At 59.4% G+C, this 230,686-nt stretch carries 204 protein-coding genes and 12 pseudogenes (2 of these 216 running past the window's edge); 68 read left to right on the top strand and 148 right to left on the bottom strand.

All coding sequences use genetic code 11. The annotated features are described in order from the left end of the window. Positions 1–141: the start of a cytochrome c biogenesis heme-transporting ATPase CcmA gene (ccmA, locus tag AB4N76_RS22230; protein ID WP_046032854.1), read on the bottom strand. The gene continues 495 nt to the left of window position 1, outside the view; only the first 141 of its 636 coding nucleotides appear in the window; it begins with the start codon at positions 139–141; the stop codon falls past the left edge of the window. Between the two features lie 198 nt (positions 142–339). Here ccmA and fliK point away from each other — a divergent pair, with 198 nt between their 5' ends. Together fliK and AB4N76_RS22220 are read left to right on the top strand one after the other, a co-directional pair. Then, positions 340–1,962 carry a flagellar hook-length control protein FliK gene (gene fliK, locus AB4N76_RS22225; protein ID WP_460163524.1) on the top strand — a complete coding sequence of 541 codons (1,623 nt, stop codon included), beginning with the start codon at positions 340–342 and terminating at the stop codon, positions 1,960–1,962. Beyond that, a complete protein-coding gene (locus AB4N76_RS22220; RefSeq protein ID WP_046032852.1) occupies positions 1,959–2,288 on the top strand; it encodes an EscU/YscU/HrcU family type III secretion system export apparatus switch protein in 330 nt (109 codons plus the stop codon). The genes fliK and AB4N76_RS22220 overlap by 4 nt, the downstream gene beginning before the upstream one ends. A gap of 121 nt (positions 2,289–2,409) precedes the next feature. Here AB4N76_RS22220 and AB4N76_RS22215 read toward each other — a convergent pair whose 3' ends face one another. The 70 genes and pseudogenes from AB4N76_RS22215 to AB4N76_RS21870 form a co-directional block, all read right to left on the bottom strand. Continuing rightward, positions 2,410–2,802 (bottom strand): DUF2802 domain-containing protein, encoded by a 393-nt coding sequence (locus AB4N76_RS22215; protein ID WP_046032851.1) that lies wholly within the window; start codon positions 2,800–2,802, stop codon positions 2,410–2,412. Further along, entirely contained in the window at positions 2,803–3,288 is a 486-nt protein-coding gene (locus tag AB4N76_RS22210; RefSeq protein WP_046032850.1) for a chemotaxis protein CheW, read from the bottom strand. A 73-nt stretch (positions 3,289–3,361) separates the two neighbouring features. Then, positions 3,362–4,255 (bottom strand): CheW domain-containing protein, encoded by an 894-nt coding sequence (locus AB4N76_RS22205; protein ID WP_077430657.1) that lies wholly within the window; start codon positions 4,253–4,255, stop codon positions 3,362–3,364. Between the two features lie 27 nt (positions 4,256–4,282). Then, positions 4,283–5,071 (bottom strand): ParA family protein, encoded by a 789-nt coding sequence (locus tag AB4N76_RS22200; RefSeq protein WP_046032848.1) that lies wholly within the window; start codon positions 5,069–5,071, stop codon positions 4,283–4,285. A 43-nt stretch (positions 5,072–5,114) separates the two neighbouring features. Then, positions 5,115–6,005: a flagellar motor protein MotD gene (motD, locus tag AB4N76_RS22195; protein ID WP_046032847.1), complete on the bottom strand. Its 891-nt coding sequence runs from the start codon at positions 6,003–6,005 to the stop codon at positions 5,115–5,117. Positions 6,006–6,019: 14 nt separating this feature from the next. Next, positions 6,020–6,760, bottom strand: coding sequence for a flagellar motor protein (locus tag AB4N76_RS22190; protein WP_046032846.1), 741 nt, complete (start codon positions 6,758–6,760; stop codon positions 6,020–6,022). Continuing rightward, positions 6,760–7,902, bottom strand: coding sequence for a protein-glutamate methylesterase/protein-glutamine glutaminase (locus AB4N76_RS22185; RefSeq protein WP_046032845.1), 1,143 nt, complete (start codon positions 7,900–7,902; stop codon positions 6,760–6,762). The genes AB4N76_RS22190 and AB4N76_RS22185 overlap by 1 nt, the downstream gene beginning before the upstream one ends. A 50-nt stretch (positions 7,903–7,952) precedes the next feature. Beyond that, on the bottom strand, positions 7,953–10,220 hold the full coding sequence (locus AB4N76_RS22180) for a chemotaxis protein CheA (RefSeq protein ID WP_460163523.1): 2,268 nt from the start codon (positions 10,218–10,220) through the stop codon (positions 7,953–7,955). A gap of 55 nt (positions 10,221–10,275) precedes the next feature. Beyond that, positions 10,276–11,064: a protein phosphatase CheZ gene (locus tag AB4N76_RS22175; RefSeq protein WP_460163522.1), complete on the bottom strand. Its 789-nt coding sequence runs from the start codon at positions 11,062–11,064 to the stop codon at positions 10,276–10,278. Between the two features lie 22 nt (positions 11,065–11,086). Beyond that, positions 11,087–11,458 carry a chemotaxis response regulator CheY gene (locus AB4N76_RS22170; protein WP_003183998.1) on the bottom strand — a complete coding sequence of 124 codons (372 nt, stop codon included), beginning with the start codon at positions 11,456–11,458 and terminating at the stop codon, positions 11,087–11,089. A gap of 167 nt (positions 11,459–11,625) precedes the next feature. Next, the gene (gene fliA / locus AB4N76_RS22165; RefSeq protein WP_007894214.1) at positions 11,626–12,366 is read right to left on the bottom strand and encodes an RNA polymerase sigma factor FliA; all 741 of its coding nucleotides are present in this window, start codon (positions 12,364–12,366) and stop codon (positions 11,626–11,628) included. Beyond that, positions 12,363–13,193, bottom strand: coding sequence for a flagellar synthesis regulator FleN (gene fleN / locus AB4N76_RS22160; RefSeq protein WP_003222917.1), 831 nt, complete (start codon positions 13,191–13,193; stop codon positions 12,363–12,365). The genes fliA and fleN overlap by 4 nt, the downstream gene beginning before the upstream one ends. A 116-nt stretch (positions 13,194–13,309) precedes the next feature. Continuing rightward, on the bottom strand, positions 13,310–14,644 hold the full coding sequence (gene flhF / locus AB4N76_RS22155; protein WP_046032842.1) for a flagellar biosynthesis protein FlhF: 1,335 nt from the start codon (positions 14,642–14,644) through the stop codon (positions 13,310–13,312). Positions 14,645–14,655: 11 nt separating this feature from the next. Then, entirely contained in the window at positions 14,656–16,785 is a 2,130-nt protein-coding gene (gene flhA / locus AB4N76_RS22150; protein ID WP_046032841.1) for a flagellar biosynthesis protein FlhA, read from the bottom strand. 249 nt (positions 16,786–17,034) lie between these two features. Beyond that, positions 17,035–18,174 (bottom strand): flagellar biosynthesis protein FlhB, encoded by a 1,140-nt coding sequence (gene flhB, locus AB4N76_RS22145; RefSeq protein ID WP_046032840.1) that lies wholly within the window; start codon positions 18,172–18,174, stop codon positions 17,035–17,037. Positions 18,175–18,177: 3 nt separating this feature from the next. Beyond that, positions 18,178–18,963 (bottom strand): flagellar biosynthetic protein FliR, encoded by a 786-nt coding sequence (gene fliR / locus AB4N76_RS22140; protein WP_460163521.1) that lies wholly within the window; start codon positions 18,961–18,963, stop codon positions 18,178–18,180. A gap of 3 nt (positions 18,964–18,966) precedes the next feature. After that, entirely contained in the window at positions 18,967–19,236 is a 270-nt protein-coding gene (gene fliQ / locus AB4N76_RS22135) for a flagellar biosynthesis protein FliQ (protein WP_007948918.1), read from the bottom strand. Next, positions 19,233–19,991, bottom strand: coding sequence for a flagellar type III secretion system pore protein FliP (gene fliP, locus AB4N76_RS22130; RefSeq protein WP_027922366.1), 759 nt, complete (start codon positions 19,989–19,991; stop codon positions 19,233–19,235). The genes fliQ and fliP overlap by 4 nt, the downstream gene beginning before the upstream one ends. Continuing rightward, a complete protein-coding gene (gene fliO, locus AB4N76_RS22125) occupies positions 19,991–20,449 on the bottom strand; it encodes a flagellar biosynthetic protein FliO (RefSeq protein ID WP_046032837.1) in 459 nt (152 codons plus the stop codon). The genes fliP and fliO overlap by 1 nt, the downstream gene beginning before the upstream one ends. After that, positions 20,450–20,908, bottom strand: coding sequence for a flagellar motor switch protein FliN (gene fliN, locus AB4N76_RS22120; protein ID WP_046032836.1), 459 nt, complete (start codon positions 20,906–20,908; stop codon positions 20,450–20,452). Positions 20,909–20,973: 65 nt separating this feature from the next. Further along, complete coding sequence (gene fliM / locus AB4N76_RS22115; protein ID WP_046032835.1) at positions 20,974–21,942, bottom strand: flagellar motor switch protein FliM; 969 nt, start codon at positions 21,940–21,942, stop codon at positions 20,974–20,976. 9 nt (positions 21,943–21,951) lie between these two features. Continuing rightward, entirely contained in the window at positions 21,952–22,449 is a 498-nt protein-coding gene (gene fliL, locus AB4N76_RS22110; protein WP_046032834.1) for a flagellar basal body-associated protein FliL, read from the bottom strand. Between the two features lie 223 nt (positions 22,450–22,672). Continuing rightward, positions 22,673–24,052 carry a flagellar hook-length control protein FliK gene (locus AB4N76_RS22105; RefSeq protein WP_460163520.1) on the bottom strand — a complete coding sequence of 460 codons (1,380 nt, stop codon included), beginning with the start codon at positions 24,050–24,052 and terminating at the stop codon, positions 22,673–22,675. A gap of 84 nt (positions 24,053–24,136) precedes the next feature. Further along, positions 24,137–24,505 (bottom strand): Hpt domain-containing protein, encoded by a 369-nt coding sequence (locus AB4N76_RS22100; RefSeq protein ID WP_046032832.1) that lies wholly within the window; start codon positions 24,503–24,505, stop codon positions 24,137–24,139. A gap of 30 nt (positions 24,506–24,535) precedes the next feature. After that, entirely contained in the window at positions 24,536–26,239 is a 1,704-nt protein-coding gene (locus AB4N76_RS22095; RefSeq protein ID WP_460163519.1) for an ATP-binding SpoIIE family protein phosphatase, read from the bottom strand. Positions 26,240–26,244: 5 nt separating this feature from the next. After that, entirely contained in the window at positions 26,245–26,544 is a 300-nt protein-coding gene (locus tag AB4N76_RS22090) for an STAS domain-containing protein (protein ID WP_109786412.1), read from the bottom strand. A gap of 81 nt (positions 26,545–26,625) precedes the next feature. Continuing rightward, positions 26,626–27,075, bottom strand: coding sequence for a flagellar export protein FliJ (gene fliJ / locus AB4N76_RS22085; RefSeq protein WP_046032829.1), 450 nt, complete (start codon positions 27,073–27,075; stop codon positions 26,626–26,628). Between the two features lie 6 nt (positions 27,076–27,081). Then, positions 27,082–28,440, bottom strand: coding sequence for a flagellar protein export ATPase FliI (fliI, locus tag AB4N76_RS22080; RefSeq protein ID WP_046032828.1), 1,359 nt, complete (start codon positions 28,438–28,440; stop codon positions 27,082–27,084). Continuing rightward, on the bottom strand, positions 28,430–29,230 hold the full coding sequence (gene fliH / locus AB4N76_RS22075) for a flagellar assembly protein FliH (RefSeq protein ID WP_046032827.1): 801 nt from the start codon (positions 29,228–29,230) through the stop codon (positions 28,430–28,432). The genes fliI and fliH overlap by 11 nt, the downstream gene beginning before the upstream one ends. 7 nt (positions 29,231–29,237) lie before the next feature. Then, the gene (fliG, locus tag AB4N76_RS22070) at positions 29,238–30,257 is read right to left on the bottom strand and encodes a flagellar motor switch protein FliG (RefSeq protein ID WP_007894195.1); all 1,020 of its coding nucleotides are present in this window, start codon (positions 30,255–30,257) and stop codon (positions 29,238–29,240) included. Further along, complete coding sequence (fliF, locus tag AB4N76_RS22065; RefSeq protein ID WP_460163518.1) at positions 30,250–32,037, bottom strand: flagellar basal-body MS-ring/collar protein FliF; 1,788 nt, start codon at positions 32,035–32,037, stop codon at positions 30,250–30,252. The genes fliG and fliF overlap by 8 nt, the downstream gene beginning before the upstream one ends. A gap of 14 nt (positions 32,038–32,051) precedes the next feature. After that, the gene (gene fliE, locus AB4N76_RS22060) at positions 32,052–32,381 is read right to left on the bottom strand and encodes a flagellar hook-basal body complex protein FliE (RefSeq protein ID WP_008072611.1); all 330 of its coding nucleotides are present in this window, start codon (positions 32,379–32,381) and stop codon (positions 32,052–32,054) included. A 266-nt stretch (positions 32,382–32,647) separates the two neighbouring features. Further along, a complete protein-coding gene (locus AB4N76_RS22055) occupies positions 32,648–34,033 on the bottom strand; it encodes a sigma-54-dependent transcriptional regulator (protein WP_046032943.1) in 1,386 nt (461 codons plus the stop codon). Between the two features lie 5 nt (positions 34,034–34,038). Then, a complete protein-coding gene (locus tag AB4N76_RS22050) occupies positions 34,039–35,244 on the bottom strand; it encodes a sensor histidine kinase (RefSeq protein WP_460164631.1) in 1,206 nt (401 codons plus the stop codon). Positions 35,245–35,372: 128 nt separating this feature from the next. Beyond that, positions 35,373–36,848, bottom strand: coding sequence for a sigma-54 dependent transcriptional regulator (locus tag AB4N76_RS22045; RefSeq protein WP_046032824.1), 1,476 nt, complete (start codon positions 36,846–36,848; stop codon positions 35,373–35,375). Between the two features lie 174 nt (positions 36,849–37,022). After that, entirely contained in the window at positions 37,023–37,319 is a 297-nt protein-coding gene (locus AB4N76_RS22040; RefSeq protein WP_046032823.1) for a hypothetical protein, read from the bottom strand. 10 nt (positions 37,320–37,329) lie between these two features. Beyond that, a complete protein-coding gene (gene fliS / locus AB4N76_RS22035) occupies positions 37,330–37,725 on the bottom strand; it encodes a flagellar export chaperone FliS (protein ID WP_046032822.1) in 396 nt (131 codons plus the stop codon). A 127-nt stretch (positions 37,726–37,852) separates the two neighbouring features. Next, the gene (gene fliD / locus AB4N76_RS22030) at positions 37,853–39,259 is read right to left on the bottom strand and encodes a flagellar filament capping protein FliD (RefSeq protein WP_077430662.1); all 1,407 of its coding nucleotides are present in this window, start codon (positions 39,257–39,259) and stop codon (positions 37,853–37,855) included. Positions 39,260–39,341: 82 nt separating this feature from the next. Further along, positions 39,342–39,708: pseudogene (locus AB4N76_RS22025) on the bottom strand (flagellar protein FlaG). A 74-nt stretch (positions 39,709–39,782) separates the two neighbouring features. Then, positions 39,783–40,634 carry a flagellin domain-containing protein gene (locus AB4N76_RS22020; protein WP_046032819.1) on the bottom strand — a complete coding sequence of 284 codons (852 nt, stop codon included), beginning with the start codon at positions 40,632–40,634 and terminating at the stop codon, positions 39,783–39,785. A 254-nt stretch (positions 40,635–40,888) separates the two neighbouring features. Continuing rightward, complete coding sequence (locus tag AB4N76_RS22015) at positions 40,889–41,158, bottom strand: hypothetical protein (protein ID WP_046032818.1); 270 nt, start codon at positions 41,156–41,158, stop codon at positions 40,889–40,891. Continuing rightward, complete coding sequence (locus AB4N76_RS22010) at positions 41,155–42,447, bottom strand: motility associated factor glycosyltransferase family protein (RefSeq protein WP_046032817.1); 1,293 nt, start codon at positions 42,445–42,447, stop codon at positions 41,155–41,157. The genes AB4N76_RS22015 and AB4N76_RS22010 overlap by 4 nt, the downstream gene beginning before the upstream one ends. Positions 42,448–42,543: 96 nt before the next feature. Next, positions 42,544–43,470, bottom strand: a complete 927-nt coding sequence (locus tag AB4N76_RS22005) for a ketoacyl-ACP synthase III (RefSeq protein WP_046032816.1) — start codon at positions 43,468–43,470, stop codon at positions 42,544–42,546. A gap of 229 nt (positions 43,471–43,699) precedes the next feature. Next, a complete protein-coding gene (gene pseI, locus AB4N76_RS22000; RefSeq protein ID WP_046032815.1) occupies positions 43,700–44,752 on the bottom strand; it encodes a pseudaminic acid synthase in 1,053 nt (350 codons plus the stop codon). Further along, on the bottom strand, positions 44,745–46,250 hold the full coding sequence (gene pseG / locus AB4N76_RS21995) for a UDP-2,4-diacetamido-2,4,6-trideoxy-beta-L-altropyranose hydrolase (protein WP_046032814.1): 1,506 nt from the start codon (positions 46,248–46,250) through the stop codon (positions 44,745–44,747). The genes pseI and pseG overlap by 8 nt, the downstream gene beginning before the upstream one ends. Further along, positions 46,247–46,948, bottom strand: a complete 702-nt coding sequence (gene pseF / locus AB4N76_RS21990) for a pseudaminic acid cytidylyltransferase (RefSeq protein ID WP_046032813.1) — start codon at positions 46,946–46,948, stop codon at positions 46,247–46,249. Before pseF ends, pseG begins: the two co-directional genes overlap by 4 nt. Next, positions 46,945–47,565 (bottom strand): pseudaminic acid biosynthesis-associated methylase, encoded by a 621-nt coding sequence (locus tag AB4N76_RS21985; RefSeq protein WP_460163517.1) that lies wholly within the window; start codon positions 47,563–47,565, stop codon positions 46,945–46,947. Before AB4N76_RS21985 ends, pseF begins: the two co-directional genes overlap by 4 nt. A 31-nt stretch (positions 47,566–47,596) precedes the next feature. Continuing rightward, positions 47,597–48,766, bottom strand: coding sequence for a UDP-4-amino-4,6-dideoxy-N-acetyl-beta-L-altrosamine transaminase (gene pseC / locus AB4N76_RS21980; RefSeq protein WP_046032811.1), 1,170 nt, complete (start codon positions 48,764–48,766; stop codon positions 47,597–47,599). Positions 48,767–48,869: 103 nt separating this feature from the next. Next, complete coding sequence (locus AB4N76_RS21975) at positions 48,870–51,803, bottom strand: TIGR00180 family glycosyltransferase (protein ID WP_460163516.1); 2,934 nt, start codon at positions 51,801–51,803, stop codon at positions 48,870–48,872. 51 nt (positions 51,804–51,854) lie between these two features. Beyond that, positions 51,855–52,592, bottom strand: coding sequence for a cephalosporin hydroxylase family protein (locus AB4N76_RS21970; protein ID WP_007948882.1), 738 nt, complete (start codon positions 52,590–52,592; stop codon positions 51,855–51,857). 17 nt (positions 52,593–52,609) lie between these two features. Next, on the bottom strand, positions 52,610–53,680 hold the full coding sequence (locus AB4N76_RS21965) for a class I SAM-dependent methyltransferase (protein WP_460163515.1): 1,071 nt from the start codon (positions 53,678–53,680) through the stop codon (positions 52,610–52,612). Continuing rightward, entirely contained in the window at positions 53,670–54,527 is an 858-nt protein-coding gene (locus tag AB4N76_RS21960; protein ID WP_460163514.1) for an NAD-dependent epimerase/dehydratase family protein, read from the bottom strand. Before AB4N76_RS21960 ends, AB4N76_RS21965 begins: the two co-directional genes overlap by 11 nt. After that, the gene (locus AB4N76_RS21955) at positions 54,524–55,750 is read right to left on the bottom strand and encodes a methyltransferase domain-containing protein (RefSeq protein WP_460163513.1); all 1,227 of its coding nucleotides are present in this window, start codon (positions 55,748–55,750) and stop codon (positions 54,524–54,526) included. The genes AB4N76_RS21960 and AB4N76_RS21955 overlap by 4 nt, the downstream gene beginning before the upstream one ends. Continuing rightward, positions 55,747–56,307, bottom strand: coding sequence for a dTDP-4-dehydrorhamnose 3,5-epimerase family protein (locus AB4N76_RS21950; protein WP_109786394.1), 561 nt, complete (start codon positions 56,305–56,307; stop codon positions 55,747–55,749). Before AB4N76_RS21950 ends, AB4N76_RS21955 begins: the two co-directional genes overlap by 4 nt. Continuing rightward, complete coding sequence (gene rfbG, locus AB4N76_RS21945) at positions 56,304–57,386, bottom strand: CDP-glucose 4,6-dehydratase (protein ID WP_109786393.1); 1,083 nt, start codon at positions 57,384–57,386, stop codon at positions 56,304–56,306. Before rfbG ends, AB4N76_RS21950 begins: the two co-directional genes overlap by 4 nt. Then, on the bottom strand, positions 57,368–58,141 hold the full coding sequence (gene rfbF / locus AB4N76_RS21940; RefSeq protein WP_046032804.1) for a glucose-1-phosphate cytidylyltransferase: 774 nt from the start codon (positions 58,139–58,141) through the stop codon (positions 57,368–57,370). The genes rfbG and rfbF overlap by 19 nt, the downstream gene beginning before the upstream one ends. Positions 58,142–59,517: 1,376 nt before the next feature. Then, a pseudogene (locus tag AB4N76_RS21935) lies at positions 59,518–63,088 on the bottom strand (glycosyltransferase). A gap of 93 nt (positions 63,089–63,181) precedes the next feature. Further along, a complete protein-coding gene (locus AB4N76_RS21930) occupies positions 63,182–64,747 on the bottom strand; it encodes a flagellar hook-associated protein 3 (RefSeq protein WP_046032802.1) in 1,566 nt (521 codons plus the stop codon). A 13-nt stretch (positions 64,748–64,760) separates the two neighbouring features. Continuing rightward, the gene (gene flgK, locus AB4N76_RS21925; protein WP_046032801.1) at positions 64,761–66,827 is read right to left on the bottom strand and encodes a flagellar hook-associated protein FlgK; all 2,067 of its coding nucleotides are present in this window, start codon (positions 66,825–66,827) and stop codon (positions 64,761–64,763) included. Between the two features lie 23 nt (positions 66,828–66,850). Continuing rightward, the gene (gene flgJ / locus AB4N76_RS21920) at positions 66,851–68,146 is read right to left on the bottom strand and encodes a flagellar assembly peptidoglycan hydrolase FlgJ (protein WP_077430670.1); all 1,296 of its coding nucleotides are present in this window, start codon (positions 68,144–68,146) and stop codon (positions 66,851–66,853) included. 12 nt (positions 68,147–68,158) lie between these two features. Further along, a complete protein-coding gene (locus tag AB4N76_RS21915) occupies positions 68,159–69,247 on the bottom strand; it encodes a flagellar basal body P-ring protein FlgI (RefSeq protein ID WP_046032799.1) in 1,089 nt (362 codons plus the stop codon). A gap of 27 nt (positions 69,248–69,274) precedes the next feature. Beyond that, positions 69,275–69,970, bottom strand: a complete 696-nt coding sequence (gene flgH / locus AB4N76_RS21910; RefSeq protein WP_046032798.1) for a flagellar basal body L-ring protein FlgH — start codon at positions 69,968–69,970, stop codon at positions 69,275–69,277. 52 nt (positions 69,971–70,022) lie between these two features. Beyond that, positions 70,023–70,808 carry a flagellar basal-body rod protein FlgG gene (gene flgG, locus AB4N76_RS21905; RefSeq protein WP_046032797.1) on the bottom strand — a complete coding sequence of 262 codons (786 nt, stop codon included), beginning with the start codon at positions 70,806–70,808 and terminating at the stop codon, positions 70,023–70,025. A 45-nt stretch (positions 70,809–70,853) separates the two neighbouring features. Continuing rightward, positions 70,854–71,594 carry a flagellar basal body rod protein FlgF gene (locus AB4N76_RS21900; RefSeq protein WP_046032796.1) on the bottom strand — a complete coding sequence of 247 codons (741 nt, stop codon included), beginning with the start codon at positions 71,592–71,594 and terminating at the stop codon, positions 70,854–70,856. 214 nt (positions 71,595–71,808) lie between these two features. Next, positions 71,809–72,405 carry a cytochrome c3 family protein gene (locus AB4N76_RS21895; protein WP_046032795.1) on the bottom strand — a complete coding sequence of 199 codons (597 nt, stop codon included), beginning with the start codon at positions 72,403–72,405 and terminating at the stop codon, positions 71,809–71,811. 9 nt (positions 72,406–72,414) lie between these two features. Beyond that, positions 72,415–72,906 carry a nitrate reductase cytochrome c-type subunit gene (locus tag AB4N76_RS21890; RefSeq protein WP_046032794.1) on the bottom strand — a complete coding sequence of 164 codons (492 nt, stop codon included), beginning with the start codon at positions 72,904–72,906 and terminating at the stop codon, positions 72,415–72,417. 11 nt (positions 72,907–72,917) lie between these two features. Next, positions 72,918–75,422: a nitrate reductase catalytic subunit NapA gene (gene napA, locus AB4N76_RS21885; protein ID WP_077430671.1), complete on the bottom strand. Its 2,505-nt coding sequence runs from the start codon at positions 75,420–75,422 to the stop codon at positions 72,918–72,920. Next, positions 75,413–75,679 carry a chaperone NapD gene (locus tag AB4N76_RS21880; RefSeq protein WP_046032792.1) on the bottom strand — a complete coding sequence of 89 codons (267 nt, stop codon included), beginning with the start codon at positions 75,677–75,679 and terminating at the stop codon, positions 75,413–75,415. The genes napA and AB4N76_RS21880 overlap by 10 nt, the downstream gene beginning before the upstream one ends. 39 nt (positions 75,680–75,718) lie before the next feature. Beyond that, positions 75,719–75,886 carry a periplasmic nitrate reductase, NapE protein gene (locus AB4N76_RS21875; protein WP_046032791.1) on the bottom strand — a complete coding sequence of 56 codons (168 nt, stop codon included), beginning with the start codon at positions 75,884–75,886 and terminating at the stop codon, positions 75,719–75,721. 166 nt (positions 75,887–76,052) lie between these two features. Then, positions 76,053–77,612, bottom strand: a complete 1,560-nt coding sequence (locus AB4N76_RS21870) for a sigma-54-dependent phenylalanine hydroxylase transcriptional regulator PhhR (protein WP_046032942.1) — start codon at positions 77,610–77,612, stop codon at positions 76,053–76,055. A 415-nt stretch (positions 77,613–78,027) separates the two neighbouring features. On the opposite strand from AB4N76_RS21870, the gene phhA reads away from it, so the two are divergent. The 6 genes from phhA to AB4N76_RS21840 all read left to right on the top strand — a co-directional run bounded on the left by phhA (position 78,028) and on the right by AB4N76_RS21840 (position 82,460). Beyond that, positions 78,028–78,813: a phenylalanine 4-monooxygenase gene (phhA, locus tag AB4N76_RS21865; RefSeq protein WP_027922317.1), complete on the top strand. Its 786-nt coding sequence runs from the start codon at positions 78,028–78,030 to the stop codon at positions 78,811–78,813. A 104-nt stretch (positions 78,814–78,917) separates the two neighbouring features. Continuing rightward, on the top strand, positions 78,918–79,274 hold the full coding sequence (locus tag AB4N76_RS21860) for a 4a-hydroxytetrahydrobiopterin dehydratase (RefSeq protein WP_046032790.1): 357 nt from the start codon (positions 78,918–78,920) through the stop codon (positions 79,272–79,274). Further along, positions 79,274–80,467 carry an amino acid aminotransferase gene (locus AB4N76_RS21855; protein WP_109786381.1) on the top strand — a complete coding sequence of 398 codons (1,194 nt, stop codon included), beginning with the start codon at positions 79,274–79,276 and terminating at the stop codon, positions 80,465–80,467. Before AB4N76_RS21860 ends, AB4N76_RS21855 begins: the two co-directional genes overlap by 1 nt. A 294-nt stretch (positions 80,468–80,761) precedes the next feature. Beyond that, positions 80,762–80,896, top strand: a complete 135-nt coding sequence (locus AB4N76_RS21850) for a hypothetical protein (protein ID WP_256577151.1) — start codon at positions 80,762–80,764, stop codon at positions 80,894–80,896. A gap of 77 nt (positions 80,897–80,973) precedes the next feature. Beyond that, positions 80,974–81,156 carry a hypothetical protein gene (locus tag AB4N76_RS21845; RefSeq protein WP_046032788.1) on the top strand — a complete coding sequence of 61 codons (183 nt, stop codon included), beginning with the start codon at positions 80,974–80,976 and terminating at the stop codon, positions 81,154–81,156. A 104-nt stretch (positions 81,157–81,260) separates the two neighbouring features. Then, positions 81,261–82,460, top strand: coding sequence for an MFS transporter (locus tag AB4N76_RS21840; protein ID WP_077430674.1), 1,200 nt, complete (start codon positions 81,261–81,263; stop codon positions 82,458–82,460). Here the strand turns inward: AB4N76_RS21840 and arfB are convergent. The 7 genes from arfB to AB4N76_RS21805 all read right to left on the bottom strand — a co-directional run bounded on the left by arfB (position 82,457) and on the right by AB4N76_RS21805 (position 90,188). Then, positions 82,457–82,870, bottom strand: a complete 414-nt coding sequence (gene arfB / locus AB4N76_RS21835; RefSeq protein ID WP_046032786.1) for an alternative ribosome rescue aminoacyl-tRNA hydrolase ArfB — start codon at positions 82,868–82,870, stop codon at positions 82,457–82,459. The two genes, AB4N76_RS21840 and arfB, sit on opposite strands and share 4 nt — an antisense overlap. Before the next feature lie 222 nt (positions 82,871–83,092). Beyond that, positions 83,093–84,514 carry an amino acid permease gene (locus AB4N76_RS21830; protein ID WP_046032785.1) on the bottom strand — a complete coding sequence of 474 codons (1,422 nt, stop codon included), beginning with the start codon at positions 84,512–84,514 and terminating at the stop codon, positions 83,093–83,095. 786 nt (positions 84,515–85,300) lie between these two features. Next, positions 85,301–86,578 carry a 23S rRNA pseudouridine(2605) synthase RluB gene (gene rluB / locus AB4N76_RS21825; RefSeq protein ID WP_460163512.1) on the bottom strand — a complete coding sequence of 426 codons (1,278 nt, stop codon included), beginning with the start codon at positions 86,576–86,578 and terminating at the stop codon, positions 85,301–85,303. Between the two features lie 292 nt (positions 86,579–86,870). Further along, positions 86,871–87,848 (bottom strand): SMC-Scp complex subunit ScpB, encoded by a 978-nt coding sequence (gene scpB, locus AB4N76_RS21820; RefSeq protein ID WP_460163511.1) that lies wholly within the window; start codon positions 87,846–87,848, stop codon positions 86,871–86,873. Between the two features lie 11 nt (positions 87,849–87,859). Next, a complete protein-coding gene (locus AB4N76_RS21815) occupies positions 87,860–88,681 on the bottom strand; it encodes a segregation and condensation protein A (RefSeq protein ID WP_046032782.1) in 822 nt (273 codons plus the stop codon). Then, entirely contained in the window at positions 88,682–89,311 is a 630-nt protein-coding gene (locus AB4N76_RS21810) for an L-threonylcarbamoyladenylate synthase (protein WP_033049013.1), read from the bottom strand. A 13-nt stretch (positions 89,312–89,324) separates the two neighbouring features. Continuing rightward, entirely contained in the window at positions 89,325–90,188 is an 864-nt protein-coding gene (locus AB4N76_RS21805; protein WP_046032780.1) for a PHP domain-containing protein, read from the bottom strand. An 87-nt stretch (positions 90,189–90,275) separates the two neighbouring features. Between AB4N76_RS21805 and AB4N76_RS21800 the strand changes: the two genes are divergently transcribed. The 6 genes from AB4N76_RS21800 (at position 90,276) to AB4N76_RS21775 (ending at position 94,660) form a co-directional block, all read left to right on the top strand. After that, complete coding sequence (locus AB4N76_RS21800) at positions 90,276–90,872, top strand: septation protein A (RefSeq protein WP_046032779.1); 597 nt, start codon at positions 90,276–90,278, stop codon at positions 90,870–90,872. Between the two features lies 1 nt (position 90,873). Continuing rightward, positions 90,874–91,173, top strand: a complete 300-nt coding sequence (locus AB4N76_RS21795) for a YciI family protein (protein ID WP_046032778.1) — start codon at positions 90,874–90,876, stop codon at positions 91,171–91,173. 122 nt (positions 91,174–91,295) lie between these two features. Further along, positions 91,296–91,709: a translation initiation factor 2 gene (locus AB4N76_RS21790; protein WP_046032777.1), complete on the top strand. Its 414-nt coding sequence runs from the start codon at positions 91,296–91,298 to the stop codon at positions 91,707–91,709. 7 nt (positions 91,710–91,716) lie between these two features. Next, positions 91,717–92,394 (top strand): response regulator transcription factor, encoded by a 678-nt coding sequence (locus AB4N76_RS21785; protein WP_046032776.1) that lies wholly within the window; start codon positions 91,717–91,719, stop codon positions 92,392–92,394. A 300-nt stretch (positions 92,395–92,694) separates the two neighbouring features. Then, on the top strand, positions 92,695–93,144 hold the full coding sequence (locus AB4N76_RS21780; RefSeq protein ID WP_046032775.1) for a Spy/CpxP family protein refolding chaperone: 450 nt from the start codon (positions 92,695–92,697) through the stop codon (positions 93,142–93,144). A gap of 175 nt (positions 93,145–93,319) precedes the next feature. Next, entirely contained in the window at positions 93,320–94,660 is a 1,341-nt protein-coding gene (locus AB4N76_RS21775; RefSeq protein ID WP_046032774.1) for a sensor histidine kinase, read from the top strand. A 113-nt stretch (positions 94,661–94,773) separates the two neighbouring features. Here the strand turns inward: AB4N76_RS21775 and AB4N76_RS21770 are convergent, their stop codons facing one another. Next, the gene (locus tag AB4N76_RS21770) at positions 94,774–95,340 is read right to left on the bottom strand and encodes a nitroreductase family protein (RefSeq protein ID WP_046032773.1); all 567 of its coding nucleotides are present in this window, start codon (positions 95,338–95,340) and stop codon (positions 94,774–94,776) included. Between the two features lie 121 nt (positions 95,341–95,461). Here AB4N76_RS21770 and AB4N76_RS21765 point away from each other — a divergent pair, with 121 nt between their 5' ends. Continuing rightward, positions 95,462–96,916: a TrkH family potassium uptake protein gene (locus tag AB4N76_RS21765; RefSeq protein ID WP_460163510.1), complete on the top strand. Its 1,455-nt coding sequence runs from the start codon at positions 95,462–95,464 to the stop codon at positions 96,914–96,916. Here the strand turns inward: AB4N76_RS21765 and AB4N76_RS21760 are convergent. Beyond that, the gene (locus tag AB4N76_RS21760) at positions 96,873–97,934 is read right to left on the bottom strand and encodes an AraC family transcriptional regulator (RefSeq protein WP_077430678.1); all 1,062 of its coding nucleotides are present in this window, start codon (positions 97,932–97,934) and stop codon (positions 96,873–96,875) included. The genes AB4N76_RS21765 and AB4N76_RS21760 overlap by 44 nt on opposite strands. Before the next feature lie 163 nt (positions 97,935–98,097). Between AB4N76_RS21760 and AB4N76_RS21755 the strand changes: the two genes are divergently transcribed. Then, the gene (locus AB4N76_RS21755) at positions 98,098–98,409 is read left to right on the top strand and encodes an Mpo1-like protein (RefSeq protein WP_046032770.1); all 312 of its coding nucleotides are present in this window, start codon (positions 98,098–98,100) and stop codon (positions 98,407–98,409) included. A gap of 99 nt (positions 98,410–98,508) precedes the next feature. Further along, the gene (locus tag AB4N76_RS21750) at positions 98,509–99,099 is read left to right on the top strand and encodes an HD domain-containing protein (RefSeq protein WP_046032769.1); all 591 of its coding nucleotides are present in this window, start codon (positions 98,509–98,511) and stop codon (positions 99,097–99,099) included. 142 nt (positions 99,100–99,241) lie between these two features. Here the strand turns inward: AB4N76_RS21750 and AB4N76_RS21745 are convergent, their stop codons facing one another. After that, on the bottom strand, positions 99,242–100,057 hold the full coding sequence (locus AB4N76_RS21745) for a UDP-2,3-diacylglucosamine diphosphatase (protein WP_046032768.1): 816 nt from the start codon (positions 100,055–100,057) through the stop codon (positions 99,242–99,244). A gap of 128 nt (positions 100,058–100,185) precedes the next feature. On the opposite strand from AB4N76_RS21745, the gene AB4N76_RS21740 reads away from it, so the two are divergent. Further along, the gene (locus tag AB4N76_RS21740; protein WP_046032767.1) at positions 100,186–100,944 is read left to right on the top strand and encodes a helix-turn-helix transcriptional regulator; all 759 of its coding nucleotides are present in this window, start codon (positions 100,186–100,188) and stop codon (positions 100,942–100,944) included. A 126-nt stretch (positions 100,945–101,070) separates the two neighbouring features. Continuing rightward, positions 101,071–101,964: a DMT family transporter gene (locus tag AB4N76_RS21735; RefSeq protein WP_077430679.1), complete on the top strand. Its 894-nt coding sequence runs from the start codon at positions 101,071–101,073 to the stop codon at positions 101,962–101,964. Here the strand turns inward: AB4N76_RS21735 and AB4N76_RS21730 are convergent. From AB4N76_RS21730 to recQ, 4 genes are all read right to left on the bottom strand, one after another. Then, entirely contained in the window at positions 101,958–102,245 is a 288-nt protein-coding gene (locus AB4N76_RS21730; protein WP_046032765.1) for an Rdx family protein, read from the bottom strand. The two genes, AB4N76_RS21735 and AB4N76_RS21730, sit on opposite strands and share 7 nt — an antisense overlap. 44 nt (positions 102,246–102,289) lie before the next feature. Then, positions 102,290–104,008, bottom strand: a complete 1,719-nt coding sequence (locus AB4N76_RS21725) for a FimV/HubP family polar landmark protein (protein WP_460163509.1) — start codon at positions 104,006–104,008, stop codon at positions 102,290–102,292. 128 nt (positions 104,009–104,136) lie between these two features. Next, positions 104,137–104,571, bottom strand: coding sequence for a MarR family transcriptional regulator (locus AB4N76_RS21720; protein WP_046032763.1), 435 nt, complete (start codon positions 104,569–104,571; stop codon positions 104,137–104,139). A 118-nt stretch (positions 104,572–104,689) separates the two neighbouring features. Further along, positions 104,690–106,816, bottom strand: coding sequence for a DNA helicase RecQ (gene recQ, locus AB4N76_RS21715; protein ID WP_046032762.1), 2,127 nt, complete (start codon positions 106,814–106,816; stop codon positions 104,690–104,692). Positions 106,817–107,228: 412 nt separating this feature from the next. On the opposite strand from recQ, the gene AB4N76_RS21710 reads away from it, so the two are divergent. The 7 genes from AB4N76_RS21710 (at position 107,229) to AB4N76_RS21680 (ending at position 114,453) form a co-directional block, all read left to right on the top strand. Beyond that, entirely contained in the window at positions 107,229–107,816 is a 588-nt protein-coding gene (locus tag AB4N76_RS21710) for a UPF0149 family protein (RefSeq protein ID WP_046032761.1), read from the top strand. 10 nt (positions 107,817–107,826) lie between these two features. Beyond that, on the top strand, positions 107,827–108,222 hold the full coding sequence (locus AB4N76_RS21705; protein ID WP_046032760.1) for a YbaN family protein: 396 nt from the start codon (positions 107,827–107,829) through the stop codon (positions 108,220–108,222). 244 nt (positions 108,223–108,466) lie between these two features. Next, positions 108,467–109,174 (top strand): cysteine protease LapG, encoded by a 708-nt coding sequence (gene lapG / locus AB4N76_RS21700; protein WP_460163508.1) that lies wholly within the window; start codon positions 108,467–108,469, stop codon positions 109,172–109,174. Between the two features lie 22 nt (positions 109,175–109,196). Continuing rightward, on the top strand, positions 109,197–111,137 hold the full coding sequence (lapD, locus tag AB4N76_RS21695) for a cyclic di-GMP receptor LapD (protein ID WP_460163507.1): 1,941 nt from the start codon (positions 109,197–109,199) through the stop codon (positions 111,135–111,137). A 116-nt stretch (positions 111,138–111,253) separates the two neighbouring features. Next, positions 111,254–112,591, top strand: a complete 1,338-nt coding sequence (locus tag AB4N76_RS21690) for a hypothetical protein (protein WP_460163506.1) — start codon at positions 111,254–111,256, stop codon at positions 112,589–112,591. 53 nt (positions 112,592–112,644) lie between these two features. After that, entirely contained in the window at positions 112,645–113,700 is a 1,056-nt protein-coding gene (locus tag AB4N76_RS21685) for a hypothetical protein (protein WP_460163505.1), read from the top strand. Positions 113,701–114,093: 393 nt separating this feature from the next. Beyond that, on the top strand, positions 114,094–114,453 hold the full coding sequence (locus AB4N76_RS21680; RefSeq protein WP_109786364.1) for a DUF6124 family protein: 360 nt from the start codon (positions 114,094–114,096) through the stop codon (positions 114,451–114,453). Between the two features lie 83 nt (positions 114,454–114,536). Here the strand turns inward: AB4N76_RS21680 and AB4N76_RS21675 are convergent, their stop codons facing one another. The 3 genes and pseudogenes from AB4N76_RS21675 to AB4N76_RS21665 all read right to left on the bottom strand — a co-directional run bounded on the left by AB4N76_RS21675 (position 114,537) and on the right by AB4N76_RS21665 (position 125,508). Next, positions 114,537–121,484 carry a VCBS domain-containing protein gene (locus tag AB4N76_RS21675; protein ID WP_460164630.1) on the bottom strand — a complete coding sequence of 2,316 codons (6,948 nt, stop codon included), beginning with the start codon at positions 121,482–121,484 and terminating at the stop codon, positions 114,537–114,539. Between the two features lie 456 nt (positions 121,485–121,940). Continuing rightward, positions 121,941–124,559, bottom strand: a pseudogene (locus AB4N76_RS21670) (beta strand repeat-containing protein); the annotation flags it as partial. Positions 124,560–124,839: 280 nt separating this feature from the next. Further along, positions 124,840–125,508 carry a retention module-containing protein gene (locus AB4N76_RS21665; RefSeq protein ID WP_460163504.1) on the bottom strand — a complete coding sequence of 223 codons (669 nt, stop codon included), beginning with the start codon at positions 125,506–125,508 and terminating at the stop codon, positions 124,840–124,842. A 595-nt stretch (positions 125,509–126,103) separates the two neighbouring features. Between AB4N76_RS21665 and AB4N76_RS21660 the strand changes: the two genes are divergently transcribed. The 3 genes and pseudogenes from AB4N76_RS21660 to AB4N76_RS21650 all read left to right on the top strand — a co-directional run bounded on the left by AB4N76_RS21660 (position 126,104) and on the right by AB4N76_RS21650 (position 131,028). Then, positions 126,104–127,462 (top strand): TolC family outer membrane protein, encoded by a 1,359-nt coding sequence (locus AB4N76_RS21660; RefSeq protein ID WP_460163503.1) that lies wholly within the window; start codon positions 126,104–126,106, stop codon positions 127,460–127,462. Between the two features lie 18 nt (positions 127,463–127,480). After that, a pseudogene (locus AB4N76_RS21655) lies at positions 127,481–129,639 on the top strand (type I secretion system permease/ATPase). Between the two features lie 9 nt (positions 129,640–129,648). Beyond that, the gene (locus AB4N76_RS21650) at positions 129,649–131,028 is read left to right on the top strand and encodes an HlyD family type I secretion periplasmic adaptor subunit (RefSeq protein WP_460163502.1); all 1,380 of its coding nucleotides are present in this window, start codon (positions 129,649–129,651) and stop codon (positions 131,026–131,028) included. A gap of 127 nt (positions 131,029–131,155) precedes the next feature. Here AB4N76_RS21650 and AB4N76_RS21645 read toward each other — a convergent pair whose 3' ends face one another. After that, positions 131,156–131,752: a tRNA-uridine aminocarboxypropyltransferase gene (locus AB4N76_RS21645; protein WP_460163501.1), complete on the bottom strand. Its 597-nt coding sequence runs from the start codon at positions 131,750–131,752 to the stop codon at positions 131,156–131,158. Between the two features lie 3 nt (positions 131,753–131,755). Then, positions 131,756–132,649, bottom strand: a complete 894-nt coding sequence (locus tag AB4N76_RS21640; RefSeq protein ID WP_007945995.1) for a LysR family transcriptional regulator — start codon at positions 132,647–132,649, stop codon at positions 131,756–131,758. Positions 132,650–133,015: 366 nt separating this feature from the next. Here AB4N76_RS21640 and speB point away from each other — a divergent pair, with 366 nt between their 5' ends. The 6 genes from speB to AB4N76_RS21610 all read left to right on the top strand — a co-directional run bounded on the left by speB (position 133,016) and on the right by AB4N76_RS21610 (position 138,652). Next, the gene (speB, locus tag AB4N76_RS21635; protein WP_027925808.1) at positions 133,016–133,966 is read left to right on the top strand and encodes an agmatinase; all 951 of its coding nucleotides are present in this window, start codon (positions 133,016–133,018) and stop codon (positions 133,964–133,966) included. Between the two features lie 9 nt (positions 133,967–133,975). Continuing rightward, entirely contained in the window at positions 133,976–134,398 is a 423-nt protein-coding gene (locus AB4N76_RS21630) for a YybH family protein (RefSeq protein WP_046033370.1), read from the top strand. Positions 134,399–134,452: 54 nt separating this feature from the next. Further along, entirely contained in the window at positions 134,453–135,964 is a 1,512-nt protein-coding gene (locus AB4N76_RS21625) for a purine-cytosine permease family protein (protein WP_460163500.1), read from the top strand. A gap of 191 nt (positions 135,965–136,155) precedes the next feature. Further along, a complete protein-coding gene (locus AB4N76_RS21620; RefSeq protein ID WP_077430684.1) occupies positions 136,156–137,535 on the top strand; it encodes a sodium:solute symporter family protein in 1,380 nt (459 codons plus the stop codon). An 85-nt stretch (positions 137,536–137,620) separates the two neighbouring features. Next, positions 137,621–138,346, top strand: coding sequence for an MBL fold metallo-hydrolase (locus AB4N76_RS21615; RefSeq protein WP_046033359.1), 726 nt, complete (start codon positions 137,621–137,623; stop codon positions 138,344–138,346). Between the two features lie 54 nt (positions 138,347–138,400). Further along, positions 138,401–138,652 carry an acyl carrier protein gene (locus AB4N76_RS21610; protein WP_460163499.1) on the top strand — a complete coding sequence of 84 codons (252 nt, stop codon included), beginning with the start codon at positions 138,401–138,403 and terminating at the stop codon, positions 138,650–138,652. Between the two features lie 189 nt (positions 138,653–138,841). Here AB4N76_RS21610 and AB4N76_RS21605 read toward each other — a convergent pair whose 3' ends face one another. Next, positions 138,842–138,970: a PA1414 family protein gene (locus AB4N76_RS21605; RefSeq protein ID WP_003184145.1), complete on the bottom strand. Its 129-nt coding sequence runs from the start codon at positions 138,968–138,970 to the stop codon at positions 138,842–138,844. Between the two features lie 139 nt (positions 138,971–139,109). Next, positions 139,110–140,003: a putrescine utilization regulator PtrR gene (gene ptrR, locus AB4N76_RS21600; protein WP_077430685.1), complete on the bottom strand. Its 894-nt coding sequence runs from the start codon at positions 140,001–140,003 to the stop codon at positions 139,110–139,112. 103 nt (positions 140,004–140,106) lie between these two features. On the opposite strand from ptrR, the pseudogene AB4N76_RS21595 reads away from it, so the two are divergent. Next, a pseudogene (locus AB4N76_RS21595) lies at positions 140,107–141,285 on the top strand (MFS transporter). Here AB4N76_RS21595 and AB4N76_RS21590 read toward each other — a convergent pair. Next, positions 141,230–142,162 (bottom strand): DMT family transporter, encoded by a 933-nt coding sequence (locus tag AB4N76_RS21590; RefSeq protein WP_046033355.1) that lies wholly within the window; start codon positions 142,160–142,162, stop codon positions 141,230–141,232. The pseudogene AB4N76_RS21595 and the gene AB4N76_RS21590 sit on opposite strands and share 56 nt — an antisense overlap. A 241-nt stretch (positions 142,163–142,403) precedes the next feature. Then, a complete protein-coding gene (locus AB4N76_RS21585; RefSeq protein ID WP_046033354.1) occupies positions 142,404–143,240 on the bottom strand; it encodes a CvfB family protein in 837 nt (278 codons plus the stop codon). Between the two features lie 350 nt (positions 143,241–143,590). On the opposite strand from AB4N76_RS21585, the gene AB4N76_RS21580 reads away from it, so the two are divergent. The 3 genes from AB4N76_RS21580 (at position 143,591) to AB4N76_RS21570 (ending at position 145,636) form a co-directional block, all read left to right on the top strand. Continuing rightward, entirely contained in the window at positions 143,591–143,779 is a 189-nt protein-coding gene (locus AB4N76_RS21580; protein WP_172668627.1) for a hypothetical protein, read from the top strand. Between the two features lie 206 nt (positions 143,780–143,985). Then, positions 143,986–144,702, top strand: a complete 717-nt coding sequence (locus AB4N76_RS21575; protein WP_046033353.1) for a TorF family putative porin — start codon at positions 143,986–143,988, stop codon at positions 144,700–144,702. Between the two features lie 64 nt (positions 144,703–144,766). Then, positions 144,767–145,636, top strand: coding sequence for a DUF6279 family lipoprotein (locus tag AB4N76_RS21570; protein WP_460163498.1), 870 nt, complete (start codon positions 144,767–144,769; stop codon positions 145,634–145,636). 111 nt (positions 145,637–145,747) lie between these two features. On the opposite strand, the gene AB4N76_RS21565 is transcribed toward AB4N76_RS21570, so the two are convergent. Next, on the bottom strand, positions 145,748–146,137 hold the full coding sequence (locus tag AB4N76_RS21565) for a transcriptional regulator (protein WP_077430687.1): 390 nt from the start codon (positions 146,135–146,137) through the stop codon (positions 145,748–145,750). Between the two features lie 178 nt (positions 146,138–146,315). Between AB4N76_RS21565 and AB4N76_RS21560 the strand changes: the two genes are divergently transcribed. Beyond that, positions 146,316–147,050, top strand: coding sequence for a DUF899 domain-containing protein (locus AB4N76_RS21560; RefSeq protein WP_077430688.1), 735 nt, complete (start codon positions 146,316–146,318; stop codon positions 147,048–147,050). A gap of 164 nt (positions 147,051–147,214) precedes the next feature. Continuing rightward, positions 147,215–147,673 carry an AraC family transcriptional regulator gene (locus tag AB4N76_RS21555; RefSeq protein ID WP_460163497.1) on the top strand — a complete coding sequence of 153 codons (459 nt, stop codon included), beginning with the start codon at positions 147,215–147,217 and terminating at the stop codon, positions 147,671–147,673. A 713-nt stretch (positions 147,674–148,386) separates the two neighbouring features. Here AB4N76_RS21555 and AB4N76_RS21550 read toward each other — a convergent pair. From AB4N76_RS21550 to AB4N76_RS21510, 9 genes are all read right to left on the bottom strand, one after another. Continuing rightward, on the bottom strand, positions 148,387–148,698 hold the full coding sequence (locus tag AB4N76_RS21550) for a hypothetical protein (protein WP_221174471.1): 312 nt from the start codon (positions 148,696–148,698) through the stop codon (positions 148,387–148,389). Further along, positions 148,698–151,403 carry a hemagglutinin repeat-containing protein gene (locus tag AB4N76_RS21545; protein WP_460163496.1) on the bottom strand — a complete coding sequence of 902 codons (2,706 nt, stop codon included), beginning with the start codon at positions 151,401–151,403 and terminating at the stop codon, positions 148,698–148,700. Before AB4N76_RS21545 ends, AB4N76_RS21550 begins: the two co-directional genes overlap by 1 nt. Before the next feature lie 76 nt (positions 151,404–151,479). Beyond that, complete coding sequence (locus tag AB4N76_RS21540; protein WP_460163495.1) at positions 151,480–152,016, bottom strand: hypothetical protein; 537 nt, start codon at positions 152,014–152,016, stop codon at positions 151,480–151,482. A gap of 241 nt (positions 152,017–152,257) precedes the next feature. Continuing rightward, positions 152,258–152,878, bottom strand: a complete 621-nt coding sequence (locus tag AB4N76_RS21535; protein WP_046033347.1) for a hypothetical protein — start codon at positions 152,876–152,878, stop codon at positions 152,258–152,260. Positions 152,879–153,252: 374 nt separating this feature from the next. Then, positions 153,253–153,651, bottom strand: coding sequence for a hypothetical protein (locus AB4N76_RS21530; protein WP_046033346.1), 399 nt, complete (start codon positions 153,649–153,651; stop codon positions 153,253–153,255). Beyond that, positions 153,651–154,265: a hypothetical protein gene (locus AB4N76_RS21525; RefSeq protein WP_460163494.1), complete on the bottom strand. Its 615-nt coding sequence runs from the start codon at positions 154,263–154,265 to the stop codon at positions 153,651–153,653. The genes AB4N76_RS21530 and AB4N76_RS21525 overlap by 1 nt, the downstream gene beginning before the upstream one ends. After that, positions 154,213–155,904 carry a hypothetical protein gene (locus AB4N76_RS21520; RefSeq protein WP_460163493.1) on the bottom strand — a complete coding sequence of 564 codons (1,692 nt, stop codon included), beginning with the start codon at positions 155,902–155,904 and terminating at the stop codon, positions 154,213–154,215. The genes AB4N76_RS21525 and AB4N76_RS21520 overlap by 53 nt, the downstream gene beginning before the upstream one ends. Then, positions 155,876–156,094 (bottom strand): hemagglutinin repeat-containing protein, encoded by a 219-nt coding sequence (locus AB4N76_RS21515; protein WP_460164629.1) that lies wholly within the window; start codon positions 156,092–156,094, stop codon positions 155,876–155,878. Before AB4N76_RS21515 ends, AB4N76_RS21520 begins: the two co-directional genes overlap by 29 nt. Positions 156,095–156,120: 26 nt before the next feature. Then, complete coding sequence (locus AB4N76_RS21510) at positions 156,121–156,336, bottom strand: hypothetical protein (protein ID WP_460163492.1); 216 nt, start codon at positions 156,334–156,336, stop codon at positions 156,121–156,123. A gap of 293 nt (positions 156,337–156,629) precedes the next feature. Here AB4N76_RS21510 and AB4N76_RS21505 point away from each other — a divergent pair, with 293 nt between their 5' ends. Further along, entirely contained in the window at positions 156,630–156,905 is a 276-nt protein-coding gene (locus AB4N76_RS21505; RefSeq protein ID WP_046033344.1) for a hypothetical protein, read from the top strand. A 68-nt stretch (positions 156,906–156,973) separates the two neighbouring features. On the opposite strand, the pseudogene AB4N76_RS21500 reads toward AB4N76_RS21505, so the two are convergent. Continuing rightward, positions 156,974–158,319: pseudogene (locus tag AB4N76_RS21500) on the bottom strand (DEAD/DEAH box helicase). 192 nt (positions 158,320–158,511) lie between these two features. Here AB4N76_RS21500 and AB4N76_RS21495 point away from each other — a divergent pair. After that, complete coding sequence (locus AB4N76_RS21495; protein ID WP_460163491.1) at positions 158,512–159,810, top strand: mechanosensitive ion channel family protein; 1,299 nt, start codon at positions 158,512–158,514, stop codon at positions 159,808–159,810. A gap of 137 nt (positions 159,811–159,947) precedes the next feature. On the opposite strand, the gene AB4N76_RS21490 is transcribed toward AB4N76_RS21495, so the two are convergent. Then, a complete protein-coding gene (locus AB4N76_RS21490; protein WP_223522432.1) occupies positions 159,948–160,592 on the bottom strand; it encodes a hydrolase in 645 nt (214 codons plus the stop codon). A gap of 158 nt (positions 160,593–160,750) precedes the next feature. On the opposite strand from AB4N76_RS21490, the gene AB4N76_RS21485 reads away from it, so the two are divergent. After that, the gene (locus AB4N76_RS21485; protein WP_046033340.1) at positions 160,751–161,638 is read left to right on the top strand and encodes a LysR family transcriptional regulator; all 888 of its coding nucleotides are present in this window, start codon (positions 160,751–160,753) and stop codon (positions 161,636–161,638) included. Between the two features lie 45 nt (positions 161,639–161,683). Here AB4N76_RS21485 and AB4N76_RS21480 read toward each other — a convergent pair whose 3' ends face one another. From AB4N76_RS21480 to AB4N76_RS21465, 4 genes are all read right to left on the bottom strand, one after another. Then, positions 161,684–162,196 carry a MepB family protein gene (locus AB4N76_RS21480; RefSeq protein ID WP_460163490.1) on the bottom strand — a complete coding sequence of 171 codons (513 nt, stop codon included), beginning with the start codon at positions 162,194–162,196 and terminating at the stop codon, positions 161,684–161,686. Further along, the gene (locus AB4N76_RS21475; RefSeq protein ID WP_460163489.1) at positions 162,193–163,071 is read right to left on the bottom strand and encodes a carboxylate/amino acid/amine transporter; all 879 of its coding nucleotides are present in this window, start codon (positions 163,069–163,071) and stop codon (positions 162,193–162,195) included. Before AB4N76_RS21475 ends, AB4N76_RS21480 begins: the two co-directional genes overlap by 4 nt. 350 nt (positions 163,072–163,421) lie before the next feature. Then, positions 163,422–164,021 carry an FMN-dependent NADH-azoreductase gene (locus AB4N76_RS21470; protein ID WP_460163488.1) on the bottom strand — a complete coding sequence of 200 codons (600 nt, stop codon included), beginning with the start codon at positions 164,019–164,021 and terminating at the stop codon, positions 163,422–163,424. A 231-nt stretch (positions 164,022–164,252) separates the two neighbouring features. Further along, entirely contained in the window at positions 164,253–164,582 is a 330-nt protein-coding gene (locus AB4N76_RS21465; RefSeq protein WP_046033336.1) for a hypothetical protein, read from the bottom strand. Between the two features lie 48 nt (positions 164,583–164,630). On the opposite strand from AB4N76_RS21465, the gene AB4N76_RS21460 reads away from it, so the two are divergent. The 5 genes and pseudogenes from AB4N76_RS21460 to aqpZ all read left to right on the top strand — a co-directional run bounded on the left by AB4N76_RS21460 (position 164,631) and on the right by aqpZ (position 169,810). Further along, positions 164,631–165,554: a LysR family transcriptional regulator gene (locus tag AB4N76_RS21460; protein ID WP_046033335.1), complete on the top strand. Its 924-nt coding sequence runs from the start codon at positions 164,631–164,633 to the stop codon at positions 165,552–165,554. A gap of 14 nt (positions 165,555–165,568) precedes the next feature. Then, positions 165,569–166,374, top strand: a pseudogene (locus tag AB4N76_RS21455) (alpha/beta fold hydrolase). A gap of 3 nt (positions 166,375–166,377) precedes the next feature. Continuing rightward, positions 166,378–166,935, top strand: a complete 558-nt coding sequence (locus AB4N76_RS21450; RefSeq protein WP_046033333.1) for a peptidylprolyl isomerase — start codon at positions 166,378–166,380, stop codon at positions 166,933–166,935. Between the two features lie 93 nt (positions 166,936–167,028). Further along, positions 167,029–168,859: pseudogene (locus tag AB4N76_RS21445) on the top strand (ABC transporter ATP-binding protein). 252 nt (positions 168,860–169,111) lie between these two features. Further along, the gene (aqpZ, locus tag AB4N76_RS21440) at positions 169,112–169,810 is read left to right on the top strand and encodes an aquaporin Z (protein ID WP_046033331.1); all 699 of its coding nucleotides are present in this window, start codon (positions 169,112–169,114) and stop codon (positions 169,808–169,810) included. A gap of 15 nt (positions 169,811–169,825) precedes the next feature. Here the strand turns inward: aqpZ and AB4N76_RS21435 are convergent, their stop codons facing one another. Beyond that, entirely contained in the window at positions 169,826–170,950 is a 1,125-nt protein-coding gene (locus AB4N76_RS21435) for a GNAT family N-acetyltransferase (protein WP_077430697.1), read from the bottom strand. Between the two features lie 281 nt (positions 170,951–171,231). On the opposite strand from AB4N76_RS21435, the gene AB4N76_RS21430 reads away from it, so the two are divergent. Further along, on the top strand, positions 171,232–172,563 hold the full coding sequence (locus tag AB4N76_RS21430; RefSeq protein ID WP_046033329.1) for a putative porin: 1,332 nt from the start codon (positions 171,232–171,234) through the stop codon (positions 172,561–172,563). Positions 172,564–172,696: 133 nt separating this feature from the next. Here AB4N76_RS21430 and AB4N76_RS21425 read toward each other — a convergent pair whose 3' ends face one another. The 5 genes from AB4N76_RS21425 to aceK form a co-directional block, all read right to left on the bottom strand. Next, the gene (locus AB4N76_RS21425; RefSeq protein WP_046033328.1) at positions 172,697–172,933 is read right to left on the bottom strand and encodes an anti-sigma factor family protein; all 237 of its coding nucleotides are present in this window, start codon (positions 172,931–172,933) and stop codon (positions 172,697–172,699) included. Further along, entirely contained in the window at positions 172,927–173,541 is a 615-nt protein-coding gene (locus AB4N76_RS21420; protein WP_046033327.1) for an RNA polymerase sigma factor, read from the bottom strand. The genes AB4N76_RS21425 and AB4N76_RS21420 overlap by 7 nt, the downstream gene beginning before the upstream one ends. A gap of 151 nt (positions 173,542–173,692) precedes the next feature. After that, positions 173,693–174,814 (bottom strand): beta-ketoacyl-ACP synthase III, encoded by a 1,122-nt coding sequence (locus AB4N76_RS21415; RefSeq protein ID WP_046033326.1) that lies wholly within the window; start codon positions 174,812–174,814, stop codon positions 173,693–173,695. Positions 174,815–175,127: 313 nt separating this feature from the next. After that, positions 175,128–179,039, bottom strand: coding sequence for an ATP-dependent RNA helicase HrpA (gene hrpA, locus AB4N76_RS21410; protein WP_077430698.1), 3,912 nt, complete (start codon positions 179,037–179,039; stop codon positions 175,128–175,130). Between the two features lie 380 nt (positions 179,040–179,419). Continuing rightward, positions 179,420–181,138 carry a bifunctional isocitrate dehydrogenase kinase/phosphatase gene (gene aceK, locus AB4N76_RS21405; RefSeq protein ID WP_046033324.1) on the bottom strand — a complete coding sequence of 573 codons (1,719 nt, stop codon included), beginning with the start codon at positions 181,136–181,138 and terminating at the stop codon, positions 179,420–179,422. A 157-nt stretch (positions 181,139–181,295) separates the two neighbouring features. On the opposite strand from aceK, the gene AB4N76_RS21400 reads away from it, so the two are divergent. After that, on the top strand, positions 181,296–182,189 hold the full coding sequence (locus tag AB4N76_RS21400) for a DMT family transporter (RefSeq protein ID WP_046033323.1): 894 nt from the start codon (positions 181,296–181,298) through the stop codon (positions 182,187–182,189). Between the two features lie 131 nt (positions 182,190–182,320). On the opposite strand, the gene AB4N76_RS21395 is transcribed toward AB4N76_RS21400, so the two are convergent. The 6 genes from AB4N76_RS21395 to AB4N76_RS21370 all read right to left on the bottom strand — a co-directional run bounded on the left by AB4N76_RS21395 (position 182,321) and on the right by AB4N76_RS21370 (position 189,779). After that, on the bottom strand, positions 182,321–183,901 hold the full coding sequence (locus AB4N76_RS21395; RefSeq protein ID WP_077430699.1) for an aldehyde dehydrogenase (NADP(+)): 1,581 nt from the start codon (positions 183,899–183,901) through the stop codon (positions 182,321–182,323). Between the two features lie 21 nt (positions 183,902–183,922). Further along, a complete protein-coding gene (gene araD1 / locus AB4N76_RS21390; protein ID WP_077430700.1) occupies positions 183,923–184,918 on the bottom strand; it encodes an AraD1 family protein in 996 nt (331 codons plus the stop codon). Between the two features lie 52 nt (positions 184,919–184,970). Then, positions 184,971–186,146: an L-rhamnonate dehydratase gene (locus AB4N76_RS21385; protein ID WP_046033320.1), complete on the bottom strand. Its 1,176-nt coding sequence runs from the start codon at positions 186,144–186,146 to the stop codon at positions 184,971–184,973. 342 nt (positions 186,147–186,488) lie between these two features. Next, a complete protein-coding gene (locus AB4N76_RS21380) occupies positions 186,489–187,493 on the bottom strand; it encodes a 4-hydroxythreonine-4-phosphate dehydrogenase PdxA (protein WP_460163487.1) in 1,005 nt (334 codons plus the stop codon). Next, complete coding sequence (locus AB4N76_RS21375; protein WP_460163486.1) at positions 187,490–188,446, bottom strand: amidohydrolase family protein; 957 nt, start codon at positions 188,444–188,446, stop codon at positions 187,490–187,492. The genes AB4N76_RS21380 and AB4N76_RS21375 overlap by 4 nt, the downstream gene beginning before the upstream one ends. Further along, positions 188,439–189,779 (bottom strand): MFS transporter, encoded by a 1,341-nt coding sequence (locus AB4N76_RS21370; RefSeq protein WP_460163485.1) that lies wholly within the window; start codon positions 189,777–189,779, stop codon positions 188,439–188,441. The genes AB4N76_RS21375 and AB4N76_RS21370 overlap by 8 nt, the downstream gene beginning before the upstream one ends. Before the next feature lie 381 nt (positions 189,780–190,160). Here AB4N76_RS21370 and AB4N76_RS21365 point away from each other — a divergent pair, with 381 nt between their 5' ends. The 4 genes from AB4N76_RS21365 (at position 190,161) to AB4N76_RS21350 (ending at position 194,302) form a co-directional block, all read left to right on the top strand. Next, positions 190,161–191,177 carry a Bug family tripartite tricarboxylate transporter substrate binding protein gene (locus AB4N76_RS21365; RefSeq protein WP_046033316.1) on the top strand — a complete coding sequence of 339 codons (1,017 nt, stop codon included), beginning with the start codon at positions 190,161–190,163 and terminating at the stop codon, positions 191,175–191,177. 53 nt (positions 191,178–191,230) lie between these two features. After that, the gene (locus tag AB4N76_RS21360; RefSeq protein ID WP_077430703.1) at positions 191,231–191,764 is read left to right on the top strand and encodes a tripartite tricarboxylate transporter TctB family protein; all 534 of its coding nucleotides are present in this window, start codon (positions 191,231–191,233) and stop codon (positions 191,762–191,764) included. Then, positions 191,761–193,290: a tripartite tricarboxylate transporter permease gene (locus AB4N76_RS21355; RefSeq protein ID WP_046033314.1), complete on the top strand. Its 1,530-nt coding sequence runs from the start codon at positions 191,761–191,763 to the stop codon at positions 193,288–193,290. The genes AB4N76_RS21360 and AB4N76_RS21355 overlap by 4 nt, the downstream gene beginning before the upstream one ends. Positions 193,291–193,360: 70 nt before the next feature. Beyond that, complete coding sequence (locus AB4N76_RS21350; RefSeq protein ID WP_046033313.1) at positions 193,361–194,302, top strand: LysR family transcriptional regulator; 942 nt, start codon at positions 193,361–193,363, stop codon at positions 194,300–194,302. A gap of 36 nt (positions 194,303–194,338) precedes the next feature. Here AB4N76_RS21350 and AB4N76_RS21345 read toward each other — a convergent pair. The 3 genes and pseudogenes from AB4N76_RS21345 to cysK form a co-directional block, all read right to left on the bottom strand. Continuing rightward, positions 194,339–195,201: pseudogene (locus AB4N76_RS21345) on the bottom strand (DMT family transporter). Positions 195,202–195,676: 475 nt separating this feature from the next. Then, positions 195,677–196,615: an aspartyl/asparaginyl beta-hydroxylase domain-containing protein gene (locus AB4N76_RS21340; RefSeq protein ID WP_077430705.1), complete on the bottom strand. Its 939-nt coding sequence runs from the start codon at positions 196,613–196,615 to the stop codon at positions 195,677–195,679. A gap of 216 nt (positions 196,616–196,831) precedes the next feature. Then, on the bottom strand, positions 196,832–197,806 hold the full coding sequence (cysK, locus tag AB4N76_RS21335; RefSeq protein ID WP_046033310.1) for a cysteine synthase A: 975 nt from the start codon (positions 197,804–197,806) through the stop codon (positions 196,832–196,834). 129 nt (positions 197,807–197,935) lie between these two features. On the opposite strand from cysK, the gene AB4N76_RS21330 reads away from it, so the two are divergent. Next, positions 197,936–199,012 carry a DUF748 domain-containing protein gene (locus tag AB4N76_RS21330; protein ID WP_046033309.1) on the top strand — a complete coding sequence of 359 codons (1,077 nt, stop codon included), beginning with the start codon at positions 197,936–197,938 and terminating at the stop codon, positions 199,010–199,012. Here the strand turns inward: AB4N76_RS21330 and AB4N76_RS21325 are convergent. Continuing rightward, the gene (locus AB4N76_RS21325) at positions 199,009–199,512 is read right to left on the bottom strand and encodes a DUF2442 domain-containing protein (protein WP_460163484.1); all 504 of its coding nucleotides are present in this window, start codon (positions 199,510–199,512) and stop codon (positions 199,009–199,011) included. The genes AB4N76_RS21330 and AB4N76_RS21325 overlap by 4 nt on opposite strands. Next, positions 199,500–199,731: pseudogene (locus AB4N76_RS21320) on the bottom strand (DUF4160 domain-containing protein). Before AB4N76_RS21320 ends, AB4N76_RS21325 begins: the two are co-directional and overlap by 13 nt. 202 nt (positions 199,732–199,933) lie before the next feature. Here AB4N76_RS21320 and AB4N76_RS21315 point away from each other — a divergent pair. Beyond that, the gene (locus AB4N76_RS21315; protein WP_046033307.1) at positions 199,934–200,779 is read left to right on the top strand and encodes an AAA family ATPase; all 846 of its coding nucleotides are present in this window, start codon (positions 199,934–199,936) and stop codon (positions 200,777–200,779) included. Between the two features lie 12 nt (positions 200,780–200,791). Further along, on the top strand, positions 200,792–201,970 hold the full coding sequence (locus tag AB4N76_RS21310; protein ID WP_027925858.1) for a vWA domain-containing protein: 1,179 nt from the start codon (positions 200,792–200,794) through the stop codon (positions 201,968–201,970). Between the two features lie 120 nt (positions 201,971–202,090). Here AB4N76_RS21310 and AB4N76_RS21305 read toward each other — a convergent pair whose 3' ends face one another. The 4 genes and pseudogenes from AB4N76_RS21305 to AB4N76_RS21290 form a co-directional block, all read right to left on the bottom strand. Continuing rightward, the gene (locus tag AB4N76_RS21305; RefSeq protein ID WP_046033306.1) at positions 202,091–203,017 is read right to left on the bottom strand and encodes a 5-oxoprolinase subunit C family protein; all 927 of its coding nucleotides are present in this window, start codon (positions 203,015–203,017) and stop codon (positions 202,091–202,093) included. 153 nt (positions 203,018–203,170) lie between these two features. Then, positions 203,171–203,680 (bottom strand): annotated as a pseudogene (locus AB4N76_RS21300) (5-oxoprolinase subunit B family protein); the annotation flags it as partial. 35 nt (positions 203,681–203,715) lie between these two features. After that, on the bottom strand, positions 203,716–204,468 hold the full coding sequence (locus tag AB4N76_RS21295; RefSeq protein ID WP_046033304.1) for a 5-oxoprolinase subunit PxpA: 753 nt from the start codon (positions 204,466–204,468) through the stop codon (positions 203,716–203,718). Between the two features lie 44 nt (positions 204,469–204,512). Continuing rightward, the gene (locus tag AB4N76_RS21290; RefSeq protein WP_046033303.1) at positions 204,513–205,799 is read right to left on the bottom strand and encodes an MFS transporter; all 1,287 of its coding nucleotides are present in this window, start codon (positions 205,797–205,799) and stop codon (positions 204,513–204,515) included. A gap of 146 nt (positions 205,800–205,945) precedes the next feature. Here AB4N76_RS21290 and AB4N76_RS21285 point away from each other — a divergent pair, with 146 nt between their 5' ends. After that, complete coding sequence (locus AB4N76_RS21285) at positions 205,946–206,869, top strand: LysR family transcriptional regulator (RefSeq protein ID WP_046033302.1); 924 nt, start codon at positions 205,946–205,948, stop codon at positions 206,867–206,869. Between the two features lie 143 nt (positions 206,870–207,012). Here the strand turns inward: AB4N76_RS21285 and AB4N76_RS21280 are convergent, their stop codons facing one another. From AB4N76_RS21280 to AB4N76_RS21270, 3 genes are read right to left on the bottom strand one after another with little or no spacing between them, the layout of a single operon-like run. Beyond that, positions 207,013–207,555: a DUF2937 family protein gene (locus AB4N76_RS21280; protein ID WP_046033301.1), complete on the bottom strand. Its 543-nt coding sequence runs from the start codon at positions 207,553–207,555 to the stop codon at positions 207,013–207,015. An 11-nt stretch (positions 207,556–207,566) separates the two neighbouring features. After that, positions 207,567–208,343 (bottom strand): class II glutamine amidotransferase, encoded by a 777-nt coding sequence (locus tag AB4N76_RS21275; RefSeq protein WP_034150022.1) that lies wholly within the window; start codon positions 208,341–208,343, stop codon positions 207,567–207,569. Between the two features lie 33 nt (positions 208,344–208,376). After that, positions 208,377–208,874, bottom strand: coding sequence for a hypothetical protein (locus AB4N76_RS21270; protein ID WP_046033300.1), 498 nt, complete (start codon positions 208,872–208,874; stop codon positions 208,377–208,379). Between the two features lie 102 nt (positions 208,875–208,976). Here AB4N76_RS21270 and AB4N76_RS21265 point away from each other — a divergent pair, with 102 nt between their 5' ends. Further along, a complete protein-coding gene (locus AB4N76_RS21265; protein WP_460163483.1) occupies positions 208,977–211,031 on the top strand; it encodes a S9 family peptidase in 2,055 nt (684 codons plus the stop codon). A gap of 128 nt (positions 211,032–211,159) precedes the next feature. Continuing rightward, a complete protein-coding gene (locus AB4N76_RS21260; protein ID WP_046033298.1) occupies positions 211,160–211,633 on the top strand; it encodes a cyclic nucleotide-binding domain-containing protein in 474 nt (157 codons plus the stop codon). Here AB4N76_RS21260 and AB4N76_RS21255 read toward each other — a convergent pair. Continuing rightward, entirely contained in the window at positions 211,630–211,920 is a 291-nt protein-coding gene (locus AB4N76_RS21255) for a hypothetical protein (protein ID WP_046033297.1), read from the bottom strand. The genes AB4N76_RS21260 and AB4N76_RS21255 overlap by 4 nt on opposite strands. Positions 211,921–212,015: 95 nt before the next feature. Between AB4N76_RS21255 and AB4N76_RS21250 the strand changes: the two genes are divergently transcribed. The 4 genes from AB4N76_RS21250 to AB4N76_RS21235 all read left to right on the top strand — a co-directional run bounded on the left by AB4N76_RS21250 (position 212,016) and on the right by AB4N76_RS21235 (position 214,252). Further along, positions 212,016–212,702, top strand: coding sequence for a spermidine synthase (locus AB4N76_RS21250; protein WP_046033296.1), 687 nt, complete (start codon positions 212,016–212,018; stop codon positions 212,700–212,702). Between the two features lie 48 nt (positions 212,703–212,750). After that, a complete protein-coding gene (locus AB4N76_RS21245; protein WP_007944009.1) occupies positions 212,751–213,122 on the top strand; it encodes a YajD family HNH nuclease in 372 nt (123 codons plus the stop codon). Between the two features lie 189 nt (positions 213,123–213,311). Then, complete coding sequence (locus AB4N76_RS21240) at positions 213,312–213,782, top strand: RNA methyltransferase (RefSeq protein WP_046033295.1); 471 nt, start codon at positions 213,312–213,314, stop codon at positions 213,780–213,782. A 92-nt stretch (positions 213,783–213,874) separates the two neighbouring features. After that, a complete protein-coding gene (locus AB4N76_RS21235) occupies positions 213,875–214,252 on the top strand; it encodes a YgaP family membrane protein (protein ID WP_046033294.1) in 378 nt (125 codons plus the stop codon). A gap of 101 nt (positions 214,253–214,353) precedes the next feature. Here the strand turns inward: AB4N76_RS21235 and AB4N76_RS21230 are convergent, their stop codons facing one another. Both AB4N76_RS21230 and AB4N76_RS21225 read right to left on the bottom strand, forming a co-directional pair. Beyond that, positions 214,354–215,583 carry a hypothetical protein gene (locus tag AB4N76_RS21230; RefSeq protein ID WP_046033293.1) on the bottom strand — a complete coding sequence of 410 codons (1,230 nt, stop codon included), beginning with the start codon at positions 215,581–215,583 and terminating at the stop codon, positions 214,354–214,356. A gap of 37 nt (positions 215,584–215,620) precedes the next feature. Continuing rightward, complete coding sequence (locus tag AB4N76_RS21225) at positions 215,621–216,070, bottom strand: YcgN family cysteine cluster protein (RefSeq protein ID WP_007944020.1); 450 nt, start codon at positions 216,068–216,070, stop codon at positions 215,621–215,623. 167 nt (positions 216,071–216,237) lie between these two features. Between AB4N76_RS21225 and AB4N76_RS21220 the strand changes: the two genes are divergently transcribed. Together AB4N76_RS21220 and AB4N76_RS21215 are read left to right on the top strand one after the other, a co-directional pair. Further along, positions 216,238–216,831 (top strand): nitroreductase family protein, encoded by a 594-nt coding sequence (locus AB4N76_RS21220; RefSeq protein WP_460163482.1) that lies wholly within the window; start codon positions 216,238–216,240, stop codon positions 216,829–216,831. 95 nt (positions 216,832–216,926) lie between these two features. Continuing rightward, positions 216,927–217,954: pseudogene (locus tag AB4N76_RS21215) on the top strand (IS110 family RNA-guided transposase). A gap of 297 nt (positions 217,955–218,251) precedes the next feature. Here the strand turns inward: AB4N76_RS21215 and AB4N76_RS21210 are convergent. From AB4N76_RS21210 to AB4N76_RS21185, 6 genes are all read right to left on the bottom strand, one after another. Then, positions 218,252–219,184: a D-2-hydroxyacid dehydrogenase gene (locus tag AB4N76_RS21210; RefSeq protein WP_046029622.1), complete on the bottom strand. Its 933-nt coding sequence runs from the start codon at positions 219,182–219,184 to the stop codon at positions 218,252–218,254. A gap of 120 nt (positions 219,185–219,304) precedes the next feature. Beyond that, complete coding sequence (locus AB4N76_RS21205) at positions 219,305–219,598, bottom strand: YcgL domain-containing protein (RefSeq protein ID WP_046029619.1); 294 nt, start codon at positions 219,596–219,598, stop codon at positions 219,305–219,307. After that, the gene (rnd, locus tag AB4N76_RS21200) at positions 219,595–220,728 is read right to left on the bottom strand and encodes a ribonuclease D (RefSeq protein WP_046029617.1); all 1,134 of its coding nucleotides are present in this window, start codon (positions 220,726–220,728) and stop codon (positions 219,595–219,597) included. The genes AB4N76_RS21205 and rnd overlap by 4 nt, the downstream gene beginning before the upstream one ends. 123 nt (positions 220,729–220,851) lie before the next feature. Beyond that, positions 220,852–221,514: a class I SAM-dependent methyltransferase gene (locus tag AB4N76_RS21195; RefSeq protein ID WP_460163481.1), complete on the bottom strand. Its 663-nt coding sequence runs from the start codon at positions 221,512–221,514 to the stop codon at positions 220,852–220,854. Positions 221,515–221,584: 70 nt separating this feature from the next. Then, positions 221,585–223,234, bottom strand: a complete 1,650-nt coding sequence (locus AB4N76_RS21190) for a phosphoethanolamine transferase (protein ID WP_046029612.1) — start codon at positions 223,232–223,234, stop codon at positions 221,585–221,587. A 155-nt stretch (positions 223,235–223,389) separates the two neighbouring features. Then, positions 223,390–224,772 (bottom strand): glutamine synthetase family protein, encoded by a 1,383-nt coding sequence (locus AB4N76_RS21185; RefSeq protein WP_460163480.1) that lies wholly within the window; start codon positions 224,770–224,772, stop codon positions 223,390–223,392. Between the two features lie 413 nt (positions 224,773–225,185). On the opposite strand from AB4N76_RS21185, the gene AB4N76_RS21180 reads away from it, so the two are divergent. Then, on the top strand, positions 225,186–226,121 hold the full coding sequence (locus tag AB4N76_RS21180; RefSeq protein WP_077430712.1) for a LysR family transcriptional regulator: 936 nt from the start codon (positions 225,186–225,188) through the stop codon (positions 226,119–226,121). Positions 226,122–226,124: 3 nt separating this feature from the next. Here AB4N76_RS21180 and AB4N76_RS21175 read toward each other — a convergent pair whose 3' ends face one another. The 5 genes from AB4N76_RS21175 to AB4N76_RS21155 form a co-directional block, all read right to left on the bottom strand. After that, positions 226,125–226,490 carry a 5-carboxymethyl-2-hydroxymuconate Delta-isomerase gene (locus AB4N76_RS21175; protein ID WP_046029609.1) on the bottom strand — a complete coding sequence of 122 codons (366 nt, stop codon included), beginning with the start codon at positions 226,488–226,490 and terminating at the stop codon, positions 226,125–226,127. A gap of 75 nt (positions 226,491–226,565) precedes the next feature. Next, positions 226,566–227,492 carry a LysR substrate-binding domain-containing protein gene (locus tag AB4N76_RS21170; protein WP_046029608.1) on the bottom strand — a complete coding sequence of 309 codons (927 nt, stop codon included), beginning with the start codon at positions 227,490–227,492 and terminating at the stop codon, positions 226,566–226,568. A 72-nt stretch (positions 227,493–227,564) separates the two neighbouring features. Continuing rightward, positions 227,565–229,691 carry a DUF6311 domain-containing protein gene (locus tag AB4N76_RS21165; protein WP_460163479.1) on the bottom strand — a complete coding sequence of 709 codons (2,127 nt, stop codon included), beginning with the start codon at positions 229,689–229,691 and terminating at the stop codon, positions 227,565–227,567. Beyond that, positions 229,688–230,074: a GtrA family protein gene (locus tag AB4N76_RS21160; protein ID WP_046029605.1), complete on the bottom strand. Its 387-nt coding sequence runs from the start codon at positions 230,072–230,074 to the stop codon at positions 229,688–229,690. The genes AB4N76_RS21165 and AB4N76_RS21160 overlap by 4 nt, the downstream gene beginning before the upstream one ends. Then, positions 230,071–230,686: the 3' portion of a class I SAM-dependent methyltransferase gene (locus AB4N76_RS21155; protein WP_109787413.1), read on the bottom strand. Its footprint extends 95 nt past the window's final position; only the last 616 of its 711 coding nucleotides appear in the window; its start codon lies beyond the right edge, outside the window — the gene reads right to left on this strand; the stop codon is at positions 230,071–230,073. The genes AB4N76_RS21160 and AB4N76_RS21155 overlap by 4 nt, the downstream gene beginning before the upstream one ends.

The following is a 230,686-nucleotide window of genomic DNA, read 5'->3' as shown; positions in this document are numbered from 1 at the left end:
CAGGCTGGTCTTGCCACTGCCGTTGGGGCCGCTGATTTGCAACATTTCGCCACTGGCCAGTCTCAAATCGAGATTTTCGAAGAGCAGCCGAAGGTCTCGCTCACAAGCGAGGGCAACGGTTTGCAGGACAGGACTGGTCAAGAGATCACGGGCCTTTTGCGGTTCAAGTCGGCAGTAGTACGGCCGCTAAAGAGATGCAGAATAGATGCATTGGCGGCCCGTCATAGAGAGCTGGGTCAAACATTTGCAATGTTTTTAGCGCCCCAGTGATAACGGGGCGGCATTATACATGCCATGCCCTACTCTCAAGAGGGCAATTTCCTCAGGTTGTGACCGCGTATGACAGGCGAAATGAACATCCTCCCGCTACCGCAGACCCCGCCCGCGACTTCGCGGCCGCTGGTGGTGAGTGGCGACCTGCTCAAGTTACTGACGCCGATGGAGGGCCTGATCTCCGTCGGGCAAACCGCCAAGGCTGAAGTGCTGTCGCTCAAGCAGACGGATCAGACCTTTCAATTGTTGCTCAAAGTCACCCTCGACAGCGGTCGCCAGACCACGGTCCAGGCCACCAGCAGCCAGCCTCTGCCCCAAGGCACCAGCCTGGCGATCACCCAACCGTCGGCCAGCAACCTGGCGATCACCGTGCAACAGGCCGTCGCGGCGAGTGTCGCCACCCTCACCCGCATCGACACGGCACAACTGCCCGCTGGCACGCTGTTGCAGGGCAAAGTGCTGACCTCACAAGTCCTGCCACAAGTACCGGGGCAACCCACGGTGTTCCGCTCCATGGTGAATTTGCTGAACACGGTGCTGAGCGGCAGCACGCTGAGCATCGACAGCCCCACGCCCCTGCGCATTGGCACGTTGTTGAGCGCCATGGTGCAAGACACCCAGACGCTTAAATTCGTCCCGCTGAGCAGCCGTCAGGAACAGTTGGCGGTGACGCAGCAACTGGTCAGCCAGCAAAGCCGCCAAGGTTCGCTGGATGGCTTGATCAAAGCCTTGCAAAACCTGACGCCGACGCCACAATCGTCACTGCAGCCGCCATTGCAGCCATCGCCACTTGCGTTGGACCCAACCTCCAGCGACCTGCGCCTGGCCGTGGAAAAACTCCTCGCCGGCCTGCCGGACGTTCAGCAACTGAGCACGCCAAAGGGCCTGGCTCAAGCGCTGGCAAACAGCGGACTGTTCCTGGAAGCGAAATTGCTCACCGGGCAAAATCCGACATTGGCGCCGGACATGAAAGGCGATTTGCTCAAGCTGATCGCGCAACTGACACCGGGACTACCGGCCAATACCAACCTCAACGCGATCATCGCCGCCAATACATTGGTGCAGACGATGCCGAGCTTCGTGCGCAGCGCCCTGGGGATGCTCGGGCAAGTCAGCGCCAAGCCGCTGCCGACCAGTTTCCCGCTGCCCGAACGCCTGCTGCAAAGCCATGACGGTGAAGGTGATCTGGAGCATTTGCTGCGTTTGGCGGCGGCAGCCGTTTCGCGCCTGCAAAGCCATCAACTGTCGAGCCTGGAGCAAACCGGCGTGACCGACGATGGTCGGCTGCTCAGCACCTGGCAACTGGAAATCCCGATGCGAAACGCGCAGGACATTGTCCCGCTGCAGGTCAAGTTCCAGCGCGAAGAAGCGCCCGAGAAAGAACACCCCCACGAACGCCGCGACGAACACGAACCCAAGCAACCGCTGTGGCGTGTCGACCTGGCCTTCGACATGGAACCGCTGGGCCCCTTGCAGGTTCACGCGCAACTGATCAAGGGCAGCCTGTCCAGCCAGCTCTGGGCCGAACGGCCGTACACCGCCAGCCTGATCGAAAGTAACCTGGCCGGCCTGCGCGAACGCTTGCTGGCATCGGGCCTGAACGTCGGCGATCTGGATTGCCACCTCGGCACCCCGCCACAAGGACCGCAAACCCGTCTGGAACAACGCTGGGTCGACGAAACCGCATGAAAACCACCAACGCCCCACGCCAGGCCATCGCCCTCAAATACGACGGCAGCCACGCCCCTACCCTCACGGCCAAGGGTGACGAAGAACTGGCCGAAGAAATTCTGCGCATTGCCCGCGACTATGAAGTGCCGATCTATGAGAACGCCGAGCTGGTAAAGCTGCTGGCGAGGATGGAACTGGGGGAAAGTATTCCGCAGGAGTTGTACCGCACGCTGGCCGAGATCATCGCGTTTGCGTGGAGTTTGAAGGGCAAGTTTCCAGCGGGGCATGATCCGCACGCGCCGATGATCGAGAAGGATGTCACCGATCGCGGGGATGATTATTGAATCTTTGTTGAATGCAAAAAATCGCAGCCTCGTTTCACTCGACAGCTCCTACATTGGAATGGCGTACGCCTTGTAGGAGCTGTCGAGTGAAACGAGGCTGCGATCTTTTGATCAGTTCAGTTCAATTCTTGTGCAACTTACGCATCAACTCCGCCTCAGCCTGGGTCAACCCGCAAGACTGAGTCAGTTCATCAACCGTCGCCCCCATTCCCACCAATCGCGCCGCCTGGGCGAACGACAGGCTCGACGGGTCGCGCTGTTCCAGCTGTGCCAGTTTGTCCGGCAAGGGACCAACCACCGCGCGCAGTTCGTGCAGGTCTTCACCCATGCGCACGTTGCCGCTCTGGTAGTCGTCCACGCGTTTGGCCAGGTCCTTGATGCGCTGATCCCGCAGCGCATCGCCCTGGGCCTGTTGAGCGGCGATCAGTCGTTGACCGCGAATGTACGCCAGAAACATCGCCAGCGTGCCTGCCCAGAAGAGGAACAGGACAATGACCGCAACCTCAAGAATCAATCAGATGTTCTCCAGGTCCGACCATTCTTCTTCGCTCATCATCTTGTCCAGCTCGACCAGGATCAGCAGTTCGTTGTTCTTGTTGCACACGCCTTGAATGAACTTGGCGGATTCTTCGTTACCGACGTTTGGCGCAGTTTCGATTTCCGACTGACGCAGGTAAACCACTTCGGCCACGCTGTCGACCATGATCCCGACAACCTGCTTGTCGGCTTCGATGATGACGATACGGGTGTTGTCGCTGATCTCCGCATTCATCAGGCCGAAGCGCTGACGGGTGTCGATCACGGTGACCACGTTACCGCGCAGGTTGATGATGCCCAGCACGTAGGTCGGGGCACCCGGAACCGGGGCGATTTCGGTATAGCGCAGGACTTCCTGGACGCGCATCACGTTGATGCCGTAGGTTTCGTTGTCCAGCTTGAAGGTTACCCATTGCAGGATCGGATCTTCGGAACCCTTTGCAGCCGTCGCCTTATCATTCATACCCTGACCCCTCAAAAAACCGCCCTGGCGGTGTGTGTTCTGTGCAGCGGCATTCACTGCCGTTGCGTGTTTTTTATGCTGGTTTGTGAGCCGGCTTGATACTGCTCATGTGCTTTGCCCCGCCACTGGCGATCAACTCGGCCAGCGCGGAGACGTCGAGCAATGCACACATGTGTTCAATCACAGTGCCCGCCAGCCATGGCCGTTGACCACGGTGGCTGCGCCATTTGATTTCGTTCGGGTCCAGGCGCAACGAGCGGCTGACCTGATGCACCGCCAGCCCCCACTCGTAGCCCTGAACCGAAATAACGTATTGCAGGCCCTGCCGGAAATCGTCGCGGTAGCGGTCGGGCATGACCCAACGTGCGGTGTCCAGGACTTTCAGGTTGCCGGCCTGGCTAGGCAGAATCCCGAGGAACCATTCTGGCTGGCCGAACAGCGGTGTCAGCTCGTGGCCCGCCAACGAATAAATCGAACCCAGGCACACCAGTGGCACCGCCAGGGTCAACCCGGCGACGTCGAATAACAGACACTCGAACGGCTCGGCGGCCCACGACGGGCGACCATCGGTTTCGACCGGTGGCGGCGTGTTGCTCGGTGGCAAGTGGACTTCGACGACGGGCGGCACCAATGTTTGCAGCAGGGGTGCAATGGTCGATACCGGTGCGAAGATCGGTGCCGGCGCCTCCATGACCGGCGCTGGCGCCTTGGCCACGGCGGCGATCACGGGCGCTGCAACCACAGGTGCGGCAACTACAGGCGCAGCAACCGCCGCCGGGCGTGCATCGCGCGCTTGTTCTTCGAGGACCGCGGCCTGGAATTCGTCCAGGGTGTTATCCGGTTCGAGCACTTCGGCGGGCGCTTCGATGATCGGCTCAAGCTCCTCCGTCGCGTCCTGCAGCAAGCTGTCCAGATAATGCTGGAGCGCCAGTTGCGGGCGAGAGGTGATCTTCACCGGCCGATTCATTTAAGCACCACGCAAGGAAGGTTCATCTCACGCCACCTGCGCGACAGATTGCTGCGCCAGCAAATGCTTGAGCAGCGCACGGTAAGCGAGAACTCCACGGCTCTTGCCGTCAAATTGCGAAGGCGTGAGGCCGGCCCGGCTCGCATCCCGCAAGCGGGTGTCGACCGGGATGTAACCTTGCCAGATTTCTTCCGGGTACTTGTCACGCAGCACACGCAGGGTCCCGAGGGACGCCTGGGTACGACGGTCAAACAAGGTCGGGATGATGGTGAACGGCAGCGCCTGTTTGCGTGAACGATTGATCATGTCCAGGGTGTTGACCATGCGTTCCAGGCCTTTGACGGCCAAGTGCTCGGTCTGCACCGGGATCACCAATTGCTGGCTCGCCGCCAAGGCATTGACCATCAGCACACCGAGCAACGGCGGGCTGTCGATCACCGCGTAATCGAAGTCCTGCCACAACTGCGCCAGGCTCTTGGCGATCACCAGGCCCAAGCCACTCTGCCCCGGCGATTGACGCTCAAGCGTGGCCAGTGCGGTGCTCGAAGGCAGCAGCGAAATACTCTCGTGACTGGTGGGCAACAACAACTGACCGGGCAAGCCTTGCGGCACACTGCCCTTATGCAGAAACAAGTCGTAGCTGCTGTGTTCCAGGCTGTCGGGATCGTAGCCGAAGTAGCTGGTCATGGAGCCGTGCGGATCGAGATCGACCACAACCACGCGCTTGCCCGCCTCGGCCAGCAAACCGGCTAAAGCGATAGAGGAAGTGGTTTTACCAACACCACCCTTTTGATTGGCAACGGCCCAGACTCTCATTTGAATGTTTCCTCCCGGCCGACGAGGTCAGCCGAGAAATAGCTCAACGTTTTAATGCGGGTGACGGAGAATTGACGGCGCTCTCTCGTACCGGCGACTTGACCGCTGACGGTGCAGTTTGTGTGCCAGCACGCTTCAACGCGGCGTCCGGTTGCGCATGAGCGGTTCCGGTGCCGGTGAGGCTGCGACGTACATCGAGATTGCGCGAAACCACCAGCACCACACGACGGTTGCGTGCCCGGCCTTCGGCGGTGGCATTGTTGGCCACGGGCTGAAACTCGCCATAACCCACGGAGGCCATTCGGCTCGGGTTCACACCCTGCATCGCCAGAATGCGCACAATGCTCGCCGAGCGGGCCGAGGACAGTTCCCAGTTAGTGGGGTACTGCGCGGTGCGGATCGGTTGATCGTCGGTAAAGCCTTCGACGTGAATCGGGTTGTCGAACGGCTTCAGAATCCCGGCCACCTTGTCGATGATATTGAACGCGTTGTCGCTGGGCATGGCATCGCCGCTGCCGAACAACAGGCTGGAATTGAGTTCGATCTCGACCCACAACTCGTTGCCACGCACGGTCATCTGATTGGAGCTGATCAGGTCGCCGAACGCCGCGCTGATGTCGTCTGCAATGCTTTTGAGCGGGTCGTTGGAACCGGCAACACCGGCATCGACCTGCTCGCTGTCTTTCACCAACGGCTTGGCCGGCGTCACTGTCATCGGTCGCTCTTCACCCACCGGGATCGGTTTGAGAGAGCGATCGGCATCGGTGAAGACCCCGATCAGCGCTTGCGAAATGATTTTGTACTTGCCTTCGTTGATCGACGAGATCGAGTACATCACCACGAAGAATGCGAAGAGCAAGGTAATGAAGTCGGCATAGGAAACGAGCCAACGTTCATGGTTTACATGTTCTTCAGGTTGCCTGCGACGAGCCATAGTCCATCACTCCCTCAATCCATGAAGCCCTGAAGCTTCAACTCAATAGAGCGAGGGTTCTCACCTTCGGCGATCGACAGGATCCCTTCCAGCAACATTTCGCGGTAACGCGATTGGCGCAATGCAACGGATTTGAGCTTGGACGCAATCGGCAGCAACACCAGGTTGGCACTGGCCACGCCGTAGATGGTGGCGACGAAGGCCACGGCAATGCCGCTGCCCAGTTGCGTCGGGTCAGCGAGGTTGCCCATGACATGGATCAGGCCCATCACCGCACCGATAATCCCGATGGTCGGCGCGTAGCCGCCCATGCTTTCGAAGACTTTGGCGGCCTCGATATCGCGGCTTTCCTGGGTGTAGAAATCCACTTCCAGAATGCTGCGAATCGCTTCCGGCTCCGCACCGTCGACCAGCAACTGAAGGCCTTTGCGCGAGTAGCTGTCGGGTTCGGCATCGGCCACCCCTTCCAGGCCCAGCAATCCTTCCTTGCGCGCGGTCAGGCTCCAGTTCACGACACGATCAATGCCACCGGCCAGATCAACGCGAGGTGGAAACAGAATCCAGCCAACAATTTGCATGGCGCGCTTGAAGGCGCTCATCGGCGACTGCAACAAGGCTGCGCCAATGGTCCCACCGAGAACGATCAGCGCCGCCGGGCCGTTGGCCAGCGCGCCAAGGTGGCCACCTTCAAGGTAGTTGCCGCCAATAATGGCGACGAACGCCATGATGATGCCGATAAGGCTTAAAACATCCATCAGATACACGCCTCGACCAAGTGCTTGCCAATATCTTCCAGCCCATAGATCGCATCCGCGAGATCGGCTTTGACGATGGCCATCGGCATGCCGTAGATCACGCAACTGGCTTCATCCTGAGCCCAGATCGCGCTACCGCTCTGTTTGAGCAGGCGAGCACCTTCACGACCGTCGGCGCCCATGCCGGTGAGTACGACCGCCAGAACTTTGTCGCCGTAGGACTTGGCTGCCGAACCGAAGGTGATGTCCACGCACGGTTTGTAATTGAGACGCTCGTCGCCCGGCAGGATTTTCACCGCGCCACGGCCGTCGATCATCATTTGCTTGCCACCCGGTGCCAGCAACGCCAGGCCCGGACGCAGGATGTCGCCATCCTCGGCTTCCTTGACGCTGATGCGGCAGAGCTTGTCCAGACGCTCGGCGAAGGCCTTGGTGAAGGCTGCCGGCATGTGCTGGACCAACACGATCGGTGCCGGGAAGTTGGCCGGCAACTGAGTCAAGACTCGTTGCAGCGCAACCGGACCGCCCGTGGACGTGCCGATGGCAACCAGTTTGTAGGCTTTGCGCTTGGGTGCAGGCGACGATGGGCCGGGGGACGCAGGGGCATGATGCGTACGTGTCGGGATCGGTGCCGGTGCAGGGCGCGAAGGTGTGCTGCTGCCGTAACTGCTGACGCTCGAAGGCGCGGGCGTCGGGGCTGGCGCGGCAACCGGTGCCGGCGCGCTGTAGGCGCTGGCGCGACGGTTACTGCGTGAAATGCTGAGAATCTTCTCGCACAGCAGTTGCTTGACCTTCTCCGGGTTACGGGAGATGTCTTCAAAATTCTTGGGTAGGAAATCGACGGCGCCGGCGTCCAGCGCATCAAGGGTGACCCGGGCGCCTTCGTGCGTCAGCGACGAGAACATCAACACCGGCGTCGGGCAGCGCTGCATGATGTGCCGCACGGCGGTGATGCCGTCCATCATGGGCATCTCGTAGTCCATGGTGATCACGTCCGGCTTGAGGGCCAGGGCCTGATCGATCGCCTCTTTTCCGTTGGTCGCCGTACCGACGACCTGGATATTCGAATCCGCTGAAAGAATTTCCGAGACGCGGCGGCGGAAAAACCCCGAATCGTCCACCACCAGGACTTTAACTGCCATAAACACTCCGTTAGACGCAGCGGGGCCTCAGTCGCCCCGCTCCACCAGAATCAAATACGCCGTGTGGCGTAACGCTTGAGCATGCTCGGAACATCGAGAATCAGCGCAATACGGCCGTCACCGGTGATGGTGGCGCCCGACATGCCCGGGGTTCCCTGGAGCATTTTGCCCAATGGCTTGATGACCACTTCTTCCTGGCCCACCAGTTGATCGACGACAAAGCCGATCCGCTGCGTGCCCACCGAAAGGATCACCACATGGCCTTCGCGCTGCTCTTCGTGAGCGGCGGAGCTGACCAGCCAGCGCTTGAGGTAGAACAGTGGCAGCGCCTTGTCTCGCACGATCACCACTTCCTGGCCGTCCACCACGTTGGTGGTCGACAGGTCGAGGTGGAAGATCTCGTTGACGTTCACCAGCGGGAACGCAAACGCCTGGTTGCCGAGCATGACCATCAGCGTCGGCATGATCGCCAGGGTCAACGGCACCTTGATGACGATTTTCGAACCCTGGCCCTTGGTCGAGTAAATGTTGATCGAACCGTTGAGCTGGGAAATCTTGGTTTTCACCACGTCCATGCCCACGCCACGACCCGACACGTCGGAGATCTCGGTTTTGGTCGAGAACCCTGGCGCAAAAATCAGGTTGTAGCACTCGGTATCGCTCAAGCGATCGGCCGCATCCTTGTCCATCACACCGCGTTTAACCGCGATGGAACGCAGGACGTTCGGGTCCATGCCTTTGCCGTCATCGGAAATCGACAGCAGGATGTGGTCGCCTTCCTGTTCGGCAGCAAGGACCACCCGGCCGCCACGGGACTTGCCCGAAGCTTCGCGTTCTTCCGGCGACTCGATGCCGTGGTCGACCGCGTTGCGTACCAAGTGGACCAGCGGGTCGGCCAGGGCCTCGACGAGGTTCTTGTCGAGGTCGGTTTCTTCGCCGACCAACTCCAGGTTGATCTCTTTCTTGAGCTGGCGAGCCAGGTCGCGAACCAGGCGCGGGAAGCGCCCGAACACTTTCTTGATCGGTTGCATCCGGGTCTTCATGACCGCGGTTTGCAAGTCAGCCGTGACCACGTCGAGGTTCGACACAGCCTTGGACATGGCCTCGTCGGCACTGTTGGCACCCAGGCGAACCAGGCGGTTACGCACCAGCACCAATTCGCCCACCATGTTCATGATTTCGTCGAGGCGAGCGGTATCGACCCGCACGGTGGTCTCGGCTTCGCTGGCCGGTTTTTCCGGTGGCGGCGCGGCTGGAGCACGGACCGGGGCCGGTGCAGCAGCGGCGGCTGGTTTCGGTGTTTCAGCTTTCGGTTCAGGCGCCTTGGCGACCGGGGCCGGTGCGGCAGCCTTGGCGACGGGTGCTGCGACATTCGATACAGCAGAACCTGTGCCGACTTCGCTGAACTTGCCTTTACCGTGCAATTCGTCGAGCAGCGATTCGAACTCGTGATCGGAGATCAGATCGCCACCCGCCGCCGCTGCAGTTGGCGCAGCAGGAACTGGCACAGAAGCAATGGCCGACTCCAGCGCATCCACCGCAAAGTTGCCTTTGCCGTGCAACTGGTCGAGCAGTGCTTCAAATTCGTCGTCGGTAATGTCGGAGCTATCGCCTGCCGCTTTCGGGGCGGCTGGTGCAGCTGGCGCGGCGGCCACGGCATCGACAGCGAACTGGCCTTTACCGTGCAGTTGATCGAGCAAGGACTCGAACTCGGCATCGGTGATTTCGTCGCTCGCAGCGGCGTCGCTCGCAGCGGCGTCGCTGGAAGGCGTTGGTGCAGGTGCAGCCGCCGGAGCCTCAGCTTGAGCCTTGACGGCATTGAGCGAGTCCAGCAGTTGTTCGAATTCGTTATCGGTGATGTCGCCCGATTCGGCTTCAGCGGCAGGCGCTTCAAACACTTCAGCGACCGGTGCAGCTTCATCAGCCGTTTGCGGCTCGGCCAGTCGGGCCAGAGCTGCCAGCAATTCAGGTGTGGCAGCCGTGATCGGGCTGCGCTCGCGGACTTCGCTGAACATGCTGTTCACCGCGTCCAGCGCTTCGAGCACCACGTCCATCAGTTCTGAATCAACGCGACGCTCACCCTTGCGCAGGATGTCGAACACGTTCTCGGCGATATGGCAGCACTCCACCAGCTCGTTGAGCTGGAGGAAGCCGGCGCCCCCTTTTACAGTGTGAAAACCGCGAAAAATTGCATTGAGCAAGTCCGCATCATCCGGTCGGCTCTCAAGCTCGACCAGCTGTTCGGACAGTTGCTCTAGAATCTCGCCGGCCTCAACCAGGAAATCCTGAAGGATCTCTTCATCGGCGCCGAAGCTCATGTATGGGGTGCTCCTAACAGGTTTAAAAACCTAAAAAACCTAGAATGCTAAAACTCTAAAATCCCAGGCTGGATAGCAAATCGTCCACATCGTCCTGACCGGACACAACGTCTTCTCTTTTATCGGCATGAATCTGCGGACCTTCACCCTGAGAGAGATGTTTTTGCGGATCTTTTTCAGCCAGCATCGATTCACGGTCATGTTCGATACCCGCAAAGCGGTCTACCTGGCTGGCCATGAGTACGAGCTTGAGCAAATTGCTTTCAACTTCGGTGACCAATTGGGTCACACGCTTGATGACCTGACCGGTGAGGTCCTGGTAATCCTGAGCCAGCAGGATGTCGTTGAGGTTGCTCGACACCATGCGGTTGTCTTCGATACTGCGAGTCAGAAAACCGTCGACCCGACGGGCCAGTTCACGAAACTCTTCAGCCCCGACTTCACGACGCATGAACCGGCTCCAGTCGGTGCTCAACGCCTGGGCTTCTTCGCTCAGGTTGTTGACCAGCGGCGTGGCGCTTTCCACCAGGTCCATGGTGCGGTTGGCCGCGGCCTCGGTGAGCTTGACCACATACCCCAGGCGCTCGGTGGCGTCCGTGATCTGTGACACTTCCTCGGCTTGCGGCATGTTCGGGTCAATCTGGAAGTTGACGATCGCGCTGTGCAGCTCGCGAGTGAGCTTGCCCACTTCCTGATACAGGCCGCGGTCACGGGTCTGATTGAGCTCATGGATCAGTTGCACAGCTTCGCCGAACCTGCCTTTTTCAAGGCTGGCGACCAGTTCGACGGCGTGTTTTTTCAGGGTCGATTCAAAATCGCCCAGTGAAGATTCTTTATGCTCCATAGCTCCCCCGTGGCGCAGTGGATCAACCGATGCGTTCGAAAATCTTCTCGATTTTTTCTTTCAACGCCTGGGCCGTGAAGGGTTTGACCACGTAGCCGTTTACACCGGCCTGGGCTGCTTCAATGATCTGCTCGCGCTTGGCTTCAGCGGTCACCATCAGCACCGGCAGGTGCTTGAGCTTTTCATCGGCGCGCACGTGACGCAGCAAGTCGATACCGGTCATGCCAGGCATGTTCCAGTCCGTTACCAGAAAGTCGATGCTCCCGCTGTTGAGAACCGGAATGGCAGTAGTGCCATCGTCGGCCTCGACCGTGTTGGTGAACCCAAGGTCACGCAACAGGTTTTTTATGATCCGCCGCATCGTTGAGAAGTCATCAACGATGAGGATTTTCATGTTCTTGTCCAATTCGACCTCCAAGCAGTCTTAAACGCGCCCAGCACCTGGACGCGCCATTTCAATCAATCCGGCAATGCATTCGATGACTGTCTGGAGCACAACAGATCGCAACCGGTGCCGTTCAAAACCGCACCAGCCACGTTCGCAGTGTCCCCACACTGCCTTCAGCGCGCTCGCCACTCCCCCAAACGCCCCCGCAAGCGGGCCGCGCACTGGCTGTGTAACTGGCTGACCCGCGATTCGCTGACCCCCAGGACCTCACCGATTTCCTTGAGATTCAACTCTTCGTCGTAGTACAGCGCCAACACCAGTCGCTCGCGCTCCGGCAAATTGGCAATCGCGTCCGCCAGCGCCGCCTGGAAGCGTTCATCTTCCAGATCGCGTGACGGTTCGAGATGAGCACTCGCGCCATCCTCGTGCAGCCCTTCGTGTTCGCCGTCTTGCAACAGATCGTCGAAACTGAATAGGCGGCTGCCCAGGGTGTCGTTCAAAATCCCGTAATAATCGTCGAGACTCAATTGGAGTTCGGCCGCAACCTCGTGATCTTTAGCGTCACGGCCGGTTTTAGCTTCAATAGAGCGAATTGCGTCACTGACCATGCGGGTATTTCGGTGGACCGAACGTGGCGCCCAGTCCCCCTTGCGCACTTCATCGAGCATTGCGCCGCGGATTCGTATGCCCGCGTACGTCTCGAAACTCGCGCCTTTGCTGGCGTCGTATTTGGTCGATACTTCCAGCAGGCCGATCATCCCGGCCTGAATCAAATCTTCAACCTGCACACTGGCTGGCAGACGCGCCAGCAAGTGGTAAGCAATGCGTTTGACCAGTGGCGCGTAACGCTCGATCAGCTCGTACTGCGCGTCACGCGCCGACTTCTTGTAGAGGTTGTAGCCACTGGCTGTCATAGGACGGGTCCTGCGGTCTGTTGCACGAGGCGCTCGACGAAAAACTCCAGGTGCCCACGCGGGTTGGCAGGCAACGGCCAGGTATCGACCTTCTGAGCGATGGCCTTGAACGCCAGGGCACACTTGGAACGCGGGAAGGCTTCGTACACGGCGCGCTGTTTCTGCACGGCCTTGCGCACACTTTCGTCGTAAGGCACCGCGCCGACGTATTGCAGGGCGACGTCGAGGAAGCGATCGGTGACTTTGGTCAACTTGGCGAACAGGTTGCGACCTTCTTGCGGGCTCTGGGCCATGTTGGCCAGGACACGGAAGCGGTTCATGCCGTAATCGCGGTTGAGCAATTTGATCAGCGCGTAGGCGTCAGTGATCGAGGTGGGCTCATCGCAGACCACCAGCAATACTTCCTGGGCCGCTCGAACAAAACTGACTACCGAGTCACCAATACCTGCAGCGGTGTCGATGACCAGTACGTCGAGGTTGTCGCCAATATCACTGAACGCCTGGATCAGGCCGGCGTGTTGCGCCGGGCTCAGGTGAACCATGCTCTGTGTACCGGACGCCGCCGGAACGATTCGAATACCGCCCGGCCCTTGCAACAGAACGTCGCGCAGCTCGCAGCGGCCTTCGATCACGTCGGCCAGGGTACGTTTGGGTGTCAGTCCCAGCAGGACGTCAACGTTCGCCAGGCCCAGGTCAGCGTCCAACAGCATGACGCGACGGCCGAGCTCAGCCAGGGCCAGCGACAAATTCACTGACACGTTAGTCTTGCCGACGCCACCCTTGCCGCCGGTCACCGCGATCACCTGTACGGGATGCATGCTGCCCATGTTATTTCTTTACCTTGTCTTGCATAGACGGAGGCCACATTACTGGCTGCGCGTTCGCAATTGGAACAATGCATGGCAGACCATCGATGTAGGTACAAAAACTGTTCATTACTACCTTAGCCAACCTGCTTGGTCGGGCTGTGGTAAATATCAGCGAACATGTCAGCCATGGCTTCTTCGCTGGGTTCTTCCTGCATTTGTACGCTGACGGCACGGCTGACCAGTTGATGACGACGCGGCAGATGCAAATCATCCGGAATCCGCGGACCGTCAGTCAGGTAGGCCACCGGTAACTCATGACTGATCGCCAGGCTTAACACCTCGCCCAGACTTGCCGTTTCATCCAGTTTAGTCAGGATGCAGCCAGCGAGCCCGCAGCGCTTGTAACTGTGATAAGCGGCTGTTAGAACCTGTTTCTGGCTGGTGGTTGCCAATACCAGATAATTTTTTGATTTGATGCCACGTCCGGCCAGGCTTTCAAGCTGCATGCGCAGTGCCGGATCGCTGGCCTGAAGGCCCGCGGTATCGATCAGCACTACGCGTTTGCGCAGCAGCGGCTCCAGTGCCTGAACCAGGGACTGGCCCGGGTCGACGTGGGTTACCGACACATTGAGGATACGCCCCAACGTCTTGAGCTGCTCCTGGGCACCGATGCGGAAGCTGTCCATGCTCACCAGCGCGATGTTCTGCGCGCCATACTTGAGCACGTAACGGGCCGCGAGCTTGGCCAGCGTGGTGGTCTTGCCCATGCCGGCAGGACCGACCATGGCAATCACACCGCCCTCTTCCAGTGGTTCGACTTCCGGCGTGGCAATCATCCGCGCCAGGTGCGCCAGCAACATGCGCCAGGCCTGACGGGGCTCATCGATGTCGGGAACCATCGCCAGCAAATCGCGGGACAACGGGCCGGACAAGCCGATGCGTTGCAGGCGACGCCACAGATTGGCCTGGGCCGGACGGCTGCCTTGCAGTTGATTCCAGGCCAGCGAGCCGAGCTGCACTTCCATCAGTTCGCGCAGGCTGTTGAGTTCGAAACGCATCGAGTCGAACGCACGCGGATCCACGCCGCCCGCGGCAGGTGCCGGTGCTGGCGCAGCGCGACGCGGCTCGGCGTAGGTCGGCTCGATCAGCGGCTCGGCGGCGGTCAGCGGCAGACCGGCGAACAGCTGGCGATTGGTGGTCTTGTCGCCGTCAGTTTCGCCATCGCCACGCAGGCTCAGTTCGGCCTGGGCGGTGACGATCCGCGACTGGGTCTTGCGCAGCTCATCCTCGAGTTCCATGTTCGGAACACGCGGGGCCAGCGCCGACAACTTGTAATCCAGGGCAGCCGTCAGCTCGACACCACCGGCGATCCGGCGATTGCCAATAATGGCCGCATCGGCGCCCAGCTCATCACGAACCAGTTTCATGGCCTGACGCATATCGGCGGCGAAAAAACGCTTAACTTGCATAAACCACTACCTCAGCCGTTGGGCCCTACTGTCGCAACGATGGTCACTTGCTTGTTGTCAGGGATTTCCTGATAAGCCAACACATGCAAACCCGGGACTGCCAGTCGGCCAAATCGCGACAACATTGCGCGAACCGGACCGGCCACCAGCAGAATCACCGGTTGACCTTGCATTTCCTGACGCTGCGCCGCATCGATCAACGAGCGCTGCAGCTTCTCCGCCATGCTTGGCTCCAGCAGAACACCCTCTTCCGAGCCTTGTCCTGCCTTCTGAAGACTATTGAGCAATATCTGTTCCAACCTTGGCTCCAGAGTGATCACTGGTAGCTCGGAGTCAGTGCCTACAATGCTTTGCACGATTGCGCGCGATACGCCGACGCGCACTGCGGCCACCAATGCGGCAGTATCTTGACTCTTGGCCGCATTGTTGGCGATCGCTTCGGCGATGCTGCGAATATCGCGCACGGGCACCTGTTCGGCCAGCAGCGCCTGCAACACCTTGAGCAGTTGCGACAGCGAAACCACGCCCGGCACCAATTCCTCGGCCAGTTTAGGCGAGCTTTTGGCCAGCAACTGCATCAGTTGCTGGACTTCTTCGTGACCGATCAGTTCGCTGGAGTGCTTGTACAGAATCTGGTTCAAGTGGGTTGCCACGACCGTACTGGCATCGACCACGGTGTACCCGAGCGATTGCGCCTGGGCCCGCTGGCTGATTTCGATCCAGACCGCCTCCAGGCCAAATGCCGGATCTTTGGCAGTTATGCCATTAAGCGTACCGTAAACCTGCCCCGGGTTGATCGCCAGTTCGCGATCCGGATAAATCTCCGCCTCGGCCAGGATCACCCCCATCAACGTCAGGCGATAGGCACTCGGCGCCAGATCGAGGTTGTCACGGATATGCACGGTCGGCATCAGGAAGCCCAGATCCTGGGACAGCTTCTTGCGTACGCCCTTGATCCGCGCCAGCAACTGACCACCCTGATTGCGGTCCACCAGCGGGATCAAGCGGTAGCCGACTTCAAGGCCAATCATGTCGATTGGGGTGACGTCATCCCAGCCAAGCTCTTTGGTTTCCATGGCGCGGGCCGGCGAAGGCAGCAGTTCCTGCTGACGCTTGACCTCTTGCAGCGCCTGAACCTTGACCACGTTCTGTTTTTTCCAGAACAGGTAGGCACCACCGGCGGCGACGGCGGCCATGCTCAAGAACGAGAAGTGCGGCATGCCGGGCACCAGGCCCATCACCGCCATCAAGCCAGCGGCCACCGCCAACGCTTTGGGCGAGGCGAACATCTGGCGGTTGATTTGCTTGCCCATGTCTTCCGAACCGGAAGCACGGGTCACCATGATCGCCGCAGCGGTGGACAACAGCAGTGATGGCAATTGCGCCACCAAACCGTCACCGATGGTCAGCAGCGCGTAAACCTTGCCTGCGTCGGCAAATGACATGTTGTGCTGGAAGATACCAACCGCCATGCCGCCGATCAGGTTGATGAACAGAATCAGCAGGCCGGCGATGGCGTCACCGCGCACGAACTTACTGGCACCGTCCATGGAACCGTAGAACTCGGCCTCCTGAGCGACTTCCATCCGGCGCAGCTTGGCCTGGTTCTGATCGATCAGGCCGGCATTGAGGTCGGCGTCGATCGCCATTTGTTTGCCGGGCATCGCATCGAGGGTGAATCGCGCACTTACCTCGGAAATCCGCCCGGCGCCCTTGGTCACCACGACGAAGTTGATAATCATCAAAATCGCGAACACTACGATACCGACCACGTAGTTACCGCCGATCACCACCTCACCGAAGGCCTGGATCACCTTACCGGCGGCAGCATGACCGTCCTGGCCGTGGAGCATCACCACTCGCGTCGAGGCCACGTTCAGCGCCAGCCGCAACAGCGTCGCCACCAGCAGAATGGTCGGGAACACCGCAAAATCCAGCGGCCGCAAGGCGTAGACGCAGACCAGCAACACGACGATGGACAGCGCAATGTTGAACGTGAAGAACACGTCCAGCAGGAACGGCGGCACCGGCAGCATCATCATGGCCAGCATGACCAGCAGCAGCAACGGCACGCCCAGATTGCCCCGACTTAAGTCGGCAACGTTTGTGCGGGCACTGTTGAGTAACTGAGAGCGATCCACCGGTTTTCCCCGTTCCTTTAAAGCAAACTTTTGACGCCTGAAGCAGGCGCAGGGCGGCTACTGCAAGAAGCCTTCCAACTTTTGCAAAGGTCGTAAATAGAGGGGTTTATTAGGGTTTGTAGCAGCTGCCGAGCCTGCGAGGCTGCGTCCGAGGACGGAGTCCTCGCAAAGCCTTACGACTGCTTCGCCCGAGCGCGGACCGAGCCGGACGCAGCCTCGCAAGCTCGGCAGCTGCTACAGGCGTAGGGATCAGGAATCGCGGCGCAGATCCGGTGGAATCGGCAGATCATCCTTGAGCGGTTCCGGCGGCTTGCCCTTGCCTGCGCGGTGCTGGCGGATCTGGTAGACGTAGGCCAGGACTTGGGCGACCGCCAGGTACAGCCCGCCGGGAATTTCCTGCTCAAGCTCGGTGGAGTGATAGATCGAACGCGCCAGGGCTGGCGATTCGAGCAGCAGCACCTCGTTGGCCACGGCGATTTCACGGATCTTCAAGGCCAGGAAATCAGTACCCTTGGCCAGCAGCACCGGCGCACTGCCTTTGTCCGGGTCGTACTTGAGCGCGACGGCGTAGTGGGTCGGGTTGGTGATAACCACATCGGCCTCGGGAATGGCTGCCATCATCCGGCGCTGCGACATCTCGCGCTGCAACTGGCGAATGCGCTGCTTGACCTCCGGCCGCCCTTCCTGATCCTTGTGTTCGTCGCGCACCTCCTGCTTGGTCATCAGCAGCTTATTGTGGCTTTCCCACAACTGCACCGGCACGTCGACAGCGGCGATGATGATCAGCCCACAGGCCATCCACAACGTGCTCCAGCCGACGACTTGCAGACTGTGAATGATCGCCATCTCCAGCGGTTCGTGCGCGATACGCATCAGGTCGTCGATATCGGAAGACAACACCGCCAGCGCCACGAACAGCACGATCAAAAACTTCGCCAGCGCCTTGAGCAGCTCGACGATAGCCTTGGCCGAAAACATTCGCTTGAGGCCCGCACCGGGGTTCATTCGACTGAATTTCGGTGCCATCGAGCCTGCCGCAAATAACCAGCCACCCAGGGAAATCGGGCCAATCAAAGCAGCCAGCAACAAGGTGATCATCACGGGTTGAATCGCGACCAGGGCAATCTGCCCTGAATGCAGCAGGAAGGTCCCCATGTTGCGCTGATCCAGAATGACTTCCCGCGACAGCGTGAAGTTCATCCGCATCAATTCCATCATCTCCTGCGCCAGGGCACCGCCGAAAATCAGCAATCCGCCCGCGCCGGCGAGCATGATCGCCAGGGTATTGAGCTCCTTGGAGCGCGCAATTTCACCCTTGTCCCGGGAGTCCTTTTTGCGTTTCTCCGTGGGGTCTTCTGTTTTGTCCTGACCGCTTTCGCTCTCAGCCATGACTCAGCGCGCCCGTGCCAGTTCGCGTAAAAACTGCAAGGCCTCGCTGGCCAGCGGTTGATACTGATTGATGATGTCCGCCAGCCCGACCCAGACAATGAACAGCCCGAGCACCAGCGTCAGCGGGAAACCGATAGAGAAAATGTTGAGCTGCGGCGCAGCCTGGGTCATCACGCCAAACGCGATGTTGACCACCAGCAGCGCCGTAATCGCCGGCAGCACCAGCAACAACGCGGCACCCAGGACCCAGCCAAGCTTGCCGGCCAGCTCCCAGAAATGATTGACCATCAACCCGCTACCGACCGGCAGCGTGGTGAAGCTTTCTGAGAGAATTTCGAAGACCACCAGATGCCCGTTCATCGACAGGAACAGCAGCGTGACCAGCATGGTGAAGAACTGCCCGATCACCGCCACCGAAACGCCGTTGGTGGGGTCGACCATCGACGCGAAACCCATGCCCATTTGAATCGAGACGATCTGCCCGGCGATCACGAAGGCCTGGAAAAACAACTGCAAGGAGAAGCCCAGCACCGCGCCAATCAGGATCTGCTCGGCAATCAGCAGCAACCCGCTCAGGTCCAGCGCATTGACCGGCGGCATCGGTGGCAGGCCCGGTGCAATCACCACGGTGATTGCCAGCGCGAAGTACAAACGCACTCGCTTGGGCACCAGCGTCGTACCGAACACCGGCATGACCATCAGCAACGACCCGATGCGAAACAGCGGCAACATGAAAGTCGCCACCCAGGTACTGATCTGGATGTCGGTCAGCTGCAACAACGAGGGCATGGTTCAGCCAATGACCTGAGGAATACTGCCGTACAGCTGCAGGATGTATTCCATGAACGTCTGCACCAGCCACGGACCGGCAACGATCAGCGTCACCAGCATGACCAACAGGCGCGGCAGGAAGCTCAGGGTCTGTTCGTTGATCTGCGTCGCGGCCTGGAACATCGCCACCAACAGGCCAACCAGCAGGCTGGGGATCACCAGCACGGCGACCATCATGGTGGTCAGCCACAGCGCTTCGCGAAAGATGTCTACCGCGACTTCCGGCGTCATGGCGACACACCGCCGAAGCTGCTCGCCAACGTACCGATGATCAACGCCCAGCCATCCACCAGCACGAACAGCATGATCTTGAACGGCAGGGAAATGATCAGCGGCGACAGCATCATCATGCCCATCGCCATCAGCACACTGGCCACGACCAGGTCGATGATCAGGAACGGAATGAAGATCATGAAGCCGATCTGGAACGCGGTCTTGAGCTCCGAGGTGACAAACGCCGGCACCAGAATGGTCAGCGGCGCCTGATCCGGCGAAGCGATGTCGGTGCGCTTGGACAGGCGCATGAACAGTTCAAGATCACTGCTGCGCGTCTGCGCCAGCATGAAATCCTTGATCGGCACCTGAGCCTTGGCGACAGCATCCTGGGCGGTGAGTTTTTCCGCCAGATACGGCTGCAAGGCGTCCTGATTCACCCGGTCAAACACGGGCGCCATGATGAACAGCGTCAGAAACAGCGCCATGCCGGTGAGGATCTGGTTCGAGGGCGTCTGCTGCAGGCCCAGGGCCTGACGCAGGATCGAGAAGACGATGATGATCCGGGTGAAACTGGTCATCAGCATGACGAACGCCGGGATGAAACTCAGCGCCGTCATGATCAGCAGGATTTGCAGGCTGACCGAATATTCCTGAGCGCCATTGGCGTTGGTGCCCAGGGTGATCGCCGGGATCGACAACGGATCGGCGGCGAACGCCAGCGGTGCAGCCAGCATCAGGGCCAGCGTCAAGACGATGCGTAACGCACCCATTACTTCTTATCCTTCTGATCCTTGCCGAGCATCTTCAACAGATGCTGGGCAAACTCGGGGGTCGCTTTCTCAGTCCCGCCCGGCACTTGCACCGGCTCCTTGAGCACATGCAGCGCAGTGATGGTGCCAGGGCTGAGGCCGAGCAGAATCTGTTCGTTACCGACTTGCACCAGCATCAAACGGTCGCGCGGGCCCAGCGCACGGGAACCGATCAACTCGATCACCTGCCCTTTACCGGCCGGCCCGGCCTGCTGGACCCGGCGCAGCAGCCAGGCGAGGAAGAAGATCAACCCCAGCACCAACAGCAAGCCGAACACCAACTGTGTCAATTGCCCGGCCACACCGCTGCTGACGGCGGGCGCTGCGGCCACCGTCGCGGTCGTTACCGGTTCGGCAGCCAGCACGCTGAACGGCAACGCCAGCGCGAATGCCAGCAAAGAACCCAGGACCTTTTTCACTTAGCGCAGCTTCTTGATGCGTTCGCTTGGGCTGATCACGTCGGTCAGGCGAATGCCGAACTTCTCGTTGACCACAACCACTTCGCCATGAGCGATCAATGTGCCGTTGACCAGCACGTCCAGCGGCTCGCCGGCCAGACGATCCAGCTCGATCACCGAACCCTGGTTGAGTTGCAGCAGGTTACGAATGTTGATGTCGGTGCTGCCCACTTCCATGGAAATCGATACCGGGATATCCAGGATCACGTCCAGGTTCGGACCTTCCAGGCTTACCGGATCGTTGCTTTTCGCCACGCCGCCGAACTCTTCCATCGGCACACGGTTGGACGACGAGCCAGCGGTATCGGCAGCCAGCAAGGCGTCGATATCGTCCTGACCGGCGTCACCGGTTTCTTCCAGGGCCGCAGCCCACTCATCAGCCAGCGCCTGGTCGTCCTGGGCGTTCATATCGTCGTTCATCATTTGTCCTCGGCGGGCAACTATTCAATCAAGAGCAGTCAATTAATAGGGAAGTGGAGCGCCGGTCAGCGGCGCTCGATCGGCTCGATCACTTGCAACGCGAGGTTGCCTTTGTGCGAGCCCATCTTGACCTTGAAGGCCGGCACGCCATTGGCGCGCATGATCATGTCTTCCGGCATCTCGACCGGGATAACGTCCCCCGGCTGCATGTGCAGGATGTCGCGCAAGCGCAACTGGCGACGGGCAACCGTGGCGCTGATCGGCACGTCGACATCCAGCACGTCCTGACGCAAGGCATTGACCCAGCGCTCGTCCTGATCGTCGAGGTCGGACTGGAAACCGGCGTCGAGCATTTCACGCACCGGCTCGATCATCGAGTACGGCATGGTGACGTGCAGGTCGCCGCCACCGCCATCGAGTTCGATGTGGAACGTGGACACCACTACCGCTTCGCTCGGGCCGACGATGTTGGCCATGGCCGGGTTCACTTCCGAGTTGATGTACTCGAAGTTCACTTCCATGATCGCCTGCCAGGCTTCCTTCAAATCGACGAAGGCCTGCTCCAGCACCATGCGCACCACACGCAGTTCGGTCGGGGTGAATTCACGCCCCTCGATCTTGGCGTGACGGCCGTCGCCACCGAAGAAGTTGTCCACCAGCTTGAACACCAGCTTGGCGTCGAGGATGAACAGCGCGGTACCGCGCAACGGCTTGATCTTGACCAGGTTGAGGCTGGTCGGTACGTACAGCGAGTGCACGTATTCGCCAAACTTCATGACCTGCACACCGCCGACGGCAACGTCCGCCGAGCGGCGCAGCATGTTGAACATGCTGATGCGGGTGTAACGGGCAAAACGCTCGTTGATCATTTCCAGGGTCGGCATGCGTCCGCGGACGATGCGATCCTGGCTGGTCAGGTCGTAGCTTTTGACGCTGCCGGGTTCAGCAACGTTATCGGTCTGTACCAGACCATCGTCGACGCCATGCAACAGCGCATCGATCTCATCCTGGGACAGCAGGTCCTGCACGGCCATGTCGTGTTCCTACTGCAGTACGAAATTAGTGAAAAGCAACTGTTCGATAACCACTTTGCCGAGCTCTTTCTGCGCCACTTCCTGCACGCTGGCCGTAGCCTTCTGGCGCAACATTTCCTGACCAACCGGCGTTGCCAGCGTGGCGAAATCCTGACCGGAGAACAGCATGACCAGGTTGTTGCGGATCACCGGCATGTGCACCTTGAGCGCTTCCAGGTCGGCCTGATTGCGCCCCTGCATGGTGATGCTCACCTGCATGTAGCGCTGACGGCCATTCTGGTTGTAGTTGGCCACGAAGGCCGGCGCCATGGGTTCGAAGATCGCGGGCTGCTTGCCAACCACTGCGGGTTCCGCGGCAACAGGCTTGCTCTGGGCGCTATTCATGAAGAACCAGGTCGCCCCCACGGACATGCCGATCGCCAGCAGCAAGGCCACCACGATCAAAATGATCAGCTTGATCTTGCCTTTGGTTGCGGGGTCTTTTACTGCTGCTTCGCTCTTCGCCATGCCAATAATCCGTCACTATTCGGGTTTTCACAGTCGCACGGCAAGGCAAGAGCAAGTGTTATGCCAGAAGTGTCGGAGGCAGTAGGGACCGGGAGCTTCAGCCACCCTAAACGACTGTGGGAGCGGGCTTGCGCGCGATAGCGGTGTGACAGTCAATGAAGATTTTGACTGTCAGACCCTCATCGCGGGCAAGCCCGCTCCCACAGGTTTTTGTTGCGTTTGATCAGGCGTAGTAGTCGACCGCGCTTGAGCCGATCACGCTGCTGGTTTCGGCGGCGGCTTCAGTGATGGAAGCCGAAAGCTCCTCATCCATCGAATCAACGCGACCGCCACTGGCGCTGGTGCGTCCACCCTGCCCCTGTTGAGCCTGCTCTTGACCCTGCCCCTGCCAGCCACGGGACTGATCGGACACATTGACGTCGACCTGCCCCATGCCCTGTTGCGAGAACATGTCACGCAGACGATGCATTTGGCTGTCCAGCGCTTCGCGAACGCTTGGATGGGCACTCATGAAGGTGACCTGGGTCTGCTGGTCCGGAACCATGTTCACCCGAATATCCAGGCGACCCAGTTCGGCCGGTTGCAACTGAATGTCCGCCGCCTTGAGATTGGCGCTGGAGAGGTACATGACCCGGTTGACCACTTCTTCGGTCCAGCCACTTTGATGCATGGCGATCGGCTGATTCACCGGCAACGCGTTGGCGGTCTTGGGTGTGGCTGCCTGAGTCAATGCCGCCAGACGGTTGGCGAAGTCGTCGACACGGGTATCGCTGCTGGCGGAGGTCAGGTCTTTCAGGCCATCGTCGATGAGACCGCTGAAGGCTTTCTCGCCGCCTTGGCTGGTGCTGTCTTTATCGACTTGCAGGTCGAGCATGCTCGCCATGCCGGCGGCAAAATTCTGCGCCGACGTCGGCTCGCTGTTGGCCTGGACTTGGGCCTGGGAAGCTTTTGGCTGGGCCTGGCTGGAAGCGGACACGTGACCACTTTGCTCCATGGCCAGACGCACGGCTGGCAGCGCATCAAGTGGATCGGCTTCAGGATCGAACCCGCTGTCAGCGAGAGGAGCGGCCACTTGCGCGGGAGCGGCAACGACGGCTGCAGCCACCGGCGCTTCAACTTTCGGTGCAACGCTCGCCACAACCGGTGCAGGTGCCGGTGTTACCGGCACAGTCACCAACGGCTGCACGGCTTGCATCAAGACAGGATCGAGGGCCGGATCGAGGGTCGGATCTGCCGGCGGAACATCGGCTACCGGCGTATCAATCGTCAGCAGTGGGTCATCGCTGGCCGTCGTGTCATCTGTCGGCGCCGGTTTATCGGCGGGCAAGGAATTGCCGCTATCGGCAACCGCAGGTTCCACGACGGCAGCCGTATCGGTGCTGGCGCCAGGCTTGGCGGCGTCTTGCGGCGCATTGTCAGTCGTCGGCTTGGCCGATTTATCAGCGACCACAACAGGTGTGTCCTGACCCTGTTTGGCGTAAACCTCAGCAAAGCTGGACGCCTTGTCCCCTGGCTCGGCAGCCACCGCCGGGGTATTGGCGGAAGCGGCGGGAGTCTTGGCCGCCGGGCTGGCCTGAAGAAGTGAATTGGGGGTAACGGGCATAAAACGGTCTCCGCTGCACTGGGATCGTAGGTACAGTTGATCGGTATACATGCAAGTGTCGGGCCAGAATTGCCAGAATAATGTTTAAAACGTCGAGTGGCTGGATAGCCCAGCCAGAGAGCGTTGCTTTTCCGCCCCGTAAAGCACTCGGACGATGGCGAATTCAGCTTCAATTTTCTCCACCAGATTCCCAATGACTTCGGGGCTTTCTTGCTTGGCACGCCGTTCAAGGTCACCGCACAACTCAGCCAGGCGAACGGCGCCCATGTTGCTGCTGCTGCCCTTGAAGCTATGGGCGGTTTCCACGAGCTGCGCGGCATCGCCAGCCTTTTTCAGCAGAAGCAAACGCTCTTCTGAATCGCGAAGGAACGTATCCAGCAATTCGGGATAGTCTTGTTCCATGACCTCTTGCAACGCGCTCAGCACGTTTCGGTCCAGATGTTCGTCAGCCACTTGCTCACTCCTTGATCAAGAATGGGTGAATTATGCCAGAGCCTCCCAGAGAAACTCCACGCGCGCACTTCGACCATCGTCGGACCAGCTCGCGTTACGGCTCAACTGGCGGATAAGACTGATGCCACGACCCGACAGACGGATACCATCAAGCGGTCGCTCCAGCACCCGATCCACATCAAAACCTACACCGCTGTCCTCAACCCGAACAATCAGTCGACCGCCCTCGCCTTCGGGCACCACTTGCAAATGCACCCGCACATAGCCGTCCTGCAGTGCCTCCAGCCGCTCATTTCGCTGAAGATAATAGCGCGCGAACCCCGACGAATCACGCTTGAGGCTTGAATCCAGCCCCAGCACGCCGTGCTCCAGGGCATTGGAATACAGCTCGGCGAGCACGCTGTGAAGCGCGCCACTTTGAGCCCGCAGCCCATGAACCTCAAGCAACAACTGCAAGAGGTATGGCAGCGGGTTGAAACGCTTGAGGGTGGCCGCACGAAACTCGAAACTCACCGACCAGTCCAGCGGGCAGGACTGACCACTGTCGGAATACACCAGTGCCGGCGGGCTCAGTTGCGCCGCCTCCAGCAGACTGACCTCGACCATGCTCACGTCATCACGGGCCTGGCCACCGAAATCGCGCAAGGCCTGTTCGATTTCCTCAAACAGCAGGTCAGGTTGGCGATTGGCGGCAAACACCTGCTGCAACCGGTCCACGCCAAACAATTGTTCGTGGCTATCGCAGGTGTCGATGACCCCGTCGGACAGCAGGAACACGCGATCCCCGACCGCCATCGGAAACACTTCGGTGCGGTCATCGAAGGTTTGCGGACTCAGCACCCCCAGCGGCAGGTGGCGCGCTTTCAATCGTTTGCGCTCCCCCGTGGCGATGGCATGCAGGTAGCCGTCCGGCATTCCGCCATTCCAGACCTCCACCGAGCGGCGCTGAAAACTCAAACACAGCAGCGTTGCGCAACAGAACATGTCCACCGGCAGAATGCGTTTAAGCTTGGCGTTCATTTCACGCAGGGTTTCGGCCAGCCCGTAGCCCTTGGCGGTCATGCCGTAGAACACTTCCGCCAGCGGCATGGCGCCCACGGCCGCCGGCAAGCCATGGCCGGTGAAATCCCCCAGCAGCACGTGCATGTCGCCGGCCGGGGTGAAGGCCGCTAACAGCAGATCACCGTTAAACAGCGCATAGGGAGATTGCAGGTAGCGGATGTTCGGCGCACTCAGGCAGCCGGAATGCGCCACCTTGTCGAACACCGCCTTCGCCACCCGCTGCTCATTGAGCAAATAATCGTGATGTTTGGCGATCAGGTCGCGCTGTTGCAGCACCGTCGCCTGCAAACGACGCAAGCGGTCCATCGCGTTGATCTTGGCGGCGAGAATGACCGGGTTGTAGGGCTTTGCCAAAAAGTCGTCACCGCCGGCCTCCAGGCATCGGGCCAAGGCTTCACTTTCGGTGAGCGACGTCAGAAAGATGATCGGCACCAGGGTTTCCCCGGCCAACAGCTTGATCTGGCGCGCCGCCTCGAAACCGTCCATCACCGGCATCATGGCGTCCATCAAGACCAGTTGCGGTCGCTGTTCACGAAATGCATCGACCGCTTCGGCGCCATTGGCAGCCGTCAGCACCTCATGGCCCTGGCGACGGACGATAGTCGACAGCAGCATGCGATCGGCCGCGCTGTCTTCGGCGATGAGGATCGTCAGGGGGGCGAGCGACTGCATGGCAGTCAACTGATGTCGAACAGCTTGTCGAAGTTGGAGATGGCGAGGATCTTCCTGACGTCCGAACTGCTGTTGACCACGCGAATATCGGAATCGTCGCCACCGGCGTGATCCCGTAGCAGCAGCAACATGCCCAGCGCGGAGCTGTCGAGGTAGGTCGCATCTTTCAAGTCGACCACGACCGCCGAAAGCGCCTTGTCCTCGTAAGACTCACGAAACTCCTGATGCTTGGCGAAATCGAATCGTCCCTTGATCGAAATCGTCAGTTTTTGCCCATCTTTGGACACTTCTGAGATGACTGACATTTATCGGCTTCCTTGTCATGGGGTAGCGTGCTGTACAAGGTTTAGCACTTGGTAGAGAGGGGAGCAAGGCGCAGCGATTGTTCAATACGGATTCTGACGCGGCAAGCGCTGGGACAGCTCATCCAGCAATCTCTGCTCGCGCTTGTCCTCCAACTGCCGCGCCTCGTCCATGTAACGTTGTACAAGTTTGCGCAAGCCTTCAACCCGCGCGAACGCCTGCTGCCAGGAATCGCGCGCTTTGCTCAGGTTGTTTTGATGCCAGTTCAGGCTCTGTCGCTGCTGATCGATGGCCGTACCGAGTTGCGCCAGAAAGCCCTGATAGCCCAGCAGCCATTGGCCAGAAACGCCACTGCTGCCGCGCACGATCCATTGTTCCTGGTATTCAAGGCGGAAGGCTTCGAGGTCGGCGAGTTTGCTTTCCGCCACGCGAACCTGACCCTGAAAGTGCCCGAGGCGCATGACGGCGGTTTTCTCGGCCTTTTCGGCCATTTCCACCACCGGCGCCAGGCGCGCGGCTCGACTCAGGGCCATGGTCGGTTAGCCGCCCGCTGCCGGGGCAAAGACGGAGGCGAGATGGTTGACGCTGGCGCCCATGCCAATGTTGTCGTTCAAACCCTGACGCAGGTAAGTGACCATGGCCGGCTGGAGGGAGATCGCGGTGTCGGTTTCACGATCGCCGCCCGGCACATAGGCGCCGACGCTGATCAGATCGCGACTCTGCTGATAGCGTGACCAGTATTGCTTGAACATTTGCGCACGGGTCATGTGTTCCGGGCTGACCACGGACGGCATGACCCGGCTGATGGACGCCTCGATATCGATGGCCGGGTAATGCCCTTCCTCGGCCAGGCGCCGGGACAACACGATGTGCCCATCGAGCACGCCTCGCGCGGCATCGGCAATCGGGTCCTGCTGGTCATCGCCTTCGGACAACACCGTGTAGAACGCGGTGATCGAACCTCCGCCCTTCTCGGCGTTACCGGCCCGCTCCACCAGTTTTGGCAACTTGGCGAACACGGACGGCGGATACCCCTTGGTGGCAGGTGGTTCGCCGATGGCCAGGGCGATTTCCCGCTGGGCCTGGGCAAAACGGGTCAGGGAGTCCATGAGCAGCAGGACGTTCTTGCCCTTGTCGCGGAAATATTCAGCGATGCGCGTGCAGTACATCGCTGCGCGCAGACGCATCAGCGGTGCATCGTCCGCAGGCGACGCCACCACCACGGAACGCTTGAGCCCTTCTTCACCGAGGATGTGCTCGATGAATTCCTTAACTTCGCGACCCCGCTCACCGATCAGCCCGACGACGATGATGTCGGCCTCGGTGAAGCGCGTCATCATGCCCAACAGCACCGACTTACCGACGCCGGTACCGGCGAACAACCCGAGCCGCTGGCCGCGACCGACCGTCAACAAACCGTTGATGGTACGAATGCCGACGTCCAGCGGTTCGCTGATCGGCTCGCGCTTGAGCGGGTTGATCGTGGGGCCGTCCATCGGCACCCAGTCTTCGGCTTTCATCCCGCCCTTGCCGTCGAGCGCGCGGCCGGCGCCATCAAGCACCCGCCCGAGCATGCTCATGCCCATCGGCAAGCGACCGGTATCGGCCAGGGGAACCACGCGGGCACCGGGCGCAATACCGGCAACGCTGCCGACCGGCATCAGGAAAACTTTGCTGCCGGAGAAGCCCATGACCTCGGCTTCGACCTGCACCGGGTGATACGTGTCGTCGTTGATGACCATGCAGCGGCTGCCCATGGCCGCCCGCAAGCCTTCGGCTTCGAGAGTCAGGCCGACCATGCGCAACAAACGGCCTTCCAGGATCGGCGCGCCGGCAAGCTCCGTGGCCTCGGCGTAACCGCCCAGGCGCTTGGCGAAGCTGGTGCGATCAAGGCGCATCGGGGTCGTCCAGTGTCGGCTCGGCAACAGGTTTTTCGTCGACCGGAACGTCCAGGCTCAGATCCGGCGCAGACGGGTGCAACGCCTGATCGTGCAGTTGATCGAGCAACTTGGCCATGACTTGGGCAACGCGGGTTTCGACGGTGGCATCGATGCGGCTGTGTTCAGTCTCGACGCGGCAACCGCCAGGCAACAGCGACTCGTCTTCGACGATGCGCCAGGTTTCTTCATGGCGTTCGCGCAGGGCTTTGACTTGTTCGAAGTCTTGCGGGTTGATGTACAAGCGCACATTACCCACGCCCAATGGCAGGAGCTTGAGCGCTTCACGCATGACGTGTTCGATCTGTGTCGAATCGATGGCCAATTCGCGCTGGATCACCTGTTTGGTGATGTGCTGCACGAGGTCGACCAGCGATTTTTCAATCTGGGTGTCCTGCTCGGCGATGGGCTCGAACAGGTTGACCATCAGTTGCTCCAGCCCGGCGATTTTCGGCGCCAGGGCCGCTTCGGCTTCCTGACGGACCTTGAGCGTGGTGCTGTGGAAACCTTCTTTCTCGCCAACGGCGAAGCCTTCGTTGTAGGCCTCCTGGCGAATGGCTTCGAGCTCTTCGAGGGTCAGTGGCTGGACTTCTTCCAGCGGCACTTCTTCCATCTCCGGTGGCTCGGGCTCAGGTTCTGGCTCGGGCTCCGGGACGAAAGGGTCGAAACTGGGCAGCGCCCAGACGTCGAAACCGGCAACGTGCTTACCGCGAATCAGGTCGGTCTGGGACTCATCATGTTTGGACGACATAGTGACCTTAGATCATCTCTTCGCCGCCCTTCCCGCCGAGAACGATTTCTCCGGCTTCGGCCATACGGCGGGCAATGGTGAGGATTTCTTTCTGCGCGGTTTCCACGTCGCTGACGCGCACCGGGCCTTTGGCCTCGAGGTCGTCGCGCAACAGTTCGGCCGCCCGTTTGGACATGTTCTTGAAGATCTTTTCCTTGACGCCTTCGTCCGAACCCTTGAGGGCCAGCACCAGCACGTCGGAGGACACTTCGCGCAGCAACGCCTGAATGCCGCGGTCGTCGACATCGGACAGGTTGTTGAACACGAACATGAGGTCTTCGATCTGACCGGACAGGTCTTCGTCGACTTCGCGGATCGAGTCCATCAGCTGACCTTCGATCGAGCTGTCGAGGAAGTTCATGATGTCGGCCGCGCGCTTGATACCACCCAGGGTGGTGCGCGAGGCATTCGAGTTGCCGGAGAACTGCTTCTCGAGAATCTGGTTGAGTTCCTTCAGGGCCGCCGGCTGCACAGTGTTCAGCGAGGAGACTCGCAGAATGATGTCCAGTCGTACCTTGTGGTCGAAGTTACCCAGCACTTCGCCAGCCTGATCCGGGTCGAGATACGCCACCACGATCGCCTGGATCTGCGGGTGCTCGTAACGGATCACGTCGGCGACGGCGCGCGGTTCCATCCACTTCAGGCTGTCGAGGCCACTGGTGTTGCCACCCAGCAGGATGCGATCGATCAGGCCGTTGGCCTTGTCTTCGCCCAGTGCCTGGGTGAGCATTTTGCGCACGTAGTCGTCGGAGCCGACGCCCAGGCTGGTCTGGTCGCCGACGATGTCGACGAACTCGCTCATGACCTGTTCGACTTGCTCGCGGTGCACGTTGCCCATCTGGGCCATCGCCACACCCACACGCTGAACCTCTTTAGGCCCCATGTGGCGCAACACCTGGGCAGCATCGGTCGAACCGAGGGACAGCAGCAGAATCGCGGCTTTGTCGACCTTGGTCAGTTTGGCGGCAACGGCTCGGTTATCACTCATCTGCGTTAATCCACTCTTTCACGACCTGGGCCACGCGACCCGGGTCTTCTGCCACCAGACTCTTGATTGCATTCAACTGTGCGTCATAGCCTTCGCTCGGGCTCGGCAGCAGGATGCTTTGCGGGCCACCGAGGCTGACGCGATCGTTGGCCAGTTCGCCGTCCAGGCCGCCCATGCCACCGAGTTCTCCGTCGCTGCCCAAGCCAGCCAGTTGCTTGTCTTTGCCGCCACCGGTGATGTTGTTGAGCACCGGACGCAGTACGCCGAACACCAGCACGAGGATGAACAAGACACCCATCACTTGCTTGACGATGTCCCAGAACCACGGCTGCGAGTAGAACGGAATATCGGCAATCACTTCACCGCGTTCTGCGGAGAACGGCATGTTGATCACGCTGACGCTGTCGCCACGGCTGGCGTCGAAACCGACGGCGTCCTGCACCAGGCGAGTGAAGCGCGCCAATTCGTCGGCACTCCACGGCGCACGGGTGGTTTCGCCGTTGGCGGCATTGACCTTGACCTGATCGTCCACCACCACCGACACCGACAGGCGATTCAATCGACCCTGCTGTTGCTTGGTGTGACTGATGGAGCGGTCGAGCTCGAAGTTCTTGGTGGATTGTTGACGCTTGTCTGCCGGGTACGGCGCCAGCATTGGCTGACCGGTGGCAGGATCCATGATTTGCTGGCCGTTGGCATCGATCAACGGCTGGCCTGGCTGCACCATGCCGGCCGAGGCGGTCGTGCCACCAGTGGTTTGCGGTGCCGAGGCTGGCGACGGCGGCTGGTTGCTCAGGGCACCCGGCACACCTTGCGGGCCATTGCTGGCGGTGCGTTGTTCGTTGACCGACTGCTCGCTGCGCAGCGCCGGTTGATCCGGGTTGAACTGCTCGGAGGTCGACTCGACGGCACTGAAATCGACGTCGGCCGACACTTCGGCTTTATAGCGATCATTGCCCAGCACCGGCTGCAGGATGTTGTGCACGCGCTGGGTCAGCATGGTTTCCATGCGGCGGCTGTAATCGAATTGCTTGCCGGCCATCGTCAGTTCGGAGTTCTCCGCCTGATCCGACAGCAGGTTGCCTTTCTGGTCGACGACGGTGATCTGCGATTTGCTCAGTTCAGGAACACTGGTCGCGACCAGGTTGATGATCGCGATCACCTGACCCGGTTCCAGCGAACGACCGGAATACAGCTCAACCAGTACCGAAGCGCTTGGCTTGCGTTCATCACGCACGAACACCGAGCTTTTCGGAATCGCCAGGTGCACACGGGCACCCTTGACGTTGTTCAGGCTGGAAATGGTACGTGCCAGTTCGCCTTCGAGGCCGCGACGATAACGGGTCGCTTCCATGAACTGGCTGGTCCCGAGCCCCTGATCCTTGTCGAGGATTTCAAAGCCGATATTGCCATCACTGGGAGTGACACCAGCGGCCGCGAGCTTGAGGCGCGCACGGGACAGGTCATCGGCCTTGACCAGCAAGGCACCGGAATTGGGTTCAACGGTATAAGGAATATCGGCGGAGGCCAGGGTGTCCATGACCTGCTTGGCGTCCATACCGGCAAGGCTGCCGTACAGAGGCCGGTAGTCCGGCTGCTGAGACCACAGCACGACGGCAAAACCAATCGCCACGCTCGCAGCCAGGCCGACCAACAGGCCTACCTGACGCAACATGGTCATCTCGGAGAGGTTTTCCAGGAAGGACAACCCGAACAGCGGCGGTTTGCCGTCTATTGGAGTGACCTTGGCCGGAACGTTATCGGCGACTGCTTCTGCCATGACTCAATTCGTCCTTAAACCGGCATCTGCATGATGTCTTGGTAAGCCTGAACCAGCTTGTTGCGCACTTGCGTCAACGCCTGGAAAGACACGCTGGCCTTCTGCGAGGAAATCATGACGTCCGTCAGGTCGACGCCGCTCTTGCCGATCTCGAAGGCACTGGCCAACTGATTGGACGCCTGCTGGGTGTCGTTCACTTTATTGACGGCCTGACCGAGCATGTCGGAAAAGCTGCTGCCACCCAATTCAGGGACTGCGGCAGTCGATTTCGGCGCAGACATGGCATCCATTTGCATGGAACGCATATCCAGCATCAACCGATTAAATTCAATACCTTGGCTCATGGTCTACTCTCATTGGCGACCCGCAATTTTTTGACACTCACTCGGCGGGTAGTGAGGTGTTAGCAACAAGGGTGCCAGCTCCGTGGCCACTCCAAACAAAACCGCATCCTCACAACCTGTAACGCTATCTGTAGCAGCTGGCGCAGCCTGCGTCCGGCTGCGCAGCAGTCGTAAAATCAGTCAATGCGGTGTTTCAGGAAAATCGAGTACTCAGGCTTTACGACTGCTACGCAGCCGGACGCAGTCTTCGCCAGCTGCTACAGGGATCAGGTGGCGAACAAGTAAGCTTCGACGTCCATGCCGGCGTCGCGCATCTGCGCCAGCTTGTAGCGCAAGGTGCGCGGGCTGATGCCCAGTCGTTCGGCGGCCTCTTTTCGACGGCCGCGCTCGGAACGCAAGGTGTCGACGATCATCTGGTACTCACGGCGACGCAGGTCATCACCCAAAGCGCCAGCCGATTCAGCATCAACCTCCACCGCACGCACCTGCACCGGCGCCATTGCAGGCAACGGCGCGCAGGCGACCGGCCCGGACAGGCAGAAATCCTGCGGCTGAATCAAACCACCCTGCTGCAAAATCAAGGCACGCTGGATCGCGTTATCCAGCTCCCGCACATTGCCCGGCCACGGATATCCCATCAGGCAGGCCTGCGCCTCGGGCGACAGCTTCGCCGCGGCATGCTTCATTTTATTGACGTGCTTGGCCAGAAGGCGCTCGGCCAGCGGCAGGATGTCGGCGGTGCGTTCGCGCAGCGGACGCCAGGCCAGCGGAAACACCGACAGCCGATAGTAAAGGTCTTCACGAAAACGCCCCGCCGCCACCTCACCGGCCAGATCCCGGTTGGTGGTGGCCACCACTCGGATGTCGAGCGTGATCGTCTTGCGTGCGCCCACCCGCTCGACTTCGCGCTCCTGCAAAACACGCAGCAACTTGGCTTGAAGTCCAAGGGGCATTTCGGAAATTTCGTCGAGCAGAATCGTGCCGCCGTCAGCCTGTTCGAACTTGCCAGCCTGCGCCGCGATGGCGCCAGTGAACGAACCTTTTTCGTGACCGAACAACGTGGCTTCGAGCATGTTGTCGGGAATCGCCGCACAGTTGATCGCAATGAACGGCTGACTGGCGCGATGGGAATGCTGGTGAATGTAGCGCGCCAACACTTCTTTACCCGTGCCCGATTCGCCAGAGATCAACACCGTGGAATCACTGCGCGCCACTCTGGCGGCCAATTCCAGCAATTGCGCACTGGCCGGCTCGAACGCCACCGGGCCTTCACCCTCGGCCGTACCGAGATTGCCCAGCGCATGCCGCGCCACCAAATCAAGCAATGCCTTGGGTTCGAACGGCTTGACCAAATAATCCGCCGCGCCCTGGCGCATTGCATCGACCGCCCGCTCGACGGCGCCATGGGCCGTCATCAGCAACACCGGCAATTGCGGCTGACGCGCCCGAAGCAAGCCAAGCAGTTGATGCCCGTCCATGCCCGGCATGTTGACGTCACTGATGACCAGATTGAACGCCTCGACAGCCACAGCCGCCAACGCATCCTCGGCCGAGCCGACTGCCTTGTAGTCGTGACCCGCCAACATCAGCGTATCGGCCAACGCTTCGCGCAGCGCGCGGTCATCTTCGACCAGCAGAACCTTGATTGTCATGCCCTTCACTTCGCTCCCTGAGCATTGCGCTTTTCACCCGAGAACAGCGGCAGGATCACTTGCGCACACGTGCCGCGCCCGGGCCGCGAGTGCAGCTGCAATTCTCCCTGATGCGCACGCGCTACCGCCTTGACCACGGTCAGGCCCAGGCCGGTTCCGGTGGTCTTGGTGGTAAAGAACGGCTCCCCCAGACGCGCCAGCACTTTGCTGTCGATGCCACTGCCACTGTCGCTGACGCACACGCGCAGGTTGTTTTCACGGGTATAAAAATGAACCTTCAAACGGACATCGCCGGTACTGGCCTGAATCGCATTCTCGATCAGATTGAGGATCGCCCCAATCAGCGTGTCGCGATTGCACAGCAACTCTCCGGCGTGACTGTCGCACTGCCAACGCACCGGCAAATCCTGAACATGGGTCAATGCCGCCGCTTGCAGCGACCGCATCAACTGCCCGGGCGTGAGGCGATCGGTCAACGGTAACTCCCCACGCGCGAACACCAGCATGTCGCGAACCTGATGCTCCAACTCATGCAAGCGCTCTTTCAGGCGACCGGCAAAACGTTGCTGCGTGGCGACGGGGAGTTCCTGCTCAGTCAAGTGACTGGCGTAAAGCAGAGCGGCCGACAACGGCGTACGAATTTGATGAGCCAGCGAGGCAACCATTCGACCCAGGGAAGACAATCGCTCATGACGGGCCAGTTGATCTTGCAGGTGGCGGGTTTCAGTCAGGTCGTTGAGCAACACCAACTGCCCCGGCTCAGCATCAAGCGAGCGAGTGCCGATCGACAGACGGCGACCGTCCTTTAGCGAAACTTCGTGACCGTCGTCTTCGCGAGGCGCGAAGCAACGGGCGATGACATGGCGCCACAGCTCTCCTTCCAGAGGCAACCCAAGCAATTCGCAAGCCGCCGGGTTGGCTTCGCGCACGATGCCTTGGGCATCGATAACGATGACGCCGCCGGGCAATAGATCGAGGAGGTTTTGCAGACGATTAGCCAGGCGTTCTTTTTCCGCCAGCTCTTGCATGCGCTGGGCACTGACCACGGCCAGCTCGCCCTTGAGCTCAGTGACCCGAGCTTCAAGCATGCTGTAGGAATCGGTCAATTGGCTCGACATCTGACTGAACAGTGCAAAGGCCTGCTCAAGGCCTGGCCGGTTTGCCTGCTCTACGGACGACAGTTGCCCCGAGGTGTCAGGGACAGGAGACATCTGGGCGGCTTGGGGCATCGTGCTCTCTCGCTTGGCTGACCGTCAGTTAAACGGAACGTTGCGAGGGACTTAGCAATACCCGTGCCTAAAAAAAACCGCCCAAATATGAAGGACTTGAAAAACAGGCGTCAATCATCCGCCTGTTCATCACCGTCACGACGGCTCATGCCGTACTTGCGCATCTTTTCCACCAGCGTGGTGCGACGAATACGCAGGCGTTCAGCCGCGCGAGCAACGATGCCATTGGCATCATCCAGCGCCTGCTGAATCAGGCCCTGCTCCAGACCACCGAGGTAGTCCTTCAGGTCCAGGCCTTCCGGCGGCAGCATGGCATTGGCGGTGAAGTCCGGGGTATGACCATTGATGGCCACCCGCTCTTCAAGCTCGCTGCGCAAGCTGTCGACCAGTTGCTCGTCTTCGTCATCGACGTAGCGGAATTTCTTCGGCAACTCGACGACGCCGATTACCCCGTACGGGTGCATGATCGCCATACGCTCCACCAGGTTGGCGAGCTCGCGGACGTTGCCCGGCCAACCGTGACGGCACAGCGACATGATCGCGGCGGAGTTGAAACGGATCGAACCGCGCTTCTCGTGCTCCATGCGCGAGATCAACTCGTTCATCAGCAACGGAATGTCTTCGACGCGTTCGCGCAGCGGCGCCATTTCGATCGGGAACACATTCAGGCGGTAGTACAAGTCTTCGCGGAACGTGCCGATCTCGATCATGCTTTCGAGATTCTTGTGGGTCGCGGCAATGATGCGCACGTCGACGCTTTGGGTCTTGTTGCTGCCCACGCGCTCGAAAGTGCGTTCCTGCAGTACGCGCAACAACTTGACCTGCATCGGCAGCGGCATGTCGCCGATTTCATCGAGGAACAGCGTACCGCCATTGGCCAGTTCGAAACGCCCGGCACGGCTGGTGATCGCCCCGGTGAAGGCACCTTTCTCATGACCGAACAATTCGCTTTCCAGCAACTCGGCCGGGATCGCCCCACAGTTGACTGGAACGAATGGCGCATCACGGCGCTTGGAGTGGTAATGCAAGTTGCGCGCAACCACTTCCTTACCAGTGCCGGACTCACCGAGGATCAGCACGCTGGCGTCGGTGTCGGCCACTTGCTGCATCATCTGACGGACGTGTTGAATCGCCCGGCTGGTGCCGACAAGGCTGCGGAACAGATTGGGTTCACGGTGACGACCGCGCTCACGAGCCTGGTCGTACATCTCGCGATAGACCTGGGCACGGTGCAGCGAATCGAGCAATTTGCTGTAGCTGGGTGGCATTTCGAGGGTCGAAAGTACCCGGCGACGCTGGTCTTCTGGCAGGTCAACGGAAGAATTATCGCCCATTAACAAAACCGGAAGGAACTCATCCCAGGTTGCGAGTGTCTTTAACAAGCCCGTAAGTGCGCCAGGAGCATTGACCGTCCCGATGAGGACACAGATCACTTCACGACTTGATGACAAAGAGCCGACAGCCTGCTGCCAGTCATGGCTACCACAGGGTAAATTTTCTTCGCCAAGAAAATTTAAAATCACCGCCAGGTCGCGGCGACGGACGCTATCGTCATCAATCAGCAGAATTTTGGTTTCACGCCACATGCAATAGCAACTTCCCTAGTCAACTCAATGCCCAAAAATGATGGGGCAAGCTAGACGCTTGCAGACACATTCTGCCTGTAAACGTCTGAAATCTGGAACCAGCCACTAGTTAAGTCAAAAAACCGTGCACAGTCAAATTTATGGCGCACTATCATTGGATTAACTGAGGATTAATTAACCGAACAGATGGTAAACCTTTGCCGCGTTCTGTGCTTGATGGATCTGCGACATCTCGTCGACTATCGCTTGCCTCTCCCCCGTCGCGGCCTCAAGAAGCTGCTTGTACACCCCAAGCAACTCCTCAAGATTGTCGCGCAACGCGGCCTCGTCCACCGACGCTTCACTCAAGACGTCTTCCATGCAGGACCGGCACGCCAGGTCCAACTCACCGATGGCCTCCCAATTACGCTCGGCCAATGCACCGACCAGGGCTTCGCGGGTGTGTTCGATTCGCTGCAATACAAGACTCATGGCGACCTCCTTAAAACTGCGGAACAGGTGCGGCAATACCATCCCAACCGTCTTTGACAGTACGAAGCAAATCAGAGACTTCGTCGAGAATCTTCGGATCAGTCTTAATATTGGCTTCTGCCAGACGCTTCATCATGTAGGTGTATAGATTGTCCAGCTCACCGACCGTTTCGATGGAGTTTTCGAGGTCCAGGCCTTCACGCAAACCACCGATGATGCCGATGGCCTTGCCGATCAGAATGCCTTTGTTCGGAATGTCTTTACGCTCCATCGCGCCTTTGGCCTGGGCAATACGATCCAGGCCACCTTCCATCAGCATCTGCACCAGTCGATGAGGACTGGCTTCGGAAGTTTGCGCTTGAGCGCCAATCTTCTGGTACTGGCGAAGGGCTAACATTGGATTCATGTTGTACCTCATCAAAATTCTGTGTTCGTCTAACCAGTGTATCGACGACGCGTCAAAAAACTTTAGATTCAAATGCAAAAAGCCCGGAGCGCTTGAAAACGCTGCCGGGCTTTTGGCGTTTTGGGTGTTACGAGTTCTTCTGCTGAGCAACCATGGCATCGAACATGCTGGTGATATTGCTGGCTGTCGCCTTCAATTTACCAACGAGGGAATCCATGTCGTTGTACTTTTTAGTCAATAGAGCGGTCAGCGTTTCGACTCGACGATCCAAATCAGCCTGATCGGCGGTCAGCTTGGTTTTGGTTTTATTCAGGCTGGCAGTGCGTGTGTCGATAATGCCACCGGTATCGGTGTAGGGCTTGATCACATTGTTCATGCGCTCAAGCAGACCGTTAGTACCGGTAAACAGGGTCTGAACCTCGCCACCAAGCTTCTTGTCGTTCATGGCAGCGGTGAACTTGGTGCCATCAAAGGTCAACGCACCGGTTTTCTGGTCGGTGTTGATCCCCAGCTGCGACAGAACAGTCAGCTTGTCGCCGGCACCGGTCTGGGACAATGGACCACGAATGGCCGCCAACAGGGCACGAGGCATCGGGTCACCGGTCAGCGCAGCCGGTACGGTTGGCTTGCCATCGTCGTCCAGGGACGGTTTGGTCAGCGAGGTCACAGCGTTGGCGACTGCGTTGTAGGCGTCGACGAACTTCTGGATCGACGCTTTCAGACCATCGTTGTTGGAAGCGACGGTTACAGTCGATGTACCTACGGCGACCAGGTTCAGACTCAGACCAGAGATCGTCTTGTCGATGGTATTGGACTTGCTGGTCATCGCCAGACCGTCGACCGAGAACACCGCATCCTTGGCAAGGGCACTAATGGCACCCGAAGACGTCGCCGTCGGGGTGGCGCCCATTGGGAGCGACCCGTTGATTGCCAGTTCCGCAATACCGCTGACAGAGATATCGGAGCCTGCACCGGTCGTGGTAGAGCCCAACACCAGGCGGGAACCGAAACTGTCGGTCACGATGTTGGCGCTCAGACCACTGGCCTGGTACTGGCTGTTGATCGAGTCACGCACCGATTGCAGCGTGGCGCCGGCACCGACGGTAACAGGGTAGCTGGTGCCGTTCTGAGTAATGGTCAGCGTGCCCGGAGTGATCGCACTGGTCGCACCGCCGGCAAATGCCGCAGAGGCTACTTTGGACGCAGTGGCAAGACTGGTGACGTTGACGACGTAGTTGCCGGCAACAGCCGTGTTACTGGACGTGGCGGTCAGCACCTTGGCGTCGGACGACGTGGCCGCATACCCCGTGAACTGAGGGGTTGTCGTGCTGCCCAGATCGGCGAGCGCTTTCTGGAACGTGGCCAGCAGCGACTTCAGGGTACCGATCCCAGAGATGCTCGCGGTATTGGTAGTGGTCCCACGGTCAATCTGACCTTGCTTGGCCGCTTTGTCAGCGTTCACCAAGGCCTTGACGATAGCACCGGTATCAATACCTGAACCTAAACCCGTGCCCGGTAAAATTGGACTTGCCATGTGGAACTCCCTTCAGTGTGTCGCCGGTCTTTTGACCACTACAACGCCCAAAAGAACATAGCAACAAAATTCGTGCCAGCTGTCAGGCTTTAGCGCTGAACAACAGGCTGCTTGCATCATTCAAACTATTGGCCAGCTTCAGGACTTCTTCGTTGGGGATCTGGCGAACCACCTCACCCGAACTCACTGGCAATGACTTTCACAACTACTTGCCCGGAAGGCTCATCAATCGAGAATTCCAGGTTACGCTTGACCGACTGAACGAACTTTTCAATTTCCTGGACAGCCATCTTCAGCTTGTCCTGTTCAGCCTGGGCGGTCTGGCGCGCGCCCTTGACGTCGACCACTTTCGCGGGCTCCGCTCGAGGCTTTTCCGCAGGCTTATCGGCAACGGTCGTCGCCTGCTTGGCCGCCGGATAAGACAAGTTCAGCTTCACGCTCATATCCATGTCCATCACCTCTAAAAGTGAAAAAGCGAGAGGGCGCCAACAGCGCGCACCCCTCGCCAAAACTCAATCAGCTATTACTGAAGCAGTTTCAGTACAGCGGACGGCAGTTGGTTGGCCTGAGCCAGAATTGCGGTGGAAGCTTGTTGCAGAGTTTGTTGCTTGGTCAGCTGTGCAGTTTCAGCAGCGAAGTCGGTGTCTTGTACACGACCACGAGCAGCTTCAGCGTTTTCGTTGATGTTCTGCAGGTTGGAGATGGTGCTGGTCAGACGGTTTTGTGCAGCACCCAGGTCAGCACGGCTGGCGTTGATGGTTGCCAGAGCAGCGTCGATCTTGGTCACAGCAGCGGTGAACGAAGCCTGAGCAGTAGCCGAGCTGTTACCAGTGATCTGCAGGGCAGCCGAGTTAACGGACAGAGTTGTTGCGTCGAAGCCGCTGGCCAGAGTCAGAGTGATCTGGTTAGCAGTACCGCTGTTGGAACCAACCTGGAAGGTCATGGTGCCGGCGGTGCCGTCGATCAGGTTTTTGCCGTTCAGGTTGGTCGACTGGGCGATACGAGTCACTTCGTCCGACAGAGCCATGAACTCTTTGTTCAGAGCGGTGCGGTCAGCAGTACCGTTCGAGTCGTTTCGTGCCTGAACAGCCAGTTCACGCATACGCTGCAGAATGTTGGTCGATTCCTGCATCGCGCCTTCAGCGGTCTGAGCGATCGAGATACCGTCGTTGGCGTTTTTGATCGCCATGTTCTGACCGCGGATTTGCGAGGTCATACGGGTAGCGATCTGCAGGCCGGCGGCGTCGTCTTTAGCGCTGTTGATTTTCAGGCCGGAAGACAGGCGGGACATCGAAGTCGACAGGGCATCGGAAGCGCGGTTCAGGTTTTTCTGAACGTTCAACGACGTGGTGTTGGTGTTTACAGTTAAAGCCATGACGAATTCCTCGTTGGTTGGGTACTGCGGCTTCCGGCCCTGGCAACCGCCGGGTATGGCCTAGAGAACCTTCGTAATAGTTATCGTCGCCAATGCAACTTGCTTTAGGGGATTTTCAAAAATATTTGCCATCACGTTGCCACCCCCCACAAATCAAGGGGTTGGCAACGATTTGATTGCGAAAAAATGACGTCAGGGAAACGTCGGCGACAGATTGGCGAGCGTTCGCCGGCACCGAAAGAAGAGAAAATTGCTTAAATGGACAGGCTTTCGGTCAACAACTCGACCAGTTCGTATTCCAGATAATCGGCCAGCGCGAGCCAGTTCTGCGCTTCCTGACACGCAAACAGCTGGCCGAGCAGAGATACCCACTGCTGCTGCGCTTGCTGCGACGCCGAATCGAATGCTCGGTGGACCGCACCGACCAGGTCGGTCATCGCCAGCCCGGCTTCGACATCTCGCCCAAGTCGGAACAAGGTGGCGCAGTGTTGCGCGTCGGCAATAAAGGATTCACGAACACTCATGACGCAAACTCCGGATGAAACGTGGTCCCGACGATCATCGCCCCTGCCCGGCTGCTGTTATAGAAGCGCACCTGCGGATGGCCGGCAATAAACCGCTCCAGCTCACACAAGTAGCTGCGGAAATTGAGCTGCGTCTTGATCCGCTGACCGTGACCATCCAGCACCCAGTGCTTGGCCGCGCCCAATTGCGGCCCCAGATCGCCATCGCTCCAGCCGGCGTGGGTCTTGTCGCCGGGGAAGGCGAAATCGGCGCCAAACAGCGTGATCTGCGCCGCTCCCATTTTCACCGCCAGGTCTGCCGCCGGATGAATCACGCTGCCACCGACATACAACTCGCCCTTGGGCAATTGTTCGCGCAACGATTGGTAGATCGGGCTGGAGGAGTAAGCGGCATACCGCGCCCCCTGCCAGGCTTGAAGTACCAACGGGTCCAGCATGGGCATGTACACCAGGCGAATGCCGGCCGAGTCTTCAGAAGGCAGATGGCGAGCCGAGATGCGTTGATCGATGCTGACCACTATATCCGGGTGAATCCCGTGTTTAAGCAAGGGTCGGTAAGCGGTATCGACGCAAATGAACAACGGCCGTCCTTCCTGCCCGCGAATCGCACGCAACGTATCGAAGTGCTGCTCCAGGCTTGGGCCGGTGGCAATCACAAAGACCTCCCGCCCCGCTTGCGAGCCAAACAGTTCAGCCACGTCGGCATCGGCGGTCGCGAGCGGCAAACAGGCCTGCAAGCGTTCGATGATCTCAGGCGACTGCGGGTTGAACTCACGATTATTGAACGTCAGATGAGTTTCGCTGATCAACCGGTCGCGGATCTTGGCATTGAAGTCATCCGCCAGCACCAGCTCGGACGGCAAGGCAAAAAACGGCAGTTGGATTTCCGCCAGGTCGCCGGCATACAACAGCTCGACGCGAGGGTCGCTGAGCCATTGATGTTGTTCGAGCAACTGCAACACCAGCGCAAACACCGCGCCATTGAGAATGTGCACATACAATCGCTGCAGACTGGCGCGCTCAAGCAACTCGACCTGCAGATCGCCAAGCCCGGTGCCGTAGACATGCAGCACCGCACTGTCGACGGGCAAGCTATCGGCCTGGACCCTGGCCTCGCGAGTGCGATCGTGGCGGCTGGTCAATTGAATGCCGTTGATGCTCAACGTCGAACCCAGGCCTTCCACCAGATCAGCCTGCAACAGGCTCGTGTCTTCAACCAGCAAACGCACAGCCAGTGCCGGCCAACGCTGCTGGATGACGTCGACGTTGCGCTCAAAGAACTCGCTCATGCAGCCTCGCTTTTCGTTCGGGCAAAAAAATAGCGCTCAAGATTACACCTTGAGCGCTATTTTTGTGTCTGGCTTTCTATGACTGAAGCGCCGCCGTCACGGGCGATAAAGAATCGCCGAACCCCATGACAATCCAACACCGAAACCACTCAGTGCGACACGCTTCCAACTGGAATCCAGTACATGTTTTTCCAGCAGCAACGGAATGCTCGACGACACGGTATTGCCGGTCTCGACCATGTCCTTGATGAACTTCTCCGGCTCGCCTTCGAAGCGGCGTGCCACGGCGTCGACAATCGCCGCACTGCCCTGGTGAATGCAGAAGGCATCGATGTCGTCGGCGGTCAGTTGCGAATCGGTCAGCAGCTCATGCAAATGCGCCGGAACTTTGAGCAACGCAAAGTTGAACACCTGACGACCGTTCATGAAGAACACGCCATCGGTCACTTTCAAGTGCGGTGCACCGGCACCGTCGGTGCCGAACTTGGCCTTGCCCAACTGCCAGGGGGCGTTTTCACCCATCCAGGTCGCGGTGGCGGCATCACCGAACAGCATGGTGGTGTTACGGTCTTCCGGGTCGACGATCTTGGAGTACGGATCGGCGGTGATCAGCAAGCCATTCTTTAGGCCCGCAGCTTCCATGAAGCCCTTGATCGCGTAGATGCCATAGACGTAGCCGGAGCAGCCCAGGGAAATATCGAACGCTGCCACAGTCGTTGGCAGGCCCAATTTGTCCTGAACGATGGCCGCCGTGTGTGGCAAGCCTTCTTCGTCACCGTTCTGGGTGACCACGATCAGCGCGTCGATCGCTTCACGTTTCAAATCAGGGTTATTGGCGAACAGCGCGTTGGCAGCTTCGACGCACAGGTCCGAAGTCTCTTGCCCGTCGCCTTTGCGCGGCAAGAAAGCCGAACCGATTTTGCCGAGGATGAACTCTTCATCCTTCTCGAATTTTGCACCTTGTGCGTAATTGTCTATGCCGGCTACAGGAACGTAGCTCGCAATGCTCTTTATGCCAATCATTACGGCTTCCCAATAATAAACAGCCCAATACCACCGCTCGTAATGATTCGAGGGGCGCCGACAAGCAGAGAAATACGTCGCCCCGAAAAGGCGACGGCGGGAAGAATAAAAGGCTGTCACTGGGCCAAAAAGCAGGCCAGGCGCCACCTTCCCGATTAATACAATACAGTGAAGATGCGCGTTATGACTCGCAGGTCACGCTAATTTGCCGAATCAACCCGATAAGCTGTTATTCGACCAGCGACCAATCCAGCGGGGTTCCACGCGTGATGGCGTGGCGGGCGCGGCGGCCCAGAAGGGTTTCAGCGTGTTTGGGGGCCAGCCCCAGGCCAGGACGGATGGCTCGCAGGTTGGCTGTGGTGAATGGCTCGCCGGCGGCCATGTCCTGGGTGACATACAGCGATCGGCGGTACACCAGCGATTTGCGCTCGGCGTCAGTCACGCCGTAATGCACCTGCCCCATCGCCTGCCAGGCGCGTTCCGTTTCGATCACCAGGCTTTCGAGTTCGGCCGGTTCCAGCGAGAAACTCGCGTCTACACCACCGGCCGCGCGGTCGAGGGTGAAATGTTTCTCCACCACTGTCGCCCCCAGCGCCACCGCTGCCACGGACACCCCGACACCCATGGAGTGATCGGACAAACCGACCTGGCAACCGAACAATTCGCGCAGATGAGGAATCGTGCGCACGTTGCTGTTGGCCGGGGTCGCCGGATACGTGCTGGTGCACTTGAGCAGAATCAGGTCCTTGCAACCGGCCTCGCGGGCGGCACGCACGGTTTCATCGAGCTCGGCGATGCTGGCCATGCCGGTGGAGATGATCAATGGCTTGCCAGTGGCGGCGACCCGGCGAATCAGCGGCAGGTCAGTGTTTTCAAAACTGGCGATTTTGTACGCTGGCACATCGAGGCTTTCAAGGAAGTCGACGGCGGTGTCATCAAACGGCGTGGAGAAGGCCAGCATCCCAAGCTCTTTGGCCCGGGCGAAAATCGGCGCATGCCATTCCCACGGCGTATGCGCCTTCTCGTACAACGCATACAACGAAGAACCGGCCCACAGGCTGTTTGGATCCTTGATGAAGAACTCGCCTTCAGATAAATCCAGGGTCATGGTTTCAGCGGTGTAGGTTTGCAGTTTCAAGGCATGGGCGCCGGCCTTGGCCGCCGCTTCGACGATGCGTAAGGCCATGTCCAGCGACTGGTTATGGTTACCACTCATCTCGGCGATGATGAAGGGTGGCGCATCCGCACCGATCAAGCGGTTGCCGATCTTGAAACTAGTCATTGCAGTGATCCTTCAATACGCGCGTAAACGCGCAGGCACTCTGGGTAAAACCGGCTTCGCGAAAGACTTTCAGCGACGGCTGATTGGTCGGCACTACCTGGGCGGTAATCACCTGCAATTGCGGCCAGTGGGCTTTCACAAACGTTTCGCCCCGCGCCAGCAGCGCCCTGCCCCAGCCCAGCCCGAAACGGCCTTCAAACAGATAAATCGAGACTTCGGCTTCAACGCCGCGCCGGTCATATCGCAGCACACCCACCGGGCCGTCATCCGCCTCGGCGATCAACAACAAGCGCTGGGCGTTGCTCAAGCTGGCGGTCAGCCAGTTTTGATGCGATTGCCAGTCGATGACCCCGGTCTCCAGCGACCAGCGTCGCACGGCCTCGGCATTGCGCCCCTCGAACAGCAACCGGGCATCGGCCGGTGTCGCCGGGCGCATCTGCAAAACAGCACCGGCCAATGCGGCAGCCACGCGTTGCGCGCCCCGGCCATCGACCAGTTGCCGGGAATGTTGCGCGAGACTCTGGCGCAGCCCCTGATTGCCAGCGACAAAGCCAATGGCCTGACGCAACTGTTCAACGCTGACCTGCTCGCGAGGCCCCAGATAGACATGGGCGCCCGCCGTCGCCATCACCTCGCCGTTGGCCTGCTGATTATTCGACACGGCAATGCAAATCGTCGGCAGTCCCAGGGCCGCCCGCTCCCAACTGGTGCCGCCACCGGCTCCGATAAACAGGTCCGCTTCGGTCATCAACCGATAGAAGTCGCTGACGAAACTGTGCAATCGCCAGTTCGGACGCTTGGCCGCCAGCGCCTGCATTGGCTCCCAGGCCGGGTTATCGGCACCGGCAACAAAATCGACTTCCAAGTCATGGAAATCCGTCAGCGCCAACATCGCATGGTGAGTCTGCAGGGCGGCATCGAAACCACCGAAGTTCACCAGCACGCGTTTGGCCTGCGGTTTGATCTCGATGGCCGGGCAGCTGAATTCTTCGCGCAGCATCGCAAACCGTGGGCCGAGCAAGACCTGGCAACCGGGCGATAGCAGCGAGGCGTAAGCCTCAGGTGTACCGGACAGGTTTTGATTGAGCAGCAGATCGACATCGTAGGTGCGCGTCGCGAGATCATCCACGGCCGCAATCCGGGGCGCCCAGCGCCGTGCTGCGCGCTGCCAGTGATGGTCGAGGCCATAGTGATCGACGACGATCCAGTCGAATACCGGCTGGTTTTCCAGCGCCTGCGCCAACGCGTCGATGTCGGCCTGCCACGGCAGCATGGACTCGATGGCTTGCTGCGGGTCTTCATCGGGATAGCGATCGGGCAGCGCAAAGGTTTCGAAGCCTTCGCCAGCCAGCATGTCCAACCGATGTCCCGGCAGCCGCCGGCACGCAAACACCACGTACACCCCCTGCTTGCGCAAGGTTCTGGCCAGTGGCAACAAACGGGCGATATGCCCGCTGCCAATAGTCGGCGAGGCGTCGGAACGAATCAGCACTCTCATTGCAATTCACCGCCGGCTTTCAACGCGGCGTACAAATATTCGGCGCGTTTCCAGTCTTCAGGGGTGTCGATGTCCTGCACCAGATAGCGTGGCAGAATCACCGGCAGGCTTTGTGGCGAGTACAAGGTGTCGCCCCGCAACCATGCCTCGCGGCGGCCCCAGTAAAACTGGCCGGCGTCCTGATAGGCCGGCGGCAAGTCCTGGGAACGCGTATTGCGAAACTGCGGGTACAACGCGGTCACGGCCCCCTGATCATCAATAGTCAGGGCACGCTGTACAGGGAAACCGAAATCGCACACCGAAAACGCGAAAGACTTGGCCGGGTGCTGCTGCAGAAGCGCCAGCCCTTGTTGCAAAAACCGGGCCTGCAGCAGCGGCGCAGTGGCGTAGATGCAACAGGCAAAATCAAAATCCAGCCCCTGTAACGCTTGCAAGGCATGAGCAATCACCGCCGCCGTGCCGGTGTAGTCATCAGCCAGTTCTACGGGCCGCATGAATGGCACCTGAGCGCCGCACGCCAGGGCCAGCTCGGCAATCTCCTCGTCGTCAGTGCTGACCACGACTTGAGTGAACAAACCGGAATCGAGCGCTGTTTGAATCGAGCGGGCAATCATCGGAACGCCATCGAACGGCTTGAGGTTCTTGCGCGGGATACGCTTGCTGCCGCCTCGGGCCGGGATGATCGCGACGCTGTTCAAGGACGTTTTTCCAGAAGAAACCAAGTGATGTCATCCACCGGGAATTGCGGGTCGCGATGATAGCCAAAACCGTAGTCCAGCAATTGCAGGTCGCTGTAACGATCAAGCATTTCACCGGCGAAATCGCGTTTGAACAGCTTGCCGCTGTTGCCGCGATAAGACACCTCCACCGGTGCCGGGTTGTAGTACTCGGCGATCAGGATGTAACGCTCGCTCAGTTCATACAACTGTGCATAGGCGGCGGGCAGCAGCTCGGGCGCCAAGTGAATCAGCACGCCCTTGCTCAAGGTCAGGTCATAGCGGCGTGTCCGGGGGAAGTCGAACAGCGATCCATGCCAGATCTGCGCAATGTCCAACGCCTGGGCCTGGGTGCAGGCGCTGGCATTGATCTCCACACCAAACAGCTCGCACCGGGGCAACAGTTGACGCAGCGCCTGCAAATTGTTGCCGGCATTGGTGCCCAGCTCCACCAGGCTGTCGATCCGCCCGGCCCGGGTCAGTGCCTTGGCAAACAGCGCCAGGTTAGCCGCCACCAGCGGCTGCCCGACGTTGCGGTCAACGTACTGGTGACCAAAATCGCCCTGCCAGAATTTTTCCTGCTCGGTCAGTCCACGCATCACACATTCTCATCAGCCGCTTTCGCAGTGTTTACTCAGTCATTCGTCGCAATTGCTCGACCACATAATCTTGTTCTGCATCCGTCAGGTCGGGATACAACGGCAAGCTGATGGCCTCGGAAAAATACCGTTCAGCCTGCGGAAAATCGCCGTCCTTGAAACCTTGTCCGCGGTAGTACGGCTGCAAATGCACCGGAATGTAATGCAGGTTCACGCCCACACCGGCAGCCCTCAACGTTTCAAAAACCTGTGCCTGGTTGAGCTTGAACCGAGGCAGCTGCAACCTGACCACATACAGGTGCCAAGCCGACTCGGCACCTGGCTGAGCCACCGGCAATGTCACTGCAACATCGGCCAGCAGTGTTTCATAGCGCGCGGCCAATTGACGACGCTTGGCGACAAACGCGTCCAGGCGCGCCATTTGCGACAACCCCAGCGCGGCGTGCAGATCGGTCATGCGGTAATTGAAGCCCAGCTCCAGTTGCTGGTAGTACCACAACCCCGTCGCAGGCACATTCATCTGTGCCGGATCACCGGTAATGCCATGGCTGCGCAGGCGCCGTAACCGCTCGGCGAATTCCGGGCGATTGGTCAGCACCATGCCACCTTCGGCACTGGTAATGATCTTGACCGGATGAAAACTGAAAATCGTCATGGCCGCGTATTGACCACAACCGACTGGCCGCCCCAGATACGAAGCACCCACGGCATGCGAGGCGTCTTCGATCAGCGTAAAACCGTAACGCTCGGACAGTTGCGCGATGGCGCGCATGTCGCAACTCTGCCCGGCGAACGCGACCGCGACCACCACTTTAGGCAGTTTACCTGTGGCTTCGGCGATCTCTAGTTTCTCCGCCAGCAACCGCGCATCCATGTTCAGGGTGTGCGGGTCGATGTCGACGAAATCGACATCAGCGCCACAGTAACGACCACAGTTAGCCGACGCGACAAAGGTGTTGGGACTGGTCCAGAGTGCGTCACCCGGCCCTAGCCCGGCAGTCAGACAAGCAATGTGCAGCGCCGCCGTGGCGTTGCACACCGCGACGGCGTATTCAGCCTGACAGTGTGAGGCCAGGGCTTTTTCGAAGCGCTCGATCGTCGGGCCTTGTGTCAGCCAGGGCGACTTGAGCACTTCCATGACTGCATCGATATCGGTCTGATCAATGTTTTGCCGGCCGTATGGAATCCGGTAGGGCATCATGGCCGTGACTCAACACAAGGCCCAGCCAGCGAGCACGCATGAGCGTCCTTGAACATCATTTTGCCGTTGCACATGTGATGAGTCCTTTTGCTATTCAGACAGCTCAAGCCAGCAACTGAGCCCAATTCACACCGGACGCTGCGCCGAGGGTAAAGCCCTTGCCGGTCAAGGCCAGGTTCTGGTTGTACGCCACATCCTGAGTGAAGCGTGCGCGCCACTTGTCTTGCAGGGCGGCAGCCGTTTGCGGTGCATCCGGCAACAGGCCCGGGTGCAGCATCTGGGCTTGAGGGCACCAGACAATCAGGTAACCGGCGTCTGCGGCTTTCAGGCACAGGTCGATGTCGGCAAACGCTTCATCGAAATGTTCTTCGTCCAGCCCACCGACGGCTTCATACAGATCCTTGCGAATCATCATGCAAGCCCCGGACACGGCCGAGTAGTTCTGCTCGACCTGGTGGCCGTTCATGTAGCCCTTGGCGTCTTTGCGCTCACCGACAAACACCGAACCGACCACACCATTAAAGCCCAGCACCAGACCGCCTTGCGTGGTGACGCCACGGAAATCCATCAGTTTGGCGCCTACGATCCCGACTTCCGGACGCTGGGCCTGGTTCAGCAAACTGTCGAGCCAGTTGGAGTTGACCACTTCAACCTGGGCCGACATCAACACCACATACTTGCCCTTGGCTTCAGCGACCGCGAAGTTGTGCAGCGCCGAGGCGCTCAGACGTTCACCGGTGCGCAATATGCGCAAGCGATCACTCTTGCCGTCCAGGCTGGACAGCCAGGCTGCCAGTTCTTCGGACTGACTGTGATTGTCGGCGATCAGAATTTCGTGCTGCTGGTAACGGGTACGTTGCAGCACGCTGACCACGGCGCGTTGCAGCGTCTCCAAATTGTCCTGGCTGTGCAGGATGATCGAGACCTTTGGCCGCTCGCTGTGCTGGTAATCGATCTGCCAGGTCTGCGCCAGCTCGGAGCTGACTTGACCGCGGTAGCCGCGGGCCGTCAGGTGTCGGGTCAGGGTTTGACGCTCGTGAGGGTTTTCCTCTGCGGACGGTGCATTGCAGATCAACAGCGGCTCAGCCAGATGCGCCAGGCCACCGAGCCCGCCGTCTTCGATCAGGCGCAACAGCAGGTCGAACTCCAGCGCCGACATGTATTCAGCCGAGTAGCCACCGGCGCCCACCAACACGTCACGCTGGATCAACCAGTGCCGGGCCATCATCGACGGCACGGTTTGCAGCAGATCAAGATTGACGCCCGGACGGAACACATCCACCAGGGAACCATTGTCCTGGCGCTGGATTTCGTCCATCGCCACCGCACGAACGCCTTCGGCACCCATCAGTTCGAGGCTGGCGCGCAGCAGGCCACTGGCGGTGAACTGATCACCAGCCTCGGCCAGCACCAGCCAGTCGGCGGTGGACTGGTTAACGCTCTGGTTGAGGCGTTCGACGTAGTTGTTGGCCGTGACTTTGACGAAGTGCACAGTGTCACGCGACGTGGTGGTCGCCGGCAAATCGCCGGTGGTGAACACCACGACTTTGAACGCCTTGCAGTGACCTCCGGCCAGACTGTCGAAGGTGGCCTGCAACTTGACCATGTTCGCATCGAGATCCAAAAGCATGATGCCGAACTGCGGGCCACCATTGCGTTTGCGCAGCTGCGCCGCAATCACTTTGAGCTGTTTGGCATCCGGGTTGCGAGCCTCCAGCCAGTTCAGCAGACGCCCGGACGGCATGTTTTCGAACAACGATTGTTCGTCCTGTGCCGGCACCGACGCCAGACGGTCTGCCCAGGCTTGCAGCTTGAGGCCTTCTTCCGCTTCTTCTGTGCCCTTGAGCGACTCGACCAGACGCGAAACCACCGTGCGGTTGAACGCATAGAGGCTCAAGGCCTCCCACAAACGACTGCGCAAAGTGCGCTCGTTGTCGTTGGGATGAACGCGCATCAACTCATGCTGTTTGAGCAAAATGCCTTCCAGTTCCTGCAACTGATAATTGGCGGCAGGCATGGTGTGCAGAAGGAATTCGAACTCAGTCAGCAGATCGAAAACCGGCTGGTTATAGAACGGCATCTCGACAAATTGCAGTTGACCAAACAGACGCTCCGGCTCTTCGCCGGCTTTATGCCAGGCCGAATTGAAAATGGCCGTTCCCTTGAGCGAGCGGGTGTTACTCAGGCAGTCAGCCATGGTGGCGAAACTGTCCAGCGCAACCTGCTTGCCCTCGGCCAGAGTCTTGTGGCTCATACCGGTCGGTAGCGACGCCAGAAACTCGGCAAAGCGCTCGCGGTCGGCAACGGTTTTGGCGTCCTTGAACGTCAACACCGTCAGTACGTTGGTGTTGTGCTCCGTGGCACCGTAAGTGATTTCCCGCACAGCGAACGGAATCGGCAGGATCCGCGCCTTGGCACGCGCGAGCATGTAATAGGCATGCCCGATTTCCTGCCACTCGAAGCTGGTGCCCGGCAGTAACGTGTTGTGCCAGTCCTGCAGCAACTCGGTACGGCTGACCGCGTAGAACGGCGGCAGGAAGTGCCCCATGAATTGCATCAGGCGCTCTTCGGCGTTATCCGAGCAGTAATCTTCCGGCCCCTTGCGGTCACGGCGGAAATAATCCACTTGCGTGGCGCGCGCCAGGTACATGATCCCGTAGCCGTGGCACATGCCGTAGTCGGCGTTGTCTTCCAGAAACTCCAGGGACTCGGTCACCGCGTCGTGAATCAGGAAATCATCGTCGGCCGACAGCACCATGTACGGTGTAGTGACCTGATTGACGCCAAAGGCGAGTTTTTCCTGCAACCCGGTATAGGTGAATTGCGGCAGATGCCGGTAATCAACCATAGGGTAATCACGGGCGATGTTCTCGTCGATTTTCAGCGAAGAGTCCAGCACCAGGATCTGGCAGGGATAGCTGCTGTAATACTGCAAGGTGCGCCGCAGGTAGGCGTTGCGGTTGTGGGAGATCACCACCACCGTCAATCGTTCATTCAGCGGTGCCACATCATTTCGAGCAGTGTTTTGAACGCGCATATTTCTATCCCCACAACCGGCCAGACGCCGAGAACCTACTTTCAATAGTGATTAACGAACGCGACGCAGGTAGCCGTCCGGCGCCACGGTGATCAGCAGTTTGTTCTGCAACTGACGGTCGATTTCGAAGTCAGCGTTTTCTTCCAGGTATTTCCATACCGCGGTTTTCGGGTTGTCGCCCGGGCCCCATGGACGGTCCGGGAAGAAGTCGGCCGGCATGTCTTCAACCACGGTGTCCATGACCACGCAGTAGCTGTCCACCGACACCAGTGGTGCGTACAGGCGCAGCTCTTCGAGCACGTGATCGTGGGTGTGGTTGGAATCGAGGACCAGAATGACTTTCTTGCCTTCGGCGGCAGCGCGGACTTGCGCGGCGATGCCGGCGTCGATGCTCGAACCTTCAATCATCTTGATGCGCTTGCTCATCGGGTGGCTTTCGATGGCTTCGCGGTTGTGCGGGCGAATGTCGAGGTCAATGCCCAGCACTTCGCCGTGACCTTGCAGCTCCAGCAACGAGGCGTAGTAGATGATCGAACCGCCGTGAGCGATGCCGCATTCAATCACCAGGTCCGGTTTGACCTGCCAGATAATTTCCTGCATGGCCATCATGTCTTGCGGCAACTGGATGATCGGACGGCCCATCCACGAGAAGTGGTAGCTGTACTTGTGCTTGGCCGACTGATTGAAGAAATCCTGGGCCAGGCCGGTGAGTTTCTGGTCGTCGCCCTGAGCGGCGATTTGTTCTGCGCATTCGGCTTCGAAGGCTTTATTGATGGTGTTGTCAGTCATTTTTCTAATCTCAATAGTCACTGGAACGAAGCGCTGTCGACGGCGTGATAGACGTAGCGTCCACCGGTCATCCGCTTGATCTCTTCGAGGTAGTTGGAATTCATTACAAACAGGTTGGCGCCTTCGGGCAGTGCATCCATGGCCTCTTGCGGTGAGGAAACCCGCGCGCCACTGAGGGGCAGATACCGGCCCTGTTTGGCCGGGTTGATATCCACCACGCGGTCCACCGCCACGCCGGCCCGTTGCAGGAACAGCGAATAGATCACGCCTTTGGATGATGCGCCCCAGATCGCCGAACCTTGCTGCGGCGCGCCTTGAACAATGTGCACCGCACGCTCAAGGCTCGCGGTGAAACCGTCAGGCAGGTCAAGGCGTGGCACCGGTTGTTCCGGGGTCAGGCGCAAGGTTGCAAGGTCTGCAACGATGTACAGGTACTGGCCACCGAAAAGATGGCCGGCCTCGTGCACGGTGCCGAACATCCGGCGCAGGTCATCGAGGCGGAAATAATTGACGTGCTCGTAGAACAGGTCGAACCAGGCTTTGTGCTCCAGGATCCAGTCGAAGCACGGCACTTCGATGTAGATCTGCCCGCCCTGATTGGCGTCGGCGATCTCGGCGAGGAAACTCACCGGGTCCTGAATGTGTTCCAGTACATGGCGCAGCACGATGGCGTCCGCCGCCAGACCGAGGCCACGGGTGAACGGTGCCTTGATCACGTCGGCGTTGCTGCCTTCGTAGGCCGGGTCGATGCCGGTGATGGCGTAGCCCAGGCCTTTGAGCAGTTCGAGGAAGTAGCCCTTGCCGCAGCCGACTTCGATCAGTTCCCGGCCTTTGAAGTGGCGGGCAATGATGCCCTCGACATCGTTCAAGTGCTTCTGGAACTGGCCCGAATGCGCCTGCTCGTTCTGATAGTCGGCGTCGTAGCTGAGCTTGTTGGCATCAAAGGCCTGATTGAAGATCAACCCGCTCTTTTCGTCCTGCACCAGCAGCATGTCGGCGCTGGCCGAAGCCCTGGCTGACACGGGGTCGGCGAAGGTGCGGTTTTGCAACACCGGCAGGTCGGCGACCCGATACAACTCATGCCTCATGCTCTGCTCCCAGTAGCTGTTGCAAACGGTCCGTCACGCCCCAGAACGCCATCGGTTCGTGAGTCGGGTATGGGTAATGACCGAGGTTCAACCGGATTGATGAACCGCGCGCCTGTAGCCGCTGCTCAACCAGCGCCCGCACCGAAATCGGCTGGCCGCTGGCGCAATTGATCACGCCATCGAATTTGCGCTGTTGCAGGATCGCGGCGAGGTAACCGGCAGCGGTTTCAATCGCCAGGTAATCACGCAACTGCTCGCCGGCCGACATGTTGAAACGCTCGTCACCGGCATCGATTGCCCGGTCCAGTGCCGCCAGCAAACTGTTGGGGTTTTGCCCCTCGCCATGCAGGTAAAACAACCGCGCCCATTGCAGGGTGAACGGTTGAGCCTGCTGCAGGTTTTGCAAAAACACACGCAGCGTATTTTTTGCCAACCCGTAAGGGTTGCTGGGTTGCGCTGCGGTTTGCTCGCTGAGCGGGCCGCTTTGCAGGCCGTATTCGAAACAGGTGCCGGTGACTAATACCTGCGAGACACCCGCCTCCACCGCGCTTTTGATGAACCGGTAATCGGCCATCAGGTTGTGCTCGAAGTGAAACAGCGCCTGATAGTTCGGCAAGCCCGGCCACGCCAGATGCACCAGCGCATCGACGCCATCGGTCAGTGCCTGGATGTTCAGTGTCGGGGCGTGAATATCCGCCGCAATGAACTCCACCGCATTGATCCACGACAAATCCGCAGCGGTCTCGGCGTTACGCGCCACGGCGCGGACTTCGCAGCCACGAGCGAGCAAGGCCTGGACCACATGGCGGCCGACAAACCCGGTGGCACCGGTCACGAGCACTTTCACAGGACGGTCAACTCAGGCACGGCGATGACAAAACGACCATCCCACTGCCGCACCTGCGCCAGTTGCTGACTGACTTCGTGCAGCAGGTTCCACGGCAGCACCAGGACGTAATCGGGCTTTTCAAGATCGATCCGCGCCGGCGACACAATCGGAATGCGGCTACCCGGCAAGTACTTGCCCTGCTTGTGCGGGTTGGCATCGGCCACCCACGCCAGCAAGTCAGGTTTGACCCCGGCGTAATTGAGCAAGGTGTTGCCCTTGGCGGCGGCGCCATAACCGACCACACGCTTGCCGTCGGCCTTGGCCTGCAACAGGAAGCGCAGCAGTTCGTGCTTGATGCGTTCAGCGGCGGGCGCGAGGGTCGCGTAGTACTCGGCGGTTTTCACCCCGGCGGTGAGTTCGGCTTGCAGTTGCTGTGCAACCGCTGGCTGCACGTCGCGACGCACGCCATCGGCACGCTGGACGAAAACCCGCAGCGACCCGCCATGGGTCGACAACTGACTGACGTCGAACACGTGCAGACCGTTGCGCTCGCACAAGGTCTGCACGGCCGTCAGTGACAAGTAGGAATAGTGTTCGTGATAGAGCGTGTCGAACTGCTGGCCGGACATCAGCGTCAGCAGTTGCGGAAACTCGAACGTCGCCACACCGGTCGGCTTGAGCAGGGTCGCAAAGCCGCCAAGAAAATCATTGATGTCCGGGACATGGGCCAACACGTTGTTGGCGGCCATCAGGTCGGCGGACCAGCCTTCGCTGACCAGCTGCGATGCGGTGTCGCGACCGAAGAACAGTTCACGAATTTCCAGGCCTTTTTCCCGCGCCGCTTGCGCGGTACTGCGGGTCGGCTCAACGCCCAGGCACGGGATGCCGCGACCGGCGACGTACTGCAACAGGTAACCGTCGTTGGCGGCGATTTCCACCACGCGGCTGTCCGCCGTCAGGCCGAAGCGCTCAGTCATCTCGGCGACGTAACGCTCGGCATGGGCCAGCCAGGTTGTGGAGAACGAACTGAAGTAGGCGTACTCAGCATCGAACAGGCTGTCGGCGCTGGTGTAATCCTCGGTCTGCACCAGCCAGCATTGCTGACAGACCGCGACCTTGAGCGGCACCCATTGCTCGGCTTGCTCAAGTTGATCGGCACGCACGTAAGCGTTGGACGGCGGCGAGGTGCCGAGGTCGATCAGCGGCAAGGCCAGGGAAGTCCCGCAACCACGGCAGTTCATACACGCACTCCAGCGAAGTGTTCATCGAGCAAGAGATGGCTGGAATCCCGAGCCGACAGATTATTGACAGGCAACGGCCAGGTTATCGCCAGCCGTGGATCGTTCACACTCAAACCACCCTCATGCGCAGGCGTGTAATCGGCGCTGTGCAGGTAGAGCAATTCGGCATCGTCAGTCAGGGTCTGGAAGCCGTGGGCGAAACCGGCCGGGATCAGCAAGCTGCGTCCGTCACCGGCACGCAAGTGCTCGGCATGCCAGTGCAGGAAGGTCGCGGAATCAGGGCGCAAATCCACCGCCACGTCCCAGACTTCGCCACGCAGGCAGGTGATCAGCTTGGCTTCCGGCGCACTCGCATTTTGAAAATGCAGGCCTCGCACACTGCCCCGCTCGCGGGTGCAGGAATGGTTGATCTGACGGATATGAAACGGCTGGCCGAAGGCGCTCAGGCTGCCTTCGCAGAACAGGCGCGCGAAGTGCCCGCGCTCATCCTCGAAGCGTTTGTGCTGCACGCTGAACAGACCGGCCAGCGGCAATGGCTTTAACAGAAACTCGCTCACAACGCGCCCCGATACAGGTTCAACTGAGCCAGGGTGATGGCGCGCATGTCGTCGCCGTTTTGCCAGGCCAGGTGCCAGTCCAGCGTGTGGGTCAGGCACTGCTGCAACGACCAGCGCGGTTGCCAGGCCAACAGTTGACGTGCGCGGCTGCTGTCCAGGCGCAGCAGGCCCGCCTCATGCAATTCACTCGGTTCGATGCGCAAGCCACGGGCTTGCGGCCAGCGGTCGGCGAGCAATTCGACGACTTCGCCGACGCTGCACATGTCCGTTTCACTCGGGCCGAAGTTCCACGCACCGGCAAACTTGGGACCGTGTTCGTAGAGACCGGCCGCCAGTTGCAGGTAACCGGCCAGCGGCTCCAGCGCGTGTTGCCACGGGCGCACGGCTTGCGGGTAGCGCAGGGTCACCGGTTCGTCAGCGGACCAGGCCTTGAGCACATCGGGAATCAAACGCTCCGGTGCAAAATCACCACCGCCCAACACGTTGCCGGCACGGGCCGTGGCCAGGGCCAGACCATGCTCGGCATATTTTTCAGCCGGGAAGAACGAAGCCGCGTAAGACTGCGCCAGCAACTCGCAGCAGGCTTTGCTACTGCTGTAAGGGTCATGCCCGCCCAGCGCTTCGTTTTCGCGGTACGGCCACGCCCATTCCTGATTGGCGTAGACCTTGTCGGTGGTCACCAGCACGCAGGCGCGCACACCGCCAACCTGACGGATCGCTTCGAGCAGATTGAGCGTACCCATGACGTTACTGGAGTAAGTCCCCAGCGGGTCACGATAACCTTCGCGCACCAGCGGCTGGGCCGCCAGGTGCAGGACGATTTCCGGTTGGGTCTCGGCGATCAGCTCCAGCAACGCGCCCAAGTCGCGCAAGTCGCCACGCTGATCGTTGATGCCTTCGTGCACGCGCGCCAGTTCAAACAGGCTGGGCTCGGTGGACGGGTCCAGCGAAAACCCGCTGACCTCGGCACCGAGGCTTTGCAGCCACAGCGTCAGCCAACTGCCCTTGAAACCGGTATGGCCGGTCAGCAGAACCCGCTTGCCGCGCCAGAAGTCCTGGCTCAGTCCCATTGCTTCCATGGGGCCTCCCCGCTCTGCCACAGATGCTCGAGGTGGTTTTTGTCGCGCAGGGTGTCCATCGGATGCCAGAAGCCATCGTGCTGGAACGCTTGCAACTGTTGTTCGTTGGCCAGCGCGGCCAAGGGCTCGGCTTCCCAGGAGGTTTGATCGTCGGCGATGTACGGCAGCACTTTGGGCGACAGCACGAAGAAGCCGCCGTTGATCCAGCCACCGTCACCGCGCGGTTTTTCAATGAAGCCCTTGACGCTGTCACCGTCACGCTCCAGGGCGCCGTAGCGTCCCGGTGGCTGCACGGCGGTCACGGTCGCGAGCTTGCCGTGGGTCAGGTGGAAGTCCACCAAAGCGCCAATGTTCAGGTCCGAGACACCATCGCCGTAGGTGAAGCAGAACGCTTGCTCGCCTTCCAGGTAACGGGCGGCACGACGCAGGCGGCCACCGGTCATGGTGTCTTCGCCGGTGTCGATCAGGGTCACGCGCCACGGTTCGCTGTAGTTCTGGTGAACGTCCATGCGATTGTTGCACATGTCGAAGGTGACATCGGAGGTGTGCAGGAAGTAGTTGGCGAAGAAGTCCTTGATCGCGTAGCCCTTGTAGCCAAGGCAAATCACGAAGTCATGAATCCCGTGGGCGGAGTACTGTTTCATGATGTGCCAAAGAATTGGCTTGCCGCCGATTTCGATCATTGGCTTGGGCTTGAGGTGCGACTCTTCGCTGATCCGCGTACCGAGACCACCCGCCAGAATTACTGCCTTCATCGCTGTCCTCTTGCTCTTCACGCGGCTTGGCCACCCCCGCAAGGGTTGGCGAACCGTCAGATGCACATCATTAACCCGCAGCCACTGGGGCCTTCACGCCTTTGAGGTGAAGGATTTATGGCGATATACGGGGGACTTGCAGGAAGTGAGCCAATTGCTTGGGGTGGGCGACTGATGGGGCTTTGTTGGTTTTTCGGGGCTGGAGTACATATCCGTTGTTGCGGTAATGGCTGCTGGCGGTTTCGCTCTTACAGCGAGTCCCTTTTCCAAACGCCGAAAAGGAACCAAAAGGCTTTGCCCCTCCATTCGGTGCCTCGCCTAGGCTCGGCATGCCCTCACTCCGGCATTGCTCCGGGGGCCCGCCGCCATCGGCCATCCATGGCCGGGGGCGGCTACCGCGGCATCCTTGCCGCGGTACCCCCTACGCAACGCCTGCGTTCGGCCTCTGGGAAAGGGGCAAAAGATCAAAAGCAACGGCAACGGCAACGGCAACGGCAAAATCAAAAGCTTCGCGAGCAGGCTCACTCGCACACGGAGATGCGTGCTCTGAGCTCAGGCCGGCCCATAGGCCGCCTCGCTTTTGATTTTGATCTTGATCTTGATCTTGATCTGCTTTTGATCTTTCGCCCCTTCGGCAGGCCGAGTGGAGGTGTTCATCAGGGGGTTAGGCGCGTAGCGCCGTGCGGCGAAGCCGCACACATCGAGAGGAGGTCGTCGCGAAGCAGACCGTAGGCGATGCCCCCTGATGAATACCGGAGCGAGGGAACACTGAGCCTTAGCGAAGTGCCGTACGCCGGGGCGAAGCCTTTTGCTTACTTTTTGGCGTCTGAAAAAGTGAGTCGCTGTAAGAGCGAAACCATAAGCCGCCGTTACCGCAGAAACGGATATACGCACAGACCAACGCTTACACACGAAGCCACTGATTTTGATCTGCCTAAACACCCAAACAGAATGGTGAAAAACGAAGTCGTATGCCGATCCATTGTCGGAGTGAACCCGCTCGCGAAGCATTTGATCTTGTTCTTGATCTGCTTTTGATCTTTCGCCCCTTCGGCAGGCCGAGCGTAGGTGTTCATCAGGGGGTTAGGCGCGTAGCGCCGTGCGGCGAAGCCGCACACATCGAGAGGAGGTCGTCGCGAAGCAGACCGTAGGCGATGCCCCCTGATGGATACCGGAGCGAGGGAACACTGAGCCTTAGCGAAGTGCCGTACGCCGGGGCGAAGCCTTTGCTTACTTTTTGGCGTCTGAAAAAGTGAGTCGCTGTAAGAGCGAAACCATAAGCCGCCGTTACCGCAGAAACGGATATTCACTCAGACCAAAGCGCACACACGAAGCCTTTGATTTTGATCCGCCCCCCATGGACCGAACGCAGAAAATCAGTCCGGCAACCACCCCCACAACCAATGCTGAAGATTATCCCCCCGCAACATGAAGTCCCGATGCACCGCCTCACGCAATTGATCACCCATGCGATAACTGGCATCAGGATCAGCCAGATGCATGCGAATCGCCTGCAACCACTCATCGGTGCTATTGCTCAAAATCTTGGTGCACGGCAAGAAACCGTCATAAGCACGGGTATCCGTGCAAATCACCGGATAACCGCACGCGCCATATTCCAACAACCGCAGGTTACTTTTGCAGTCGTTGAAGATATGGAACTCCAGCGGCGCCAGTGCCAGATCGAGATTCAGGCTCGCCAGTTTGTACGGGTAGTTTTGCAGATCGATGGTGCCATAAAACTCATGAACATACGGGCGCAAGGCGTCCGGGCACATGCCGAAGAACACCCACTCCACTTCATCGGCCAGCTCGCGGACCACCTCGGCAATGATTTCCAGATCACCGGTGTGGCTGGTGCCGCCCCCCCAGCCAACCCGTGGTTTTTTCGACGTGCGGCGTTGACTGGTCAGCGTCGCCCACGGCTCGGGTGGCAGCATGTTGGGCACCACGCGAATTTCACTGTGCATACTCGACAGGGCATCCGCCAGCGCCTGGGTAGTCACCACCACGCGGTCGCATTGGGCAATGCCCTCACGCAGCAACTGCTCGGTGTTGACTGGTTTGTTGCGCGCATGAGTGTTCTTTTTCGGCGTGCTGACGATGTAGTCGTCCAGCTCGAAAATCCGCAAGGCGTTGGAGAATTTCTTTATGCGCAGAATGTCTGCCGCCGAGCCTTCCCCGTAGCGCCCCTGCAAAACAATAGTGTCAGGCGACAGGCGCTCGATTTCCACGGTCGATGGCGACTCGTAGGCCACACGTGAAATAACTCGCCCAGCCGACTCAAGTGCCGCCAGGGGTGCTGTCACGCGGTAATACCCGATCGCCGACTCGTTGACCGGCAACCCGAGAATCACCGGCAGGTCGCGATGGCAGAACGGATTCCAGTTATTGCGCAGCGAAGGCTCCAGACTGAAACTCGACACACCGAGTGTCAGCGCCGGATTGTAGGCCGGATCGCGAGATATTTTCGGCAACCACTTTTGGTAGAAAATTTCCTGTTCAAGTACCAGCGCCTGCACATCGCCCGGCGACGCTGCTGGCGGGGCATCCTCCCCAATCACGACGCTCGCAAAAGGCGTCCAGACGATCAAGTAGCCGTTTTTATCCGCCTTGAGGCACAGATCAGTAGCGCCGAGTTCCAGATTGAATTCGGCGTCATCCAACCGACCCAGGCTGTCGAACACTTCTTTACGCACCATCAGGCAATCACTGCTGACCGCGCTCCAGTTCTGCACTACTTGCAGACGCTGCATGTAGCCACGCGCACTGACATGTTCGCCAAGGAACGGCGAGGTGGCGGGCCCGGCCAGCCCCAGAATCAAACCGGCGGAGACAATCGCACCGCTGGGGTTCATCAGGCGCGCGCCGACCACGCCGACTTCCGGACGCTGGGCGTGGTTGAGCAGTTCGGCGAGCCAGTCGCCGGCGCAAATCACACTGCGCGGGTTGAGCGTCAGCAGATACTCGCCACGCGCCTGGCTGGCTGCGAAGTTGACCAGGGACGCTTCACCGGTACGACCGTCAAAAGGCAGCACTCGCAACATCGCGGCGCCCAGCTGAGACATCGCGCCCAGCCAATCGGCCATCGCCGAATCGCCGCGCCCTTCATCGACAATCAGGATTTCGTATTCGGCGTACGTCGTCTGCTCGATCAGGCTTTCCGTGCAGCGTTGCAAGGCTGACAGCGAGGCGCCCGCCGCAATGATGATCGAGACCACAGGTCGGTGAGAGTGCAGGTAGTCGATGCGCTTGAGCAGCGGCAGCTCTTGATCGCGAATCCGGTGTTCGAGACCGATGCGGGTCAGGTGTGCGCTGACCAGCGCCTCACTGCCTTCGATCACTTCAGGCAACGACAGCCAATCGGCGTAGGTCTGTGTCGACTCCACCTGAATCTCGCTGATGTGCTCAATGGTGTGCAACCCGGCCTCTTCCACCAGCCGCCAGAGCAAATCATGCGGCGCCAATTCGCCATGAGCCGAATCGAAACCGCCCACCGCCAAAAAGCGCTGGCGCTCAAACGCCAGGGTGCGCCCGACGTATGGGTAGGAACGCATCAGGTCGAGATTGAAGCCTGGCTTGAACACCGGCTCCACGGACTCCCCTTCCACCAACGCGCCTTCGTCACTGTAGGCGCAGAGCATGCCCGGCGTACCGGCAATGCGTTCCGCGAGCACCACCAGTGACGACTCACGCAACGTGTCGCCGGCGCGCAGCAAGTAGAACCAGTGCGCGCCTTCCAGCTGCGGTATCACAGCATTGAGCTGGCGCGACCAATTTGCCTCAAGCGGCAATGGCAGCACGTTATCGGCGGCATCGAATGGCGTGTTGGACAACACCACGATGGCTTGCGGTGCGTAGAGTTGAGTGGCGAGGCTGTCCAGCGTGGCTTTCAGCGCGACGCCATCCGACTCGGTGTCGATGATGATTGGCACCAGGTTCGGACGCACAGCCCAGCGGCTGATTGTTTGCGGCATGTGCCGCGTTTCCGCCGAGGTAAATCGGCGGCTTGCCAGCCATTCGCGATAGAACTCGGCATAGCTGTCGCTCTGCCCGCCGACTCGGCCGTTGACCACGGTGTTGCGGCCGCCCAGCACGCGTACCACGCACAACTCTTCCCACTGACGAGGCTCATCAGCAGCCTTGTTTAAATCAACCATGCGCACCCAACCCGAGGCCGGTGCCGACTCCCCCTCGCGAGGTGAGCATTTGAATCAACCATTCCAGTTCCTGAGCGCCGGCGCGGACCATTTCCGACGTCTTGCTCAGACGTTCCGGGTACATACGCTCGGTGCTCATTACCGTGTTGAGCGCCGCCATATTGCCGCGTCGCAGCAGGCACACGAATAAAGCGAAATCGAGCATCGCGACAAAACCGGTGCCTTCCTGGACCAGCGCAGGCAACACTTCCAGCACATCGGCACGGCGCATCAGGGTCGAGCTGAAGTTGCCGATGAAATTCTTCGTCGTGTTCTCGAAAATGGCCAACATGTCATCGCCCTTGAGCAACGCATCACCATACGTGAAACGGCAGTTATCGAGCCGCGGCGGCAGGATGAAGTTACCGGCATCGCTCAACATGCGCAGACCGCAAACGAGGTTGACCTCGGGATGATCAATCAGTACCCGGGCCTGCAACTCGATGCTCGGCGCAAACAGACGGTCGTCGTCGCACAGCACTTTGATGAACTCGCCTCGAGCTTCCTTGACGCAGCGCAATACGTTCTTTTGCAGGCCCAGACGCTTTGGGTTGCGCAAGTAACGAACGGTGTGTGCAGGGTCGGCAAACGACTCGACGATGCGCTGTATCTCGGTGGAGGACGAATCGTCACAAATGACGATTTCAACGTTCTCGTAAGTTTGAGCAAGCGAGCTTTCCAGCGCCTGACTGAAGAAGCGCGGGTTGAAGGCAGGGATGACGATACTGACTAGAGGGCGTTGATTCACGACAGAACTCTCGAGCGGCGAGCCTCTGCCCTTTCAGGCAGAGGCTGCGGAACCGCTTAGGAAAAGACGGCTGGTAGCTCGGCAGCCACAGACTCAGATTTTGTTGAACAAGCCCAGTTGAGCAATCTTGCTGAAAGCCAGTTGCGACGCTTGCAACATGGTTTGCTGCAAGGTCAGGCGGGTCATGACTTCGGCTGGATCAGAATCGCGGATCGCCGACTGGGTCTGGGTGTTGGCCATGACCAGACTCTGATTGGTTTCGCTCTGGGTAGACAGGGCTGCACCACGACCGCCCACCGAACTCAGGGAGCTGGACAACTGATCGCTGCCGCTCGCCAGGTTGCCGATGCCCGAGGCCAACGCAGCCTGAAATTTCTGAATCTGGATCGGATTGCCGCTGATTGGCGTATTCAGCGCAGTCTTCAACTGGTTCACGGTATCCAGGATGTTCTGGGTTTCGTGGGTATTGACGGCCACGCTGAACTGATCGCCCGCGCCCGGCGTACCGGCCAGGGTGAAGCTCACGCCCGAAGCGGTGGCGATGCCAGCCGCTACAGTGCCGGAAGACACTGGCTGGCTGTTGGCGGTCAAAGGTGCGGCGTACAGGTCGAACGCCGTGGCGCTGGTGAACTTCATCACTGCCGATCCCGTAGGGAAACTGGCGTGATAAGCCACTGGGTTGGTGATGCTGCTGCCAGTGACCTGAGTGGCTGTCGGGTTGCCCGGGCTGCGGGTTGCCGTGAAGGTGTCAGGCTTGGCCGCAAGCGTAAAGCTGTGGCCCGGCAGCACGGTGGCTGCGTTGTCACCGACCGCCAGATTGATGTTCAGGTTCAGGTCGACGCCACGGAACGACACGGTCTGGCCAACCGTGGTAGCCGGGTTGAACGCGCCCCCCTGACTGGCTTCAGCGGTCACGTCGTTACCGCCCGAGTCGGTGATTTTCAACTGGGTGCCGCTGACGAAATCGACGGTGTACGGCTCGCCCGAACGGAACTTGCTGTTGTAGGTCACGCTCGACGACACCTGACCATTGGACAGGACCACGCGACCGTCATCCACGGCCGGCGCGGTCATGGTGACCTGGCTGCGGCTGGTGTTGATGGCCTGCTGGAACACTTCCCAACCGGTGCTGTTGGTGGCCATCGACATGGTGTCGCCCACTTTCAGGTCGAGGGTGACCTGGTCGCCGTTGTAGCTGTAGGTACCATCGGCGTTGCGGGTGAACGGCACGGTGTCGCCCTTGGAGCCGGAGAAGATGTACTTGCCGTTCTCGTCCTGGCTGTTCATCAGGCTCAGCAACTGCTCTTCGATCTGCCCCAGCTCCGAAGCGTTAGCCTGACGGTCGGCGTCGGTGTAACCGGCGTTGCCGGCACCGATCGCCAGTTCCTGGGCGCGCTGCAGTACGTTGGTGATGCTGGTCATGACCGACTCGGTCTGACCCAGGGTCGACTTCAAGGTATTGGTGTTGGCTTTGTACTGGTCGAGCATCGAAGCCTGTTGGCCGAGCTGCAACAAACGCGAAGCGCCAACCGGATCATCCGCAGCAGTGTTGATGCGAACCAGGCTGCTGGCCTCTTCGCTGCTCTTGACCACGTTGGAGAAGTTCTTCTGATAGTTGGCAGCAGAGGACTCGTAAAACTGGGCGGTAGAAATGCGCATGGGCTACGACTCCTTAAAGACTGTTGATCAGTGTGCTGAAGATTTCTTGCGCAGCTTTAATGATCTGCGAAGAGGCGGTGTAGTACTGCTGGTATTTGACCAGGTTGCCGGTTTCCTCATCGAGGTCGACACCGGACAGCGAATCGCGAGCGCCCTTGGCGTTGTCCAGGATGGCGCCGGTCGCGGCGCTGTCGAGCTTGCCCTGAGCAGCTTTGGCGCCCACACCCTCGACCAGTTTGCCGTAGGCGTCGGTCAGGGAAATGCCTTTGCTCGCGGAGCCGGTGTCGACCACCTGCTTGGTCTGCAAGCCGGCCAGTGCGGTGCCGTTACGGTTATCCATCGTGCCTGGTTGCGCGATGTTGATGTCCACCGCTGTGCCAGTGGCCGGCGAACCGGCCACGGTCATGTCGAAGCTGACCGTACGCTGCACGGCAGGTGGGCCCGGATCCATGATCGGCGCACCCGTGCCATCTTGCAGCGGCACGGTCAGACTCAGGGTGTTGTTCTGGTTCGGTATGATGGTGCCGGTGCTGATCTGCACGCCTTTGGCATCGAGCAACTGGTAAGGCTGGCTGGCACCACCGGCCGCCGGGGCACCGAACACCACTTTGACCGGCATGGAGGTTTTCATGCCGTTCTGGATGAGTGCGGTGGTGGCCGTGTCGTAGATGTCGAACTTCGTGGTCACGGTTGGCTGACCGCTGGACGAAATGGTCAGGGTACCGCTGCCGCCCGGCGCAATGGCCGCGCTCAACGGTGCCGCGATCGCCAGACGCTTGGAGTCGGTCATCTCGGTCTTGATGTTCGCCGCCGCGTTGCGGGTCGGGGTGATCTTGAACGTGTCACCGGCGGCAGCAGTACCGCCGCTGAGCGTCAACGAGAAACCGTCAATCACTGGCGGCGGCGTGGTCAGGGTGCTGAATGCGCCCATGGACGTGCCGTCCGGCAGACGTTGTACGGTGTAGTTGGTGCCGCTGGTGAAGGTGACTTTGTAATCGTTGATGGTCAGTTTGCCGCTGTCCTCGATGCTCACATCGAAGTCGCCTGAACCGGCGCTGTTGCCGACGGTGGCAACACTGCGATCGGCCATCTGTGCGGCACTGTTGACGCTGTTGAACAGGTTGGAACCGAACGCACCGTTCTTGTCGATGCCCTGGGCCTGGAGGCCGTTCATCTGATCGGCGACGACCAGCGCCACGCGTCCCAGCTCGTTCATGGCCGGATCGAGCACGGTGCTGCGGTAGCGCAGCAGACCGCCAATCTCGCCACCGGTGATCACCGAGGTGATGTCGACAGTGCTGCCGCCACGGTTGAGCTGAATGCCCATGCGCGAAGGATCGGCCAGGCTCGGCACCATTTGCAGGGTGCTGGCGGTGCCGCCCATGACCAGCGGCTGGCCGCTGCCCAGATACACATCAAGGTTGCCGTCGCGCTCGATGACTTGCGCGCCGGTGAAGGTGGAGAGCTGACGCACGGTTTCGTTGCGCGCATCGAGCAACTCGTTCGGCATGCCGCCGGCCTTGGAAACCTCGGAGATTTTCTGGTTCATCTGGGCCACGGTGGCGGCCAGTTTGTTGATCTGGTCGGCCATGTTCGTCAGGTTGCCGTTGATGCTCGCGTTCTGCGCGGTCAACTGGCTGGACACCGAGTTGAAACGGGCGCTCAAGGCCTGAGCATCGCTGAGCAGCAATTGACGAGACGCATCGTCACCCGGCTTGGCGTTGACGTTCTGCACCGAGGCGAAGAACTTGGTCAGCGCGCCGTTGAGGCCGGTGCCGCTGTCCGACAGCAAGGCATCGAGCGGGCTGATCTGCCCGGCGTACGCGGCCGCATCGCTGTTGAGCGAGGTGGTGGTCTGCAGTTGTGCATCGAGGTAGCTGTTGTACACGCGACGCACATCGGCCAGGGTCGTGCCGGTGCCGATGTAGACGTTGCCGAATTGATTCGAGGCTTTGCTGCTCTGCACGGTTTGCTGACGCGAATAACCGGCGGTGTCGGCGTTGGCAATGTTATTGCCGGTAGTCATCAACGAGGATTGGCCAGCGGCCAGACCCGACATCCCGATATTGAGCAAACTCATGGTTCAGACCTTATGCCTTGTGCCTATAGAGGCGTGGTGGAAGCGCCCGCCGCAGCGTAGTTTTGGTAACTCGTCATCTGCTTGGCTATCTGCGAGATCTTGCTTGCGTAATCCGGGTCGGTTGCATACCCGGCTTTCTGCAACTCGCGTACAAACTGTTCTGGGTTATCGGCCGACTTCACAACATCTTGATAGCGATTGTTGGTTTGCAGCAAAGTCACAAGGTCATGGAAGCTGTCTTTGTACGAGTCGTAGGAACGGAACTCAGCCGTCTCCTTGACCATCTCGCCATTCCTGAATTCACTGGTGATGGCCCGCGCCGAATCGCCCTTCCAACTGGTGCCGGCCTTGATGCCGAACAGGTTGTGGCTACTGCTGCCATCCTGGGCGCGCATGACCGATTTACCCCAACCGGTTTCCAGCGCCGCCTGGGCTACCAGGTAACGCGGATCGACGCCAATGCGCTCGGCGGCTTCCTTGGCCATCGGCAGCATGGTGTTGACGAATTCGTCGGCGGAACTGAAGGCTTTCTTCGGCGGTGCCAGGGGAATCTGCGCCATGGCACGGCCGTAAACCTGCATGCGTCCGCTCGATTTCGTGTCCGTTTGCGAGGCCAGCCAGTCACCATTGAACAGCGGACCGGCACCGGTCGCTGCCGCAGGCGTCGCGACGCCACGCTCAGGCAACAACGGTTTGTTGGCGGTCGCAGCAGTCGTTGCCGAAGGCACCAGACCGGCGAGCAAGCGATCCGCCAGTTTCGGTGGCAAGGCCAGACGACGCTGATTGATCAGCTCCATGTCATTGCGATGTGTGCCCTCGCCTGCCGGCGCTTTCACCGAGCGCGAAGCCCACAACGGACGCTGACCATTGAGCCGCGACAGCGGACCGTCGGTGGCCACGGTGCCCGCCGCAATCGGCGTCGGCACGGCGGCTTTCGCCGCTTCCTGCTTGGCCGCGGATGCCGCTGCCGCCTCACCCGGCGCCAGTGGTTTGTTCTTCGACATCTGACGCATCAGCACGTCCGCCAGACCAATACCACCGCCCTCACGGGACATGGAAATGGCCAACTGCTGGTCGTACATTTCCTGATACTGCTTGGCCGCCGGCGTGTTGAGCGGATTGTCCTTGCCCAGCGCTTCGGTGGCCGAGCGCATGGATTTGAGCATTTCACCAAGGAACAGCGACTCGAATTCCTGCGCAACCTTGCGCATGTTGCCGTCACTGTTCTTGTCGCCCACCTTGAGCTGATTCAAGCGATTCAAGTCCGAATAGGAACCGGAGTCGCTGCTGCTGACCAGACCGCTCTTGCGCATATCCATGACGACGGTCCCTTAGATCACGATCAGGTCGGCTTGCAATGCGCCAGCCTGTTTCAGTGCTTCGAGGATCGCCATCAAGTCGCCCGGTGCCGCGCCGACCTGGTTCACCGCACGCACGATTTCGTCGAGGGTGGTGCCCGGGCCGAACTTGAACATCGGCTTGGCTTCTTGCTGTGCGTTAACCCGCGAGCGCGGCACAACCGCCGTCTGACCATTGGACAGAGGGCCGGGCTGGCTGACAATCGGGTCTTCGGTAATGGTCACGGTCAAGCTGCCGTGCGTCACGGCGGCCGGCGAAACCTTGACGTTCTGGCCGATCACGATGGTGCCGGTACGCGAGTTGATGATGACTTTCGCCACCGCCTGCCCCGGATCGACTTCAAGGTTTTCCAGGAGCGACAGGTAGTCGACCCGCTGACTTGGATCAAGCGGTGCGCTGACGCGGATCGAACCGCCGTCGATGGCCTGGGCAACGCCCGGACCGAGCATGTTGTTGATCTTGTCGACGATGCGCTTGGCGGTGGTGAAGTCCGAACGGTTGAGGTTCAGCGTCAGGCTGTTGCCTTGGTTGAAACCGCTCGGCACTGAACGCTCGACCGACGCACCACCAGGGATACGACCGGCCGACGGAACGTTGACGGTGATCTTCGAACCGTCACGGCCTTCGGCATCAAAACCACCCACCACCAGGTTACCCTGGGCGACGGCATAGACGTTGCCGTCGATACCCTTGAGCGGCGTCAGCAACAGGGTACCGCCGCGCAGACTCTTGGAGTTACCGATGGACGACACGGTGATATCGACTTGCTGACCCGGCTTGGCAAACGGCGGCAGGTCCGCGCTGATCGATACCGCGGCCACGTTCTTCAACTGCACGTTGCCCGAACCCGGCGGCACCTTGATGCCGAACTGCGAGAGCATGTTGTTGAAGGTCTGCAGGGTGAACGGGGTTTGCGTTGTCTGGTCACCGGTGCCGTTAAGCCCCACCACCAGACCGTAACCGATCAATTGGTTGGAGCGTACGCCGGAAATACTGGCGATGTCCTTCAGCCGCTCGGCTTGAACGTTGAAGGCTGCCGACAGCAAAAACGCAGCCACCATAAGGCTTTTGAAATTCAACGTAGCCACCTAGAAAGGGAACAGCGGGCTGAGGAAGAAACGGTCGAACCAGCCTGGCTGACTCGCATCGGCAAACGAACCGGTGCCCGAGTAGGTGATGCGTGCATCGGCGACACGAGTCGACGACACAGTGTTATCGGTCGAGATGTCATCGGCGCGCACCAGTCCGGCAATCCGCACCAGTTCATCGCCCGTGTTAAGGGTCATCCACTTCTCGCCACGTACGGCGATGATGCCGTTAGGCAACACGTCGGCAACGGTCACGGTGATCGAGCCGGTCAGGGTGTTGCCCTGCGCCGCCTTGCTGTCACCCTTGGTCGCGCGGTCGCCTTCATAGCTGGCGTCCAGGCTCAAGTCACCACTGCCAAACGGGTTGTTGGTATTGGGGGTGGAACCGAACAGCGAACTCAGGCCGATGCTGGCCTTGCTGTTCTTGCCAATCTGCGAGTTGGCGTTTTTGCTGGCCTGGGTCTTCTCGTTCAGCGTGATGGTGATGATGTCACCCACCCGGAACGCCTTGCGGTCGCTGTACAGGTTCTGTTCGAAACCGGCCTGATAGATCGAGCCATTGTTCGCGGCCGCCGGCAACGGCGTGCGCGGCAACACCGGGGCGTAATAAGGGTCATTGGGCTTGGGCGTCGTTGGGACGCAGCCCGCGAGCACAACAGCCCCACTCAGTGCCAGAACAGATACAAAGCGATTCATGACCCTACCTCACGGTGTTGCAGGCGACCTCATGGCCGCCTCATAGACTTGATTACAGATTCTGCGTTACGAACGAGAGCATCTGGTCGGCGGTGGAGATCACCTTGGAGTTCATCTCGTAGGCACGCTGAGTGGTGATCATGTTGACCATCTCTTCAACGGTGCTGACGTTGGACGTTTCCAGGGTGTTCTGCAGCGTGGTACCGAAACCGTTCAAGCCCGGGGTACCGACTTGCGGTGCGCCGCTGGCCGCAGTTTCCAGGAACAGGTTGTTGCCCACTGCTTGCAGACCGGCCGGGTTGATGAAGTCGGCGGTTTGCAGGTTGCCGATCACCTGGTTGGCCGGGTTACCCGGAACGGTGATGGACACGGTGCCGTCGCGACCGACCGTGAAGGTCTGCGCGTCGTTGGGAATGACAATGGCCGGCTCAAGGGCGAAGCCGCTGGCGTTCACGACCTGACCGTTGGAGTCGAGGTGGAACGTACCGTCGCGGGTGTAAGACGTGGTGCCGTCCGGCTGCAGGATCTGGAAGAAACCGCGACCGTCGACCGCCAGGTCAAGTGGCTGCTCGGTGGTTTGCAGGCTGCCGGCGGTGAAGTTTTTCTGGGTGCCGACGATGCGCACACCGGTACCCACTTGCAGACCCGACGGCAGTTCGCTGTCCTGGGTCGACTGGGCGCCTGGCTGGCGCTTGATCTGATAGAGCAAGTCCTGGAACTCGGCACGATCACGTTTGAAACCCGTGGTCGACACGTTGGCCAGGTTGTTGGAAATGGTGGTCAGGTTGGTGTCCTGGGCGGACAGACCTGTTTTGGCAACCCATAGAGCCGGAAGCATTCGATTCTCCTCGTGCGCCTGTTTTACGGCGCGACGTTCTGATAATTAGCTGATCTGCAAGACCCGAGCCATGGCCTGGTCATCGTCTTTGGCGGTGTTCATCATCTTGATGTGCAGCTCGAACTGCTTGGACAAAGCCAACACCGAGGTCATTTCTTCCACGGCGTTGACGTTGCTCGACTCCAGGAACCCGGACACCAGTTTGACGCCGGAATCGGCTTGCGCCGGCTTGCCGTCCTTGGTGTGGATCGAACCATCCAGGCCTTTGGTCATGTTCTTCAGGTCAGGGTTGACCAGCTTGATGCGGTCGACTTCAGCCATCACGCGCGGGCCTTCGCCCATCGCACGGATGCTGATGGTGCCGTCCTCGCCCACTTCGATTTGCTGCTCGGGCGGCACGGCGATCGGTCCGCCATTGCCCATCACCGGCATACCGTTGCCGGCCCGCAGTACGCCTAGGGCGTCCACGTTCAGGCTGCCGGTGCGCACGTAAGTTTCTTGACCTGCAGGGTTCTGCACGGCGATCCAGCCATTGCCTTGCACGGCGACGTCGAGGTCGCGGCCGGTCTCGACCAGCGAGCCAGGGGAGAAGTCGGTGGCCGGGCGCTCGGTCATGGCAAACGCACGCGCCGGAAAGCTGTCACCAAACACCGGCATCGAACGGGCCTGTTCCAGGTCCTTCTGAAAACCGTTGGTGGAGATGTTTGCCAGGTTGTTGGCATGAGCCTTCTGCGCCAGTGCATTCTGGCTGGCGCCGGTCATTGCCACATAAAGGTACTTGTCCACACTCTTTCCTCTGCATGCCGGACGTTTGCCGCCCACCGCTGTACTTCGCAGGCTGTAGCAATTTGCAGACCAACTTGCACGCAGAGGCTCAAAGCCCTTTAAAACACTGGGCTTGAGGGTTATCAGGGGAGGATGACGGATTGTGTCAAAGTCGAAAAACCGGCGCGGATATGCCGCTTCGCGGCAATACGGTGAAAGCCCTCGGCCGGATTTGCTACCAGCCTTTGACTCCGCTCATGTCGGGCAACTGGTGGGCAATGCCCTTGTGGCAGTCGATACAGGTCGCCTGGCCGCTGGCCAGTGACGTGGAGTGCATATTGGCGGCGCGTTTGCCCTGACGGGTGAAATCCATGAATTCGAAGTTATGGCAATTGCGGCACTCCCGGGAGTCGTTGGCCTTGAGCCGCCCCCACTCGTGTTCGGCCAACTCACGCCGCATATCGAGAAACTTTTCACGGGTATCGATCGTGCCGAACACCTTGCCCCACACTTCCTTGGAGGCCTGCATCTTGCGGGCAATCTTGTGCGTCCATTCATGGGGAACATGGCAGTCCGGGCACGTGGCTCGAACGCCGGAGCGATTGGTGTAGTGAATGGTTTCCTGCAACTCGACAAAAACGTTGTCGCGCATTTCATGGCAGGAAATACAGAACTTCTCGGTATTGGTCGCTTCCAGTGCAGTGTTGAAACCGCCCCAGAAAATCACCCCGGCAATAAACCCGCCAAGCGTCAGGAAGCCCAGGCTGTAATGCACGCTGGGCCGACGCAGAACACCCCAATAATCCTTGAGCAGGGCAAGCAACGATTTCATGTCCTCTCCTCAGGGTTTCGACTGGCCGTTGATTTCGTCTTGCAGCACCTGGTCAATGTTCTTGAAGCTGTTGTTCACCAGAGGTTTCACGTCTTTTTGCGGCACATGGCACTGATTGCAGAAATACCGGCGTGGCGATACCGCGGCCAGCGCCTGACCATCACGGTCCATGTAGTGGGTGATGCTGATCATCGGCGCCTGAGTGCGAGCGCTATTGGCGCGGCTATGACAAGACAGGCACTTGTTGCTGTTCTTGTCGATGCGGTATCCCCGAGTGCTGTGCGGGATGGTGGGCGGTTGCTCGGGATAATTGCGCTCGCGCTTGAGGTCCTTGTTCTCGTCTTCAGCTATCGGCGGGGCCGGGAACTCCTGCGTCAAGGTCCCTCCGGGTCGCCGACCATCCGGCGCCGGGGCGTCCAGCGGGTAACCCGGCTGCGCCGCGAATGCCGCTGGCAACCCAACCAGCAGAGCAGCAAGCAAGGACAGCGAACGACAATTCATCAGAACTCTCCTTATGCCGTCTTGATCACTTCAATCCTGATCGCGCATTTTTTGTAATCAGTTTGTTTGGAGATAGGGTCCGTCGCATCGAGCGTGACTTTGTTGATCAGCCTGTTGGCATCGAAGAACGGTACAAACACCAGGCCTTCGGGTGGCTTGTTACGCCCTCGGGTTTCGATGCGCGCACGCATCTCACCGCGCCGACTGATCAGTTTCACTTCGCTGCCACGGCGGGCATTCAAGGCTTTCGCATCCGCCGGATGCATGTAGACCAAGGCGTCGGGGACCGCTTTATAGAGTTCCTCAACGCGCTGCGTCATGGTCCCGGTGTGCCAGTGCTCAAGGACCCGGCCGGTGCTGAGCCAGAACGGGAAGTCCGCGTCCGGGGACTCTGCTGGCGGCTCGTAAGGGAGCGCGAAGATGATCGCTTTCTTGTCGGGATAGCCATAGAACTGCACACCGCTGCCCTTCTCCACGTAAGGGTCATACCCCTCTCGGAAACGCCAGAGTGTTTCCTTGCCCTCGACGACGGGCCAGCGCAATCCACGTTCGGTGTGATAGCGATCAAACGGAGCAAGGTCATGACCGTGGCCACGGCCGAACTGGGCATATTCTTCGAACAGCCCTTTTTGCAAGTAAAAACCAAAATCCCGGGCCTCGTCGTTTTGATAACCCGCCGCCATCTGATCCAGTGGGAACTGATCGACCTGACCGTTCTTGAACAGCACCTCATACAGGGTCTTGCCCTTGTACTGCGGTGACGTGGTCAACACCTCTGCCGACCAGACCTCATCGGTTTTAAAGCGCTTGGAAAACTCGACCAGTTGCCACAGATCAGACTTGGCCTCACCCGGTGCCGAGACCAATTGATGCCAGAACTGCGTACGCCGCTCCGCGTTGCCATAAGCGCCCTCTTTCTCGACCCACATCGCGGTGGGCAGAATCAGATCGGCCGCTTGGGCGGAGACCGTGGGGTACACGTCCGAGACCACCACAAAGTTCTCGGGGTTGCGCCAGCCCGGCAACACTTCCTGCATGATGTTCGGACCGGCCTGCATGTTGTTGCTGGCCATCGTCCAATACACGTTGAGCACACCGTCCTTGAGCATGCGGCTCTGCTGCACGGCGTGAAACCCGACCTTTTCATTGATGGTGCCCGGCGGCACTTTCCAGATCTGCTCGGCCTTGGCGCGATGCGCCGGGTTGGTGACCACCAGGTCGGCGGGCAAGCGATGGGAGAACGTGCCCACTTCGCGCGCCGTCCCGCAGGCCGAAGGCTGGCCCGTCAGGGAGAATGGACTGTTGCCCGGCTCGCTGATCTTTCCGGTCAACAGGTGGATGTTGTAAATCAGGTTATTGGCCCACACGCCACGCGTGTGCTGGTTGAAGCCCATGGTCCAGAACGAAACCACTTTGCGCTTGGGGTCAGCATACAGTTCGGCCAACGCCTTGAGGCGCTCGGCTGGCACGCCGGTTTCCTTGGCCGTGCGCTCAAGCGTGTAAGGTTTTACGAACGCCGCGAATTGCTCAAAATCGATATCGGTCCAGGTATTCGCCTTGGCGGCATTGCGCGCCTTCATCTCCAGCGGATTATCGGCACGCAAGCCGTAGCCGATGTCATCCGTACCTTTGGCGAACTTAGTGTGCTTGCTGACAAAGTCCTTGTTGACCGAGCCGCTTTCAATAATGTGATTGGCAATGTAGTTGAGGATAAACAGGTCAGTCTGTGGCTTGAACACCATGGGAATGTCGGCCAACTCAAAACTGCGATGCTCGAAGGTAGAAAGCACCGCGACCTTGACGTTGGGCTGGCTCAATCGGCGATCCGTCACCCGACTCCAAAGAATCGGATGCATCTCCGCCATGTTTGAACCCCACAACACGAACGCGTCGGTGACTTCGATATCGTCATAACAGCCCATCGGCTCATCGATACCGAACGTACGCATAAACCCCATGACCGCGGACGCCATGCAATGACGTGCATTGGGATCAATGTTATTTGTGCGAAACCCGGCCTTCATCAACTTGTTGGCCGCATACCCTTCCCAGACGGTCCACTGACCAGAACCGAACATGGCGATTGATTCAGCCCCTTTGTTTTTTATCGCCTCCTTAAACTTCAATTCCATCACATCAAACGCTTGATCCCAGGACACCGGCTGAAACTCGCCCTGCTTGTCATACTGCCCGTTGGTCATGCGCAACAGTGGCTGAGTCAGGCGATCAACGCCGTACATGATCTTTGACAAGAAGTAGCCTTTGACGCAGTTCAGCCCGCGATTGACCTCGGCTTTCACATCACCGTGAGTGGCGACCACCCGATTGTCCTTGGTCGCCACCATCACGCTGCACCCGGTACCGCAAAAACGGCAGGGTGCCTTGTTCCAGTCCAGGGCCACCCGGTCTTCTTCGGTGATGAGATTACTGGCAGAGGTAAATACCGGAAGTCCCGCAGCCGCCGCAGCAATCCCGGCAGCCTGGGCTTTGACAAATTCTCGCCGCGTCATAGGCATGTGCTTTCTCCCGTCACATCGAGAATCTCGTGATAAACGAGGGAGGCATTGAGCACACCCGGCAAGTTGTTGATCTGGTTTATGCGCTGGGAAATCTCGCTTTCCTTTTCCATCTCCAGCACCACCACCAGTTTGCCGGCGAGACTTTCCTGATGCAGTTCAACGCCATTGAGCAAACGCAAGTTAGCCTTCACCGCCTCGAACAACTCAGGACGAGCAAGCACTACCAGACTGGCAATATGCAGCGTCTTTTCCATGATCAGTACTCCCCGTCATGCCACTAAGAGGGACAACAATCAATTGGGTGGTCCGGGAGGGCCAAGCAGCATTTGCAGAAACCAGACAAAGAAACCGTAACCACCCACTATCGCCACCGACAGCACTGGAAAAAGAACAACAATCAGAAAAAAGAACAGGCGAGTTTCTTTGCGCACTTGCTGGGTAGAGTCATCCGCTGATGGCATGGTGATCGCTCCTGCCAAACTTTGAATTGAGCCTAGATGGCCTGCCTGGGAAGCTCTACGATTCGGATCAACGGTAAGGGTAAAGCGCTTCCAATGCGATTTAGAAGCGCTAGATAACAACTAACAGCCGATAATTATTCTTGTTTTGGTTGCTCGCCGACTAACGTTAACGCTCAACTTTGCCAATTTCATAATCACGCAACTTGTTGGCAATGGTGGTATGAGAAACACCCAGGCGCTTGCCCAATTGCCGGCTGCTGGAATGCTCCGAATACAGGCGTTCCAACACCGCTTTCTCGAAACGCCCGACAATCTCGTCAAGCCCGCCTTCCAGCGAAAAATCGCCAAGCGGCTGACGCACACCGTAATCCGGCAGACGAATATGTTCGGCCTTGACCGTCCCGCCCTCACACAACGAAACCGCCTGGAACAACACGTTTTCCAATTGCCGGACGTTACCCGGCCAGTGGTAATGACTGAGCCGCTCCATCGCGGCCGGTGCCAGTTTCGGCAGCGGGCATCCGATTTGCCGGCTGGCCTGATCGAGGAAGTGCTCCACCAGCGGCGTCAAACCATCAAGGCATTCACGCAGTGGCGGGATGTGCAGCGACAACACATTCAAGCGGTGATAAAGGTCTTGGCGAAACTCGCCCCGCGCGCACAGTTCGGACAAATCCACTTGGGTCGCGCAGATCACGCGCACATCGAGGTAGACCTCTTCATCACTGCCCACACGACGGAAGCAACCGTCCTGCAGGAAGCGCAGCAATTTCACCTGCAAGCGCGGGCTCATTTCTCCCACGCCATCGAGAAACAGCGTACCGCCCGCCGTCAGTTCCAGCAGCCCGAGCTTGCCTTCGGCGCGTGCGCCTTCGAAGGCACCGGGGCCATAGCCGAACAATTCGGTCTCGGCCATCGACTCCGGCAGCCCGGCGCAGTTGAGTGCCATCAGGGGTGACTGCCCGCGCGGGCTGGCCAAATGACAGGCCCGGGCCAACAATTCCTTGCCGGTGCCGGTTTCGCCTTCTATCAAAAGCGGCGCATCCAGCGGCGCCATGCGCCGGGCTTCGCGCACCACGGCCGCCATGACTTTCGAGCTTTGGAAGATGCTGTCGAACCCACGCAGTTCCTGCTTGCGCACGTTATAGATGCGCTCCCCTACCCGGTCCGCGCGGTGCAGCGTCAGGACCGCGCCGGCCATGGCTTCGCTGTCGTCATGTTCCGATTGCAGCGGCGCGATGTCCGCCAGAAACACGTCGCCCTTGACCTTGACCCGCAGCCCGTTGATTCGCGACTTGTTGGCGCGCACCAGTTCCGGCAAATCGAAATCCTCGGCATAACGCGACAGCGGAATCCCCGGCACTTCATCCACCCGCACCCCGAGCAACTGCGCCGCCGCGCGGTTGGCCGCAACGATGGAACCGCCCATGTCGATCGACAACACCGGAAACTCCAGGGCACCGAGCAACGCATTGAGTTCCATGTGCCGACGCTCGCTGGGCATCAGCCCTACGCGCTTGACGCCGAATACGCCGGCAATCGATTCAAATTTCGGACGCAGCGCCTGGAACTGAATGTTGATCAGGTTCGGGCAATGCAGGTAGATCGCGTTGCCATGTTCGCCGCCGACCTCACCGCGGGCGACGTTGATCCCGTACTCAACCAGCAAGTTGAGAATGTCGCGCAGGATACCGATACGGTTCTGGCAGTGGACTTTGATACGCATATAAATGGCCCGAAAAACGATAAATGAGGTCAGTGCCTGCACACATTCCCTGTGGGAGCCGAGCTTGCTCGCGATAGCGGTGTACCAGCCGACATCCATGCTGAATGTGGCCCCCTCATCGCGAGCAAGCTCAGCGCCTACAGGGGAATCGCAGCGCTCAACTGAACGTGCCGGCAGAATTTTTCTGTCGAGCGTGAAGATAGTCGTCAAGATTATGTGACACCTTTGCACCATTTCAAACCCGCGAATCTCAACAGCTAGGCCATAGCCGTCAATCCGTAACGAATTCTTTACGAAAAATAGCGAATTTTCCTACGCAATAAGCCGTCACCCTGCTGCAACGCCGCAATCCTTGGGGTATTTCTAGGTCCATAGCAGTACATAACAAGAACGAATCCCCTCGCAGGAGAGCAGCATGAAGCAGACGCAATACGTGGCTCGCGAGCCCGATGCGCAAGGTTTTATCGACTACCCCGCTGAAGAGCATGCGGTGTGGAACACGCTGATTACTCGTCAACTGAAAGTGATCGAAGGTCGTGCGTGCCAGGAGTACCTGGACGGTATCGAAAAACTCGGTCTGCCCCACGACCGCATTCCGCAACTGGGCGAGATCAACAAAGTCCTCGGTGAAACCACCGGCTGGCAAGTGGCCCGGGTTCCGGCGCTGATCCCCTTCCAGACTTTTTTCGAGTTGCTGGCCAACAAGCAGTTTCCGGTGGCGACGTTTATTCGTACCCGCGAAGAGCTGGATTACCTGCAAGAGCCGGACATTTTCCACGAGATTTTCGGGCACTGCCCGCTGCTGACCAATCCCTGGTTTGCCGAATTCACCCACACCTACGGCAAACTGGGCCTGCAAGCGACCAAGGAAGAACGCGTTTACCTGGCGCGCCTGTACTGGATGACCATCGAATTCGGTCTGGTCGATACCGCTGAAGGCCTGCGCATTTACGGCGGCGGCATTCTTTCTTCTCCAAAAGAAACCGTTTACTGCCTGTCGAACGAACCTGAGCATCAGGCGTTCGATCCGCTGGAATGCATGCGCACGCCGTATCGCATCGACATCCTGCAACCGCTGTACTTTGTCCTGCCGAACCTCAAGCGTCTGTTTGATGTGGCTCATGAAGACATCATGAGCATGGTCAAACAAGGCATGCAGCTGGGCTTGCACACCCCGAAATTTCCGCCAAAGGCTGCGTGATCCGCTGCTTTTAGAAACAAGTGAGCCTGTCAGGAACCGACGCTTTGGTTTAGCGTGGTGTTACTGACGGCCGATTTCCAATCATTCGATTTCAGGTACACATCATGTCCACATTGAACCAAGCCCACTGCGAAGCCTGCCAAGCCGGTGCCCCTCAGGTCAGCGACGAAGAGTTGCCGGTACTGATCAAGCAGATCCCAGACTGGAACATCGAAGTACGCGACGGCGTGATGCAGCTGGAAAAGCTGTTCCTGTTCAAAAACTTCAAACACGCGCTGGCGTTCACCAATGCCGTTGGCGAGATCTCCGAGGCCGAAGGTCACCACCCGGGCCTGCTGACCGAATGGGGCAAAGTCACCGTCACCTGGTGGAGCCACTCCATCAAGGGCCTGCACCGCAACGACTTCATCATGGCTGCGCGCACTGACGAAGTGGCCAAAGACGCCGAGGGCCGCAAATAATGCATTTCGACGCCATAGGTCGAGTCCCCGGCGACCCGATTCTCGGCTTGATGGAGGCTTATGCGCAGGACCCCAACCCGCGCAAATTCGACCTCGGCGTGGGCGTCTATAAAGATGCCCAGGGCCTGACGCCGATTCCGCAGTCGGTGAAGCTTGCCGAGCAGCGTCTGGTGGATCGTCAAACCACCAAGACCTACATTGGCGGTCACGGCGAACCGGCCTTCGGCAAAGCCATCAATGAGCTGGTGTTGGGTGCCGATTCCGCCTTGATCGCCGGGCAACGGGCCGGGGCGACCCAGACCCCGGGCGGCACCGGTGCATTGCGCTTGAGCGCCGACTTCATCGCCCAGTGCCTGCCGGGCCGTGGCGTGTGGCTGAGCAACCCGACCTGGCCGATCCACGAAACGATTTTCGCGGCGGCCGGGGTCAAGGTCAGTCACTACCCGTACGTGGGCAGCGACAACCGCCTCGACGTCGACGCTATGCTCGCGGTACTCAGCGAAGCGCCGAAGGGCGACGTGGTGTTGCTGCACGCCTGTTGCCACAACCCGACCGGTTTCGACTTGTCCCACGACGACTGGCACCGAGTGCTGGACGTGGTGCGCAGTCGAGACCTGTTGCCGTTGATCGACTTCGCTTACCAGGGCTTCGGCGATGGCCTGGAGCAGGATGCCTGGTCGACCCGGTTGTTCGCCGCGGCGTTGCCGGAAGTGCTGATCACCAGTTCCTGCTCGAAGAACTTCGGTTTGTACCGCGACCGCACCGGCGCACTGATTGTCTGTGCAAAAACCGCTGAAAAGCTCGTGGACATCCGCAGCCAGCTGGCCAACATCGCGCGTAACCTGTGGTCGACGCCACCGGATCACGGCGCGGCCGTAGTCGCGACCATTCTTGGCGATCCGGAGCTGAAAAGCCTCTGGGCCGACGAAGTGGAAGCCATGCGTTTGCGCATCGCCCAATTGCGCAGCGGCCTGGTCGAAGCGCTGGAGCCACATGGCTTGCGCGAGCGCTTTGCCCACATCGGCGTGCAACGCGGGATGTTTTCCTACACCGGGCTGTCGCCGGAGCAAGTAAAAAACCTGCGGGACCATCACAGCGTGTACATGGTCAACTCGGGCCGGGCGAACGTGGCGGGCATCGATGCTACGCGTCTGGATCTGTTGGCCGAGGCAATCGCCAAGGTTTGCAAATAACCCCCCGCCTTACGCTGATCGTTCCCACGCTCTGCGTGGGAATGCAGCCCGGGACGCTCCGCGTCCCTTCCAGAGCCGAACGCGGAGCGTCCGTTGAGGCATTCCCACGCAGAGCGTGGGAACGATCAGCGCAGGCTGCGCCAACTCCTACACAGACCTGTCTAGACAACCCCTTCCGTCGCAACAATTGGATATAAAAGTCCGATTGTCATTTTTACTGCTGTATTCTGCCCAAGCTTTTTAAAAGCGCGGATCTACCAGATCTATCAACAGACTTTGCGAGGAGCGCGAAACATGCACGAGATTCCTAATCTCCCCTTCCCAAGCCTGCACGAAACTGAGCAGACAACCACGCAACAAGCCGGCGCCCAACAGCCCGAGCCAAAAAAAGAAGCCACTGAACGCCGCCAGGCCGACAGCGAAGACTGAAACACCTGCAATGCCAGACCGTGTGGAAAGCGCTAACATGCGCTTTCCACACCGCCTGAACCCTTGAGCTACACACCATGACCGATGAATTCAGCGAGACCCAAGCCAGCGTCCTGATCGGCACCGCCGAGAAGATGATCGATATCTGGAATCGCCTTTCCCCCGAGAAACAAGCCGCGTTGCTCGCCCGTTTCGGCAGCGAAGAAAACGCCTTGGCCGCCCTGGTCACGACGCAACTGGTTGCCCCTGCCAAGCCCTGATTCACCCCGTCCGGCAAATAGTTTTACTTTTTCCACGACCCGCAGCCGCTCGCGCCGCTATCATAAGCAGCCTATCTATCCTGCTTTCCCGTGGACCTTTACCCATGTCTGAAAACCAGCGCCCCCTGGCGGTCACGCTGCAAGTCGTTTCCATCGTTCTGTTTACCTTCATCGGCTACCTGAATATCGGCATCCCCTTGGCCGTATTGCCCGGCTACGTCCACAGCGACCTGGGTTTCGGCGCAGTCATCGCCGGCCTGGTAATCAGCGTGCAATACCTGGCCACCCTGCTCAGCCGCCCTTACGCCGGGAAAATCATCGACAACAAGGGCAGCAAACTGGCGGTGATGTACGGCCTCGCCGGTTGCGGCTTGAGCGGCGTGTTCATGTTGATTTCGGCCTGGACCCAGAGCCTGCCGACCCTGAGCCTGATCAGCCTGCTGATCGGCCGCCTGGTACTCGGCAGCGCGGAAAGCCTGGTCGGTTCAGGCTCGATTGGCTGGGGCATCGGCCGGGTTGGCGCGGCGAACACCGCCAAGGTGATTTCCTGGAACGGCATCGCCAGCTACGGCGCATTGGCCGTCGGCGCGCCGTTGGGTGTGCTGTTGGTCCATCAATTAGGCTTGTGGAGCATGGGCGTGAGCATTGTGCTGCTGGCCATTCTTGGCCTGGCACTGGCCTGGCCAAAAACCGCTGCGCCAATCGTGGTCGGCGAACGCCTGCCGTTCATGCATGTGCTGGGGCGCGTGTTGCCGCATGGTTGCGGTCTGGCGCTGGGCTCGATTGGCTTCGGCACCATCGCCACCTTCATCACCTTGTATTACGCCACGCAACACTGGGACAACGCGGTGTTGTGCCTGAGTTTGTTTGGCGCCAGCTTCATTGGTGCACGCTTGCTGTTCGGCAACTTGATCAACCGCCTCGGCGGCTTTCGCGTGGCGATTGCCTGCCTGTCCGTGGAAACCCTGGGCTTGTTGCTACTGTGGTTGGCACCGGACGCCCATTGGGCGTTGGCCGGCGCGGCGCTGAGCGGTTTCGGGTTCTCGCTGGTGTTTCCAGCGCTGGGCGTGGAAGCGGTCAACCTGGTGCCGGCCTCCAGCCGTGGCGCGGCCGTCGGTGCTTATTCGTTGTTCATTGATTTGTCGCTGGGGATTACCGGACCGCTGGCGGGGGCCATTGCCGCCGGATTTGGTTTTGCCTCGATCTTCCTGTTCGCCGCCCTCGCCGCGTTGAGCGGTTTGATGCTGAGCATTTACTTGTACCGGCAAGCACCGAAGCAACGCGAAGCGCGTGAGTCGCGTTAAAAATCGACCTTGCCGCGTCCGGCCTTGATACTCCCGCGCTGGCTCTTCGATTCGAGCCGACGCTTTTTTGAACCCAGCGTCGGTTTGGTCGGGCGGCGCTTCTTTTCGACTTTGGTCGCGCTGAGGATCAGTTCGGTCAACCGTTCCAGCGCATCGGCGCGATTGGCCTCCTGCGTGCGGTATTGCTGAGCCTTGATGATCAACACGCCTTCGCTGGTGATGCGACTGTCGCGCAGTGCCAGCAACCGCTCCTTGTAGAACTCGGGCAAGGACGAGGCCGGAATGTCGAAACGCAGATGCACGGCGCTGGAAACCTTGTTGACGTTCTGGCCGCCGGCACCCTGAGCGCGAATGGCCGTCAACTCGATCTCGGCATCCGGCAGATGCACGTTGTTGGAAATTACCAGCATGTAAAAGCGTCCGGGTTCAGAGTGCGCAGGATACCGCGAATAGACCGGTGCAACGCGCCCCTGTAGGAGCATGGCTTGCCCGCGGTGAACGAAAACGCGGTGTACCTGGTAAACCACGGTGTCTGAATCGCGGGCAAGCCATGCTCCTACAGGGATTTTGTGTGAACCCTGAAAACAACAAACCCGGCACATGGCCGGGTTTGTTGTTTCTGCGCCCTGCGCTTATTTAGCGCTGGAGCCTGTCGCCTGCAGCGCATGCTGCGCACTGCGCTTGTTCTTGATGCCGTAGCAAATCCACATGAACACGACCCACACCGGAATCGCGTACACCGAGATCTGGATCCCCGGAATCAGCAGCATCACGCACAGGATAAACACCACGAACGCCAGGCAGATGTAGTTCCCGTACGGGTACCACAGCGCCTTGAACAGCGGCGTTTGTTTGGTCTTGTTCATATGCTGGCGGAATTTGAAGTGCGAGAAACTGATCATCGCCCAGTTGATGACCAGGGTCGCGACGACCAGTGACATCAACAGTTCCAGCGCATTTTGCGGGATTAGGTAGTTCAGCAACACCGCAATCAGCGTCACCGCGGCCGAAGCGAGGATCGAACGCACAGGCACGCCGCGCTTGTCGATCTTCGACAAGGCTTTCGGCGCATCGCCCTGCTCGGCCATGCCCAGCAGCATGCGGCTGTTGCAATAGGTGCCGCTGTTGTACACCGACAACGCCGCGGTCAATACCACGAAGTTGAGGATGTGCGCGGCGGTGTTGCTGCCGAGCATCGAGAACACTTGTACGAACGGGCTGCCGCTGTAGGAATCACCTGATGCATTCAGGGTGGTCAGCAGGGCGTCCCATGGCGTCAGCGACAACAGAATGACCAACGCGCCGATGTAGAAAATCAGAATCCGGTAGATCACCTGGTTGATGGCTTTCGGGATCACGGTTTTCGGCTTGTCCGCTTCTGCTGCGGTGAAACCGAGCATTTCCAGGCCACCGAAGGAGAACATGATGATCGCCATGGCCATCACCAGACCGCTGACACCGTTCGGGAAGAAACCACCGTGGGACCACAGGTTGCTGACCGACGCTTGCGGGCCGCCGTTACCGCTGACCAGCAAGTAGCTGCCCAGGGCAATCATGCCCACGATGGCCACAACCTTGATGATCGCGAACCAGAATTCGGCCTCGCCAAAGACTTTGACGTTAGCCAGGTTAATCAGGTTGATCAGGACGAAGAACCCGGCTGCCGAAACCCAGGTCGGGATCTCCGGTGCCCAGTAGTGGATGTATTTGCCGACTGCGGTCAGCTCCGACATGCCCACCAGGATGTACAGGATCCAGCAGTTCCAGCCCGACAGGAAGCCGGCGAAACCACCCCAGTATTTGTGCGCGAAGTGGCTGAAGGATCCGGCCACGGGCTCTTCGACGATCATTTCGCCGAGCTGGCGCATGATCATGAAGGCAATGAAGCCGCAGATGGCGTAGCCGAGGATCATCGACGGGCCGGCGGACTTCAGCACCCCGGCCGAGCCGAGGAACAAACCGGTGCCGATCGCGCCACCGAGGGCAATCAATTGAATGTGGCGGTTTTTCAGGCCGCGCTTCAGCTCGCCTGAATTCGAGTTTTGTCCACTCATGAAAAGGCTCTCACGTTCTGCATAGTTACAACGGTCATGCGTCACCTGTTTGTTTTTATCTGTGACGAAATCGAACCCGACACACTCGTGGCGTGGCGGAGTGAACAAGACGGGTAGCCTTGAGGTTTGCGCATTTGCGCAGGAGGTCACAGTTAAAACGCGGCGCATTGTACACCCGTAACCCCCTGCTGCCAGACCCGCTGGATCAGCGTGTTGTAAGCCGGGATTGCCTGTGTCCGCCCCGAGTGTCCCGGGCGGCTGCAAATAGAGAGTCAGACCCTTGCGGGCCATCGACGGGAACGATTGAAAAATCGCCCCACGGGGAGAGATGGAGATGAATCACGGCGTACATTGCGCCTCCTTCTTGTTATGCACCTGCACGACAGGCATGCGGCGCATCTGACCCTGCATGGCGTGCTGAAACAAGCGGGGGAGAGCCTTGGAGCGAGAATGGAGCGGTCACGAAATGGAAGAATTTTCTTACAGTTCCCGGGAGAAGGGAGTTTCATGGGGTTAATGGGTGGTTTTCGTAAAGTATTCGTTACAGGGCGTAACGACGGTTTTCCATTCTGGAAATGGCGGAGCCTGAGTTGACGCCTTCGCGGGCAAGCCCGCTCCCACCATTGGCGCGATCGTTCCCATGCTCCCCGTGGGAATGGCTCACCGGAGGCTCCGCGTTCGGCTTTGAAGGGACGGGCTGCATTCCCACGCGGAACGTGGGAACGATCAGTCAGCCAAAAAAAAACGCCATCCCGAGGGATGGCGTTTTTATGCAGCGCTTACCGATTACTCAGGTTTGCGACGACCGAAACCCGGACGCTGGCCCGAACCGGCTGGCGCGCCGCGGCGCTTGCCCGATGGTGCGTCCTTGTCGACCAGGACGATGCCCGGGCGTTTCTTCGGCGCAGGCTTGGCCGGGCGCTTGGTATCAGCAGGACGGTCTGCCACTGGCGTTCCGCGACCGGCTGGAGCACCGCGATCGCTGCGGCCGCCGCTTGGCGCACCACGGCCTTCGCCACGTTCAGTGCGGCCGTTGGCCGGGCGTGGAGTGCGTGGACCGCGCTCGCCGTCTGCACGAGGTGCAGCAGGTTTGCGGGCCGGGCGCTCGCCTTCGATCTGCGGCTCGCGAGAATCACGCGCCGTGGCCGGGGCACCCGCCGCTGGACGCAACGTACGCACGCGCTCGGTCTTGCCCATCGGACGCGACGATTTACGCTGCATACGATCGAGCTTGTCTTTGCTCTTGGCGTTCAACTGTGGCATCGCGACCGGCGTCAGGCCAACCTCGGCACTCAGAATGTCGACTTCGTACTGGCTCATTTCGCGCCAGCGGCCCATCGGCAGGTCGGAGTTGAGGAACACCGGACCGAAGCGCACGCGCTTCAGACGGCTGACCACCAAGCCCTGGGATTCCCACAGGCGACGAACTTCGCGGTTACGACCTTCCATCACCACGCAGTGATACCAGTGGTTGAAACCCTCACCACCTGGCGCTTGCTTGATGTCGGTGAACTTGGCCGGGCCGTCTTCGAGGACAACGCCTGCTTTCAGACGCTCGATCATCTCGTCATCAACTTCGCCACGTACACGTACCGCGTATTCACGATCCATTTCATAGGAAGGGTGCATCAGGCGGTTGGCCAATTCACCGTCGGTGGTGAACATCAGCAAGCCGGTGGTGTTGATGTCCAGGCGACCGATGTTGATCCAGCGACCTTCTTTCGGACGCGGCATCTTGTCGAATACGGTCGGACGGCCTTCGGGGTCGACACGGGTGCAGATTTCACCGTCGGGCTTGTTGTACATGATCACGCGGCGTACCGACTCGGCGGCTTCTTCGCGCTTGATCACCTTGCCATCAATGGTGATGGCGTCATGCATGTCGACACGCTGACCGAGCGTGGCGTCTTTGCCGTTGACCTTGATGCGGCCGTGGCTGATCCAGGCTTCCACGTCACGGCGCGAGCCGACGCCGATACGGGCGAGGACTTTCTGCAGTTTTTCGCCTGCTGGGCCGATTTCCTGGTCGTCTTTCTGGTCGTCTTTCTGGTCGTTGATACTCATCTGGGCACCTCCCGGTGTGGTCTGTTCAGGCTTTGCCTGAAGCGATGTAAATCTGTGCACTTGGGCGAAGGGATCGCCGAAGGGTCGCGAATCATACGCTCATGCGGGCGATTTCGCATCAGAGACTAGCTGATGATCACAGCGTTACTGGTTTTTCCGCCGACCGGTGGCACCGTACGCGTATTGAGCTTGTGTAGGAGCCGAGCTTGTTCGCGATAGCGGACGTCCATTCACTTTGATGTTGAATGTGCTGACGTCATCGCGAGCAAGCTCGGCTCCTACAGGACTGGGGTCAGTCGTCGAATTCGCGGCGTTCGGCTTCGATGGCCTCGGCGAGTGCCCGGGCTTCGGCTTCTTCGTCGCTCAACTCGGGCTCAGGCTCGGGTTTCGGCTGTTCAAGGGCCGCGACGGCAGCCAGGAGTTTTTCGCGAGCTTCGGCGACGCCTAGCACGTCGTCTTCAAGCTCTGGCTCCGGCTCCGGCTCTTCTTCGACTGTGGCTTCTGGCTCTACCTGAAGTTCATTGTCGATTGGCGGCTCAACCGCGGTCATCTCGCCGTCACGCAACAAATCATCGAAATCAGTCTTGAGCCCCTCCTCCATGGTGTCCAGTTCCAGCAACAATGTGTGGAAACTGGTTTCTTCCTTGGGTTCTTCCGGCTCGGCGCTGGCGTCCGCCAATTCCTGCAGGCTGGCAGGCACGGGGGCGTCGTCGAAATCGAGAACCGGGTCCGGTTCAAGTTCGCGCAGTTCGGCCAGCGGCGGCAGATCGTCGAGGTTCTTCAGGTTGAAGTGGTCGAGAAATGCCTTGGTGGTGGCAAACATCGCCGGTTTGCCGGGCACATCGCGGTAGCCAACAATGCGAATCCACTCGCGTTCCAGCAGCGTCTTGACGATTTGGCTGTTGACCGCCACGCCCCGCACGTCTTCGATTTCGCCCCGGGTGATCGGCTGGCGATAGGCAATCAGGGCAATGGTTTCGAGCATGGCGCGGGAATAACGCTGCGGGCGCTCCTCCCACAAGCGCCCGACCCACGGCGAAAATTTCTCGCGGATTTGCAGGCGGTAGCCCGACGCCACTTCCTTCAGCTCGAAAGCGCGGCCGTCGCAGGATTTGGCCAAAATCGTCAGCGCTTTCTTGAAGACCGGCGGCTCTGGTCGCTCGCCCTCTTCGAAGAGTTCGAACAGTCGTTCAAGCGATTGCGGTTTTCCCGAGGCCAACAGAAAGGCTTCAAGCAGTGGCGCCAGCTCGCGGGGTTCAGTCAGGTTCATGATTCAACTCGTTATTCGGCTCGGGCCCGCACATGGATCGCTGCGAACGGCTCATTCTGCACCAGCTCGACCAAGGATTCCTTGACCAATTCGAGGATTGCCATAAAGGTCACCACCACCCCGAGCCGCCCTTCCTCCGCCGTGAACAGCTCGACAAAGGGCACGAAACCACCACCCTTGAGCCGATCCAGCACATCGCTCATGCGTTCGCGGGTGGACAGCGCCTCGCGGCTGACCTGGTGACTTTCGAACATGTCGCCACGGCGCAGGACCTCGGCCATGGACAACAGCAATTCCGACAGACGCACATCCGGCAAGAGCTTGCGCGCCCGGGCTTCGGGGGCATCCAGCTTGGGCACGACGACATCGCGACCGACCCGGCTCAGGCCGTCGATGCCTTCGGCGGCCGCCTTGAAGCGCTCGTATTCCTGCAAACGACGGATCAGCTCGGCGCGCGGGTCGTCTTCTTCGTCTTCAATGGTTTCGGCGCGGGGCAAGAGCATCCGCGACTTGATTTCGGCCAGCATCGCGGCCATCACCAGGTATTCGGCGGCCAGTTCCAGGCGCACCGACTGCATCAACTCGACATACCCCATGTACTGACGGGTAATTTCCGCCACCGGGATGTCGAGGATGTTGATGTTCTGTTTACGGATCAGGTACAGCAACAGGTCGAGCGGGCCTTCGAAGGCTTCGAGAAACACTTCGAGCGCATCCGGCGGGATGTACAGGTCCAGCGGCATTTCCAGAACCGCCTGGCCATAGACCATCGCGAAGGGCAGCTCTTGCTGGGCTCCGGCTTGACTGTCGACAACGGGTTCTACTGCAGACATCTACGCCTCGGCCATGAACGGCGAAGGGTCGCCGCAACCGACACGGATCACTTCCGGCTCGCCGTCGGCGAGATTGATCACGGTGGACGCCTTGATCCCGCCGAAACCGCCGTCAATGATCAGGTCGACCTGATGCTCAAGCAATTGACGCATTTCGTATGGGTCGGTCAACGGGTCGATGTCGCCGGGCATGATCAGGGTCACGCTCATCAGCGGCTCACCCAGCTGTTCCAGCAGCGCGAGGGCAATCGGATGGCTCGGGACACGCAGGCCGATGGTGCGCTTTTTCGGGTGCAGCAACAGGCGCGGGACTTCGCGGGTAGCGTTGAGAATGAACGTGTACGGCCCCGGCAGGTGCGCCTTGAGCAAGCGGAACGTGCCAGTATCGATTTTGGCGAACAGCCCCAGCTGGGAAAGGTCGCTGCAAATCAACGTAAAGTTGTGTTTGTCATCCAGCCCGCGCAAACGGCGCACGCGATCCACGGCATTCTTGTCGCCGATCTGGCAACCAATGGCATAGGACGAGTCTGTGGGATATACCACCACTCCGCCGCTGCGAATGATCTCGACGGCCTGTTTGATCAGGCGTGCTTGTGGGTTTTCCGGATGAATCTGGAAAAATTGACTCACATTCTCTACCTGTTCAGACGGCGGCAATATTTGGGTCATGTTTGAATCGACACCACAGTGGTGGCAGATCCTCCGGCAGAGGTCGGTATTCACCGATCTCGGACCAGCCTCCAGGGCCATGAAAATCACTGCCGGCGCTGACCAGCAGACCGAACTCGCGAGCAAGAATCGCCAGGCTGCCCACTTGCTCGGCGGGCTGATGGCCATTGACCACTTCAATCGCATGGCCCCCGGCTTGAATATAGTCAGAAATCAGCCGACGACGCTTGCTGCGTGTGAAATCGTAATGCCAGGGATGCGCCAGGCTGACCCAAGCCTTTGCCGCGCGCAGGGTTTCGACGGTCTCTTCCAGGGTCGGCCAGTGTTGCTTGACGTCGCCCAGCTTGCCGGCGCCCAACCATTTGCGGAAGGCTTCGGCGCGATCCTTTACATACCCTTCACGCACCATCCAGTCGGCGAAGTGCGGGCGGGCCGGCGCGTTGCCGCTGTCGCCCAGTTCCTGCTGTATGGCCCGGGCACCGTCCAGCGCGCCCGGCATGCCTTTCAATGCGAGTTTTCGGCCAATTTCCTCGGATCGCAGCCATCGGCCATCGTGCAACTTTGCAATCGCCTCGACCAACGCCGGCGCGTTTACATCAAACCCGTAACCCAATACGTGAATGGTCGCGCCGCCCCAGGTGCAGGACAATTCGACGCCGTTGACCAGCTGCATCCCCAGCGCCGTTGCCGCGGTGCGGGCCTCATCAAGGCCCTCGAGGGTATCGTGATCGGTCAAGGCCAGGACTCGCACGCCTTTCTCGAACGCACGCGCAACCAGTACCGCAGGCGCCAGGGCGCCATCGGAGGCCGTGCTATGGCAGTGCAAATCAACATTCACAGGACTTTGTTACCTCAAATCAGCTGGCGCTATCGCGCGCCCATATGTTTGTTATTATGCCGCCACATCCTGCTTCTGGCTGCCACTGTGAAACAATTCATCGATTTCATCCCGCTTCTTCTGTTTTTCATCGTCTTCAAACTCGATCCACGGGTCGTCGACATCGGCGGTCATGAATTGACTGTAGGCGGTATTTACAGCGCCACCGCGATGCTGATCATCAGCTCCCTGGTGGTGTACGGCACGCTGTTCATCAAGCAGCGCAAGCTTGAAAAGAGCCAGTGGCTGACGCTCATCGCCTGCCTGGTCTTCGGTAGCCTGACCCTGGCGTTCCACAGCGAAACCTTCCTGAAGTGGAAAGCGCCGGTGGTGAACTGGTTGTTTGCCCTGGCATTCATTGGCAGCCATTTCATCGGCGACAGCCTGTTGATCAAACGCATCATGGGCCACGCGCTGACCCTGCCGGAACCGGTCTGGACGCGTCTGAACATCGCCTGGATCGCCTTTTTCCTGTTTTGCGGTGCCGCCAACCTGTTCGTCGCGTTTACCTATCAGGACTACTGGGTCGACTTCAAAGTCTTCGGCAGCCTGGGCATGACGCTGCTGTTCCTGGTCGGCCAGGGCATTTACCTGTCCCGCCACCTGCACGACGCCGATACCACAACGCCAAAAACCGAGGACTGACATGCTTTACGCAATCATTGCCACAGACGTCGCCAACTCCCTGGAAGCCCGACTGGCCGCGCGCCCTGCCCACCTTGAGCGCCTGCAAGTGCTCAAGGGCGAAGGCCGCATCGTATTGGCCGGTCCACACCCGGCGGTCGACAGCAATGATCCGGGCGCGGCGGGTTTCACCGGCAGCCTGATCGTTGCCGAATTCGATTCCCTGAGCGCCGCGCAAACCTGGGCCGACGCTGATCCGTACATCGCGGCAGGTGTCTACGCCAACGTTCTGGTCAAGCCGTTCAAGCAAGTCCTGCCGTAACTTTCCCCCACAAATGCCCCCGTGCGGTGAACCTTGTCGGTTCATCGCGCTCTCAATCGCTCATTATTCTCGTTTGCCTGCCGATAACCTGCCCAATCACTCGATTGGAATCAGGAGTCGCGATGCGCAAGGGTCCGTTATGTCTGTTGTTGGTGACGTTGTCGATCATGGCCCCGGCTCATGGTGAAGAAGGCGTCGAGAGCGGTAATTCAACGCCGCTGTCCCTAAGCGCCGGCAGCCAGATCAGCGAGTTGCAGCAGCGCTTGAAGGCGAGCGAACAACAACGAGAAGAACTGAGCAAACAATTGCAAAATGCCGATGGCGAACGCGAAAGCGCTCAACTGAGCCGGTTGCGCCAAGAGAATCAGCGCCTCAAGCTGCAGCTCAAGGAAGTGCAGGCCAGCAGTCCGCTGCCACGCTTTCTGTCTGATCAGCAGCAGTGGTTTGTTATCGGCGGTGGAGTAGCGCTATTGGCCCTGCTCTGCGGTATCTTCGCCAGTGGTGCCACCAGAAAACGTCGGCAATGGCTGAATTGAGTGATTCATGAGCGAGCTGTTACTAATTGATGATGACCAGGAACTGTGCGAGCTCCTGGTCAGTTGGTTGAGCCAGGAAGGCTTTCAGGTCCGCGCTTGCCACGATGGCCAGAGTGCCCGCCGCGCGCTGGCCGAAACCTCCCCGGCCGCCGTGGTGCTGGACGTCATGCTGCCGGATGGCAGCGGTCTGGAATTGCTCAAGCAATTGCGCAGCGACCACCCGGACTTGCCGGTGCTGATGCTTTCAGCACGCGGTGAGCCACTGGACCGCATTCTCGGTCTGGAACTGGGCGCCGATGATTATCTGGCCAAACCCTGCGACCCACGAGAACTGACAGCCCGTCTGCGCGCCGTGTTGCGCCGCAGCCATCCGGCGGCCGTGTCTAGCCAGATGGAACTGGGAGATCTGTGTTTCAGCCCGGTGCGTGGCGTGGTCAGCATCGATGAACAGGAGTTCACCCTCACCGTCTCCGAAAGCCGCCTGCTTGAAGCCCTGCTCAAGCAACCCGGCGAGCCGCTGGACAAACAGGAGCTGGCGCAGATTGCCCTGGGCCGCAAGCTGACCCTGTACGACCGCAGTCTGGACATGCACGTCAGTAACCTGCGTAAAAAAATCGGCCCACACCCCGACGGCCGTCCTCGCATCGTTGCCCTGCGTAGCCGCGGCTACTACTACAGCCTCTGAAGCGTGTAGCAGCTGCCGAGCCTGCGAGGCTGCGTCCGGTGGCGCAGCCGTCGTAAACCCTGAGAGCGCGGTTTTCCTGAAAAACCGCAGCGGCTGATTTCACGACTGCTTCGCAGCCGAACGCAGCCTCGCAGGCTCGGCAGCTGCTACGTCTTGTGTTGTCAGTGAAGTGTTGGTTTTGTCAGGTCAGTACAAACCCGTCTTTACCCAAGCTTTACGCTCAGCTGACCGCCGCTGACCTTGATCTGCGTAATCTGTACTCATCCGGAACGTACCGGGAACGAGACAAGGAGATTCACCATGCGCAAGACTCTTATCGCTCTGATGTTTGCTGCCGCCCTGCCGACCGTTGCCATGGCCATGCCTGAAGGCACCGGCCCGATGGATGGCTCGATGGACGGCTCGCGCCACGGCGGTCAGATGCACGGCATGCACGGTAAAGGCCCGTACAGCCAGCTGGACCTGAGCCGCGAACAGCGCGAGCAGATCCGCAAGATCATGGGCGAACAGATGCACGAGCGTAAGCAACTGGTCGACAAATACCTGGAGAAACTCTCCCCGGCTGACCAGAAAGCCTTGAAAGACGAAATGACCGCCAAACATCAGAAAGCCGAAGCCGATGTGCGCGCCGTACTGAAGCCGGATCAACAGAAGAAATTCGACGAGATCCAGAAAAAACAGGCTGAGCATCGCGCCGAATGGGCCGAATTCAAGGCGTGGAAAGCGCAACAACCGCAAAAAGCGCAATAATGCGCTAACCCCGGACCCAACGGCTCAACCCCGTTGGGTCTGATTCCACTTAGTCAAATGTGGGAGCGGGCTTGCTCGCGAAGGCGGTGTGTCAGTCAACAGTGATTTGCCTGAGACACCGCCTTCGCGAGCAAGCCCGCTCCCACATGGATTTGCGTTTGTTTGAGGATTTTCTGTGCGCTCATTGTTCTGGCGTATCCTGGCCAGTTTCTGGCTGGCCATCGCTCTGGTGGCAGGGCTTTCCATTCTGCTGGGGCATATGCTCAACCAGGACGCGTGGATTCTCAGTCGCCATCCGGGCCTCAATACCTTGGCCGAACAATGGACGCAAACCTATGAATCCCAGGGTGAAGAAGCCGCTCAGGACATTCTGGAACAGCGCAAACGTCAATATCACATTGACGTTCAGGTGCTGAACGAGAGCGGTGACCCGGTGGTTCGAGGCACCTTCCCTCGTCGTGCTGCGGCGTTCGAAGCGCGGCAGAACAACGATGACCGGCGCCTGCCATGGCGTCGTTTGACCGCGGAATACACCAGCGAAAAGACCGGCGATACCTACCTGCTGATCTATCGCATCCCGCACCCTGAACTGGATTCATGGCACCGCGAAAGCCTGTTGTGGCCGTTGAGTGCCTTGGGCATTGCTCTGGTGGTGCTGACCTTGTTCAGCTTGTTCGTCACGCTGTCGATCACCCGCCCGCTCAGTCGTCTGCGCGGCGCAGTGCATGACCTGGGGCAAACGACCTATCAGCAGAACAGCCTGGTGAAACTGGCCAATCGCCGCGATGAATTCGGCGTACTGGCCAACGACTTCAATCGCATGGGCTCACGCCTGCAAAGTCTGATCGGTAGCCAACGGCAACTCCTTCGCGATGTATCGCACGAATTGCGCTCTCCGCTCGCCCGGCTGCGCATTGCACTGGCGCTGGCTGAACGGGCCACCCCTGAAGAACGGGAGAAGCTCTGGCCGCGCCTGACCCGAGAATGTGACCGGCTGGAAGCGTTGATCAGCGAAATTCTGGTGCTGGCGCGAGTCGACGCCGACAACGCCAGCGCCGAAGAGGTCGACCTCAACGCGCTACTCAATACGCTACACAAAGATGCGCAACTGGGCTCGCCGGAGCAGAGCGTGCGACTTGAAGCTGAGCCGCAACTGAACCTCAAAGGCTGGCCGACGATGATCGAGCGCGCCCTCGACAATCTGCTGCGCAATGCTCAGCGTTTTAACCCGGTTGGGCAGTCGATTGAAATGCAGGCCGTGCGTCAGGGCGAGCGGATTGTGGTCAGCGTGCGTGACCATGGGCCGGGTGTAAGCGCCGAGTATTTGAACCAGTTGGGTGAGCCGTTTTATCGGGCTCCAGGGCAGACAGCCGCCGGGCATGGCCTTGGATTGGCCATTGCGCGCCGCGCGGCAGAACGGCACGGCGGGAGCCTGGTGCTGGCCAATCATCCGCAGGGCGGGTTTATTGCCAGCCTGGAGCTGCCGTTGGTGCCGGGTGCTGTCGTCCAGCCATAAATGCAGTGATGATGCAAAAAGCACACAGCCTCGTTTCACTCGACAGCTGCTACAGGTGTACACATATCTCTGTAGCAGCTGTCGAGTGAAACGAGGCTGCGATTTTTTGAACGTCAGGATTTAGCGGGCCAGGCGCTGACAAATTCGGCCAGATCGACTTTCTCCGCCACTCGCGGTTCTTTCTGCGGCGTGCCCAGGTAGAGGAACGCAATCACCTCCTCCCCTTGCGCCAACCCCAACCCATTGGCCACATGCGCGGAATACGCCAAATCACCGGTGCGCCACACCGCGCCAATCCCCTGCGCATACGCCGCCAGCAAAATCCCGTGTGCCGCGCAGCCCGCTGCCAGCAGTTGTTCGGATTTCGGATATTTGACGTGATCCTGTAACCGCGCGATCACCACCACAACCAGTGGCGCCCGGAGTGGGCCGTTGCGCGCCTTGTCCAGCGCGGCCTCGGACACCTCGGCGTCTTGTAGCCTGGCGGCTTCAGCCAGCAACTCGCCCATCTGCTCACGCGCCGCACCCTCGACCGTCAGGAAGCGCCACGGCTGCAAATGACCATGGTCCGGTGCACGCATGGCGGCGCCAAACAGGACTTCGCGCTGCGCTGCGGTCGGTGCCGGGTCAAGCAGTCGTGGAACGGAAACACGGTTGAGCAAAGCGTCGAGAGCCTGCATCGGCCACCTCCTGAAAAAATGTTTGGCTATTCTAGCTGCAAGTGCACAAGCGGCGTCGGTTTACATGCCCTGCCCCGCAGGTAGAATGGCGCCCTCCTCCACAACAGCCCGAGCGGATTTCATGGCGTTGCCGACCTTACGGATTATTGGTTTTATCATCGGCATCTTCCTGATCACGCTGGCGATCTCCATGATCGTGCCCATGGCAACCCTGGTGATCTTCGACCGCACCAACGACCTGCCGTCGTTCCTGTGGTCGAGCATGATTACGTTTGTGGCTGGCCTGGCGCTGGTCATCCCCGGACGTCCCGAGCATGTTCACCTGCGTCCACGGGACATGTATTTGTTGACCGTCAGCAGTTGGCTGGTGGTGTGCATCTTCGCCGCGCTGCCATTTTTGCTGACCCAGCACATCAGCTACACCGACTCCTTCTTCGAAAGCATGTCCGGCATCACCGCCACCGGCTCCACAGTACTCAGTGGCCTGGACACCATGTCGCCCGGCATTCTGATGTGGCGCTCGCTGCTGCACTGGCTCGGCGGCATCGGCTTTATCGGCATGGCAGTCGCCATTTTGCCGCTGTTGCGTATCGGTGGCATGCGCCTGTTTCAGACCGAATCGTCGGACCGCTCCGAAAAAATCATGCCTCGCTCGCACATGGTGGCGCGCTTGATCGTGGCCGCCTACGTCGGCATCACCATTGTCGGCAGCCTGGCGCTGTGGTGGGCCGGAATGAGTCTGTTTGATGCGATCAACCATGCGATGTCCGCGATCTCGACCGGAGGGTTTTCCACGTCGGACCAGTCACTGGCCAAGTGGACACAACCGGCGGTGCACTGGGTGGCGATCGTCATCATGATTCTCGGCAGCCTGCCCTTCACCCTGTATGTGGCGACCTTGCGCGGCAACCGCTGGGCGTTATTCGGGGATCAGCAGGTTCAAGGGATGCTCGGCATGCTGCTGGTGACCTGGCTGGTGCTCGGCACCTGGTACTGGTGGACCACCCAACTGCATTGGCTCGAAGCCTTGCGGCACGTGGCGTTTAACGTGACGTCGGTGGTCACCACCACCGGTTTTGCGCTGGGGGATTACAGCCTGTGGGGCAATTTCTCGCTGATGCTGTTCTTCTACCTGGGCTTTGTCGGCGGCTGCTCCGGCTCGACGGCCGGCGGGATCAAGATATTCCGCTTCCAGGTCGCCTATATCCTGCTCAAGGCCAACCTTAACCAGTTGATTCACCCGCGCGCGGTGATCAAGCAAAAGTACAACGGTCACCGTCTCGACGAAGAAATCGTGCGTTCGATCCTGACGTTTTCGTTCTTCTTTGCCATCACCATCTGCGTCATCGCGTTGCTGCTCTCACTGCTCGGCGTGGACTGGATGACCGCCCTGACCGGTGCGGCCAGTACCGTGTCCGGTGTCGGGCCGGGGTTGGGTCCGACCATCGGGCCGTCGGGTAACTTTTCATCGTTGCCGGACGCCGCCAAGTGGATTCTGTCGTTCGGCATGCTGCTCGGCCGACTGGAGATCATTACGGTGTTTGTTCTGTGCATTCCTGCGTTCTGGCGGCACTGACCAGCCCTGCCGCGTCCGTCAGATGCGCCCGGTACTCGCCGGGCGTGGCGTCAAACCAGCGGCGGAAGGCGCGGAAGAAGTTGCTCGGATCGGCGAACCCCAGCAAGTAGGCAATTTCAAGCAGGGTCATGGTGGGCTGGGCAAGGTATTGCTCGGCCAATTCACGTCGCGTGTCATCGAGCAACGCCTGAAAACTGGTGCCCTCCTCCTGCAAGCGCCGCTGCAAGGTGCGCTGTGACAAGTGCAGCGTTTGCGCCACGGTATCGCGCTTGGGTTCGCCCTGCGGCAGCAGACGACACAACACTTGACGCGCATTGTGCGTCACGCGGCTCTCGGAGAACCGTGCCAGGTACTCGCCGGCAAACCGGTCATGCAGCAGCGCCATCGCTTCGTTGGCAGTTGGCAGGGGGGCTTCCATGTCGGCACGTTCAAAGATCAACGCATCGTAAGCCGCGTTGAACACCAACGGCGCATGAAAGGCTTGTTTATACGGTTCGAGGTCGACGGGTTGATCGCCCTGCACCAGCACCTTGCGCGGTTGCAGCGTGCGCCCGGTCAACCAGCCGCACAACGCCAACGCACAGGCCAGCGACGCTTCGGCACTTTGCCGGGTGGGTGGCAAGTGGTCGCCATGCACCGTCAGAATCAGCGCATAACCCTCATCCAGCAGGCGGAAACTCAAATCGGCACTTTCGGCAATGATCCGCTGATAGCGCACCAGTCGCTGAAAGCCTTCGGCCAGGGTCTGGCTGGACATCAAGGCGTAACCCGCCACATGGAAGGAGGCCGGTCGCACCACTTTGCCCATGTTCAGGCCTATCGCCGGGTTGCCGGACAGCTCGACCGCGCGCTGCCACAGACGCGTCATGGAATCTTGCGTGAAGCGCGCATCCGGATCATCCAGCGATGCGTAGTCGAGCCCTAGCTGCTTGAACAGAGCCCGGCAATCCAGACCGTCCATCTCCAGTGCTTTGACAATCCCCATCGCCCAGCTTGCAGAAGTCGTTCGTTCGCTCATGGCGTTTACTTCACGTTCGGTGAGCCGTCTGACGCGGCTGATTTCCAAAGGATACTAAAGTGGCGCCTATTGTCACTGGCTGATGCCATTGATCACTCTAGACTCAAATAAGCTACCCGCAGAACAACTTGCAATCAGAACAATAACCACAGAGATCGCAGTCGTGGAAAACATCAAACGTTTCAACAGTTTTGCTGAGTTCTACCCGTATTACCTCAGCGAACACAGCGACAGTACTTGCCGACGACTGCACTTTATCGGCACGACGCTGGTCATTTTCATCCTGGCCCTGACCATCGGCAAAGGCGCATGGCTGTTGCTTTGGGCCCTTCCGCTGGCCGGTTACAGCTTCGCCTGGGTCGGGCATTTCTTCTTTGAGAAGAATCGACCTGCAACCTTCCAACATCCTCTTTATAGCCTGCTTGGCGACTTTGTCATGTACCGCGACATGATTCTGGGTCGCGTGCCCTTCTAGGCTCCACTGGCCATAAAAGCGACCTGTGTGGCCAATGCAATATTGGATCCAAGTTCTACACTCAAGACATCCCATTCGATTAGAACAAGAGGATAGCTGATGAATGCCCATGCCCGATTCACGCACATGCAGGATGGCACGCAGGAGGACTGGGCGATCATCGCCGCCGACTTCAGTGCCTACGCCAAACAATTACCGGCACGGATTGTGGCGCACCTGAAGTTGCTGGCGGGTGATTTTGGCGGCTTCCCGGTAGATCGCCTGACCCATTCGCTGCAAACCGCCAGCCGCGCCTGGCGCGATGGCCGTGATGAAGAATACGTGGTCTGTGCACTGCTGCACGACATCGGCGACACCCTTGGCTCCTACAACCACCCGGACATTGCAGCGGCGATCCTCAAGCCGTTCGTCAGCGCCGACAACTTATGGATGGTGGAGAAACACGGGATTTTCCAGGGCTACTACTTCTTCCATCACCTGGGGATGGATCGGCACCTGCGCGAGCAATTCAGCGGACACCCGCAATATCAGGCGACCATCGAGTTCTGTGCCAAGTACGATGCGGCGGCGTTCGACCCTGAGTATGAGACGCTGCCATTGAGTTTCTTTGAGCCGATGATGGAGCGGGTGTTCGCCCAACCGAAGAACTCGATTTATACAGCGGCGATGGAGCAACATTCGCCGGCCTGACAGACCTCAGGGGACCGCTGCGCGGTCCATCGCGGGCAAGCCCGCTCCCACAGGCTTTTCTAGCAGTCACAAATCTAGTGTTCACCTTGCTCAATGTGGGAGCGGGCTTGCCCGCGATGAGGCCTGCCCAGACACCGTATTCCTAGGCCGGTTCGGCGACCTTGATGGCCCTCAATTCAGCTTCCCGCGCCTGAGCATCTGCCAGGCGATACAGCTCGATCGTCCCGTCCCAATGCTCGATCAGCGCCGTGCACGACTCCACCCAGTCCCCGCAATTGAGGTAATCCACCTCGCCGACCTTGCGAATCTCGGCGTGGTGAATGTGCCCGCACACCACGCCATGCAACTCGCGCTTCAGGCATTCGTGAGCGATAGCTTCCTCGAAGTCGCTGATGAAGCTGACCGCGGTTTTCACCTTGTGCTTGAGGTACGCCGACAGCGACCAATAGCCATAGCCATAACGGGCGCGCCAATGGTTGAGCCAGCGGTTGAGGGTCAGGGTGAATTCGTAGGCCGAGTCGCCGAGAAAGGCCAGCCAGCGGTGATACCGGGTGATGACATCGAACTGATCGCCATGGATAACCAGCAGGTGACGGCCATCGGCGGTCACGTGCACGGCTTCATCCACCAGTTGGATGTTGCCCAGAATCAGCTTGGAATAGCGACGCAGGAATTCGTCGTGATTGCCGGTCACATAAATGACTTCGGTGCCGCGCTTGCTCATGGTCAGCAAGCGCCGGATCACGTTGGTGTGCGCCTGCGGCCAATACATGCCGCCGCGCAGTTTCCAGCCGTCGATGATGTCGCCGACCAGGTAAATCTTGTCCGCGTGGTAGCCCTTGAGAAACTGCGACAGGTGTTCGGCCTGGCAATCCCGAGTGCCCAGGTGCACATCGGAAATCCATAAGGTGCGCACACGTTGCTTACGACTGGGTTTGGCGAGCTCGGCGCTGGTCATGGGCAACCCTCTGCGATGGTTTTTCCAAGGTTGCGCCGATCGGGTTAATTGAGCATGACAGTGGCGAGTCATTCCTGTGACAGCGGCAGGCCGGTGTAGACTGGCCCCATCTTGCCAGGAGACCTGTGATGAGACCGATCCTCACACTACGCCAGTACACCGAAGACTTGATCGTCCACAGCCACGACCACGCTCAACTGGTGTTCGGCTTGTCGGGTGCGCTGGACTTCGAAGTCGATGGCCATGGCAGCCAGGTGGTGCAGCAGAGTTTCGTGGTAGTCCCGTCCGGTTTCCATCACGCGTGCGGCAGTAGCAATGGCAGCCGTTGCCTGGTGCTGGATGTGCCGAGCGATCAATGGATTTCACAGTCTCTGGGTGACCACGCCGAAGCCAGTCACCGCCTGCTCGGCAACGCCGGGCGCCTGCCGCTGGATGCAGGGCAAAGCCAATTGGTCAATTGGCTGGCAGGCAGTCAGGTCAACGATCCGTTGATCGCGCAACAAGGTGCGGTGCTGTTGCTGGCCAGCCTTAATAACGCCAAACCTGACAGCGTCGGCGGACGGCGCCTGCCGTATGCGGCGATGAATGCGCACATCGATCAATACGCGGCGTATCCGCTGCAAGTGGCAGATCTGGCCCAGGTGGCCGGGCTGTCCAGCGCTCGCTTGCACGCACGGTTTATCGCCGAATGCGGGCAGACGCCAATGGACTACATCCGCAGCCGGCGGCTTCATCTGGCGGTGGGATTGCTGCGCGATTCACCATTGCCCATCGGCGAGATTGCCAGCCGGGTCGGCTATAGCTCCCAGAGTGCTTTCGCCGCGGCGGTATTGCGCGAGTTTGGCGCTTCCCCCGGCAAACTGCGGCGCGAGGCTGGCGATAAATGACGCGAGTCTGACGACAGACACGCCAAGCCTCACGCGATTTAATGTAGCAGCTGGCGAAGCCTGCGCCAGCTGCTACAAGCCCGTGGACTCTGTCGGTTTGGCTTACTACGTTAATCAAGGATTGTAATGACTCCCCGTACCGCCCTTGGCGCTTTGCATATCGGCGCACTGATGTTCGGCCTGACCGGTGTGTTCGGCAAACTCGCTGCCGCCTCCCCCGCTGTCATCGTCTTTGGCCGTGCCGCGTTTGCGGTGCTGGCCCTGGCGGTGTTTGCGCGCTTCGCCAGCAACACCCGCTGGCAAAAGCTTGAAGCCGTGGACTGGCGCCGTCTGCTGCTCAGCGGTTTGTTGCTGGCCGGGCACTGGGTGAGTTTCTTCATTGCGGTGAAGGTGGCGGGTGTGGCGATTGCGACCCTGGGTTTTGCCAGTTTCCCGGCGTTTACCGTCATTCTCGAAGGGCTGGTTTTCCGCGAGCGGATTCGCGCCAACGAAATCCTGCTGGTCGTGCTGGTGAGTGTCGGGTTGGTGCTGGTCACCCCGGACTTCGATCTGGCCAGCGGCGCTACCACCGGCCTGCTTTGGGCCGTCGGTTCCGGGCTGTTGTTTGCCTTGCTGTCACTGACCAACCGGGCCAGCTCCGGGCGAATCCCGCCGGTGCAGGCCGCGCTGTGCCAGAACGTGGTGGTCGCGGTGTGCCTGCTGCCCGTGGCGGCACCGCAATTGAGCGAAGTGCGCGGCATCGACTGGCTGTGGATCGGTCTGCTCGGGGTGTTCTGCACCGGCGTTGCACACAGCCTGTTCGTCGCCAGCCTGGCGGTGATCAAGGCACGCACTGCGGCGGTGGTGTTCGCCCTGGAACCGGTTTACGGGATCTCCATGGCCTGGCTGCTGTTCAATGAAAACCCGACGCTGCGCATGCTGATCGGCGGCGCGTTGATCATCGTCGCGATCGTGGTGTCCAGCCGGTTGTCGGGTGGCTCAAGCAAAAAGACCGTGGTCGCTGAAGCGGCGTCTCACTGAGTCCGGTCGTTGTGGCCCAGGTCGCGGTCCGGGTCAATCTGATCGCGGACCCGCTGCTTGAGCACCTTGGCCTCCGGGAAACCGCCATCAGCCTTGCGCTCCCAAAGCTGCACCTCGTCACAGAAAATATGGAACACCCCGCCGGTGCCGGGCACCAGCGACACTTTGCCCAAGTCATCGCCAAAGGTACTGAGCAGTTCCTGGGCCAACCAGGCGGCACGCAATAGCCATTGGCATTGCGTGCAGTAGGTGATGACGATTTCCGGTTTGTGCGCGGTCATGACGGGCGAGTCTCTGAATCTGAGGGCGTCGCTATCATAGAGCCTCAGCGGATACCGGCCAACAGACTGCGGGCGGTCTGGCGAAGTGGCTCGTCGCCGTCCTTGAGCAATTCATTCAGCAGCGCGATGGCGTTGTCGAGATCACCATCGTCAATGCAGGTCTGGGCCTGCTCGAGTTTACCGGCGTTGTTCGGCTCCAGCGGCGCAAGGCTCAGCGGTTCAAGTTGCAGCGGCTCATGTTGCAATGACTGACCGACGTCGCTGAATTCATCGAGAAAATCGACAGCCTGCAACGGCAGATCAGGTACCGGGTCCCATTCCAGTTCGGGTTCCGGCAGCAATGACGCGTCGGGCAATGGGTGCACGTCGGGCGTCGAACTGTCGAAGGGACTGACGAGATCCCAACTGGAATCCATCGACAAATCATCCAGGTTCAACTGGAAACAGTCGTTGGGTGAGGCTTGCTCAGGGGCGACGACCGGTGCCGCGACCGCAGGTACCGCACTGTTCAGTTTCGGGTGACGGGTGCGGATGTCCTGAAGTTTTTGTCGGTCAAACCCGGCTTGTCGCAGGCTGTTTTCCTGTGCCTCATAGGCGGGCACATCACCTTGTTTACCGAGCACCTCCAGCAGTTGCACGGCCAGGTCCGAGCGTTGAGGCTCTTTGCTAAGCGCCTCTCGCAACAAGGCTGCGGCTTCGGAAAAACGACCATAGGTCAGGTAGATGCCGACACCTTCCAGCACATCGCCTGCTGACGTTGCTTCACGGTGGTCGGTGGCCGGTTTAAGCATGGCGGTGTGTGCCAATGGTTGTGCTGGACGATCGTGTACCAGCTCCTGCCGTGACGGCAAATCGGTGAAAGCCTCGGGCAACACCAGAACTTGCTGGCGTCGATGACGAACGAACCACCCCAGCAGTGCCAACGCCACCAGCGCCAGCAATCCAATGATCAACTGCCAGTGGGTCGCTCCCTGCTCCTCGACAACGACGGGTGTGGGCGCGACAGGCACTGGCGCCACGGGCTCGGCGGCGGCGTGAGTGACTTCAGCCAATCGGGTTTGCAACTCGGTCACCTGTTTTTTCTGACCGGTGATCTGCTCGTCCTGTGCTTGAAGCTTTGAATTCAACTCGTCGACAGTGGTTTGCAGCTGCTGGATGTGCAGCACGCTGGCGGCCAGTTGTTCGGCAATAACGGGATCATTCACGGGGACGGTGGCAGGTGGCACCGCTACCGGGACTGCGGCGGATTTCTTCACCGGGTTTGATGGCGCGCGGGGTTTGACGACGGGGAAGGCAGAAGACTGAGACGTGGTGACCGGCTCATCCGCGACGGGTTCGACACCCGGAGTACCCGGTGGATCAATCAGTACCGTGTACTCACGCAACACGCGCCCGTTGGGCTGATTGAGCTGCACCACAAAATTCAGGAAAGGTTCGCTGACCGCTTTGCTGGAGGTGACCCGGATCAGGCTTCGATTGCCCCGCAGGATCGGGGTGAACTTCAGGTTGTTGAGGAAGAACAACCGCTCCACGCCAGCGCGACTGAATTCATCTGCCGTCGCCAGACTGACGGACAACTCGCCCTCCTCCAGCCCGCCGACATCCACCAGGGCGATGTCGGCACTCAATGGCTGATTCAGCGCGGAGTGAAGCGTGATATCCCCCAATCCCAGCGCGGGCGCCAATGCAGAGTAAGTGATCGCACCACCGACCAGAAACAACCTGGCGCCACACCGTAAAACCAACGGCCAACTCTCAAGCATGAGCATCCCTTAGATAACAGAACCAACCTATGCGTGTTCGCACATCCGTTACGAACACGATATTGCGTAGTAGTTCTTTATAGTCTGCCCAGCGGGGGTATCTCAAAAGTCTGGCGAGGGGTTATGCATCAAGATTTTTCCAGGTTGGCCAGAATGTGCCCGTGAACCCGCATGCAGACCTTTAGATCGGCCTCGTCGACGCCTGCGAACAGTTCTTGGCGCAGTTGGGTGGCAATAGTTTCAATTTGTTCGATCAGGGGAAGGGCCGGCGCGCAGAGAGCGATTTTTTTCGCCCGGCGGTCTTCCAGCACCGCTTGGCGCTGCACCAGTCCCTGGGTTTCCAGGCTGTCGAGCAATCGGGCCAGGGTCGGCCCTTCAACACCGACGCTTTGCGCCAGTTCACGCTGGGTGGGGGCTTGTTCGAAGCGTGCCAGGTGCAGCAGCACTAGCCAGCGAGCCTGGGACAATCCCAGCCCCGCCAGTCGACGGTCCAATTCGGCACGCCAGCCTCGCGACATCTGGGCCAATTGCATGCCAAAGCGGTGTTGATCGGTTAACGGCATAAAACACTCATGATTAGACTGAAGTAATAAAAACTAATTATTAGCCAGCTAAGCATGACCCTTGGCTTGAGGCAAGGCTCGGTCTGTAGTGAATCGTTACATCAACCTACAAAACCGCTTAAACCTCAAACTCCGATTGCAGGGCCGCCCGCACACAGTACAGAACACCTTCTGGCACTCGCCCGGCAAACAGCGCGGCAATCTCAGAAACTGCCGGCAACTCACCTTCGCCGTCGAGGAAGGCATCCTGGACTTCGCCCATCAGTTCTTCAGGCAAATCCAGCGCCTGCTCCAGCGACAACTGCTGCTTGCCGATGGCCTCGGCGAGCATGGTGTAGACGTTCTTCTCCGAACACTGCAACTGACCGGCGATTTGCAGCGGCGTCATGCCGGCTCGGGCCAGGGTGATCAATTCGTGGCGCACGTCGGCCACGACTTTCGGCGCTTCGACCTGACCACCGAGCACTTCGAGGAACGCTTCGCCGTAACGCTCCAGCTTGCGTGCACCGACGCCGCTGACCGTGGCCATTTCCGAGAGTGAGGTGGGCTGGCTGCGGAGCATTTCCAACAATGTCGAATCGGGGAAAATGACATACGGCGGCACGCCATGTTCTTCGGCGAGTTTGCGGCGCAGGGCGCGCAAGGCTTCCCACTGCTCGCGCTCTTCGCCCCGCACCAGTTGGCTCGCCTGGCTCTTGCTGCTTTTGGCGGTGGTTTGCGGCTTGAGGTCGCGGCGCAGTTCCAGGGTCACTTCGCCCTTGAGCAGCGGCCGGCAAGTGTCGCTCAGGCGCAGGCCACCGTAGCCTTCGAGGTCGATGTCGGCCAGGCCACGGGCAACCAGCTGTCGGAACAGCGAGCGCCATTCGCTCTCGCCCATCGCCTTGCCGACCCCGAACACTGAAAGATGCTGGTGACCAATGCTGCGGATTTTTTCGTTGTCCTTGCCCAGCAACACGTCCACCAGATGCCCGACGCCATAACGCTGGCCGGTGCGATAAATCGCCGACAGCGCCTGACGCGCAGGTTCAGTGGCGTCCCAGGTCTGCACGCCATCGACACAGTTGTCGCAATGGCCGCATGGTTCAGGCATGTCTTCATCAAAGTAGGCCAGCAACGTCTGGCGACGGCAGCGGGTTTCTTCGCACAGCGAGAGCATGGCGTCGAGCTTGTGCTGCTCCAGACGCTTGTGGCGCTCATCGCCTTCAGAGTTTTGCAGCATTTGCTTGAGCATCACCACGTCTTGCAGGCCGTACGCCATCCAGGCATCCGCCGGCAGACCGTCACGACCGCCGCGACCGGTTTCCTGGTAATAGGCCTCAAGGGACTTCGGCAAATCGAGGTGAGCGACAAACCGCACGTTGGGCTTGTCGATGCCCATGCCGAACGCCACGGTGGCGACCATGATCAGGCCTTCCTCGTTGAGGAAGCGTTTCTGGTGATGGGCCCGGGTTTCGTTGGGCAAACCTGCGTGATACGGCAGCGCCGGGAAACCTTGTTCACTGAGGAACACCGCCACTTCGTCAACCTTTTTGCGCGACAGGCAGTAAACGATGCCGGCATCGCTGCGCCGCTCGGCCAGGAACGCCAGCAACTGCTTGCGCGGCTGCTCCTTGGGCACGATGCGGTAGAAGATGTTTGGACGGTCGAAACTCGACAGAAAACGTTCGGCATTGTGCAAGTGCAGGCGATCGACGATTTCTTCGCGGGTACGTTTATCGGCGGTGGCCGTCAGGGCGATACGCGGGACGTTCGGGAACAATTCCGCCAATTGGCCCAGTTGCAGGTATTCACGGCGGAAGTCGTGACCCCACTGCGATACACAGTGCGCTTCGTCGATGGCGAACAGGGCAATTTCAAGGCTTTGCAGGAACGCCAGCATGCGCGGCTGGACCAGACGCTCGGGCGCCAGGTAGAGCATTTTCACTTCGCCGCGCTTGATGCGGGCCGCCAGGTCGCGCTGTTGTTCAGCGCTCAGCGTGGAGTTCAATGCAGCCGCCGCGACACCCAGCTCTTCGAGGGTGGCGACCTGGTCGTCCATCAGTGCGATCAGCGGCGAAACCACCACCGCCAGGCCTTCACGCAGCAGTGCCGGGACCTGGAAACACAGGGATTTGCCGCCACCGGTAGGCATCAGTACCAGGGCGTCGCCGCCACTGGCCACGCGCTCAATGATTGCACCCTGACGGCCACGAAAACTGTCGTAGCCGAAGATGTCCTTGAGGACGCGTTGAGCCTGTTCGAGCATAAAAACTCCAAAAATCACAAAAACATCCCTGCAAGGCTGGTTCAGAACCACGCACGCTGCACCGAAAAATCGTAAGGGCGCGTTGCATGACGCTTCACATTTCAGCCGGGACGCCAGCAGGGCATCACAAAACGCGCGAGTATACCCGAGGCCTCCCTCGCACAGGGCACCGCTGATAAGACACATGAAGCAAATCCAATGAAGAACCCTGTGGGAGCGAGCTTGCTCGCGATGGCGGTGGGCCAGTCAACATTGATTTTGAATGTGGCACCGCTTTCGCGAGCAGGCTCACTCCTACAGGGATTGCGGGGTTGCCTGTTCTTGCGAGGGTGCAAATATGCCGCGCGGCTGGCCTGAGCGCTCAAGAAGGCCTAGAATTCCCGCATCGAACATTCCCCAAGGTAGCCCTTTAATGTCCTTCGCTGAGCAACTAACCCGTTTGCAAGTCTTCCTCGACGCCGACGAACTGCATGACGAGGCGCTGGACTATGTGGCCGCTCACGGCTACCTCACCGCGCTGTCGATCTGTTCCGAAACCGTTCCTGACCGTGAGTGGATCGACGCCCTCTTCGCCGAAGAACCGCATTACAGCAGCGAAGCGCAGCGCGAAGAGATCGAAGCCACACTGATCGGCCTCAAGGCTCACATTGCCCGCCAACTGGCGTCCGATGAAGAATTCGAACTGCCATGCGACCTGGACCTGGGCGAAGAGCCGGATGATTCCGACCTGCGCGGCTGGTGCATCGGTTTCATGGAAGGTGTGTTCCTGCGCGAAGCAGCCTGGTTCGAAAGTGCCGAAGATGAAGTCAGCGAAATGCTGCTGCCGATCATGGTTGGCTCGGGCCTGTTCGACGAACAGCCAGAGTTCGAAGACATCGCCAAGGATGCCAACCTGATGGACGACATGATCGTTCAGATCCCGGAAGCCCTGACTGCGCTGTACCTGCTGTGCAACGCACCAGACGAAAAACCGGCGATCCTCAAGCCACGTCACCACTAAGGTCTTGCCTATGGACAATCCCATAGGCAACCGCCCCCTGATGTTGCGCTATGTGCTGCTGGCCATCGGCTGGTTGAGCGTAGCGCTGGGGGTGATCGGGATTTTCCTGCCAGTTTTGCCCACCACCCCCTTCCTGTTGCTGGCCGCCGCGTGCTTCGCCCGCAGTTCGCCGCGTTTTTATCAGTGGCTGGTGGAGCATCCACGGCTCGGCCCGTGGATTCGCGACTATCTCGACGGTAACGGCATCCCGCTCAAGGGCAAGGTCTACGCCATCGGACTGATGTGGGCGAGCATCCTGTTCTCCTGCTATCTGGTGCCCCTGCCGTGGGCGCGCGGGTTCATGCTGACCAGCGCCGTGCTCGTCACGGCCTACATCCTCAAGCAAAAAACCCTGCACAAACCCTGAACACCCCCGCCCCTGTAGCAGCTGGCGAAGCCTGCGTTCGGCTGCGAAGCAGTCGTGAAATCAGGCAATGCGGTCGTTCAGTTGAATCCGGGGTTCTGGGTTTACGACTGCTTCCCAGCCGAACGCAGGCTTCGCCAGCTGCTACAGGTCCGTGTATGCAGGTCCGTGCACCCACCCGACAATTTGTCCGCCCTCGCTGAAAACTCCGCCTAGACTTCAGGCATCTGCACGCGAGCAGCCAGACATGTCCCGTCGTCCGCGAAGTCCAGGATGGTCAACGCTCCGACTTCGGCTCGGCGGGTGGCTACTGCTGGCCAGTTTTCTGCTGGCGGGGCTGGGCACAGTCCTGGCCGACTGGGACTTTACGCAGATCCTGCAAACCGCCGAAAAGCGCTATGGCCCCCTCGGCCCGGCCCAGGGAAGAATCGAGGCATGGAGTCAAATGCTCAAAAGCGAACTCAAGCAACCCGAGCGCGAGCAACTGAATGCGGTCAATCGGTTCTTCAATCAGCAGCTGAATTTTCAAGACGACACGCGCATCTGGCGTCAGACCGATTACTGGGCCACGCCAGAAGAATCGTTGATCAAGGGCGCCGGCGACTGTGAAGACTACGCGCTGGCGAAATATTTCAGCCTGCGCTACCTCGGGATTCCCAGCGAAAAACTGCGCATTACTTACGTCAAGGCGCTGGCCCAGAATCAGGCGCACATGGTGCTGACCTTCTACAGCACCCCAACGGCCGAACCGCTGGTGCTGGACAACCTGATCAGCGAAATCCGCCCCGCGTCCCAACGCAAGGACCTGTTGCCGGTGTACGCCTTCAATGCCGAAGGCCTGTACTTGCCGGGGGCCAATGGCGGTAAACGCAGCGGCGACACTAAAAAACTGTCGCGCTGGCAAGACGTGTTGAAAAAGATGCAAGCCGAAGGATTCGCCGTAGGCGAAGGCTAGCCGTCACAGCAAGGAGCGATTTATGTCACTGCGCAAACAGTTATTTCTCGCCATTTGCCTGTTCCTGCTGGTGGCCTTCAGTGGCAGTTTTTTTGTCAGCCTGGAAAGCTCCCGCGAACAAACGCTCGGCCAGTTGCGCTCCCACGCCCAGGACGCCGCCACCGCGCTGGGTTTGTCGCTGACCGCACAAATCGACGACCCGGCCATGACCGAACTGATGGTCAGTTCGATTTTCGACAGCGGCTATTTCCGCAGCATTCGCGTGGTCAACATCGTCGATGAAACGGTGTTGGTGGAGCGCAATGCCTCCGCAAAAATCGACGGCGTTCCGCGCTGGTTTGTCCGCCTCGTCAACCTGAGCCCGGAAGGGGGCGACGCGCTGATCATGCGTGGCTGGGAACAGGTAGCGCGGGTCGAAGTGTTGAGCAATCCGCAGTTCGCCCTGGCCAAACTCTGGGACAGTACGCTCGGCAGTCTGATCTGGCTGCTGCTCTGTGGATTGCTCAGCGCGGTGTTCGGTGGCTGGTTGTTACGCCGGCAATTGCGCCCGCTCGACAAAATGGTCAAACAGGCCGAAGCCATCAGCAAACGCGAGTTCCTGAGCCTGCCGAAACTGCCACGCACACCGGAATTGCGGCGCGTGGTGCTGGCGATGAACCAGATGGTCGAGAAACTCAAGGCGCTGTTCGCCGAAGAAGCCACCCGCAGTGAAAAACTGCGGGCCGAGTCCTATCAGGACAGCCTCACGGGCCTGGCCAATCGCCGTTTGCTGGATGAACAATTGGCCGATCAGTTGCTGATCAGCGAACAGAGCAGCGCCGGCCATTTACTGATGTTGCGGGTCAACGACCTGATCGGCCTCAACCAGCGCCTGGGTGGTCAACGCACCGATGCATTGATCAGCGCTGTCGGCGAACTGCTCAAGCGTCTGACGCATTTGCCGGAACGTCGCACCTGGTTGGCGGCACGCAATCGCGGCGGGGAGTTCAGCCTGCTGACGCCGGGCCTGGATGGCGCCGACGCCGAACGCCTGGCCTCGGAAATCAGTGCGACCCTGGAAAACCTGCGCCTGACCGGCGCCAGCGATTGCATGCCGGTGGCGCATTTGGGCATCGTCCCCTACCACCCCGGCGAACCGGCCAGCGACGTGCTGCTGCGCCTCGATCAAGCACTGACGCAAGCCCGGCAACATCCCGAGCGGCCGTGGGTCCATCTGGCCGACACCGCCACCGCGAATAACCACTCCCAGCATGACTGGCGCAGCTGGATCGACGACGCCCTGACCCACGGCAAACTGCAACTGTATTTCCAACCGGTCGTGCAATGCGCCGACACCAGCCAGGTGCTGCACCACAAAGTCCTCGCGCGTCTGCTCCACCCGCAGGGCGAGGCGATTGCGGCCGGGCATTTCCTGCCGTGGATCGAGCGTCTCGGCTGGTCCGCGCGGTTCGACCTGACGATGCTCGAAGCGACCCTCGACTATCTTGTCGTCAACCGCTGGCCCCTGGCGTTGAGCCTGTCCGGTAGCACCCTGCGTGACCCGGCGCAGCTGCGACAAATCATCGACCTGCTTGATTCACTGCCGGAACTGGCACCCCTGCTGACCCTGGAGATCGACGAACGCCAACTGCCGCCGCCGGAAGAGTTGCAGCGCCTGAGCCATAGCCTGCTCGATACCGGCTACCGCATCGGCTTGCAGCACTTTGGTGGCAGCTTCAGCCAGATCGGCAACCTGACGCAGCTCGGGTTGGCGTATTTGAAAATCGATGGCGCGTACCTCCGCAGCATTGACGTGCAGCCTGACAAGCGGCTGTTTATCGATGCGATTTATCGGGCGACCAACAGCATTGATCTGCCATTGATTGCGGAGATGGTGGAGACGCAGGGGGAGTTGGAGGTGATTCGGGAACTGGGGTTGTTTGGGGTGATGGGGCGGTTGATCGGGCCGCCGGAGCCGATGTGAGCGGTATGACCGCACGTCTTAAATCTGTGTGTACCTGTCAGATCTGACAGTAGCCGGCTGCTCCGGACCGGGTGTCTGATACCCATCAGCCCATCCTATCCTTCAGGAGTTACCCCATGACCAGCGTTCAAGCCGACGCTTTCGATAACACGGTTTTGGTGCTCTATGCCCCCAGAGTGCCCGAAGCCACCGAGCCGGTCGTGGGCGCAGATGTTGGCGTACCCCTGCGTATTTATGACCTGGCCCCCATGGGCGCTACTGTTTTGGTTGATCCCTACCTGGGTCAAGAACCGGGCGATACCGTCTCCCTCAATCTGAACGGTCAGCCCGGCATCGACAGTCAACTCACTCAGGCCGAGGACGACACCGTCACCCTCTACATTCCGAAAAAGTTGCTATTCGCCGACATCATCAATCGCCTGACCTATACCGTCACGCGCAGCAGCCAGAACATGGGCACTTCCGAGCCACCGCTGGAGCTACTGTACAACGCCATTCGGCCCGGCAATCAGGACACGGATCCCGGCGAGGATGGCCACTCCCGGCTGGAGCTGATTTTGCCGGATGCCATTAAAAATGGTGTCGGCCCGGACTTTCCCGCAACGGGCGCTCAAGTGTGCGTCTCCTACCCGTTTTGCCGGGCCCACGACCTCATCCGCCTGAACTGCAATGGCCACGATGTGTTTCACAAGGTCACGGAACTGCAAGCGCCCAGTCCCGGTTCCGACGAGCCTGTCACCGTGTGTTTCACTGTGAGCCGCGTCGATCTGGAGACTGCCAGGGACCATCCGCAATTCAAGTTTTCCTACACGGTCACCGACCAGCTCGGTAATGGGCCCGATACCGATTCCCCCTGGTCGGAGACGCAGATCGTGGATGTGGACCTGGCCGGCAGCCGCTTGCCGAGGCCCATCCTGCGGGAAATCCAGAGCGACGCGGCAGACGACCCCAGCCTCATCGACCTGGAAAAACTGGGCAAGAATCCGCTGCTGCTGATTGTGCTGACCAACGATCCGCGCTTCCTGCCCGGCGATACTCTCAGTGCGACCTACACCGCCAAAGTCACCGGCCAGCCAGACGTGGTGGTGACGGCAAATGGCGTCGTCGACGCGGACGAGTTCGGGCAGAAAAAACCTTGCGTGTTGCAAGTGCCCAACGACAGCGTCATTGCCGGCAGCCTGGTGACGGCAACGTATCAGTTGTTCAGAAACGGCACGCCGATCGGCACCTCCCGAGTGGCCTCGGCCCGGGTCATCGGCGAAGGCTTGCCGGACCTGTTCGCGCCAAGGCTGCAGAAATCCGTCAATGCCGTGCTCGATCCGCTGGACGTCGCCAACCTGCAAGGCGCCAACGGCCAGGTTGAAGTGCTTGGCCACCGCGTGGGCGACACAGTCCAGCTCATTGTGGAGGGCGCCCCCGGTGCGGGCTCTCCACCTTCACCGCCCAGCCTCTGAACGCCAATAGCCGCGCCAACTTCCCGCTGGACAAGGCGTTCGTTGCGGCGAACATGGGTAAACCGGTCAAGCTCAGTTACCTGCTGTTTCGTGACGGCAAGTCCTATGTGTCGCCAGTGTTGAACGCGTCCATTGGCCGGACCCCGGATAGCCATCCCGGTTTACCGACACCGCACGTCGACGGTTCACCGGGTACGACACTGGATGTGAGCAAACTGCAGGCCACGGATCAGCTCCGGGTGGCTGAGTGGCCCCATCAGGTGCTGGGGCAAAATGTCTGGTTGCGGTATGACGGATTCGATATGAATGGCGCCCCGGTTTACTTCGACGACCGCACTGGCGAGCCCCATGGCACGCTTCCCGGGTTGGGTCGGCCAGTGCCGCTTGATTGGTTGAAAACACTGAAGGATGGCAGTGCGCTGACGATCAGTTTCAGGGTGAATTTTGAGGGTGTTGCCGACAATGCAACAGCAGTGTTATTTCCGTCACGCGGGTACATCGTTAAATCCGCTGTCCTGATCATCGACCCATCCGACATGATTCTGGACGGCTTCGCAGTTCATGCCGATGTCACCTGGACATTTTCTGGCTTAGACGCACCGAACAATACCGCTACTCGCATTCCAACGGGGGGACCCCCTCCTTACACCTATACCTCCGACAACCCAACGATTGCATCAGTCATGGATGGCAAGGTGGTTGGGACGGGCAATGGCCGCACAACGATACGGATCACGGACAACAGCGGTATTACCGCCAATTTCCAGGTGCAAGTATCCAATGTGTATCGATTGATCGTTAGTCCCAAAAAAATGAACCATGCCGAAGGCACCGCCTGGGCAGCGAGCCACGGCCAAATTGTCGATTTCCAGGATGTCAGCCTAAGAGAGATCCTGTTAACCGATATCTACAGAAAATGGCCAAAAACATCCGAATACCTGGATAACACTGGGGCTAATACAATCCGAATCGCTCGCATTCCGGTACCGGCACAAGGTAATCAAGATTCGCACCTGTCGATTAGGTACAACACAAACGAACGACCCGTTTGGTACTTTCATTCAACTCCACTCCCCTACACCGTCACCACATGGGTGTTGAAGCAATAACCCCTCTGCATGGCGTTATGGATATTGGGCAAATAAAAACGAAATGTTTAAAAGACATCTCCAGACACTCACTCAGGCTACACATCCTTGCGCCGTTACCTACGACTGCGCCAGAATCCGCCGGCTTGTGCGCCTAAGGGCCGGGCTCTATTGTTTCCCGGTCGCTGACGAATCAGCGATCGGGTTTAGCGACCCGAACCTTTGTAGGCGCAACAGCGCTCCAAACACTCTTGCAGACAGTTCATGTTTGCGATTGTTGTCATGGCGGCTGTGCGCGGGAGATCTTTGGATCTGCCGGGCGCCTACACCCGGTTCGCTAACCTGCGTGCAGCCGCCACCCTCACTTGTTTAGCGACAAGTATTGGTGGCTCCATTTTCTGTAGGAGTTTCACCATGTTCAAAATCACACCCAACCCACCCGAAACCGACGACGTTTCCCCCTACGAATCCACCGATTCCAAAAAGCTCAACAACGCCGTCGACCGCGCCCTCGATTACTACCTCAAACCGGTCATTCCCAAAGACACGCCGCGCAAGCCCAGCACCATTTTCTTCATTGCTCCCGAGACCGATGACGAAACCTTGCTGGTCAACGCCTGTGAGTCATTGGCGTCCGCCAGCGTCATGCTGAGCGATTTCGCCGGGCAACTGAACGGTACACAACGCCACACCCTGCTCGGCATTCAACACTCCGTGATGTTGGGTGAACTGGCAGTGAACCGGATGCTGGATAACGTCGACCCGCAAGGCTAACGAAGTCTCTGTACCGAACGGACAACAAAAAACCCGCCATTCCTTACCCAGGAATGGCGGGTTTTGTCGTTTCAGACGTCAGGTCACACGGTGTCCACCTTCAACGAATGGTCATTGAGCATGCCAGTGATGATGGTCGCCGTGTCATGCCCCCCGGCCACCACACCGCCCGCCCCCGGCGTGACACCGTAGTGGCTGGCGAGGTCGACGCCCGCCAGGTCGATGGTCTGGTTCGGCGTGGCGCCGGCCATGGCGCTGACATCAATGCTGGTGATTACCGAGGCACCGCTGCCGACCACTTTGAAATGCAGGTAGTCATCCAGCGAGGCCGTGGTGCTGTTTTCTCCTTGCAACAGTTGCGACAAATCGAGTTTGTCGGTGCCTGGGGTGAAGTCGGTGACGACGTCGTGGCCGCTGTTGCCTTTGAGCCACTGGAAGGTGTCGGCCCCTGCCCCGCCCGTGAGGGTGTTGTTACCCAACCCGCCAATCATGAAGTCGTCACCACCGCCACCCTTGAGGATGTCGTCGCCCAACCCGCCGTTGATGACGTTGCTGTTGTTGTCACCCGTGAGGGCATCATTGAAATTGGAGCCGACCAGGTTTTCGATGCCGGTGAGGGTGTCAGTGCCAGCGCCTCCTGTGTTTTGCGGGGTGAGCAAGCTCAGGTCAACCGTGACCCCGGCAGTGGCGTGGGTGTAATTCACGGTGTCAATACCCGTGCCGCCGTCGAGCAGGTCATTGCCCGTGCCGCTGAACAGCAAGTCATTGCCAGCGCCGCCATGCAGTTCGTTGTTGCCGGTGCCAGCGGTGAGCACGTCGTTGCCGTCGCCAGCGTTGATGATGTTATTGCCGGTGCCCGCCACCATGACGTCGTCGCCCGCAGTGCCGGTGAGGGTGTGGCCGTCCTGGTAGGTGATGGTCACGGCCGCGGTATCGCTGCCGCCGTGGTTGTCGCTGGCGGTGTAGGTGCCGTGGGCGTCCGGTGTGCTGTCATGGGCGCCGGCGTAGTTGACGGTCATGGTCAGCTGGTAGTTCTCGTCTCCTTTGGCGTTGCCGCCACTGGTGTTTTCGATGTTGGTGATGTGGACCCGGTAAGTCCCATCCGCCGAGGCGGTGATCGTCTCTCCGTCCCCGATGCTGATGAAGGCGCCGCCATTGAGGGAGTACTCCATGGTGATGTGCCCGGCCGCCAGGTTGTGATCCAGATTGAGGGTTTCACCCGCTTTCAGCTTCACGGTGATGAGGTCTTCATCGTTGGCGTTGTTGCCAGTCACCTGCCCCAGATAACCGCTGACCACCAGCAATGCCGTCATCGCCGCAGTGTTGCCCGCAAAAGCATTGCGCACGTCGGCCAGGTTCTGGTTGGCCGCGGTGTCATTGGTGCCTTTGAAATTGATCGCGCCGGTGCCGGTGAAGTCCGCGCCCTTGGCCACCCAACCGGTAGCGAAGTTGGTGGGCGATGCGGTCAGCGGATCCTTGTCGGCATCGGTGTCGTTGGCCAGCAGCAACTCGCCCGGCACCACGATATTGCCCGACATCACGTTGGTGATGATGTGGTCATCGACGGCCACCGGTGCCGCGTTCGGAATGACTTTGACCGTCAGCGTGGAGCTTGCCAGGTCGCCGTCGTTGTCGCTGACGGTGAAGCCGATGTTTTCGGTGATTACCACCGACGTGAATTTTTGCGAGGTGTAGGTGTATTCACCGGTGTCGAGGTTAACCACCAGCGTGCCGCCATTGTTGGTGGCGATACTGATGCTGTTGTTCACCGTGTTGAACGTGCCGTGGTTGACGCCGCCACTGAAGGTCAGCGAACCCTGGTTGGTGTTGCCTTTAGGGTCGAAGGTGTACGTGGTGCCGTCAACCGTAAGGGTTTTGATGAAGCCGCCATCAGCGCCGAATGTGCCGCCCTCCAGCAGCGTACCGGTGACCGGCGCGCCGACCACTGTGCCCGAGAGCACCGAGTTGAGTTGGTTGAGGTCGGTTACCACCACCGCGTTGTTGTCGGTGTGGGTGCTGCCGTCATAGGCGATCGGGTTGAGGTTGGCGTTGCTCACGCCGCTGCCCAGGCCGATCGCATAGTTCTTGATGCCGTTGGCGTCGAGGAAGGCTTTCAACGTTGCCTCGTCCGACGCACCGATGTCCTGGCCGGTGGTCGGTTTGCCATCCGAGAAGAAGTACCCGACGTTCTGCGCACCGGTCAGTTTGCCGGACGTATTGAACGCTGTCTGAAGCATTGCCACGGCAGCATCGTAGTTGGTGCCACCGCCCGCGGACAGCCCGGCAAGCAGTGTCTTGGCGGTTGCCACGTCGACCCACACCGACGTCCTGTCAGAGGCGGTGCTGCTGAAGGTGACAAGCTGCACTTTCACATCGCCCAGGTCATCGTATTTGTCGAGCAAGGCGCTGATGGCCTGCTTGGCCAACTCCAGCCGCGACAGGCCCGGCACGCCGGAGTCGTCGGCCATACTGCCGGAGATGTCGAGCACGATCAGAATGTTGGAGTCGATCTCCACCGCTGCCACAGAGCGATCCGAGGCCACCGCTGTGGGCACGTCATCGACAATGTTGACGATGATGGTGCTGGTGACGCTGTTGCCCGCGGCATCGGTGGCTTTGTAGGTGAAGCTTTCGCTCAGGGTGTTTGGCCCGTCATTGGCGTTCGGCGAGGTTTTGGGCGCCGAGGTGAGCGTATAGGTGTAAGTGCCGTTGGCGTTGAGCAGGATCTGCCCGTACGAGCCAGTGGCGCTGCCGACCAGGCTGTAGGTGAGCCCGCCGATGCCGCCGGTGACTGAACCGACCAGCGTGCCGGCGGCGGTTTCCCCGGTGTTGCCCGGGTCGCTGCCGGTGACAGTGCCCGCCGCCAGGTCCTGAACGTCCTGGTTCAGGTCGAGGGCTTTTTCGTAGACCGTCACGTCCTGGTCAATCACCGCTTTGAGGCTCGTGTCAGTGATATTGATGGTGATGGTGGTGGTGCTTTCGTCGCCATCGGAATCGCGAATGGTGTAGGTGAACGTGTCGGTGGCACCTGCGTCACCCACTGAGTTCGGGTTGCTGTGGTACACGGCGTTACCGGCCGCATCCAGCGTCAGGTAGCCGTAGGTGCCATTGATATTGAGGCCCACTCCCCCGCTCGCCGGGGTCCCTGTGTTGCCGCCGGCCCGTACACCCACCACCGCCCCACCCGCTGCGGCACCATCGGCGCCGAGGACGTCGTTGCCCAGGACGCTGATGTTGACCGTTGAACCTTCGGCCGCGTTGGCGGTGTTCGGGGCAGCGGTAGGCAAGTCATCGACAATGTTGACATTGATCTGACCCGACGCAGTGCTGCCGTCGCCGTCCGTGGCCACCACGTTGAAGTTCTCGGTGAGGCTGTTGGCGCCGTTGGCGTTTGGATGCGCTTCGTTGTCGACCAGGGTGTAGCTGTAGCTGACCACGCCTGTCGTCGGGTTGTAGCCAGTGATGGTCAGCGTGCTGCCCAACGGCGTGACGATCGATTGTGGGAAGCCGGCGGCGACACCACCGACCACCACATGAATACCGCCGACGTCGAGGGTTTGCAGTCCATCGAGCGCGGTCACAGTGAAGGTGCCGTTTTGAGTCAGCGCCGGAGTGTTCGGGTTGCTGCCGTCGCTGAGGTTTTTCTCGTAGACGGTGAGTTCGCCGCCGTAAACATCCAGCCCACTGATGGTCACCGGATCGTCGTTGTTGTGGATGTTCAACACCAGATTGGCGGTGCTGGTATCGCCGTCAGCATCGGTGATGGTGTAGGTGAAGGTTTCCGTGCCATTGCCATTGCCGTGCAGCGCTTTGAAGTCGGCATCGCTGGTGTTCAGGGTGTAGGTGTAGGTGCCGTTGGCATTCAGCACCAAGGTGCCGTAAGTCCCAGTGAAGGTGCCGGCGGTGATCGGGCCAGCGTTGGGGCCGGTCGGCACGCGGTCGGCGCCCTGGACGTCGTTGGTCAGCACGTTGCCGTTGAGGGTGAGCAGGGTTTCCGAGGCGGTCCCGGCGTTGCTGTCGTTCACGCCTTTTGGCAAATCGTCGACGATGTTGACGTCGAGGTTGGCATTGGCAGTGGTGCCGTTGTCGTCGACCACGGTGACGGCGAACTGCTCGGACAGCGTGTTGGCGCCGTTAGCGGTTGGGTGCGCTTCGTTATCGACCAGGGTGTAGCTGTAACTGACCACGCCGGTGGTGGCGTCGAACCCGGTGATGGTCAGCGTACTGCCCAACGGGGTGACGATCGATTGTGGGAAACCGGCGGCCACGCCACCGACGACCACATGCAGACCACCGATATCCAGCGTCTGCACACCGTCGAGGGCAGTGATAGTGAAAGTGCCGTTTTGCGTCAGCGCCGGGGTATTCGGGTTGCTGCCGTCGCTGAGGTTTTTCTCGTAGACGGTGAGTTCGCCGCCGTAAACATCCAGCCCACTGATGGTCACCGGATCGTCGTTGTTGTGGATGTTCAACACCAGATTGGCGGTGCTGGTATCGCCGTCGGCATCGGTGATGGTGTAGGTGTAGGTGAAGGTTTCGGTGCCGTTGCCATTGCCGTGCAGCGCTTTGAAGTCGGCATCGCTGGTGTTCAGGGTGTAGGTGTACGTGCCGTTGGCATTCAGCACCAACGTGCCGTAAGTGCCGGTGAAGGTGCCGGCAGTGATCGGCCCGGCGTTGGGGCCGGTCGGCACGCGGTCGGCGCCCTGGACGTCGTTGGTCAGCACGTTGCCGTTGAGGGTGAGCAGGGTTTCCGAGGCGGTCCCGGCGTTGCTGTCGTTCACGCCTTTTGGCAGGTCATCGACGATGTTGACGTCGAGGTTGGCATTGGCGGTGGTGCCGTTGTCGTCGACTACGGTGACGGCGAACTGCTCGGAGAGCGTGTTGGCGCCGTTGGCGGTTGGGTGCGCTTCGTTATCGACCAGGGTGTAGCTGTAACTGACCACGCCGGTGGTGGCGTCGAACCCGGTGATGGTCAGCGTACTGCCCAACGGGGTGACGATCGATTGTGGGAAACCGGCGGCCACGCCACCGACGACCACATGCAGACCACCGATATCCAGCGTCTGCACACCGTCGAGGGCAGTGATAGTGAAAGTGCCGTTTTGCGTCAGCGCCGGGGTATTCGGGTTGCTGCCGTCGCTGAGGTTTTTCTCGTAGACGGTGAGCTCGCCGCCGTAAACATCCAGCCCACTGATGGTCACCGGATCGTCGTTGTTGTGGATGTTCAACACCAGATTGGCGGTGCTGGTATCGCCGTCAGCATCGGTGATGGTGTAAGTGAAGTTCTCGGTGCCGTTGCCATTGCCGTGCAGCGCTTTGAAGTCGGCATCGCTGGTGTTCAGGGTGTAGGTGTACGTGCCGTTGGCATTCAGCACCAACGTGCCGTAAGTGCCGGTGAAGGTGCCGGCAGTGATCGGCCCGGCGTTGGGGCCGGTCGGCACGCGGTCGGCGCCCTGGACGTCGTTGGTTAGCACATTGCCGTTGAGGGTGAGCAGGGTTTCCGAGGCCGTGCCGGCGTTGCTGTCGTTCACGCCTTTTGGCAAATCGTCGACGATGTTGACGTCGAGGTTGGCGTTGGCAGTGGTGCCGTTGTCGTCGACCACGGTGACGGCGAACTGCTCGGACAGCGTGTTGGCGCCGTTAGCGGTTGGATGCGCTTCGTTATCGACCAGGGTGTAGCTGTAACTGACCACGCCAGTGGTGGCGTCAAACCCGGTGATGGTCAGCGTGCTGCCCAATGGGGTGACGATGGATTGCGGGAAACCGGCGGCGACACCACCGACGACCACATGCAGACCACCGACGTCGAGGGTTTGAACGCCATCGAGCGCGGTGATGGTGAAGGTGCCGTTTTGCGTCAGCGCCGGGGTATTCGGGTTGCTGCCGTCGCCGAGGTTTTTTTCGTAGACGGTGAGCTCGCCGCCGTAAACATCCAGCCCACTGATGGTCACCGGATCGTCGTTGTTGTGGATGTTCAACACCAGATTGGCGGTGCTGGTATCGCCGTCAGCATCGGTGATGGTGTAAGTGAAGTTCTCGGTGCCGTTGCCATTGCCGTGCAGCGCTTTGAAGTCGGCATCGCTGGTGTTCAGGGTGTAGGTGTAGGTGCCGTTGGCATTCAGCACCAAGGTGCCGTAAGTGCCGACGAACGTGCCTGGGGTGATCGGTCCGGTATTTTCCCCCGTGATCACGCGATCGGCGCCCTGCACGTCGTTGGTCAGCACATTGCCGTTGAGGGTGAGCAAGGTTTCCGAGGCCGTGCCGGCGTTGCTGTCGTCCACGCCTTGGGGCAAGTCATCGACGATGTTGATGTCGAGGTTGGCGTTGGCGGTGGTGCCGTTGTCGTCGACTACGGTGACAGCGAATTGCTCGGACAGGGTATCGGGGCTGTTGGCCGTTGGGTGCGCCAAGTTGTCGACCAAGGTGTAGCTGTAACTGACCACGCCGGTGGTGGCGTCGAACCCGGTGATGGTCAGCGTGCTGCCCAACGGGGTGACGATGGATTGCGGGAAGCCGGCGGCGACACCACCGACGACCACATGCAGACCGCCGATATCCAGCGTCTGTACACCGTCGAGGGCGGTGATGGTGAAGGTGCCGTTTTGCGTCAGCGCCGGGGTGTCCGGGTTGCTGCCGTCGCCGAGGTTTTTCTCGTAGACGGTGAGCTCGCCGCCGTAAACATCCAGCCCACTGATGGTCACCGGATCGTCGTTGTTGTGGATGTTCAACACCAGATTGGCGGTGCTGGTATCGCCGTCAGCATCGGTGATGGTGTAAGTGAAGTTCTCGGTGCCGTTGCCATTGCCGTGCAGCGCTTTGAAGTCGGCATCGCTGGTGTTCAGGGTGTAGGTGTACGTGCCGTTGGCATTCAGCACCAACGTGCCGTAAGTGCCGGTGAAGGTGCCGGCAGTGATCGGGCCGGCGTTGGGGCCGGTCGGCACGCGGTCGGCGCCCTGCACGTCGTTGGTTAGCACATTGCCGTTGAGGGTGAGCAGGGTTTCCGAGGCCGTGCCGGCGTTGCTGTCGTTCACGCCTTTTGGCAAATCGTCGACGATGTTGACGTCGAGGTTGGCATTGGCAGTGGTGCCGTTGTCGTCCACTACGGTCACGGCGAACTGCTCGGAGAGCGTGTTGGCGCCGTTAGCGGTTGGGTGCGCTTCGTTATCGACCAGGGTGTAACTGTAACTGACCACGCCAGTGGTGGCGTCAAACCCGGTGATGGTCAGCGTGCTGCCCAATGGGGTGACGATGGATTGCGGGAAACCGGCGGCGACACCACCGACGACCACATGCAGACCACCGACGTCGAGGGTTTGAACGCCATCGAGCGCGGTGATGGTGAAGGTGCCGTTTTGCGTCAGCGCCGGGGTATTCGGGTTGCTGCCGTCGCCGAGGTTTTTTTCGTAGACGGTGAGCTCGCCGCCGTAAACATCCAGCCCACTGATGGTCACCGGATCGTCGTTGTTGTGGATGTTCAACACCAGATTGGCGGTGCTGGTATCGCCGTCAGCATCGGTGATGGTGTAAGTGAAGTTCTCGGTGCCGTTGCCATTGCCGTGCAGCGCTTTGAAGTCGGCATCGCTGGTGTTCAGGGTGTAGGTGTAGGTGCCGTTGGCATTCAGCACCAACGTGCCGTAAGTGCCGGTGAAGGTGCCGGCAGTGATCGGGCCGGCGTTGGGGCCGGTCGGCACGCGGTCGGCGCCCTGCACGTCGTTGGTTAGCACATTGCCGTTGAGGGTGAGCAGGGTTTCCGAGGCCGTGCCGGCGTTGCTGTCGTTCACGCCTTTTGGCAAATCGTCGACGATGTTGACGTCGAGGTTGGCATTGGCAGTGGTGCCGTTGTCGTCCACTACGGTCACGGCGAACTGCTCGGAGAGCGTGTTGGCGCCGTTAGCGGTTGGGTGCGCTTCGTTATCGACCAGGGTGTAACTGTAACTGACCACGCCAGTGGTGGCGTCAAACCCGGTGATGGTCAGCGTGCTGCCCAGCGGGGTGACGATCGATTGCGGGAAGCCGGCGGCGACACCACCGACGACCACATGCAGACCACCGATATCCAGCGTCTGCACACCGTCGAGGGCGGTGATGGTAAAGGTGCCGTTTTGGGTCAGCGCCGGGGTGTCCGGGCTGCTGCCGTCGCTGAGGCTTTTCTCGAAGATGGTCAGCTCGCCGCCGTCGACATCGAGACCATCGATGGTCACCGGGTCATCGTTGTTGTGGATTTGCAGCACCAGCGTCGCACTGCTGGTGTCGCCGTCCGAGTCGGTGATGATGTAGGTGAAGTTCTCGGTGCCGTCGCCATTGCCGTGCAGGGCTTTGAAATCCGCATCGCTGGTGTCGAGGGTGTAGGTGTAGGTGCCATTGGCGTTGAGCACCAGGGTGCCGTAAGTCCCGACGAACGTGCCTGGGGTAATCGGTCCGGTATTTTCCCCCGTGATCACGCGGTCGGCGCCCTGTACATCGTTGGTCAGCACATTGCCGTTGAGGGTGAGCAGGGTTTCCGAGGCAGTGTCGGCGTTGCTGTCGTCGACGCCTTGAGGCAGGTCATCGACGATGTTGATGTCGAGGTTGGCGTTGGCAGTGGTGCCGTTGTCGTCCACTACAGTGACAGCGAATTGCTCGGACAGGGTATCGGGGCTGTTGGCCGTTGGATGCGCCAAGTTGTCCACCAGGGTGTAGCTGTAACTCACCACGCCGGTGGCGGCGTCGAACCCGGTGATGGTCAGCGTACTGCCCAACGGCGTGACGATCGATTGCGGGAAGCCGGCGGCGACACCACCGACGACCACATGCAGACCACCGATATCCAGCGTCTGCACACCGTCGAGGGCGGTGATGGTAAAGGTGCCGTTTTGCGTCAGCGCCGGGGTGTCCGGGCTGCTGCCGTCGCTGAGGCTTTTCTCGAAAACGGTCAGCTCGGCGCCTTCGATATTGAGGCCGTCAATCGTGACCGGGTCATCGTTGTTGTGGATTTGCAGCACCAGCGTCGCACTGCTGGTGTCGCCGTCCGAGTCGGTGATGATGTAGGTGAAGTTCTCGGTGCCGTCGCCATTGCCGTGCAGGGCTTTGAAATCCGCATCGCTGGTGTCGAGGGTGTAGGTGTAGGTGCCATTGGCGTTGAGCACCAGGGTGCCGTAAGTCCCGACGAACGTGCCTGGGGTAATCGGTCCGGTATTTTCCCCCGTGATCACGCGATCGGCGCCCTGTACATCGTTGGTCAGCACATTGCCGTTGAGGGTGAGCAGGGTTTCCGAGGCAGTGTCGGCGTTGCTGTCGTCCACGCCTTGGGGCAAGTCATCGACGATGTTGATGTCGAGGTTGGCGTTGGCGGTGGTGCCGTTGTCGTCGACTACGGTGACAGCGAATTGCTCGGACAGGGTATCGGGGCTGTTGGCCGTTGGGTGCGCCAAGTTGTCGACCAAGGTGTAGCTGTAACTGACCACGCCGGTGGTGGCGTCGAACCCGGTGATGGTCAGCGTGCTGCCCAACGGCGTGACGATCGATTGCGGGAAGCCGGCGGCGACACCACCGACGACCACATGCAGACCACCGATATCCAGCGTCTGCACACCGTCGAGGGCGGTGATGGTAAAGGTGCCGTTTTGGGTCAGCGCCGGGGTGTCCGGGCTGCTGCCGTCGCTGAGGCTTTTCTCGAAGATGGTCAGCTCGCCGCCGTCGACATCGAGACCATCGATGGTCACCGGGTCATCGTTGTTGTGGATTTGCAGCACCAGGTTGGCGGTGCTGGTGTCGCCGTCCGCATCCGTCAGCGTGTAGGTGAAGGTTTCCGAGCCGCTGCCACCGCCATGCAACGCTTTAAAATCGGCACCGCTGGTGTCGAGGGTGTAGGTGTACGTGCCGTTTGCGTTGAGCACCAGGGTGCCATAGGTCCCGGTGAAGGTGCCGCCAATTACCGGGCCGCTGTCAGGGCCGGTGGAAATGCGGTCCGCGCCCTGAGTGTCGTTTGGCAGGACGCTGCCGGTCAGGGTCAGCAAGGTTTCCGACGCAGTGTCGGCGTTTCCGTCATCGACCGCCTTGGGTACGTCGTCAGTGATGTTGATGTCCAGCGTGCCAGTGGCAGTGTCGCCGTTGCTATCGCCCGCCACCACAGTGAACTGTTCGCTGAGGTTGTTGGCGCCATCGCCGGCCGAATGGGTGTCGTTGCCGTTGAGGGTGTAGCTGTAACTCACCACGCCCGTGAGCGAGTTGTAACCGGTGATGGTCAGGGTATTGCCCAGTTGAGTGGTGATCGACTGCGGAAAACCAGCGGCCACCCCGCCACTGATCACATTGATGCCGCCGATGCTCAGGCTGTTCAACCCGTCCGGTGCCGACACGCTGAACGTTCCGTTCTGAGTCAGCGCGCCCGGATTGCTCGCAGAACCGTCAGCCAGGTTGGCTTCGCTGACGGTCAGTTCGCCGCCCGTCACCGACAGGCCATTGAGCGTGACCGGGTTGTTGACCGGGATTAGCGGAGCTACCTCGACGGTCGGAGTTAGCGGTGGTGCCACGACGGCCGGGGTGCCGTCGGCGTTCTGGATATCGGCGTTGTGCCGTTCTTCCGGGAATTCGGGAATGCTGCCAAACCCAGCCGTCCGGGAAGCCAATGGTCGGGTCAACCCGCCCGCCCACTTCTTCGAGCATGACAAAACTGTGGCCGCCGCCCAAAGCACCGCCGGCCGCCCCGGTCGAACCACCTGGCCCGGCCGCCGTGGCTTCACCGGTCTGGGTCGGGTCAGCGCCGGCCGCGATGGCTTTTTGCAGTTGCTCGACATCGGTCAGTTGCGCTTCGCTCGGCGTCACCGCCTCAGAGGTGCCGACGTGCGGCGACTCATTGGCGAGGAGCTGCGTGGTCATTTGCAGGCTGCTGTCACGCCCGAGGGTCAGTTCCTGGCCATTTTTCAGATGAACGGCCACTGCGCCTTCGGCTCCGGTAACCAGTTGCTCGCCGGCGAACAATCGATCGCCCTCGACCAACGCACGCCGGGTGCCATCGCTCGCAACCGCGAACACCTGACCAATGACTTTACTGACGATACCGATGAGCGTAGCCATGTGCATTTCCTCCGCTGCCAACAGCTGTCGTCGGCATCCTGTTTGTCAGCGAAGAATGTGCTCATGGTTAAAAGCAGGTGGCTGCGCGGCTCGCCTGCAGGGAGGGTTTACCGGAGTAAACCGCCGCCCTGGCGATGAACTCGCCCAGCGTGTCGATCAACGGCAATGTTTGCGACTGTGGGATAAACCCTATGCAATCAATGGCTTCAGGGCCCATTAGTGTCGCGATTTGCCTGATGAACGATGCGTAACAGTCCTGATCCAGTCGAGTGACAAAAAACCGTCACTCCCTACCGTTACGCCTCCCTCCCCTTCAGCACTTCCCCGCCCCATGTCGATAAGTGGATGGAACTTTTGTTAAAACCCCTGCAAGCTCCCTAAAGCTCATAATTCAAGGGCTTTCGTATTGAACAATGTGCTGGATTTTGCTGACGGCATAAGTTTTTTTGGCATAAGGATTATGAAAAATATTTCTTAGCTACGCTCTAGAATGTTCTTAGCTCTGTTGTTACAAGGGTGAAACGGTTTTACCTATAAATGCCGTCAAATAATTGGCGACTAATAAGCACCATCAGGAATTCAGGGAGATGCACCCATGCGCGTTTTAACCCCCCTTTGCAGCGCGGTTCTGCTGGCCATGGCCTGCACTTCCAACGCTCAAGCCATGTCGTTGACCGAGGCGATCCAGAGCACTATCGCGACCCACCCGGAACTGGCCTCGCGAGTGGACGCGCGCCTGTCCGCGGATGAGCAGGTGAAAGTTGCCAAAGGGGGCTTTTATCCATCAGTTGATCTGAACGCCGCCTACGGGCGCGGGTACAGCGACAACACCAACACCCGGGCATTCGGCAATCACCACACTGAAACCCTCAATTACACCCAGTCGGAACTGCGCCTGCGGCCAATGCTGTTCGACGGTTTCAACACCTCGAACGAAGTAGCGCGCACCAAAGACGTGGCCAACTCCCGCGCTTATTACGCGCAAGGCACCGCTCAGGACCTGGCGCTGCGCACCATCGAGGTTTACCTTGAAGTCCTCAAGCGCCGTGAACTGGTGACCCTGGCCACGAACAACCTGCAAGCCCACTTGCGCGTCAACGACCAGATTGGCCTTCGCACCCAACGTGGCGTCGGCAGCAACGCTGACTCCGATCAATCCGGCGCCCGTCGCGCACTGGCACAAAACAACCTCGACACCGCCGAAGTCGATCTGGCGGATGCCGAGTCGAACTTCTACGCCGTTGTAGGGCGCATCCCCGATGAGCTCGAAACACCGCCATCGATCCGCGGCGAAGTACCCACCGCCCTGCCGGAAGCCCAGCAGAGCATGGTGGAGAACAACCCGTACCTGAAATCCGCCCAGGCGGACGTGCAATCGGCCGAGAGCCAGTACGAAGTCGCCAAATCGCCGTTCTACCCACGCTTCGACGCCGAAGCCGCGGTGGGCGCGAACAACAACGTGCAAGGCGATGAAGGCCATGACAACGAGTGGCGTGTGGGTGTAGTGATGAACTACAACCTGTTCCGAGGCGGCAGCGACAAGGCGCGCCTGGCTTCCGATGCGCACCAGATCAACCAGGCAATGGACATCCGCAACAACGCCCTGCGCCAGCTCAACGAGAACATTCACCTGGCCTGGAACGCCATGGTCAATGCGAAGAAACAAACCCCGACCGCCCGCGAATACGCCGAAACCAGTAAACGCGTGCGCATTGCGTATCAGGATCAGTTCGGCCTCGGTCAACGGACACTGCTCGACTTGCTCGACAGTGAAAACGAGCTCTACAACGCCAACCGCCGCTACACCGAAGTGCGCTATACCGAGGAGTTCTCGATGTACCGCGTACTGGCTAACATGGGCCAGCTACTGAGCAAGCAACGGGTGGTATTGCCCGCCGATGCGATCGCCTCCACCGAAGTGAAGAACGAAGCCCGTTTGCCTGAATTGAAGTAGCTCACTGGAGCGATCAATGTGACCAGCATGGAATCCGGCAACACCGGTGTCGATCCGCGCCTGAGCTTCGATGACCCGCTTCTGGACGGTCTGTTGATCCTCTGCAAACTCCACGGCGCGACCGTCAGTCGCGCCAGTCTGAGTGCGGGGCTACCGCTGGACAAACAACGCTTGAGCCTGGACCTGCTGCCCCGCGCAGCGGCCGGGCCAGTCTGCAGGCGCGTTTGTTGCGCCGCGAGCTGGGGGACATTTCTGCCCTCAACCTGCCCGTGATGTTGATCCTCAATAATGGCCGCACGGCCATCCTGCGCCGCTTCGGCGATGACGGTCAGGTGTTGATCCTGCCCAGCGAAGCCGACGGCGGCGAACAATGGGTCAGTCGTGAAGAACTGGCCGAAAATTACAGTGGCCAGGCCTTGTTTGCCCGGCCACGCCATGAACTCGAAGACTTGCGCTCGCCCTTGGTGCCGCGAGTGCATGCCTGGTTTCGCGACACGTTGAAACTGTCGAAATGGCTGTACAGCGATGCGATTCTGGCGAGTTTTTTGATCAACCTGCTCGGGTTGATGGTGCCGCTGTTCGTGATGCAGACCTACGATCGGGTGGTGCCGAACCAAGCCACTTCGACCTTGTGGGTGCTGTCGATCGGTTTGCTGATCGGCACCGGTTTCGAACTGGTGCTGCGCGTCGTGCGTGCGCATTTGCTGGACACCGCCGGGAAGAAAACCGACGTAATCCTTTCGGCGACCTTGTTCGAACGCATCACTGGCATGTCGATGAAGGCACGCCCGGCGACCATCGGTGGCTTCGCCCAGAGCATTCATGACTTCCAGGGCCTGCGCGAGTTTCTCACGGCAGTCACCCTGACCAGCCTGATCGACCTGCCCTTCGCTGTATTGATGCTGGTGGTGATCGGCTTGCTCGGCGGCTGGCTGGTGGTGATTCCGTTGCTGGCGTTTCCGATCACGATCCTCTTCGCGATGGTGATCCAGGTGCGCCTGCGCGATACCGTGCAAAAAAGCCTGAGCCTGGGCGCCGAACGCCAGGCCTTGCTGATCGAAACCCTCGGCGGCCTGGAAACCCTGAAAGCCTGTAGCGCCGAAAGCGAGCGCCAGCACAAATGGGAAAGCACCCACGGCGCCCTCACCCGCCTCGACAGCCATGCGCGCAACCTTTCGGCGCTGGCCACCAACGGCACCTTGTTCATCCAGCAGTTCTCCGGCATGGCGACCATCGTCGCCGGGGTCTACAGCATCATCGCCGGCAACCTCAGCGTCGGTGCGCTGGTGGCGACCTACATGCTCGGTAGCCGTGTGCTCGCGCCGCTTGGGCAGATTGCCGGTTTGATCACCCGTTACCAGCAAGCGCAACTGACCATGAAAAGCACTGACGCGCTGATGGGTCTGCCGCAGGAGCGTGACGCCAAACAGCGGCCGCTGGAACGCACGCAACTGCAAGGTGCCCTTGAGGTCAGCGGCGTGACCTTCCACTACAACGGCCAGAACGCTCCGGCACTGGCCAACGTCAGCTTTAGCATGAAACCGGGTGAACGCATCGGCATCATCGGCCGTAGCGGTTCGGGCAAAAGCACCCTGGCCCGGCTGGTGATGGGTTTCTATGAGCCGGAAGAAGGCCAGTTGTTGCTCGACGGTCTCGACTTGCGGCAACTGGATGTCGCCGACCTGCGCCAGCAAATTGGTTACGTCGCCCACGACCTGCCGCTGCTGGCGGGCAGCCTGCGCGACAACCTGACCCTGGGCGCCCGCTACATCAGCGATTCACGGATGCTCGAAGTCGCCGAACTGACAGGCGTCACCGAACTGGCTCGCCAGCATCCTCAAGGCTTCGACCGGCCGGTGGGTGAACGCGGGCAGTTGCTGTCCGGCGGTCAACGCCAGGCAGTGTTGCTGGCCCGGGCCTTGTTGCTCGATCCGCCGATCATGTTGCTCGACGAACCGACCAGCGCCATGGACAACAGCAGCGAAGACATTCTGCGGCAAAAACTCCACGGCTGGGTCCAGGGTAAAACGTTGCTGCTGGTCACTCACCGCACCTCGATGCTCAGCCTGGTGGACCGGCTGGTGGTGCTGGATAACGGGCGGATCGTCGCCGATGGTCCGAAGGAAGCAGTCATCGATGCACTGCGCAAGGGCCGTGTCGGCTCTGCGGCTGTCTAGGAGCTCCCCATGGCCCGTTCCTCATCCGACACCTCGCTCCCTGATTCGAAGCCGCGAGGCTACTTCGGCAGCTTCGGCAAAACCGCCGAAAGCGAATTCATGCCGGAAACCGCCGGCGCCTCGTTGCAGGATTCCCCCCGCTGGTCACGGGTCACCGTGTGGCTGGCCGCCGGGCTGATTATCAGCGCACTGGTCTGGGCCAAGTTCGCGGTGCTGCAAGAAGTCACCATGGGCGAAGGCAAGGCGATTCCATCAAGCAAAGTCCAGGTGATCCAGAACCTGGAGGGCGGCATCGTCACCGAGATCTTTGTTCGCGAAGGGCAAATGGTGAACAAGGGCGACACCTTGCTGCGCCTGGATGACACACGGTTTCTGTCGAACAAAGGCGAGAGCGAAGCGGATCGCTATGCGCTGACCGCGCAGGTTGAACGTCTGTCGGCGGAAGCCGAGGGCAGGCCCTTCAAGCTGTCAGAAGAAGTGATCGCCAAGGCGCCGCAAGTCGCTGAAGACGAGCGCTCACTGTACGACCAGCGGCAACGTCGGCTCGCCAGCGAACAGCGCACCCTGAGTGAACAACTTCGGCAAAAAACCCAGGAACTGGCGGAGTTCCGTTCCAAACAGGGGCAATTCAGCTCCAGTCTGGCGTTGCTGCAACAAGAGATGAACATGTCCACGCCACTGGTGGGCACCGGCGCGGTTTCACCGGTGGAAATCCTGCGCCTCAAACGCAGCGCGGTGGAGATTCGCGGCTCATTGAATGCAACGACGCTGGCGATCCCTCGAGCCGAAGCGGCGATCAATGAGATCAAGAGCAAGATCGACGAGTCGGAGCAATCCTTCCGTTCGGAAGCAGCTAAAGAACTGAATGAGAAACGCACCGACCTGTCGAAAATCACGGCATCGAGTATCGCCATTGATGACCGTGTGACGCGCACGACCGTGGTGTCGCCGGTTCACGGCATTATCAAAGTGCTGAAGGTCAATACCATCGGCGGCGTGGTCCAGCCCGGCAGCGACATGGTGGAAATCGTGCCGCTGGAAGACAACTTGCTGATCGAGGCCAAGGTGCGACCGCAGGACGTGGCGTTCCTGCATCCGGGCCAGAAAGCGATGGTGAAGTTCAGTGCGTACGACTACACGATTTATGGTGGGTTGAGTGCGAAGCTGGAACTGATCGGGGCCGATACCATCACGGATGACAAGGGCAACAGCTTCTATCTGATTCAGGTGCGCACTGACAAAAACCACCTGGGCGGGGATGTGAAACCGCTGCTGATCATTCCCGGCATGGTCGCCACGGTGGACATTATTACGGGTGAGAAAAGTGTTTTGGATTACCTGCTGAAACCGGTGCTTAAAGCCCGGACGGAGGCGATGCGGGAAAGGTAGTCATTCTGAACCGGCCTCTTCGCGGGCAAGCCCGCTCCCACAGGTTCAGTGGCGTTCGCAGAGTTTGTGTACACAACGGACACTGTGGGAGCGGGCTTGCCCGCGAAGAGGCCCGCACATACACCGATCACCTGTCGGCATGATTACGCTGGTAGGTCTCCTCCCCCATCGCCGCAATCTGCCCCTCGATCAACGCTTCAAACGGTTTCAACAACGGCTCGAACGAGCTCGGCGCTTCCAGGGTTTGCAACGCCCGCACAATCGCTTCCACCGTCGACAACGCGCCCGGCCCCGGTGCCTTGCGCAGCCGATAGCGCGACACTGCGCCGTCCGCCAGCGTCACCCTCGGCAACGCCGCCAGCAGCGGATTGAGGTGCAGCAGCTTGCGCGCCTTACGCCAGGTGCCGTCCGGAACCACCAGCAATAGCGGCTCGTCAGTCGCCGTATAGGTTTGCATCGGCTGAGCGCCCTCGCCGGGAAACAACAAGCGCGCCTGATATCCCGGCTGATTCAGCAATGTCGGCAAATCCTCGAAGACCTCGCCCACCATCAGCTCGGCATTCTTCAGCCCCAACGCCGCCAGCCGCGCAGTGTTCAGCGCATGATTCACTTCGCTTGGATGTTGCAACAGCAATACCCGGGTTCGGCTGTCGAGGCTCGGGATCAGCGGACACAAGCAATGGGTTTGTGGGCGCAGGCAACGGGGACACTGGATTCTGGACATCGATCAAGCCTGATTCAGTTGTGCTTTGAGCAGATCGCGAAAGGTCTGGATCAACGGTTCGCGACTGCGGCCACGGCGCACGATCATCGAAAACGGCGCCTGATAACCGAACGTTGCCGGCAGTAATACGCGCAGATCACCCTTGTCCGCCCAGGCCTGGGCGTAGTGCTCCGGCAGGTAACCGATGTAGGCACCGGACAGCACCAGAATCAACTGCGCCTCCATACTCTCCACCGTGGCCGCACTGTGTTTGAAACCGTGACGCGCCAGTTCGGCCTGGCTCCAGTAACCCCGGCCGACCATGCGCTGCTGGGTAATCACTTGCTCCGGGATGCGCCGCTCGGTAAATAGCGGATGACGGCTACTGCAATACAACCAGTGTTGCTCGCGATAGAGCGGCATGTAGACCAGGCCGCTCATGCGCGTGGAGAACGCACCGATGGCCAGGTCCAGGCGGTTGTCCTGCACGCCGAGTTGCAATTCGTAAGGGCTCATCACCGACAGGTGTAAATGCACGGCCGGGTGTTCCTGGCTGTAGGCGCCGATGGCTTCGGCGAAGGGCAAGGCCTTGTCGCTGACGGTGGAGTCGATGACGCCCAGGTTCAATGTGCCGCGCAGCTCACCTTTCAACGCTGCGGCGTATTGCTCGAAACCTTCGAGTTCACCGAGCAGGCGCAGGGTTTCCTGATGGAACAACTCGCCCTTGCTGGTCAGGCTGAAACCACCGCGACCGCGATGACAGAGCACCAGGCCGAGGGCCGCTTCGAGCTGGCTCATGTAGGTGCTGATGGCCGAGGTCGAGAGGTTGAGCTCTTGCTGGGCGTTGGCAAACCCCTGATGGCGAACCACGCTGACGAAAATGCGCAATAGTTTCAGGTCGGGTAAAGCGTTGGCCATGGGGGCTCTCCAGCAAAAACACAGTCAGGCATAGAACCCGTAGCAGCTGACGAGCACCGCGAGGCTGCGTTCGGCGGCGAAGCCGTCGTGAGATCAGATAATGCGGTGTCTCTGGAAAACCTCGCATTCAGGTTTTACGACGGCTACGCCGCCGAACGCAGCCTCGCGGTGCTCGTCAGCGGCTACAGGAACACTGCGAGTCTATCGCCACCGCCGCCATTAGTTTAGAAAAATCTGAACTAAGTATTTGCCCGTAGCGATTCTTCCCGGCCACTACATTTCGCAGAATCGCCCCACAACGGAGCCTGTGTCTGTCCTGACCTGCGCATCCGACATAAATAAAACAACGACGATGAGGCCCTACCCGTGGACAAGATTCTTCACCAACCACTGGGCGGCAATGAAATGCCGCGCTTTGGCGGCATCGCCACCATGATGCGCCTTCCCCATTTGGATACTGCTGCCGGTCTGGACGCTGCCTTCGTTGGCGTGCCACTGGACATCGGCACCTCGCTGCGCCCCGGCACCCGTTTCGGACCTCGCGAAATCCGCGCGGAATCGGTAATGATCCGTCCGTACAACATGGCGACCGGCGCTGCGCCGTTCGATTCGCTGTCGGTGGCCGACATCGGCGACATTGCGATCAACACGTTCAACCTGCTGGACGCAGTACGGATCATCGAAGAGTCCTACCACAAGATCCTCGAACACGATGTGATCCCGCTGACCCTGGGCGGCGACCACACCATCACCCTGCCGATCCTGCGTGCCATTCATAAAAAGCACGGCAAGATCGGCCTGGTGCACATTGATGCTCACGCCGATGTGAACGATCACATGTTCGGCGAGAAAATTGCTCACGGCACCACCTTCCGTCGCGCTGTCGAAGAAGGCCTGCTCGATTGCGATCGTGTCGTACAAATTGGCCTGCGCGCTCAGGGTTACACCGCTGACGACTTCAACTGGAGCCGTAACCAGGGCTTCCGTGTGGTTCAGGCCGAAGAGTGCTGGCACAAATCCCTGGCCCCATTGATGGCCGAAGTTCGCGAGAAAGTCGGTGGCGGCCCGGTGTACCTGAGTTTCGACATCGATGGCATAGACCCTGCCTGGGCACCGGGTACCGGCACCCCGGAAATCGGCGGTCTGACGACCATTCAGGCAATTGAAATCGTTCGCGGCTGCCAAGGCCTCGACCTGGTCGGTTGCGATCTGGTAGAAGTCTCGCCCGCTTATGACACCACCGGCAACACCTCGCTGCTGGCCGCCAACCTGCTGTACGAAATGCTCTGCGTACTGCCAGGCGTGGTCCACCGCTGAGGAATGGTCGTGAACGAACGTGATCAGGTTCTGAAAGCCGCCGCCGATCTGGTGTCGGCGTTTGCCCGTAACGATCGCGAAGCCTACTTCGGTGCGTTCAGCACCGATGCCAGCTTCGTGTTCTACACCCTCGAGCTGCCTCTGCTGTCACGCGATGCCTATCAGGCGTTGTGGGACACCTGGCGCTCGGAGGATGGCTTTGAGGTGCTTTCGTGCACCTCGAGCAACGCCTTCGTCAGCCTGCAGGGTGATGTGGCGATTTTCATTCATGACGTCGCCACCGAGCTGCGCATGCAAGGGGAGCAGCACTTTAGCCAGGAGCGCGAGACGATTGTTTTCAAAAAACAAACGTCTGGCCAAGAACAACAAGGCCTATGGCTGGCCTGCCACGAACATTTATCCGCAATGCCGGAAGGGCTGCCAACCCCTTAGCCAAACAGGCGACGCTCACACACGATGAGCGCGCCTTTATGATCGGAGCAGATCATGAATAACAACAACAACGACCAAAGCCTTACGCAAATTGAAACCCACGGGGTCGAACAGATCCCGGACAACGAACGCACCGCAGGCCCGACGGACTTGTTCCGGATGATCTTCGGCGGTTCCAACACCTTTGCCACCGCCGTGCTCGGCAGTTTCCCGGTATTGTTCGGCCTGTCGTTTCAGGCGGGCGTCTGGGCGATTGTGCTGGGCGTATTGCTGGGTTCGCTGATCCTCGCGCCTATGGGCCTGTTCGGCCCGATCAATGGCACCAACAACGCCGTGTCTTCCGGTGCGCACTTTGGCGTGCACGGACGGATCGTCGGTTCGTTCCTGTCGTTGCTGACCGCCATCGCCTTCTTCTCGCTGTCGGTGTGGAGTTCCGGTGATGCGTTGATCGGTGGTGCCAAACGCCTGATCGGCCTGCCGGAAACCGACCTGACCCTGGGCCTGGCCTACGGTCTGTTCGCGATTCTGGTGCTGACCGTTTGCATCTATGGCTTCCGCTTCCTGCTGTGGGTCAACAAGATCGCCGTGTGGAGCGCCAGCCTGCTGTTCCTGCTGGGCGTCTTCGCCTTCGCCGGTCCTTTTGATGTGAACTACGCCGGCACCGTCGGCATGGGTCAACCCGGTTTCTGGGCGGCGTTCATCGGCGCTGCGCTGGTGGCCATGAGCAACCCGATTTCCTTCGGCGCGTTCCTCGGCGACTGGTCGCGCTACATTCCGCGTGAAACCTCCAAGCGCCGGATCATGGCAGCGGTGGTGATCTCGCAGATCGCAACCTTCATTCCGTTCCTGTTCGGCCTGGCCACCGCGACCATCGTGGCAATCAAGGCGCCGGACTACATCGCGGCCAACAACTACGTCGGCGGCCTGCTGGCGGTATCGCCGAGCTGGTTCTTCCTGCCGGTGTGCCTGATTGCAGTGATCGGCGGCATGTCCACCGGCACCACGTCGCTGTATGGCACCGGGCTGGATATGTCCAGCGTGTTCCCTCGCGTGCTGTCGCGGGTTAAAGCGACGCTGCTGATCGGTGTGTTGTCGATTGCCTTCATCTTTATCGGTCGCTTCGCCGCGAACCTGGTGCAGAGCGTGTCGACCTTCGCCGTGATGATCATCACCTGCACCACCCCGTGGATGGTGATCATGATCATCGGCCTGTTGGTCCGTCGCGGCTTCTATTGCCCGGATGACCTGCAAGTGTTCACCCGTGGCGAGAAAGGTGGCCGTTACTGGTTCACCCACGGCTGGAACTGGCGTGGCCTGGGTGCCTGGATCCCGAGCGCGGCCGTCGGCCTGTGCTTCGTGAACCTGCCGGGTCAGTTTGTCGGACCACTGGGCGAAATGGCCGGCGGTATCGACATCAGCCTGCCGGTCACCCTGGGCCTGGCCTCGCTGGTGTACCTGGCACTGCTGAGCCTGTTCCCGGAAACGGCAGCGGTGTTCGGCCCGAACGACTCCCGCAGCAAGGGCACGCATTCGCTCGCTAAACCAGCGATGCGACAAGCTGCCTGATTCAACGCATTACCTGTGATCAATGCAGTACCTGTGGGAGCGAGGCTTGCCCGCGATGAACGATGACGCGGTCTGCCTGACGGACCGCGGCGCTCCCATCGCGGGCAAGCCACGCTCCCACAAGGGATTGATGTTCCCACAGGGATTGATTTCTGCTTCACCATAAAAAAGACAATTGGAGACACGCAACAATGGCTTTGGATTTATTCGTCGTACTCATCTACGCCGCCGCGATGCTGATACTCGGCTATTACGGCATGCGCAAGGCCAAGACCAACGAAGACTTTTTGGTCGCCGGTCGTAACCTCGGCCCGAGCCTGTACATGGGCACCATGGCTGCCACCGTTCTGGGCGGCGCCTCCACTGTCGGCACCGTACGTTTGGGTTATGTGCATGGCATTTCCGGTTTCTGGCTGTGCGCAGCCCTCGGTTGCGGGATCGTGGCGCTGAACCTGTTCCTCGCCAAACCGCTGCTGAAACTGAAGATCTACACCGTTACCCAGGTGCTGGAAAAACGCTACAACCCGATGGCCCGCTCCGCGAGCGCGGTGATCATGCTGGCGTATGCGCTGATGATCGGCGTGGTCTCGATCCTGGCAATCGGCACCGTGCTGCAAGTGCTGTTCGACCTGCCGTTCTGGCTATCGGTATTGGTCGGCGGTGGCGTGGTGGTGATTTATTCGGCGATCGGCGGCATGTGGTCCCTGACCCTGACCGACATCGTCCAGTTCGTCATCAAGACCGTGGGCCTGATGTTCATCCTGTTGCCAATCTGCCTGTACCGCGTCGGTGGTTGGGATGAGTTGGTGTTGAAGCTGCCGGCGTCGAACTTCAGCTTCACGACCATCGGCTGGGACACCATCATCACCTACTTCATGATCTACTTCTTCGGGATCCTGATCGGTCAGGACATCTGGCAACGGGTGTTCACCGTCAAGACCGCTAAAGTGGCTCAGGTTGCCGGTACCGCTGCCGGTATCTACTGCATCCTCTACGGCCTGGCCTGCGCGCTGATCGGCATGGCTGCACATGTACTGATCCCGGACCTGGACAACGTCAACAACGCCTTCGCCGCCATCGTCAAACTGTCCCTGCCGGACGGTATCCGTGGCCTGGTGATTGCGGCTGCCCTGGCGGCCATGATGTCCACCGCCAGCGCCGGCCTGCTCGCCGCCGCCACTACCCTGACCGAAGACCTGCTGCCGAAACTGCGCGGCGGTAAACAGTCGACTCTGGGCATCAACCGCCTGTTCACCCTGTTGACCGGTATCGTGGTGCTTGGCATCGCACTGGTGGTCAACGACGTGATCAGCGCCCTGACCCTGGCCTACAACCTGCTGGTGGGCGGCATGCTGATCCCGCTGATGGGTGCGATTTTCTGGAAGCGCGCGACCACCGCCGGCGCTATCGCCAGCATGGGCATGGGCTTCGCCACCGCGCTGGTGTTCATGTTCAAAGACGGCCTGGACGCCAACACCCCGATCTACTACAGCCTCGGTGTAGGCCTGGTGAGTTTCGTGCTGGTGAGCTTGATGTCCCGCCGCCCAGCCTTGGTGGCGAACGCCGCCTAAGCTGAACATAACGACTTGATGCTTTCTTCGACGGGTGTGGCGTCGGTTGCCACACCCGTTTTTTTTCGTCTGGAGAAAACTGCTTATGAAGATCGTCAGCCGCGATCAGTGGTTCGAGGTGAAACAGCTCAGCGATGGCATCCGCCTGATTCACGAGCCTTACATCCGCCCTTTCTACCGCTGCAACCTCTGGCACATTCAGGGGCGTGACAAGGATCTGCTGCTGGACAGCGGCTCCGGACTGGTCAGCCTGCGCGAGCAACTGCCGTGGATCACCGAGCGGCCGTTGGTGGCGGTGGCCAGTCATTGCCATTTCGACCACATCGCCGGGCATCACGAATTCCCAGAACGGCTGGTGCATCCGGCTGAAGCGGACATCCTCGCCGCGCCCGACGGCGACAACGATCTGAGCAAAGCCTTTGTCGGCGATGACATGTTCGAAGCCCACCCCGATTGCCCGTTGTGCTACGCCGAATACCGGGTCAAAGCCGCGCCGGCCACGGGCATGATTGAAGAAGGCGATGTGCTGGACCTGGGGGATCGCGTGCTGCAAGTGCTGCACACACCGGGGCATTCACCGGGCGGCATCAGCCTCTACGAAGCGGCGACCGAGACGCTGTTCAGCGGCGACATCATTTACGACGGGCCGCTGATCGAAGACGCCTACCACTCCAACCTCGACGACTATGCCCGCAGCCTGCAACGCTTGCGCGCGTTGCCGATCCGTACCGTGCATGGCGGGCATTTCGGCAGTTTTTCCGGGGAACATTTGCGCACGATGATTGACGAGTGGCAGCGCTTGCACGGCTGAAGCCTGCTGTACTCATGCGCAGGAAAACAACAATAACGCCCTTGAAGAATTTCCATGAAAAGAGTCGCCGTGCGTGCCGCCGTTCACCAATTCATCAGCCGGTTACTGGAAGGTCGGCAAGACTTCGACGACAACGCCAGTCTGGCGCAATTGGGTCTGGATAAAGCGGATATCGAAGATCTGATCTTCCATCTGGAAGATGAGCTGGGGTTGACGGCGTTTACCGCCGAGGAAGACCAGATGCTCAAGACCGCCAGGACGGCGAATGACTTGAGCCGGTTTTTGATTGAGATCGGGCGGCATTGAGTGTGCCCGGTCTCAGGAACGCATCTGAACCCTGTAGCAGCTGCCGAGCACCGCGAGGCTGCGTTCGGCGCAAGCCACATTCAGACGAAGCCGTCGGTGGGTTCAGATCCTGCGTGCAGGGATTGCGACTGCTGCGCAGCCGAACGCAGCCTCGCAGGCTCGTCAGCTGCTACACCGGCCGCATCGCCATTACCGGCGGCGTGGCTGGCGTCGGCGCTGTTCGTCGTCCGTACGGATGGGCACAGGTTGCAGAGGCGGTTCGATCAAACCGAGTGCGACACCCAGGTCATGCAGCCAGTTTTGGATTTTCTCTTTCATGGTGCCCCCTTCAGGGTAGTGCCGAGCGACCGGAATTCTGAGGCCGCTTCGCACTGATAATAGTCCGAAGTCCTACGCAATGCTCATCAAAAGTAGCAATGATCTGTTACTGAATTGAACAGAATACCTGACCGATCGTTCAAGCCAGCGCCTGCGCGAGAACCGGCGCCAACGGATAGACCGTCTGCTGCTGCTCGATCCACGCGTTCAAGTTGGCCCCGACCATCCCCTTGCGCCACATCAGCCACGTCGTCGCACGGGCGAACGGCTCGGCCAGCGGATGCACCGCGACGCTTTCACGGCCCGGCAGGCTGGCGAGCATCGATTCGGACATCAACGCCACGCCCGAGCCGGCAATTACGCAGGCAAGCATGCCCGGATAGGATTCGATCTCCATCGCCCGGCCCATGGCGGCACGGTCATGCGCGAACCAAGCCTCCAGGCGCATCCGGTAGGCACAGCCCTGGCGGAAGGTGAACACCGAGCGCCCTTCCACATCCAGCGCACTGTGCACCGGCGGGTGATCGGCCTCTGTGATCAGCACCAGCCGTTCGTCGCACAAGGGCACACCGTCCAGCCCAGCAAGCTCCAGCGGGCCATCCACCAGCGCTGCATCAAGCCTGCCGGTGAGCAGGCCTTCAAGCAATTCACCGCTCGGCCCGGATTGCACTTGCAGGTTTACCGCCGGGTAAAGGCGGTGGTAACGCGCCAACAATCCCGGCAGATGAATCGCCGCCGTGCTGTACATGGTGCCAAGCACGAAGTCCCCCGCCGGTTGCCCGCCTTGCACTGCCGCCTGGGCTTCGTCGTGCAGGTTGAACAGCTTGGCGGTGTAGTCCAGCAGGACTTTTCCCGCAGGCGACAACTGCAAACGCTGACGCTCACGGACGAACAGTTCTACGCCGAGTTGCTCCTCAAGCTGTTTAAGTCGTGTCGACAGGTTGGACGGCACCCGGCTCATACGTTCGGCGGCACGGGTAATCGAACCCTCCTGTGCCACAGCCTGGAAGATGCGCAGTTGGCTGAATTCCACGACATTCTCCAATACAGAACAAGTTGCTCACTATTATTCATTTTTAAAGAAAGTCAATCAGCCCTAGCCTGACGGTCATTGATCTCCGATTGGAACTCAGGCTATGTCCCCTCTGATTCGCTTGTCCGCCAGTTTTATCGCTCTGATGATGGCCATGGGCATCGGGCGCTTTGCCCTCACCCCGCAAATGCCGCACTTACTCAGCGAAGGTCAGATCGACTTGACCGCGGCCGGGCTGATCGCCGCTGCCAATTACCTTGGCTACTTCCTCGGCGCGCTGGATGCCATGTTCTCGCGCAGACCGACGCAAGTCCGTCAGCGTCTACTGGGAGGGTTGTGGCTCTGTGTGTTGCTGACCCTGGCGTCGTTCTGGGCCAACGGGTTCTGGTCGCATTTGCTGCTGCGCTTCGGCACCGGCGTGGCCAGCGCCTGGGTGTTGGTCATGATCACCGCGCTGAGCCAGCCATTGGCGGCAGCGGCCGGGCGTCCACGATTGGGCGCCCTGGTATTGCCGGACCGGGCCTGGGGATTTTCCTCACCGGTTTATTGGCCTTGGGGTCGAACTTGATGCAGCAGACTTCCGCCACGTTATGGCTGGTGTATGCCGGTGTTGCGCTGGTGATGCTGCTGGGGATTCTGCCGTTCCTGCCACAACCTGCGCCCACCGTGAGCACGGTGCAAAACCCGGCCCCTTCTGGCAATCAGGGTATCGCTCGATTGGGCCTGATCTATGGCTTGTACGGTCTGGGCTACATCATCCCCGCCACGTTTCTCTCACAAATGGCCAACGCACAGTTTCATGGGCAATGGCAGGCTGACCTGTTTTGGCCATGCTTCGGCCTGGCGTCGGCGGTCGGCGTGGTGCTGGTGAGCTGGCGTCGACAATCCATGAATGGCACCCGCCACTGGCTGATGATCACCTTGTGGCTGCAAGCTGCCGGGGTCTTCGCTTGCCTGTTGGGCAGCGGTGCGGGGTTGGCGCTGGGCGTGTTGCTGTGCGGCACGCCGTTCCTGGCTTGCATGCAGCTGGTGATGCAACGCTCCCGCGAACTGGCCCCCCATGCCACCCAGCGCAACGCCGGGCTGCTGACCGCGTGCTTCGCCGTCGGTCAACTCGCCGGGCCTTTGCTGGCCGCGCTCAGCAGCCATTTCAGCGGGGGTTTGCAGCCAGCACTGGTATTCGCCGGTGTCGGCTTGGTCATCGCGGGGATTGTTACTGCGTCCGGTCAGTGCTGCCCAAGGGCTTTGCGCAACCGACGGCGCACCCACTGCTCAGCGCTGACAAACGTGATGCCGAGCAGCACCAGCACCGCGCCGATGACGAAATTGAGGCTCAGTTCTTCACCCAGCAACACCACACCGAACGTGACACCGAACAGCGGCGTCATGAACGAAAACACCGCCAGGTTCGCCGCCAGATAACGCCGCAACAGCCAGAACCAGGTCAAGTAGCTGAAGAACGACACCACCAATCCCTGGAACAACACACTGGCCACCGCCACGGGGGTCAGGCTGACGTGAGTGACCTGGCCACTCAGGATGGCGATCAGGATCAGGCCAACAAAACCGACGATCAATTGATAGAACAAGGTGAGTGTCACCGGCGCTTCCGAGAGCCGCGAAGCGCGCACCACCACCGTGGTTGCGCCCCACGCTGCGCCGGCCAGTACGCCCAGCGCATCGCCCATCAACATGCGGTGATCAAGGTTGTCCCAGGACACACCACCGGCAAACGCGATGGCGATTCCGACGAAGGCGAGGAATATCCCCAGCCACTGCACAGGCCTTAAACGTTCACTGGGCAACAACCAGTGAACGCCCAGTGCGGTGAAAATCGGTGCGGTGTAAAGGAACACCGACATGTGCGCCGCCGTGGTCAGTTGCAAACCTTCGGAGATGAAGAAGAACTCCAGACCAAACAGCACACCGGCCAGCAAACCACCGCGCCAGGTCGTGCCGACCTGATCCCAGCCGCCCTTCCAGCAGATCAGCAATCCTACGAGCAATGCGGAAATGCCTGACCGCCCCGCCGCCTGCATGACTGGCGCGATGTCGGGTGCCGCCCACTTGATCATCACCTGCTGCACGCCCCAGATCAGGCACAACCCGATCATCACCTGCAGGGCAAACCCGTCGGCGCTACGCCGGCTGGCGCTCACCGTGACACCTCGACAACACAATCCATGGCAGAAACTCGGCAGGAAAAAACAAAGCCCGACACTGGCCCCCTGTAGCAGCTGTCGAGCCCCACGAGGCTGCGTCCGGCTGCGTAGCAGTCGTAAATCCTGTACACGCGGACTTTCTGAAACACCGCATCGTCTGAAATTACGGCCGCTTCGCAGCCGGACGCAGCCTCGCTGGGGCTCGACAGCTGCTACGGGCTGGACGGGCGGTGCGGGGTCAGCTTAGTTCAATGCGATCCGCGTGAATCACGATCTGGCCATTCTTGTACAACGCACCGATGGCCTTTTTGAAGTTGCCTTTGCTGACGCCAAACATACTGCTGATCACCGTCGGGTCGCTCTTGTCGCTGACGGGCAGGCTGCCGTTGTTTTCACGCAACTTGGCCAGGATCTTCGAGTTGAGACTGGTCGCAGCTTCTTCACCCACCGGTTGCAGGCTCAGGCTGATCTTGCCGTCGGCACGGACTTCTTTGATAAAGCCCTTCTCTTCTTTGCCGGCACGCATGAACTTGAAGATTTCGTTCTTGTGGATCAGGCCCCAGTGCTTGTTGTTGATGATTGCCTTGAAGCCCATGTCGGTTGCTTCGGCCACCAGCAAATCAACTTCCTGGCCCGGGGTGTAGTTGGCCGGGGTCTTGTCCAGGTAGCGATCCAGACGCGCGGTCGCGGTGATGCGACGGGTGTGCTTGTCGAGGTAGACATGCACCACCACATACTCACCGGCGGTCATCTGACGTTTTTCTTCGGAGTACGGCAGCAGCAGATCCTTCGGCAAACCCCAATCCAGGAAAACGCCGATGCTGTTGACTTCAACGACTTTCAAACTGGCGAATTCACCGACCTGAACTTTCGGCTTTTCGGTAGTTGCGATGAGTTTGTCATCGCTGTCCAGATAAATAAAAACGTTGAGCCAGTCTTCATCTTCGCTTGGAATATCTTTGGGAATATAACGATTAGGCAAAAGGATTTCGCCATCCGCCCCACCGTCCAGATATAAACCGAAGTTAGTGTGTTTAACCACTTGCAAACTGTTGTAACGCCCGACTAAAGCCATTTCAAATACCCTCATTACGTGGGCGGCATTCTACCCGGTTTTGCGGGCGACGTTCGGTGGCCGGCCCGGTGGCGAAAAATACTCTGCGAGCTTTGATTTTCCTGGGGGGTTGCCCCGATGGGCGTGCCGCTCGTCAGCCCGACAGGGTAATTTTGCCCTCTCCTTTCCCCTCCAGGAGCGGCCTCTTTTGATCAGAAGTTCTTAGTTAAAACAGCGAGTTATAGACCTATTGCAGATGACCGTTTGTGATAAACCCAGGCCCTGCGACGTGTATTTCGAGGGGATATTAGCCAAGCAATTGTCAAGTATTTCCTGTACGATGCCTGGCCAAGTTAATTTTCTACAGGTTAATGGCCGCCATGCGTGTAAAAGCATCCAACAGCAAAGCAAAGCCAGCTCCAGCCGTTGAAACCAGCGAATCGATCAACAGCCAGATCGCTGCGTTCCTCAAGTCCGGCGGTGAAATTCAGCAAATTGCCAAAGGCGTCAGCGGCCAGACGTTCGGCCCGTCCAAGCAGATCACTTTGGGCAAGAAGTAACACCCCCGCAGCAACTGGTCCATAGGCGCTTTGAGCTTCGAAGCGCTTGGACTGGAACCCTCCCGCAACACCCCGATACTCCCATCCTTCCAAAAATCGACGAACGGCCCACCATGCCGAGCATTCGCCGGTATCCTTGCACACGTCTAGAACAAGCGTTTCGGTAGGTTTTCGATTCCTGCTCCTCGCTGTCAATGGAGTGACGCATGCTCAAACCCTCTTATTTATTACTCAGTCTCCTGTTGTCGAGTTCGCTCGCCAATGCACAAATCTTTCAGCGTGAACTGGGCGATTTCGACCTCAAGCTCGGCACCACGCCCAGCCGCAGCATGGCCCAAGGTTTGGTCAAACCGTCCAGCTCCGGCTCATTCCATGGTGGCCTCGACCTGACGCACGACAGTGGTTTTTACGTCGGCCAATGGGCACCGAGCATGGGGTTGAGCCCGGGCAAGAACCTTGAAGTCGATTCCTACGTCGGGTTTAAACAACCCTTCGATCAAACCCTCGGCTACGAAGTCGGCATGATCCACTACAGCTATCCGAAAGTGGACACCCTCGACAGCCAGGAACTCTTCGGCGGCCTGACCCTGCTCGGCAGTCGCTTTGGGGCGGCCTTCAGCAACGACCCCGACAAACTGAACCAAACGTTGTTTGCCGACCTCCGAGGCAACCAACCGTTCGGCATTGGGATCAGCATGAAATACACCACCCACCAGCTCTACACACCAGTGACGGTCGACGGTGGGTATGTCGGCAGTTTTACCGACTGGTCAGTGCAACTTTCGCGGCCGTTCATGGGCATCGACCTGGACCTGATCTACAGTGACTCTAACCTCAGCGGCAGCCAGTGCTCGGCCTATTCCGGGCACAACAGCCAATGCGACGGGCTGGTCACCCTCAAGGCCGAACACGCGTTTTATTGAGCGGCTGAACGGCCAGGCTCATCCAGCGTTCACATGAGAACTACGCATTCGCAAGGATCCGCCCATGTCGTACTGGCCAGTTCGTTTCGCCACGTTGATCATCCTGGTCCTCGCCCTCGGCGCGTGCAGCCGAATGGGCCTGGCCTACCGCAATCTCGACGTGATCATTCCGTGGACGCTCAACGACTACCTGGACATGAACAGCGAGCAAAAAGGCTGGTTCAACGAGCGCCTCAAGGAACACCTGAGCTGGCACTGCACCACGCAACTGCCGGGCTACCTGGATTGGCTGGACCGCTTGCAGACCATGGTCGAAACCAACCAGGTCACCGACGCAGCTCTGCAAGCCCGCACGCAGGAAGCCAAAGCCGCCATCGCCCAGACCGCCCGGGAAATCACCCCGTCGGCCATCGAGTTGTTGCAGGGGCTGGATGACAAACAAGTCGCGGAAATGAACGATGCCTTTGCCAAGGATCAGCGCAAACGGCAGGAGGAATACCTCAAACCGTCCCTCGATCAGCAAATCAAGCAGCGTGCCGAACGCATGGAGAAACGTCTGGATAACTGGCTTGGCCCGCTGAGCCCCACCCAGCAACAACGGGTGCTCACCTGGTCGAAAGCCCTGGGTGATCAGAACACGCAATGGATCGCCAACCGCGCACATTGGCAGAAGCAGTTCAGCGCAGCCGTTGCCCAGCGCCATAGTGCGGATTTCCCACAGCGAATCGAGACGCTTCTGGTCAATCGCGAGAGTTTGTGGACGCCGGCCTATCGTCAGGCCTACGCCAATACCGAAGCCCAGGCGCGGGGATTGATCGTGGATCTGATGGCCGAGAGCACACCGCCCCAGCGTCAGCGGTTATTGAAAAAGATTGAAGGTGTGAGGAAAGACTTCAACGACCTCAAGTGCCTGAAGGCCGCCAAACAAACTTAACCCCCCTGTGGGAGCGAGCTTGCTCGCGATTGCGGTACATCAGTCACATCATAGTTAACTGACACACCGCAATCGCGAGCAAGCTCGCTCCCACAGGGTTATGCGCTGTCTTCAGGCAATCTGCGCTTTAGACGCGACGTGATCAAACGTCACTTCATCCAGCGCATCGTCCTGCTCATCCAGCACCTGCCGAGGATGATCATTGCCCGGAATACTGCTGTCGATCAGGCTTAATAAGCTGGAGCCGCGCGGGGTCAAGATGTAATTCGAACCGGTGCCGCCCTGCTCCTCAGGCCGAGGCTCGATGTAGCCTCGTAGCAGAAGTAACTTTTCGTACCCGCCCGCCACCGCTTTGAGGTGATCCAGGTTTTCCGTCTGTTCGCCCTCCGCCGTTTTTTGTGCCACGTACTGCTCGGCATAGGGCCGCGGCGTGAAACTGCTGGCGCCGTTCTGCACTTCGTGCAGCAAGCGTTCAATCAAATCCCAGTTATAAGTCGTCATCCTGATTCAACCTCCGGACCGCGTGATTCAAAGGGCCTTCTTAAGTTGTGACCGGTGCCGCGCGCAGCCGTTCAGCCGAGGTCTTGAACAGCACCGACCGGCGGTATGTCGAATCGGGCGCAGGTCAAACGACTAGGCTGTGTAAGTCACCTCCCCGCCCCCCGCAGGAGAAAAGCCAATGAACATTCAGAATCATCCCGTCGTGTCCCGCGAAGAATGGCTCGCCGCGCGCAAACAACACCTGACCCACGAAAAAGCCTTCACCAAGGAACGCGACAAACTCAGCGCCGAACGCCGCGCCCTGCCCTGGGTGAAAATCGACAAGGACTACCACTTTCAGGACCCCCACGGCGAACTGAAACTGGCCGACCTGTTTGGCGGCCGCAGTCAATTAGTCATCTACCACTTCATGTTTGCCGAAGGCTGGGACGAAGGTTGTCCCGGCTGCTCGTTCCTGTCTGACCACATCGACGGCGCCAACCAACACTTGGCGCACCATGACATCGCCGTTGTAGCGGTTTCCCACGCGCCGTTCGCCCAATTCCAGGCCTTCAAGCGGCGCATGGGCTGGAAATTCGACTGGGTGTCGTCAGAGGGTTGCGATTTCAACTACGACTTTGGCGTCACCGCCCGAGCCGAAGAGGTGGCGGCTGGCAAAGCCACCTACAACTACGAAAAAACCGACGGTGCCGAAGAAGAACTCCCCGGCTTGAGCGTGTTTTATCGCAATGAAGCCGGCGACATTTTCCACACCTATTCCACCTATGCGCGAGGACTGGACATGTTGGTCGGGGCCTACAACTACCTTGACCTCACGCCCAAAGGCCGCAATGAAGAAGAGATCATGGAATGGGTGCGGCATCACGACAAATACGAAGACAAAGCCGCAGCCAGCTGCTGCCATGGCGGCTAGCCTCTTAGACAGAGTCGCGGCCATCGCAGGCAAGCCAGCTCCCACATTGGATTTGCGTGCACCACCCATCCCCTGTGGGAGCGAGCTTGCTCGCGATGAGGCCCGCCCAGCCACCGCCCCCTCAAACGAACCAGACTCCAAGGCCCCAGACAATGAACGTCACCTTGAAAACCCTCCCCCCAGCACGCGTCGCCTACCTGCGCTACACCGGCCCCTACGGCCCGGAAATCGGCACCTTCTGGCGCGAAACCGTCGCCCCGTGGATGATCGAAAACAACCTGCTCAACCGCGTGCGCTACGGCATGGGCCACGACGACCCAAGCACCACACTTGCGCAATACTGCCGCTACGACGCCTGCGTCGAAGTACCCGCCGACTTCGAACCGAAATACCCGTTCGCCGTCACCAATCTGCCCGGCGGCCGCTATGCCGTCGCCCACTTCAAAGGCCCGGCCAGTGAAATTCCGGCGGCATGGGGTGAGTTGTGCGGGCAATGGATGCCGGAAAGCGGATTGGCCTACGACCAGCGTCCGGGTTTCGAGCGGTACCCGGTGGAGGCTTCTTACGATGAGAGCACTGGCGTGATGGAAATGGATATGTGCATTGCCGTAAAAGACCAGTAACCCATAATCCACTGTGGGATCGAGCCTGCTCGCAATGACGGATTAACATCCGTCCCTTATCTATTACGTTTCAGGCAGGCTCATCACCGGAATGCACTGTTGAGCTTGGGTAATGTCGTAAACATGCTGTTCACAGCGCTCACTGACGGACTGAAACTCCACCAGATACACCTTACTGCTTTCTGGAGTGAATGAACTTTTCAGTGGGCCGCAACGATAAGTACTTCCTATGCTCTCGCCACTCGCGTAACCCGAGACTTTAAAAATTTCATTTAAATCGGCTTGCGTCTCCGGTCATCCAAACAAATAAATCCGTCCCGTTTACCCCCTTTTCCGTCCAACACATCAGCATTTTCAGACGATGGGAACCGACAGTGGAAAGTGCTTGAGCGAGCGTGCGTAAGAATCGAATGGTCTGCATGGGATCGGGATCTTGTTTTTGTGTGGTGCAATACAAGCTGCCGACCCATGCAGGTCTCTTAAATCCCCAACCTCTTGATTTCTCGTAGGAAAAATCGGTGATTTCTCAGAATCCGTCCCCTTTCCGAACTTCTCCAGGGGTTCCACCCTCAACCGGTTAACCCGCCTTAATCAGAACAATAGTAACGGGACAGATTTATTCTCCTGGCCATTGCTCCATACCAAACAATAAATCCGTCCCCTTTTCCGCTTTACCACTTCCCTTTTCGCTTTTCCGGTCTCTCTTGCATCCATTACTTCAAAAGTAAACTTGGTTCCGCCCTTCCCGTTGCCAAATCAACTTCATACATTCCGCCATCCCACCTATACCCTTGAAGCCGACCACCGACACAAATGATATTAGTAAACGGCCCACCATTAGAATCAAAATCTGAAGTTACCTGCCAAACAACATTCCCTTCACGATCAATCAGAAAAATATTTCTTGCACACTCAACACTCCCGAAAACACCATCTTGACCAAGCCGATCAAACAGAATGACGCTTAGCTCAGTTGAGAGCTCAATGATTTGGGAAGCCACGCTTTTATCGATATATTGGCTCATTATAACGGCCTCGGAACACCAAAATTAGTACTTGGAATCTGATCTAGCAGCTGATACTGAACTCCGCCTTTATTGTTCACGCCAAACTCTGGCTGAGCAGCGACACGCCCAACCTGCATATTGGTTCCCATAGGAACATTAACATCTGCAATCTGAGTCGGGATTTTTGGCAAAGCCAAATGCTGCTGAATTTCCAAAGGGGTCATTCCTGAAATCTCATCAGCTCGAACAAGGAATGCTCCTTGGGGGTTGTCCATAGTAGAAACCCGTACAAACTGAATATCAGTATTCGTTGTAAAGGTTCTGACCTGTGAACCCACATCATATGGTGGGTTCCAGCCTCGTGCGACAAACGGGGCATTTGCCTGATCGGCACTGATCGCTCGCACATTAATAATCGAGCGGTTGGGTAAAAAAGTCCCATTGATAGTATCCAGGTTTTTCGTGGTATTGATTTCAATCGTCGCAACGCGCTCGCCAAGATCAGCACCCTCCTTGACAAGCATCTTACTCAAGGTTTTGCTCGATACCTCAATCCCTATTTTTGCCAGGGTCAGCCCTGCTTTAGCTGCCCCACCGACACCGGTTACCACACTCCCCACGGTGTAAATCAACAGGCCCAAATCGCGTCCCAATTGGACCGCCTGATCATCCCCACCGGTTTCAAACGCGAGCTTCATCCGGTCAATACTGGCCAATAAGCTATCCGTCGCCGCATCGCCTAACTTGGCGCGCACGGCCGGATCACTGACTGCTGACGCGAGACCACTCAAACCATCGATGGGATGAGCCAGGAATTGCGCCATGCCTTCAATGTCTTGCATGCCCCCCTCAGAGAGGCCCTGCCTAAGCCCACCAACGGTGAGAATATCTTGCTTAGCAGAGACACCGATCCATTTGGCATAGACCAATGCTTGGGCTATCAATCCCTTGCTCTTGGCTTCTTCCAACTCCTTTTGCATCTGTACAATTTGTTGCGTCGCCAACCAATTGTTATCGACGTTCGCCGTAGCCGCGTTGTTAGCAGTTGCCGCCCCATTCGGGTTGCTCATTGCCGCAATGCCGGTCACCAGGCTGGTGATAATGTTGCGTTTGGCCTCTCGCTCTATGGCGGTTTCATTCGGGTCGGAGTCTGCGAACAGTCCCGCCAGCAAGCTAGCGGCAGAACCTCCCAAAGCACCGGCCGAGCAGCTCTGATTACTGGCCGCCGCGCCGGCACAGCCGAGAATCGCATGGAGTGCCGCGTGTTCAGGACTTCCTTCTTTCAGGCCCTTTTTCACCAGTTCGCCGATGTACGCCGAGCCTTGCTGCTGAACGAAGTTGACCACCATGTTCTGCGCAAACTGGGCGCCGCTGCCGGCGACATTGCCGCTGATACCCGCGACCAAGGCGGTTGCAATTTGCCGGTAGGTGCCACCCGCGCCCCAGTTTTCATCGATGTTCTTGATCTCCTCCTTTAGCGCCTGATAATTCTGAAGGTGCTTGCGCTGATCGGCCTCAGACGCTCCGACCGCAATCATCAGCAGCCTTTCCTTCTCAGCCTGCTCCTTCAAGCGGTCTATTTCCCGCGCACGACTCTCAATGTACTGAGATACGTTCTGCACAAACTTGCCGACAATCTCGAAATCCACGCCGATCTCTTGTTCGTCAAAGATCGGTTTGAGTTTGTGAGTGCCGTCACGATCGCTGGAGACATCGGTATTGATCGCGGCAATGGCTTGTTCTGCCGTCTGGCCGGTCAATTCCTGCTGCTTGACGGTATTGGTGATGGTGACCGCTGCTCCACTGATCCCGCTGTGGGTGGTGCTGCGGGAGCTATCGCCGGCGAACAGGACGATTGGTGTTGTTGAGCTCACGCCGTTCTTACTGGCAACGACAGGACCGCCTCTATTGGCCGTCGCGCTGGCATTGCCGTTTGCATCACGGCCCATGTCGCCGCCGTAACCGCCGCTGAGGTTGATGCTGCTGGCGTCGTAATCAGCCTTGTTTTTGATATCGGAAGTGGTCAGTGTCCCGGTGCTCAGGGTGTTTTGGCCGTCGGCAACCGCTTTGTCGGTACTGGCGATGATCGCCCCGACCAGATCGGTATTGCCGGTAACCTCAACCTGGAAACCGCCATCACCGGCCTTGATGCCCGATTGTTCACTGACACTGGCGTAATCGCTTTGCATGTGTTGCTGGGCGATGCCGCCGCTGACGCTGCTGGTGCCAACACAGAACGGTGGAACGCACAGACTCACCCCAATGTTGGCGCTCGACTGCTGCGATTTGTAGGTGCTGGTGTCCTGCAAGCTTTCGATATTGAGGTCGCCGCCCACCTTGACCTTGACCGTCTCACCGCTGGCGACCGCGCCCTTGATGTTGGTGTCACCACCACTTTGCAGGTTCAGCGTATGGCCGGACTTGATCGACGTATTGGTTTGCGTGACATCATCGCCATCAGCACTGCCGCGTCCCTTGTTGGCGGCGAGTTCAAAGGTGATGCCATTGCTTTCACCAAAGCCGAAACCAATGCCGGCGCTCCAGCCGCTGTTGCTGTTGCTGCTTTCCTGATGCGCCGTATTTTGCGCGGACAATAAATTGATTGCGCCGTCGGCCTTGAGGGATACATCGCCCCCGCCTTCGATCCGGCTTCCGACCACATTGATATCGCTATCAGCACCGGCTCCCATGGAGACGATGTTGATGTTGCCTCCGGCAATCACTCCGCTGCCGACAACGTTTCGACTCGGAAAGAGGACCGGACATATTTTCTACCAAAATAAATCAGCTCCCTATCTGTTATGTTTCAGGCAGGCTCATCACCGGAATACGCTGTTGAGTTTGGGTAATGTCGTAAACATGCTGTTCACAACGCCCGCTAACGAACTGAAACTCAACCAGATACACCTTGCTTCTTTCTGGAGTGAACGAGTTTTTCAGTGGGCCGCAACGATAGGTACTTCCTATGCTCTCGCCACTCGCGTAACCCGAGACTTTAAACGGCTCATTGGAGTCGGCTTGCGTCTCCAACTGCGGGAAGTGTTTAAGAGTTGTGCTGTTGGCCACTTCGTTGAGCTTGGCAATCCAGCCGAACACCTTTTCCTGTCCCGAATCCACCACGGTTCCAAGCACCTCGGCACGCTGATCGGGATCCGCTGCGCGGCTGATCGCGAACTCTACAGGGTAGGTGCTGCCCGATGCTTTCATGATAACTTTGGCGTGCTGCGCATCGACAGTCACTGTGTTTTGGTGCAGCTGGATGCCGTCCTTCCACGGGCTGGATGAAGAGACCCTAGCGTTGGAATGGCAGCCTGGCAATATCAGAACCAACGTCACTGTGGGAGCGAGCCTGCTCGCGAAGACTGACTACCATTCAACACAAATACCAGCAGACGCATCGCTTTCTCGAGCAAGCTCGCAACCACGATGGTGTAGTGATTATTGGCTCTATTCATTAACTGACAACAACCTGGCATACGCCCTACAGACCAAGAAAATAAATCCCCTTTTCCTTCTATTCAACCCGTAGGCGGGAGTTTGCTCTCGCTCCTACAGGTCCAAAGTCATACTGACCGGGTCACTTGATCAAGTCTGGCCGAGTGGACTTGAGCATCGCTGCGCTGACCGTGCCTTGAACCGAGCAGGTGATCATACCTTTGCTGGTCTTGGTCACGTCTTGCGAAGCAGGTTCTACCATCAATATCCGTTCTGCCGTATCGGTCACCAACTTGCCTGCATTGTCATCGCCGTTTTCCGGTACCCAGCCTGACTGCTTGTGCGACCAGATTTGCGCGCGGGCGTAAATCCCGTTGGCGCTCTCCAAGTTGCTACCCGGTACTTTATTCAACTGTGCGTAAAGCTCATCGGGCGCCTGCTGTGTATAGAACCCCCAGCCAATGATGCGCGAGCCCATCAGATTCTGGTCTTCCGCAAAAAAGCCGGTCAACGCAACGCCGTTGAGAGTGACCGGCGTGTCGAACACCCAGCGCTGCCCCATTTCGGTTTTGGTTCCGCCACTCAACGTAATCTTCCCGTTGTCCAGCGCACTGGAAATGCGTTCCTTGAGACCGGGCTGATTTACCACTGCTAGGGAGTTTTCGTCACAGGCGAGAAATGTTTGCAGTGCAGGCGAGACGGCGAAGCTGCTGGTGCAAGTAACCAGCGCTGCGAAAGGGATGAGCAGGTAATTCCATTTCATTGAGTTACTCCTAGCCTCAAAACGATGATCGTCTATACGGCACAGTGGGAACAAGCGAGTCTTAGTGTGAAGGGTGACTGCGTGGAGCCGGTGGTGGAAGGGGCAAGTTTTTTCCCTGTTAAGCGGCCAGCGGTTGCCGGCACACGTCTTTGAGGCTTCCAGTTATCACCAGTGTGTCGGCAAGGGAGGTGAAGACATGAGTAAGCGCACATTAAACCTCCTCCACAAATAGATTCGGGTAGCTGTGATGTTGGACTAAAAGGGACACCCGCCGGTCTCAAGTCAAGGCTAAAACCAAAAATAAAAATAAAAACAAACCCTCCTCCCTTTTCTTTTCACTACAGTCAAATATCTTCCTTAGGTAGATCACCAATTTACGAAGCAAAAAACAAACCATTTTCATCGATCCAAATCACACCCGGAATTTCATAAAAATAAATCGTCAATTCGCCATCGCACTCAGACACTACTCCTTCCGGCCAACTTTCCTTTAAACAAGATACGATCTGTTTTGCGTCCAAATCCCAGTGAGACCTTTTATCATCAATAGAAAATTTCGGATGCGGATTATCTGGAGAGATGTAGCAATCAGCACCTGGCTTAATGAACTTTATTTTCCCATTAACGAGCAGATATTCAATCATGTAAAAAAAGGCATCTTTTTGCTGATCAAAAGTCAAACCAGGATTCCATGAACCAATTGCGCTAAAAAGAGCGGACAACCACAAACCAAACGAATCGCGCTCTATTTCCTTAACAAATTTAATATTCATTACGGGTTTCCTATAAGAAATTTTATTTCTGGATTGTATGTAGTACCTGCCGCTGCCTTAGGGATGTCAATAGTCCAAGCAGGACCAGTTTGACCGGATGATGACGAGAAATTTCGTAGAGTAAAATTCCCCTCAGGAGTACTAACAACATATATATCACCCTTCCCAGAAATAGTACGAGGAGGAGGCAAGGAGGTGGATCCTGTTAACTCCGAAAAATACTGCTTAATTTCCACATCAGTCGCACCGGAGAATATTTTAGCATTGCCTGAGTTTGGAAGCTCAATGAGAGAGCGGTTTCCAATTTGAATACCACTTCTAGCGCTGGCAGAGCTAAATAGCTCCGCTAATTCCGTGCGGCGATTTATGTATGGAATGCCTTTTGCTTCATCGATCACTTGTGGTGGCGAATCGCCCTCTTTCGGAGGCATGACGCCATCCTTCGGCGGTGTTACATCGATTTTCGGCGGAGTAACCGTTGTCGGTGGATCAAGCACTGGCACATCCGAATCCCGCACAACGCCCTGCAAATTACTAATCTTGGTTTTGATGACATTGATATCAAACGACGCGCCCATTTTTTTGACGGTGTTGACGGAGACGTCGATCCCCATTTCCGAAAGTCTCAACGCGCTGGCTGCAGAACTGCTCCCCCCCGCCAAGCATGAGCTGTGCGACAAGCGCAATCACCTGTCCCATTTGGTTGCCGAGGTTTTCCGCATTGGCATCGCCACCTTCGACGACTGCTTTTGCAATCTGATCAAGTTGTGACTTGAGCGCTGCAGCGACTGCATCACCTAACAACGCTCTAGCTTCCTTGGAGGATGCAAACTCCACGGCGGCATCAAAACTTCGCTCCGGGTCGGCCATGAGCGAAACGGCACTGTCCAGAGTCCCTAAGCCCGCACCGGCCATTCCGTCCGTGAAACCTTTGAGAACACCCGAACCGGTCAGTAAATCCTGGCGCAAAGAAGTGATCTGCCACTTCCCAGCGATAGCCAGTTTTTTGAGGATATTGGGTTCTGCATCAATTTCTTTCTTTGCCTGAACATATTGCTGCGTCGCCAACCAGTTGTTATCGACGTTCGCCGTCGCCGCGTTGTTCGCGGTAGCCGCACCGTTCGGGTTGCTCATGGCCGCAATACCGGTCACCAGGCTGGTGATGATGTTGCGTTTGGCTTCACGCTCTACAGCGGTTTCGTTCGGATCGGAGTCTGCGAACAGCCCCGCCAGTAAGCTGGCGGCCGAACCACCCAAGGCGCCGGCCGAGCAACTCTGGTTGCTGGCAGCAGCGCCGGCACAGCCAAGAATCGCATGCAGGGCCGCGTGTTCAGGGCTACCTTCCTTCAAGCCCTTTTTCACCAGTTCGCCGATGTACGCCGAGCCTTGCTGCTGGACGTAGTTGACCACCATGTTTTGCGCGAACTGGGCGCCGCTGCCGGCCACATTGCCACTGATACCAGCAACCAGCGCTGTTGCGATTTGTCGGTAGGTGCCGCCTGCGCCCCAGTTATCGCCGATTTCCTTGATCTGCTGAGTGAGCGCCCGATAATTTTCGAGGTGCTTTATTCGAACGTCGTCATTCGAATTCCTATCAATCGAGGCAGCCAGTTCCTGATCGGCCAGTTTCTTCTTGGTATCAATTTCCCGCGCGCGACTCTCAATGTACTGCGATACGTTCTGCACAAACTTGCCAACAATCTCAAAGTCCACGCCGATTTCTTGCGCGTCGAAGATCGGTTTGAGTTCGTTAGTGCCGTCACGATCGCTGGAGACATTGGTATTGATCGCGGCAATAGCTTGCTCGGCCGTCTGACCGGTCAACTCCTGCTGCTTGACGGTATTGGTGATGGTGACGGCTGCGCCACTGATCCCGCTGCGGGTGGTGCTGCGGGAGCTATCGCCGGCGAACAGGACGATCGGTGTTGTTGAGCTCACGCCGTTCTTACTGGCAACGACGGGACCACCTCTATTGGCCGTCGCGCTGGCATTACCGTTTGCATCACGGCCCATGTCGCCGCCGTAACCGCCGCTGAGGTTGATGCTGCTGGCGTCGTAATCAGCCTTGTTTTTGATATCGGAAGTGGTCAGTGTCCCGGTGCTCAGGGTGTTTTGGCCGTCGGCAACCGCTTTGTCGGTACTGGCGATGATCGCCCCGACCAGATCGGTATTGCCGGTAACCTCAACCTGGAAACCGCCATCACCGGCCTTGATGCCCGATTGTTCACTGACACTGGCGTAATCGCTTTGCATGTGTTGCTGGGCGATGCCGCCGCTGACGCTGCTGGTGCCAACACAGAACGGTGGAACGCACAGACTCACCCCCAATGTTGGCGCTCGACTGCTGCGATTTGTAGGTGCTGGTGTCCTGCAAGCTTTCGATATTGAGGTCGCCGCCCACCTTGACCTTGACCGTCTCACCGCTGGCGACCGCGCCCTTGATGTTGGTGTCACCGCCACTTTGCAGGTTCAGCGTATGGCCGGACTTGGCTGTACGGGTTTGGCTTCCTTGCCGGGCAATTCCTTGAGTTCTTCGAGACGCCGGCGCTGCTCTTCGAGCAGGCGATCTTGACGTTCGCGGATGAGATCCGTATCACCTGGGGTGGTGACAGCATTAGCAAAATTCAGCGGAGAAAGGCACAGCAAAGCCAGGCACAACCTCGCCACAAGGGCGGGTGAGTACATGTTCGATCCCTCGAAACGGAAGGTGACGGCAAAATAGTGGCGCACTATTAGTGAGCCATCATCCTGACGTCAAATAATGGATCCATTCGAAAAGTATGGGGGACGAACGGTAGAGGTAAAATCGGGCGCTTCCGACCGGTATGCAGGATGTTTCTTGATGCCATGAAGAAAAGTGACGGCCAGAGTGACGGCATTTCCGAATGCGTATTTGTCCTACAGAAGCAACGGTATGAACTTTCCGAACAGTGCAGCCTCAACCGTTTAACCGCCCAACACGGATACCGAGGCCCCCCATGAAAACCCTTCTGACGCTAACTTTCGCCACCACCCTCGCCTGCGCCCTCCCCGTTTGGGCCTGCACCCCCGAGGAAGCCACCGCCAAACGCGAGCAACTGGCTCAGGAAGTGGCCAGGCTCACCGAGCAGAATCCGGCCAAAGCCAAAGAGATCAACGACGAGTTGCAGAAGATGGACCTGGGCACAGCCGCCAAGGATTTGCCGGATAAATGCCAGTTGATTGATCAACGTTTGAAAGAGTTGCAGACGGCGGACAAGAAAGCCGAGAGCTGATCGATACAGGAATTTCGAGCATAAAAAAACCGGACATCCGTCCGGTTTTTTTGGGTCACGACATCGGCTTATTCAGCAGCCGGCGCTTCCGGCTTGCGGCGCTTGAGCGGCGCCATGCCGTCCTTGCTGACCAGCGACAGGGCGTCGGTCTTCGGGCGGTTGGCGATTTTGCGCTTGGTCGGGGCCTTGGCGCCGGTTTTTTTCTTGTCGCCTTTGGCGTCGACTTTTTCTTCTTCACGCCAACGGCTTTGCCCGAGGCCTTGACCTTTTTCGGTCCGCCGTAGGTGCCTTTGACTTCCTTGATGGTGCGGCGCTCGAAGCTCTGCTTGAGGTAGCGCTCGATGCTCGACATCAGGTTCCAGTCGCCGTGGCAGATCAGCGAGATCGCCAGGCCTTCATTGCCAGCGCGGCCGGTACGACCGATACGGTGAACGTATTCGTCGCCGCTGCGTGGCATGTCGAAGTTGATCACCAGGTCCAGGCCTTCGACGTCGAGGCCGCGAGCGGCAACGTCGGTGGCGACGAGGATTTTCACGCCGCCCTGCTTCAGGCGGTCGATGGCCAGTTTGCGGTCTTTCTGGTCTTTATCGCCGTGCAACACGAACGCTTTGTATTCCTGCGCCACCAGACGACCGTAGATGCGGTCGGCCATGGCCCGGGTGTTGGTGAACACGATGGCCTTCTGATAGGTCTCGTTGGCCAACAGCCAGTTGAGGATCTGCTCTTTATGCACGTTGTGGTCAGCGGTGATGATTTGCTGACGGGTAGTCGCGTTCAGGTCGCTGACGTTGTTGACCTGCAAGTGCTCAGGGTTGTTCAGCACTTTGGCGACCATGTCGCGTAGGCCCGAACCGCCGGTGGTGGCGGAGAACAGCATGGTCTGCTGACGGTTGGTGCACTCCTCCACCAGACGCTGCACGTCTTCGGCAAAGCCCATGTCGAGCATGCGGTCGGCTTCGTCGAGCACCAGCACTTCCACTTCTTTCAAGTCGAGGTTACCGGCGTTCAGTTGCTCGATCATCCGGCCTGGCGTGCCGATCAGGATGTCCGGCACCTTGCGCAGCATGGCAGCCTGGACCTTGAAGTCTTCACCGCCGGTGATCAGACCGGATTTGATGAACGTGAACTGCGCGAAGCGCTCGACTTCCTTGATGGTCTGCTGAGCCAGCTCGCGGGTCGGCAGCAGGATCAGGGTCTTGATGCTGACGCGGACTTTCGCCGGGCCGATCAGACGGTTGAGGATCGGCAAAACGAAAGCAGCGGTTTTGCCGCTACCGGTTTGCGCTGTCACCCGCAGGTCACGCCCTTGGAGCGCCAGCGGAATAGCCGCTGCTTGCACTGGCGTTGGCTCGACAAATTTAAGCTCGGCCACGGCTTTGAGCAGGCGTTCGTGCAGGGCGAATTGGGAAAACACGGGTGCTACCTCGAAGAAATACAAAAAAACAGCTGCATAGGGTAACGGTTTCGAGCGCTCAGGCCGAGTTTCTTTATACAAACGACAGTAAACAGTGGCTTTTTGTTGCCTGATTTGTCTTCAAATGTCATCCCAAGTGTCTTAAATGCTCTAATCGCCCCATCGCGTCCTACAGGAAAATCGTTTTAGCCCATGGATATCAAACAGCTCTGGCTCAACGCCCAAGACCTCTGGGGGGCCCTTGATCAGCACCCGCTCCTGCATTCAAGCCTGGCATTGGTGTTGTTACTGGTCATTGCGCTAGTCCTCGGACGAGTGGCGCGCTTCCTCATTCTTCACGCCACCAAAATGCTGGGTCGTCAGCCGGCGCTGCACTGGATCAACGACTTTCTGCACAACAAGGTGTTTCATCGCCTGGCCCAGATAACGCCGTCGCTGGTGATTCAGTTCGGCCTGCACCTGGTGCCGGAGTTGAGCAAGAGCAGCCAGAACTTCCTCGGCAATGTGGCGCTGTCCTTCACCATTCTGTTCCTGCTGCTGGCGTTCAGCGCCCTGCTCAGCGCCTTGCTGGACATCTACGCGCGCACCCAATACGCCCGCACCCGCTCGATCAAAGGCTACGTGCAACTGGCGCAGATGGTTTTGTACGTGCTGGGCGCGATCATCATTGTCGCCACCCTGATCGACCGTTCGCCGCTGTTGCTACTCTCGGGTCTGGGCGCCATGTCGGCGGTGATTCTGTTGGTCTACAAGGACACGCTGCTGTCGTTCGTGGCCAGCGTGCAATTGACCAGCAACGACATGTTGCGCGTAGGCGACTGGATCGAGATGCCGCAAGTCGGCGCTGACGGTGACGTGGTCGATATCACGCTGCACACCGTGAAAGTGCAGAACTTTGACAAGACCATTGTGTCGATCCCGACCTGGCGCCTGATGTCCGAATCGTTCAAGAACTGGCGCGGCATGCAGCAATCCGGGGGGCGACGGATCAAGCGCAGCCTGTTCATCGACGCCAGTGGCGTGCGTTTCATCCGCGATGATGAAGAGCTGAAGTTGTCGCAGGTGCATTTGCTGACCGATTACATCGGCCGCAAACAGGCAGAACTCAAAGCCTGGAATGAAGCACAGGGCAATGTGGCGGCCATGGCGGCCAACCGGCGGCGGATGACCAACATCGGCACCTTCCGCGCTTACGCATTGGCGTATTTGAAAAGTCACCCGGGGATCCAGCCAGACATGACGTGCATGGTCCGCCAGATGCAGGCCACTGCGCAGGGAATCCCACTGGAAATCTACTGCTTCACCCGCACCACGGCGTGGGCCGATTACGAGCGGATTCAGGGGGATATTTTCGATTACTTGCTGGCGGTGCTGCCGGAGTTTGGCTTGAGTCTTTATCAGCAGCCGAGTGGTGGGGATTTACGTGCCGGGTTGTTGCCCGCAATGCTGGGCGCAAGCCACATCCCCGGACCCGAAAAACACATCATGTAAACACCACAGAACCCAATGTGGGAGCGGGCTTGCTCGCGAAGGCGGTGTGTCAGTCAATGTAGATGTCGACTGACACTTCGCCTTCGCGAGCAAGCCCGCTCCCACAGGGGTTTGCATTTGTTTCCAAGGTTGGCGGGTTACTTGACCTGACGCTGCGGCGCCTTGTGCACCATGGTGTAAGCGTAATCCACGCCCATGCCATACGCACCGCTGTGTTCCAGCACCAGGCCCATCACGGCTTCGTAAGTGTCTTTGTGTGCCCAATCGCGCTGGTACTCAAGCAGTACCTGTTGCCAGGTCACCGGCACCGCACCGGCCTGAATCATCCGCTGCACCGACATGTCGTGCGCTTCCTTGGTGGTGCCGCCGGAAGCATCCGTGACGATGTACACCTCGTAGCCTTCTGCCAACGCTTCCAGTGCCGGGAAGGTCAGGCAGACCTCGGTCCACAGCGCCGCAATGATCAGTTTTTTACGGCCGGTGGCTTTCACTGCATCAACCAGCGCCTTGTCTTCCCAGGAGTTCATCGAGGTGCGCTCGATCGGCTTCTGATCCGGGTGAACAGCCAGCAACTCAGGCCAGATGTAACCGCTGAAGCTTTCAGTTTCGACCGAGGTGTAGATGGTCGGAACGTTGAAGATCTTCGCAGCCTTGGCCAGACCGATTGTGTTGTTCTTCAGGGTCTGACGGTCGATCGACTGCACGCCGAACGCCATTTGTGGCTGGTGGTCGATCAGGATCAGGGCGGAGTTGGTTGGATTGAGCAGTTCACGGATAGACATGGCGCGTTCCTTTTGATGTCGATATTCAGGTGAGTAATGAGTGAGTCGACCTTGCCGTCAGAGGCTTTGTTGTCGGCTTGGATGTCACTTTAGGGGCTAGCCACAAAAGGGACAATTACCTAAAATCGAGAATCATTGATTCTAAAATAGGGACAATCATGGATCGCATCGAATGCATGCGCGCCTTCGTCGTCACGGTCGGCGAGAACGGCTTCGCCGCCGCTGCCCGGGCAATGGATGTGCCGCGATCAAAAGTCAGCAAACAGATTCAGGCGTTGGAGGAAGCCATCGGCGTGCAACTGTTGCAGCGCACCACCCGCAGCCTGCACCTGACCGAGGCGGGCGCCGAGTACTTCGACGCGGCACGCGAGGTGCTGGCGTCGCTGGACGAGGCTGAACAGCGAGCGCGTAATGGCATTGGCGAATTGCGCGGGGTGTTGCGGGTCAATGCGCCGATGTCCTTCGGCTTGCGCCGGCTGGGGCCGCTGATTCCGCTGTTTCATGAACAGCACCCGAACATCGAACTGCAACTGGTATTGAGCGACCAGCAAGTGGACCCGGTACGCGGTGGTTTCGACGTGACCATCCGCATCGCCAGCCTGCCGGATTCGACGATGATTGCCCGGCAACTGGCACCGGCACCACGAATCATGGTGGCGTCCCCGGCTTATCTGGCACGTGCCGGTATACCGCAGACCCCGCAAGACCTGCGCGCCCATCAGTGCCTCAACTACGGGTACCTGCAAAGTGGCGTCAGCTTGCAGCTGTGCAATGGCACGGAAACTCAACGGGTCAACGTGACCGGCCCCTTGCATGCCAACAATGGCGACTTGCTCGCTCAGGCGGCCGAGGCTGGAATGGGCATCGCTCTGCTACCCAACTTTATCGTCGAGGATGCGCTGGCCGCTGGCCGCCTGGTGCCGGTGATGTGTGAATGGCAGGCGCCCGCGATCACGATCAACGCGGTGTACCCTTCGGCACGTCGAGTCCCGCAGAAGACCCGGACGTTTATTGAGTTTCTGGTGACGCAGCTGGCGGAGAAATAACGCAGATTCCCTGTGGGAGCTGGCTCGCCCCCACAGGGCAAGTGTCTATTTTCCGAAGAGTCGGCGCACCTGCTCCGCGTCGGCGCTACCGTTCTGCTCAAGCGCGACGAAATACTTCAGCTGCCATTGCTGCGTCTTGATCGCCTGTTTTGCGACGGGCCTGGCCCAGGGCGGGTAGACACGAATTGCGCGTTTGCCACCGTTACCGTCAATCGACATGACCCCTTTGGCGACCAGAATCTTCTGATCGAACACGAACTGCCCGCGGAGCGTGTCATCAGCAACGCTCACCACCACAAAGGCGACGCCATCGCCGGTGTCGAACGGTGCAATCTCGCTGGTCGACGTCGGCCGCTTCCATAGCGTAACGAACTGGCCAATCTTGGTTGGCGTGGTTTTCGCCACACGGAAGACCACTCCCTGATGATCGAGGCCAAGGCGACAGGCTCCGTACTCGGTACTCTCCAGCTCGCGTTGAGCCTGCTGCGTCAATGCCATGCCTGCTGGCTTGTACATCTGCTCAATGGCGGCGGCTAGTTCGTGTGGAAGGTCCGTCACGGTCGCTCCCGCATCGCCTGAATGTCTTGTCTGATGCCCAACCGGCTGACCCACACCGCCAGCAAAATCACCGATCCTCCGAGAAACAACCGACCCAGCTCTTCATGCTGATTCCAGATCAGCAGATTGATCAACAACCCCACCGGCACGTGCAGGTTGTTCATCACCGCCAGCGTCCCGCCACTCACCAGGCAGGCGCCCTTGTTCCACCAATACAAACCCAGCGCCGTCGAGACCAGGCCGAGGAACACCAGCACGCCCCATTGCAGCGGCGCTTCGGGCAGGAAGTTTTGTTTGCCAAACAGCAGGAATGCCGGCAATGCCACCGCCAATGCCCCCAGGTAGAAGTAACCGAATCGCCGGTAATGCGGCAGATCGCTCGGATGGCGGGCCACCAGATGTTTGTAAAGCACCTGGCCGGCAGCGTAGGTGAAGTTGGCCAGTTGCAGCAGCAAGAACCCCATGAAGAAATCCGGGTTGATCCGGTCGTAGCGAATCACCGCTGCGCCCATCACCGCCACCACTGCGGCAATCAACGCCCACGGATTGAAACGTCGGTTCAGCGCGTCTTCGATCAAGGTCACGTGCAATGGCGTGAGGATGGTGAACAGCAACACTTCCGGCACGGTCAGTACCCGGAAGCTCAGGTACAGGCACACGTACGTCACGCCGAACTGCAACGCGCCGATCAACAGCATGCCGCGCATGAACGCAGGCTCCACCGAACGCCAGCGCGTCAACGGAATGAACACCAGTCCCGCAAGCACTACGCGCACCAGTACCGCGAAATAACTGTCGACGTGACCGGCCAGGTATTCGCCGATCAAACTGAAGGAAAACGCCTGGATCAGCGTGACAAAAAGTAGATAGCCCATGCTCGCCTCATTTCGAATGGCGGCGACGATAGCGGGTTTTACCCGTCACAGCGAATCGTCAGGCGACACACAGCCCTGTAGGAGCTGAGCTTGCTCGCGATGAGGGGGCCACATTCAACATGGATATCGGCGGGTACACCGCTATCGCGAGCAAGCTCAGCTCCTACAGGGTTATGTGTGTGCCCATCAAATCGCGGGCAAAAAAAAAAAAGCCCGATCTCGCTAAAGCGTTCAATCGGGCTACAGCACTCAGGAGCAAAAAGTGCAAAGGGAGGTTCGATGCGCGTAAAACCGTGAAGGGGTTGCGCCAGGTCACTAGACCATCCAGTGATTATCTGGCGATTAAAGGATCAGGCGACCTGAGAAAGCTTGGCGTTGGCCTGGTTCAAGCCCTTCTCCTGGAAGTCGCCGCCCAGGTTCATGCCTTCGGCATGAATAAAGGTCACGTCGTGGATGCCGATGAAGCCCATGACCTGACGCAGGTACGGTTCCTGGTGATCCGATGTGCTGCCTGCGTAGATCCCGCCGCGAGCGGTCAGCACGTAGGTACGCTTGCCGCTGAGCAAACCTTGCGGGCCGGTCTCGGTGTATTTGAAGGTCACGCCGGCACGCAACACATGGTCGAGCCAGGCTTTGAGCGTGCTGGGAATAGCGAAGTTGTACATCGGTGCGGCCATGACCAGCACATCGGCGGCCAGCAGTTCATCGGTCAACTCGTTGGAGCGTTCCAGTGATGCCTGTTCGATGTCGCTACGTTGCTCAGCCGGTTTCATCCAGCCGCCCAACAGGTTGATGTCCAGGTGCGGCACCGGGTTGACGGCCAGGTCACGAACAGTGATCTGGTCAGCCGGATGGGCGACTTTCCACTGGCTGATGAAGGTCTGGGTCAGCTGACGGGAAACCGAGTCTTGCTGGCGGGCGCTGCTTTCGATGATCAGAACGCGTGACATAGGTTGTAGGCTCCATCTGAGAATGCTGTAAGTCGATGGAGTGAAGATTAAACAGAGTCAAATCGATGAAAAAGCGCAAATAACTGCTATAACCCATCAATAAATTCGTTTATAAGCTGAGCATGCCCTTGCAGGAGCTGAGCTTGCTCGCGATAGCGGTGTGTCATTTAATTTGATGTCGGCTGACACACCGCTATCGCGAGCAAGCTCAGCTCCTACAAGAGATTGCAGTCATTTCGGGGTGCAGGTCAGCTCAATACGCAGCTTGATAATGCTACGGGTGAACTTCGCGGTGGCGTTTTTGTGTTTGCCGGCAGGCACATCGATCGTGCGCGTACGCGGTGCTTCCGGGCCATTGCTGAAAACCGCCTTGCAGGTAGCATCGACGTCGCCGTAGTTAGCCACCCGGATGGAGCCGATGTCGTTATCCGTATCGAAGGTCTCGTAATCGATCTTCAAGCCGTTGAGTTTTTTCTGCACATCGATCGGATAAGCAAACGCCGTCAGCGGCAGCATCGCCAGCAGCACACAACCCGATACCACACAGCAAAGCTTTTTCATTCAGCAGTCTCCAAAAGGGCTGCCAGCTTAGGACAAGAGGAGCCATTCATGAAAGCGCCCCGCGTGACCCTTGATCAATGGCGAACATTGCAAGCCGTGGTCGACCACGGTGGTTTCGCCCAGGCCGCCGAAGCGCTGCACCGTTCGCAATCGTCGGTGAGCTACACCGTGGCCCGCATGCAAGACCAGCTCGGCGTGCCGCTGTTGCGCATTGACGGTCGCAAAGCGGTCCTGACCGAAGCCGGCGGCGTGTTGCTGCGTCGCTCCCGGCAACTGGTGAAACAGGCCAGTCAGCTCGAAGACCTGGCCCATCATATGGAGCAAGGCTGGGAAGCCGAAGTGCGGCTGGTGGTCGACGCGGCATACCCAAGCGCCCGCCTCGTCCGCGCCTTGACCGCGTTCATGCCGCAAAGCCGCGGCTGCCGGGTTCGCCTGCGTGAAGAGGTGCTTTCGGGCGTGGAGGAAGTTTTGCTCGAAGGTGTGGCCGACCTGGCGATCACGGGATTGAGCATCCCGGGTTATCTGGGAGCGGAGTTGAGCGACGTAGAATTCGTCGCAGTGGCCCATCCCGAACATGCGCTGCACCGCCTCAACCGTGAGTTGAATTTCCAGGACCTGGAAAGCCAGATGCAAGTGGTGATCCGCGACTCCGGTCGGCAACAACCGCGCGACGTCGGCTGGCTTGGAGCCGAACAGCGCTGGACCGTCGGCAGCCTGGCCACCGCCGCGACGTTTGTCAGCAGCGGCCTGGGGTTCGCCTGGCTGCCCCGGCACATGATCGAACGAGAACTCAAGGAAGGCACGCTCAAGCTGCTACCGTTGGATCAGGGCGGCAGCCGCAACCCGAGTTTTTACCTGTATTCGAACAAGGACAAACCCTTGGGGCCGGCGACGCAGATTCTCATTGAACTGCTGCGCACCTTCGACACCGCACCGCTGGACGCGCCTTTCGCCGCCCCTGAACAAGCCTGATAAGGAGTATCTGCATGGCCTATTTCGAACATGAAGGTTGCAACCTGCACTACGAGGAATATGGCCATGGCACGCCGTTGCTGCTGGTCCACGGCCTGGGTTCCAGCACGCTGGACTGGGAAATGCAGATCCCTGCACTGTCTGCGCGCTACCGGGTGATCGTCCCGGATGTGCGTGGCCACGGTCGCTCCGACAAGCCCCGCGAGCGCTACAGTATTGCCGGTTTCAGCGCTGACCTGATCGCGCTGATCGAACATTTGAACCTCGGCCCGGTGCACTACGTGGGGCTGTCGATGGGCGGCATGATCGGTTTTCAACTGGCCGTGGATCAACCGCAATTACTCAAGAGCCTGACCATCGTGAATAGTGCGCCACAGGTCAAATTACGCAGTCGCGACGATTATTGGCAGTGGTTCAAACGCTGGAGCCTGATGCGCGTCCTCAGTTTGGGTACCATCGGCAAAGCCCTCGGCGACAAGCTGTTTCCGAAACCGGAACAGGCGGACCTGCGACAAAAAATGGCCGCGCGCTGGGCAAAAAACGACAAACATGCTTATCTCGCCAGCTTCGATGCCATTGTTGGCTGGGGAGTCCAGGAACGACTTTCGAGGGTCTCCTGTCCAACCCTCATCGTCAGTGCCGACCGTGATTACACCCCGGTTGCACTGAAGGAAACCTATGTAAAACTGCTGCCCGATGCGCGGCTGGTGGTGATCGCCGATTCGCGCCACGCCACCCCGCTGGACCAGCCCGAACACTTCAACCACACACTGCTCGAGTTTCTCACCGCAGTCGACACCACCCCACTCAGGATCACTGACCCATGCTGAAAAAAATCGCCCTCGTCGCCGGCTCCGTGCTGTTTGCTGCCAACCTGATGGCTGCGACGCCTGCCAAGGCGCCGCACGTTCTGCTGGAAACCACCAACGGCCAGATTGAAATCGAACTGGACCCGGTCAAGGCGCCGATCAGTACCAAGAACTTTCTTGATTACGTCGACAGCGGCTTCTACAACAACACGATTTTCCACCGTGTGATTCCTGGATTCATGGTCCAGGGCGGCGGGTTCACCCAACAAATGCAACAAAAAGAAACCAAGGACGCGATCAAGAACGAACACAAGAACGGTCTGGTCAACGTTCGTGGCACCTTGTCCATGGCACGCACCTCGGCGCCTGATTCGGCCACCAGCCAGTTCTTCATCAACGTCAAGGACAACGATTTCCTTGATCAGGGCGATGGCTACGCAGTGTTCGGCAAAGTGGTCAAAGGCATGGACGTGGTCGACATCATCGTCAACTCGCCGACCACTGTACGTGGTGGCATGAAAGACGTGCCGGCCGACCCGGTCCTCATCAAGTCGGCCAAGCGCATCGACTGAGACTAAGCTGGACAGGGATGTCAGAGCCGTTGCCGGTTTTGCCGGCAACGCTCAAACCGTTTAAAGGAGAGCCCGTTTACGGGCGAGAAACTGATGCTTTATCGCCGTTTTGAACAACTGATCGACGTGTTTCGCGACGCCCCGACGGCCGCTCCGCCGGATCGCGTTCTCCTTTTATACCTACTACCTCAAGCAGGTCTGGCCAAGCTTCGCCGCCCTGCTGATCGTCGGCCTGTTCGGCGCACTGATCGAAGTGGCGCTGTTCAGCTACCTGAGCCGCATCATCGACCTCGCCCAAGGCACGCCCGGTGCCGACTTCTTCAAGGAACACGGCATTGAACTGGCCTGGATGGCCGTGGTGGCGCTGATCCTGCGCCCGGTGTTCGTTGGCCTGCATGACTTGCTGGTGCACCAGACCCTGAGCCCCAGCATGACCAGCATGATCCGCTGGCAGAACCACAGTTATGTGCTCAAACAGAGCCTCAATTTCTTCCAGAACGACTTCGCCGGGCGCATCGCCCAGCGCATCATGCAGACCGGCAACTCGCTGCGCGATTCGGCCGTGCAAGCGGTGGATGCGCTCTGGCACGTGCTGATCTATGCGATCAGTTCGCTGGTGTTGTTTGCCGAAGCCGACTGGCGCTTGATGATCCCGTTGCTGAGCTGGATCGCGGCGTACATGGGCGCGCTCTGTTACTTCGTGCCACGGGTCAAGGATCGTTCGGTGGTCGCCTCCGATGCACGCTCCAAACTCATGGGGCGGATCGTCGACGGCTACACCAACATCACCACGCTGAAACTGTTCGCCCACACCAACTTCGAACAGCAGTACGCCAAGGAAGCCATCGAAGAACAGACGGTGAAGGCCCAACTGGCCGGTCGCGTGGTCACCAGCATGGACGTGGTCATCACCAGCATGAACGGCTTACTGATCGTCACCACCACCGGCCTGGCGCTGTGGCTGTGGACGCAGTCGCTGATCTCCGTGGGCGCGATTGCCCTGGCCACTGGTCTGGTGATCCGCATCGTCAACATGTCCGGCTGGATCATGTGGGTGGTCACGGGCATCTTCGAAAACATCGGCATGGTCCAGGACGGTTTGCAGACCATCTCGCAACCGGTCAGCGTGACCGATCGGGATGAGGCCAAACCGCTGGCCGTCGCCCGTGGCGAAGTGCGTTTCGAGCACGTGGATTTCCACTACGGCAAGAAGAGCGGGATCATCGGCGACCTCAACCTGAGCATCAAGGCCGGTGAAAAGATCGGCCTGATCGGGCCCTCCGGTGCCGGGAAATCGACCTTGGTCAACCTGCTGCTGCGTCTGTATGACGTGGAGGGCGGGCGAATCCTTATCGATGGCCAGAACATTGCCGATGTCGGCCAGGAAAGCCTGCGCGAGCGTATCGGCATGATCACCCAGGACACGTCGCTGTTGCACCGTTCGATCCGTGACAACTTGCTGTACGGCAAACCCGACGCCACCGACGCAGAGCTCTGGGACGCGGTCCACAAGGCCCGCGCCGACGAGTTCATCCCCTTGCTGTCCGATGCCGAAGGCCGCACCGGCTTCGATGCGCATGTCGGTGAACGCGGGGTGAAACTCTCCGGGGGTCAGCGCCAGCGTATTGCGATTGCTCGCGTGCTGCTCAAGGATGCGCCGATCCTGATCATGGACGAGGCCACGTCGGCACTGGATTCGGAGGTGGAAGCAGCGATCCAGGAAAGCCTGGAAACCCTGATGCAGGGCAAAACCGTGATTGCCATCGCTCACCGACTTTCGACCATCGCCCGGATGGACCGGCTAGTGGTTCTGGAAAACGGCAAGATTGCCGAAACCGGCACCCACGCCGAACTGCTGGCCCATGGCGGGTTGTATGCACGGTTGTGGCAGCACCAGACCGGAGGCTTTGTCGGCATCGATTGAGTCTTGTTCTCACCACAGATCCTGTCTGATCGTTCCCTCGCTCTGCGTGGGAATGCAGCCGGTGACGCTCCGCGTCACTGGACGCAGAGCGTCCCTTGAAGCATTCCCACGCAGAGCGTGGGAACGATCGGCCCTCGGCTACCTGCTGGAATTCTCTTGAAACCCTGCTGTACTCAGCCAAGGTTCTGGTGATGGTTCTGCAGTCCATCTGCTGGATGCGATAGGCAGTAAAACCTCGAAAGGGCACGCTCTATGTCTCTATTCAAACGTTCAGCGACAGAGTTGGTTGGTACGTTCTGGCTGGTGTTGGGGGGGTGTGGCAGTGCGGTGCTGGCCGCCGCTTTCCCGGAGGTGGGGATCGGTTTGCTGGGGGTGTCCCTGGCGTTTGGGTTGACGGTGCTGACCATGGCGTTCGCTATTGGCCATATCTCCGGTTGTCACCTTAACCCGGCCGTGTCATTGGGGTTGGTAGTCGGTGGACGCTTTCCCGCCAAGGAGCTGCCGGCGTACATCATTGCGCAGGTCATCGGCGGGATAATTGCAGCCGCATTACTGTACTTCATTGCCAGCGGCAAACCCGGTTTCGACCTGGCCGGTGGCCTGGCATCCAACGGTTATGGCGAACATTCTCCTGGCGGCTATGCCATGGCGGCAGGGTTTGTCTGTGAACTGGTGATGACGACGATGTTCATCCTGATCATCCTCGGCGCCACCGACAAACGCGCCCCCGCGGGACTGGCCCCCATCGCCATCGGCCTGGGGCTGACCCTCATCCACCTGATCTCGATCCCGGTCACCAACACCTCGGTCAACCCGGCGCGCAGTACTGGCCCGGCACTGATCGTCGGCGGCTGGGCGATTCAACAACTGTGGATGTTCTGGGTGGCGCCACTGCTGGGCGCGATAGTCGGCGGTGTGCTCTATCGGTGGCTGGGCAAGGAAGACACTTAAGGCCTGGGACGAGGATCAGTCTTGCCGATAAGGCAAGGCGGTCCTCGCCTCCTCGGCATACGCCAACACCCCAACGCGTTCTTGCTGCAGGAAGTCTTTGACCGCTGCTTTCAGGCCGGGATGGCGCAAGTAATGCCAGGAATGCGTGATCACCGGTTCAAACCCGCGAATCAGTTTGTGCTCGCCTTGGGCACCGGCATCAAAACGCTGAAAACCGTTGGCAATCGCATAATCCATACCTTGATAGAAACAGGTCTCGAAATGCAGTCGATCAAACTCGGCCAGACAGCCCCAATAACGACCGTAAAAACTGTCGCCCCCCACCAGACTGAACGCCATGGCCACCGGTCTTGAGCCCTGTTTGGCCAACACCACCCGAATCGATTCCGGCATGCGCTCGGCCAGCAGGCTGAAGAATTCGCGCGTCAAGTAAGGCCTTTGTCGACGTACCGCATAGGTATTGGCATAGCAGGCGTAGACGAAATCCCACTGCGCCTGATCCAGTTGCCGCCCCTCAAGCCATTCGAACGCAATCCCCTGCCCCGCTACCTGTTCACGTTCTTTGCGCATCTGCTTGCGCTTGCGTGAACTCAGGACGTCGAGGAAGTCCTGAAAGTCCCGATAGCCGCGATTTTGCCAGTGGTACTGACAGCCTATTCGCTGCAACCAGCCGGGTTGTTCGGCCAGTGCCGCGTCCGTAAACGCATCGGTGAAATTGATGTGCGCGCTGGAGAGTTCTTCAATCTCCAGATACCCCGGCAAGCTCTTGAGTAACTCGAAACCGTCCTCGACGCTGGCCGCCAGCAGCCGTGGCCCGCTGACCGGGCTGAAGGGCACGGCGGTCAATAATTTGGGGTAATAGTCGATGCCAGCTCGCTCACAGGCATCGGCCCAGGCGTGATCGAACACGTACTCGCCGTAAGAATGCCACTTGCGGTAACTGGGCAGCGCGGCGATCAGCCGATCACCTTCCATGTGCAACAAATGCTCGGGCTGCCAGCCGGAATGCGGCCCCAGGCTGCCACTGTCTTCCAGCGCACTGAGAAAGGCGTGGCGCAGAAATGGCTGATTCTCAGGCACCAGGGTGTCCCAGGCCTGGGGTGCGATTTCAGACAGATTTTCCAAACGTTGCAGCGGCATCAACTTCCTCTCCACTTCTTGCGTGAAAGCCTCGCGAGTATCGCTTATCGCCACCGGTTGCACACACGCGTTTCGCCGACAAACGTCCGAAGAAAAAGTTCAAACAGCCTTTTTATCGTCATCTAGACGCCATCACTTCGCCACTGCTTTGTCATAAACCATCGCGATACTGGCGCCTGTTTTTATAGCGCCGGGTTATACCCGGCCACTGTTTTCCGTCCATCAATGGTCGGTTGTGCCCTGGATGGCTCAGTCATCCACTCTCATCTTCGGAGATTGATATGCGTCTTGCTTCCACGAAAACTGCGGCGGCCCTGTGTGGCGGGCTGTTGCTGGCCATGAGCGTTTCGGCCAGCGCCGCAGTCGACGCCAAACTGCTCGACATGCTCAAGGCAAACGGCTCGATTACCACTGCGCAGTACAGTGAACTGCAAGCTGAACTGGCCCGGGATCAGAAAGATCAGCAAATCGCCCGTCAGGCTCAGCAAGAGACCAACGAGCAGATCGCAGCAACCGCGAAGAAAACCACTGAACTGAGCACCTTCGACCAGAAACTGGCGTGGGCTGCCAAGACCCAATTCAAGGGCGACGTGCGCTTCCGTGAGGAAACCGTGCACAACGATGGCGTTCCAAACAACAAAGACCAGGATCGCCAGCGCATTCGTGCCCGCCTGGGTGCCTACAGCGAAATCAACCCGCAAGTCGACACCGGCATCCGTATCGCCACCGGCAACAACGACGATGCCCGTTCCACCAACCAGGACCTGAACAACTACTTCGACAAGAAGTCGATCTGGCTGGACCAGGGTTACGTCGACTACCACCCTGACGCGATCAAGAACCTGCACCTGGTTGGCGGCAAGATGCCACAGCAATGGGTGAGCATGGGCGACATCATCTGGGATAGCGACATCAACCCGGAAGGCCTGGCTGCGACCTACAAATACCCGCTGAGCGGCAGCACCGAGTTGTTCGGTAGCGCCGGTCACTACACCCTCAAGGACAACGTCGACGGTGAAGGCGTGCAGTTCAAGCATGACCTGCGTCTGTACGCCGGCCAGTTGGGTGCACGCTTCGCCATCACCGACAGCATGAAAATGACGTTGGGCGGCAGCATCTACTCGTATGACAACGACAGCAACAGTGCTTGCCCGACCACCGGCACCGTCACCGCGCCGTGCGCACTGGCCGTCAATGGCAACAGCCCGGGCGAAACGTTCAAGCTGTATGAAGGTTTTGGTCAGCTCGACTTCACCAACCTGCCAGTACCGCTTTCGTTGTACGGTCAGTACGTCAACAACAAAGACGCGAGCAACGATCAGGACACTGGCTGGTTGGCCGGCGTCAAGTCCAAGTTCTACGGCTTCGCAGTGGACTACAACTACCGCGACGTCCAACAGAACTCTGTGGTGGGTGCCTTCACCGACTCCGACTTCGCCAACGGCTACACCGGTTCGCGCGGCAGCAAGCTGAAAGTGAGCTACGAGTTGGACAAGAACTTCAACCTCGGCGCCACGTACTTCATGGCTAACTCCGACTACACCAACGCCAGCATCAAGAAGACCGACTCCGACATCAACACCCTGCAGCTGGATGCTGAAGCGAAGTTCTGATTTACCTCGCTACGACCCGGGCAAGGAAGCCCGGGCCGCTTTCTACAGTCTGGCGTGGATGGATTGATCCCCATCATCCGTTCGGTTCATCCACGCGAGCCTGTTTCTTGATCCGCGCGATAAATATCCTCTGCTACGGATTGTCCTTGCGACGCTCGGCAGCGAGACGTTCAGCCAGTGCATCGACGTCTGGTACCGTTTCTTCCGGCATGGCACGCAACGTCGCCTGCATCAGCCGCATCTGACGAATGAACCGCCGGCAATTACGGCAGAACATCAGATGATGGCGAACCATCAACTTCTCGCGAAAGCTCAACTGACCGTCGAGATAATCGCTGGAACGTGCCACTTGTTCCTTGCAGGTCAACATTCCCCTGTCTCCTCAAAATGCTCCACGGTCGCAAATACCTTCAACCGTGCCCGATGCAGCAGCACGCGAACATTGGAGAGCGAGATTTCCAAAAGATTACAGATCTCTTCAAGCTCCAGGCCCTGACGCTCGCGCAGTGACAATACGCTGCGTTGCAGTTCCGACAGGCTGAGCAACGTATGCTCCAGGCATTCGCGCAGCTCGTTTTCGGTCAGCAGTGCTTCCGGGGTGTCCTGGTGCCAGGCAAACGGCGCCACCAGCCAATGACCATCGCCAGACGAGAAACGATCGTCATCAATGGTCCCGTGGGGTGACGGTAGATCATCAAGCAACACCTCGCGGCGATTTTGCTTGTAGCGACCTTTGGCCGCGTTGGCGGTGATGGTCAGCAACCAGGTCTTGAGGCTCGAACGCCCTTCAAACTTGCTCAGGTTGCGCACCACCGACAGCCACGCATCCTGCACTATTTCGTCGGCATGCCGACTGCCGACAATGGCATACGCCACCGCGCGCATGGCGCTCTGGTAGGTGCTGACCAGCTCTTTGAAAGCGCGTTGTTCCCCTGCCAGCAATCGTTCCAGCAATTGCGTGTCATCAGCCGCCATCAAACAGTTTCCTTGTTCTGAACTCGAATTTGACTACAACAGGACGTCACCCAAAGGTTGTCCTGCTGTCATTTCCGAAAGTTACAGCGTCCTGACGGTTTCGAATGTAGGGAAATTTCATTACAGCTCAAGGAAAAGGAACACAAACTCTCGCTTAACGCTTACGCAGCAGCACGCTGCCAATCGAGTAACCGGCGCCAAACGAACTGAGCACCGCCAGGGAACCGGCAGGCAGATCATCCTGGTTCTTGTGAAACGCAATCACGGAACCGGCGGAACTGGTGTTCGCGTAAGTGTCGAGAATCACCGGTGCTTCTTCTTCGGTGGCCTCGCGACCCAGCAGTTTCTTGACGATCAGGTGGTTCATGCTGAGGTTGGCCTGGTGCAGCCAGAAGCGCTTCACGTCGCTGACGTTAAGCTGGTTTTCTTCCAGGTGCGTAGCGATCAACTCGGCAACCATTGGGCAAACATCGCGGAATACCTTGCGGCCTTCCTGCACGAACAGTTTGTCCTTGGCACCGATGCCCTCTTCCGCCGCGCGGTTGAGGAAGCCGAAGTTGTTGCGAATGTTGTTGGAGAACTTGGTTAGCAGCTTGGTGCTGACGATGTCGAACTGGTACTTGGACGTCGCCAGGTCTGCACGCTCGATGATCACCGCCGTGGCCGCGTCACCGAAGATGAAATGGCTGTCGCGGTCGCGGAAGTTCAGGTGGCCGGTGCAGACTTCCGGGTTGACCATCAGGATGGCCCGGGCCTGGCCCAGTTGCACGCTGTTGGCGGCCGCCTGAATGCCGAAGGTCGCCGAGGAGCAGGCAACGTTCATGTCGAAACCGAAACCCTGGATGCCCAGCGCTTCCTGGACTTCGATGGCAATGGCCGGGTAGGCGCGTTGCAGGTTGGAGCAAGCGACGATCACACCGTCGATGTCCGCAGCAGTCTTGCCGGCGCGTTGCAAGGCTTGTTCGGCGGCGCCGATGGCCATTTGGCACAGCACCGACCACTCGTCGTTCGAACGCTCCGGCAGGCGTGGTGCCATGCGTTGCGGGTCGAGAATGCCGTCCTTGTCCATGACAAAGCGGCTTTTGATGCCAGAGGCTTTTTCGATAAACGCCGCGCTGGACTCGGTCAGCGCCTCGATCTCGCCACGGGCAATGGCCTGGGCGTTGTCGGCGTTGAATTGCGCGACGTAGGCGTTGAAAGACTGCACCAGCTCTTCGTTGGAGATGCTGTTGGCCGGGGTGTACAGGCCGGTGCCGCTGATGACGACGTTATGCATGGTCGTTTCTCTAATCTGTTCAGGCAGAAAGCATTGGCACCGACGTACCAACACACAAAGGGTCTATTCCCATCCGGGGGACGCAAACCTGGCATCGCTTTATCCCGACCTGCCCGCGGCCGTAGAGGCTCAAAACCGTGGGGCCGGTGTTTATAGGCGCGAAGTTTGCCATAAACGTTAGAATTTGGCGCCTTTTGCTGGATAAAGCACCTTCCTCAAACGCAAGGGCGTATCGGTAGGAGCACGGCTTGCCGGCGATGGCGTCCTTGAGGCCGCCATCGCGAGCAAGCTCAGCTCCTACAACCCGAGGGTTCTACGGTTCGACCTGGGTCCACTGTTTATTCAGGCGCTTGTCGGAGATCGGCACCTTCGTCCCCAATTGCTGAGCGAACAGCGAAACCCGGTATTCCTCCAGCCACCAGCGATAGAGCTCCAGCTGCGGATCGCGTTTGCCTTCCTGGGCATGTTTATTGGCGCGAGTCTGGTACTGGGTCCAGAGGCCGGACAATTCGCCGCTCCACACCCGGTCTTTCTGCACCTGAGCGCCCAGCTTCTCGAAACGCTGCTCGATTGCCTTGAGGTAGCGCGGCAATTCCTTGAGCCACTGCATCGGCGTCTCCCGAACGAAGCCCGGATACACCAGGTGACTGAGCTGCTGCTTGATGTCGTTCAGGGCCACCGCTTGCGCCAGGTCGATCTTGCCCTTGAAGCGTTTTTGCAGGCCATGCCACAGCTTGAGGATTTCCAGTGTCAGCTTTGCCAGACGCTCCGCGTGCTCGGTCCAGCCGCCACGTTTGCGCTCGGCCAACGCCGCCAACCCGGCGCCGTCGCGCGGCAATGGGTCTTCACCGTCGAGAATGCAGCTGTCGAGGCTGGCCAGCAGAATGTCTTCCACCAGGCTATCGACGCGCCCCATGTCGCGGTACATCAGGCCCAGCTCAGTCAGGCCCGGCAACTTACTGCGCAGGAACTTCGCCGGTTCGGCCAGTTGCTGCATCAGCAAACGCTGCAAGGCGCGGCGATGCTGGAACTCGGCTTCGGCCGGCGTCGAGAATCGACCTTCCTTGACCGTGCCGCCCTCTTCCACCAACGCCGGATAAACCGTCATCGACAGCCCGGCGATCTTTTGCTGGGTTTTCTCGGCCACGGCGGCAAAGACTTTCGCCTCCACCGGCTGCTGGCTTTTCGCGGTTTGCGGTACCGCCAACGCCGCCTGACTGGCTTCGGCAAATCGTGCGGTCAGTTCCGCCAGATCACGCCCTTCGCCCAGGAACTTGCCCTGGCCGTCGACGATTTCCAGGTTCATCCGCAAATGGCTGTCGACCTGCTGCGCCGCTTCGGCCCACGCCTCATCGCTGACCCGCGCGCCGGTCATGCGCAGCAATTCACGGCCCAGCGCCAGCGGCAATGAACCCTCGGCGAAGGTCATGCGCTGCAACGCGGCTTTGACGAAGTCCGGCACCGGCACGAAATTCTTGCGTAAAGCCTTGGGCAGGTTGCGCACCAGCGCGATGCATTTGGCTTCGATCACACCCGGCACCAGCCATTCCAGACGTTCCGGCGGCAGCATCGGCAACAGCGGCGCCGGCACCCGCAAGGTCACACCGTCGCGCGGATGATTGGGTTCGAAGTGGTAACTCAGCGCCAGCTCCAGATCGCCGATGTGCAGCGTGTCCGGGTAATGCAGGGCGGTGACTTCGCTGGCCTCGCGAGCCAGCACGTCTTCTTCGCGCATGATCAGCAACTGCGGGTCTTTCTGGCTGTTGATCCGGTACCAGCTGTCGAAGGTCGCCGTCTGGTGGATCTCTGCCGGCAGCCGTGCATCGTAGAAGGCGAACAGGGTTTCTTCGTCGGCGAGGATGTCGCGACGACGGGCCTTGGCTTCCAGTTCGTCGAGTTGTTCCAGCAACTGCGCGTTGGCCGACAGGCATTTGGCTTTGGATTGAATCTCGCCGCGCACCAGGCCTTCACGAATGAAAAACTCGCGCGATACCACCGGGTCAATCGGCCCGTAATGCACCGGCCGGCGACCGACCACGATCAGCCCGAACAAGGTGATCTGCTCGAACGCCACGACCTGGCCGCGCTTCTTCTCCCAGTGCGGTTCGAAGTGGTTTTTCTTGATCAGGTGCCCGGCCAGCGGTTCGATCCAGTCGGCGTCGATCTTGGCGACCATGCGCGCGTACAGCTTGGTGGTTTCCACCAGTTCGGCGGTCATCAGCCATTGCGGGCGCTTCTTGCCGATCCCCGACGAGGGGTGAATCCAGAAGCGTCGCTGGCGGGCGCCGAGGTAATCGCCGTCTTCGGTTTTCTGGCCGATCTGGCTGAGCAGCCCCACCAGCACCGCTTTGTGCAGTTTCGGGTAGTCCGCCGGCTCTTTATTAATGTGCAACTGCATGTCGCGGCAGATCAGGCTCAACTGCCGGTGAGAATCGCGCCACTCGCGCAGGCGCAGGTAGTTGAGGAAGTTCTTGCGACACCAGTTGCGCAACGGGCTGGCCGTCAGCGCCTGGCGTTGTTCTTCGAAACCACGCCACAGATTGACCAGCCCGGCGAAGTCCGAGTCCACGTCTTTCCACTGCGCGTGCGCCTGGTCCGCCGCTTGCTGACGCTCCGGTGGACGTTCGCGCGGGTCTTGAATCGACATGGCGCTGGCGACGATCAGCACTTCCTGCAAACTGCCGAGTTTCGCTGCTTCCAGCAACATGCGGCCCATGCGCGGGTCCACCGGCAAGCGTGCCAATTGACGCCCGAGCGGAGTCAACTGGCTGTTGCGGTCAACGGCCGAGAGTTCTTGCAGCAGGTTGAAACCGTCGCTGATGGCTTTGCCGTCAGGTGGTTCGATAAACGGGAAATCGGTGATCTCGCCCAGGCGCAGGTGCAGCATCTGCAAGATCACGGCGGCGAGGTTGGTCCGTAGGATCTCCGGGTCGGTAAATTCCGGACGACCGATGAAATCGTCTTCGCCATAGAGGCGGATACAGATACCGGGCTCGACCCGACCACAGCGACCTTTACGCTGGTTGGCGCTGGCCTGGGAAATCGCTTCGATGGGCAGGCGCTGGACCTTGGCGCGATAGCTGTAACGGCTGATGCGCGCGGTGCCGCTGTCGATCACGTAACGAATGCCCGGCACCGTCAGCGAGGTTTCGGCAACGTTGGTCGCCAGCACGACGCGGCGTCCGGGGTGCGACTGGAAAATCCGCTGTTGCTCGGCCGGCGACAGCCGTGCGTACAACGGCAGGATTTCGGTGTGCTTGAGCTGGGCCTTGCGCAGCATGTCGGCCGCGTCACGAATCTCGCGCTCACCGGGCAGGAACACCAGCACATCGCCGGGGCTCTTGCGCTCACTGCGTTCGAACGCGGCGATTTCGTCGAGGGTGGCGAGGATCGCCTGGTCCACAGTCAAGTCATCTTCGACGCGGTTGCCCTCTTCGTCCTGCTCCAGCGTCAGCGGGCGATACCAGGTTTCTACCGGGAAGGTACGGCCGGAGACTTCGACAATCGGCGCGTCGTCAAAATGCTTGGAGAAGCGCTCCAGGTCGATGGTCGCCGAGGTGATGATCACTTTCAGGTCCGGGCGACGCGGCAGCAGGGTTTTCAGGTAACCCAGCAGGAAGTCGATGTTGAGGCTGCGTTCGTGGGCTTCGTCGACGATGATCGTGTCGTAGCGTTCGAGGTAGCGGTCATTTTGGGTTTCCGCCAGCAGGATGCCGTCGGTCATCAGTTTGATCAGGGTGTTGGAATCGCTCTGGTCCTCGAACCGCACCTGATAGCCGACCAGCGCGCCCAGCGGCGTCGCCAATTCTTCGGCGACCCGGCTGGCGACGCTGCGCGCCGCAATTCGACGGGGCTGGGTGTGGCCGATCAGGCCATGCTGGCCGCGACCGATTTCCAGACAGATCTTCGGCAACTGAGTGGTTTTACCCGAGCCGGTTTCGCCGGCAATGATCAGCACCTGATGCTTGAGCAGCGCTTCCTTGATTTCGTCGCGCTTGGCGGCGATGGGCAGGCTGTCGTCGTAACGAATCACCGGCAGGCTGGCGCGTCGCGCCAACACCTGATCACAGGACGCCTGCAGGCGCGTCACCCACAGGGCCAGCTTGGCCTCGTCAGGTTTCTTGCGCAGCTCAAGCAACTGCCGCCGCAGCCGGTGACGGTCGGCGAGCATGGCGTGATCGAGGTTTTTCAGCAGTTTGTCGATGGAGGGCGATTCGTCGGTCATCAGGTACGCAATTCAGTCGTCTAGTGGCGCAGGGGGGCGATTGTCGCAGATTTAAAGGACGAACGAGATCCCTTGTAGCGCCGACGTTCGGTTCCGTAGCAGCTGTCGAGCCACGGCGAGGCTGCGTTCGGCTCCGTAGCAGCTGTCGAGCCCCGGCGAGGCTGCGTTCGGCTCCGTAGCAGCTGTCGAGCCCCGGCGAGGCTGCGTTCGGCTCCGTAGCAGCTGTCGAGCCCCGGCGAGGCTGCGTTCGGCTGCGAAGCAGTCGTCATTCGGGCTACCCCGGTTTACCTGAAACACCGCGTGTGCTGATTTTACGACTGCTTCGCAGCCGAACGCAGCCTCGCCGGGGCTCGATAGCTGCTACGGGCGTGCAGGTCTGGTTATTCGTTATCGAGGCCTTTGCGTCGATACGGGAACACATCAATCACCTTCCCCGCCCGAATCGCCTCTTGCAGGCTTTTCCAATAGTCGGCGTTGTACAACTCACCATGCAGCTGATCAAACAGGCGCCGCTGCCCCCAATCTGCAAACAGGAACGGCGGAAACTCCTCGGGAAACACATCCAGCGGCCCGATCGAATACCAGGGCTCGGACGCCATTTCGTCTTCCGGGGTGCGCGGCTGCGGGATGTGCCGGAAGTTGGCTTCAGTCAGGAAACAAATTTCGTCGTAGTCATAAAACACCACGCGACCGTGCCGGGTGACGCCGAAGTTTTTCAGCAACATGTCGCCGGGAAAGATATTCGCCGCCGCCAGTTGCTTGATCGCCAGGCCGTAATCCTCCAGCGCCTCATGCACCTGCGCCTCGTTGGCGTTTTCCAGGTAGAGGTTCAACGGTGTCATCCGTCGTTCGGTCCAGCAGTGGCGAATCAACACGGTGTCGCCTTCGAGCGACACCGTAGAGGCTGCCACGTCGAGCAATTCCTCCAGGCACGCCGGATCGAACTTGCTCAGCGGAAAACGGAAATCGGCGAATTCCTGGGTATCCGCCATACGCCCGACGCGGTCAACGCTTTTGACCAAACGGTATTTTTCGATCACCGTGGCGCGGTCGACGTTCTTCGAGGGCGAGAAGCGGTCCTTGATGATTTTGAACACGGTGTTGAAACCCGGCAGGGTAAACACGCTCATGACCATGCCGCGCACACCGGGGGCCATGATGAATTGGTCGTCGGTGTTGGCCAGGTGATTGATCAGCGCCCGGTAGAACTCGGACTTGCCGTGCTTGTAGAAACCGATCGAGGTGTACAGCTCGGCGATGTGCTTGCCCGGCAAAATGCGCTTGAGGAAACCGATGAACTCCGCCGGCACCGGCACATCGACCATGAAATACGAACGGGTGAACGAGAAGATGATCGACACATCCGCTTCATCGGTGATCAGCGCATCGATCTGAATCCCGCGGCCTTCACGGTGCAACAGCGGAATCACCAGCGGCCACTGTTCGTCCTGGGTGTAGATGCGCCCGACCAGGTACGCGCCTTTGTTGCGGTAGAGCACCGAGGAAAACAGTTCGACGCTCAATTCCGGGTCCTTGCACACCCAGTCCGGCAGATTCTCGCGCAACTGCGCTTCGAGGCGGCTCAAGTCGCCGGCCAGATCAGCGTAATCCTCACTGAAACGGTAGTCGGCAAAAATGCTCGCGAGCATGCCGGACAACTGGCCCTGGGGTTTGTAGGTGCGGGTTTGCGCGGCGCGAGCCCGGCGCAGGCTTGGGCGGGTGGTGTGGATGAACATGCAGCCGTCGCTGATCAGGTCATGGCTGAACAAGCCGCAGAAGATCGAGTTGTACCAGGTCTCGGACAGTTCATCGTCGAAACGCAGGTCGATCAGCGTGATGTACGCGCTTTTGACCAGCGGCCAGCAACTGACGTCCAGCGTGTCGGCGTCAAACGCGATGCGCAGGCGCTCGACCGTTTCGCCGACTTTCTCTTCGTAAAGATTGATCCGCGCCGCCGACGCGATTTGCGTCTCCTGCCACTGGGCCTGTTCGAAGCGGGCCCGGGCGCCGTCGGTAATCTGACGGAAATGCTCGCGGTAATCGTCAAAGCCATCGAGGATCATTCGGGCGATATCGGCGGCTGGCCATTGCTGCGGCATGGTGAGACCTCTGCGGGAATTTTCGAGCCCTGAGCTTAGCCAGTGAACCGGGTCGAGGAGAAGCGTAATTTTCGGCCCGGATTGATTGCTCGTTTTTCGGTTGCCATCAATCGGGCGCTCGGCAACACTCTCGTCCCGATCAAGGAAGGAGTGCACCGTGAGCCCCGTCGATATCGTTCGTTTACTGTCACTGGCGGCCATTTGGGGTGCGAGCTTTCTGTTCATGCGCATCATCGCCCCAGTGATTGGCACAATCCCCACGGCTTTTTTCCGTGTGTCGATTGCCGCCGTCGGCCTGCTGGTGATTGTCGCGTTGATGCGCATCAGCTGGGATTTCAAAGGCAAGCTCAAGACCGTGATGCTGCTCGGGGTAATCAACTCCGGGATTCCAGCGACCCTGTATTCCGTGGCCGCCCAAGTGTTGCCGGCCGGGTACTCGGCGATCTTCAACGCCACGACGCCGCTGATGGGCGTGCTGATCGGCGGGTTGTTCTTCCATGAAAAGCTCACCGCGGCCAAGCTCGGCGGGGTGTTTCTCGGGCTGCTCGGAGTTGGCGTGCTGACCCGTGCGGGCCCGGTGGCGTTCGACATGCAATTGCTGATGGGCGCCCTCGCCTGCCTGATGGCCACGACGTGCTATGGCTTCGCCGGCTTTCTCGCCCGCCGCTGGCTGGACCAGGCCGGTGGTCTCGACAGCCGTTTGTCTGCGTTGGGCAGCATGCTGGGTGCGACGCTGTTTCTGTTGCCGTTGTTCGGGTACAGCGCGATCAGCCAACCGCCGGCGAGCTGGGGTGGCTGGAATGTCTGGTTGTCGTTGCTTGGGTTGGGGCTGGGATGTACCGCGCTGGCGTACGTCATTTACTTCCGGTTGCTGAGCTCGATCGGGCCGGTGAGGTCGATGACCACGACCTTCCTCATCCCGCCGTTCGGGGTGTTGTGGGGCGCGTTGTTGCTGGATGAGCCGCTGTCCATGGCGCATATCTATGGCGGGGTGTTGATTGCGGCGGCGTTGTGGCTGGTGTTGAAACCGGCCAAAAAGGTAACCCAGTAATTTTGTGGTGCTGCTGATGACGCCATCGCGGGCAAGCCCGCTCCCACAGGGTTGGGTATTGAACACAGAATCTGTGCACGACACCCATCACTGTGGGAGCGGGCTTGCCCGCGATGGCGTCAATTCAGACACTACAGAGGTGAATCGCTAACCTCCCCATCCACCAACCGCCGAATCCCCAGCGGATTGGCGTTCTGCAACGGCTCAGGCAGCATCGCATCCGGGTAATTCTGGAAGCACACCGGCCGCAGGAATCGATCGATCGCCAGCGTCCCCACTGACGTTCCCCGCGAATCGGACGTGGCCGGGAACGGCCCGCCATGCACCATCGCCTCGCACACCTCGACCCCGGTCGGATAGCCGTTGAGCAAAATCCGCCCGACCTTTTCCTGAAGCGACTCCGCCAGCCAGCGGTACTCCAGCAACTCCCCGGCCTCGCCAATCAGCGTCGCCGTCAATTGCCCGCGCAATCCGTGCAACGCCGCCGCCAACTGCGCCCGATCTGCAACTTCAATGACGATAGTCGTCGGCCCGAAGACTTCTTCCTGAAGCAATCCATCGCCCTTGAGCAACAGACTGACATCCGCCTTGAATATCTGCGGCTGCGCCTGATTGCCCTCTTGCGGTCGGCCCGCCAGATGCATCACCCCCGGATGTTCATGCAACTCTGCGAGCCCTCGGCTGTAGCTGACCAAGGCACCGGCATTGAGCATGGTCTGCGCCGGTTGCTGGTTCATGCTCGCGCAAAAGGTTTCCAGGAAGGTGCTGAACTGCGGCGAACGCAGGCCAATGACCAGGCCGGGATTGGTGCAGAACTGACCGCAACCCTGGGTCACCGAACCGGCGAGTTGTGCGGCGATTTGCTCGCCGCGTTCCGCCAGCGCTTCGGGCAACAGGAACACCGGGTTGATGCTCGACATCTCGGCAAACACCGGGATCGGTTGCGGGCGGGTCGCGGCCATGTGGCTCAGGGCATTGCCGCCCTTGAGCGAGCCGGTGAAGCCCACCGCCTGAATCGCCGGGTGCTTGACCAGCCACTCGCCGACGCCCCCGCCGTAGATCATGTTGAACACGCCGGCTGGCATTTCGGTGCGTTCGGCCGCCCGGATGATGGCGTCCGCTACCCACTCAGCCGTTGCCATGTGACCGCTGTGAGCCTTGAACACCACCGGGCATCCGGCGGCCAAGGCCGACGCGGTATCGCCGCCGGCCGTGGAGAACGCCAGCGGAAAGTTACTCGCGCCAAACACGGCGACTGGCCCTAAAGCGATGCGGTACTGACGCAGGTCCGGACGCGGCAACGGCTGGCGGTCCGGCAGTGCCCGATCAATTCGCGCACCGTAGAAATCCCCGCGACGCAGGACCTTGGCGAACAAACGCATCTGCCCGCTGGTGCGCCCCCGCTCCCCCTGAATGCGCCCGGCCGGCAGCGCGGTTTCGCGGCACACGGTGGCGACGAAATCATCGCCAAGTGCATCGATTTCGTCGGCGATGGCGTCGAGGAAGCGAGCGCGCTTTTCAGCGCTCAGGTTGCGGTAGACCGGGTAAGCGGCGGCCGCAGCGTTGGCGGCGGCGTCCACTTCGGCTTCGGATGCCTGAAAGAACGTGCCCGGCAGCGGTTCGCCGGTGGTCGCGTCGAGGCTTTGCAGTTGCAACGTGCCGTTGGCGCTGCGGCGACCGCCGATGTAGTTGTGTCCCAGTGGCAATGTCATGAAGGGTTCCTTTTGAAAGGCTTAAAGCGCACGCACCTGACCGATGGCCAATGGCTGGGCACTTTCGCCGATACCGTTGACTAAAGGCGCGCCGAACTCGTCGAGGCTGATCTGGAAACGATCCCCCGGCCGGGTTTTGACCCCATCGGCAAACGACAACGTGGCGGTGCCGAAGTAATGCACATGGACATCGCCAGGGTGCAAAAACTGCGCATATTTGAAGTGGTGGAATTCAAGGTTGGCGAGGCTGTGGCACATGTTGTCTTCGCCGCTGAGAAACTCCTTCTCCCAGATCGTTTCGCCGTTGCGCTTGATCCGGCTGGTACCTGTCAGGTGTTTGGGCAGCTCACCGATGCGCAGTTCCGGCCCATAAGAACAGCAACGCAACTTCGAATGCGCGAGGTACAGGTAATTGCGCCGTTCCATCACATGGTCAGAGAACTCGTTGCCCAGCGCATAACCGACGCGATACGGCTGGCCGTCATCGCCGATGACATAGAGGCCGGTCAGCTCCGGCTCCTCACCGGCATCTTCAGCGAACGGCGGCACCGGGAAGTCCGCCCCGGGGCGCACGACGATGCTGCCGTCGCCTTTGTAGAACCACTCCGGTTGCGCGCCCACCTCACCGGCCGCCGGTTTGCCGCCCTCAAGACCCCACTTGAAGATGCGCATGGTGTCGGTCATGCCGGCTTCGACTGCGCCGTCATGCTGGTGCATTTTGTCCCGCGCCGAAGCACTGCCCAGGTGAGTCAGGCCGGTGCCGCTGATCAGGCAATGGGCCGGGTCTTCGTGGTCCAGCGGCGGCAGGACGCTGCCTTGGCGCAATAGCTGCGCATAGTCCGGGCCGGGCTCGGTGCCGCGCAGGGCCACTTCTTCTTGCAGGCTGCGCTGGCCGCGGATCGCCGCGAGCGCCAGTTCGCGAGTGTTGCGGGTGTCGCGCAGCACCTGAATCTGTGCCCCATCAACCAGGCCAACCTGGCGCTGCCCGGCGGTGTTTTCAAATTGAATCAGGCGCATGACGGCCTCCAGAAAGTCGGGGATGGCGCCGCAGGCATGCGACGCCTCAAGGTCACTCGATGATGTTGAAGTCACTCAGGTATTCATCGGAGATTTCCAGGCCCAGGCCCGGCGTGTTGTCGTCGAGCTGGATGTAACCGTTGACCGGTTGAGGCTCGCCCTTGAATACGTAGTAAAAGAGTTCGTTGCCGACTTCGACGTCGAATACCGGGAAGAACTCGGCCATCGGCGAGGCGGTGGTGGACATGGTCAGGTGATAGTTGTGCATCTGCCCGGCATGAGGAATGACCGGCACCGACCAGGCTTCGGCCATGGCGTTGATTTTGCGTGCGGCGGTGATGCCGCCAACGCGGTTGGTGTCGTACTGGATCACGTCGACGGCGCGGCGTTCCAGCAGGTCTTTGAAACCGTAAGAGGTGAATTCATGCTCGCCGCCGGAGATCGGCATGATCCCCATTTTTTTCAGCTCGATGTAGCCTTCGATGTCGTCGGCGATCACCGGTTCTTCGAGCCAGCGCGGTTCGAATTCGGCGAGTTTGGGCAACATGCGCCGCGCATATTCCAGGGTCCAACCCATATAACACTCAAGCATGATGTCGACATCGGGGCCAGCCAGATGACGCAACGCGCGCACTTGCTCGATGTTCTTGCGCATGCCCGCCGGGCCGTCTTTCGGGCCGTAGCCAAAGCGCATCTTCAGCGCGGTGAACCCCTGATTCAGATAACCCTGGGCTTCTTCGAGGAACAGGTCGAGGTTGTCGTTGGCGTAGAGCTTGGAGGCGTAGGTCCAGATTTTTTCCTTGGTGCGTCCCCCGAGCAACTTGAACACCGGTTTGTTCACGGCTTTGCCCATGATGTCCCAGATGGCGATGTCGATCGCCGAGATCGCCGCCATGCCGATGCCTTTGCGCCCCCACGCGTGGCTCTGACGGTACATTTTCTGCCAGATGTATTCGTTGTCGAACGGGTCTTCGCCGATTGCAATCGGTGCCAGGTAGGTGTCGATGATTTCCTTGGCCACACGTGGCGCGAGGGCGCAGTTACCGATGCCGACCAGACCGGTATCGGTCTCGACTTCCACCACCAGCCAACCGTGAAAACGGAACGAGCCCATGGCATCGCCACGCTCGAACAGGATGTCGCTGGCGTTAGTGCAGAAGTGCGCCTGAGGCGGAACGACTTTGCCTTTCCACTCAAAAACGCGGGTACGGATTGCTTTGATTTTCATGAATACAGTTCCTTGCGCTGCCGGCTTCTTGTAGTTGTCAGGTCGTGTACGCAGAGCCGCTCGGGGGCGGGTTCCGGGCATTCGATGGAGCGACTTTAGCCAGCGCTCGGGGGGGCGCGGATAATCACTTATGCGTATCCGGCGATAACCTGGGGTGATCGCTAAAAGTGTTTTTCAGATAGATAAAGTTATCGACCACACACAAACAACTGTGGGAGCGGGCTTGCCCGCGATAGCGGTAGTACAGACACTTTGGTAGTGACTGTCAGACCGCCATCGCGGGCAAGCCCGCTCCCACAGGGTCCAGGGTGGACAGGGGATTTATGATGTTGAGATCAGGGATCAGTAGTTGTTGGCGCCCATCCGGCACGCGATCTCGAACGCCTGCCGAATCGCCCCGACATTCGCCTTGCCCTGCCCCGCGATATCAAATGCGGTGCCATGCGCCGGGGTGGTAATCGGAATCGGCAAGCCGCCCTGCACCGTCACGCCGCGGGAGAAGCCCATCAACTTGATCGCGATCTGGCCCTGGTCGTGATACATCGTGACCACCGCGTCGAAGGCACTGGCATCACCCTGCACCTTAAGAAAAATCGTGTCCCCCGGATACGGTCCTTCCGCCGCAATCCCCAGTGCCTGGGCGGCGCGTACGGCGGGGCCGATGATGTCCAGTTCTTCGCGTCCGAACGAGCCGTTGTCGCCGTTATGCGGGTTCAACCCACAGACGCCGATACGCGGTTTGGCCAGGCCGTTGCGCTTGAGCGCGGTGTCGATCAACTGGATGGCTTCCACCACCCGCGCCTGCGTGAGCATGCCCGGCACTTCAGCCAGCGCCACGTGGGAGGTCACCCGCGACGTCCACAGGTTATCGAGCACATTGAACTCGCAGAACGGCCCGTGAAAATCCAGCAGTTCGGCGAACCAATGCAATTCATCGCTGTGGGCCATGCCGGCCATGTGCAGCGAGGTCTTGTTCAGCGGCCCGAACAGCACGGCATCAGTGATACCGGCCTCGGTCAGGCGCAAGGCTTTCTCCAGGGTATCGAGGCTATAGCGACCGCCGATGTCACTGGCTTCACTGCGTGCGAATTCGCCGACCGTGTCGCCGCGATAGTCGTAGAACAGCGGCGTGTCATCGACGAACGACAGTTGCTCCAGCGACTCCACGCGACGGTAAGGAAACTCCATCCCGGCGATGCGCATGCCGCGACGCATTTCTGCCTCGTCGGCGATCAGGATCACATTGGCCTGACTGCGCACCTGGGGTTCGGCGAGCAGGCGTGCGATCAGTTCCGGGCCGATGCCCGCCGGGTCGCCCAGGACCATCGCGATGGTGGTTTTGTTCATGCTTCACTCCTCAAGGGTTCGGGCCATGTCCGGTCAATGGCGCAAGGCTCGCAGCGATAAACCTGCTGCGCATTGCTGTAGAAAAGACGTTGCTGATCGGCACTCGGAAAATCGGCAACGATGGATTTGAAACCGCTGTAGATGTCGTCGAACGAGCCGCACAGGCTGTCCACGGGGAAGTTGCTGGCGAACATCGCGCGGTCGCAGCCGAACATCGCTATGACTTCGCGCACGATCCAGGCGTTGTCCTTGGCGCGCCAACGCTGACCGCCCTGCCCCAGGCCGGAAATCTTCACCCGCACGTTCGGCCACTGCGCCAGCCGCGCCATCGCCAGGCGCCAACCCGCCAGGCCTTCGGCACTGCGGTCGTTGGGCAATCCGGCGTGGTTGAGAATCAGCGTGGTGCCGGGAAAATCCCGGGCCAGGCGTTCGGCTTCATGCAAATTCCACCAAGGCGTCTGTAAGTCGAAATGCAGGCCCAGGCCTTCGAGCGCGGCGTAGCTGCGGCGCCAGTGTTCGTCGCTCATCAGGCTGCGCACGTGCCCAACCTGCTCCGGTGCGATAGGACCGCCAGGCTTGTGGCGTACGCTGCGCACACACTTGAAACCCGCTTGTTCGGTCAGCACTGCGATGGCGTCCGGATGGTCGAGCCAGGCTTGTGCGACGATCGCGTTCGGCACGCCATAGCGAGCGGCCAGTCCCTCGATGAAACGGGTTTCGCCAATCGGGTCTTGCGGGTTCCATTCGGTCTCGACATACACCGTTTGCACGACGTTATGGGCACCGGCATCGGCGAAGTAGTCATCGGGAAAATAGCGACGCTTGATCGCGCTGTAATCACCGTAGCGAAATGGGATGTTGGCCTCAGGCGCCAACCAAGGATGGTCATTGATCGCCGGGTCCCAGAAATGGTGATGCGCGTCTACGATCGGGCCGTCCCACACCTTAGTCATGACGCACCTCATCCAGGCTGATAAACAATGTGGCCAACACGAAGACCGCCGAGCACGCCGCAAAGAACCCCAGCACCGGCGCGAAACCGCCGGCCATTTGCACAATGACGCCCACCAGAATCGGCACCGCGATACCGCCCGTGCTGCCGGCCATGTTCATCACGCCGCCGATCAAACCGACCCTGGCCGGGGCTGCCAGCAATGCCGGAAAGCTCCAGTAAAGACTGCCCCACATCAGGAAAAACGCCGTCATGGCCAGCAACGCCACGGCGGCAAAAGGATCGCTCAGGGTCGGCAGCAACAGGAACGCTCCCAACGCCACGACACCGGAAAACGCCAGCAGACTCTTGACCGCCACACCGCGGCTCACACCTTTGCGAATCAGACCGTCGCAGAGGAAACCACCGGTCAACGACCCCAACGCACCGCAGATGAAAATCACGAACGTCGCCGCGCCAATGCCCTTGATATCGAAGCCGCGAGCCTGCGCCAGGTAACTCGGGCCCCAGGTCAGCAAGCCGAAATAGACCATCGCCCAACTGGCGCGACCGATCAGCAGCCCCGTCAGTGAACGGGCCGCGATGCCCAGGCCCTTGACCGGCGCACGGGCGGCTTCGGCAGCCGGTGTGGCGCGTCCGGCGTTGATCTTCTCCAGCTCCTGGGCATTCACTTGCGGATGTGTGGCCGGGTCATCGCGCAGATAACGCCGCGCCAGCCAGGCCAGTACCAGAGTGGCGATGCCGGCAATCACGAAGGCCAGGCGCCACGAGTCCAGCGAAGCAATCAGGTAGGCAATGATCAAACCGCCCAGGGCCACGCCCAACGGGCTGCCACTGTCCATCAATACCGCGCCGCGACTGCGCTCACTCGGCGCCAGCCACAGGGAAATCAGTTTGCCACCCGAAGGAAATAGAGGCGCTTCGGCGGCGCCCAACGCCACCCGGGCAAACAACAATGACAAGCCGCCCGTGGCAAACGCCGCCAGCACCTGAAACGTGCCCCACAAACCGGTGGACCAACTGATGACCCGGCGCGGGCCGAAACGGTCGATCAGCCAGCCGCCAGGTATCTGCAACAGCGCATACGCCCAGAAAAAGCTGCTGAGGATCAGCCCTTGCAGGCTCGGCGACAGGGAAAATTCATGGGCAATGGTCGGCATCGCAATGGACAGCGACACCCGGTCGATCAGGTTGACCATGGTCAACGCAAAAATGATCGCAAAGATCCGCCAGCGCACGCTACTGGCTTTGATGGTGCCGGTGAGCGGAGTTGCGGCTGCCGGTGACTGAGCACCTGCGCCGGGCAGATGCAGGGAAGCACTGGAACGAGCCATGGTGCGTACCTCGATTTTTTATTTTTGTGGTGACGACATTGCCGCTGCCTGGCGGCGTTGGTGAGCACTATCGAAGGCTCAGTGATAACCGTCTAATCAAAACTTGAAATCAGGCGATAGCCTTGAGTTATGGCATACCCCTGCTTTCAGACAGCTTTCAATGAGTATCGCCTTTTCGACTTTTCTCGAAAAAGGCTCTGGCGCAAAGTCTTGTGCGATAGTCGCCACTTTCATTGACCGGACCTATAACCCCAGGCTATCGGTGTATGTATTGTTTTGACTAGACGCGGAGCCGGAGGCTTCCCACACTCGGGCCAGGCTTGCAGCTTTACCGCTCCGACAAGTCACTCATAACAACTACAAAAACGAGGCCCTTCCATCATGCGAAATGCATTCGTCCGTCGCACCTCCCGTTTGTTTCTCGGCTGCACACTGATCGCCGCAGGCGCCCTTCCCGCTCTCGCCAACGCTGCCTGGCAGCCGGACAAGAACGTCGAAATCGTCGTCGCGGGTGGTCCCGGCGGCGGCACTGACCAACTCGGTCGCCTGATCCAGTCGATCATCACCACCCACAAGTTTCTCGATGTGAATACCATCGTCCTGAACAAGGGCGGTGGCAATGGTGCCGAAGCCTTTCTCGACCTGAAAATGAACAAGGGCGACCCGGAAAAACTGGTGATCGGCACCAACAACATCTACCTGTTGCCGCTGGTGTCCAAGCTCGGTTACCAATGGCAGGAACTGACGCCCGTCGCCGCCGTGGCCGAAGATGACTTCATTCTCTGGAGTTACAAAGACGCCCCCTGGAAGGACGCTAAAGGCTTCTACGCCGCAGTCAAGGCCGACCCATCGAACCTGCGCATGGGCGGCAGTCAGTCCAAGGACGTCGACCAGACCCTGACTTTGCTGCTGAACCAGACCAACAACAGCAAACTGGTGTACATCCCGTTCAAGAGTGGCAGTGAAGCCGCGACCCAACTGGCCGGCAAACACATCGCCGCCAACGTCAACAATCCCAGCGAAAGCATCAGCCAATGGCGTGGCGACCAGGTCGAGCCGCTGTGTGTCTTCAGTAAAGAACGCATGAGCTACACCGAGAAAGTCGCCGGTGACAAATCCTGGGCCGACGTGCCGACCTGCCACGAAGAAGGCCTGGGCATCGATCAGTACCGCTTCCCGCGCACCGTGTTCATGCCGGGCGACGTCACTGCCGAACAGCGCGCGTTCTATGTTGAGCTGATGCGCAAAGTCACCGAGACGCCGGAGTTCAAGGCGTACGTGAAGCAGAACGCGCTGGTACCGACCTTCCTCGAAGGTGAGCCACTGACCGCCTACATTGAGAAGGACACCGCCCGCGTGACCCCGGTGTTTAAAGAAGCCGGCTGGCTGAAAAACTGAGTCGCCAACGGCCGTCCGCACGCGCACGGCCGTCATCTGCTGGAGGTGTTTTCATGTCCCAAAATTCGGATTCACCGGCGCTGGTCGGCACCCGCTGGGTCGAACTCGGCCTGACACTCTTCACCACGCTGATCGGCGTGGTGGTGATGTTCGGCAGCGTCGAACAAGGTATTGGCTGGGGCGATTCCGGCCCCGAGCCGGGTTACTTTCCCTTTTACATTGGCCTGCTGTTGAGCGCCGCCAGCGTGGGTAACGGCGTATTGACCGTAATTCGCTGGCAAGCCCTGAGCGTTTCATTCGTCAGCCGCAGCGCCTTCAAACAAGTGCTGTCGGTGTTCATCCCGATTGCGCTATTCGTCGCGGCCATGCCGTTCACCGGCATCTACGTGGCCTCGGCCTGTTTCATTGCCTGGTTCATGTGGCGTGACAAGGTCCGCGTCAAACCGTACGGCAAACTGATGATCGGCACGGTGTCGCTGGGCGCTGTACTTGCCAGCTACCTGATTTTCGCGCTGTGGTTCAAGGTCCCGCTGGATGCCGGCCCGATGGGCGACTGGATTGCCCTGGCCGGGAGAAATTTCAAATGAGCGAGTTCGATTCCCTGCTGCAAGGCATGAACCTGATCCTGACACCGGGCCACATCGGCCTGATGGTGATCGGCGTACTGCTGGGCATTCTGGTCGGTGTCTTGCCGGGCCTCGGCGCCCCCAATGGCGTGGCGTTGCTGCTGCCGCTGACGTTCACCATGTCGCCCGTGTCGGCGATCATCCTGTTGTCGTGCATGTATTGGGGAGCGCTGTTCGGCGGCTCGATCACCTCGATTCTGTTCAACATCCCCGGCGAACCCTCATCGGTGGCGACGACATTCGACGGCTACCCGATGGCTCGCGAAGGTCGCGCCGCCGAAGCCCTGACCGCCGCCTTCAGTTCGGCGCTGATCGGTGCCTTGGCCGGGGTGTTGTTGCTGACATTCCTGTCGACAAAAATCGCCGCGTTCGCCATGTCGTTCAGCTCACCGGAGTTCTTCGCGGTGTACTTGTTGGCGTTCTGCACCTTCATCGGCATGAGCAAGAACCCGCCGCTGAAAACCGTGGTCGCGATGATGATCGGCTTCGCCATGGCGGCGGTCGGCATGGACACGGTTTCGGGCAACCTGCGCCTGACCTTCGACCAGCCGATCCTGATGACCGGCATCAGCTTCGAAGTGGCAGTGATTGGCCTGTTTGGCATCGGTGAAATCCTCTGCACGGTGGAGGAAGGCCTGGTGTTTCGTGGCGAACATGCGCGCATTACGCCAATGGTGATCCTGCGCACCTGGGCCAAGCTGCCGCGCTACTGGTGGACGATTGTGCGCAGCACACTGGTCGGTTGCTGGATGGGCATTACGCCCGGCGGCCCGACCGCCGCATCGTTCATGAGCTACAGCCTGGCACGGCGTTTTTCGAAGAACCGCGACAACTTCGGCAAAGGTGAACTCGAAGGCGTGATCGCCCCGGAAACCGCCGACCACGCGGCGGGTACCAGCGCCCTGCTGCCGATGCTGACCCTGGGCATTCCCGGCTCGGCCACGGCGGCGGTGATGCTCGGTGGCTTGATGATCTGGGGCCTGCACCCCGGGCCGACACTGTTTGTCGAGCAGCATGATTTCGTCTGGGGCCTGATCGCCAGCATGTACCTGGGCAACGTGGTCAGCCTGATCGTGGTGTTGGCCACCGTGCCGCTGTTTGCCTCGATCCTGCGGATTCCGTTCTCGATCATTGCGCCGATCATCATCATGGTGTGCGCCATCGGCGCCTACTCGGTACACAACTCGTTCTTCGACGTGGTGCTGATGCTGGGCTTCGGCGCGCTGGGTTATCTGTTCAAGAAGCTCGGCTATCCGATTGCGCCACTGGTTCTGGCCGCCGTATTGGGGGACAAGGCTGAAGATGCGTTCCGTCAGTCGATGCTGTTTTCCGATGGCCATTTGGGGATCTTCTGGTCCAACCCGCTGGTGGGCAGCCTGACCACGGCGGCGCTGCTGATGCTGTTCTGGCCGCTGATTTCCAAGGCGCTGGGCGGCCTGATGGGCCTGCGCAAATCCCACGTCGCCAAACCCAAATCGGTGCTGTGACACAGCAATGCTGGCAACGCCTGACATTTGTTGTCAGGCTTGCCGCAGACTTCCTTGCGAGCCACGGCCCATGACCCGAATTCCTGCTGCCAATGTGATCCACAGTCGACTGCGCCTGCGCCAACTGCGGTTGATGCTGGCATTGCAGGAATTCGGCTCGTTGCGCCGCGCGGCCGACCATATCGGCATGACTCAACCGGCTGCGACCAAGATGCTCCACGAAGCCGAGGACTTGCTCGGTGTCGAACTGTTCGAACGACTGCCACGGGGCATGCGCTCTACCGCGTTTGGGGAAACCGTTATCTATTACGCGCGCATGGTGTTTGCCGAACTCAGCGGCATGCGTGAGGAACTGGTGGCACTGGAATCCGGCAACCTGGGGCGAGTCGCGGTCGGTGCGATTCCGGCACTGGCGTCGGGGCTGTTGACTCGCACCATCGCCACGCTGAAACAAAGCCATCCCCGACTGTCCATGAGCATCCAGGTCGATACCAGCGACGTGTTGGTCCAGGCGCTTTTGCAGGATCAACTGGATATCGTGCTGGGGCGGATTCCGGCCGGTGCACGCGCCGAAGAGTTGCTGTTTGACAGCCTCGGTGAAGAAGCGTTGTGCGTGATCGCCGGCGCGAAAAACCCACTGGCGCAGGAAAAACAACTGAGCTGGGCGGAGCTGCAGCACATGACCTGGGTACTGCAACAGCATCCCAGCCCGATGCGCGCCATCATCAATCAGGTGTTTCACAACGCGCGGGTCGATATCCCCAGCAGCATCGTCGAAACCACGTCGATCATGACCTTGCTCTCCCTGGTCCAGCAAACCGACATGCTCGGCGTCACACCGGTGTCGGTGGTTGAGGATTATCCCGGTCGTGATCTGCTCGCCATACTGCCGATCAAGTTCGAAGCGCGGCTGCCACCCTACGGGCTCATCACCCGCCGCCATCGCATTCAATCATCGGCGATGCAGGCGTTCATGAATTCGGTACGGGCCGAGCATGCGCTGGCCAAATAAAAAGACCCGGAGCCAATGCTCCGGGCCTTTGGGTGTTTACGCTGTCTTACGGAAGACGAAGACCAAGCCGACGATGATCAGCAGCATGCCCAGCAGGCTCAACGCCGCCAGCCTGTTGCCGAAAATCAGATAGTCCATCACCGCCGTCACCGCCGGCACCAGGTAAAACAGACTGGTGACATTCACCAGATTGCCCCGGGCGATCAGGCGATACAGCAGCAACGTCGCCAGCACCGACACCACCAGCCCCATCCACAACACCGGCACGATAAAACCTGTGCTCTGTTCGAAATGAAACGGCTGGAACGGCACGAAGATCCCGCACAGCAACAGCCCCGCAAGGTACTGCACCGGCAAAGTGCCCAGAGGATTGTCGGTGATGCGCTTCTGCATGATCGAGCCGAACGTCATGCTCGCCAGCGCCAGCAAGCCGTAGAGCATGCCGGCCAGTGACATGCCGGCCAAACCGATGCCCTGATACACCACCATGATCAATCCGGTCAGGCCCAATGCCAGACCGAACATCCGGCTGATGGAGCGCTGACGCTCCATGATGACCACCGTCAGAATGGGCTGTACACCCATGATGGTCGCCATCACACCCGGCGTGACTTTCAGGTCCAGGGCCAGCAGATAGAAAATCTGATAAGCCCCCAGCAACACCATGCCCGTGGCCATCGCATACAGCATCGGCTTACCGCCCTTGGGCAACTTCAGCTTGAGCAACGGCACCAGCAACACCAGACCGCACAAGGCAATCACGAAGCGAAACAACAGAAAGGCAAACGGTGACGCGTGGGCCAGGCCCCATTTGGAGAAGATCGCCCCACTGCTCCACAGCAGGACGAACAGGCTCGTGGACGCCGCCGCGAGCGCGGTTTTTTCGAAAGGACAAACATGAAAACCACCTGTAGTCAGGCAAAAGGCCAACTCAGCCGAAGCTGAAATTCAGTTGTTTTTTCTGGGGGCACAGGGGAACAGCAAAGAGACGCTGATCAGCCCGAAATGCCAACACCCGGCGGCGATACGACTGCACACACCGGTGTGTTACTGACAGGTGGGGGGTAATGACTGATCTGCACAGGCTGCTGATTCCCGCACGGCACCACGACAGCGTTGACCGCTGAATCGACTACCGCGTTGATGAGGGAAACTGGCATGGGCTGATCTTTTTTGATGAGGTTGACGGTGGGTTGGGCATCACCGTGCGCCGACTATAACCAGCGACAGACATGGATTGCAATGACTTGGACAAAGGGCCAGTAACGACAGCCATCGAAGTGCTGCCCACCCTGGGAGCCTGCTCGCCGGACGCCCTTGAAAAAGGCGAAAAAAAACCGCTCCAGGGAGCGGTTTTTCATTTCTTGACGGGGCTCACCCAAACAACCAATACCCCAACAACGTCAGCACCACCACCGCCAACACCGGCCGCAGCACGCGGTAGGCCTTGGGGTTGCGACGTTTCCACTTTTTGATCACGCCGCTGAACTTGTCGCTGGAATTCTTGCTCCAGGCATACGCCCGGTTAATCCCGCCGACGCGTTCATCATCAAGGTTTTGAGGTGCTGTGGCGCGACCGAGCTGACTGCTGATCCAGCGGTTAATGCGGGTCATGACGCGGTTGCTCAACGGACGTTCGATATCGCAGAAAAGGATCACCCGGGTTTTCTCGGTTTCGTTCTTGACCCAATGCACATAAGTCTCATCGAACATCACGTCTTCGCCATCGCGCCAGGCGTATACCTGGCCATCCACAAAGATGCGGCAATCATCGGAGTTGGGGGTCGACAGCCCCAGGTGATAACGCAAGGAACCGGCAAACGGATCACGGTGCGGATTGAGGTGACTGCCACCCGGCAACAGCGCGAACATTGCACCCTTGACGTTGGGAATGCTGCTGACCAACGCCACGGTTTTCGGGCACAGGGTTTCGGCCGATGGCAGTGGTTTGTCATACCACTTGAGGTAAAAACGCTTCCAGCCTTTCTTGAAAAACGAACCGAAACCGGCGTCGTTATTCTTCTCGGCAGCGCGAATGTAACCCTCGTCGAACAGGTGCATGGCCTCGTCGCGGATGACTTCCCAGTTGTCCTTGAGTACGTCCAGTTCCGGAAACTTGCTGCGGTCCAGATAGGGTTTGGATGGCACGCCGGAAAACAGGTACATCAAGGCGTTGTAGGGCGCAAACAAAGCCGAGTGGTTGACGAATTGACGCAAGACCGGCAGACGCGCCTTGCCACGCAAATGGACATAGAGCGTGCTGCAGAAAAATAGCAGCAACACCGACGTTTTCGCGGCAAACGAAAAACTCATCAACGACTCCTTGAGAATAGGCTCATTGCTCAACGCCTTTTACCCGACGTGGCAGTCGGCCATGATAAACATTCCCGACCTTGGGAAATACCCGCCCGTCGCAACATTCAGTATTAAAGATTGCGCAACAAAGCCCTTCTTAGCATAAGTTCCCTGAACGGAGGCTGACCTGAAGTCCTCTGTCCATTATCAATGGCTACTTAGCCGCAGCCGCTGTTACTGCTGATTCTCCTGCTCGGTAAACAGATCGCTGAACAGCATGCTCGACAGGTAGCGCTCACCGGAGTCCGGCAGGATCACCACGATGGTCTTGCCCTGCATTTCCGGGGTTTCCGCCAGACGGACAGCGACCGCCATGGCAGCGCCGCACGAGATACCGCACAAAATCCCTTCTTCCTGCATCAAGCGCAGGGCCATGGCCTTGGACTCGTCGTCAGTGGCCAGCTCCACCCGATCAACCATCGACAGGTCCAGGTTCTTAGGTACAAAACCGGCACCGATACCCTGAATCTTGTGTGGGCTCGGCTTGATTTCTTCACCGGCGATGGCCTGGCTTATCACGGGTGAAACAGCAGGCTCCACGGCCACCGAGATGATCGGTTTGCCCTGTGTATTCTTGATATACCGCGAAACACCGGTGATGGTTCCACCCGTTCCGACCCCAGCCACCAACACATCGACCGCGCCGTCGGTATCGTTCCAGATTTCCGGACCGGTGGTCTTTTCATGAATGGCCGGGTTGGCCGGGTTGTCGAACTGCGCCGGCATGAAGTACTTGGCCGGATCGCTGGCAACGATGTCGCCCGCTTTTTCAATCGCGCCTTTCATGCCCTTGGCCGGTTCGGTCAGCACCAGTTCGGCGCCGAGTGCCTTGAGCACTTTGCGCCGTTCGATACTCATGGACGCCGGCATGGTCAGCATCAGCTTGTAACCACGTGCTGCGGCAACAAATGCCAGGCCGATGCCGGTATTACCAGAGGTGGGTTCGACGATGGTCATGCCAGGCTTGAGTTTGCCGCTGCTCTCGGCATCCCAGATCATGTTCGCGCCAATCCGGCACTTGACCGAGTAACCGGGGTTGCGCCCTTCGATCTTGGCCAGGATGGTCACGCCGCGCGGGGCGATGCGGTTGATCTGCACCAAAGGCGTATTGCCGATGGAGTGGGCGTTGTCAGCGAAGATACGGCTCATGACTGGGTCCTTAGCTACAGCATGGAATTAGCGCATCAAGGTAAGCCTCTTGCCCTTGGGCGTCCAGTCAGGTCGAACGTCCGGCTGTCAGCGCAGTCAATGGTTTTACATCGCCAGAGATTTGCCACCATGAAACGTCGATACAGCTGGCCCCTGTGGATCTTCGTCGGCCTCGTTGTGCTCCTGATTGCCCTGCACATCGCCCTGCCCTACATGGTGCGCAACTACCTGAACGACAAACTGGCGAATATGGGTGACTACAGCGGGCAGATCACGGACGTAGACCTGGCCCTGTGGCGCGGCGCCTACAAAATCAACGGACTGAAAATCGTCAAAGTCGACGGCAAGGTCCCTGTGCCTTTCGTTAACGCACCTTTGATCGACCTCGCGGTCAGTTGGCACTCGCTCTGGTACGACCACGCGGTGGTGGCCCATGTGCAGTTCTTCAATCCCGAGGTGAACTTTGTCGATGGCGGTGCCAATAAGCAGAACTCTCAGACCGGTCAGGGCACCGACTGGCGCGCACAACTTGGCAAATTGTTACCCATAACCCTGGATGAGGTGCAGATCCACGACGGCAAGCTCAGTTTTCGAAACTTCAACTCCAAGCCACCGGTGAACATGAACGCCACGCAGGTCAACGCCAGCATCTATAACCTGACCAACGTGGTCGACACTAAAGGCAAGCGAGACGCCCGCTTCGACGGTAAAGCCCTGCTGCTGGGGCATGCGCCACTGGAAACCAGCGCAACGTTCGACCCATTGAGCAATTTCGAAGACTTCCAGTTTCGCCTGCGCGCCAAGGACATCGAACTCAAGCGCATGAACGATTTCGCCGCGGCCTACGGCAAATTCGATTTCAATGCGGGCCACGGTGATGTGGTCATTGAAGCGCAAGCCAAAAAAGCCCAATTGACGGGCTATATCAAACCATTGCTCAAAGACGTCGACGTGTTCAACTGGCAACAGGACGTGGAAAACAAGGACAAAGGGATCTTCCGGTCCATCTGGGAGGCCATCGTCGGCGGCTCCGAAACCGTGTTGAAAAACCAGGGCAAAAACCAGTTTGCAACCCGAGTGGAACTGCGCGGCAATGTGCATCGGCAGGATATCAGCGCGTTTCAGGCGTTTTTGCAGATTTTACGCAATGGTTTCATCCAGGCATTCAATGCGCGCTATGAGCAGCCGAAGCCGGAAGCGGGCTAAGGTTTGCGTGTGACGGTATAGCGCCCCGTTATTTCTGCGGCCCGTGTAGACGTTGATTGCTGTTGCAAGAAATCCCATCCCAGACAGGCCAAGGCTAACGATCGTGGCACCGCTTCACGGCCACTACTATATCGGGTGATGCTCCGCGCACTCACCCCAAGCGCCTCCGCTGCCTGATTGAGTGACAAACCGGTGCGAGCGCGCCATTCAATGAACGTTCGCGTGTTTTCATCGGGAGAGTTTTGAGCGAGCGCACCCAGATACAACGTATCAGCCCCTATCTGGATGTCCAGGTCAGGCCACTCGACGCTCCAGCCATCATCGCCCAACGCGGCGCCTTCAAACGCATCCTGCGCCTGCAATGGCTGCAACCCTGGATAGGCTTGCAGGTCACGGCTCAAATCGAGTGTGAGTTGTTGGCCATCGATAAAGGTCAGCGCCAGACGGTTTTCCGGCAATGCCTGAACGGCCAACAGCCGCGGTCGCTTCATGGGTAACATCGTTTCCAATCCTCCAATAACGGCACTTGATGGGCGCTGCCCCACTCGAGCGCTTCCTTGATTATCAGCGGCGGTGCCTTGCCCACCATGACTTCTACGGTTTCAAGGCTGAGCATTACATCCAGCCCACCCCCTGTCAGGTGGACATGGGGGTGGCGGATGATCCTTCTCGCGCAACTGAATACGGTACGTGTCGCGAAATCGATATTTAGTAGACATGCCCCGCAAGCTATCGCCAAAATGGCGATAGTTCAATACTGGCCAGCAGCCGAGACTGAGTCAATATGTGACGTGCCATTCAGAGACTGAATAAGTCGTCTGCGTTCACAGTCGACCGGACAGCGCGGTATAGTCGGGCATCACAATTATTGCGTCCCGGCCTGCATTACTCAGGTCGGCGTCACCGTTCGAGGATTAGCAGATGAAGTTCGAAGGCACCCAGGCCTACGTCGCCACCGATGACCTGAAGCTGGCGGTCAACGCCGCCATTACCCTGGAACGTCCACTGCTGGTCAAGGGCGAGCCAGGTACAGGCAAAACCATGCTGGCCGAGCAATTGGCCGAGTCGCTTGGCGCCAAGTTGATCACCTGGCACATCAAGTCCACCACCAAGGCGCATCAGGGCCTGTACGAGTACGACGCGGTCAGCCGCCTGCGCGACTCGCAACTGGGCACGGAAAAGGTCCATGACGTTCGCAACTACCTGAAAAAGGGCAAGCTCTGGGAAGCCTTCGAATCCGAAGAGCGGGTGATTCTGCTGATCGACGAAATCGACAAGGCTGACATCGAATTCCCGAACGACCTGCTGCAAGAACTCGACAAGATGGAGTTCTACGTTTACGAGATCGACGAGACCATCAAGGCCAAGAAGCGCCCGATCATCATCATTACCTCCAACAACGAGAAAGAGCTGCCGGACGCCTTCCTGCGTCGCTGCTTCTTCCACTACATCGCCTTCCCGGACCGCACCACGATGCAAAAGATCGTCGACGTGCACTACCCGGACATCAAGAAAGACTTGGTCAGCGAAGCGCTGGACGTGTTCTTCGACGTGCGCAAAGTGCCGGGGCTGAAGAAGAAGCCATCGACGTCCGAACTGGTGGACTGGCTCAAGCTGCTGATGGCCGACAACATCGGCGAAGCGGTACTGCGCGAACGCGATCCGACCAAAGCCATCCCGCCGCTGGCCGGCGCGCTGGTCAAGAACGAACAGGACGTGCAACTGCTTGAACGCCTGGCGTTCATGAGCCGTCGCGGCACCCGCTAAGAGGCTGATGCCATGTTGCTCAACCTGTTCAATGAAATGCGTGCCGCCAAAGTGCCGGTTTCGGTGCGCGAGCTGCTGGACCTGATCAACGCGCTGAAACAGCGCGTGACCTTCGCCGACATGGACGAGTTCTATTACTTGTCCCGGGCGATTCTGGTGAAGGACGAAAAGCATTTCGACAAGTTCGACCGGGCGTTCGGGGCTTACTTCAATGGCCTGGAAAAACTCGACGATCACCTTCAGGCACTGATTCCCGAAGACTGGTTGCGCAAGGAATTCGAACGTTCGCTGACCGACGAAGAGCGGGCGGCGATCCAGTCCCTCGGCGGCCTGGACAAACTGATCGAAGAGTTCAAGAAGCGCCTCGAAGAGCAGAAAGAACGCCATGCCGGTGGCAACAAGTGGATCGGCACCGGGGGCACCAGCCCGTTCGGCTCCGGTGGCTTCAACCCGGAAGGCATTCGGGTCGGCGATGCCGGCAAACGCCAGGGCAAGGCGGTCAAGGTCTGGGATCAGCGCGAGTACAAGAACCTCGACGATTCTGTCGAGCTGGGCACGCGCAACATCAAGGTTGCCCTGCGCCGCTTGCGCAAATTTGCGCGTCAGGGTGCAGCAGAAGAACTCGATATCGACGGCACCATCGACCACACCGCCAAGGATGCAGGGCTGCTGAATATCCAGATGCGGCCGGAGCGGCGCAACACCGTCAAGTTGTTGCTGCTGTTCGACATCGGCGGCTCGATGGACGCCCACGTAAAGATCTGCGAGGAGCTGTTTTCGGCCTGCAAGACCGAGTTCAAGCACCTGGAGTACTTCTACTTCCACAACTTCATTTATGAATCAGTGTGGAAGAACAATATGCGTCGCACCTCCGAACGCACATCGACCCAGGACTTGCTGCACAAGTACGGCGCCGACTACAAAGTGATCTTCATCGGTGATGCCGCCATGGCGCCTTATGAAATCACCCAGGCCGGCGGCAGCGTCGAGCACTGGAACGAAGAAGCCGGTTATGTGTGGATGCAGCGGTTCAAGGAGAAGTACAAGAAACTCATCTGGATCAACCCGTATCCGAAAGATACGTGGGGCTATACGTCGTCGACCAACATTGTGCGGGACTTGATTGACGACCAGATGTATCCGCTGACCCTTCGTGGGTTGGAAGAAGGGATGCGGTTTCTTTCCAAGTAATCTTCGCTGTCCGTTCGGGCCTCATCGCTGGCAAGCCAGGCTCCTACAGGGATTTAAGTGGTTCACATGTTTTGTGAGCGACCTCAATCCCTGTAGGAGCCTGGCTTGCCAGCGATGCTTTTAGCGTTTTGAAAACCGCCGCAAATACTCGACCTGCTCCCGATGCGCCACATCCTGCACCACCGGCCGCAGTCGCACCTTCGCTCCCGGCAGGCACTGCGCCAATCGTGCCAGCGCCAACGGCGTCAACGCGCCCAATCGTGGATACCCGCCAATGGTCTGCCGATCATTGAGCAACACAATCGGCTGCCCATCCGGTGGCACCTGCACCGCGCCGAGCGGGATGCCCTCGGAGATCATTGGTTTGCCCTGGTACTGCAACGCCATACCCAACAGGCGAATGCCCATCCGGTCGGCGCGGCTGTCGAGGGTCCAGGCGTTGTTGAACGCGTCGAACAGACTCTGCCCGCTGAACTCGCCGATCTGTGCGCCCAGCACCAGATCCAGCGGCGAATCGTTGGTGAGGTCCGGTCGATGCTCCTCCGGCAATTCTCGCAGCAGTAGCAATGCACTCCCGGAGTAACTCAATTGCGAACCTTTGGCCAAGGCCCGACCCATCCCATCCAGGCCGCCAAGTTCCTCACGGACCACCGTCGAACGGCTGCCCAGTACGTTTGGCGCATCAAACCCACCGGGTGCCGCAAGATAAGCCCGAGCCCCGAGCAGCGGCTGGGTGAAGTGCAATCGCTGGCCCTTTTGCAGCCTGAAACTGCGCCACGGCGCCAGTGCCTCGCCCTGCACCTGTGCCCCCAGATCCGCCCCGACCAGTGCCAGCACGCAATCCTCTTCGGCCACCACCGTGAACCCGCCGAGGGTGATTTCGATCACCGGCGCGTTCAGGTCATTGCCCAGCAGCCAGTTGGCCCAGGACATCGATCGCCAATCCAGCCCGCCCCCCTGGGTCACGCCCAAGTGCCGCACGCCAAAACGACCGGCGTCCTGCAACAGGCACAGCGGCGTACTCGCTTCAATGGATAAGCGGCTCATGCCCTGCGCCTCCAATGGCGTATCGTCACCGCCCAGATTGATGAATTCGGCATGGTCGACCGCTTCGAAGCGCACGGTGTCTCCCGGTTGCATCAGGCTGTAGCCGTCGCGCTCACGGTCGAACAGTTTGGCCGGGGTGCGCCCGATCAGGTTCCAGCCTCCGGGCGAAACCACCGGATAAGCCGCCGTTTGCCGCTCGGCAATCCCGACACTGCCCGCCGCCACCTTCTTGCGGGGCGTATTCAGACGTGGAGCCGCCAGCACTTCTTCTACCAGCCCCATGAATGCGAAACCTGGCGCAAAGCCTAGCGCGAACACCTGATATTCACGCTCGATGTGGCGGCGGATGACGTCGCCCACCGCCAGCCCACTGCGCCTGGACAACAGGCTCAGTTCCGGGCCGACGCTCAGGTCGTACCAGACCGGCAACACATGGCATTTGCCACGGCTACGGGCGTTGGGCGACAAATCGATCAAGGCTTCGGCAATCAGTTCCCGAGCCTGAGCCGGGGTTAATGCCAGCAGATCGTAATGCACCATCAGCGTCGTATAAGACGGCACCAGGTCAATCAGTTGCTTGCCAAAGGCTTCGCGCAAGCGCTCGCTGGCGGCGAGCATCCACGGCATGTTGGCCTCGTTGATCTCGTCGAACAGACGCAGCATCAGGCAATCCAGCGCCACCACTTCCACGCGCGGTTTCATGGTGCGCTCTGCTCATCGAGGGCTTGGCGAATCCGGCGCACGGCAGCCACGGAACTGGCGTTGTCGCCGTGCACACAGAGGGTGTTGGCCTGCAAGTGCAAGGCACTGCCGTCGCTGGCGACAAGGTGATCGCCACGGGCAATGGTCAGCGCCTGCTCAATGATTTTTTCCGGGTCGTGATGCACCGCCCCCGGCAGTTGTCGAGAGACCAGCATCCCCGCGCTGTCGTAGGCACGGTCGGCAAAGGCTTCGAACCACAAGGTCACGCCATATTCATCGCCCAGTTGTTGCGCGGCGCTGTTGTCGCGGGTGGCCATCAACATCAGCGGCAACGTCCGGTCATAAGACGCCACGGCCTGAAGCACCGCGCGCAATTGTGCCGGGTTGGCCATCATGTCGTTGTACATCGCGCCGTGAGGTTTGACGTAGCTGACACGTGCGCCCTGAGCCCGGCAGATGCCGTCGAGAGCGCCGATCTGGTAGTGCAGAATGTCTTGCAGTTCCTGGGGGGTGTAGGCCATGGAGCGACGGCCGAAACCGACCAGGTCTTGATAGGCCGGGTGTGCGCCAATCTGTACGCCATTGCCAAGGGCCAGGCTGACGGTCTTGCGCATGATGCTCGGGTCGCCGGCGTGGAAACCGCAGGCGATATTGGCGCAATCAATGAAGGGCATGACCTCGGCGTCCAGACCCATGGTCCAGTTGCCGAAACTCTCGCCGATGTCGCAGTTCAATAGCAGGCGGCTCACGGTGAACACTCCTGTAGGCATTGTTCTTTTCAGATGCAGGCAGATTACTGCGCATCCAGTTGTTTGCCACGGGTTTCCGGCAGGCTCAGCGCTGCAAGGATCACCACCCCATAGGACACTGCCGCAAAAGCCCCGATGCCCACGCTCAGCGGCACACGCTGGCTAAGCAAACCAATCAGCAGCGGGAACAATGCCGCCAATGCGCGGCCAATGTTGTAGCAAAAACCCTGGCCCGAACCGCGAATCCGCGTCGGAAACAACTCGGTCAAAAACGCGCCCATGCCGCTGAAAATCCCCGAAGCGAAGAAGCCCAGCGGGAAGCCCAGCCAGAGCATCACAGCGTTGCTGACCGGCAGTTGGGTGTAGAGCAAAACGATGGTGAACGAGCCGACCGCGAACAGGATGAAGTTCTTCTTGCGCCCCAGGAGGTCAGTCAAATACGCGCTGATAACGTAACCGACGTAGGAACCGACAATCACCATCGCCAGATAACCGCCTGTGCCGAGTACGCTCAAGCCCCGCTCGTTCTTCAGAAACGTCGGCAACCATGAGGTGATCGCGTAGTAACCGCCCAGTGCGCCCGTGGTCAGCACCGAAGCACGAATCGTGGTGAACAGAATGCCGGGGGCAAAAATCTCGTAGAACTTCGCCGGGTTGCTCGGTTCCTGTCTGGCTTTGGCTTCACGATAGATTTCCGGGTCTTTGACCAGACGACGAACGAAGATCACGAAAATCGCCGGCACAATGCCGAGAATAAACAGGGCGCGCCAGGCGTCTTCCGGCGGCAACACTGAGAACAGCAGCGCATAGAGAATCGCCGTCAACCCCCACCCCAACGCCCAACCCGATTGCACCATGCCCACGGCTTTGCCACGGTCCTTGGCGCGAATCACTTCGCCCATCAGTACGGCGCCGGCGGTCCATTCACCCCCAAAACCGAATCCCATCAGGGTGCGACTGATCAACAGTTGTTCATAGTTTTGCGCGAAGCCACAGAGGAAGGTGAAGAAGGCGAACCACAGCACCGTCAGTTGCAAGGTGCGCACACGACCGATGCGGTCAGAGAGAATCCCCGCCACCCAACCGCCGATGGCCGAGGCGATCAGGGTGCTGGTGTGAATCAGCCCGGCCTCGCCGGTGGTAATGCCCCACATTGCAATCAGGGTCGGCACCACGAAGCTGAGCATCTGGGTGTCCATGCCGTCCAGGCCGTAACCGATCTTGCAACTCCAGAAGGTGCGACGCTCCTGCTGATTGATGTTGCGGTACCAGTCGAAAGGTCCCGGGCGGGCCTTGGCATTGGGGATGTCGAGCGTGTCGGGCGCACTCATGGCAACTCTCCGTGCAAATTTTATTGGTATTGTTCTAAGCCCCGACGACGCCTATCGTGGGAACCGGATACGTCGATTTTTGGCGCGTGGCCCTGCTGCGTCCAACTAATAAAAACCCGGTTTAGGCATAAGAAAAAGTTGATCCCATGAACCTGAAGTTTCTCGAGACCTTTGTCTGGGTCGCTCGACTCAAAAGTTTTCGTCTGACCGCCGACAAACTCTTCACCACCCAGGCCTCGATTTCCAGCCGAATTGCGGTGCTTGAAGGTGAACTGGGGGTGAAGCTGTTTTTGCGCGATTCCCGCGGCGTCAGCCTGACGCCTGAAGGCTTGAAAGTGCTCGACTATGCCGAGCAGATGATGGACACCATGCAGGCACTCAAACAATCGATCGAGACCCGATCGAGCAAGGTCGGACGGGTGCGGATCGGCGTCATGGACACGGTAATCCACACCTGGCTGAGCCCGCTGGTGGCGCAGATGACGGATCTCTATCCGTTGGTGGAAATCGAACTGGTGGCCGATACCTCGCTCAACCTCTGCGATCAGCTGCAAAAAGGCTTTCTCGATCTGATCCTGCAAACCGACCTGATGCGTCAGGAAAGCGTCCGCAGCCTGGAGCTGGCCAGCCATCCCATGGGTTGGATCGCGGCGAGTAATTCACTCTACAACCGCGAATATTCGGGCATCGCCGATCTGGCGCGCGAGCGGATCATTACCTACTCGAAAAACTCCCATCCACACCAGGAAGTGCTGGCCCTGATGCAGGCCAATGGCGTAATGGCCCCGCGCCTCAACTGCGTGAATTCGGTGTCGGCGATAACCCGCTTGTTGCGTGATGGTTTTGGCATTGGCGCGCTGCCGCCGGTGCTGGTAGCCGAGGAATTGGCGCGCGGGGAATTGACGCTGTTGGCCATTGATCAACGACCGCCGGATTTACAGGTGGTGGTGTCGTGGCGCACGGGCGTTGAGTGGGTCGAGGAGATTGTGGCGTTGTGTCAGCAGGTGCTGAAACGGTATGCGCAGGAGATGGGCGAGGATTACATCGTTCTGGCGCGCCAACCTATGTAGCAGCTGGCGTAGCCTGCGTCCGGTTGCGCAGCAGTCGTAAAATCAGCCTCCGTGGTGTTTCAGGTAAATCCCGGTCGCTGGATTGACGACTGCTGCGCAGCCGGACGCAGGCTGCGCCAGCTGCTACAGGGGGCCGATTCGGCCTAGAGGCCGCGCACATCGCGGTCTTCAATCGGTCGGCTCTGGCGCAGGCGTTTGCCGCCCAGCACCACCCAGTCGATCAGGCGGAACAGGCATTCAATCCCGAACGACAGCAACAACGCGCCGCTCATCCCCCAGATCATCGCTTCGGGCGTCAGCAGGATCTGATAGCTGTAGCCGTTCCAGGTTTCCTTGCGAATATCCAGGTCAGCCGCCAGTACCACCTGCAGGAAGCGGATGTACCACGGGCCTTGCATGGCCTGGAATTGTTTATCCAACGCCAGCTGACGGGTCAGCAGGTTGCTCAGGCTGTCGGCATCGCTGCGAAAGATCGGGTCTTCGCTGGCGCGGTAATGGGCGACCAGTGCCTGCATATCCCCCTTGAAGAACTGATTGGCGGTGCCCTGAAAACCGCTCAAGCCTGTTTGCGCCTCTATCAGATGCGCCTCGACCCGCTTGGCGTAATCATTGATAAACCCCGGCACCTGAACACCGACCAACAGACCCGCCGCAAACAACACCAGGCGTAGATAACTGAGCAACATCGGGGAGATCCTTATTCGGTCTTGCCCTGGCTGACGCATTCGCCGCGTCGCCAAAGGCTCCATTGGCCCGGTTCGTAGCGGGTCCAGGTTTCGTTTTCGGTCAGGGGTTCGGTGGCAATCACCGTGACCACGTCGTTGGGCGTGGTTTCGGCCTGGAAGTCGACAATCACATCGACATCCTTCAAGCGCGCAGGGCCGAAAGGTGCCCGACGAGTGATCTGGGCCAATTTGGTCGAGCAATAGCAGAACAGCCAGTCGCCGTCGCTGAGCAGGCAGTTGAACACGCCTTTGCTGCGGTATTCGGCGCAGGCCGCCACCAGGTCGGGTAGTAATTCTTCAACCTCGACCGGTTCCGGGAAGGCTGCGCGCACACGGTTGAGCAAATCGCAGAATGCCGCTTCGCTGTCAGTGTCGCCGACGGGGCGGTAGAAACTGGCGGTCGGTTGAAAGTCAGCGAGTTGGCCGTTGTGCGCGAAACACCAGTTACGCCCCCACAGTTCGCGCACGAACGGGTGGGTATTGGACAGGCAGACCTTGCCGACATTGGCCTGGCGGATATGCCCGATCACCACTTCACTTTTGATCGGATAACGCTGCACCAGGTTCGCCACCTCAGACTCGCAGCTGGCAGCCGGGTCCTGAAACAGGCGCAGGCCGCGCCCCTCATAGAACGCGATCCCCCAGCCATCGCGGTGCGGCCCGGTACGGCCGCCGCGCTGCATCAGCCCGGTGAAGCTGAACACGATATCGGTCGGCACATTGGCGCTCATGCCCAATAACTCACACATGCTCGGGTTCTCGATGAAAAGGCAGGGGCAAGGTTACAAACGTGGCTCGACCCGCAATCGCTGAGGATTGCTCGGGACCGGCGGTCGGCCGTAACGATCATCGCCGGCACCGCCGAAGGGATGATCATCGTCAGGGTCTTCTGCCTTGGCAGCAGCCTTGGCGGCAGCCGCCTGTTCCTTGCGAGCGTTGGAAGCGCGCTCGATCGGGAAGCGGATCGCCACCATCACCAAGTAAAGTCCGAAGGCGATCATGCCGTACATGAACAGATCGGAAATTGCCCGCCAGGCGTTGTTGCCGACCTTGAATAGCAGGTCGAGCGCCGTGATGGCGATGGCCGGTGCGACTTTGTCCTTCACCGGGTCGATGATCGTCGGGCTAAACAGCAACACCGCCACCAGCAGCCGCAACGGCTCGCGCAGCCAACGCCACATCCAGCGGGTCAATCGCATCCACACCAACAGGCAGCCCAAAGCGGCGAAGGCGTAGAGGCCCCAAGCGATCAGATAGTCGTTCTCGGTCATGGTGTCCATGGCAAGGCAGGCAAAGAGGCGCTTATAGTAACGACTTTTCGCACATCAGGCTTGCCCGCTGTCTGCGACCCGCCAATTTCGTACAACGTTCGAGAGTCTTTCATGCCCCTATCCGCCAACGTTTCCGACGCGCCCATTGCCCACAAGGCGGAAGGCGATGACCCGTATGCCTGGCTACAGGAGCGCGACACCAACGCGGTGCTCGACTACCTCAAGGCTGAAAACAGCTATCAAGAGGCACAAACCGCCGATCAGGCCGGCCTGCGCGAGACCCTGTTCGAAGAGATCAAGGGCCGGATTCTCGAAACCGATTTGTCGCTGCCCTCCCCTTGGGGGCCGTACCTGTATTACACGCGCACCACGGCCGGTGACGAATATGCCCGGCACTACCGCTGCCCGCGCCCGGCCGATGACAGCCTGCAACTCGACGAAAGCCAGGAACAGCTGCTACTGGACCCGAACGAATTGGCCAACGGTGGCTTCTTTTCCCTGGGGGCGTTCAGCATCAGCCCGGACCACCAGCGCCTGGCCTACAGCATCGACTCCACGGGTGATGAAATTTACACCCTGTTCGTGAAGGAATTGTCGGACGGTCGCGTCAGTGAACTGGAGTTCCAGGACTGCGACGGCAGCATGACGTGGGCCAACGACAGCCTGACGCTGTTTTTTGGCGAGCTGGACGACACCCATCGCCCGCACAAACTGTTCCGTTATCGGCTGGACGGCACGGCGGCCGAAGAAGTGTTCCACGAGCCGGACGGCCGATTCTTCATGCATTGCTACCGTTCAAGCTCCGAGCTGCAACTGCTGCTGTCCCTGGGCAGCAAGACCACCAGTGAAGTCTGGGCGCTGGACGCCTCCCTGCCGCATCAGGCCTTCACCTGTCTGGCGCCACGGGTTGAGGACCATGAGTACGACGTCGACCACGGCGCCCTCGATGGCCAATGGGCCTGGTTCATTCGTACCAACCGCGACGGCATCAACTTCGCGTTGTACAGCACCGTCGATACCGGCGTGGCGCCCACCGAGGCCGAATGGCAAAACCTGATCCCCCACAGCGACACGGTGATGATCGACGGCATGAGCCTGAACACTGGCGCCATGACCCTGAGCCTGCGCGAAGGTGGCTTGCCGATCATCGAAGTCCACCCACAAGGCCAGTCGCCTTATCGCGTGCAATTGCCGGACGCGGCCTACAGCCTGCACGTACAGAACAGCCTGGAGTTCGCCAGCGACAGGATCCGCCTGCGCTACGAGGCGTTGAACCGTCCGGCGCAAATCCGTCAGCTCGTACTGGCGAGCGGCGAGCAAAAAGTCCTCAAGGAAACGCCGGTACTCGGCCCGTTCGACGCCGATGCCTACGTCAGTCAGCGCCTGTGGGCAACGGCACCGGACGGTACGCAGGTGCCTATCAGCCTGGTGGTCAAGCGCGAGCACCTCCGCAAACCGGTGCCGCTGTATCTGTATGGCTACGGCGCTTATGGCGAAAGCCTCGACCCGTGGTTCTCCCACGCTCGCCTGAGCCTGCTGGATCGCGGCATGGCCTTCGCCATCGCGCACGTGCGTGGCGGTGGCGAATTGGGTGAGGCCTGGTATCGGGCCGGTAAACAGGAACACAAGCACAACACGTTCAGCGACTTCATTGCCTGTGCAGAGCATTTGATTGCCAACGGTTTCACCAGCGCAAAACAATTGGCGATCAGCGGCGGCAGCGCCGGTGGCTTGCTGATTGGCGCCGTGCTCAATCAACGGCCGCAATTGTTCGGCGCGGCGATTGCCGAAGTGCCGTTCGTCGACGTGCTCAACACCATGCTCGACCCCGACCTGCCACTGACCGTCACGGAATACGACGAGTGGGGCAATCCTGAAGAGCCGGACGTTTATGATCGGATCAAGGCCTACGCCCCGTACGAAAACGTCACCGCACAAGCCTACCCGGCAACGCTGGTGATTGCCGGCTACAACGACAGCCGCGTGCAGTACTGGGAAGCGGCCAAGTGGGTGGCTAAATTGCGTGCGACCAAAACCGACGCGAACCCTCTGCTGCTCAAGACCGAATTGGGCGCCGGGCATGGCGGGATGAGCGGTCGTTACCAGGGATTGCGTGACGTAGCGCTCGAATATGCATTTTTGTTCAAGGTATTGGGTATTGCCTGAGGAACTTGGCCCGGTGTGTCGGTCTTAAGACCAGACACTTGGCCCCAAGGCACACACATCCCCTCCTACAAGGGGTTGGGGATCTCCCGAAAACCGGAATCAGACACAAGAAAAAAGACCGTGACGACATGTCAGAACCAACCTTACTGAACAACGAAATTCGCGACTGGCTGATGGATTGCGGCCTGTTCGATCAATTGCTGCCCGCAGACTTCGCGGCCGCCTCGGGCTATTTCAGCATCAGCACCGTGGCGCAAGGTGAGGAAATTTTCCACGAGGGCGATGCCGGCAGCTTCATGTGCATCATTCACACCGGCCAGGTGGCGGTGCAAAAAACCAATGGTGACGGGCAACTGGTGACCATGGCTACATTGCGCAGCGGCCGCTCGTTCGGCGAGATGGCGGTGCTGGACGGTGAACGACGCTCCGCCAGTTGCGTGGCCGCCAGTCACTGCCAACTGCTGAACCTGGGCAAGGACTCGCTGGAAAAGATGATCAACGACGCACCGAAAATCGCCGCCAAGATCATCCGCGCCCTCGCCGTCTCCCTCTCCAAACGCCTGCGCATGGCGGATGGACAACTGCTTTCGCAACAGGTTTAGCCGCCCGGCGATTTGGCTTTCGTCGGGGTGGGCTCGATCCCCGGCACAGGCTGGTCCTTGGTCGGCGGGCTCGGCATTTCAATCGGCACCAATGGCGGACCACTGCTGCCCGGCCCCGTTTTTGGCAAGGAAGGCGCGGTGATTTGCGGGTACGGCGTCGGCGTCGCGGTGCCGGGCGAACCGGGCATGGTTGGGGGGCTGACGGGGATGGATTGCAACTGTTGCGCCTGCACTGCAGTAATCGAGAGCGCGGCCAGAGCAATGGCCGTTAGAATGGTGCGCTTCATCAATGGCTCCGTTGGCGATTTCGTCACATTCAGGCTACTCCCAACTGCGCCCGTTTGCCCTCCCAGTTTATGCAAGACTTTCTCAAGAGAGCCCCATGAAACGTTTCGTCCTGCTCGACACCACGCCCATTCCTGAAAACGGCGGTGCCCTGTGCCTGTTCGAATACGGTGAGGACTTCGTCATCAAGATCCAGGGTGGCGACGGCGGGCAGTTGATGAACACGCGCATGCACGGCTCCGAGGATGCACTGGCCGAGATCCCCTGCCGCAAAGTGGCCGGCCGGCCGAATTCGCGCGTGCTGATCGGCGGCCTGGGCATGGGCTTCACCCTCGCCTCGGCGCTCAAGCATTTGGGCAAAAGCGCGCAAGTGGTGGTCGCCGAGCTGGTGCCGGGCGTCGTGGAGTGGAACCGTGGGCCGCTGGGCGAAAAAGCCGGCAACCCGTTGCTCGACCCGCGTACCGTCATCCGCATGGAAGATGTCGCCCACGTCCTGCAAGCCGAACCACAAGGGTTCGACGCGATCATGCTCGATGTCGACAACGGCCCCGAAGGCCTGACCCAGAAGGCCAACAGCTGGCTCTACTCCGCCGGCGGCCTCAGCGCTTGCGCCAAGGCCCTGCGGCCCAAGGGCGTATTGGCGGTGTGGTCGGCGAGTGCAGACCGACAGTTTTCCGACAAATTGAAAAAGGCCGGTTTCAAGGCCGAGGAAGTCCAGGTCTTCGCCCACGGCAACAAGGGCACACGCCACACCATCTGGATTGCCGAGAAGCTCAAGGGCTGAGCTAAACTCTGAACATAACCGTCATTAGTCTTTTACAAAGGTGAACCCATGAGTTCGTCCACCCCGACCAACACTTCGAAGCTGGATCGCATCCTCGCCGACAACCAGCGCGACAAGGAAATGGGCTACCGCGACAAAGCCCTGAAGATGTACCCGCACGTGTGCGGCCGCTGCGCCCGTGAGTTTTCCGGCAAGCGCCTGAGCGAACTGACCGTGCACCATCGCGATCACAACCACGACAACAACCCGCAGGACGGCTCGAACTGGGAATTGTTGTGCCTGTACTGCCACGACAATGAACACTCGCGCTATACCGACCAGCAGTATTTTGGCGAAGGCTCGCTGAGCACGCCGAAGATCGCCAAGGCGACACACAACCCGTTTGCGGCGTTGGCGGGGTTGATGAAGAAGGAAGACTGAAGGTCTTCGGCGCCCTTACTGGCCTCATCGCGAGCAAGCTCGCTCCCACAGTTATTGTGTACACCACGAATCCTGTGGGAGCAGGCTTGCCCGCGATAGCAATTGTCCAGACACCACCAATCTCAAACCAAACACCCCTCCCCCCAATCCCCGTATAATCGCCGTTTTTTCCCCGAAGGCACCCCGCTCGTGGCAGACAAACGGTACAGCTGCATTGGTTTGTATAACCCCAAATCACCCGAAAACGTCGGTTCGGTCATGCGCGCCGCCGGCTGCTATGGCGTGGCGTCCGTGTTCTACACCGGCAAGCGCTATGAACGCGCTGCCGACTTCGTCACCGACACCAAGCGCGTGCACTACGACATCCCGCTGATCGGCATCGACGACCTGAAAAAAATCCTGCCTCTGGGCTGCGTGCCGGTTGCCGTGGAACTGGTCGATGGCGCCCGTTCCCTGCCGGAATACACCCACCCGGACCGCGCCCTCTACATCTTCGGCCCGGAAGACGGCTCGCTGGATAAAGACATTCGCGACTGGTGCGAAGACGTGGTCTACATCCCGACCACCGGTTGCATGAACCTGGCGGCCACCGTCAATGTCGTGCTCTACGACCGCATGTCCAAAGGGCTCAACACCCGTTCCGGTGCGAAATTTCGCTGAATCAATGCACATCCAATGGAACAAGCCGCCGGCCTCGGCAGTCAGCTTAACTATCCACGACTGAATCAGTGATTTCTGCCAGGAGAAAGATCATGAGCGAACTCAAACGTGTAGAGCGCATCGAATCCACCCCGTTCCAGACCCCTTCCGAGCAGAACGTTCACGGCTGGGAACGCGCCGGCTCCGTGGCCGGTGGCGTGGTGATGATGGGCAAGGGCCTGCGTCGCGGCGGTATTTTCGGCTTGATTCAGGTGGCGATCGGCGGCGTGGCACTGGCTCGAGGGATTACCGGCCACAGTTCGCTCAAAAGCATGATCGAGAAAAGCCGCCAGGACATGGACATCGTGCGGGCGAAGATCGAGCGAGCCGGGGAAGAGTTGAGCAAGCTGAAGGCGAATGCCGAGGCGGCGACCAAAACCGCTACGGTGACGGGTAATGATTCGTTGAAGTCGCCGAAAGCCGGGGTTTGATCCTCAAGATGTACTGAAGCTGAGGGCCTCATCGCGGGCAAGCCCGCTCCCACCTTGGAATGCGTTTCCCTGTGGGAGCGGGCTTGCCCGCGATGGCGGTGTTACTGAAGCAACGCGGTATCAAGGACCTTGGAAGGTTCACCAATGACGCTCTCGGCCAACTGAACAAACGCCTTGGTATCCACACTTCCCAGATGCATCGCCTCGCGCAGTACATCATCCAGCGAACGCTTGTTGCGGGTTTTCAAGCGTATCTCGCGATCCAGCTCCTGTAACAACACCACGGCTTTCGACACTTGTGCCGAGTTGACCTGTTCGCCGCGCAGGGTCGTGACTTTCTGGCTGTCCTTGATCAGCTTGCCGTGCAAGCTTTCATACCGCTCATCGCTCATGCCGCCGGCGCGGCGCACCAACTCAATGGCGTAGTACTCGGCGAACCCTTCGCGGATCCAGTCGCTGCGCTGAGTATCGTTGAGCCGTGCGAACACCTGCACCAATTCACGCACCAACGCACTGCTGCCGCTTTCGCTGACCAGCGGCAGACGCGTATTGAGGTAGATCGATTCATGCGCCGCGAGGCTACCGCGCCACATCGGGTCGTTGGCACCGACAATCAGCAATTTGCCTGGATGGCTCGGGAACACGGCTTGAACTTGCGGCCAGACAAAGGTCAGCAGCGTCAGTACGTCCATGCGATGCATGCCCTGGCCCTGAGGCGAAGCGACGGTGACTTCGGTTTCCCCCAACCGCGTGCGGCGGCTGCCGAGGTGGCCGGCGAGCATCCACCCAGTCGGCCGGTCGAACAGCCGGGACACGTTGTCGATGCGGAATTTGTTTTTGCCGATCCGCGGCCAGGCGGTTTCGACGCTTTTCCAACCGGTGGGCAACTCGAACTCAAGGCGTGATACCAGCTCGACGCCGTCCTGTTGATCGAGCTTGGCGGCCGGCACCAGATCGTCACCGCGCATCAGCGCCCAGGTCGGCGTCATGCGCGTGTCGAAACTGCCGCTTTTGCGCCCATGGCTGATGCGCACGCGGTAGGTCAGGCTGGCCTTGTCGGCGGCGGGATGCCAGACACCCCGCGCCACCTTGCCCGGCGTGAGCTGCCACTGGCCATCAGCCTTGAAGTCGCTGTAGCGGCTGCCATCGCCCAGGTCAAAATCCAGGCTGCGCACCGACGAACCCTGCGTCAGCGTCAGGCGCACCTCAGCCTGATCACTTTGCGGCAACAGGCGCACGTGATAATCCAGATCGACTTTCATCGCCGCCCACACGGACGAATTCAGGGCCAGTAGCCCAACGACCAACGCCAGCCGCAATCCCACAGCCATACACACTCCTTCGTGAAACGTTAAAACCCTGGTGCGATCAGCCCGCCCGGAAAATCAGGTGATCTTCCCAATCATCTTCAGGCACGCTGCCTTCGGCCAGCATGCGTCCGGATTGTGAAATACGTTCGTGGTGCACCGCATCGCGGTCGCCGCACACCAGATGGTGCCAGAGCGGCAGGTCCTTGCCTTCACTGACCAGGCGATAGCCGCAGGTCGGTGGCAGCCATTTGAATTCGTCCGCCTTGCCCGGCGTGAGCTGGATGCAGTCCGGAACGAAGTCACGCCGGTTCGGATAATCGGTGCACTGGCAGGTTTTCAGGTCGAGCAATTTGCAGGCGATACGCGTGTAGTAGACGCTGTTGTCGTCTTCATCTTCGAGTTTTTGCAAGCAGCACAGGCCACAACCGTCGCACAGCGACTCCCATTCCTCTTGATCCAGTTGATCGAGGGTTTTGCGTATCCAGAACGGTTCGACTTTGGCGGCCATGGCTCAAGCATCAACATCAGGTGGTGAAAAGGCCGCCAGTCTAGTGCCAAGCCCCCTGTGGGCCAAGCATTGGCGACTGCCGGTAGAAACGGGCTTGTCAGTTTTTGCGCCGGCCAGTAGGGTTTCGCCTCGCCCCCTCACTTTCAAACGTAGCAAGGAATCTCTTGATGAGTGCTAATCCACGCGTTGCCGACTATGCCATCCACCCTCAGTTCACTGATCGCTGGTCGCCCCGCGCCTTCACCGGTGAAGCGATTCCAGAAGAGACACTGCTGAGCTTCTTCGAAGCAGCACGCTGGGCGCCGTCGGCCTACAACTCGCAGCCTTGGCGCTTTCTTTACGCGCGTCGCGATACGCCAAACTGGCAGCGTTACCTGGGGCTGCTGAACGAATTCAACCGCAGCTGGGCCCAACATGCCTCGGCTCTGGTGATCGTGATCTCGAAAACCACCTTCGCCGTGCCGGGCGCCACCGAAGAAACCCCGGCCCTGTGGCACACCTTCGACACCGGTTCAGCTTGGGGCCATTTGGCGCTGCAAGCGAGCATCAGCGGCTGGCACACCCACGGCATGGCCGGTTTCGATCAGGAATTGACCCGCAAGGAGCTGAATATTCCTGAAGGTTATGCACTGCATGCGGCGGTCGCCGTCGGCAAGCTGGGCGACAAGGCATCGCTGGCCGATTACCCGCAAGCGCGTGAAGAGCCGAGCCCGCGCCGCCCGTTGAACGAACTGACGGCTGAGGGCGACTTCACCCTCTAAGTCCCACTGAAGATCTACTAATGAAATGGCTACCCCCGCTGCCCCCTGTGATCGCCCACTAAGCTTTCACAGGGGGCTCATCGGAGATCGTTGCCATGAACAAAGTAGCTATTGCCGCCATCGACTTGGGAAAACACTCCTTTCATCTGCATGCTCAAGATGATCATGGTCATGAGCTTTACCGCAAAAAGTTTACGCGGGCAGCGCTCACCCAATATCTGGCGAAACTGGAACCCTGCACCGTCGTGATGGAAGCCTGTGGCGGCGCCCATTTCATGGCGCAGGAAGTCGCCAAACTGGGGCATACGCCCAAGCTCATTGCTCCTCATCTCGTGCGCCCTTACGTGAAAAGCAACAAGAACGACTTCGCTGATGCCGAAGCGATCTGCGAGGCGGCGTCTCGCCCCACAATGCGCTTCGTGCCCCCAAAAACCAGGCTCAGCAGGCGCTGGCGATGCTCAATTCGGTGCGTGAGTCGTTCATCAAAGATCGCACCGCCACTGTCAATCGCATTCACGCCGCCCTGCTGGAGGTGGGTATCAGCCTGGCTCCCGGCTTCAAATCCATCAAAGAACTTCCAGCGTTGCTTGAGATGAGTTCATTTTCCGGCTCCATCAAAAAAATCCTGATGGGGCTGCATGAGCACTTCAACTATCTGGATGGGAAGGTCAAAGCGCTGGACAAGGAGGTGGAATGCCAGGCCGCTGAAGATGATCTGGCGGCTCGTTTGATGACCATGCCATGCGTCGGCCCGATCACCTCCAGCGCCCTGGCTGCCGAGTTGGGCGATGGCAAACAGTTCAAATGCGGTCGAGGCTATGCGGCGTCGATCGGGCTGGTACCCAAACAGCACGGCACGGGCGACAAGATCGTGTTGCTGGGCATCAGCAAGCGCGGCGATCGAAATCAGAGGCGCCTGCTCATCCAGTGCGCCCGGGTTTACTTGATACAGCTGGAACGACAGAAAGGCGCTCTGGCGGACTGGGTCCGTCAACTATTAGCCTCCCGCCATCACTCCAATCTCGTGGTCTGCGCGCTGGCCAACAAGCTGGCAAGAATCGCCTGGGCGATAGCCGCACACCACACTGAATTCGATGCGGGGCCAGCCGCGATGAACGCCTGACCCCGCTGTCACCCGAGCACCACCCACCTGGTTTTGCGATGCTGGATAACTGATGACGTGAACGGCCAACCGGCCTGACGACAACCCTGAGCTCCTACACGGCTGTAAGGCCGTTCAACTAATTAGGGTCGTTGGGCATCGATTCTCATCGAGGCGCGGGGTGACAGCCCCACTCAGACGCCGGATAGATGAAAGCAAGCCAAACACGACATCAAAAACAGTATTGCAGAAAAGGGGGTAACCAGAGAAGTAGGAGCCGCCCGGACCAAGCTCGGCTCCTACAGTGTTTTTGCATGTTTAATAACCGCGTTCGAAATCCACTTCCCCGCGCAATGCCTCACCGGCCTGATACGCCCGCAGGTTCTCGACAAACAGGTCCACCATCATCGAAGGCGACGTCGGTGCCGAGCTGTGGCCGGTCAGCAGCAAGCCCCAGGCGGTCCAGAATGGATGGCGCTGCGGCAGCGGTTCCTGACGGCAGACATCAATCACCGCGCCCGCCAGATGCCCTTCTTTCAAGGCTTCTACCAAGTCAGCATCGACCACGGCCACACCGCGCCCGACGTTGATGAACAACCCCGTCGGCTTGAACTGCTTGAACAGCGCCGCGTCGTACAAGTCATGGGTTGTGGGGGTGTTGGGCAGCAGATTGACCACGTAATCCACTTCACCGACCAGTCGCGGCAAATCGGCCAGCGAACCCACTTCAACAAACGGCGCCAGCTCGCGAGCTTCGCTGGCGATGCCGTACAACTTGACCCCAAACGGCACGAGGAACTGCGCCACGGTCTGACCGATGTCACCGGTACCGACGATCAACACCTTGCGTCCGGCCAGGCTTTGGCCGTGGCGGCTGTCCCATTTGCGCTCGACCTGGCTAACCAGCCGCGCCAGTACTTCACGCTCGTGGCCAAGCATATAAGTCAGCACATACTCGGCCATGACCTGACCGAAAATGCCTACCGCGCGAGTCAGTCGATAGTGCCGGGGCAAGCCGTCGGCCAGCAGCGGCGTGATGCCCGCCCAGGTCGATTGCAGCCACTGTGGTTGGTGGCCCTGACGCAGGAGTGTCGCGAGTAAATCCGGCTGGCCCAGCCACACCGGGCAGTCCGCCGCCTGACGGGCCAGCTCGGCGGAGTCGCCACTGGTCAGCACTTCCAGCTCTGGCGCTGCCTGACGCAACAATTGGGCGTACACAGGGTGATCGTGTTCAGCAATCAGAACGCGCATGGTTAAACCTTTCAAAAACAGTGCAGACGGCCACCGAAGGCAGGTCGCGCCCTCGCTATAGCCATCATCAAAAATTGTTCCAGTGTTTCATGAAGGTCCTGAACAGAACCTGTCAGCCCCTCACATCGGGTCGTTGCGTCGCAGCAATTCTTCCGGCAAGTGCTCGATGTACTCGTCCTCGGCGGGCGGCATTTGCAGGTGATAACCCTGCGTGTCGAGATTTTCCAGAACCACGGCGATGTCTTCGCGCGACAACTTGCGCTCGGGGGTCAGCACCAGGTCGAACGCATGGATGGCTTTGCCGAAGGCCGCCATCAATGAGTCCGGGACGCGCTCCAGTGCATCGCTTTTGAGCACATAGAGGTACATTTCACTTCTTTTCGAGCTGCGGTAGATCGAGCAAATACGTTTCAAGGCTGTTCTCCGGCGGTGGCCAGGCTGTCGAGCAGCGCCTGGCCCATTAATTCGCGGCGCCAGCCACGCAGCGAATCAGGCAATTGGTAAGGACCATTGGGGAAGCCGCTCTTGAGCAGCGCTTCCAGGGTTTTCTTGCGCAGCATCAGTTCCGGCGCGATGTTCAAGCGTTCGGCTTCGGCCTGGCCGATAGCGCGCAATTGTTTGACCAGTGCGGCGGCATCCACCGGCAACGGCTCCGGCACGGTTGGCGGCCATTGATCAGGCGACACACTGCCGGAACGCTTGATCAGATCAAGCAGAAACTCGCCATCCTGACGCACGGTACGCGGGTGCATGTCTTCGATTTTCGCCAGCGCGCCGAGGTTGTCCGGCTGAGTCCGCGCCAGCGGCCACAACGAATGCTCACGAACGATACGATTGCGCGGCAGATCCCGGGCGCGGGCTTCGCGCTCGCGCCAGGCGCACAGTTCACGCAACACGGCGAGTTGGGCGCGAGACAGCTTCCAGGCCAGTTTGGCGTCGCGGTAGACCTCGTAAGGGTCGACCTCGCGGCGCAGGTTGGCCACCAGTTCGGCGCCGTCTTCCAGGACCCAGGCATACTTGTCGTCAGAAAGCTTCGGACGAAGCTGTACGAAAACTTCCGCCAAATGCAAAGCATCTTCGGCGGCGTAGCTGATTTGGGTGTCGGAAAGCGGACGTTGCAGCCAGTCGGAACGGGTCTCGCCCTTGGGCAGGTCGATGCCGAGCACCTCTTGCACCAACCGCGAATACCCCATGGAAAAGCCCAGGTTCAGGTAGGCCGCCGCAAGTTGCGTATCGAACAACGGCGCTGGCAGGCTGCCGGTCAGGCGCAACAGCACTTCGAGGTCTTCGCTGCAGGCATGGACGACTTTGACCACGGCCGGGTTTTCCAGCAACGCGGCCAAGGGCTGCCAATTGTCGATGGTCAGCGGGTCTATCAGGTAAGCGCGTACGCCATCGCCGATCTGCAGCAGGCCTGCGATCGGGTAAAAGGTGTCGACCCGCATGAATTCGGTGTCGAGGGCAACGAATGGCAACTGCTGCCACTCGGCGCAAAACTGACCGAGGCTATCGTTGTCGCGAATCCAGTGAATATCGATGGCCACACGGCTCTCCCTTGAAGAATGGCGCGCAGTATATATCGCCCCCGGCGATTTCCGCGCATCCACTGAACAAGAGCTTTAGCGAAAAGACCTACCCGACGGCAAGAAAAGTCTGACAAGTGGAGACTAGCTGGTCTTACTCAGTACGTAGACCCGCATCCACGTGCAGCCCGGGAGGAAATCTTTATGACGCAACACGCGAAAACCCGCCTGTTTGAATTCGGCTTCAATCTCGACCTTGCTGACCAGCTGTGGAGCGTTAGCGGTCGCTATTTCGGGTAGCCGCAGCTTGAACAATCCGTCCACCCGCACTGCAACAATGACCGTATCGCGACTGACCCGATGGAACTCCTCAAGCATCGCCAATCGATGTTCGGCGCAGGTGATGTGCTGAAACAGGTGCATGCAAAAAATGCAGTCCACTGCATTCGCCGACAGTCCAAGGGTGAAGGCTGAACTCTGGAAGGTCTTGATCCGCTTGAGCAAGCTCTGCGGATGATGAGTCTGCGCATGGTTGAGCATGTCCTGAGACGGGTCCGACGCGAGGATCACGCGGTTCGCATGCTCCGCCAGCACCGGCCAGAAACGCCCGGCGCCGCACGCCACGTCAAGGATCAACCCCGGCTCGCCCGCAACCTTGAGCGCATTGCGCACCAGGTTTTCCTCGCGCCAGAACGTCAGACGCCCCGTCAGGCTACGCGGTTGCGGCTGCTGGCAGACGCGGGCGTGTTCCTGATCGTAGCGCCGGGCGAACTCAAGCTCGATGGCGGATGTGGGTTGCGCAGACATGTGCAATGACTCTTGGTAGTGACTCTACCGGCTGCCTGTTAGCGGCCGGTGCGTAAAAAGCTTGAAGCCTTCATTTCTTGGCCAGCACACCGTCGCCAGCTGCACCACGACACCCGGCGAACATATCCAGGTCCGGGTTGTAGACCTTGCTACTGACTTCCAGCAGCCCCAGCATCGAATGGAACAGGTTGTCCTGGCTCAACGGTTTGTCGCGAGTCAGCTGCAGGCATTGGGTGTCCACCGAGAACGATTTCTGAAAGCTGTCGGAGAACCACGCCAGCATGGCCACGTGCTTCTGTTGTTCCGGCGCCAGCATGTAAGGCGTGCCGTGCAAGAACAGGTTGTATTCACCCAACGACTCGCCGTGGTCGGACAGGTACAGCATCGCGGTGTCGACTTTTTCCTGGTTCTTGCGCAACAGATCGATCAGGCTCGACAGTACGTGGTCGGTATACACCAGCGTGTTGTCGTAACCATTGACGATACTTTCGCGACTGCAATTGTTCAGTGCGTTGCTTTCGCAAACCGGGGTGAAGCGCTCGAACTCCTTCGGGTAACGCTTGAAGTACTCAGGGCCATGGCTACCCATTTGATGCAAGACCAGCACGGTGTCTTTATCGAGTGTGTCGATAAAGTGTTGCAAACCTTGCAGCAGGATTTCATCGCGGCATTCGCTGTTGGCGCACAGTACCGGGTCTTTCAAGTTGCTCACATCGTCGAGGGTGACCCGATCGCAAGTGCCTTTGCAGCCCGACTGGTTATCACGCCAGATCACTTCCAGGCCGGCACGTTTGAGCACATCCAGCAGGCCTTCTTCATTCTTCGCCTTGCTGGCGTTGTAGTCCTTGCGGCCCATGTTGGAGAACATGCACGGCACGGACACGGCGGTTTCCGTGCCGCAGGAATGCACATCGGTAAATGCGATCAGGCCGGCTTCTTTACTCAGCTTCGGGGTGGTGTCGCGGTCATAGCCCAGGATGCCGAAGTTCTCGGCCCGGGCGCTCTCGCCCACCACCAATACCGTCAGGGATTTGCGATCGCGGCCCTGCCAGGCCGGATTCTTCTGCGCGTCTTCGCCGATTTTGACAAAGGGTTGATGGGCCGAAGCAACCTGTTCGCGCAAATAGCCAGCGGAGGCACCGATGTAGTTGCTCGGCACGACCATCAGGCGCAACTCGTGATGATTGCGGAACAATGAGGACAAGCCCTGATAGTTAATCAGTGCCACACCACCGATGACGGTAGCCGACACAACACTCACCAAAACTTTACTTAATAACTCATGGTGCCAACGGCGATAATTAACCGGTGTTTTCCATAATAACCATGACGGCAAAACACCCAGGAACAGGATATAAGCCAACAACTTCAACGAGAGTAAGTCTCGTACTTCCGTCGCATTGGTTTGTGCGAAGTTACGCAACATGCCGGTGTCAATCAGTACACCGTATTGACTCATGAAATACGCCACCCCGGCGCTGATCATGAAGATCAGCATCAGCACCGGCTTCAACACACGCTTGAACGCCAGCAAGGTCAGCACAATGTTGAACGCCGCCAGAATCATCGCCCCGAATGCCACGCGCATGACGATGCCTTTACCGTCGGACGTCGTGATTTCAAACAGGTGTTGCCAGAGCACAAAATTGAAGGCGGTTAACAAAAAGGCACTGGCAATCAGTGTCACCCATTCCGGGCGCACGGCTTTAATCTTCAACATGGTGATCGGCTGTTCCTAAAAAGAAGTGCCTACGGCAAATGTGAAAATTTCATTGACCGTGACAACACTTATGTTAGGTACCCAACCATCAATTTTTTGTGAAAAAGAAGCCAACGAATAGTTGGCTCCTGATATCACGACTGTTTGAGAATGATTCAGGCCTGGTTCAGGTACCAGCGCCAATCCTGTTCACCGACCTCGCCCATGAATTGTCGGTACTCGGCGCGCTTTACGGCCAGGTAAACGCCAAGGAAGGGGCCGCCGAACGCTTCACGTGCCCAGGTCGAACCCTCAAGCGCACGTAACGTGGTCAGCCAATCGGTCGGCAACAACTCCGTGGCCTGGGCGTACCCGTTGCCTTCCACCGGCGCACCCGGGTCCAATCGTTCGCGGATACCGCGATGGATGCCGGCCAGGATCGCCGCGGCGGCCAGGTACGGGTTGGCGTCGGCACCGCAAATACGGTGTTCGATGTGCCGGGAAAACGCAGGCCCGCCCGGCACGCGCAAACTCACCGTACGGTTGTCCACACCCCAGGTCGCCGCCAGGGGGGCGTAGCTGTTGGTCTGGAATCGGCGGTAGGAGTTGGCATTCGGGCAGAACAACAGCAGTGAATCGAGCAAGGTGCTGAGCATCCCGCCGACGGCGTGCCTGAGCAGCGGTGTGCCGTCTGGCGCTTCGCTGGCGAACAGGTTGTTGCCCTCTTTGTCCGCCAGGCTGACGTGCATGTGCATCCCGGTGCCCGCCAGGTCATCAAAGGGTTTGGCCATGAAGCACGCCGTCATCCCGTGTTTATGGGCCACGCCCTTGACCAACCGTTTGTAACGCACCGCTTCATCCATTGCCTGTAGGGCATCGGTGCGGTGTTCGAGGGTAATTTCCACTTGCCCCGGCGCATATTCGGAAATTGCCGTGCGCGCCGGAATTCCTTGCAGCTTGCAGGCACTGTAGAGATCGGCCAGAAACGGCTCCATCTGCTCCAGCTCACGCAAACCGTAGACTTGAGTCGTGCGAGGTCGCCCGCCATCGACATCGCGCGCCGGTTGCGGTCGCCCCTGACTGTCGCGCTGTTGGTCCAGCAGATAAAACTCCAGCTCTGCCGCCATGACCGGGTAATAGCCATCGGCCTGCAAGTCTTCGATCACTTTCGCCAGGAGGTGCCGAGGATCAGCGATCGTCGCCGGCATGCCTTCTTTGGGGTGCATGCTGACTTGCACCGCCGCTGTCGGAATCAGCCGCCACGGCATGCGCGTCAGACTGCCGCTGACCGGGTAGGCGCGGCAGTCAATATCGCCGACATCCCAGACCAGTCCGGAGTTTTCCACGTCATCGCCATTAATGGTCAGGCCGAGAATGGTACTCGGCAATGGCCGGCCACTTTCGTAGACCGCCAGCAGCTCATCGCGATGCAACAACTTGCCCCGTGGCACACCGTTGTTGTCGAGAATGAACAGCTCGAACATTTCGATATCCGGGTTCTGTTCGAGAAAGGTCAGGGCTTCTTGCAAGGTGGCGAACGATGTCGTGGCACTACTCATGAGCATTCTCTTATTTCCGCGTCAGGCGAACGCGCAGGCGTCGCCGATTTGATCCAGCGCCGGGCGCGGGACCTGTCAGAACAATCAACGGGAAATGCAGGAATCCGGTGGGCGTGCGTGACGACAATGCCACAGCGCCCAGAAGGCCAACTCGGAGGGAAGTGCGACGGGACAATCGCCCATAGAAAAAACCGCAGAGAACAGATGAGCAGCAGCGTCACACGGGCGGTTGAGTCTTTAAATCTGGATTTGAAGAACCTTGGTTACGGATTGGCTAAACAATCATTCGCGCCCTACCCCACGCCTTTCAATGAAACTTCCTACAAGGCATTCTCCTGGTACGGTCGTTCCGTTAGGATCGTTCGCACACGTTTGCGCACTGTCAGCGCAAGGAGCACAGCGAGTCAGAATGGATGCTGAACAGTAATTTGCTTAGAAAGCTCGACATGCAAGACCTCATGGTATTTGTCGCCGTGTACGAGCAAAGCAGCGTCACCGGTGTGTCGGCGGCACTCTGCGTCAGCCAGTCCACGGTAAGTTACTGCCTGAAAAAGCTGCGTATCAGTTTTGAAGACGAGCTCTTCACCAATACCCGCACCGGTATGCGCCCTACCTACAAAGCCAGCACCATGTACACGCATGTGCAGAAAATTCTCGAAAGCATCAACTTGTGTCACGTCAGTGCCCCGGCGTTTAACCCGACCTTGCAAGCGGTGACGTTCAATATTTGCGCGCCGGAGTATTTCGAGCAGCTGATTCTGCCGCGCCTGTTGAAGCGCTTCGACTTCGCCGACCTGCCGGTGATGGTCAACCTGCACACATTCGAAACCGATATTCCGGTCGAAGAGTTGCGCGATGGCAGTCTCGATCTGGTGATCTGTTTCGGCCCAAACTTCCATCGCAGCCACACCGACTTCAAATCCCGAATGTTGCTGGAAGATGACTTGGTCTGCGTGTTCGACAAACGCGCCACACCCCTGGAACCGCGTTTAAGCCTGCAAGCCTTTGTCGAACGCCGACATGTGTTCCCGACCCCATGGACGTCCACCGCCAACAGGGTCGACGGCTGGCTGGCGCAACAGGCGCACAAACGGCAGATCGTCGCGCGCGCCAACAGCTACAGTGCGGCACTGAAAACCATCACCGGCACAGACTTCATCCTGACGTTGCCCCGTCGCATCCAGCAATTGCTGGCCAACAAAGCGATCTTCAATCACTGCGAAGCCCCCAACGGGCTGCCGGGTTTCACCCTGGACATGCAGTGGAGTCAACGTGCCGATCAGGACAATGCCAACACCTGGTTGCGCGAGCAGGTGATCGAGGTCTGTGCCGAGCAGGCAATGGCTTGAAGCTCAGCGGCTGATGGCGGTCTTGGCGTAGGACTCGCGATCAATGTCGAGAATCTCGACACACAGTTGCACTTCAACCTCCGCCGGCCACTCGCAAAGGTCCTGTACCACCGCCAGCAAGCTTTCAGACAGTTGCTGCTTGATCTGCGGCGAGCGACCGCTCAACAACGCCAGCTTCACATGGACGAACCCCCGTTCAGCCAACGCGGTACCCACCTTGAAAGTCTCGACCTTCATCGCTCGGCTCTTGATGTCGAACTCCGCAGCAAACTGACCGGAAGCCACCAGGGTGTTATTGAGCCGGATCAACGCCACGTCGGCGTTCAGCCCGGGCAGGTTGGCGGTGTATTCCATGTGCAGGTGTGGCATGACGCGGCTCCAGAAAGGGTGTGCAGAAAGAGTGTGCAGAAAGGTCCTACGTATAACACAGCGTTGACCGACGGCTCACTGGGCCAACGGCAGTGACGAACGTTCACTCATGAACCCCTCAAGACGCGAACGCAACCAGCGTTCAGCGGGGTCGGTATCGACATGGCTCAGCCAGACCATCGACAAGTCCAGCGTCGGGGTCTTGAACGGAAAGGGTTCCTTGAACAGCAAGCCAGAGGCGGCCATGGCTTCGGCGGTGTAGTCCGGCAGGCTGGCAATCAAATCAGTGCCGGCGAGCAAGGCCGGCAACGCACTGTATTGCGGCACGGAAAGGACGACCTGGCGCGTGCGGCCAATCTCCGCCAGCCACTCATCGGCGTAACCACTGACGTTCGCGGTGTGGGAAACCAGCACATGAGGGCGTGAGCAATATTCATCGAGCGTCAGCGGTGTGTCGGACGCATCGGCGCGCAAGATGCTCGGTTGAATGTGCCGCAACAGCTTGCGCTTGGCATTGGCTGGCAGGCCGCGGGTCTGGCTGATGCCGACGGTGATGTCGCCGGACGCCAACAAGTCCGGTATGCGCCAGTAGTCGACGTGCTGAACCACGAACACCACCTTCGGCGCTTCCTGGCGCAAGGCCCGCAACAGCGGCGGCAGCAGGCCGAACTCGACGTCATCCGACAACCCGATGCGAAAGGTCATGGTGCTGCTGGCGGGGTCGAAATCGTGGGTCAGGCTCAGGGCCACCGACAGCGAATCCAGCGCCGGCGACAGGTACTGAATCAGTTCCTCGGCGCGGGCCGTCGGCTCCATGCGATGGCCGACGCGAATGAACAACGGGTCATTGAACATCGTGCGCAGGCGATTGAGCGCGGCACTGATGGTCGGCTGCCCGAGAAACAGCTTCTCCGCAACCCGCGTCACGTTGCGCTCGAGCATCAACGTTTCGAACACCACCATCAGGTTGATGTCCGCCTTGCGCAGTTCATTGCGATTCATTCATTGCCCCCGGTCCCCGACACTCACGGCAGTGTAGAAAGGCGCGAGGGGAGCGTCTACGTGCAACGGCCATCAATTGACCGTCAAGGCCTTCAATCCGAGTGCGAGTTGTCGCACGTCCTGGCCCATTGCGAACTGTTTTGGACTGACCGCATCGGCAAACTGAAATTGCAGCCTCAGTACACCCTGACTCGCTACCCGCGCTTGCATCTCGGTGGTGAGCGGCATTTCGATAACGTTGCCATCGGCCTGCTCAAGCAGAGTATTCATGGCCGGCAGGTCATTGATGCTGATGGCGACACGTTGGCGAGCATGCCCGGGAGGAAGGAACGCCGTGGCCTCCAGACGCAAGGAATGCACGGGCGCCGGGACCCGGAACATGACTTCAGCTTCAGGCTCCTTGGACCAGGTCCCCCAAAGCTCGGTATCGGACCACCCCTTGGCCAGCAGCGCCCCGCCTTTGCTGCCGGTGTTGAACAGCGTTTTTTGTCCGGGCTCCAGCGATGGAACCAACTCCAGCGGATTGATTTGCGAGGTAGCCTGTGTGCAGGCGCTGCACTGTTTCCAGCCCGGAGCAAGCACCGTGAACCCGTCAATCCTGGCGAACAGATCCGTTGGGGTATTCACGTTTCTCACGGCCTGCATCCAGGCACGGTCATCGAACAGGTACAACGAATCAGCGTCGTACTTGCCCGACGCCATTTCACGCCCGGTGTCCTGCCCGGATTTTATCCAATTGCCCGTGTCCACCCGCCCCAGGTAAACGGCATTCGTGGCAAGGCCATGGGCGCTGGCAAAATCAGCCACTGCCATCCAGTTTGGGGACTGGTTTTGCGGAACCACCCAACGAATGTTCCGGTAATGAGCCGCTGCACTGTTCCAGAAAGGATCGACCATGGGCGAGGCCCACTTCGATGCGGGTTCAACCATCAACTGCTTGCGAACGCCGGCCCAGCCGGCATGGGTGTCCAGCACCTGTATCAGCAATGCCAGGGACAACAGACTCACGGCGGTGCGGGAGGTATTGGCGCGGATCACCAGGAAAATCATGGCGAAGATAAACGCGTAGTACAGCGGCCAGAACATCCGCCCGGAAGCACGGAAGACGTTGGCGATTGAAATCACCCAAGGCGGCAGTGGAAAGGTTATATCGAGCGAGCCTAACGCCACATGGTTGGAAATCGAGAACAGGCCCAGTCCCACCAACGCTACCAGCAATAACGGCCAGCGCCGCAGTCGCTGGAAAAAACCTGTACGGCCTTGAAGTAACCCCACCAGTGCGCAAATGCCCAGCGTCATCAGCCCAAGGCCCAGGAAAAGAAATCCTTCAACCTCACCGAGCCCTTGAACACCGGGTAAATCCTTCAGCACATAGGACCACTGCCCCGCCCAGTTCCCCGGATCGATCAGCGACAGCAGGTTCATGGCGTACAGACCAAAACCGGCCGATATCGCACCCTCGCTGCCCACCGAAAAATAGCCCGCCTGCCAGCAGCACACAGTGACCAGCGAAAACAGCCCTATCAATTCGATGGCAGCAGACTGCAGCGGCAGTTTTTTCTTGAAATAGCCGCTCGTGAGATCGGCGATCCAGATCACTGCAACCATCGCCAAAAAATACGCATGGATCAACGCGGCCGCCGCTAGCAACGCCCCCCAGGCCAGGCGTCGACGACGCAATTGCGGGTGCAGCGCCAGATACAACGAGGCCAGCACCAGAAAATGCCCACCCAGGGACAAATGGAAAGGCATGCGCATGAGCATGGGCGGAACAAACAGGAACAGTGCCGTACTCACGGCACGCACACCCACGTGGGTCGACACCAGCCCTACCAGTTTCCAGGCAAACCAGGCCTGCAAAACGAAGCAGGCCAGGAACCAGAGTCCGAAATACTGGAAAGGCGTTGGCAACAGAGAGGCGAACGGTTTGAACAAGAATGCCAGCAGTGGATTGGAGTCAGAGAAAATGATGCCATTGCTCAATTCCAGCCCATAGGAAGGATTGAGTCCGATGGGAAAGGTCCAGGGCGACTGTCGGAAAAACACCCAGCCCAGGTAATGCGTCGCCGGATCACCATTACCCAGCCATGCAATGTTTTGAGGGTTCAGCGCCCTTGGCCCAACGACGATGAAAAAGGCCAGAACACCGATCAACACAGGTAACAGGTTGATCGGCAACTGCTTAACCAAGTCCTTCATCGATACGTCCAGAAGTTATGCAGTACAAAGGTAAACGCCGGAATAGTCAGCGCCACCGCGCCAATCCCCAGCAAATAATGCAGCCCGGCCATTTGCGCGGCCCACGCCACCAGCATCGCCAGCAGAAAACCGGCACCGGACACCATCATGAAACGCAGCAGCGTTCGGCCGTGCAACCGTGCGGAAAAACTCCAGGTGGTGTTGATCACGTAAGACACCACCGTCGCCACGGCAAAAGCCACGCCGTTGGCCAGTGGTGGCTGCGCCACCACGAAATTGATGAACAGCACGGCCACCAGCGCATGCAGCGCCGTGACGAACAACCCGGTCACGGCAAAACGCAGGCCACGCTTGATCAGGGCGGATTTTTCGGCCGACGTCACGGCTTCTGCGCCAGTACAAACACCGTCAGACCCGCCCAGCGATTGGCGCCCATAAGCGGCAATTCGAGGCGGCACAGCGTCTTCAGGATCGAATTGACCAACGGGTGATGTCGCTTGAGTTGCGAGCGCGGCGGTGAAGGTTGCGCGCCTTTGGGCAGCAGCCGCAATGTGGCTGCTATCGGGAACACCAGGCCGAAGTAGTAAGCACCCTGCTTCACCGTCAGCCCGGCATCGCGCGCCACGGTTTCCAGCTGCGCCAAGGTGTATCGGCGTTTGTGTTCAAGAAAGTCATCGTGTCCGCTCCACAGAAACTGAAACGCGGGCACCGTCATCAGGAATCGACTGCCGGACGGGACTTTATCCACATACGCCTTGAGCAAACCGACGTCGTCATCGACATGCTCCAGCACGTCCATCAGCAGCACCAGGTCGGCATCCAGCGCGTCGACTGCGCGTCGGTAATGCACGGGTTTTGCGGCGGTGGTCGTGTCCGAGTCAGCCTCATAACTAATGTCTACGCACCACGCCTCGGTGGCCGGTGAATGCTTGAGCAAGTGGTGAGTAAAGAACCCGGAGCCTGCGCCCACATCGAGAATCTTTGTGAAAGGTGTG

The organism is Pseudomonas sp. S2_F03 (assembly GCF_054668335.1).
Note: the sequence above shows the minus strand (reverse complement) of the source record. Positions and strands in the feature narration are given on the sequence as shown.

What these genes read in the sequence shown, in the direction of transcription:
- fliK (WP_460163524.1), top strand. Translation starts at nt 340, where the DNA reads ATGACAGGCGAAATGAACATCCTCCCGCTACCGCAGACCCCGCCCGCG.
- AB4N76_RS22220 (WP_046032852.1), top strand. Translation starts at nt 1,959, where the DNA reads ATGAAAACCACCAACGCCCCACGCCAGGCCATCGCCCTCAAATACGAC.
- AB4N76_RS22210 (WP_046032850.1), bottom strand. Translation starts at nt 3,288, where the DNA reads ATGAATGATAAGGCGACGGCTGCAAAGGGTTCCGAAGATCCGATCCTG.
- AB4N76_RS22205 (WP_077430657.1), bottom strand. Translation starts at nt 4,255, where the DNA reads ATGAATCGGCCGGTGAAGATCACCTCTCGCCCGCAACTGGCGCTCCAG.
- AB4N76_RS22200 (WP_046032848.1), bottom strand. Translation starts at nt 5,071, where the DNA reads ATGAGAGTCTGGGCCGTTGCCAATCAAAAGGGTGGTGTTGGTAAAACC.
- motD (WP_046032847.1), bottom strand. Translation starts at nt 6,005, where the DNA reads ATGGCTCGTCGCAGGCAACCTGAAGAACATGTAAACCATGAACGTTGG.
- AB4N76_RS22190 (WP_046032846.1), bottom strand. Translation starts at nt 6,760, where the DNA reads ATGGATGTTTTAAGCCTTATCGGCATCATCATGGCGTTCGTCGCCATT.
- AB4N76_RS22185 (WP_046032845.1), bottom strand. Translation starts at nt 7,902, where the DNA reads ATGGCAGTTAAAGTCCTGGTGGTGGACGATTCGGGGTTTTTCCGCCGC.
- AB4N76_RS22180 (WP_460163523.1), bottom strand. Translation starts at nt 10,220, where the DNA reads ATGAGCTTCGGCGCCGATGAAGAGATCCTTCAGGATTTCCTGGTTGAG.
- AB4N76_RS22175 (WP_460163522.1), bottom strand. Translation starts at nt 11,064, where the DNA reads ATGGAGCATAAAGAATCTTCACTGGGCGATTTTGAATCGACCCTGAAA.
- AB4N76_RS22170 (WP_003183998.1), bottom strand. Translation starts at nt 11,458, where the DNA reads ATGAAAATCCTCATCGTTGATGACTTCTCAACGATGCGGCGGATCATA.
- fliA (WP_007894214.1), bottom strand. Translation starts at nt 12,366, where the DNA reads ATGACAGCCAGTGGCTACAACCTCTACAAGAAGTCGGCGCGTGACGCG.
- fleN (WP_003222917.1), bottom strand. Translation starts at nt 13,193, where the DNA reads ATGGGCAGCATGCATCCCGTACAGGTGATCGCGGTGACCGGCGGCAAG.
- flhF (WP_046032842.1), bottom strand. Translation starts at nt 14,644, where the DNA reads ATGCAAGTTAAGCGTTTTTTCGCCGCCGATATGCGTCAGGCCATGAAA.
- flhB (WP_046032840.1), bottom strand. Translation starts at nt 18,174, where the DNA reads ATGGCTGAGAGCGAAAGCGGTCAGGACAAAACAGAAGACCCCACGGAG.
- fliR (WP_460163521.1), bottom strand. Translation starts at nt 18,963, where the DNA reads ATGCCCTCGTTGTTGCAGCTGACCGACATCCAGATCAGTACCTGGGTG.
- fliQ (WP_007948918.1), bottom strand. Translation starts at nt 19,236, where the DNA reads ATGACGCCGGAAGTCGCGGTAGACATCTTTCGCGAAGCGCTGTGGCTG.
- fliP (WP_027922366.1), bottom strand. Translation starts at nt 19,991, where the DNA reads ATGGGTGCGTTACGCATCGTCTTGACGCTGGCCCTGATGCTGGCTGCA.
- fliN (WP_046032836.1), bottom strand. Translation starts at nt 20,908, where the DNA reads ATGAACGACGATATGAACGCCCAGGACGACCAGGCGCTGGCTGATGAG.
- fliM (WP_046032835.1), bottom strand. Translation starts at nt 21,942, where the DNA reads ATGGCCGTGCAGGACCTGCTGTCCCAGGATGAGATCGATGCGCTGTTG.
- fliL (WP_046032834.1), bottom strand. Translation starts at nt 22,449, where the DNA reads ATGGCGAAGAGCGAAGCAGCAGTAAAAGACCCCGCAACCAAAGGCAAG.
- AB4N76_RS22105 (WP_460163520.1), bottom strand. Translation starts at nt 24,052, where the DNA reads ATGCCCGTTACCCCCAATTCACTTCTTCAGGCCAGCCCGGCGGCCAAG.
- AB4N76_RS22095 (WP_460163519.1), bottom strand. Translation starts at nt 26,239, where the DNA reads ATGCAGTCGCTCGCCCCCCTGACGATCCTCATCGCCGAAGACAGCGCG.
- AB4N76_RS22090 (WP_109786412.1), bottom strand. Translation starts at nt 26,544, where the DNA reads ATGTCAGTCATCTCAGAAGTGTCCAAAGATGGGCAAAAACTGACGATT.
- fliJ (WP_046032829.1), bottom strand. Translation starts at nt 27,075, where the DNA reads ATGGCCCTGAGTCGAGCCGCGCGCCTGGCGCCGGTGGTGGAAATGGCC.
- fliI (WP_046032828.1), bottom strand. Translation starts at nt 28,440, where the DNA reads ATGCGCCTTGATCGCACCAGCTTCGCCAAGCGCCTGGGCGGTTACGCC.
- fliH (WP_046032827.1), bottom strand. Translation starts at nt 29,230, where the DNA reads ATGTCGTCCAAACATGATGAGTCCCAGACCGACCTGATTCGCGGTAAG.
- fliG (WP_007894195.1), bottom strand. Translation starts at nt 30,257, where the DNA reads ATGAGTGATAACCGAGCCGTTGCCGCCAAACTGACCAAGGTCGACAAA.
- fliF (WP_460163518.1), bottom strand. Translation starts at nt 32,037, where the DNA reads ATGGCAGAAGCAGTCGCCGATAACGTTCCGGCCAAGGTCACTCCAATA.
- fliE (WP_008072611.1), bottom strand. Translation starts at nt 32,381, where the DNA reads ATGAGCCAAGGTATTGAATTTAATCGGTTGATGCTGGATATGCGTTCC.
- AB4N76_RS22055 (WP_046032943.1), bottom strand. Translation starts at nt 34,033, where the DNA reads ATGACAATCAAGGTTCTGCTGGTCGAAGATGACCGCGCGCTGCGCGAA.
- AB4N76_RS22050 (WP_460164631.1), bottom strand. Translation starts at nt 35,244, where the DNA reads ATGTCTCCTGTCCCTGACACCTCGGGGCAACTGTCGTCCGTAGAGCAG.
- AB4N76_RS22045 (WP_046032824.1), bottom strand. Translation starts at nt 36,848, where the DNA reads ATGTGGCGTGAAACCAAAATTCTGCTGATTGATGACGATAGCGTCCGT.
- AB4N76_RS22040 (WP_046032823.1), bottom strand. Translation starts at nt 37,319, where the DNA reads ATGAGTCTTGTATTGCAGCGAATCGAACACACCCGCGAAGCCCTGGTC.
- fliS (WP_046032822.1), bottom strand. Translation starts at nt 37,725, where the DNA reads ATGAATCCAATGTTAGCCCTTCGCCAGTACCAGAAGATTGGCGCTCAA.
- fliD (WP_077430662.1), bottom strand. Translation starts at nt 39,259, where the DNA reads ATGGCAAGTCCAATTTTACCGGGCACGGGTTTAGGTTCAGGTATTGAT.
- AB4N76_RS22020 (WP_046032819.1), bottom strand. Translation starts at nt 40,634, where the DNA reads ATGGCTTTAACTGTAAACACCAACACCACGTCGTTGAACGTTCAGAAA.
- AB4N76_RS22015 (WP_046032818.1), bottom strand. Translation starts at nt 41,158, where the DNA reads ATGAGTGTTCGTGAATCCTTTATTGCCGACGCGCAACACTGCGCCACC.
- AB4N76_RS22010 (WP_046032817.1), bottom strand. Translation starts at nt 42,447, where the DNA reads ATGAGCGAGTTCTTTGAGCGCAACGTCGACGTCATCCAGCAGCGTTGG.
- AB4N76_RS22005 (WP_046032816.1), bottom strand. Translation starts at nt 43,470, where the DNA reads ATGATTGGCATAAAGAGCATTGCGAGCTACGTTCCTGTAGCCGGCATA.
- pseI (WP_046032815.1), bottom strand. Translation starts at nt 44,752, where the DNA reads ATGACTAGTTTCAAGATCGGCAACCGCTTGATCGGTGCGGATGCGCCA.
- pseG (WP_046032814.1), bottom strand. Translation starts at nt 46,250, where the DNA reads ATGAGAGTGCTGATTCGTTCCGACGCCTCGCCGACTATTGGCAGCGGG.
- AB4N76_RS21985 (WP_460163517.1), bottom strand. Translation starts at nt 47,565, where the DNA reads ATGCGTGGACTGACCGAGCAGGAAAAATTCTGGCAGGGCGATTTTGGT.
- pseC (WP_046032811.1), bottom strand. Translation starts at nt 48,766, where the DNA reads ATGATGCCCTACCGGATTCCATACGGCCGGCAAAACATTGATCAGACC.
- AB4N76_RS21975 (WP_460163516.1), bottom strand. Translation starts at nt 51,803, where the DNA reads ATGCGCGTTCAAAACACTGCTCGAAATGATGTGGCACCGCTGAATGAA.
- AB4N76_RS21970 (WP_007948882.1), bottom strand. Translation starts at nt 52,592, where the DNA reads ATGACTGACAACACCATCAATAAAGCCTTCGAAGCCGAATGCGCAGAA.
- AB4N76_RS21965 (WP_460163515.1), bottom strand. Translation starts at nt 53,680, where the DNA reads ATGAGGCATGAGTTGTATCGGGTCGCCGACCTGCCGGTGTTGCAAAAC.
- AB4N76_RS21955 (WP_460163513.1), bottom strand. Translation starts at nt 55,750, where the DNA reads ATGAACTGCCGTGGTTGCGGGACTTCCCTGGCCTTGCCGCTGATCGAC.
- rfbG (WP_109786393.1), bottom strand. Translation starts at nt 57,386, where the DNA reads ATGGAAGCAATGGGACTGAGCCAGGACTTCTGGCGCGGCAAGCGGGTT.
- rfbF (WP_046032804.1), bottom strand. Translation starts at nt 58,141, where the DNA reads ATGAAGGCAGTAATTCTGGCGGGTGGTCTCGGTACGCGGATCAGCGAA.
- AB4N76_RS21930 (WP_046032802.1), bottom strand. Translation starts at nt 64,747, where the DNA reads ATGCGCATTTCTACCGCCCAGTTTTACGAGTCCTCTGCTGCCAACTAT.
- flgK (WP_046032801.1), bottom strand. Translation starts at nt 66,827, where the DNA reads ATGAGTTTGCTCAATATCGGGATGTCGGGTCTGGCCGCTGGCCAATCC.
- flgJ (WP_077430670.1), bottom strand. Translation starts at nt 68,146, where the DNA reads ATGGATATGCGCAAGAGCGGTCTGGTCAGCAGCAGCGACTCCGGTTCC.
- AB4N76_RS21915 (WP_046032799.1), bottom strand. Translation starts at nt 69,247, where the DNA reads ATGGTGGCTGCGTTTTTGCTGTCGGCAGCCTTCAACGTTCAAGCCGAG.
- flgH (WP_046032798.1), bottom strand. Translation starts at nt 69,970, where the DNA reads ATGAATCGCTTTGTATCTGTTCTGGCACTGAGTGGGGCTGTTGTGCTC.
- flgG (WP_046032797.1), bottom strand. Translation starts at nt 70,808, where the DNA reads ATGCTTCCGGCTCTATGGGTTGCCAAAACAGGTCTGTCCGCCCAGGAC.
- AB4N76_RS21895 (WP_046032795.1), bottom strand. Translation starts at nt 72,405, where the DNA reads ATGAAATCGTTGCTTGCCCTGCTCAAGGATTATTGGGGTGTTCTGCGT.
- AB4N76_RS21890 (WP_046032794.1), bottom strand. Translation starts at nt 72,906, where the DNA reads ATGAATTGTCGTTCGCTGTCCTTGCTTGCTGCTCTGCTGGTTGGGTTG.
- napA (WP_077430671.1), bottom strand. Translation starts at nt 75,422, where the DNA reads ATGCCTATGACGCGGCGAGAATTTGTCAAAGCCCAGGCTGCCGGGATT.
- AB4N76_RS21880 (WP_046032792.1), bottom strand. Translation starts at nt 75,679, where the DNA reads ATGGAAAAGACGCTGCATATTGCCAGTCTGGTAGTGCTTGCTCGTCCT.
- AB4N76_RS21875 (WP_046032791.1), bottom strand. Translation starts at nt 75,886, where the DNA reads ATGCCATCAGCGGATGACTCTACCCAGCAAGTGCGCAAAGAAACTCGC.
- AB4N76_RS21870 (WP_046032942.1), bottom strand. Translation starts at nt 77,612, where the DNA reads ATGCGTATCAAAGTCCACTGCCAGAACCGTATCGGTATCCTGCGCGAC.
- phhA (WP_027922317.1), top strand. Translation starts at nt 78,028, where the DNA reads ATGAAGCAGACGCAATACGTGGCTCGCGAGCCCGATGCGCAAGGTTTT.
- AB4N76_RS21860 (WP_046032790.1), top strand. Translation starts at nt 78,918, where the DNA reads ATGTCCACATTGAACCAAGCCCACTGCGAAGCCTGCCAAGCCGGTGCC.
- AB4N76_RS21855 (WP_109786381.1), top strand. Translation starts at nt 79,274, where the DNA reads ATGCATTTCGACGCCATAGGTCGAGTCCCCGGCGACCCGATTCTCGGC.
- AB4N76_RS21850 (WP_256577151.1), top strand. Translation starts at nt 80,762, where the DNA reads ATGCACGAGATTCCTAATCTCCCCTTCCCAAGCCTGCACGAAACTGAG.
- AB4N76_RS21845 (WP_046032788.1), top strand. Translation starts at nt 80,974, where the DNA reads ATGACCGATGAATTCAGCGAGACCCAAGCCAGCGTCCTGATCGGCACC.
- AB4N76_RS21840 (WP_077430674.1), top strand. Translation starts at nt 81,261, where the DNA reads ATGTCTGAAAACCAGCGCCCCCTGGCGGTCACGCTGCAAGTCGTTTCC.
- arfB (WP_046032786.1), bottom strand. Translation starts at nt 82,870, where the DNA reads ATGCTGGTAATTTCCAACAACGTGCATCTGCCGGATGCCGAGATCGAG.
- AB4N76_RS21830 (WP_046032785.1), bottom strand. Translation starts at nt 84,514, where the DNA reads ATGAGTGGACAAAACTCGAATTCAGGCGAGCTGAAGCGCGGCCTGAAA.
- rluB (WP_460163512.1), bottom strand. Translation starts at nt 86,578, where the DNA reads ATGAGTATCAACGACCAGAAAGACGACCAGAAAGACGACCAGGAAATC.
- scpB (WP_460163511.1), bottom strand. Translation starts at nt 87,848, where the DNA reads ATGAACCTGACTGAACCCCGCGAGCTGGCGCCACTGCTTGAAGCCTTT.
- AB4N76_RS21815 (WP_046032782.1), bottom strand. Translation starts at nt 88,681, where the DNA reads ATGTCTGCAGTAGAACCCGTTGTCGACAGTCAAGCCGGAGCCCAGCAA.
- AB4N76_RS21795 (WP_046032778.1), top strand. Translation starts at nt 90,874, where the DNA reads ATGCTTTACGCAATCATTGCCACAGACGTCGCCAACTCCCTGGAAGCC.
- AB4N76_RS21790 (WP_046032777.1), top strand. Translation starts at nt 91,296, where the DNA reads ATGCGCAAGGGTCCGTTATGTCTGTTGTTGGTGACGTTGTCGATCATG.
- AB4N76_RS21785 (WP_046032776.1), top strand. Translation starts at nt 91,717, where the DNA reads ATGAGCGAGCTGTTACTAATTGATGATGACCAGGAACTGTGCGAGCTC.
- AB4N76_RS21780 (WP_046032775.1), top strand. Translation starts at nt 92,695, where the DNA reads ATGCGCAAGACTCTTATCGCTCTGATGTTTGCTGCCGCCCTGCCGACC.
- AB4N76_RS21770 (WP_046032773.1), bottom strand. Translation starts at nt 95,340, where the DNA reads ATGCAGGCTCTCGACGCTTTGCTCAACCGTGTTTCCGTTCCACGACTG.
- AB4N76_RS21765 (WP_460163510.1), top strand. Translation starts at nt 95,462, where the DNA reads ATGGCGTTGCCGACCTTACGGATTATTGGTTTTATCATCGGCATCTTC.
- AB4N76_RS21760 (WP_077430678.1), bottom strand. Translation starts at nt 97,934, where the DNA reads ATGAGCGAACGAACGACTTCTGCAAGCTGGGCGATGGGGATTGTCAAA.
- AB4N76_RS21750 (WP_046032769.1), top strand. Translation starts at nt 98,509, where the DNA reads ATGAATGCCCATGCCCGATTCACGCACATGCAGGATGGCACGCAGGAG.
- AB4N76_RS21745 (WP_046032768.1), bottom strand. Translation starts at nt 100,057, where the DNA reads ATGACCAGCGCCGAGCTCGCCAAACCCAGTCGTAAGCAACGTGTGCGC.
- AB4N76_RS21740 (WP_046032767.1), top strand. Translation starts at nt 100,186, where the DNA reads ATGAGACCGATCCTCACACTACGCCAGTACACCGAAGACTTGATCGTC.
- AB4N76_RS21735 (WP_077430679.1), top strand. Translation starts at nt 101,071, where the DNA reads ATGACTCCCCGTACCGCCCTTGGCGCTTTGCATATCGGCGCACTGATG.
- AB4N76_RS21730 (WP_046032765.1), bottom strand. Translation starts at nt 102,245, where the DNA reads ATGACCGCGCACAAACCGGAAATCGTCATCACCTACTGCACGCAATGC.
- AB4N76_RS21725 (WP_460163509.1), bottom strand. Translation starts at nt 104,008, where the DNA reads ATGCTTGAGAGTTGGCCGTTGGTTTTACGGTGTGGCGCCAGGTTGTTT.
- AB4N76_RS21720 (WP_046032763.1), bottom strand. Translation starts at nt 104,571, where the DNA reads ATGCCGTTAACCGATCAACACCGCTTTGGCATGCAATTGGCCCAGATG.
- recQ (WP_046032762.1), bottom strand. Translation starts at nt 106,816, where the DNA reads ATGCTCGAACAGGCTCAACGCGTCCTCAAGGACATCTTCGGCTACGAC.
- AB4N76_RS21710 (WP_046032761.1), top strand. Translation starts at nt 107,229, where the DNA reads ATGTCCTTCGCTGAGCAACTAACCCGTTTGCAAGTCTTCCTCGACGCC.
- AB4N76_RS21705 (WP_046032760.1), top strand. Translation starts at nt 107,827, where the DNA reads ATGGACAATCCCATAGGCAACCGCCCCCTGATGTTGCGCTATGTGCTG.
- lapG (WP_460163508.1), top strand. Translation starts at nt 108,467, where the DNA reads ATGTCCCGTCGTCCGCGAAGTCCAGGATGGTCAACGCTCCGACTTCGG.
- lapD (WP_460163507.1), top strand. Translation starts at nt 109,197, where the DNA reads ATGTCACTGCGCAAACAGTTATTTCTCGCCATTTGCCTGTTCCTGCTG.
- AB4N76_RS21690 (WP_460163506.1), top strand. Translation starts at nt 111,254, where the DNA reads ATGACCAGCGTTCAAGCCGACGCTTTCGATAACACGGTTTTGGTGCTC.
- AB4N76_RS21685 (WP_460163505.1), top strand. Translation starts at nt 112,645, where the DNA reads ATGGGTAAACCGGTCAAGCTCAGTTACCTGCTGTTTCGTGACGGCAAG.
- AB4N76_RS21680 (WP_109786364.1), top strand. Translation starts at nt 114,094, where the DNA reads ATGTTCAAAATCACACCCAACCCACCCGAAACCGACGACGTTTCCCCC.
- AB4N76_RS21665 (WP_460163504.1), bottom strand. Translation starts at nt 125,508, where the DNA reads ATGGCTACGCTCATCGGTATCGTCAGTAAAGTCATTGGTCAGGTGTTC.
- AB4N76_RS21660 (WP_460163503.1), top strand. Translation starts at nt 126,104, where the DNA reads ATGCGCGTTTTAACCCCCCTTTGCAGCGCGGTTCTGCTGGCCATGGCC.
- AB4N76_RS21650 (WP_460163502.1), top strand. Translation starts at nt 129,649, where the DNA reads ATGGCCCGTTCCTCATCCGACACCTCGCTCCCTGATTCGAAGCCGCGA.
- AB4N76_RS21645 (WP_460163501.1), bottom strand. Translation starts at nt 131,752, where the DNA reads ATGTCCAGAATCCAGTGTCCCCGTTGCCTGCGCCCACAAACCCATTGC.
- AB4N76_RS21640 (WP_007945995.1), bottom strand. Translation starts at nt 132,649, where the DNA reads ATGGCCAACGCTTTACCCGACCTGAAACTATTGCGCATTTTCGTCAGC.
- AB4N76_RS21625 (WP_460163500.1), top strand. Translation starts at nt 134,453, where the DNA reads ATGAATAACAACAACAACGACCAAAGCCTTACGCAAATTGAAACCCAC.
- AB4N76_RS21620 (WP_077430684.1), top strand. Translation starts at nt 136,156, where the DNA reads ATGGCTTTGGATTTATTCGTCGTACTCATCTACGCCGCCGCGATGCTG.
- AB4N76_RS21615 (WP_046033359.1), top strand. Translation starts at nt 137,621, where the DNA reads ATGAAGATCGTCAGCCGCGATCAGTGGTTCGAGGTGAAACAGCTCAGC.
- AB4N76_RS21610 (WP_460163499.1), top strand. Translation starts at nt 138,401, where the DNA reads ATGAAAAGAGTCGCCGTGCGTGCCGCCGTTCACCAATTCATCAGCCGG.
- AB4N76_RS21605 (WP_003184145.1), bottom strand. Translation starts at nt 138,970, where the DNA reads ATGAAAGAGAAAATCCAAAACTGGCTGCATGACCTGGGTGTCGCACTC.
- AB4N76_RS21585 (WP_046033354.1), bottom strand. Translation starts at nt 143,240, where the DNA reads ATGGCTTTAGTCGGGCGTTACAACAGTTTGCAAGTGGTTAAACACACT.
- AB4N76_RS21580 (WP_172668627.1), top strand. Translation starts at nt 143,591, where the DNA reads ATGGCCGCCATGCGTGTAAAAGCATCCAACAGCAAAGCAAAGCCAGCT.
- AB4N76_RS21575 (WP_046033353.1), top strand. Translation starts at nt 143,986, where the DNA reads ATGCTCAAACCCTCTTATTTATTACTCAGTCTCCTGTTGTCGAGTTCG.
- AB4N76_RS21570 (WP_460163498.1), top strand. Translation starts at nt 144,767, where the DNA reads ATGTCGTACTGGCCAGTTCGTTTCGCCACGTTGATCATCCTGGTCCTC.
- AB4N76_RS21565 (WP_077430687.1), bottom strand. Translation starts at nt 146,137, where the DNA reads ATGACGACTTATAACTGGGATTTGATTGAACGCTTGCTGCACGAAGTG.
- AB4N76_RS21560 (WP_077430688.1), top strand. Translation starts at nt 146,316, where the DNA reads ATGAACATTCAGAATCATCCCGTCGTGTCCCGCGAAGAATGGCTCGCC.
- AB4N76_RS21550 (WP_221174471.1), bottom strand. Translation starts at nt 148,698, where the DNA reads ATGAGCCAATATATCGATAAAAGCGTGGCTTCCCAAATCATTGAGCTC.
- AB4N76_RS21535 (WP_046033347.1), bottom strand. Translation starts at nt 152,878, where the DNA reads ATGAAATGGAATTACCTGCTCATCCCTTTCGCAGCGCTGGTTACTTGC.
- AB4N76_RS21530 (WP_046033346.1), bottom strand. Translation starts at nt 153,651, where the DNA reads ATGAATATTAAATTTGTTAAGGAAATAGAGCGCGATTCGTTTGGTTTG.
- AB4N76_RS21525 (WP_460163494.1), bottom strand. Translation starts at nt 154,265, where the DNA reads ATGGGGATCGACGTCTCCGTCAACACCGTCAAAAAAATGGGCGCGTCG.
- AB4N76_RS21520 (WP_460163493.1), bottom strand. Translation starts at nt 155,904, where the DNA reads ATGCAAAGCGATTACGCCAGTGTCAGTGAACAATCGGGCATCAAGGCC.
- AB4N76_RS21510 (WP_460163492.1), bottom strand. Translation starts at nt 156,336, where the DNA reads ATGTACTCACCCGCCCTTGTGGCGAGGTTGTGCCTGGCTTTGCTGTGC.
- AB4N76_RS21505 (WP_046033344.1), top strand. Translation starts at nt 156,630, where the DNA reads ATGAAAACCCTTCTGACGCTAACTTTCGCCACCACCCTCGCCTGCGCC.
- AB4N76_RS21495 (WP_460163491.1), top strand. Translation starts at nt 158,512, where the DNA reads ATGGATATCAAACAGCTCTGGCTCAACGCCCAAGACCTCTGGGGGGCC.
- AB4N76_RS21490 (WP_223522432.1), bottom strand. Translation starts at nt 160,592, where the DNA reads ATGTCTATCCGTGAACTGCTCAATCCAACCAACTCCGCCCTGATCCTG.
- AB4N76_RS21485 (WP_046033340.1), top strand. Translation starts at nt 160,751, where the DNA reads ATGGATCGCATCGAATGCATGCGCGCCTTCGTCGTCACGGTCGGCGAG.
- AB4N76_RS21475 (WP_460163489.1), bottom strand. Translation starts at nt 163,071, where the DNA reads ATGGGCTATCTACTTTTTGTCACGCTGATCCAGGCGTTTTCCTTCAGT.
- AB4N76_RS21470 (WP_460163488.1), bottom strand. Translation starts at nt 164,021, where the DNA reads ATGTCACGCGTTCTGATCATCGAAAGCAGCGCCCGCCAGCAAGACTCG.
- AB4N76_RS21465 (WP_046033336.1), bottom strand. Translation starts at nt 164,582, where the DNA reads ATGAAAAAGCTTTGCTGTGTGGTATCGGGTTGTGTGCTGCTGGCGATG.
- AB4N76_RS21460 (WP_046033335.1), top strand. Translation starts at nt 164,631, where the DNA reads ATGAAAGCGCCCCGCGTGACCCTTGATCAATGGCGAACATTGCAAGCC.
- AB4N76_RS21450 (WP_046033333.1), top strand. Translation starts at nt 166,378, where the DNA reads ATGCTGAAAAAAATCGCCCTCGTCGCCGGCTCCGTGCTGTTTGCTGCC.
- aqpZ (WP_046033331.1), top strand. Translation starts at nt 169,112, where the DNA reads ATGTCTCTATTCAAACGTTCAGCGACAGAGTTGGTTGGTACGTTCTGG.
- AB4N76_RS21435 (WP_077430697.1), bottom strand. Translation starts at nt 170,950, where the DNA reads ATGCCGCTGCAACGTTTGGAAAATCTGTCTGAAATCGCACCCCAGGCC.
- AB4N76_RS21430 (WP_046033329.1), top strand. Translation starts at nt 171,232, where the DNA reads ATGCGTCTTGCTTCCACGAAAACTGCGGCGGCCCTGTGTGGCGGGCTG.
- AB4N76_RS21425 (WP_046033328.1), bottom strand. Translation starts at nt 172,933, where the DNA reads ATGTTGACCTGCAAGGAACAAGTGGCACGTTCCAGCGATTATCTCGAC.
- AB4N76_RS21415 (WP_046033326.1), bottom strand. Translation starts at nt 174,814, where the DNA reads ATGCATAACGTCGTCATCAGCGGCACCGGCCTGTACACCCCGGCCAAC.
- hrpA (WP_077430698.1), bottom strand. Translation starts at nt 179,039, where the DNA reads ATGACCGACGAATCGCCCTCCATCGACAAACTGCTGAAAAACCTCGAT.
- aceK (WP_046033324.1), bottom strand. Translation starts at nt 181,138, where the DNA reads ATGCCGCAGCAATGGCCAGCCGCCGATATCGCCCGAATGATCCTCGAT.
- AB4N76_RS21395 (WP_077430699.1), bottom strand. Translation starts at nt 183,901, where the DNA reads ATGACATTGCCACTGGGACACAACTACATCGGCGGTCGCCGCAGCGCC.
- araD1 (WP_077430700.1), bottom strand. Translation starts at nt 184,918, where the DNA reads ATGCGCCTGATTCAATTTGAAAACACCGCCGGGCAGCGCCAGGTTGGC.
- AB4N76_RS21385 (WP_046033320.1), bottom strand. Translation starts at nt 186,146, where the DNA reads ATGAAAATCAAAGCAATCCGTACCCGCGTTTTTGAGTGGAAAGGCAAA.
- AB4N76_RS21380 (WP_460163487.1), bottom strand. Translation starts at nt 187,493, where the DNA reads ATGAACAAAACCACCATCGCGATGGTCCTGGGCGACCCGGCGGGCATC.
- AB4N76_RS21375 (WP_460163486.1), bottom strand. Translation starts at nt 188,446, where the DNA reads ATGACTAAGGTGTGGGACGGCCCGATCGTAGACGCGCATCACCATTTC.
- AB4N76_RS21370 (WP_460163485.1), bottom strand. Translation starts at nt 189,779, where the DNA reads ATGGCTCGTTCCAGTGCTTCCCTGCATCTGCCCGGCGCAGGTGCTCAG.
- AB4N76_RS21365 (WP_046033316.1), top strand. Translation starts at nt 190,161, where the DNA reads ATGCGAAATGCATTCGTCCGTCGCACCTCCCGTTTGTTTCTCGGCTGC.
- AB4N76_RS21360 (WP_077430703.1), top strand. Translation starts at nt 191,231, where the DNA reads ATGTCCCAAAATTCGGATTCACCGGCGCTGGTCGGCACCCGCTGGGTC.
- AB4N76_RS21355 (WP_046033314.1), top strand. Translation starts at nt 191,761, where the DNA reads ATGAGCGAGTTCGATTCCCTGCTGCAAGGCATGAACCTGATCCTGACA.
- AB4N76_RS21350 (WP_046033313.1), top strand. Translation starts at nt 193,361, where the DNA reads ATGACCCGAATTCCTGCTGCCAATGTGATCCACAGTCGACTGCGCCTG.
- AB4N76_RS21340 (WP_077430705.1), bottom strand. Translation starts at nt 196,615, where the DNA reads ATGAGTTTTTCGTTTGCCGCGAAAACGTCGGTGTTGCTGCTATTTTTC.
- cysK (WP_046033310.1), bottom strand. Translation starts at nt 197,806, where the DNA reads ATGAGCCGTATCTTCGCTGACAACGCCCACTCCATCGGCAATACGCCT.
- AB4N76_RS21330 (WP_046033309.1), top strand. Translation starts at nt 197,936, where the DNA reads ATGAAACGTCGATACAGCTGGCCCCTGTGGATCTTCGTCGGCCTCGTT.
- AB4N76_RS21325 (WP_460163484.1), bottom strand. Translation starts at nt 199,512, where the DNA reads ATGTTACCCATGAAGCGACCGCGGCTGTTGGCCGTTCAGGCATTGCCG.
- AB4N76_RS21315 (WP_046033307.1), top strand. Translation starts at nt 199,934, where the DNA reads ATGAAGTTCGAAGGCACCCAGGCCTACGTCGCCACCGATGACCTGAAG.
- AB4N76_RS21310 (WP_027925858.1), top strand. Translation starts at nt 200,792, where the DNA reads ATGTTGCTCAACCTGTTCAATGAAATGCGTGCCGCCAAAGTGCCGGTT.
- AB4N76_RS21305 (WP_046033306.1), bottom strand. Translation starts at nt 203,017, where the DNA reads ATGAGCCGCTTATCCATTGAAGCGAGTACGCCGCTGTGCCTGTTGCAG.
- AB4N76_RS21290 (WP_046033303.1), bottom strand. Translation starts at nt 205,799, where the DNA reads ATGAGTGCGCCCGACACGCTCGACATCCCCAATGCCAAGGCCCGCCCG.
- AB4N76_RS21285 (WP_046033302.1), top strand. Translation starts at nt 205,946, where the DNA reads ATGAACCTGAAGTTTCTCGAGACCTTTGTCTGGGTCGCTCGACTCAAA.
- AB4N76_RS21280 (WP_046033301.1), bottom strand. Translation starts at nt 207,555, where the DNA reads ATGTTGCTCAGTTATCTACGCCTGGTGTTGTTTGCGGCGGGTCTGTTG.
- AB4N76_RS21275 (WP_034150022.1), bottom strand. Translation starts at nt 208,343, where the DNA reads ATGTGTGAGTTATTGGGCATGAGCGCCAATGTGCCGACCGATATCGTG.
- AB4N76_RS21270 (WP_046033300.1), bottom strand. Translation starts at nt 208,874, where the DNA reads ATGGACACCATGACCGAGAACGACTATCTGATCGCTTGGGGCCTCTAC.
- AB4N76_RS21265 (WP_460163483.1), top strand. Translation starts at nt 208,977, where the DNA reads ATGCCCCTATCCGCCAACGTTTCCGACGCGCCCATTGCCCACAAGGCG.
- AB4N76_RS21260 (WP_046033298.1), top strand. Translation starts at nt 211,160, where the DNA reads ATGTCAGAACCAACCTTACTGAACAACGAAATTCGCGACTGGCTGATG.
- AB4N76_RS21255 (WP_046033297.1), bottom strand. Translation starts at nt 211,920, where the DNA reads ATGAAGCGCACCATTCTAACGGCCATTGCTCTGGCCGCGCTCTCGATT.
- AB4N76_RS21250 (WP_046033296.1), top strand. Translation starts at nt 212,016, where the DNA reads ATGAAACGTTTCGTCCTGCTCGACACCACGCCCATTCCTGAAAACGGC.
- AB4N76_RS21245 (WP_007944009.1), top strand. Translation starts at nt 212,751, where the DNA reads ATGAGTTCGTCCACCCCGACCAACACTTCGAAGCTGGATCGCATCCTC.
- AB4N76_RS21235 (WP_046033294.1), top strand. Translation starts at nt 213,875, where the DNA reads ATGAGCGAACTCAAACGTGTAGAGCGCATCGAATCCACCCCGTTCCAG.
- AB4N76_RS21230 (WP_046033293.1), bottom strand. Translation starts at nt 215,583, where the DNA reads ATGGCTGTGGGATTGCGGCTGGCGTTGGTCGTTGGGCTACTGGCCCTG.
- AB4N76_RS21225 (WP_007944020.1), bottom strand. Translation starts at nt 216,070, where the DNA reads ATGGCCGCCAAAGTCGAACCGTTCTGGATACGCAAAACCCTCGATCAA.
- AB4N76_RS21220 (WP_460163482.1), top strand. Translation starts at nt 216,238, where the DNA reads ATGAGTGCTAATCCACGCGTTGCCGACTATGCCATCCACCCTCAGTTC.
- AB4N76_RS21210 (WP_046029622.1), bottom strand. Translation starts at nt 219,184, where the DNA reads ATGCGCGTTCTGATTGCTGAACACGATCACCCTGTGTACGCCCAATTG.
- AB4N76_RS21195 (WP_460163481.1), bottom strand. Translation starts at nt 221,514, where the DNA reads ATGTCTGCGCAACCCACATCCGCCATCGAGCTTGAGTTCGCCCGGCGC.
- AB4N76_RS21190 (WP_046029612.1), bottom strand. Translation starts at nt 223,234, where the DNA reads ATGTTGAAGATTAAAGCCGTGCGCCCGGAATGGGTGACACTGATTGCC.
- AB4N76_RS21185 (WP_460163480.1), bottom strand. Translation starts at nt 224,772, where the DNA reads ATGAGTAGTGCCACGACATCGTTCGCCACCTTGCAAGAAGCCCTGACC.
- AB4N76_RS21180 (WP_077430712.1), top strand. Translation starts at nt 225,186, where the DNA reads ATGCTGAACAGTAATTTGCTTAGAAAGCTCGACATGCAAGACCTCATG.
- AB4N76_RS21175 (WP_046029609.1), bottom strand. Translation starts at nt 226,490, where the DNA reads ATGCCACACCTGCACATGGAATACACCGCCAACCTGCCCGGGCTGAAC.
- AB4N76_RS21170 (WP_046029608.1), bottom strand. Translation starts at nt 227,492, where the DNA reads ATGAATCGCAATGAACTGCGCAAGGCGGACATCAACCTGATGGTGGTG.
- AB4N76_RS21165 (WP_460163479.1), bottom strand. Translation starts at nt 229,691, where the DNA reads ATGAAGGACTTGGTTAAGCAGTTGCCGATCAACCTGTTACCTGTGTTG.